Origin of the sequence: Pseudomonas sp. EA_35y_Pfl2_R5 (assembly GCF_963970805.1) — a bacterium.
In the GTDB taxonomy this organism is placed as follows: Bacteria; Pseudomonadota; Gammaproteobacteria; order Pseudomonadales; family Pseudomonadaceae; genus Aquipseudomonas.
Window position 1 is genome coordinate 1 of sequence record NZ_CAXAOW010000007.1, and the last position, 169,325, is coordinate 169,325.

Consider the following 169,325-nt stretch of genomic DNA (forward strand, 5'->3'; position numbering starts at 1 on the left):
GCCGCTACCTCCCGAACTACCTGGGCTGGCGCCGCATGCTTGAACGCTATCAGCAGCGTATTCAGCCCGTTCACTGTATCCAGGAGGCGGTTGGTCGGACCATGCAACACGTAATTGGGACATAGCCTTTTTATTGCCTGTCATCCATGGCTGCAACCCTACGGGTCGTCGCTACGCGACGTTAAAAATGTCTCCCGGACATTTTTTATTGCCTACGGTTTTACTCGCCTTCGTCGAAGTAGTTGTTGATCAGCTCGCTCAGGGCCTGCAGCGCCTCGGCGTCCTGCTCACCTTCGGTGTGCAGGTACACTGGCGTGCCTTTACCTGCCGCCAGCATCATCACGGCCATGATGCTTTTGCCATCGACCAAGCTCTCCGCGCTGCGGCCAACTTTGACCTGGCAGGGGAAACGCCCGGCGACGCCGACAAACTTGGCCGCCGCGCGGGCGTGCAGGCCAAGCTTGTTGATAATGGTGATTTCGCAGGCGGGCATCGCGGCAATTCCTTAACTGAGGTCGCGGTGGCGAGTCTGAACGTTTTTCAGTATGGGTTTGAGAGCCTCGCCCAGTCGGTTGGCCAGATAGACTGAGCGGTGGTGGCCACCGGTACAACCAATTGCCACAGTGACGTAGGCGCGGTTGCTGGCGGCAAAACGTGGCAGCCATTTGGTCAGGTAGGCGAGGATGTCCTGGTACATATCTTCAGCATCGGCCTGGGCCGAGAGGTAGTCGACCACGGGCTGATCAAGCCCGGAATAATCGCGCAAGTCCGGCTTCCAGTAAGGATTAGGCAGGCAGCGCACATCGAACACCAGGTCGGCATCCACCGGCATGCCGCGTTTGAAGCCAAAGGATTCGATCAGAAACGCGGTGCCCGGCTCAGGCTGGTTGAGCAGTCGTAGCTTGAGGCTATCGCGCAGCTGGTAGAGGTTGAGGTGGGTGGTGTCGATCTTCAAGTCGGCCAAGTCGATAATCGGGCCTAGGAGCAGGCTTTCATCGGCAATGGCTTCAGCCAATGAGCGGCTCTCATTGGTCAGCGGATGGCGCCGGCGGGTCTCGGAGAAGCGCTTGAGCAGGGTTTCTTCGTCAGCATCCAGGTAGATCACATCGCACTTGATGTGCCGCGCGCGAACTTCTTCAAGCAGCTCGGGAAAGCGCTTGAGATGGCTCGGCAGATTGCGCGCATCAATCGACACTGCGACCTGCGGATGCAGCAGCTCGGTGTGCAGCAAGGCGCGTTCGGCCAGTTCAGGTAGCAGGCCGGCGGGCAAGTTGTCGATGCAGTAGAAGCCGTTGTCCTCAAGTACATCGAGGGCGGTGCTTTTCCCGGAGCCGGAGCGCCCGCTGACGATGATTAGGCGCATGCTCAGGCTCGGTTGAGTTGACTTTGTACGTCCACGACCACCTGATACAGGGCTTCGCTGCTTTCGGCTTGCCGCAGGTTGGCACGCACATCGCCGCGATCGAGCATGCTGGCGATCTGCCGCAACAGTTCCAGGTGAGCATCGGTGGCGGCTTCGGGCACTAGCAGGACAAACAGCAGGTCCACTGGTGCGCCGTCGATGGCGTCGAAGTCCACGGCGGAGTCCAGGCGCAGCAGGGCGCTGATCGGCGCGGTGCAACCGGGCAGGCGACAGTGCGGAATGGCAATGCCATTACCGAAACCGGTCGAGCCGAGTTTTTCCCGGGCAATCAGGCTTTCGAAGATATCTTGGCCATCCAGGTCAGGCAGCTCGCGCGCCACCAAGTTGGCAATCTGTTCGAGGACACGTTTTTTGCTGCCGCCCGGCACGTTCACCAGGGAACGGCCGGGGGTCAGGATAGTTTCAAGTCGGATCATAGGAGATAGACGACGTCAGCGGGCCATAGCGCCCTGTTGGCGGTCGAGCTGTTTTTCCTTGTGTTTGATGAGTTGTCGGTCGAGTTTGTCTGTCAGTAGATCGATGGCTGCGTACATGTCTTCATGCTCGGCGTTGGCGACGACTTCGCCGCCAGCAATGTGCAGGGTCGCTTCGATTTTCTGTTTGAGCTTCTCGACCTCCATGATGACTTGCACGTTGGTAATCTTGTCGAAGTGGCGCTCCAATCGGCCGAGTTTTTCGGCGATGTAGTCGCGTAGGGCGTCGGTCACATCCAGCTGGTGTCCACTGATGTTGACTTGCATACCGCTTTCTCCTTGTTGCCGTGTGTAAGAGGCAGGCGAGAGGCCTGCCGCCGGAACACTGTGGCGTGGAAGACTCTGGTAGAACGAGCCTGGCACGGTCGCTAATTGCATGCTGACAGTATGGCTGCATATGCGAAAAGGCGAGACCTGGGCATATTCTGTACGAGTAGTTGTCTTCCTTCTTCGTGCTGCCTTAGATCAATCGTTTGCGCTCACTGGATGGCGCTATTCCGAGGGATTCACGGTACTTGGCGACCGTGCGGCGAGCGACTTGAATGCCCTGTGCTTCCAGTAAACCAGCGATCTTGCTGTCACTCAACGGCTTTTTCGCATTTTCCGCGGCGACCAGTTTTTTGATGATGGCACGGATCGCGGTGGACGAGCATTCACCACCTTCGGACGTGCTGACGTGGCTGGAGAAGAAGTATTTCAGCTCGTAAATACCACGCGGGGTGTGCATGAATTTCTGCGTGGTCACCCGCGAAATGGTCGATTCATGCATGCCTACAGCTTCGGCAATATCGTGCAGCACCAGGGGTTTCATCGCCTCGTCGCCGTAATCGAGGAAGCCGCGCTGATGCTCGACGATCTGCGTGGCGACCTTCATCAGGGTTTCGTTGCGGCTTTGCAGGCTCTTGATAAACCAGCGTGCTTCTTGCAGCTGGTTGCGCATAAAGGTGTTGTCGGCGCTGGAGTCGGCACGTTTCACAAAACCGGCGTATTGCGCGTTGACCCGCAGGCGCGGCATGGCTTCCTGGTTGAGTTCCACCAGCCAGCGCTCGTTGTGCTTGCGCACGATGACGTCAGGCACCACGTATTCCGGCTCGCTGGACTCGATCTGCGAGCCAGGGCGCGGGTTGAGGCTCTGGATCAGGTCGATAACCTGGCGCAGCTCGTCTTCCTTGAGCTTCATGCGGCGCATCAGCTGGCTGTAGTCGCGACTGCCGAGCAAGTCGAGATAGTCGTTGGCCAGGCGCTGGGCTTCGCTCAGCCACGGAGTTTTTGCTGGCAGCTGACGCAGTTGCAGAAGCAGGCATTCGCCCAGGTTGCGCGCGGCGATACCGGTTGGCTCGAACTGCTGAATGCGGTGCAGCACGGCTTCGACTTCATCGAGCTCGATGTCCAGCTCCGGGTCGAAGGCTTCGACCACCTCTTCCAGGGTTTCTTCCAGATAGCCCTGCTGGTTGATGCAGTCGATCAAGGTGACGGCAATCAGGCGGTCCTTGTCCGACATTGGTGCCAGATTGAGTTGCCACAGCAAGTGGCTTTGCAAGCTTTCGCCGCTCGAGGTGCGGGTGGTGAAATCCCACTCGTCGTCATCGTTGCTGCTACTGGGCAGGCTGCTGGCGCTGGTCTGGTAGATGTCTTCCCAGGCGGTGTCGACGGGCAGCTCGTTGGGGATACGCTCGCCCCAATCACCTTCTTCCAGGTTGTCCACGGTCTGCGTGGCTTCCTGGTAGCTGGTTTCCTGATAGGGCGCTTCGGGCTGTTCGCTGGGGCTGGCGCTTTCTGCTCCATCGGCCATGGGGTCCGAATTGTCGAAATCATCGCCATCTTCCTGGCGTTCGAGCATCGGGTTGGACTCCAAGGCCTCCTGGATCTCTTGTTGCAGATCCAAGGTAGACAATTGGAGCAGGCGGATGGCCTGTTGCAGCTGCGGTGTCATCGTCAGCTGCTGGCCCATTCTCAGGACTAGCGATGGTTTCATTGCAGACCTTATTTACCGGCGTCGTGCGCAATCCACTACAGGGCGTTTTCAAAAAGCGCCACTAGGAAGCAAATTATATGCCTGACTTTAAAGGTTTTGCCTAGCCTTGGCTGCAGTCGGCTTGAGAAAAGCTGTAGCTACAGCCTGAACTCATGCCCCAGGTAAACTTCTTTCACTGTCTGGTTAGCCAGAATGGTCTCGGCATCACCTTCGGCGATCAGTTGGCCATCGCTGACGATATAGGCGGTTTCGCAGATGTCCAGGGTCTCGCGCACGTTGTGGTCGGTGATCAACACGCCGATACCCTTGGCCTTGAGGTGGTGGATGATCTGCTTGATATCGCCTACCGAAATAGGATCGACGCCGGCGAACGGTTCGTCTAGCAGGATGAACTTGGGATTAGTCGCCAGGGCGCGGGCAATTTCCACGCGGCGGCGCTCACCGCCGGACAGGCTCATGCCGAGGTTGTCGCGGATATGGCTGATATGGAATTCCTGCAGCAGGCCTTCGAGTTCTTTGCGGCGTGTAGGGCCGTCAAGATCCTTGCGGGTCTCCAGGATGGCCATGATGTTGTCGGCCACGCTGAGCTTGCGGAAAATTGAGGCTTCCTGCGGCAGGTAGCCGATGCCGGCGCGAGCGCGGCCATGCATCGGCTGGTGGCTAACATCGAGGTCGTCGATCAACACGCGGCCCTGATCGGCCTGTACCAAGCCGACGATCATGTAGAAACAGGTGGTCTTGCCGGCGCCGTTGGGGCCAAGCAGGCCGACGATCTGCCCGCTATCGATGCTCAGGCTAACGTCGCGCACGACCTGGCGGCCTTTGTAGCTCTTCGCCAGGTGTTGGGCTTTCAATGTGGCCATTATTACTGCGCCTGCTGGTCGGCTGGTTTGTTCTTCGGCTGGATCACCATGTCGATGCGCGGACGTGGCGCGGTGACGTTGGTGCCTGTGGCGCGGCCGGCGTTAACGATCTGGCGTTGGGTGTCATAGACGATTTTCTCGCCTTCGAAGGTGTTGCCTTCCTGAATCACCTTGGCCTGGTCGATCAGTACCACGCGCTCGTTGGCCATAAAGTACTGGATGGTCAGGCCGTAGGCCTTGACGATCTGCTTGTCGGCTGACGGCAGTTGCTCGTAGTAGGCCGGCTTGCCGACCGAGGTAAATACCTCGACATCGCCCTGGGCATTCTGGGTGATGGTCACTGTGTCGCCAGTGACCTTCATGGTGCCCTGAGTAATGACTACGTCGCCGCGATAGACGGCAACGCCTTGTTTGTCATCGAGTTCCGCGCTATCGGCCTGGATGCGGATCGGCTGTTCGCGGTCGGATGGCAGTGCCCAGGCGCTGACACTTCCGAGTGCGGCGCTGAGGCTGAGTAGTAGGGGGAGGGTGTTAACGAGCCTCATGCTGACCTCTTACGTTGGACAGCAGGAGCATCCTGCCGTCATTCATGTACGCTTTCATTCCTTTTGCCGTGGTCACCCCATTGGCCGCGTCGATTCTAACGGCTTGCTGGGTCTGCGCATATTCCTTCTCGGGGAATACGGTCAGGCGGCTGGTGGTGAGGATGGTCGGACGGCCTTTGGCATCTGTACGCTCAACGCGCACCTTGTCGATCAGTTCGACTTCAACGCCGCCTGGCGACACTTCACCGCGCTCGCTGCGGATTTTCCAGGGCAGCTCGGTGCCGCGGAACAGGTTCATGTTCGGGCTGGTCATCAGGGTGATGTCGCTGGTCTTGACGTGCTCGACCTTGTCGGTCGTCAGCTCGTAGTGCAGTTTGCCGTCGGCCTGGTATTGCACGGTGTAGGTGTTAGTGGCGTAAAAGTCGATGGTGCTTTCAGCTGCAGCGCTGTGCGTCTGCTGGTTGAAGCTTTCGGGGCTGAGGTTCCAGTAGCCGAGGGCTGCGACCAGCAGTGCGACAAAGGCGAACAGAGCAATGTTGAATAACTTGCGGGGCATGGTTGGCCTATAAGTATGCGGCTTGAGCGGCTTCAAGGGTGCCTTGGGCGTGCATGATCAGTTCGCAGAACTCGCGTGCAGCGCCTTCGCCCCCGCGAGCGCGGGTAATCCCGTGGGCATGCTGGCGAACAAAGCCGTCGGCGCTGGCGACTGCCATGCCGAGGCCTACGCGGCGGATCACCGGCAGATCGGGCAGGTCGTCACCGAGGTATGCGACTTGTGCATAGTCTAGGCCCAGTTCGCCGAGTAGCTCATCGAGCACCACCAGCTTGTCTTCGCGGCCCTGATACAGGTGTTGAATCCCCAGGTTCTGCGCGCGGCGTTCAACCACGGGGGTTTTGCGGCCGCTGATAATCGCGGTGCGCACGCCGGAATTGATCAGCATCTTGATGCCATGGCCATCAAGGGTGTTGAAGGTCTTGAATTCGCTGCCGTCGACCAGAAAGTACAGCTTACCGTCGGTGAGCACGCCGTCGACATCAAATATCGCCAGCTTGATGGCCTGGGCGCGCTGCAGTAGGTCGGGGTTAGTCAGGTCAAGGCTCATCACATCACTCCGGCGCGAAGCAGGTCGTGCATGTTCAGGGCGCCTACAGGTAGGTCGTTGTCGTCGATCACCACCAGTGAGCTGATCTTGTGGTCTTCCATGATTTTCAAAGCCTCTGCCGCAAGCATTTCCGCGCGGGCGGTCTTGCCGTGGGCGGTCATTACGTCATCGATAATGGTCTGGCGCACGTCGATGTTGCGGTCCAGGGTACGGCGCAGATCGCCGTCGGTGAAGATCCCGGCCAGGCGACCATCGTCCTCGGTGACCACTGTCATGCCCAGGCCTTTTTGGGTCATTTCCAGCAGCGCGTCGCGCAGCGAGGTGCCGCGTTTTACGCGCGGCAGGCTGTCGCCAGCGTGCATAACGTTTTCCACCTTGAGCAGCAGGCGTCGGCCCAATGCACCGCCGGGGTGGGAGAATGCGAAATCTTCGGCGGTAAAGCCGCGGGCTTCCAGCAGAGCGATGGCCAGGGCGTCGCCGAGTACCAGCGATACCGTAGTGGAAGAGGTTGGTGCCAGGTTCAGTGGGCAGGCTTCCTGGGATACGCGGGCGTCCAGGTTGACTTCGGCTGCCTTGGCCAGTGGCGACTCCGGGTTGCCGGTCATGCTGATCAGGCGGATGCCAAGGCGCTTTATAAGCGGCAGAAGGGTAACGATTTCTGCGGTAGAGCCGGAGTTGGACAGGGCCAGCACCACGTCATCGCGGGTGATCATGCCCATGTCGCCATGGCTCGCTTCGGCCGGATGCACAAAAAACGCAGTGGTGCCGGTGCTGGCCAGGGTGGCGGCAATCTTGTTGCCGACGTGGCCGGATTTGCCCATGCCGACCACCACGACGCGGCCTTTGCTGGCGAGAATCAGCTCGCAGGCCCGCACAAAATCACCGTTGATACGTGCCAGCAGGTCCTGGATGGCTTCGAGCTCCAAGCGGATGGTGCGTTGCGCTGACTGGATCAGATCGGTGGACTGGCTCATGACTTCTCTGCGGCGTACGGGCTAAAAGCTGCCGATTATAACGGTAAAGGTGCGCCTGCCCAGTATTTCCAGTGTCGAGTTGTTTGTCGGAACTGTGCGGTGCTTATCTCTGGCAACACCTTCAGCCTTGGGCGGCGAATACCTCGGTGGTATAGTTCGCGGCCATTTTCGGTACGTTCGATGATCCGTAGTGCCCTTTGTTCCGGGCGATGCGTCAGTCAGGCAAGCGTTGAGCAAGGAGTCCAGATGAGCGCCGAGAACCCGTATGCAGTTGAGCTGAAGAACGTCAGCTTTAAACGCGGTGAGCGGGATATTTTCAAAAACGTCGATATCCGCATTCCCCGTGGCAAGGTCACCGGGATTATGGGGCCGTCTGGTTGTGGCAAAACCACTTTGCTGCGTCTGATTGCTGCCGAACTCAAGCCGAGCCAGGGTGAGGTCTGGGTCAATGGCCTGAATTTGCCGACGCTGTCGCGCAGCGAGCTGTTCGATATGCGCAAGCAGATGGGTGTACTGTTCCAGAGTGGTGCGCTGTTTACCGACTTGGATGTGTTCGAAAACGTCGCCTTTCCGCTACGGGTGCATACCCAGCTGCCGGAAGAGATGATTCGCGACATTGTCTTGATGAAGTTGCAAGCAGTCGGCCTGCGCGGTGCTCTGGACTTGATGCCGGATGAGTTGTCAGGCGGCATGAAGCGTCGCGTGGCGCTGGCTCGGGCGATTGCTCTGGATCCGCAGATTCTGATGTATGACGAACCTTTCGTTGGCCAGGACCCTATAGCCATGGGTGTTCTGGTGCGACTGATTCGTCTGCTCAGTGATGCGCTGGGGATTACCAGCATTGTGGTGTCCCATGATCTCGCGGAAACCGCGAGCATTGCCGACTACATCTATGTCGTCGGCGACACTCAGGTGCTGGGGCAGGGCACCCCAGCCGAGTTGATGAATTCGGATAACCCGCGTGTGCGTCAGTTTATGCAGGGCATACCGGATGGTCCTGTGCCGTTTCACTTTCCTGCGGCCAATTACCGCGACGATCTTCTGGGGGAGCGCTGATGCGCAAGACATCTGTGCTCGAACGGGTGCGCCTGTTCGGTCGCGCCGGTATTGATGTGGTGGCTACGCTGGGGCGCTCGGGGCTGTTTCTGCTGCGCGCGCTGTTTGGTCGTGGCACGACCGGCAACAGCTTTCAGTTATTGATCAAGCAGCTGTATTCGGTTGGGGTGATGTCTCTGGCCATCATCGTCGTGTCCGGCATTTTTATCGGCATGGTGTTGTCGTTGCAGGGCTTCAGCATTCTGGCCAAATACGGTTCTGAGCAGGCGGTGGGGCAAATGGTTGCCCTGACCCTGCTGCGTGAGCTGGGTCCAGTGGTGACTGCCTTGCTGTTTGCCGGGCGCGCCGGCTCAGCGCTGACCGCTGAAATCGGCAATATGAAATCTACCGAGCAGCTGTCGAGTCTGGCGATGATCGGCGTTGACCCGCTCAAGTACATCGTCGCCCCGCGTCTGTGGGCTGGCTTTATCTCGATGCCATTGCTGGCGATGATCTTCAGCGTGGTCGGCATCTGGGGTGGGGCGATGGTCGCTGTCGACTGGCTGGGCGTATATGAGGGCTCGTTCTGGGCCAATATGCAAAACAGTGTTTCGTTTCGTGAAGACGTGCTCAATGGTGTGATTAAGAGCGTGGTCTTTGCGTTTGTCGTGACTTGGATCGCCGTGTTCCAGGGCTATGACTGTGAGCCGACTTCGGAAGGTATTAGTCGTGCCACCACTAAGACCGTGGTGTACGCCTCACTCGCCGTATTGGGGCTGGACTTTATTCTGACCGCTTTGATGTTTGGAGATTTCTGATGCAGAACCGCACGCTGGAAATTGGTGTCGGCTTGTTCCTGTTGGCCGGGTTGTTGGCCTTGTTGCTGTTGGCGTTGCGCGTCAGCGGCCTGACCGTTGGCAGTGGCGACAATACCTATAAGGTGTATGCGCACTTTGAGAATATCGCCGGTTTGACGGTCAGATCGAAAGTGACCATGGCCGGTGTGACCATCGGCAAGGTCACTGCGATCGATCTGGACCGCAACAGCTATATGGGGCGCGTCACCATGGTCTTGGATGATGCCGTGGATAACCTGCCGGCAGACTCCACTGCGTCGATTCTGACCGCAGGTCTGCTGGGTGAGAAATACGTTGGGATTAGCGTGGGCGGAGAAGAAGAAGTGCTGAGCGATGGCGGCACCATTCACGACACGCAGTCGTCATTGGTGTTGGAAGATCTGATTGGCAAGTTTCTGCTCAATTCAGTCAACAAAGACCAGGCTAATTAATAGAGGTAATGACTATGTTCAAGGCACTGCGTAACGGTCTTTTTATCTGCCTGGCGGCCATGTCCTTGCCGTTGTTGGCGGCCCCAGCGGCTCATGAGGTGGTGCAAGAGACCACCACTACGCTGCTGGCCGACCTCAAGGCCAACAAGGAACAGTACCGCACCGATCCAGGCGCGTTTTACAACGCGCTGAACAGCATTCTTGGCCCGGTGGTGGATGTCGACGGGATTTCCCGTGGCGTGATGACTGTGCGTTACTCACGCCAGGCCTCGCCCGAGCAGATGCAGCGCTTTCAGGAGAACTTCAAGCGCAGCCTGATGCAGTTCTATGGCAATGCCCTGCTGGAGTACAACAATCAGGACATTCGCGTGCTGCCGGTCAGCGGTCAGCAGGACCCTGAGCGCACTTCGGTAAATATGGAGATCAAGGACGGCAAGGGTACGGTCTACCCGCTGTCCTACACCATGGTCAGCCTCGATGGCACCTGGAAGATGCGCAACGTGGTCATCAACGGCATCAACGTCGGCAAACTGTTCCGTGACCAGTTTTCCCAGGCCATGCAGGACAATCGCAATGACCTGGACAAGGTTATCGACAACTGGACCGAAACCGTTGCCAAAGCCCGCCAGGGGGCAAATGCATCGTGAGTCAGGCCAGCATCAGTGAGGCGTCTCCCGGGGTGTTCAGCCTGGTCGGTGTGCTTGATTACCTGAGCGCACCGGCGTTGCGTGAGCAAGGTGCGCGCCTGCTCAAGGTCAGTCCTGCGGCGGCGTGCGTGATTGATTGCACGGGTGTGGAGAAGTCCAGCAGCGTCGGGCTATCGCTGTTGTTGGCGTTTATGCGTGACGCCAGTGCAGCCGGCAAGACCCTTGGTGTGAGCAATCTGCCCAAGGACATGCGTGAGATCGCTGGCGTTTGTGGTCTGCTGGAAATTCTTCCGCTGCAAGCCTGAAACCTGCCTACGATCTGCTGTGCGTCTGCCATCCGGCGTTAAAAACAGCCTCGGAATGCTGATTTACACCAGTAAACTCCGCTTCCGCGGCTGTTTTTGCCTTGTCTGGCTCTAGCTCGCGAGATCGTAAACAGGTTCAGAGCAGGGTTTCGGTCGGCTGGCAATAATGCGGGGTTCGCAGGCGAGGGGCTTTTTTGTATGATGCCCGACCCGCGGGCGTATGCTCGGCTGTCGTTAATCCATGTATTGATTGAGGTTGAGCATGCAGGCCTTAGAAGTAAAGAGTCTCCTTGAGGCTAAATTGCCGAATACCCAGGTGGAAGTTGAAGGCGAAGGCTGCAACTTTCAGCTGAACCTGATCAGTGATGAGCTGGCCGCTCTCAGCCCGGTCAAGCGTCAACAGCAGATTTACGCTCACCTCAATGCCTGGATCGCCGATGGCAGCATCCACGCCGTGAGTATGAAATTCTTTAGCCGTGCCGATTGGGCCGCGCGCTCCTAAACCGAGAGAATCATGGACAAACTGATTATTACCGGCGGTGTGCGCCTTGATGGCGAAATCCGCATTTCCGGGGCGAAGAACTCTGCCCTGCCGATTCTCGCCGCCACCCTGCTCGGTGACGCGCCTGTCACCATCTGCAACCTGCCGCACCTGCACGACATCACCACCATGATCGAGTTGTTCGGGCGCATGGGTATCGAACCGATCATCGACGAGAAGCTCAGTGTCGAAGTCGACGCGCGGGCGATCAAGACACTGGTTGCACCCTATGAGCTGGTGAAAACCATGCGCGCCTCGATCCTGGTGCTGGGGCCGATGGTGGCGCGTTTCGGTTATGCCGAAGTCGCCCTGCCAGGCGGTTGCGCCATCGGTTCGCGTCCGGTTGACCTGCACATTCGTGGCCTTGAAGCCATGGGCGCGATCATCGATGTCGAAGCCGGTTACATCAAGGCCAAGGCACCGGAAGGCGGTTTGCGTGGCGCGCATTTCTTCTTCGATACCGTCAGTGTGACCGGTACTGAAAACATCATGATGGCAGCGACCCTGGCCAAAGGCCGCAGCGTGCTGGAAAACGCCGCGCGTGAGCCGGAAGTGGTTGACCTGGCTAACTGCCTGATCGCCATGGGCGCGAAGATAACCGGCGCTGGTACCGATACCATCATTATCGATGGCGTGGAGCGTTTGCACGGCGCGCGTTTCAGCGTGATGCCCGACCGTATCGAAACCGGCACCTACCTGGTAGCGGCTGCCGTCACGGGCGGCCGGGTCAAGGTCAAGGACACCGATCCGACTACCTTGGAAGCAGTGCTGTCGAAACTGCAGGAAGCCGGTGCGGAAATCACCTGCGGCAACGACTGGATTGAGCTGAACATGCATGGCAAGCGGCCGAAAGCCGTGAACCTGCGTACTGCTCCGTACCCGGCGTTCCCCACCGATATGCAGGCGCAGTTTATTGCCCTCAATGCGATTGCCGAGGGCACTGGCACGGTGATCGAAACCGTATTCGAAAACCGCTTTATGCACGTGCATGAAATGATCCGTATGGGCGCGCAGATCCAGGTAGAAGGCAACACCGCCATCGTCACCGGTGCTGAAAAGCTCAAGGGCGCCCCCGTTATGGCCACGGATCTACGTGCATCGGCCAGCTTGGTGATCTCGGCACTGATTGCCGAAGGCGACACCCTGATCGACCGCATCTACCACATCGACCGTGGTTACGAGTGCATCGAGGAAAAACTGCAGTTGCTGGGGGCGAAGATTCGCCGCGTGCCGGGCTAAGACCATGCTGACTATTGCCCTTTCCAAAGGCCGGATTCTCGATGACACCCTGCCGCTGCTGGCGGCGGCGGGTATTGAGCCGACCGAAAACCCGGATAAAAGCCGCAAGCTGATCATCCCAACCACCCTGGATGATGTGCGTCTGTTGATCGTACGTGCCACCGACGTGCCGACCTATGTCGAGCATGGTGCGGCGGACCTCGGCGTGGCTGGCAAGGACGTGCTGATGGAATACGGCGGCCAGGGCTTGTACGAGCCGCTGGACCTGCGTATTGCTCAGTGCAAGCTGATGACTGCCGGTGCTGTCGGTGCGCCCGAGCCGAAAGGCCGGCTGCGGGTTGCCACCAAGTTCGTCAATGTGGCCAAGCGTTACTACGCCGAGCAGGGTCGCCAGGTCGATATCATCAAACTCTACGGCTCGATGGAACTGGGCCCGTTGGTTGGTCTGTCCGATAAAATCATCGATGTGGTCGACACCGGCAACACCTTGCGTGCCAACGGTCTAGAAGCCCAGGAGCTGATCGCCCACATCAGTTCGCGGCTGATCGTCAACAAGGCCTCGATGAAGATGCAGCACGCGCGCATCCAGGCGTTGATCGACACCCTGCGCGATGCGGTCGAAGCGCGACATCCACGCTGAGTCTGTTGGCCGCCCAGTGCGGCCTAGCCTATCCGCGTTATAGCCAAAATTCTCAGGTGCCCGCGCGGAGTGGTTGTTACTCTACGGGCGCTTGAGCATTTGCCAATTTAAGAGGCCCGCTATGACCGCTCCTATCGCTATTCGCCGACTCAATGCCGCTGACCAGGACTTTGCCCAGCATCTGGATCATCTGCTGAGCTGGGAAAGTGTCTCGGATGATGCGGTCAACCAGCGCGTGCTGGATATCATCAAGGCCGTGCGCGAGCGTGGCGATGCGGCATTGGTCGAGTTCACCAAGCAGTTCGATGGCCTGGATGTCGCCTCAATGGCCGATCTGATTCTGCCGCGCGAGCGTCTGGAACTGGCTCTGACCCGTATCACGCCGGAGCAGCGCGGCGCCCTGGAGAAAGCCGCCGAGCGCGTGCGCAGCTACCACGAGCGGCAGAAACAGGACTCCTGGACCTACACCGAAGCCGACGGCACAGTGCTGGGGCAGAAGGTCACCCCGCTGGATCGCGCTGGCCTCTATGTGCCGGGAGGCAAGGCCTCCTATCCCTCGTCGGTGCTGATGAATGCCATCCCGGCCAAGGTCGCCGGTGTGCCGGACGTGGTGATGGTGGTGCCGACCCCCCGTGGCGAGATCAACGAGATCGTTTTGGCGGCGGCCTGCATCGCCGGGGTCGATCGGGTGTTCTGCATCGGTGGCGCCCAGGCCGTGGCTGCGCTGGCCTATGGCACCGAGAGCGTGCCGCCGGTGGACAAGATAGTCGGCCCGGGCAATATCTACGTGGCCACCGCCAAGCGCCATGTATTCGGCAAGGTCGGCATCGACATGATCGCCGGGCCCTCGGAGATCCTGGTGGTGTGCGACGGCCAGACCGACCCGGACTGGATCGCCATGGACCTGTTCTCCCAGGCCGAGCACGACGAAGACGCTCAGTCGATTCTGGTCAGCCCGGATGCCGCCTTCCTCGACCGTGTGGCTGAGAGTATCGCCAAGCTGCTGCCGACTCTGGAGCGCGAGACGATAGCACGCACCTCCCTGGAAGGCCGTGGTGCGCTGATTCTGGTGGCCGATATGGCCCAGGCCATTGAAGTGGCCAATCGCATTGCCCCAGAGCACCTGGAACTCTCGGTGGAAAACCCCGAGCAGTACATGTCGCTGATTCGTCACGCAGGCGCGATCTTTATGGGTCGCTACACCGCCGAGGCCCTTGGCGATTACTGCGCCGGACCGAATCACGTGCTGCCGACCTCCGGCACCGCGCGCTATTCCTCGCCGCTGGGGGTGTATGACTTCCAGAAGCGTTCGTCGATCATCCATTGTTCGGCCGAAGGCGCCTCTGAGTTGGGTAAGGTCGCCAGCGTGCTGGCCCGTGGCGAGTCGCTGACCGCCCACGCCCGTAGCGCCGAGTACCGCATCAAACCGTGATGCTGTTTGTAGGGTGGACAACGCTTTGTTTGTCCACCGCCTTGTCCGGTGGCAACCGCTTCGCGGTTTTCCACCCTACGCAAACCGAAGAATTCGAGGAGAGAAGGGCAGATGAGCAAATTCTGGAGCCCCTTCGTCAAAGACCTGGTGCCTTATGTACCGGGTGAGCAGCCGAAACTGGCCAAGCTGGTCAAGCTGAACACCAACGAGAACCCCTACGGCCCGTCGCCCAAAGCGATTGCCGCGATGCAGGCCGAGGTCAATGACAACCTGCGCCTGTACCCGGACCCCAATAGCGACCGCTTGAAGCAGGCTGTGGCCGATTATTACGGCGTACAGACCGCCCAGGTATTTGTCGGCAATGGCTCCGACGAGGTGTTGGCGCACGCATTCCATGGCTTGTTCCAACATGGTCAGCCGCTGCTGTTCCCGGATATCAGCTACAGCTTCTATCCTGTGTACTGCGGCCTGTATGGCATCGACTCCGTGCAGATACCGCTGGATGAACAGTTCCAGATTTGCGTGGAAGATTACGCGCGACCTAATGGCGGCATCATTTTCCCCAATCCCAACGCACCGACCGGCAGCCCCCTAGCGCTGGCGGCCATCGAGCGTTTACTCAAGGCCAACCCGGATACCGTGGTACTGGTCGATGAGGCCTATATCGACTTTGGCGGTGAAACGGCGATCAGTCTGGTGGACAAGTACCCCAACCTGCTGGTCAGCCAGACCCTGTCCAAGTCGCGCTCGTTGGCCGGGCTGCGGGTCGGCATTGCGGTCGGTCATCCGGACCTGATCGAGGCCCTGGAGCGGATCAAAAACAGCTTTAACTCCTATCCGCTGGACCGTATGGCGATTGCCGGTGCGGCGGCGGCGTTCGAGGACAAGGCGTACTTCGAGAAGACCTGCCAGCGCGTGATCGAAAGCCGCGAAGATGTAGTGGCTGGGCTGGAGAAGCTGGGCTTTGCGGTGTTGCCGTCGGCGGCGAACTTTGTGTTTGCCCGCCATCCGGGTAAGGATGCCGCGACACTGGCCGCCGGGCTGCGTGAGCAGGGCGTGATTGTGCGTCACTTCAAACAGCAGCGGATTGCCCAGTTTCTGCGTATCACTATTGGCACGCCGCAGCAGAACCAGGCGCTGCTGGATGCCCTGCAGAGTCTGTAAATTGCAGCCATAGAAAAGCCGGAGCAGTGCTCCGGCTTTTTATTGCCTGTTACTTATTAGTCGCGTTACTCGTGGTGCGCTTCGCCGAGGAAGGTCAGCGAGGTGAATAGGCCGCGCGTCTCGATATCCTTATCGTCTTTGACTGGCAGGCTGATCGACGCGCTGATGATATTCAGCCCTTCGTTGCGCACCAGTACCTGGGCGCGGCCGTCGGCATCGGTGGTGGCGCTGACCTGGTGTGGCACACCACGGTAGTCACCGACCAGCTCGACCCCAGCAGCCGGCTGACCATCCACCAGCACCCGCACCGCTAACGGTTTACCTGGGCCGACCTTGAGTGGGTCGACTTCCGGCAGGATGACCATTTTCAGCTGATCCAGCTTCGGCAGCTTGGCGCCTTCCTGGTAAATCGCCAGGCTGTACTTGTAGGTATGCAGCGATTCGGTTGAGTTTGGCACCTGGCTGCGGCCCTGGTTGATCCATTTGCCGTCCGGGGTCTTCGACCAGGCGCCGTTGTCCAGCGCAACGCCGAGCACGGCTGGGGGTTTCAGCGGCTGCAGGCGGGCGTGATCTTCTAGACGCTGGACGGTGACCGGGATCATCTTGCCGGCGCGCTCGTAGGCCCAGGCACCGCTGATTTTCTCGGCCTTGAAGGCATTGTCCTCAGCACCGTGGCCGTAGATGGTTTCGATATGGCCACGACGCTGTTCGGTCCACAGGCCGTGGGCCTGAACTTGCCCGGCGAGGAGGGCGGCGAGCAGCGCGGTGAGCATGGCGGGTTTGGCAGTACACATACTGGGGTTCCTTGAGTGGTGGGTCAGAGATTGAGGGTCAGGTTGAGGCTGAGGTTGCGCGGCTCGCCAGGCATGACCCAGACGTTGTTGTAGGCGCGCTCGTAGTACTCGCGGTCAAACAGGTTGTTAAGGTTCAAACCGATGCTCAGGTCGTCACTGGCCTGGTAGCGGGCCAGTAGGTCGACGGTGCTGTAGGCCGGTAATTCAAAGTCGCTGCCGGCCTGTCCCGAGCGATCACCGACATAGTTGAATGCCGCACCGATATCCGAACCGCGCAGGCGGCCGCTCTGAAACTGGTAGACGGTCAGCAGGCTGCCGCTGTGGCGGGCGACGCCGAGCAGTTTGCTGCCCACCGGCAGCGTGTTGTCCTCGGTTACTTCAGCGTCGATATAGGCGTACGCACCGATGATGCGTACGGCTTCGCTGAGCTGGCCGCTGAACTGCATATCCAGGCCCTGACTGCGCGCCTTACCGGCAGCGATGTTGTCGCCGGGGTTGGCTGGGTCGGCGGTCAGCACGTTTTCCTTGTCGATATGAAACAGCGCGATGGTCGCGCCCAGGCGACTGTCGAGCAGGTCGAGCTTGAGCCCGGCTTCATAGCCAAGCCCCTTCTCCGGTTTGAATACCGTGCCCTGGCTGCTGATGCTGTTGGGCTTGAACGAGGTGGAGGCGTTGGCGAAAACCCCGATCTGGGGCGTCAGCTGATAGAGCAGGCCCGTGCGTGCTGTGGCGACATCCTTGTTCTGCTCGTTGCTGACCCGCGTGCTGCGGTTCAGTGCGGTCTGCTCGTAGCGTTCGAAGCGCGCGCCGATCAGGCCGCTGAGGCGCTCGCTGAAGCTGATCTGGTCCTGCAGGTTGAGGGCATAGCTCTCGGTGTGCTCAAAGAAATCGTTGGGGTTAACGATGGCCGGCTTGGCCTGGCCGTACTGCGGTTGGTAGATGTTCTGGCCGTAGTCCAGGGTGGTCGCGCTTTGCGGGTACTTCTGGCTGTTGCGGTAGTTCTCATACTCCAGGCCGGCGAGGGTCTGGTGCTGCCAACTGCCCAGGTTGAAGCTGCCGTGCAGCTCGGCCTGGGTAATGCTGTCGTTCCATTCGAAGCTGCGCTGGCGATAGAAGCGCGTCAAGGTGTCACCGACCAGGCGCGACGGCTCGGAACTGTTGCCTTGCAGGCGACCCTGGGCGTAATGGTTGGCCAGGCGCAGCTTCCAGCTGTCATTAAGATAATGCTCAAGGCTGACCTGTAGCATCTGGTTGTCGTTGCGGATGCTGCCGTCGTTCGGCTCGCCCATAAATGTGGAGTCTTTCACCGCGCCCATGCGGTTGTTCACCGCCGGGATACCACGGTCGAATACCGACTCGGTGCGGGTGAATTCGCTCTCGATCAGCAGCAGGGTGTCGGGGCTCAGCTGCCAGCTCAGCGAAGGGCTGACAATCTGCCGCTCGCTGCCGACATGGTCGCGAAAGCTCTGATTGTCCTCGACCGCTAGGTTGACCCGTGACAGCAGGGTGGCGTCGTCATTCAGCGGGGTGTTGACGTCCAGGCTGCTGCGGTAGCGATCCCAACTGCCGGCGCTGGCCTTGAGCTGGCTGAAGGCTTCGGCCTGGGGCTTCTTGCTGACAATATTAATCATGCCGCCCGGGTCGCCGCGGCCATACAGGCTGGCAGCCGGGCCTTTGAGCACTTCGATGCGTTCAATGCCGGAGGCGTCCGGCGAGCTGTAGCTGCCACGGTTGATGGCGAAGCCGTTCTTGTACAACTCGCCGGTGGTGAAACCGCGCACGCTGTAATTGAGGAAGGTCAGGCCGCCGAAGTTGTTCTGCCTGGATACGCCGCCGGCAAAATCCAGGGCGCGGTCGATGCGCGTGGTGCCCAGGTCATCAAGCACCTGCGCGGGCACCACATTGATGCTCTGGGCGATCTGATCAATTGGCGTATCGGTGCGGGTGGCGCTGGCCGAGCGGGTGGCGCGATAGCCTTTCACGGGGCCGTCCGCCTGTTCCTGGCGCGCGGTTACAGTGGTGGCAGAGAGCTCAACGGGGTTTTCTGCTGCAGCGGCAAAGGCGCTGGGAGCCAGCAGGCTGGCGAGTAAGGCGTGGGCGGCGCGCAAGGGATAACATCCTTCAAATGAATTTAATGTAATAACATAACATTAAAATTGAGGGGTGTTATCGCTTGCGTGGCTAAAATGGAAAATGAAGGGAAATTAGCTGCCGTTGACGGGGGGTCTTACACCAATTTCTGCGGACAGTTGCAGCGGTTTGCCGTTGCGCAGGATGTCGATGCGGATCTTCTCTCCGGGTTTGGCGCGGGCCACCTGGTTCATCGAGCGGCGGCCATCGCTGGCGGCTTCACCGTCGATGCTGAGAATCAGGTCACCCGGCTGCAGACCGGCCTTCTGCGCCGGGCCGTCACGGTAAATACCGGCAACAACGATGCCGGGGTGTCCTTCCATGCCGAAGGACTCTGCCAGTTCTGGTGTCAACGGTTGTACTTCAATCCCCAGCCAGCCGCGAATCACCTGCCCGTGCTCGATGATCGCCTGCATCACGTCCCTTGCCAGTTTCACTGGAATGGCAAAACCGATGCCTTGCGAACCGCCGGATTTAGAGAAAATCGCGGTATTGATGCCGACCAGGTTGCCGTAGGCATCCACCAGCGCGCCACCGGAGTTGCCAGGGTTGATCGCCGCGTCGGTCTGAATAAAGTCCTCGTAGGTATTGAGGCCCAGCTGATTGCGTCCGGTGGCGCTGATAATGCCCATGGTCACGGTCTGGCCGACGCCGAAGGGATTACCAATAGCCAGAGTCACATCACCAATATGGACATTGTCGGAGCGTCCGAGGGTAATAAACGGTAGATCCTGCAGGTCGATCTTAAGCACTGCTAGGTCTGTTTCCGGGTCACTGCCGATGAGTCGTGCCAGGGTTTCACGGCCATCTTTCAGGGCCACCACGATCTGGTCGGCGTCGGCGACGACATGATTGTTGGTCAGCAGATAGCCTTCCGGGCTCATGATCACTGCGGAACCGAGGCTCGATTCCATGCGACGCTGCTTGGGCAAGTTGTCGCCGAAGAATTTGCGAAACTGCGGGTCTTCGAACAGTGGGTGCGTGGGTTTGTTGACGAATTTGGTGGTGTACAGGTTGGCCACGGCCGGGGAGGCAATTTTTACCGCTTCGGCATAGGACACCGGTCCTTCCTGAATACGGCTATAGAACGGCGCCTGGCGCACATTCACGTCCTGCCCCGGCAAACCGACCCATTGCGGGTAATACTGCATGATCAGCAGTGCCGACAGCACGCCGACCAGCAGGGGCCAGCCAATGAAACGCAGGGCCTTGAGCATCAATCCAATCCTGAGGGTTGTCGGGGGCAGGTACGCCCCTTAAGGTGCGCCATTATAGAGACGCTGCTGAGAATAAAGCAGCGCCTTGCAACTGTTGATAAGGAAACTCTATGGCCATTGCCCTGGCGACCCTGGTGGAAGAAGCCGACCGCTACCTGAATGCCGCACGGATCAGCGACTACTGCCCCAATGGCCTACAGGTCGAGGGCCGGCCGCAGGTGCGCCGAATTGTCAGTGGCGTCACGGCCAGTCAGGCGTTGGTCGACGCGGCAGTCGATGCCGAGGCCGATGTGCTGCTGGTACACCACGGTTACTTCTGGAAGGGTGAAAACCCCTGCATCACCGGGATGAAACGTCGTCGCTTGCAAACCCTGCTGGCCAACGACATCAGCTTGTTGGCCTATCACCTACCGCTGGATGTGCATGCAGAGGTGGGCAATAACGTGCAACTGGCTGCGCAGCTGGGCATTACCGTGGAAAGCCCGCTGGAGCCGGATAACCCGCGCACTGTCGGGTTGATCGGCTCATTGGCTGAGGCCATGAGCCCGCGTGATTTCGCCCAGCATGTGCATCAGGTGCTCGGCCGTGAGCCGCTGCTGGTCGAGGGTGAGGCGATGATTCGCCGAGTTGGCTGGTGCACCGGCGGTGGGCAGGGCTATATCGATCAGGCGATTGCCGCTGGCGTCGATCTCTATTTGAGCGGTGAAGCTTCCGAGCAGACCTTCCATAGCGCCCGCGAGAATGGCATCAGCTTTATCGCTGCCGGCCACCACGCTACTGAGCGATATGGCGTGCAGGCATTGGGCGATTACCTAGCGCGACGCTTTGCCATTGAGCATCTGTTTATTGATTGCCCAAACCCAATCTGAGGCGCTATTACGGCCTTCCCTGCAGGTATAAAGCTAGATCGTTTCGATCTAACTAGGCTCCTGATTAGAAGAGGGTGCTGTGCTAGAGTGCGCCCTCGTCCACGGCCCGCCGGCCCAAACATATCGCATTTCGTGAGTAGCCATGCTCGATAAACTGACCCACCTGAAACAGCTGGAGGCGGAAAGTATCCACATCATTCGTGAAGTGGCCGCCGAATTCGACAACCCGGTAATGCTCTATTCCATCGGTAAAGACTCCGCCGTGATGCTGCACCTCGCGCGCAAGGCGTTCTTTCCGGGCAAGCTGCCGTTCCCGGTGATGCACGTCGATACGCGCTGGAAGTTTCAGGAGATGTACAGCTTCCGCGAGAAGATGGTCAACGAGTATGGCCTGGACCTGATCACCCACACCAACCCCGATGGTGTGGCGCAGGACATGAATCCCTTCACCTACGGCAGTGCCAAGCACACCGACGTGATGAAGACCGAGGGCCTCAAGCAGGCGCTGGATAAGTACGGTTTCGATGCCGCCTTCGGTGGCGCGCGCCGCGATGAAGAGAAGTCCCGCGCTAAAGAGCGTGTCTACTCCTTCCGCGACAGCAAGCACCGCTGGGACCCGAAGAATCAGCGCCCAGAGCTGTGGAATGTGTACAACGGCAACGTCAAAAAGGGCGAGTCGATCCGCGTATTCCCGCTGTCCAACTGGACCGAGCTGGATATCTGGCAGTACATCTACCTGGAAAGCATCCCGATTGTGCCGCTGTATTTCGCCGAAGAGCGCGAAGTCATCGAAATGAACGGCGCGCTGATCATGATCGACGACGACCGTATTCTCGAGCACCTCACGCCTGAGCAAAAAGCCAGCATCCATAAAAAGATGGTGCGCTTCCGTACCCTGGGTTGCTACCCGCTGACCGGTGCGGTGGAGTCCACGGCAACCAGCCTGCCGGAAATTATTCAGGAAATGTTGTTGGCCAAGACCTCTGAGCGCCAAGGCCGAGTCATCGACCATGACTCCTCCGGCTCGATGGAAGAGAAGAAACGTCAGGGGTACTTTTAATATGTCGCATCAATCCGAATTGATCAGTGAGGACATCCTCGCCTATCTGGGCCAGCACGAGCGTAAAGAGCTGCTGCGCTTTCTCACCTGCGGCAACGTCGATGATGGCAAAAGCACCCTGATTGGCCGCCTGCTGCATGACTCCAAGATGATCTATGAAGACCACTTGGACGCCATCACCAAAGACTCGAAGAAATCCGGTACCACCGGCGAAGAAGTCGATCTGGCGTTGCTGGTAGACGGCCTGCAGGCCGAGCGCGAGCAGGGCATCACCATCGATGTGGCCTACCGCTATTTCAGCACCACCAAGCGCAAGTTCATCATCGCCGACACCCCCGGCCATGAGCAGTACACCCGCAATATGGCCACCGGAGCGTCTAACTGCGACCTGGCAATCATTCTGATCGACGCCCGTTATGGCGTGCAGACGCAGACCAAGCGCCATAGCTTTATTGCCTCTTTGCTGGGCATCAAGCACATCGTCATTGCGGTCAACAAGATGGACCTCAAAGGCTTCGATCAGGGTGTGTTTGAACAGATCAAGGCCGATTACCTGGCGTTTGCTGAGGGCATTGCCTTCAAGCCAAGTTCGATGCATTTCGTGCCGATGTCGGCGCTCAAGGGCGACAACGTGGTCAACAAGAGCGAACAGTCGCCTTGGTACACCGGCCAGTCTTTGATGGAAATTCTCGAAACCGTGGAAGTTGCAGGCGACCGCAACTTTGATGACCTGCGCTTCCCGGTGCAGTACGTCAACCGTCCGAACCTGAACTTCCGCGGTTTCGCCGGCACCCTGGCCAGCGGCATCGTGCGCAAGGGCGATGAAGTTATCGCCCTGCCATCGGGCAAGGGCAGCAAGGTCAAGTCCATCGTCACCTTCGAAGGTGAGCTGGAGCAGGCCGGCCCAGGCCAGGCGATTACCATCACCCTGGAAGACGAAATCGACGTGTCCCGCGGCGACATGCTGGTGCATGCCGACAACCGTCCGCAGGTGGTCGACAGCTTCGACGCCATGCTGGTGTGGATGGCCGAAGAGCCGATGCTGCCGGGCAAGAAATACGACATTAAGCGCGCCACCAGCTACGTGCCGGGTTCGATTGCCAGCATCGCTCATCGGGTTGATGTAAATACCCTGGAAGAGGGCGCGGCGAGCAGTCTGCAGCTCAACGAAATCGGCCAGGTGCGCATTGCGCTGGATGCACCGATTGCCCTGGATGGCTACGCGCACAACCGCACCACCGGTTCGTTTATCGTGATCGATCGCCTGACCAACGGCACCGTTGGCGCTGGCATGATCATCGCCGAGCCGGTTGGTGCGCAGGGTTCGGGCGGCCATCACGGCAAATTGGCCCACGTGTCTACCGAAGAGCGTGCCGCGCGCTTCGGTCAGCAGCCGGCCACCGTACTGTTCAGCGGCCTGTCCGGCGCCGGCAAGAGCACCCTGGCCTACGCCGTGGAGCGCAAGCTGTTCGACTCCGGCCGTGCGGTGTATGTGCTGGACGGTCAGAACCTGCGTCATGACCTGAACAAGGGCCTTCCCCAGGACCGCGCCGGGCGTACCGAGAACTGGCGCCGTGCGGCCCACGTTGCACGTCAGTTCAACGAAGCTGGCCTGTTGACCCTGGCGGCCTTCGTTGCGCCCGATGCCGAAGGTCGCGAGCAGGCCAAGGCATTGATCGGTGCCGAGCGTCTGCTCACCGTCTATGTACAAGCTTCGCCGCAGGTTTGCGCCGAGCGTGACCCGCAGGGCTTGTACGCGGCTGGCGGCGACAATATTCCGGGAGAGTCCTTCCCGTATGACGTGCCGCTGAATGCCGATCTGGTGATCGATACGCAGGCGTTGTCGGTGGATGAAGCCGTCAAGCAGGTGTTGGCTCTGCTGCGTGAGCGTGGTGCGATCTAAGACCACCGCGCAATAAAAAGCCCCGCCTAGTGCGGGGCTTTTTATTGCCTGCTGGATGTCGCCGAAGGGCGAGTCAGCAGTTTTACTTGTTCTTCAAACCGTAGCTTTCATCAAGCATGCCCGGTACATCGGCGCTTTTAGGCGCGTAGTCCTTGGGCATTTCGTTGTTTTTCGGTGGCGTCAGGCGCTCGCGTTTTTCGCTGCTGTCATCGGTATGCAGGGTGGCCAGCAGGCGTTGGCGAGTCAGCTCGTCGAGTGCAAGACGGTTGGCACCATCGGACAGATGCTCCTGAACGTCCTGATAGCTCTGGGTAAGCTTTTTCACCATATTGGCGGTGGTGTTGAAGTGGCTAACCACCTCACTCTGATAGGCGTCAAAGCGCTCCTGCATTTCATCCAGCTGGCGCTGGGTGCGGCTAGGTGCGGCATTCGGTGCCAGGCGGGCAATCAGGAAGCCAATGGCAATGCCGGCAACCAGGGTAATAGCCGGTAGCAACCAGGCGGTGAGCGTCTGTTCCACGAGTCCTTCCTCTCTAAACGGCTTTGCTTTACGTTAACGGCTCGAACCTGTGCTGTATACCGCAATGCAATGCCGAAACGATTGCGGTGAGTGTATGGCGCAGGCTGTCAGCTAGACGAGTCGACCCACTGCGAGGTCACGGAGTTCCCTGTTGCTCACCCGCGAAACCCCTCTAATGATTACCGGCCCCAGTGGCCAACTCGAAGCCCTGTGGCTGGACGCTCCCGGCGCCCGGGGTGTGGCGTTGATCTGCCACCCCAATCCGGTGCAGGGCGGCACCATGCTCAATAAGGTGGTCTCTACCCTGCAGCGCACCGCCCGTGACAGTGGCCTGGCCACGTTGCGCTTCAACTACCGCGGCGTCGGTGCCAGTGCCGGCAGCCACGATATGGCCAGCGGTGAGGTGGATGATGCCGAGGCGGTGGCCAGCTGGCTGCGTGCGCAGCACCCCGAGTTGCCGCTGACCTTGCTGGGTTTTTCCTTTGGCGGCTTTGTCGCTGCGGCCCTCGGGGCTCGGTTGGAAGTCCAGGGCGTGATCCTCGACAAGCTGTTTATGGTGGCACCGGCGGTGCATCGCTTGAGCGAAGAAACGCCCCCAGCCAGTAATTGTCCGCTGATCCTGATTCAGCCCGAAGACGATGAAGTGATCGACCCACAGGTGGTTTACCAGTGGTCGGCGGCACTCGGGCGTGCCCATGAGCTGCTGAAAGTGGCAGAATGCGGCCACTTTTTTCACGGCAAGCTTACTGATCTCAAAGATCTGCTGCTGCCGCGTCTCTGATCTGCTGCGCGTCGGCCTGGCGTTGTTAAAAACAGGCTCGGAAAGCTCATTTACACCAGTAAACTCCGCTTCCTCGCCTGTTTTTGCCTAGCCAGGCTCTAGCTCGCGAGATCATAAGATGGCTCAAGTAAAGCGAACCTGAACATGACCACTCGTATCCTTACCGGCATCACCACCACCGGCACCCCGCACCTGGGCAACTACGCGGGCGCGATTCGCCCGGCCATCGTTGCCAGCCGTGCCGCCGATGCGGATTCGTTCTACTTCCTGGCCGACTACCATGCGCTGATCAAGTGCGATGACCCAACACGGATTCAGCGTTCGCGCCTGGAAATCGCCGCCACCTGGCTGGCGTTGGGCCTGGATACCGATAAGGCGACCTTCTACCGTCAGTCGGATATTCCCGAGATTCCCGAGCTGTGCTGGCTGCTCACCTGTGTGGCTGGCAAGGGCCTGCTGAATCGCGCCCATGCCTACAAGGCCTCAGTGGACAAGAATGTCGAGCAGGGCGAAGACCCGGACGCCGGTATCACCATGGGCCTGTTCAGCTACCCGGTGCTGATGGCGGCGGACATCCTGATGTTCAACGCGCACAAGGTGCCGGTTGGGCGTGACCAGATCCAGCACGTGGAGATGGCTCGCGATATCGCTCAGCGGTTTAATCACCTGTTCGGCCAAGGCAAGGAACTGTTCGCCCTGCCCGAAGCGGTGATCGAGGAAGATGTAGCGACTCTGCCGGGCCTCGATGGCCGCAAGATGAGTAAGAGCTACGACAACACCATCCCGTTGTTCGGCAGTACTAAGCAGCTCAAGGATGCGGTTGCGAGAATCGTTACCGACTCCAAGCTGCCGGGCGAGCCGAAAGACCCGGATAATTCGCATCTGTTCACCCTTTATCAGGCCTTTGCCGCGCCGACCCAGCAGGCGGACTTCCGCGCTGCATTGGAGGGTGGTCTGGCTTGGGGTGAGGCCAAGCAGGCGCTGTGCACCCTGCTGGAAGCCGAGCTGGGCGAAGCGCGCGAACGTTATCACGCGCTGATCAATAAGCCGGCGGACCTGGAAGATATCCTGATGGCCGGCGCCGCCAAGGCGCGCAAGACCGCCACGCCGTTTCTCGGCGAGCTGCGTGAGGCCGTGGGTCTGCGCTCCTTCCGCAGCCCGGGCACCAACCAGGCGAGCGAGAAGAAGAAAGCCGGCAAGAGCGCGCGGTTTGTCAGCTTCCGTGACGACGACGGCAGCTTCCGTTTCCGCCTGCTGGATGCCGCCGGTGAGCAGCTGTTGCTGTCCAAGTCGTTTGCCGATGGCAAGGCCGCAGGCATGGTCAACAAACGCCTGCAATCCGGCGAGGTGTTGGATGTGCGCGAGCAGGATGGCGGTTTCGGCGTATGGCTGGACAGCGAGTGCGTGGCACAAAGCCCGGCATTCGCCGACAGCGACGCCTGTCAGGCGGCGATTCAGCGTCTGCGTGAGGCCTTGGCACCACAGGAATAAGGCGGATGTAGGATGGGTTGAGCCAGCGATACCCATCAATCGGCTCAACCGACGCGGCCCGACCGATCCTACGGCTGCACTAATCGGATTTCCGCCCGCCCGCGGTGCTGGCCGATTGCCAATCCACGGGGGCGTCGCTAAAGTGACGCCCCCGTTTTACTTGCCCGGCCAAGAGCCTGCTCAAGGCTCGCGAGCTAGAGGCATGCAAGGCAGAAACAGGCGAGGAAGCGGAATGTACTGGTGTACATGAGCATTCCAAGCCTGTTTCTAACGCAGCAGGCCCGACGCGCAGCAGACTTTGAACAGGCTCTTACGAATTATGACGCCCCTAGAACGTTACCAGGCCGACCTTAAACGCCCCGACTTCTTTCATGATGCTGCCCAGGAAACTGCGGTGCGTCACCTGCAGCGCCTGTATGACGACCTGATCGCCGCAGACAAAGGCAGCGCCGGCATGTTCGGCAAGCTGTTCGGCAAGAAGCCGCAGGGACCGGTCAAAGGCCTGTATTTCTGGGGCGGCGTCGGGCGCGGCAAGACCTACCTGGTCGACACCTTCTTCGATTCGCTGCCGTTCGAGCAGAAAGTCCGCACCCACTTCCACCGCTTTATGAAGCGTGTGCATGAGGAAATGCGCACCCTCAAAGGCGAGAAGAACCCGCTGACCATTATCGGCAAGCGCTTCGCCGACGAGGCGCGGGTGATCTGTTTCGACGAGTTCTTCGTCTCCGACATTACCGACGCGATGATCCTCGCCACCCTGCTGGAGGAGCTGTTCAAGAACGGCGTGACCCTGGTGGCGACCTCCAATATCGTTCCGGACGGTCTGTACAAGGATGGCCTGCAGCGCGCGCGCTTCCTGCCAGCAATTGCCCTGGTCAAGCAGCACACCGACGTGGTCAACGTTGACAGTGGTGTGGACTATCGCCTGCGTGCGCTGGAGCAGGCCGAGCTGTTCCACTGGCCGCTGGATGCAGAGGCCGAAGTCAGCCTGGAGAAGAGCTTTCGCAGCCTGCTGCCCGAGCACTGTGTGGTGGAAGAGAACAAGCCGCTGATGATCGAGAACCGCGCGATCTTGGCCCGCAAGGAAGGTGATGACGTGGCCTGGTTCGACTTCCGTGAACTGTGCGACGGCCCACGCAGCCAGAACGACTACATCGAGCTGGGCAAGATTTTCCACGCGGTGATCCTGTCCAACGTCGAGCAGATGAGCACCGCGAAGGACGATATGGCGCGGCGCTTTATCAACCTGGTGGATGAGTTTTACGACCGCAACGTCAAGCTGATCATCTCCGCCGAAGTGGAGCTGAAAGACCTGTACACCGGTGGCCGCCTGACCTTCGAATTTCAGCGCACCTTGAGCCGCCTGCTGGAAATGCAGTCCCACGAGTTCCTGTCGCGCGCGCACAAACCATAATCGCGCTCACCAGCGGCTGCTCCAATTCGGGGGCAGCCTGCTGGCATCGCCGCCTGTACATCCGCCGAAGACAACCGGGCCGTCTGCGCTCTGGCAGGATAAACTGTGCGCCATTGTCTTCCTGTCTTGCGGTAACCCTATGACCTTTGCCTCCCTCGGCCTGATCGAGCCTCTGCTGCGCACCCTCGACAGCCTCGACTACAAAACCCCCACCGCTGTGCAGGCCCAGGCCATCGTGCCGGTTCTGCAAGGTCGCGATCTGATGGCCGCAGCGCAGACCGGCACCGGTAAGACCGCAGGCTTTGCTCTGCCGGTGCTGCAACGGCTGATGATGGAAGGGCCAGAGGTGGCGAGTAATTCGGTGCGCGCGCTGGTACTGGTGCCGACCCGTGAGCTGGCCGAACAGGTGTTGCAGAGTTTTATCACCTACGGCCAGCACCTGCCGCTGCGCAGCTATGCGGTGTATGGCGGGGTCAGTATCAATCCGCAGATGATGAAACTGCGTAAAGGCGTGGACGTGCTGGTGGCCACCCCAGGCCGCTTGCTCGACCTGTTTCGGCAGAACGCGGTGAAGTTCAACCAGGTGCAAACCCTGGTGCTGGACGAAGCCGACCGTATGCTCGACCTGGGTTTTGCCAACGAGCTGGAGAGTGTGTTCCGCGCGCTGCCGAAAAAGCGCCAGACCCTGCTGTTCTCTGCGACCTTTTCCGAAGCGATCCGCAGCATGGCCGGTCAGATGCTCAATGACCCACTGAGCATCGAGGTCAGCCCGCGCAACGCCGCCGCCAAGTCGGTCAAGCAGTGGCTGATCCCGGTGGACAAGAAGCGCAAGAGCGAGCTGTTTCTGCATCTGTATCAGGCCAAACGTTGGAGTCAGGCCCTGGTGTTTGTAAAAACCCGCAAGGGCGTCGACGAGCTGGAAGCCGAGCTGCAGCGCCACGGCATTAGCGCCGACTCGATCCACGGTGACAAGCCCCAGGCCACCCGTCAGCGCGCTCTGCAGCGCTTCAAGGACGGTGAGGTCAAGGTGCTGGTGGCCACCGATGTCGCGGCCCGTGGCCTGGATATCGACGACATGCCGCTGGTGGTCAACTTCGATCTGCCGATCGTCGCCGAAGATTACGTGCACCGCATCGGCCGCACCGGCCGTGCCGGTACCACCGGCCAGGCCGTATCGCTGGTCTGCGCCGATGAAGTGCAACTGCTCTCTGCCATCGAAACCCTGACCCAGCAAGTGCTGCAGCGCATCGACGAGCCGGATTTTATCCCCGATCACCGTGTACCACAGACCCTGCCAGGCGGTCAGGTGGTGAAAAAGCCGAAGAAGGCCAAGAAGCCGAAAGTGGTTGGCGGCGGCAAGGGCGGCAGCCTGGGACGCTGGATGGAGGCGGATGAACCGGCCGCACCGTCAGTCAAGGCGGTGCGCAAGGTGCCGAGCTTTGGCGGGAAAGCAGGTAAGCCTGGCAAATTTGCCAAGTAACCTTAGTTGCGGCTGCCTGCGCCGCTTTCAGTTGCTTCTTGTGGGTGGCGGCAGCCGTAGGGTGGACAACGCAAAGCGTGTCCACCAGAGGGGCTAAATGTTCTGCGCAATCCGCCAGAGCACGCCGCTGGGGTCGATGATCACAAAATCGCGCATGCCCCAGGGTTGATCCTGCGGCGGCACCAAGCGTACGCCGAAGCGCTCGCCAAGCTGCTCATCCACCACCTTCTGCCACCAGGCATCGACGTCTTCCACCAGCAGGTGCATAACGAAGTGCTCCGCCTGCTCCTTGACGTAGAAATTCTGCAGTAAAAAGGCGCAGTGGGCGCCGTGGCTGAAATAAGCCAGGTCATCGCCGACCCAGCCCGGCTTGAAGCCCAGCGCCTGATAGAACGCCTGGCTCAAGGCGAAATCGCGGGCCGGAACGAAGGTTTTCAGTTCAACGCTTTGCAACATCGGATGATTCCTGCACGAGTGGGGTCGAACAGGCTATTAACGGTTGCGCCGGCCCTCTGCCGTGGCCTGGCAAGGGCAGAGATTAACGACTGGCTTGCGCCGCGGCCAGCTGCTTCTTGTGGGTGGCGGCGGCGGTCATGTCATAGATCACCACGCAAATATGTTCGACCTCACCAGTGGCGCCCGCCAACGGCAGCAGGGTGACGTTCTGGTACATAAAGTCTTCCTGCCCGGTAATCGGCTGATAATTCTTGAAGTGCATCAGATACGGATTTTGCTCCCACAGGCTGAACGCGCGGGTGCCCAGTTGTACCACGGTGTCGACCTTACGTTTTAGCCAGACTTCGTTGATCTCGGGGAACAGGTTGAACAGGGTCTTACCGTGCACCTCATCGGGGCCCATGCCCGAATGGTTCTCCATAAAGCTGTTCCATACTTCGACCTGATATTGACGGTCAAGCACGATAACGCCGACGTCGATGCACTGCACGATGTCGAGCAGCCAGTGCACCTCTTTGATATCAATCTGTGCGGGCATGGGCGTACCGCCTAGTTCATCAGGTAGTTGATCTTGTTGGTCAGGCGTTTGATTGAGTCTTCGGTAAACAGCAGCAGCAGGTCGAAGTGGATGTTGTGCGCCTCCAGGCTGTAGCTGACTTCCACTGCGAGGGTCTTCTTCCAGCGGCGCTGATTGAGGTGAATCAGTTGCTCAATGGAGGAGTGTTGGCCAAGTAGTTGCGGATGGCCCTGGGAAAACCGCACATCAATCTGCTCGGCGATCCCGGCCAGGCAAGCGCCGATCAAGATGCTGGCCAGATCCAGAAGCATTTCGGAGGTTTCTAGGTCATCTTTGGGCTGCCACTTGAGCAGGCGCGCCATGTCGGCTACTTCCGAATCATGGAACAGCAGCAACGACTCGCCGGCGATACCGTCGCCGATAAAGCCTTGGCATACCGCGCTCATGCGTTCGCCGTGCATGGCGTCGGTGAGGGTCATATGCAGCTCGCTGACCTCGAATATATTCACCTGAGGCACCGGCAACTGCACAAAAACGCCGAGAGCCTTGGCCAGTAACGCAGCGGCGCGGCCCATGGCGACGTTGGTGATTTCGCGCAGGGCATCGCGAAAATTGACTTTGAGTTCATCGAGCACCGCAGCCTGGGCGATAGCGCCTGGTGTCGCCTTTGGGTCGAATAGGCCGAGTTCGAGGAGAGTGGCGCGCAGTACCTCGGGGTCGGCGGGCTTCTTGATAAAGGCCAGGGCGCCGAGTTCCTTGACCCGGCGTAGCGCCTCCTGCTGCACGTCACCGGAAACCACCACCACCTTGCAGGCCAGGCCTTCGGCGTGCAGCGCAGCAAGGGTTTCATAGCCGTCCATCACCGGCATGGTCAGGTCCAGCAGCATCACCTGGCCCAACCCCTGGCGTAACGCAATCAGGGCTTCCTGGCCATTGCTGGCCTGGCTGATGGTCACCGGCCATTCGGGCGGCAGGGCGCGGATCAATTGTTTGCGCGCCATGTTCGAGTCGTCACAGACCACTAGAGGGATCACGGCTGGAGGTTACCTATGCGCGTTGAAGAACACCGCTCTGGGGCGGTTTCTCTCAAGCATAGTCGTTTGAAATTGCGCGCGGAGGCTCTTAGAGCGTGTTAGCGGTCTTGCGCGCCTGTTTATCACGCAGCTGGGGTCGATGCGCAGTTGATCGAAAACAGGTTCTTACTCGGCCGGCTGTTGCAGCCATTCAAGCATGCCGTGGGCGGCGATCTGTCCGCTGGCAAAGCAGGCGGTCAGCAGGTAGCCGCCGGTGGGGGCCTCCCAGTCGAGCATTTCCCCTGCGCAGAAGGTGCCGGGCAGAGCCTTGAGCATCAGGTTGTCTTTCAGCTGATCGAAGGGCACGCCGCCGGCCGTGCTGATGGCTTCATCAAGCGGTCGTGGGCGGTTCAGGGTGATGGGTAGGGCCTTGATAGCATTGGCTAGCTGCAACGGATCGTTGAAGGCCTCGGCGCTGGCCAGCTCGCGCAGCAGCGCGGCCTTGACCCCGTCGATCCCGGCTTGGCGATGCAGGTGTTTGGCCATCGACTGCGAGCCGCGCGGTTTGCTCAGGGCTGCTTGCAGCTTGGCCAGTGGCGTCTGCGGCAGCAGATCGAGGTGTACGGTGGCGCTGCCATGCTGGTTGATTGTTTCGCGAATCTCAGCCGACAGGGCATACACCAGGCTGCCTTCGATGCCGCTGACGGTCAGCACGAACTCGCCCAGGCGCGGTGCTGCGTCCGGAAGTGCGAGGCTGACGTTCTTGAGCGGCGCGCCGGCGAACTTGTCCCGCAGAAACGGGCTCCAGGCGCTGACATCAAAGCCGCAGTTGCTCGCCTGCAAGGGCGATATCTGCACGCCGCGTGCTTGCAGCAGGCTTGCCCAGGCGCCGTCTGAGCCCAGCCGCGCCCAGCTGCCGCCGCCTAGCGCCAACAGGGTGGCGTCGGCGGTGATCAGCCGCTCGCCTGTGGGCGAGGCGATACGCAGCGCACCGTGGTTATCCCAGCCCAGCCAGCGATGGCGGGTGTGGATCTGCACACCGAGCTCGCGCAGGCGCTTGAGCCAGGCGCGCAGTAGCGGCGCGGCTTTCATATCACTGGGGAATACTCGGCCTGAAGTGCCCACAAAAGTGTCGATGCCCAGGTCATGAATCCAGGCGCGCAGGGCGTCAGCATCGAAATCCAGCAGCAGCTCGGCCACCTCGCTCTGGCGCTTGCCATAGCGGGCGACAAAGGCCGGCTTGGCCTCCGAATGGGTGATATTCATCCCACCCACTCCAGCCAGGAGGAACTTGCGGCCCACGGAGGGCATGCCGTCATACAGCGCGACCTGCACGCCGGCCTGGGCTAGTACCTCGGCCGCCATCAGCCCGGCGGGGCCGCCGCCGATAATCACAACAGTTGAGAGAACGGCAGTACGGGTGGTCATGAGTGGGCATCAGGCAAGAGAGGCGGACATTCTAACTGAGCGCCCGCCACAGTAGCGCCTGGCCGTTAGCGTGTGCGCACATAGAGGCCAGGGGCGGCCTCCTGTGGCGGATACTGCGGGTTGCCCAGCGCTCGTACCGGCTCGCGCTGCTTGCCAGAGCGCTGTTGAACCCACGCCAGCCATTCGGGCCACCAGCTGCCTGCCTGCGGTTGCGCTTGTGCGTGCCAGTCGCGCGGGACGTCACTTAGTTGCGTACTGTCGAAGAAGTTGGCCTTGGGGTTGCCCGGCGGGTTGAGAATGCTCTGGATATGCCCGCTGTTGGAGAGGATAAAGCGCTTGTTACCGCCCAGCAGCTGGGTCGAGCGATAGACCGCCTCCCATGGGGTGATGTGGTCATTGACCCCGGCCACGTTAAAGCTGTCGACCTTGACCTTCTGCAGGTCGATGGGTGTGCCGCAGACCTCCAGGCCGCCGGGCCGCGTCAGCGGGTTGTGTTGAAACAGCTCGATCAGCTCGTGGTGCAGCTTGGCCGGTAGGCGGGTGTTGTCGTTATTCCAGTAGAGGATGTCGAAGGCCGGCGGGCGCTTGCCGAGCAGGTAGTTGTTGACCCAGTAGTTCCATACCAGGTCGTTGGGGCGCATCCAGGCGAACACCTTGGCCATATCGCGCCCCTCCAGCACACCCTGCTCGGCAGAGCGGAGCTTGGCGGCTTCCAGGGTTTTTTCGTCGGCGAATAACATGGCCGGGCTGTCGATCCGGCAATCCAGCAGGCTGACCATATAGGTGGCGCTGGCCACCTTGCGCAACTGGCGCTTGGCCTGCAGATGGCCTTGCAGGGCGGCAATGGTCAAGCCGCCGGCGCAGGCACCGATCAGGTTGACCGAGGCGCTGGCGCTGATCGCTCGACAGGCATCCAGAGCTTCTTCGAGGGCTTGTACATAGCTCGACAGGCCCCAGTCGCGATGCTGCGCATGGGGGTTGCGCCAACTCAGCACGAACACCTGAAGGCCATTTTTCAGAGCGTACTGGATAAAGCTCTTCTCTGGTGCGAGGTCGAAGATATAGAACTTGTTGATCTGCGGCGGCACGATCAGCAGCGGCTTGGCGTACTGCTTCTCGCTCATTGGTTGGTACTGGATCAGCTCCAGCAGCTCGTTACGAAACACCACCGCTCCCGGGGTGATGGCCAGATTGCGGCCGACCTCAAAGGTCTGCTTGCACACCTGGCTGGGCATGCCACCGTTGTGCAGCAGATCGTCGAGTAGGTGGCGCGTACCCTGGATCACGTTGCGTCCACCGGTATTGAGCAATTCCTTGACCGCCAACGGGTTGAGCGGGCTATTCGACGGTGCCAGGGCATCACCGAGCATGCCCAGAACGAAGCGTGCTCGCGCCTGATCATCGGCTGGCAGATTGCTTTCTTCGACCCAGGCGTGCAGTTGCTTCTGGCAGGCCAGGTAGGACTGCAAGCTGCGTCGATAGAACGGGTTGAGGTGCCAGGAAGGGTCCTTGAAACGCGCATCCTTGGGGCATGGCTGATGCACCGTATCGCCCAGCAATATGCGCCGCAGCTGCCCACCCAGGGCCAGCGCGTGGCGGGTACTGTGGATCGGCTGCTTAATGCCCTGGCGGGCCAGGGTGCTTAGGGTGGATAACAGGTTGCGACCGCGCAGGCTGCTTTGTTCGCTCTGTAGCACTGCGGCGGGGATGGGCAGGGCGCCCGCGACGGTTTTTTCTCGCATTACAGATCACACTCCATTGTTATTGCGACAGGGCGGCATGCGGCAAGAACAGGCGACGCGACACGGGTGCAGCCAGTTCCTTTGTGCACAGCCATAAGCCCTAGTCCGGCTTGGCTTGACGGTCAAGTCGCCAGACAGGTGTTGGCGCTATGACGGTATTGGTTGTCCTTTGTCTGCTGGTCATGTCGTTGGTTCAACCAACTCGACGGTCGCAGAAAATCCAGCAGTGCGTGGTGGCAGGCGTGCCAGGCCGCCTGGTGTTCCATGTCGAGGAAATGCCCGCTGTTGCTGATCACGCGGAACTGGCTTTGCGCAGCGTATTCGGCGAACAGGCGAGCGTCCGCCGCCGTGGTGTATTCATCCCGTTCGCCATTGATAAACAGCAGCGGAATGGTGATGGCTGCAGCACAGTTGAGATAGCCCTGGGTGTTCTGGCTTAGTACCTCGTGCACATGCCAGTGCATCTGCCGGTATTCATGCTCGTCCAGGCTGCTGATATGGCGATAGTTGAAGCGCTTGAACAGCGGTGGCAGGTGTTTGCCGATGCAGCCATTGATCAGCCGGCCGATTTGTTCGCGGTCGCACGCCTGCAAGTAGTTCAGGCCGTTTTGCAGGTAGTCGCGCATCGGCGGGTTGAGCCGCGCCGAGAACGAGGCGATCACTGCCTTCTCGATGCGCGGCGGGCGCTGGGCCAAGGCCAGCAAGGTGGCCGCGCCGCCCCAGGAAAAAGACAGCACATGGTCGGCGGCGAAGTGCTCGATCAGCTGCAGCAGTATCTCGGCTTCATCTTCCTTGCGCAGCGGTTGCTTATGCTGATTGTGCGGGCGCGACTGGCCGGCATAGGGCTGGTCGTAGAGCACCACATTGAAGTGCGGCCGCAGGTAACGCAGGGTCTGCGCGAAGGATGCGGTGGTGGCCAGCGAGCCGTTGACCAGAATGATGGTCTTGTCGGCGGTTGGGTTGCGATAGTGCTCGGTATGCACTCTGTACTGAGGGTGAATCTCGACGATGGCAGTTTCCGGTGTCATATCTCTAGCCTCCTGGCACGAGTTACGTCCGGCGCACAGCTGATTGTGCGCTGGGCGATGGAGCAGACAATGAAGCGCTGGCCCCCCAGGGGTGGTCAGAGGTCTTCGCAAATAAGCGGTTGGTATTGAATGACTGCACAGCTTTGTTAGTACCGCGCTTCACTGCATGGGTACTGCCCCAAAAACACGATACTGATAAGTCTGTATGTGACTGTACGGTCAGATTTAACCAGCTGCACGCGTGAGGAAGCAAGTCGGCCGGTTGTTTATTCTGTTTTTTAGCGCACGTTGCTGTTTATGAGGTGCTTGTGGCGGTGGGGCTCTGGCTTGCCCTAAACCTTGTTATTTACCCCGGCTTCGGGCAGGGTCGATGGATACTTTTCTGACAGGAGCGCCTTATGTCTGACCTCTACCCCAGCATCGATCCCGACGGCCTGATCGAATACTCGGTGGTCTACACCGATCGCTCCCTCAACCATATGTCGCAGTCGTTTCAGGGCGTGATGAGGGACATCTCCAGCACCCTGAAACAGGTTTACAACGCTCATGCCATGGCCATCGTTCCCGGTAGCGGCACCTATGGCATGGAAGCGGTGGCGCGCCAGCTGGCCAGCGGGCAGAAGTGTCTGGTGCTGCGCAATGGCTGGTTCAGCTACCGCTGGACGCAGATTTTCGAGATGGGCCAGATCCCCTCGGAATCAATTGTGCTCAAGGCACGGCCGATTGCCGAAGGCAGTCAAGCGGCCTTCAGTCCGCCGCCGCTGATTGATGTGCTGGCGACCATTGCTGCGGAAAAACCACAGGTGGTCTTCGCCCCGCATGTAGAAACCTCCTCGGGAATGATCCTGCCGGACGGTTATCTGCGCGCTGTGGCCGATGCTGTGCATGCAGTTGGTGGCCTATTTGTGCTTGATTGCATTGCTTCCGGCACCCTCTGGGTGGATATGCAGGCCTGCGGCATCGATGTGCTGATCAGCGCCCCGCAAAAAGGCTGGAGCGCTTCGCCATGCTGCGCCTTGGTGATGCTTAGTGAGGCCGCCCAGACTCGCGTCGAAGCCACCCAGAGCAGCAGCTTTGCCTGCGACCTGAAGAAATGGCTGCAGATCATGCAGGCCTACGAGCAGGGCGGCCACGCCTACCACGCCACCATGCCCAGTGACGCTCTGGCCCGCTTTCGCGATGCCATGCGCGAGGCCGAAGCCATCGGTTTTGCCACCGTGCGCCAGCAACAGCAGGAGCTCGGTGAGCGTGTGCGCGCCTTGCTAGCCAGCAAAGGGTTCAAGAGTGTTGCCGCCGAAGGCTTCGAAGCCCCTGGTGTGGTGGTTTGCTACACCTCTGATGGCAGCATCAAAAACGGCAGCAAATTTGCCGCCCAAGGTCTGCAGATCGCCGCCGGCGTACCGCTGCAGTGTGATGAGCCGGCGGATTTCCAGACCTTCCGCTTAGGGCTGTTCGGACTGGACAAGCTGGGCAACATCGAGCGCACCGTGACGACGTTGGAGCAGGCGCTGGATAAGGTGTTGGCGGGGTAGCGCAATAAAGAGACGAGCCCGGACTTGATGCCGGGCTAGCTCTTGTCGGTTTACGGGCGGCTTAAGATCGTAAGCAGCGGCTAGACAAAAGGCTGCCCGCCGAAGCCCCTGGGTAGCCGTTGTTGACCTGGTAGGTCGGTGAGCCGTTGTTGCCAGGATGCGCGCCAGTCATTGCTGGTGTGGGCGATCTTGGCTTTGCGTGCGGCTCTTCGCGCCGCGTTGCGCGCCGCTGTGCGATTTTCCTTAAACACTGCGGTGCCGCGGCAGCTGCGGCATTTCACCTGAGACAGTTCGGTGGTGGAACTGAGGTTGTTGCCATGGTGGCCGCAGGCGAGATGGCCGTCGACTCGGTAGTGAGTAACCATAGGTGTATCTCCTTGGCAAAGTATGCGCTGCGCAGCGTAGAACCCCGAGATCGCCAAAGACGTGATCGCTTGAGCGCGCTGCCATGGCGTCAATCACGCCGCAGCCGAGGGCCTTGACGGCCTTGCGCCTATGCAAGAAGACAGGGGTGGCCTAACCCCTGCCTGGATCGCAACCTCGTCGCCGGCTTGGACACGCTCCGGTTTTTCTCAGTCGCATCCCATCAGTGCTTTAGACCCCCGAGTCTGGAGTGGGTTCGCTGGCCAGGTCTCCAGCGCGTAGGATGGCTATCGCAGCGCTCAATGCCATCCTACGGTTTACCCGACCTTGACTGCCTGCAGGGTATAGCTCAGCGGCAGTCTTTGCGGCTGGTTGCTCAGCCGCCATTCGCCGTCTTCACCCAGAGTCATCTGGCCCGGTAGGGCTTCCCAGGGGATGCTGGTGTGTTCTTCAAGCAAGATCAGGCGCATGCCGTGGTGCAGCAGCGCTGTGATGATTTCGCCCAGGCCGTGATTCCATTCGTGGGTGGTGGTGGCGGTCAGTTTGCTGTCGCTGGCCACATAGCTGTACTCGTCATTCCAGACCTGCGGCTCGCTATGTTCGAAGTAGGAGTGGACCATCTGCAAGGCATCCTGGCAGTCCTGGTCGAGGGTCATCAGTACGGGATGCATCTCGCGCAGAAACAGGCGTCCGCCGGGCTTGAGCAGGGCGGCGACATTACGCGCCCAGTCATTAATATGCGGTAGCCAGTTCAGTGCACCAATGCCCGTATAAACCAGATCGAATGACTGCCCATTGAGCACCTTGGCGGCGTCGTAGACCGAGGCTTCGACGAACTGGATAGGCGTGTCGCAGGCGTTCGCCAATTGGCGCGCCTGCTCCAGCGAGGCCGGGGAAAAATCCAGGCCGCTCATCTGCGCGCCCAGGCGGGCCAGTGACAGGGTGTCGGTGCCGATATGGCACTGCAGGTGCAACGCGCGCAGGCCACGGATATCGCCAAGGCGCGGCAGATCAAAGCGCACCACTTCGGATAAATGCGCGGGCGAGGCGATAAACAGCTGAATTTGGTAGTCGGGCGACGCCGCATGCAAGGCGGCGCGCTCGTTCCAGTTGGCTTTGTTCAGGGCAAACGAGTCATCCATGACGGTATTCCATTCAATGTGCGGGGGAGTGCTTATCCAGCGCGCTCAGTATGGCGTGCGCGGCCTTGATTCTGGCAGCGTTGGGGTAGTTCTTGTTGGCCAGCATAACCAGGCCGAGGTCCTGGCTGGGGACAAACACCGCGTAGGCACCGAAGCCGCCGGTTGAGCCGGTTTTATTGAATAGGCTGCCACCCGGCTCGAGCTCTGGTGGCAGCAGGCGTGTTGCGGGTTGCGCTTCCAGGGCCATTGCTGGTGAATTGCCAGCTTGCAGGCGCTCCAGGCTGATCGGGTAGGGGTAGCGCTCCCAGCCGAGGCCCTGAGTCATTTCGCCAACGCGGTAATAGCCGGTGTGGGTAATGCCGATAGCGCGCTGCAGGTCAGGGTTGAGGCCGGCCGGGCTGAGATTGGCCTGGACAAAACGCAGCATGTCCTTGGCGTTGGTTTTCACTCCGTAGGCTTCGGCGTCGAGCATCCCTGGTGAGACGCGCAGCGGCTGGTTGTCCTTGCTGTAGCCGTGGGCATAGCTCGGCATCTGCGCCGCCGGCACCTGGATATAGCTGTGTGGCATACCGAGCGCGGGAAACAGCGTGCCCTCCATCAACGTGGGGAACGGCTGGCCCATGCTCTTGGCGGCTAGCAGGCCAAGCAGGCCGATGCTGGGGTTGGAATAGCGTCTGTGAGTTCCGGCGATATGTTCGGGCTGCCACTGGCGGTAATAGGCGAGCATGCTCGCCGGGTCGGTCACGTGGTCGGGGAACTGCAGCGGCAGCCCGCCGGCGGTGTAGGTGCCGAGGTTGAGCAGGCTGGCGTGTTCCAGCTGGCTGCCGCGCAGCTCGGGCCAGTGCTGGCCGGCGCTGCCCATCAGGGTCAGCTTGCCGGTAGTCTGGGCCAGTGCGGCGAGGGTGGCGGTGAGCGGTTTGCTGAGCGAGCCGATTTCAAACAGAGTATCGCTGGTCACGGGCTGTTGGTCGTCCAGCCGCGCCACGCCATAGTTGAAGTAGTGGGCCTGGCCGTTGTGGCTGATCGCCACGGCCATACCGGCGATGTCATATTCCGCCATCACCGGGCGGATGCTGGCGTCCACCAGCGACTGCAGTGTGTCGGCTGCGTGTGCGGCACTGCCGAATGCCAATGCGGCCAGCAGGGTCGGCAGGGTGCTGAGTTTTCCGTACATGCTTTGCAGGTTCCTTAGTTGTGGTGTGCGCGATGTGACCGCGCAGGCAGCGCTTTTATCCCAGCCTGCGGGCCTGCCAGACTTTGGCGGCGCTGTGGTGCAGGATGCCGTGGCGTCGGGCTAAGGCGTGGCGGTCCTTGTCGTAGCCACCGCCAATCAAACCTACCACCGGAATATCGCGGCTCAGGCAGTGGTTGAGTACGGCTTCGTCACGGGCGGCGATGCCGGCGTCAGTCAGGTTTAGGTAGCCGAGGGCGTCATGCTGGTGCACGTCGACGCCGGCGTCGTACAGCACGATATCCGGCTGATAAAGCGGTAGCAGGTAGTTGAGGCTGTCATCCACCACCTTTAAATACTCGTCATCGCCCATGCCGTTGGGCAGGGGAATGTCCCAGTCGCTGGCGGCCTTGCGTGTCGGGTAATTCTTTTCGCAGTGCAGCGACACGGTGATCGCCTCCGGGGTGTTTTCCAGCAGGCGCGCGGTGCCGTCGCCCTGGTGCACGTCGCAGTCGAAGATCAGCACGCGCTGGGCTTTACCGCTGGCCAGCAGATAATGACTGATCACTGCCAGGTCATTGAAGATGCAAAAACCGGCCGGGTGATCGTAATGCGCATGGTGGGTGCCGCCAGCCAGGTGACAAGCCAGACCATTCTGCAGGGTTTGCTCGGCGGCCAGCAGCGAGCCGCCCACGGCACGGATGGTGCGCTGCGCTAGGGCGGCGCTCCAGGGCAGGCCGAGGCGGCGTTGCTCTTCATAAGCCAGTTCGCCGCTGGCGAAACGCTGGATATAGGCCGGACAGTGGGCCAGGGCGAGTACCTCGGTTGGGCATAGTTCAGGGCGTAGCAGCTCGGCATCGGTGCTCAGGCCACTATCGACGAGGTGATCGCGCAGCAGGCGAAACTTCTCCATGGGGAAGCGGTGGTTGGCCGGGAAGGGTGGGCTGTAGTCGTCGTGATAGACCAGCGGCAGGCGCATGGTGGCGGGCTCAGGCGGAAGTGGCTGAAGTATGGAGGCAGGTTTATACGACACTCAAGCCCGGCTGCCGATTGGCCAGAATGCTGCCATTATTGTCCGCATCCATCTTTCAGTCGGGCCGACAAGTGTTGGCAAAGCCTTTACCATCTCGCCCCCAGTCAGGTGCGTTTACAGGAGAGCATGCATGAGTCAGGTGTTGAATGAGTTGGTCGCCCTGCTGACCCTGGAAACCATCGAAGAAAATCTATTTCGCGGTGTCAGCCAGGACCTCGGTTTTCGCCAGTTGTATGGCGGTCAGGTGCTTGGTCAGTGTGTCTCGGCGGCCAGCCAGACGGTGGATACCGCGCGGCATGTGCACTCCATGCACGGCTACTTCCTGCGCCCCGGCGATGCCACGCTGCCGGTGGTCTATCAGGTTGAACGCGTGCGTGATGGCGGCAGCTTCAGCACGCGGCGGGTAACCGCGATCCAGAAGGGCAAGCCGATCTTTACCTGCAGCGCCTCGTTCCAGTTCGATGAGGAGGGTTTTCATCACCAGAACCCGATGCCAGAGGTTCCGGGGCCTGAGGGGCTGAAATCGGAAACCGAACTGGCGCGCATGGTCGTCGATGCCTTGCCCGAGCGCATGCGTGAGCGGGCGGTGAGTGATAAGCCGATTGAGATTCGCCCGGTCACAGTGGGCAATCCCTTTGCGCCGAAACCCTGCGAACCGGTCAAACATGTATGGTTCCGCGCGGCTGGCGAGCTGCCGGATGATCCGCAGCTGCACAAATATCTGCTGGGCTACGCCAGCGACTTCAATCTGCTGACCACTTCGATGCTGCCGCATGGCGTCTCGGTGTGGCAGAAGTTTATGCAGGTCGCCAGTCTCGACCACTCGCTGTGGTTTCACGGCAATCTGCGCATGGACGACTGGCTGCTCTACAGCATGGATAGTCCCTGGGCCGGCAATGCCCGTGGCTTCTCGCGTGGCAGCATCTTCAATCGCCAGGGCCAACTGGTGGCCTCGGTCGCACAGGAGGGCCTGACCCGTGTGCGTGAGGACTGGAAGTGAGTCTGGGCGCTGCCCGTCATTGGGTGTTCGATATGGACGGCACCCTGACCCTGGCGGTGCACGACTTCGAGGCAATCAAGCGGGCGTTGGATATTCCCCTGGAAGACGACATCCTTGGCCATCTGGCGGCATTGCCTGCCGCTGTGGCTGCGGCTAAGCATGCTTGGTTGCTGGAGCATGAGCGCGAGCTGGCGCTGACCGCCGCGCCGGCTCCAGGGGCGATTGAGCTGGTGCGCGAGCTGCACCGGCGCGGCTGTCGCCTCGGTATCCTTACCCGTAATGCCCATGAATTGGCGCTGCTGACCCTGCGCGCCATCGGCCTGGATGACTGCTTTGCTGTGTCGGACGTGATCGGCCGCGATGAAGCGCCGCCCAAGCCTGATCCGGGCGGCTTGCTGCACCTAGCCCGGGCCTGGCAAGTGGCGCCAAGCGAGCTGGTGATGGTTGGCGATTACCGTTTTGACCTGGAATGCGCCCGCGCTGCCGGGGCACGCAGTGTGCTGGTGAACCTGGCGGAAAATTCCTGGCCGCAGTTGGTCGATCATTTCGCCGTGGATTGCAGGGCATTGCAGCAGGCGTTGTAGGGTGGCTCGGGGCGCGTCGCTAACGCTCTTTTTATCCCCCCATTCAGCTCCCCATTTTCAAGGGCTGCATTTGTAGGGTGGATGGCGCTCTTTTCATCCACCATGAGGTAACAACTGGTGGATGGGTGAGGCGTCATCCACCCTACGGGTTGGCTGTTTAATGGCAGCAGCCGGATTCCAGATCCTTGAGGATCGGGCAGTCCGGGCGGTCGTTGCCCTGGCAGTTTTCCATCAATTCCTTGAGGGTGTCGCGCAGGCCGCTGAGTTCGCTAATCTTGCGCTCCAGTTCGGCAATATGCCCTGCGGCCAGTGCTTTGACATCGGCGCTGGCGCGTTGGCGGTCCTGCCACAGGGCCAGTAGCTGGCTGACTTCGGCGAGGGAGAAGCCGAGATCGCGCGAGCGTTTGATAAACGCCAGGCGATGCAGGTCCTGCTGGCTGTACTGGCGGTAGCCGCTGTCCGTGCGGCCGGCCTCGGGTAGCAGGTCGATGCTTTCGTAGTAGCGAATCATCTTGGCGCTAAGGCCGGTTTTCTTGGCGGCTTGGCCGATATTCATCGTTGTGCTCCTACCCGGCGGCTTATTCGTAGTCTTTGGGTTTCCAGGTTTTCAGCAGCAAGGCATTGCTCACCACGCTGACGCTGGACAACGCCATGGCCGCGCCCGCGAGCATCGGGTTAAGCAGCCCAGCTGCCGCCAGTGGAATGCCGATCAGGTTGTAGGCGAAGGCCCAGAACAGATTCTGGCGAATCTTGTTGTAGGTGCGTTTGCTGATATCCAGCGCGTCGACAACCAGGCGCGGGTCGCCACGCATCAGGGTTATGCCGGCGGCGTGCATGGCCACATCGGTGCCGCTGCCCATGGCGATGCCGACATCAGCGGCGGCTAGCGCCGGCGCGTCGTTGATGCCGTCGCCAACCATGGCCACCACTGAGGTTTTCTTCAACTCACTGATGATTGCCGCCTTGTTCGCCGGCAGCACCTCGGCATGTGCGACGGTGATGCCTAGCGCTTGCGCCACGGCGTGTACGCTGCCTTTGTTGTCGCCGCTGATCAGGTGGCTGTCGATGCCTTGCGCGGTCAATGCGGCAATGGCCTGCTCCGCGCCGTCCTTGAGCGTGTCGCCAAAGGCAAACAGGCCGAGGACCTGCGGCTGTGGCGCTAACTCCGCCAGCCAGGACAGGGTACGGCCTTCGGCTTCCCAGGCCAGCGCTTCGGCGATCAACGTCTGGTTCTGTAGCCAGTGTTCTTCCAGCAGGCGCTTGTTGCCTAACGCCAGCTCTCGTCCGTCGATCTGGCCGGCAATGCCGCGTCCGGCCAGGGCTTTGCTATGGCTGACTTCAGCGAGTGTCAGGTGGTCTGCTGCACATTGATCCAGCACGGCTTTGGCCAGCGGGTGTTCGCTGCCGCGTTGCAGGGCTCCGGCCAGTTGCAGCAGTTGTGTGGTGTCGCCGTTGACGGCTTGCATGTGAGCGATGCGTGGCGAACCAGAGGTCAGCGTGCCGGTTTTGTCGAAAGCCACCAGATTGACGGCATGGGCTACTTCCAGGGCTTCGGCGTCCTTGATCAGGATGCCGTGGCGCGCCGCCACCCCCGTGCCGGCCATGATTGCCGTGGGGGTGGCCAGGCCCAGAGCGCAAGGGCAGGCAATCACCAGCACCGCTACGGCGTTGAGCAGGGCACTTTCAAACCCAGCACCGAGTTCTAGCCAGGTTATCAGGGTGGCCAGGGCGATCAGCAGTACGCTGGGCACGAAGATCCGGCTGACTTTATCCACCAACTTCTGGATCGGTGCCTTGGCGGCTTGGGTGTCTTCGACCAGTCGAATAATTTGCGACAGTACGGTCTCCGCACCCAGTGCTGTGGTTTCGATCAGCAGACGGCCCTCGCCATTGATCGATCCGGCCGTTATTGGGTCTCCCGGCTGCTTGGGCAGTGGCAGGCTTTCACCGCTGATCAGCGCTTCGTCAGCATGGCTTTGACCTTCCTGCACCACACCATCGACCGGAAAACGCTCGCCCGGTTTGACCACAATGCGGTCGCCTAACTGTAACTCGCCAATGCTGATCCACTGCTCGCTGCCGTCTTGCAGGCGCAGGGCACGTTCAGGGCGCAGGGCCTGCAGGGCGCGGATGGCACTGCTGGTCTGGCGCTTGGCGCGGCTTTCCAGGTATTTGCCGAGCAGGATCAGGGCAATGATAACCGCCGAGGCTTCGAAATACAGGTGGGCCACTTCGCCGGCTGGAGTGACTGCCCACTGATACAGGCTCAGGCCATAGGCGGCGCTGGTGCCGATGGCCACCAATTGATCCATATTCCCGGCACGGGCACGCAGAGCGCTCCAGGCCGCGCGGTAGAAGCGTGCACCGAAGATAAATTGCACCGGTGTAGCCAGGGCGAACTGTGCCCAGGCTGGCAGCATCCAGTGCAGACCGAGGGGTTCGACAAGCATCGGGATGACCAGTGGTACGGTCAGCACAATGGCCAGCAGCAGGGACCAGCGCTCGCGCAGCAGGTGCTCTTCGGCGGCTGGCTTGGCCTGTACGGCATCGTCCAGCAGGCTGGCACGGTAGCCAGCCTGGCTGACGGCCTGTAGCAGGGGAGTGTGATCAGTGCCGCGCAGTACCTGCAACAGTGCGCGTTCGCTGGTCAGGTTGACATTGGCCGAGAGCACGCCTGGCTGTTGCGCCAGAGCCCGCTCGATGCGTCCTGCGCAGCTGGCACAGGTCATACCGGAAAGAGCTAGCTCCAGGCGCTCGCTGGGCACCTGATAACCGGCTGCGCTGACGGCGTTGACCAGTTGTTCCAGGCTGTCGGCAGGCGCTTCGACGCGGGCCTGTTCACTGGCCAGGTTGATGCTGACGCTGGCGACATCGGCCACCTTGGCCAGTGCGCGCTCGATCCGCTCGGCGCAGCTGGTGCAGGTCATGCCGCTGATTGGCAGGTTGAAGGTGGTGAGGCTGGACATGGGTGGTCCTCCATTGAGTTCCAGCACAGGATCGACCTTGCCATGCTGGTAAGGTCAAGATCTTTTATCCCTTGACCTTACCCTTATGGCAAGGCCAACACTCGGCTATCCGTTTACCATGGCGACTTATTTATTCAGGAGGTTGTTTATGCAGGTTTCTCAGGTTCACGCATTCCGGGTCGATGGCATGACCTGCCAGGGTTGCGTAAAGACCATCACCGAGGCGCTCAAAGCCTGTGACCCGGCAGCTGATGTGAAAGTGAAGTTTCTCGGTGGCGAAGTGCGAGTGAGCAGCAGTGTGCCGGTTGATCAACTGATGGTGGCCATCGTCGAGCAGGGTTACGGCGTCAGCTTGGCGTAAGCACTGCAACGTCTGGCCAGTCGCGGATCAACCCGCGAAAGCAGGCGTCGACCATGGGCGCGGTGTCGCTGAGTGGGTCGAACAGATTGGGGTCGCGCGACCAGTCGTGGAACAAACCGACTATCAAGGCATGCACGGTGCGCGCGGCCAGGCGCGGCGTCAGCCCTTCATACAAGCGCAGGCGCACTGACGGCGTGTTGAACTGCTGTTCGCAGAGCGCGATAAACAGGTTGATAAAGGCTTCTTGGCGCTCTTCGGCCTCGCGCAGTTCTTCGGTGAACTCACACCTGCGTAGCAGGATGGTGAAGATGCGTTTCTTCTGTGGCTCGCGCGCTAGGTTCTCGATGGCCTCGATACATAGCTCGCGCAGGGTCTGTAGCGGGTCGTGTTCAGGGCAGCCGCGCATGCGTTCGGCCAGCTGTTCCGGCGGCAGCCGCACCTGATTGAGCATGGCGTTGAACAGGTCGGCCTTGTTGGCAAAGTGCCAATACACCGCACCGCGTGTTACTCCGGCATGCCGGGCGATGTGCTCCAGACTGGTATGCGCTACGCCCTTTTCCAGAAACAGCGTTTCGGCGGCATCAAGGATGGCGCAACGGGTTTTCTCGGCTTCTTCTTTGGTTCGGCGCATGGCAGCAGGCGTATTTCTGGCTAGGCTGAGCACAAAGTGTAATGAACTTAAGGGTAATGTTCTATTTACAAACACTTGTGTATGTAACTAGCATTGCCGGTCTCAAACGTTGCGCCCCGCGTTTATTCGGAGACACCCATGTTTTTTCCCCGTCGTCTGCCGGTCACTGCCGGTTCCTTGCTGTTGGCTATTCTGGCCACTCCGCTGTTTGCCGCCGATGCTCCGCCAGCACCCGAGGTGGTAGTCGAAACGGTTAAGGCCGAGGCTCTGCCGCTGGAGCTTGAATATTCCGCGCGTACGGCCGGTTTTCGTGAAGTGCAGGTGCGGGCCCAGGTCAGTGGCATTCTGCAGGAGCGCACTTATCTGGAGGGGAGTCAGGTCAAGCAGGGCCAGGTGATGTTCCGCATCGATCCGCGCACCTACCAGGCCGCGCTGAGCCGCGCCAAGGGCGCGTTGGCGCAGGAGCAGGCGCGTTATCGACAGACCGAGCGCGACCTCAAGCGCATCCGCGAGCTGCAGAAAAAGGGTTTTGCCAGTGAGAGCGAGCTGGACAATGCTGTCTCCAACTTCGAGCAGAGTAAGGCCAATATTCAGGCTGCCGAGGCCGAGGTGCAGTCCAAGCAGATCGACCTCGACTACACCACGGTGAAAGCGCCCATCTCCGGCATCACCAGTAAAGAGACCGTTTCCGAAGGCAGCCTGATGGTAGCCGGTGATCCGAATGCCAGCCTGTTGAGCAACATCACCCAGCTGGACCCGATCTACGTCAACTTCGCCGCACCAGACTCCGATGTGGAAAGCGTGCGCAGCGGCTTGCAAAACGGCAGCCTGGTGCTGCCGGAAGACGGCAAGATGGGCGTGCAGATCAAGCTCGGTAACGGCAGTATCTACCCGCTGGAAGGCAAGGTGGATTTCACCGATAGCCTGATTGATCGCGGCACCGGCACCGTCAGCGCTCGCGCGGTGGTGCCTAACCCGGATCAGACGCTGTTGCCGGGCCAGTTCGTTCGTGTGCAGGTCAAGGGCTTGAGCATTCCCAACGCCATGACCCTGCCGGAACGCGCAATTGCCCAGGGCCCAAGTGGCACTTTTGTCTACGTAGTGGACGATGGCGGTGTGGCGCGTGTGCGTCAGGTCACCACCGGGCACACTGCCAACGGGCGCTGGGTGATTGTTTCCGGTATCAGTGTTGGTGATCGGGTGATCGTCGAGGGCTTGCCGAAGGTGCGTCCGGACAGCCCGGTAAAAGTTGCCGCCCCAGCTGCCAGCCAATCCTAAGGAGCGTCTCCGGTGATCTCACGCTTCTTTATCGACCGTCCGGTATTTGCCGCGGTCATCTCGATCATCATCGTGCTGGCGGGCCTGATGGCCATGCGCTCGTTGCCGATCGCCCAGTACCCGCAGATCCTCCCGCCGCAGGTTTCGGTCAGCGCCAGCTACGCAGGCGCCAGCGCCCAGGTGATTGCCGAGACGGTGGCCGCGCCGCTGGAACAGTCGATCAACGGCGTTGAAGGGATGATCTACCAGCAGTCCAACTCCGGCGGCAACGCCATGAGCCTGTCGGTGTATTTCGAGGTGGGCCGTGACCCTGATCAGGCCACCATTGACGTCAACAACCGCGTCCAGGCCGCCCTGGCCAAACTGCCGGAAGAAGTGCGCCGGCAGGGCGTCAAGGTGCAGAAAAAGTCCTCGGACATTCTGCAGGTCGTGACCCTATACTCGCCGGATGGCTCGCGCGATCCGGTGTATATCAGCAACTACGCGCTGATCAATGTGATCGACGAGCTCAAGCGCCTGCCGGGTGTGGGTGATGTCAGCCAGTTCGGCTCGAAAGACTATTCCATGCGCATCTGGCTGCGCCCGGACAAGCTGGCGCAATACAACCTGACGCCGACTGATGTGGTCAATTCGATCCGTGAGCAGAACTCGCAGTTTGCCGCCGGTAGCTTCGGTCAGCAGCCGCTCAAGCAGGAGCAGGATTTCACCTACACGGTGACCACCCAGGGCCGGTTTACCGACCCGAAGGAATTTGAAAACGTCATTCTGCGTACCGATGACACCGGCGCCAGCCTGTTGCTCAAGGATGTTGCGCGGATCGAGCTGGGCGCACAGGACTACTCGCTGATGACCTCGCTCAACGGTCAGCAGAACGCTGCCTTTGGCGTGTACCTGCAGCCTGGCGCGAATGCCCTAGATACTGCCGAAGCGGTCAGCAAAACCCTGGAGCGGCTATCAAAGAACTTCCCCAGCGGCATGACCTATAAGGTGCCGTACGACACCACCAAATTCGTTCAGGTATCGATTGAGGAGGTGATCCACACCTTCTTCGAGGCTTTGATCCTGGTAGTGCTGGTGGTGTTTATATTCCTGCAGAACTGGCGCGCCACGCTGATCCCGGTACTGGCGATTCCAGTCTCTCTGGTCGGCACGTTCGCCGGTATGTATATGCTCGGTTTCTCGATCAACCTGCTGACGCTGTTCGGCATGGTTTTGGCCATCGGTATCGTGGTGGACGACGCCATTGTGGTGATCGAAAACGTCGAGCGGGTAATGGCCACCGACAAGATCGGTCCGCGTGAGGCGACCATCAAGGCCATGGAGGAAGTGACCGGGCCGATCATCGCCATCGTTCTGGTGCTGTGCGCGGTGTTCGTGCCGGTGGGCTTCCTCGGTGGTCTGGCTGGGGAAATGTATAAACAGTTCGCCATCACCATTGCCGTGTCGGTGGTAATCTCCGGCATCGTCGCCCTGACCTTGAGCCCGGCACTCTGCGCCTTGCTGCTCAAGCCAGGGCACCATGAACCGGCAGCGCCGTTCCGTGCCTTCAACCGGGTCTTCGACAAGTTGACCAGCGGTTACACCGCCGGTGTGCGGTTTTTCCTCAAGCGCTCGGCGGTCGGTCTGTTGCTGTTTGGCGCGATGATTGCGGTGATGGTGTTGCTGTTCAGTCGGGTGCCGAGCGCCCTGGTGCCCAATGAAGACCAGGGCTATGTGATCAACGCCTACTTCTTACCGCCTGCTGCCTCGCTGACTCGCACCGAGAAACTTACCGGTGACGTGACCCAACAGTTGATGAAGCATCCGGCGGTGCAGGATGTAGTGACCTTCGCCGGCTTTGACGTGCTGACGTTTGGCACCCGCAGCAACGCCGGGGTGTCCTTCGTGCCGCTGAAAGACTGGAGCGAACGCACCACGCCTGAACTGGACGCGCGCAACCTGACTGGCGAATTTATGGGCATGGGCGCCGCGCAGAAAGATGGCGTGGTACTCACCTTCAACCCGCCACCGATCACCGGCATGAGCACCACCGGCGGTTTCGAAGGCTTTATTCAAGATCGCAGTGGCGGCACCACCGCGCAACTGGCCGAGAAGGTTCAGGCCTTCCTCGCCGCCGCGGCAAAACGCCCTGAACTGGCTGGGGTACAGAGCACCTTCAGCGCCAACGTGCCGCAGTACTTTATCGACCTGGACCGGACCAAGGCGCGCGCCCTGGGTGTGGCGGTGAATGATGTATTCACTGCGATGCAGGCCACGTTCGGCAGCTACTACGTCAACGATTTCAGTCTGTATGGGCGTACCTTCCAGGTCAGCCTACAGGCCGAAGCGGAGTTCCGCAGCAAGCCGGAAGACCTGTCCCAGGTCTATGTGCGCGCGGGCAGTGGTGAGTTGGTGTCGCTGGCCAGTCTGGTCAAGGTTGAGCGGATTCTTGGCCCGGATACCTACGCACGCTTTAACGTCTATCCGGCGGCGAAAATCCTCGGCGGGCCGGCTCCAGGCTTTAGCTCTGGTCAGGCGTTGAGCGCGATTCAGGAAGTAGCGGAGGAAGTGCTCGGCAGCGATTACAGCATTGGCTGGACCGGCTCGGCCTTCCAGGAAGTGGCCTCGCAAGGTTCGGGCAGCAGTGCCTTTGTCTTCGGTCTGATTATGGTGTTCCTGATTCTCGCCGCGCAGTATGAGCGCTGGACGCTGCCGCTGGCAGTGGTCACTGCGGTGCCGTTCGCGGTGTTCGGGGCGATTCTCGCAGTGTGGTTGCGCGGCATCGAGAACGATCTGTACTTCCAGGTCGGCCTGGTCACTCTGATCGGTCTGGCGGCGAAGAACGCTATCCTCATTGTCGAGTTTGCGGTGCTCAACCGGCACCAGGGCATGGGCATCTTCGAGTCTGCGCTGGAAGCCGCGCGCCTGCGTTTCCGCCCGATCATCATGACCTCACTGGCGTTTATTCTTGGTGTTGTGCCGCTGGCGATCAGCTCGGGCGCAGGTTCGGCCAGTCGTCATTCGATCGGTACCGGGGTGATCGGCGGGATGATGGCAGCGACCTTCCTGGCAATCTTCCTGATCCCGATGTTCTACCTGCTGGTGGAGTCGCTGGCAGAGAAAATCGGCAAAGGTCGGAAAAAGGCCGATACCTCGGTTTGATCAGCAGTCCGCTGGTAAGGGCAAACCGTAGCCCGGATGCAATCCGGGAGCGGTTTGTCAGCCCGCTGTAGCTTGGGGTTATCGGGCTATAGCGGCTTTCTCTGTCATTACATCTCTGGACACCCATGCCGTTACGTCTTCTGCTTATTCTTGGCGCGCTTAGCGCCTTTGGCCCGTTGGCTATCGATTTTTACCTGCCGAGCTTTCCGACCCTGGCGCGTGCGTTCTCCACCGATGTTGAGCATGTGCAGCAGTCGTTGGCCGCCTATTTTGCTGGCCTCGCCATCGGCCAGTTGGTGTACGGACCGCTGGCCGACCGCTTTGGTCGGCGCAAGCCGCTGCTGGTTGGGGTCATGCTGTTCAGCCTGGCGTCGTTGGCCTGCGCCCTGGCGCCTAGCTTGGAATGGTTGATTGGCGCGCGTTTTGTGCAGGCGTTGGGCGGTTGCGCCGGGATGGTGGTGTCGCGGGCAGTGGTGCGTGATCTGTGTGACCCGATCAGCTCGGCCAAGGTGTTTTCTCAACTGATGCTGGTGATGGGCTTGGCGCCGATTCTTGCGCCTTTGGGCGGTGGGCTGCTGCTTAGCACTCTGGGCTGGCCGTCGATCTTTATCAGCCTGATGCTATTCAGCTTTATCTGTCTGTTGGCGGTGGCCCTGTGGTTGCCGGAAACCCTGGCCAAGGATGTACCCCCCGCGCCTTTGCGCGGCGCGCTGGGGGAGTACAAGCGGCTGTTCGCTGATCTGCCATTTATGGGTTATGCACTGACCGGGGGCTGTGCGATTGCCGGAATGTTTGCCTATATCGCTGGTTCGCCGTTCGTGTTTATCGAGCTGTATGGCATTCCTGCAGAGCATTACGGCTGGTTGTTCGGCAGTAATGCCCTGGGCTTTATTCTGGTGGCGCAACTCAATGCCTGGCTGGTTGCGCGGCATGGGCCTGCGTATTGGTTGGGCAAGACCGTGTGGTTCTACCTGACTTGTGGCCTGGCACTGGTGCTGGTTGCTCTGGCCAAGCCGCAAGTCTTGTGGCCGCTGCTGATTCCACTGTTTGGCTGCATTGCCAGCCTGGGCATTCTGCTGCCCAACGCTTCGGCCTGTGCCATGGCCGGGCAGGGCAGGCATGCCGGCAGTGCCTCGGCGTTGCTCGGTAGCCTGCAATTTGTTATCGCTGCCAGTGCCGCCGCCATGGTGGGTGTGCTGCATGACGGCAGCGCCTGGCCGATTGCCGTGGTGATCTTCGGTTGCGGGGTATTGGCCGTGAGCTTTTCCCTGTTTACCCGCTGGGTCGAGCGCGGCGCGATCCGCTCATAGGCTTAACTTGCAGCTCGCTGCTGTTCGAATGGCAGCATATGCGGCGCGCTCAGGCGCGCTTGCAAGGTGCTGACAAACTGGCGAGCCTCGCTTTCATTGCGAAAGGTCACGCTCTGCGTGCCAAGGCATACCTGCCATCCAGAACCTGTAGATGTTTTTACCGATTGGACCATGACGTTCATCGTCGAGACTCCTCTGCAAGAGAGGCCAGTCTAGTCGCTCAATGTGAACCTCCATTGACCTGCAACAAGTCAATCACGGCTAGTGCGCCGTTGGTCAGCTTTGCTCACGTTGCCGATATTGAACCTGATGGCGCTCATTTACGTCATGCAAGCTGCCGTGCAGGCTGTGTTCCGGCAGGCTCAGGTTGAGCTGCACTTCAACGCGGCGCGTCTGGCCGCTACTAGTGAGCAGCTGGCATTCCAGGCGCAGGCTGCTCAGTTTGCCGCTACGCAGCTCTTGCAGGCGTTGGTGCAAGGTGCCTTGGTTCAGTTCCGGCATAAAGCGCTGTAACGGGCTACCCAGGCTTTCGTGAATCGGGTAGCCGCTGATCTGCGTCCAGGCCGGGTTGAGAAAGCTCAGTTTGTCGTCGGCATCGGTGATAAAAATCGCATCGCCGAGTTGCTCGACCAGAGAGCGATAGCGGCTTTCGCTGATCTGCAGTTCGCTGTCGATTTTCTTCTGCTCGGTCAGGTCGATATCGACGCAGTACAGCTCCAGCTGATCAAGGCTATTGCGCAGCATCAGGTGGCTGGAATAGACCCATACCAGGCTGCCGTCCTTGCGTTGCAACTGCACCTCGGCGGCGGGAATCGGCGGGCCGCCGAGTTGCCACAGGTTGATCGCGCTGGCCACCTTGCTGCGCGCCGCAAGCGGCACGATCAGCTCTTCCAGGCGGCGCCCCATCACCTCATGCACCGCATAGCCATAGAGCAAGGTGCTGGCCTGGTTCCAGTAAATCACCCGGCGCTCGCGGTCGTAGCCCTGCACGGCAATCCGTGGTGTCTGCTCGAATAACTGACGAAAGCGCTGCTCGCTTTCGCGCAGAGCGCTCTCGTCACGTTTCTGCGCGCTGATGTTCTGTACGGTACCGAGGACGCGGCCATGCTCATCGACTTCGCCGCGTAGCATCAGCCAGGTGGGCTGATGTGGCTGGGCCTGTAACAGGCGGGCACTCACCATTATCGGGTGGCGCCCCTCCAGCAAAGCCAGCAGGGCGCGTTGCACGGCCGAGCGTTCGGCGGGGTGCAACCAGCTGAGCAGCTGGTTGATGCTGCATTGCTGGTTGTCAGAGACGCGGCCGAGCAGGCCGAGGGCTTCTTCGCTCCAGTGGAAGCCATCACGGTATTCCCAGCTACCGAGCCCGGCGTTGCGTTGCGTGTGTTGCAGCAGGCGGCTGTTGTGGGTGAGTTTTTCCAGTAGTTGGCGTTGCGCCTGCCGGTCACGCAGGCTGAGCAGGAAGATCAACCCGCTGCTGAGCAGAATAAACAGCAGGCCTTTGCCGGTTTGCAGCTCGGCCACAAGCTCGCTGTCCTTGATGAGTGCGTGCAGCAGGTAGTCGCTGCCGAAAATCCACAGGGCGCTGAACAGGATGTATACGCCAGCCAGGCGCAGTGAGCCTTGAAGATCGGGTCGCATCCCTTACCGCCAATGGCTAGCCAGGTCGAGATAACTGAGTGGGGTTGCCTGAAAAGAGGCAATGTCCTGAGTCTAGCCGGCCCTTGGTCGAATGCAGGCCGCGCGATAAAAAGCTGCCCGGCTACGCACAATGTGAGCCGGGAGCCTTTGCGCCCTTAAAAACCTTCGAGAACGATCTTGCCCTTGGCTGTACCGCTTTCCAGCAGGGTATGGGCGCGGCGCAGGTTGGCAGCATTGATGCTGCCGAAATGCTCCCCCAGGGTGGTGCACAGAGTGCCGGCATCCACCAGTTCGGCCACCCGATCCAGCAGGCGGTGCTGTTCGATCATGTCGGCGGTCTCGAACAGCGAGCGGGTAAACATCAGCTCCCAGTGCAGCGACAGGCTTTTGCGTTTGAGTTGCATGATGTCCAGCGGCTGCTCTGGGTCGTCGATCAGCGCCAGGCGACCTTGTGGGGCCAGGGCTTCGACCAGCTGTGCGAAGTGCTGGTCGGTCTGGGTCAGGCTGGCGACGTGAGTGACCTGATTGATGCCGATACGTTGCAGCTCCTCACTTAGCGGCTGGCGATGGTCGATCACATGGTGTGCGCCCAGCTGGCGAACCCAGGCTTGGGTTTCCGGACGGGAGGCGGTGCCGATCACCGTCAGACCCGTGAGTTGACGGGCCAGCTGCACCAGCACCGACCCTACGCCGCCTGCAGCACCAACTATCAGTAAGCTCTGACCCAGGTCTGCGTTGCCCTGGGTGACCTGCAAACGCTCGAACAGTAATTCCCAGGCGGTGGTCGCAGTCAGCGGCAGGGCGGCTGCTTCGGCAAACGGCAGGCTTTTGGGCATAAGCCCGACGATGCGCTCATCCACCACATGCAGTTCGCTGTTGGCCCCGGCGCGGTTGATCGCCCCGGCGTAATACACCCGATCGCCGGGTTGGAACAGACTGACCTCGCTGCCGACTGCTTTGACGATGCCGCTGGCATCCCAACCGAGCACCTTGGCGGCGCCGTCGGTTGGGGCGACGTTGCGGCGGATCTTGGTGTCCACCGGGTTGACCGAAATGGCCTTGACCTCGACCAGCAGGTCGCGCGGGCCGGGCGTTGGCGCAGGCAGTTCCACATCCTGCAGGGCGTCAGCGTGGTCGGCGGGCAGGGACTGGTAATAGGCGACAGCTTTCATGAGGGCTCCTTAGAGAATGCGCTGCATCAGTTGATGATCGACCTGTTCCAGCAGGCTGCCGCAGGTCTGGCCGAAGTGCAGAAAATGCGCGGTTTGCTGATGCGCGCTGAGGGCGGCTGCGTCCTGCCATTGCTCAACCATGATGAAACGGTTGGGCTGCTCCTGATGCAGGTGCAGGTTGTATTGCAGGCAGCCGGCTTCGGCCTGGCTGGGCGGCACCAGCTGGCGCAGACCGGCTTCAACCGCCTCGGCCTGGCCAGGGCGGGCGGTGATGGTGGCAATCAGGGTGAGTGGGCTCGACATGGCTGGGCTCCGGTTCAAGATGTGGCCATGCTCGATTATTTGATTGACGAGAAAAACTGCCCGCTACTAGAGTCTCTTTCAATATTTTTTTGATAATGAGTCGCCATGCTGCGTTTTGATGATCTGCAGTTGTTTGTTACCACCGCTGATCTGGGCAATCTCTCGGCGGCCGCGCGGCGTCTGGATATTTCTCCGGCGGTGGCCAGTGCCGCGCTCAAGCGTCTGGAACAACAGCTGGAGGCGCGCCTGTTTAGCCGCTCCACCCGCAGCCTGCGCCTGACGCCTGAGGGCGAGCTGTTTCTCGGTCATGCACGGCTGGCCCTGCAGAGCCTGGATGACGGCCGGCAGCAGTTAGCCGGCAGCAAGGTCGGTATCAGCGGGCCGTTGCAGCTGTCCGCGCCATCGGACTTTGGCCGGAATACCTTGCTGCCCTGGCTGGATGAATTTCAGCAGGCGCACCCGCACGTGCAGTTGCGACTGCTGCTCGGTGATCGGGTGGCCGATCTGTTCCGCGAACCGGTGGATATCGCCCTGCGTTACGGCGCACCGGAGGACTCCAGCCTGGTTGCCTTGCCCGTGGCTGCGCTGAATCGCCGTGTACTGTGCGCCGCGCCGCAGTATTTACAGCAGCATGGCGCGCCGCAGTCGGTGGAGGAGTTGGCCGAGCACAACTGTTTGCTCTATATGCTCGGCGGCCGGCTGCATGACCGCTGGCGCTTCAGCGACGGCAAGCGCGAGCAGGGCATCAGCGTCAAAGGCGACCGGGTCAGTGACGATGCCGATGTGGTGCGGCGCTGGGCGGTCAGCGGCGCCGGGCTGGTGTACAAGTCCTGGCTGGATGTGGTCGGCGATGTGCGTGCCGGGCGGCTCCAGGTGTTGTTGCCTGATTTGCGCGGCGAGCTGACCCCGCTCAACCTGATTTGCGCGCACCGGGCGCAACTGAGCAAGCCGGTGTTGCTGCTGCGTGAGTTCGTGCAGCTAAGGTGTACAGAGTTGTTGGCGGATCCCCCGTGGCCGAACTAAGATTGCCGCCAGCGCGCTGCGGCAATCCATCGCAGTGCGGCTGTGTCACCTGCGCCCCAGAGCAATGCTAGAGTCGCGCCCCATGAAAATGACCCGTACTGACCGTCGCTTACTGGCCTGGATGCTGTATTTCAGCGTCCTGTTCAGCGCGTTCGCCTGCAGTATTGGTCACGGGCAGATGGCCGGTCTGCAGCTCAGCGGGCTGAGCAGCCAGTACTGCTCCTTTGAGGGTAACTTCGGTGCCGGTGCGGACCTGGATGGCTCCGGCGTTGTTGCACCCAATCCCGCCACCGGCTCCGGTTGCTCCCTGAGTTCCACGTTCAGCGCGATCATCCTGGCGGCGTTCTTCGGTTTGCTGGGCTTGCTGGCCCCCAGCCGCGCGCCACTGCTGACGTTCTTCTTCACGCCGCGACTGGTCCGCTATCTCTGGCCTTCGGCCAATCCCCGCGCGTCCCCCTTTCTGGCTTGAGTTGCCTTGGCTGCGGCAGCGTTTGCCTGCTGCGCTTATTACTTGAGACCAGATAAAAACTGCGTTTGTCGGTGCCCAAAGCCTGCATTTAGGTGGCACTTGATAGGCCGAAGTTGGGGAAGTTTATGCGTCAGATATCCGTAGTCAGTCTGCTGGCCGTCAGTGTCAGCCTGGCCAGTTCCGCCTTTGCCGAGCATCTCAAGCTGGAAGACAGCACTGTGATCGGTCAGCAGCATGGGGATGCTACTGCGCCGAGCATTGCCGAAAAGCGCGCCGAGTTTGCGCGGATTCCCGGTGGTGCCAGTGTCGTCGATGCCGAAACCTACAAGACCGGCCGCGCCAGCTCGCCGCAGGATGCCCTGGGCCAGGCCACCGGCGTGTATATCCAGTCGCGCTCGGGGGCCGAGGAATCGCGCCTGTCAATTCGTGGCTCGGGCCTGCAACGGACCTTCCACCAGCGCGGCATTCTGCTGATGCAGGACGGTGCGCCGCTGAACCTGGCCGATGGCAGTGGTGACTTCCAGAGCATCGAGCCGATTGCCCTGGACCATATCGAGGTCATGCGCGGCGCCAACGCCTGGCGCTATGGCGCCGCCAACCTGGGCGGGGCGATCAACTTCGTCACCCCCACCGGCAAGACCGTACCCAAGCTACAGTTGCGTAGCGAGGCCGGCAGCTTCGACTACCAGCGCATCTTCGGCGCCGTGGCTGAAGACTTTGGCGATTGGGACGCCTACCTGAGTTTTTCCGATTATTCCCAGGACGGTTTCCGCGATCACGCGCGCCAGGAAAACCAGCGCTATTTCGCCAATCTCGGCGGGCGCATCAACGAGCGCTTGTCGACCCGCTTCTATATCAGCCACGTGGAAACCGATTCGGAAATCCCCGGCAGCCTGACTAAGGCGCAGCTGCGGCGTAACCCCGAGCAGGCAGCGCAGAGCACCGTGACGGGCGATAACAAGCGCGATTTCACCCTTAACCGCGTCGGCAATATCACCACCCTGCAACTGGATGGCGGGCACAGCCTGGAACTGTCGAGTTTCTACAGCGAGAAATCGCTGTGGCACCCCATCTTCCAGGTGCTGGAAGTCGACAGCGAAGATGTCGGTGTACGACTGACCCACAAGTGGCACAGCAGCGAGGGTTGGCGCTGGAGCGGCGGCGTGGAGGCACTGCAGGGCCGCAACCACACTGAAAACCATGTCATCGTGCTGGGTAAGCGCGGCAATCGGGTGGACCGTCAGGTACAGACCGCGCGCAGCCTGAATGCCTTTACCGAGCTGGAAGTGCCGTTGGCCGAGGACTGGGCGCTGATCGGCGGCCTCACTTGGCTGCACAGTGAGCGCGATATCGATGACAAGTTGAAAAGCAGCTTCAACTTCGTCGGTATCCCGACTGGCTTTCAGGATGCTTCATTCAACCGCAGCTACAGCGCACGCATCGGCCGTATCGGCTTGCGCCACGACCTGACAGATGGCGTGCAGCTGTTTACCAACCTCAGCCAGAGCTACGAGCCGCCGACCTTCAGCGAGCTGACCGGTGGCGCCATCGTCACCGAGAACGAGGCGCAGAAGGCCACCACCCTGGAAGCCGGTATGCGCTTTAAACAGGGCAACCTGGACGTGGATCTGGCGGTGTACCGCAGCGAGATCCGCGACGAGTTGCTGGGTTACGTCAACCCGCTCAATCCGACTCAGGTGGTCACCACCAACGCCGACCGCACCGTGCACCAGGGCATCGAGTTTGGTGCGGCCTGGCAATTGGACGAGGTGGTATTGCGTGGCCAGTACCTGTTCAACGACTTCCGCTTCGACAACGACCCGGCCTATGGCAACAACCGCATCGCCGGTGTGCCGAGCCAGTTCCTCAAGGGTGAGGCGCTGTGGCAGCGCAATGGCTGGTATGCCGGCCCAACCGTCGAGTGGGTGCCGGTGCACTACGCCGCCGACCACGCCGAGTCGCTGTATGCCGAGGCTTATGCGATCTGGGGGCTGAAGGGCGGTTATCGTCCGCGTGAAGGCCTGGGCTTTTTTGTCGAAGGGCGCAACCTCTCGGACAAGACCTATATCGCCACCACTGGTGTTGTGGCTAACGCCAATGGCCAGGACGCGGCGCTGTTTATGCCTGGTGACGGTCGCAGCCTGTACGTCGGCCTGGAGTGGAAGCTTTGACCGCGGCACTGCCAACGCATCAGCTGCCCCGTCAAGCCTGGCGCCAGCGCCTGCTGCGGCTTATGCCGTGGCACAAGCGCCTGGCACTGCTGGCCTGCCTGGGCATCTTCAGCTGGGCGGGCAGCGGCATGTTGCACCCGCTGATGGGCTATTTGCAGCTGCGCCCGCAAACCATGGCCACGCCGCAACAGGCGCTGCCGCTGGACAACCTGCGCAGCCCTGCGCAAGTGCTCGGGGCTGCGGGTATTGCACAGGTGCAGGGCTTGCGCCTGCTGGTGCTGAGTGGTGAGCCGTACTACCAGGCACGTCTGGCCGGTGAGCTGCAGCCGCGTTATTGGCATGCACGCAGTGGTCAGGCGGTCGAGCTGGCCGGAACCCATGCCGAAAGCCTGGCGCGGCATTACCTGGGCAGCGACGAGCAGCTGGCCTACGTCGGCAGCATCGAGCGGTTCACTGGCGAATACGCTTTTATCAATCGCCTGCTGCCGGTGGCGCGGGTCGACACCCAGCGTGACGACCATTTACGGCTGTATGTCGACCTGTTCCATGACCGCCTCGGCACCTTGGTTGATCAGCGCAAGGCCTGGTTCAGCGGGTTCTTCCAGACGATGCACAGCTTTCGCTGGCTGGATGCGGCGGGGCCGCTAAGGCCGGTGCTGATGCTGGTGCTGCTGGCCTCGATTGTCTCGGCGACGCTGTTCGGTGTGGCGCTGTTTATCGCCCGCCATTCATGGCGGCGACCCTGCGGGCCGTCGCTGAGCGACGTTAAAAATGGCTCCCGGCCATTTTTTATCGCCCGTGCCCGTACCTTCAATCGTCGGCTGCATGGCTGGTGGGGGCTGGGCCTGGCATTGGCGACTTTGAGTTTTGCCAGCAGCGGCGCTTGGCATTTGTTGCACAAGCAGGTTGCGCAGCCCTGGCCGGCACCCTTTGTACCTAGCTTTAACGTGGCCGAGCTGGACAAAGCACCGGCGGCCGATTGGCTGCTGGCCGGTGAAGAGCTGTACATGCTCAGCCTGCTCGAACTCGACGGTAAGCCGATCTGGCGCGCCCAGGGTCAGCAGTTCGCCAGCATGGCCAGCCTGCATTATCTGGATACCCAGGGCCGCGAGCTGGGCAATGACACGCCGCGCCGTTATGCCCAGCAGCGCCTTGATCATTACGCCAAGACCATGAATCTGGGTGAGGTGCAGCAACTCAGCCTGCAGCACAACTTCGATCATGAGTACGGGTTCGTCTTTAAGCGCCTGCCGGTGTTCAAGGCCAACTATGCCGATGGCAACAACACCGCGCTGTTTATCGACCCGCTTGACGGTGCCCTGGCCAGCCGCGTGCAGAATGCCGACCGCACTGAAGGCTGGACCTTCGCCTATCTGCACAAGTGGGAGTTTCTCGCAGGTATAGGCAATGGCTACAAACACCTGCTGCTTGGTATCGTCGCGCTGGCCCATGTGTTGTTGGCGCTGGTGGGCCTGAGCCTGCTGCGGCGAGGATCGCGATAATGAAACAGGGTCTATCCATATCCCTTGAACGTGCCTGGAGCTGAAGATGCACAAGCCGACTATGCCTCAGGCGACTACGCCGAACGTCTCGTTCTACAACCTGGCTTGGCGCTGGCATTTCTATGCCGGGCTATTCGTTATTCCGTTTCTGATTCTGCTCTCGGTCACGGGGATCATCTACCTGTTCAAGCCGCAGCTGGATCAGCTGATGTATGCCGAGCTGCTGCAGGTAACGCCAGCCGAGCAGGCGATGTCCGCCGATCAACAACTGGCGTTGGTGCGACAGGCCTATCCCGAGGCCAGCATCAGCCAATATCTGCCTCCAGTAAACGCCGAGCGCAGTGCGCAGTTTGTGATCGAGGCCGAAGGTCAGGGCCTCAATGTATTTGTTGATCCTTATCGCGGCACAGTGCTGGGCAGCCAGGATGCGCAGGACAACCTGCAGGCCATCGCCCGCCAGCTGCATGGCGACCTCATGGTCGGCACCCTGGGCGATCGGCTAATCGAGTTGGCCGCTGGCTGGGGCATTGTGCTGGTGGTCTCCGGTTTGTACCTGTGGTGGCCGCGCGGTCGCTCGGGTGCGGGTGTGCTGTGGCCGCGACTGACGGCACGTGGGCGTTTGCTGTGGCGTGACCTGCATGCGGTGACCGGCTTTTGGGGCTCGCTGCTGCTGTTATTTATGCTGCTCACCGGGATGACCTGGACCGGCTTCTGGGGCGCGCAGTTTGCCGGCGCCTGGAATCACTTTCCCGCAGCAATGTGGGACGACGTGCCGCAGTCCGGGCAGCTCACCCGTAGCCTGAATCACAGCAGCAAACAGACCGTTGCGTGGGCGGTGGAAACCACGCCGCTGCCGGCTTCCGATCCGCATGCCGCGCATAACGGCCACGCCGCCAGCGCTGCGCCAAGCACCGTAGCTCAGGTCAACTTGCAACAGGTGGTCGATACGGCTGCCGAGCGCGGCGTGCAACCGGGTTACAGCATCACCCTGCCTAAGGGTGAAACCGGCGTGTACAGCATCGCCCTGTTCGCCGATGACCCACGTAACGACGCCACCCTGCATATCGATCAGTACAGCGGCGCGGCGCTGGCCGACGTGCGCTGGAAGGATTACGGCGTGGTGGCGAAAACGGTGGAAACCGGGGTCATGCTGCATGAAGGCAAGCTGTTCGGCCTGGCCAACCAGTTGCTGATGCTCGCGGTCTGCTTGCTGGTGCTGCTCAGTGCGATCAGCGGGCTGGTCATGTGGTGGCAACGCCGTCCGACTGGAAAGCTCGGCGTACCGCCGCTACGGCATGACCTGCCACGTTGGAAAACCGCAATTGTCATCATGTGCCTGCTCGGCGCCGCCTTCCCGTTAGTGGGCGCGTCCCTGTTGTTGATCTGGGCGCTGGATTGGCTGCTGCTCTCGCGCCTGCCTGGGCAGCGTCTGGCCAGCGGTTGAAGACAACTACTGGCGCGGGCCGCGCCAAGGCTTCGCGTTACCCCCCGACTTTAATGAACAAATGGCTCACCTTTGGAGGAACACCATGCTGTTAAAGAAAACCCTGCTGATTGCCGCTTTGCTTAGCCCCAGCCTGTTTGCCAGCGCCCATGACTACGCCGTCGGCGAGCTGCAGGTCGCGCACCCCTGGTCGCGGGAAATGCCGCCGATAGCGCCAACCGCTGCGGCTTACTTTGTCGTGCATAACGCCGGTAGCGAGGCCGACCGCTTGCTTAGCGCCAGTACGCCGCACGCTGGTAAGGCCGAGATTCACGAACATATTCATGCCGACGGCTTGATGAAAATGCAGCAGGTGCAAAGCGTCGCCATACCCGCCGGCGGCGAGGTGAAGTTCGAGCCCATGGGTTACCACGTCATGCTGTTCAACCTGCAGCAACAAGGCAAAGACGGCGAGCGCTTCCCGCTGACCCTGACCTTCGAGAAGGCCGGTGCGGTAGAGGTGCAGGTCAGCGTGCAGAAGGATGCCCCGGCGGAGAAGGACGCTGCACACCAGCACTGATCGGCAGCGAAGCTCGTAGGGTGGATGGCGCTTTATTCATCCACCCATTCGCGATGGTGGATAAGAAAAGCGTTAGCTACGCGCCCCGATCCACCCTACCCGGATTCGTAAATTCCGAATTGCATCCGGCTACGCGCTGATCGGTAGCTAAAGCAGCCACGATTTATGTAGGGGCGGCCCATGGCCGCGATAGGTCATACAGACCAGAAACATCGCGGGCATGGGACTGGGCGTCCCCCCGCTCCTACAAGTTGTAGCCTGCGTCAGACCAGCCTTGCATCCAGGCTGTTCTGCGCCAGGCGCTTGGCCTGCTCCTGGGTCATGCCCAGGCTGTCGTGCAGGGCGGCGAAGTTTTCGGTGACGTAGCCGCCGAAGTAGGCCGGGTCGTCCGAGTTCACTGTCACCTTCACCCCGCGCTCAAGCATCTGCAGGATGTTGTGCTGGCGCATATCGTCGAACACGCAGAGCTTGGTGTTCGAGAGTGGGCAAACAGTCAGCGGAATCTGCTCATCGATGATGCGCTGCATCAGCCGCTCGTCTTCAATGGCGCGTACGCCGTGGTCGATGCGCTCGATCTTCAGCAGGTCCAGGGCTTCCCAGATATATTCGGGAGGGCCTTCCTCGCCGGCGTGGGCCACGGTCAGATAGCCCTCGCTGCGCGCTTTGTCGAACACCCGCTGGAACTTGCTCGGCGGATGGCCCATCTCCGAGCTGTCGAGACCGACGGCGATAAACGCATCGCGGAATGGCTTGGCCTGCTCAAGCGTTTTGAACGCTTCTTCTTCGGACAGATGGCGTAGAAAACTCAGGATCAAACCGTGGCTGATGCCCAGTTGTTTCTCACCATCGACCAGCGCCTGCTTGATCCCGCGCAGTACTACTTCAAAGGGAATACCGCGATCCGTGTGGGTCTGGGGGTCGAAGAAGGGCTCGGTATGAATGACGTTCTGTTCTTTGCACTTGAGCAGGTAGGCCCAGGTCAGGTCATAGAAGTCCTGCTCGCTGCGCAGCACGTTGGCACCGGCATAGTAGAGGTCGAGAAATTCCTGCAGGTTGTTGAAGGCGTACGCACTGCGCAGCGCCTCGACGTCGTTCCAGGGCAGGGCAATCTTGTTGCGCTCGGCCAGGGCAAACAACAACTCGGGCTCCAATGAACCTTCCAGGTGCAAGTGCAGTTCAGCTTTGGGTAGGGCGTTGAGCCAGTCGTACATGGTCGGGTCTCGTTTTCAGGCGTGGTCGCGACAAAGTTTAACCGCAAGGACAGGATTCGCCGAATCGGTCTAGTAGGGTGGACATCGCTTTTTATGTCCACCATGCGGGCTCGGCAAGGAATCGATGAAGAAGCGTCAGCTCCGCGCTTCGGCTTCTATGAGGTGTTTCGCTGCGACAGGGCTTACAACGGCTGCAGCGCACTCCGTCCACGGCTGATATCCGCCAGCAACTGCTGCAGCTCGGCTACCCGTGGCGCGGGGATGGCCAGCTGCAGGTCGGCACCTGTGGCGTCGTAGTCTTCGCGCTCCAGCAGGCAGTCGAGTTCCGCCAGGCGCGCCTTGAGCAGCGGCAGTTCGGCGAACAGGCAATGGCAGCGGTACTGCCCGCGGGCCACCAGCTCGATGCGCGGTGCGCTTTGCAGGCATTTGTTGGCGCTGCCGCCGTAGGCGCGAGCCAGGCCGCCGGTGCCGAGCTGGATGCCGCCGTAGAAGCGGATTACCAGCACCACCACCTGATCCATCTCCTGGGCTTCGATGGCTGCGAGTATCGGCCGCCCCGCAGTGCCGCCAGGCTCGCCGTCATCGTTGAAACGGTACTGCTGACGAACCTTCCAGGCCCAGCAATTGTGGCTGGCGCTGGCATCGCTGTGCGTGGCGATGTACGCCTGCGCCTCGGCCGCGCTGGTAACCGGCGCGGCGAGGGTGATAAAGCGACTTTTGCGAATCTCCTCGCGGTACTCGCAAGGGCCGAGCAGGGTAAAGGGCATTAGGCGTCTTTGGTCGGCGGGGTCAGGCCGCAGCCCTTGAGGATAATGCGGGTCAGGTTGTCGCCAGCTTCTTCATAGTCCTGTTTGGTTAGCCGCGCGCGACCAGTAACACGGCAGATCTGCGAGGCAAAGTCGGCGTAGTGCTGGGTACTGCCCCACAGCAGGAAGATCAGGTTCACCGGGTCTACCGGGTCCATCTTGCCGGCGGCGCTCCAGGCGGCGAATACCGCAGCGCGGCCACGGAACCAGGCTTGATAATCCTGATTGAGCATCTGCGTGAGGTGCTCGCCACCGCTGATCACTTCCATCGCATAGATGCGCGAGGCTTTCGGGTTGCGGCGGGAGAATTCCATCTTGGCGCGGATATAGCCGGCTAGTGCGGTGGCCGGGTCGTCGTCCACGGTCAGGTTGTTGAAGGTGCTGTCCCACAGTTCGAGAATGTTCGCCAACACCGCCTGATACAGGCCCAGCTTGTTGCTGAAGTAGTAATGCAGGTTGGCTTTCGGCAGCCCGACGTTCTGCGCGATGGTGTTCATACTGGTGCCTTTGAAGCCGTGCTTGGCGAACTCTTCTTCGGCGGCCTTGATGATCGCTTCTTCGTTTTTCTGCCGAATTCGGCCGGCAGGTTTGGTCGTCGGATCGGCTCGGTGCGCAAGTACTTCAACAGTCATGGGCGGTTCCGCAGTGGTCAGGTTTTCGGACGACAGCACTGATACCCCAGCGCCGCGTGGGTGACAAGCGCAAGGGGCAGAAAAACTGACCCAGGTACGCTACAGCCGGGCTTTTGCACCAGGGTTGTGCATGCCAATGGCGCGCTGCAGTGCTTTTGCGGCTGGCGGTGAGCTTGGGCTACGAGAATTGGCTAGGGCGAATCGGGCGCGTAACTAACGCCTTTTTCATCCACCACCGCTATTGGTGGATGGGGGAAGCGTCATCCACTCTACGTTGTCGCAGATATTGCGCATGAACGTAGGCATTACGGGCCTCAACCATGCGGCTCAGGGTTCGTCTGTGCTGCGCTCTGCTCCCTGCGCCCTCCCAAGTACCAGCCCAGCGCGCCCCAGGCGGCTGCGCACATAGCGCCGGCTACAGCGGCAATCAGTACGCCGTTGGCGAGCATATCGAGCAGGGCCTTGGCCCAGGCGCTGACGGCGTCGCCGCCGCGATAGACCACGGTGTCGATAAAGTTCTTGGCCTTGTACTTACTCTCGGCATCCAGCGGGGCGAAGAGCATTTCCCGGCCGGGACGCACGAAAGCGTATTCACCGACCCGGCGCACAATCATCAGCGCCGCGAGCATGGCGAAGGTCGGGGCCAGAGCCAGGCCGATAAAACCCAGACAGACCAGCAGCGGCACCCCGGCGAGCAAGGCGCGGATGCCGAAGCATTGGGCGATGCGCCCGGTGATAAACAGCTGCGCGAGCAAGGACAGCGCCTGCACGCAGAAATCGATCAGGCCGAATACGCGGATCTGCTCGTTGCGCTCGGGGAACGTCTCCGCCACCAGGCGCGCCTGCTCGAAGTAGAGGAAGGTGCTGGCGGTGGCCAGCAGAATGACGAAGGCGCTGATGCCCAGCAGATAGGGCGAGGCGAGCACGCGGGTCAGGCCGCTGAATGGATTACCCAGCACCGGCTGGCGCGGGCTTTCGCTGGCCGGTGCCCCCGGCCGACCGGCGCCGCCGATGGCGCGCCAGGCCATCAACTGCTGTTTGGCCAGGATCGCGATGCCCAGCAGCGCTGCCGCCAGGAGGATCAGCCCGCTCTGCCCGAGACGCTCAATCAGCAGCGCGCCGACTGCCGGCCCGGCCAAGCCGCCGCAGCTGGCCCCGGCGGCGATAAAGGCGAACAGGCGCTTGGCCTGGGCGCTGTCGAACACATCGGCCATCAGGCTCCAGGCCACCGAGACAACGAACAGGTTGTAGACCGAGATCCACACATAAAACCCCCGCGCCACCCAGATGTCATCGGCGCTGCGCTGAAACAGCGCGGCGAAGGCCAGCAGGTTGACGATAAAAAAGCCGTACACCCAATCGATATAGCGCGCCCGCGCCACCGTCGAGTTAAGCCAGGCGAACAGCGGTACGGCGGCGAGCATCAACACAAAGGTCGCGGTGAATAGCCATTGCAGGTTTTCCACGCCGCCGCGAATGCCCATCGCCTCGCGAATCGGCCGCAACATGAAATAACCGCTGAACAGGCAGAAGAACAGGGCAAACCCGCACAGCGCCGCCAGTAGTTCGCCAGGCCGCGCGTTAATCGCCAGGGCCAGGCGTTGCGCCGGGCTCATCGTCTGGCTTCCACGTCGCGGGCAGCCCCGGACATATCAGCTAAACGCCTGGGCAATCTTCTCGCGCAGCGCCGCATCCGGCAGGCGGCCGATACCGGCCTTGAGGTTGTCGGCCATATAGCGCGGGTTGGAAGTGGCCGGGATCACCACCGTGACCGCCGGGTTGGCGAGGATAAATTTGAGCAGTAACTGCGCCCAGGTTGTGGCGTCGGTCTCTATCGCCCAGCTGGGCAGCGGCTTGCCCTTGACCCGGCTGAGTAATTGACCTCGTTGGAATGGCCGGTTGATCAGCGTCGCGATGCCGTGGTCGGCGCAATAAGGCAGCAGGCGTTTCTCGGCATTACGTTCGCCCACCGAGTAGTTGAGTTGGACGAAATCCACCGATTCCTGGGCCAGCACTTGCAGCAGGTCATCGTGGGCGGATTCGACGTAATGAGTGATGCCGATATAGCGCACCTTGCCCTCGGCTTTCAGCTCGCGCAGTAAGGCCAGCTGGGTGCGGGTGTCCTGCAGGTTATGCACCTGCACCAGGTCAAGCTGGTCGGTTTGCAGTGCGCGTAGGCTGGCCTCGAACTGTGCCATGCCGCGCTCGCGCCCAGTGGCGGAAATCTTGGTGGCGAGGAAGGCCTTGTCCTGAGTGCTGGTGCGTTTCAGCAACTCGCCCGTAACCGCCTCGGAAGCGCCGTAGCTGGGCGCGGTGTCGATCAGCGTGGCACCGCCGTTGATAAAGGTGCGCATCACCGAATCCAGCGGTTCCAGGCTGTCCTCCGTGAGGCTGACATCGAAGGTGCGCGAGGTGCCCAAGCCGATCACTGGCAGCAGTTCAGCACTGCTGGGAATGGGGCGTTTCAGCAGTAAATTGGGATCGGCGTAGGCCAGGGAAGGCAGCCACGGCGTGGCGGCGAGAGCGAGCAGGCTGGCGCTGCCCTGGATAAAGTGACGACGGCTAGGCATAGGGTCCTCCGTGGTGACACTGCATAGCTAAGGGGTCCAAGCCGCGCCAGGCGTGGCTTGGACCGAGCATAGACCTGTGAGTCCCGACGACGCCCAAGGTTACGTCGCCAGTTGTTACCTGGTGTGTCTCTAGCAGGTCGTTGAGAAACTACCTACGTTGGCAATACAGCGTTAAAAACGGCCTCGGCAAGCCGCTTGCGGCTAACGCGCTTCAGCGCGACCCGAAGGGCGAGTGAAACGAGTCATGCTCATTTACAGCTCGTAAACTCGCATGCGAGCCCAGTCCGCTTCCTCGGCGCTTTAACCGGCCTTCGGCTGTTGCTACGTAGCGCCTTGTCATGCCTGCCTCGCCTACCTTTTCAACGCCTGCTACCCGCCTCACGCTTCGGCCAGCGCCTCCAGAAAACTCTCCAGCACCAGATGCGGGCGGCGGCCTTTGCGCGTCACCGAGGCGAGGCTGATGTCATAGAAGCGGCTGGCTGGCTTGAGTACGCGCAGGCGGCCCTGCTGCACCCAGGCCTGCGCATAGTGGTCAGGTAGGTAGCCGATATAGCGCCCAGTGAGGATCAGAAAGGCCATGCCTTCACGGTCCGAGGCGCTGGCGGTGCAATTGAGCGCCTGGTAGTGGCTCTGCACCTCGGGCGGCAGACGGAAGGTTGGGGCGATGGCCTCCTGAGCGTTCAGCCGTTCATCCTCCAACTGTTGATCATCGACATAGAACAGCGGGTGGCCGACCGCGCAGTAGAGCAGCGAGCGCTCGTCATACAGCGGCTGGTATTCCAGACCGGATAGCGCGGTAACCTGCGGTACAACGCCGATATGCAGGCGGCCATCGAGCACGCCTTGCTCGACTTCGCTGGGCGGGGTCATGCGGATATGGATATGCACGTCCGGGCCGCGTTCTTTCAGGCGCGCCAGGGCGTTGGTGATACGCATATGTGGCACCGTCACCAGGTTGTCGGTCAGGCCGATATTCAGCTCGCCGCGCAGGTGCTGGTGCAGGCCGTTGACCTCGGTGCGAAAACTCTCCAACGCCGCCAGCAGCTGCTGGGTGCTCTGGTAGACCTCGCGGCCTTCTTCGGTCAGGGCAAAGCCGGCGCGGCCGCGTTGGCACAGGCGCAGGCCGAGGCGTTGTTCCAGGTCGCTCATCTGCTGGCTGATCGCCGAGCGGCCGATGCCCAAAGCGCTTTCCGCCGCAGAAAAGCCGCCGCACTCCACCACGCTACGAAACAGCTTGAGCAGGCGGATATCAAAGTCGCTGACTTGGGCCAGTGGGTCGGGGCGGCGAGTGCTCATGGTGAGGTGCTCATGGTGAGATCTTTGTTTAGCGAGCGCTTAACTAAAGATAAGAAGAGTCGTGTTTTCCTGACTCTAAGCCCGTGGCACCTTTACTGGCAACAGATTCGACTTTACCGCTTCAATCGCCCACACCGAGGCCACCATGAACATGCCGCAGACCGAAGTCCCGTCCCTGGCCGGCCAGCTCAAGCTGGATGCGCACTGGATGCCGTTTTCCGCGAACCGCAATTTCAAGCGCGACCCGCGCCTGATCGTGGCTGCCGACGGTAACCACTTTATCGACGACAAAGGTCGGCGCATCTTCGACAGCCTGTCCGGGCTGTGGACCTGCGGTGCAGGGCACAATCGCAAGGAAATTCAGGAAGCCGTGGCCAAGCAGCTGGGCACCCTGGATTACGCCCCGGGCTTCCAGTACGGCCATCCGCTGTCCTATCAGCTGGCCGAGAAGATCACCGAGCTGACCCCAGCCGGCCTCGACCATGTGTTCTACACCGACTCCGGCTCCGAGTGCGCCGACACCTCGGTGAAGATGGCCAAGGCCTACTGGCGCCTGAAAGGCCAGCCGAGCAAAAGCAAATTTATCGGCCGCGCCCGTGGCTACCACGGCGTCAATATCGCCGGCACCAGCCTCGGCGGCATCGGCGGTAACCGCAAAATGTTCGGCCAGATGATGGACGCCGACCACCTGCCGCACACCCTGCAATCGCACCTTGCCTACACCAAAGGCATGGCCGAGACCGGCGGCGTGGAGCTGGCCAACGAATTGCTCAAGCTGATCGAACTGCACGACGCCTCGAACATCGCCGCGGTGATCGTCGAGCCAATGTCCGGCTCCGCCGGCGTGCTGGTGCCGCCAGTCGGCTACCTGCAGCGCCTGCGCGAGATCTGCACCCAGCACAACATCCTGCTGATCTTCGACGAAGTGATCACCGCCTACGGCCGTATGGGCAAATGGACCGGGGCCGAATACTTCGGCGTCACCCCGGACATCATCAACACCGCCAAGCAGATCACCAACGGTGCGATTCCCCTGGGCGCGGTGATCGCCTCCAGCGAGATCTACAACACCTTTATGAACCAGGCGATCCCCGAGCACATGGTCGAGTTCGGCCACGGCTACACCTACTCGGGCCACCCGGTCGCCTGCGCCGCCGGCCTGGCGACCCTGGAGCTGCTCAAGCGCGACAACCTGATCGAGCAATCTGCCGCCCTCGCGCCAATCTTCGAAGAGAAGCTGCACAGCCTCAAGGGCAGCAAGAACGTGGTCGACATCCGCAACTGCGGCCTGGCCGGCGCGATCCAGATCAGCCCGCGGGATGGCGACCCGGTGATCCGCCCGTTCGAGGCCGGTATCAAGCTGTGGAACGCTGGTTTCTACGTGCGCTTCGGTGGCGACACCCTGCAGTTCGGGCCAACCTTCAACACTACGCCCGAGCAGCTGGACTCCGTGTTCAACGCCGTCGGCGATGTGCTGAACAGCCTCGACTAGGCGTAGGGTGGATGACGCTGTTTTCATCCACCATTGCGGTATTGGATCAGCCCGGTGGATGGGTGAAGCGTCATCCACCCTACGGCCCCCCCATTTTCCTGCAGGAGCCAGCTGTTCGGCTTCTGCAAAAACAAGATCCGTTATTAAGGAATTGCCATGACCCTCGTTAACCACCTTATCCACGGCGAACTGACTGCCGGCACCGGCCGCAGCGCTGACGTGTTCAACCCGTCCACCGGCGCGGCTACCAAAAAAGTTGCCCTGGCCGACCGCGCCACCATGCAACTGGCCATCGACTCGGCCAAGAGCGCCTTCCCGGCCTGGCGCAACACCCCGCCGGCCAAGCGCGCCCAGGTGATGTTCCGCTTCAAGCAACTGCTGGAGCAGCACGAAGCGACCATCTCCAAGCTGATCAGCGAAGAGCACGGCAAAACCCTGGAAGACGCCGCCGGTGAACTCAAGCGCGGCATCGAGAACGTCGAGTTCGCCTGCGCCGCCCCGGAAATTCTCAAAGGCGAGTACAGCCGCAATGTCGGCCCGAATATCGATGCCTGGAGCGACATGCAGCCAATCGGCGTCGTCGCTGGCATCACCCCGTTCAACTTCCCGGCCATGGTGCCGCTGTGGATGTACCCGCTGGCCATCGTCTGCGGCAACTGCTTTATATTGAAGCCGTCCGAGCGTGACCCAAGCTCCACCCTGTATATCGCCCAACTGCTGCAAGAAGCCGGTCTGCCAAAAGGCGTACTGAACGTGGTGCACGGCGACAAGGAAGCGGTGGATGCGCTGATCGAAGCACCGGAAGTCAAAGCCCTGAGCTTTGTCGGCTCCACGCCGATTGCCGAATACATCTACAGCGAAGGCACCAAGCGCGGTAAGCGCGTCCAGGCCCTGGGCGGCGCGAAGAACCACGCCGTGCTGATGCCCGATGCCGACCTGGACAACGCCGTCAGCGCACTGATGGGCGCCGCCTACGGTTCCTGCGGCGAGCGCTGCATGGCCATCTCCGTGGCCGTGTGCGTAGGCGACCAGATCGCCGATGCACTGGTCGAGAAGATCGTGCCGCAAATCAAGGCCCTGAAAATCGGTGCTGGCACCTCCTGCGGCCTGGACATGGGCCCGCTGGTTACCGGCGCGGCGCGTGACAAGGTCAAAGGCTATATCGACGCCGGTGTGGCCCAGGGCGCAAGCCTGGTGGTCGACGGTCGTGATTTGGTGGTGGCCGGCAACGAAAACGGCTTCTTCGTCGGCGGCACCCTGTTCGACAAGGTGACCCCGGAGATGACCATCTACACCGACGAAATCTTCGGCCCAGTGCTGTGCATCGTCCGCGTCGGCAGCCTCGAAGCGGCCATGCAGCTGATCAACGACCACGAATACGGCAACGGCACCTGCATCTTCACCCGCGATGGTGAAGCGGCGCGGCTGTTCTGCGACGAAATCGAAGTCGGCATGGTCGGCGTCAACGTGCCGCTGCCTGTACCGGTCAGCTACCACAGCTTCGGCGGCTGGAAGCGCTCGCTGTTCGGCGACCTGCACGCCTACGGCCCGGACGGCGTGCGCTTCTACACCCGCAAGAAAGCCATCACCCAGCGCTGGCCGCAGCGCGCCAGCCACGAGGCGGCGCAGTTCGCCTTCCCGAGCAATGGCTAAGTAACACCCAAGGGGGCTGATCGCAGGATCAGCCCCCTTTTTGGATGTGGATGACGACCGTAGGAGCGGGCCATGCCCGCGATCAAGGCCACCACCGAATCGCGGGCATGGGACTAGGCGTCCCCACTGCTCCCCGCAACACGCTTTACGCAACAAACCAGCCGCGCGGGCGCGGCGTTGGTGCAGTGACCGCAGGTTACGGCACCCCTTGGGTGAGCGGGTTCAGGGTTTCCTGACCCGCAAGCCCGCTCTCCCAAGGGCAGCCCACTTCAATTAACAAGGGCCAGCTTACGGGCGTGCGAGCTAGAGAAAAACCAGGCGAGAACGGCTGAGAAAGCGGAGTTTACGAGTTGTAAATGAGCATTTCGAGGCCGTTCTCAACGCAGTTTTTCCGACGCGCAGCCGGTCGTAGGCGGTCCTTAGAGGAGGACTTGCTATGAATAAACCCTTTATTGGCCTACCCCTGTGCCGTTGGCAGCTGACCAGCCGTGATATCGGCTGGTTTCACCTGGTTGGTGAGAAGTACATCCACGCCGTCACCGGCTTCGGTGCCTTCCCGTTGATGATCCCGGCGTTCGGCGACGACCTGGACATGGACACCGTGCTGGATAGCGTCAGCGGCATCATGTTCGGCGGCTCGCTCTCCAACGTGCACCCCAGCTTCTATGGCGACGACCATCCCGGCCTCGGTCTGGCCGACAAACCCCGTGATGCAACCGTGCTGCGCCTGCTGCGCGCCTGTATTGATCGCGGTATTCCCTTCCTCGGCATCTGTCGGGGCATGCAGGAAATGAACGTGCTGTTTGGCGGCACCCTGCACCGCGAAGTGCATGAGGTTGAAGGCCGTCTCGATCACCGTGAGGTGAAGGATGTACCGGACGACGTGGCCTACGGCCCGATGCACAACGTGGCCCTGACCGAGGGTGGTGTGCTGCATTCGCTGTTTGGCGAGCGGCAGATCAAGGTCAACTCGTTGCATGGTCAGGGTGTTGATCGACTGGGTGAGGGCTTGCAGGTTGAAGCCGTGGCCGAGGATGGGCAGATCGAGGCGGTCAGCGTGATTGGCGCCAAGGCGTTTGCCGTTGGGGTGCAGTGGCATCCTGAATATCGCTATTGGGAGAAGGCGGATTACAACGCGCTGTTGGGGGCGTTTCATCAGGCGGCGAGGGAGTATCAGGTTAAAAAATTGGAGAGGAGTAGGACAGGGGCAGTGGCTTAAACGCCGCGCTGTTGATTGGAAAAGGCCCGTCGAGTGATGGGCCTTTTGGTTTATGAATGCTGGGGAGGTAATTAGGTATAGGTATCGCGGTGCTCTATACAGTGATTTTTAACAAACTCCAGCCAAGGCTCGTACCAGTACCATGTTTTGGCAACCATCACGCCAAAGCCATGCGCGATGTTCTTGGCGTCAATTGATTTCCATAGGTCGGTATGGTTGTGAATTTTGAAATTGATGTAGCCGGTATTGTTCATGGCTTCGACAATTTGTGCGGGTAGATATTTTTGTCGTTCAGTTTCCTTGATTACCGTATATGTTGCGTTAATATCTCGCGCGAGCTCAGAGTCTGCTTTTATAAACTCAATTACTTGATCGGCCTGTCCTTTGCGATTTGCTGTTTTTGGTACAAAAAGAACGCGATATGAGAATCGTGGGTTGTTGAATTCTTCGTCATTAAGCTCTGCATCAAAGGCTGTAATGTAAGCACGTATGTTCTCAGGTAACCCGTCTGTATCTGATAGCAAATCAACCTGCTCTCTGCTGAGGGACGAGAACTGTAAGCTAAATGCAAGGTGCTTATCTATCCCTTGCTCTGGGCCGAATAATTCTTTTATTAAATCGTTATAGTTTAAACAGCATGCTTGAAATCTAGCACTCAATAGCTCATCTATGCGGGTGGTCATCTGATGCTCAATTTCGTGTCGAAGACCAATTAAGAATTTCAGATTCTTTGTTGCGTTTAAATCGACCGGGGAGTTTTCGTCGTTTAGACATCGCTCAAGTTCCCAGTGCTTAAAAGCACCTTTTGCGGTTCTGTCGAATTTTCTACGTTGTCCATTGTTTCTGTGGTGGCGGTACTCGATATTATTTTTTCTGTAGTAAGCGTGTAATAAGTATGTCCAAGAAATCATCATGAGTACGATGAATATTTCTGACTTAAACAGCATTGATGGGCTATTAAATATTTGTGCAGCAGCAAGAGCGGATTCCCTGGATTTTTTTATCAATTCTCCAGCGATTGAACCTACTGCACGAATCCTTCTTCTGGGTGCCATTGTTTGTCTTCCCTGCTTGTAGGATGGATTGAGCGTAGCGATGCTTATCAATAATGGCCATTCAGAATCATGGATACACGCAGTCATCAATTTCCGTGCGTTGCCCTCTTGCAGCACTTCCGCCCACGGCATCTCTGCCACCTTTACTAACGGTTCCGCCCTTACGGCGGCTCACTTTTGGCAAACGCCCCAAAAGTAAGCAAAAAGTCTTGCCCCTTGCATGCGGGTCTCGCTGCGCTCGACTTCCCTCGTTCCATCATTGCTCCAGGGGCCGGCGTACAAGGGCCGTCCCTGGCCCTTTGCGCCTCTCGCCGCATCCATGCGGCTCGCTCCCTTCCACAACGATTCCACTCGGCCTCCTGATGGGGCGTTTGGCGTTGTCTGTGAGATTGGGGATGAAAAGCCAAAACCCGTAGGGCGGGTGAAACCCGCGATGCTTTTGCTTTTTGCCTTCCACAAATCGCCCAAACAACGCGGTCCCCGAATCCCGTCAGGAGGCCGAGCGGAGGTGTTGTGGAGAGGGGCGTTTGGCATGGATGCCAAACGAGGAACGATGGGCCAGGGATGGCCCACCGTGACGACCCTCGGAGCAGTGCCGGAGCGAGGGAAGTCTGGCGAAGCCAGACCCGTATGCCGGGTGTGCTTTCTCTTTGGTTACTTTCTCTTTGCACAAGCAAAGAGAAAGTAACTCGCCGTAGGGGCGAAACCATTAATCCGCGTCACCGCTGCTGCGGCGGTAACCCGCGTTGACCCAGCGAGTAGTAATAGGGATCGATGAAGCTTTTTTCATCCACCATTTGGGGCGGTGTTTATCTGTGCTTTGTACTTTGGATTCGCCGTAGATGCGTTTGACGCTGGCGACGCCGTATTGATGGCTTAAAGCCAAACGGTGGCTAGGTAAGAGAGAGCGAGCCAAGCCTATTGCGGCCTCTAGATCACCCAGCGGGCTTCACGTACCACCATGTAGAGAAATCCATTTTCACCGGGGGCTCTATAAGAGCCGATGGCGCCCAGGTGCTTGGCCATCACTGCCGTCATTTCCCAGCCGTCGACCGGGTCTGCCGACCAGGTGGCACAAGCTAGTTTCAGCAAGTTCAATGTGTCACCTAGCTCGCGGATTTCCCGAGACCTGGCCTTGACCAATTCCAGAAACGACTCATTCGCCCAGGCCCACATCCAGGAGTCGGAACTGCTCGAGAAGGTGCCTACGAAATCGACATCACACTCCACCGCCGGTGTGCCCTCATTCGAGAAAATAAGCTTTCCGGTTTCCTGATACCAATCCCAGCGGCTGTGCTCGCCAATCTTGTAGGTGGCCATAAAGCTGCTCTGCTGTTCTTGCAGATAGTTGAAGCTTTCGCTGATCAGCGCATGCAGCGTGTCTTCATCCTGACGCCAATTGAGCTCTCGGATATGGCAATAGCACTCCGCGCACACCAGGCGGATACCTGCAAACGTCTCGGCGCGATCATTCCATTCCCCCTCTTGTTCCAGCACAGCGTCACATTGGTCACACCATGCATCGGGGTAGAGATTGTCTGGGTGCTCCGGGTCGTAACCCACATTGAACCCCTGGTCCCCACTGTCATTGAGATGGTGACAGAGGAACGTGGCTGCGCTGGTTCCATGCACGCCACATTCAACTTTCTGCTCTTCATCACTCATAGCGTTCCCTTAAAAAGAAGTGGGGTAGATGCATCGCCGTAAGGGCGGAAAGCGTAACTGGGGTCAATTCTGTATCAATCGGCCCAATAGTGAATTGGGCCGGGGCTCTGCCGCTTACTTCTGGGCCAGATTCAGCTGGTTATAGTCCTGAATAAACTCGCGCAGGATGTCATCCAGGGCCAGTTTGGTGGACTGCTGGATGGCGTTTTTCATGGCGAAGGAGCCGCCCCAGAACATTTTGCCGCCCTGGCTTTTGCCCTCGACCTTGTAGGTTTTGGAGAACAGCTGCTGTTCGTCGGCGCTGACGTTCACCTTCAAGGTGATGTAGGCGCGGAAGTCGGCGAAGCGGTATTCCTGCAGCTCAAAGCTCAGCAGCGGCAGATCACCACTCTGGCTCGCTTCGAGGCGGCCGAAGGCTTGTTGGACATCCGCCGATTGCAGGGTGCTGTCGAGCATTTGACCGAAGTTCACGATCCACAGGTTGGCATGGCCGACTACGGCGGAGCGGAATTCGTAGTGGTGGCTGCTGGTGGCCGGGCTCAGGGCGTAGGCGGCAGGGCCGTTAGCGCTCGGCAGCTGGCTATCCCCGGTGTTGTTGCTCAGGTAGGCGGGGTAGTCCTCGGCGATGGGGTGCTTGATGGTGCAGCCTGTCAGGGTGGCGAGCAGAGTCAGGGCCAGCAGGTAGGCAATCTTTTTCATGGCGGATCCTTGTCAATACAACGGGTTAGTGCGCAAGGAACGGCCATCTGCTATCGCCCGTCCCTGGGCGGCGCACAGGCTAATGACAATGCGTGGTGATGGCAAATTGATATTTATGATGCTTGGAGTGCTTTTTTTGTAGGTGGCGTTCAGCTAATTAACCCTGCGCTGGCGCGCTAATCAGCCTTAACTATCCTCAACAAGCGCCGATAGAGCGTATTACTGGTCAGCTAGAAGGCGACGTCTCATGCGTATCAAATCCAAACTGCTGGTGAGTTTTCTGGTTGCAACCCTGATTCCGGTTCTGGTGGTGGCGCTGCTGACGATTCGCAATGTCACGCAACAGGCCAAGGAGAACTTCTTGGTATCCAGCAGTCTGGATATGAAGCTGGTGAACAATAGCTTCGCCACCTTCTTTGATTCGGTGGGCTACACCGTTTCCGCCCTGGCGGAATACCCCGCGGTGAAGGATGCCGAGAACGGTGAGCTGACCACCTACTTCGGTGAGGCGCGCAAGCCGGGCGAGGTGGCCACTGCCAATGGTGGGCGCGAGAAGCAGATCTTCGATTACTTCTCCAGCATCGGTAAGAACAACCCCACCTTCGGCTACGTGTACATGAGCGATACCAAGGGCGGCTATGTCGAGTGGCCGGGTACCGGGGATTACGGTGACTGGGACCCGCGTACGCGCGAGTGGTACCCCATTGGTCGCGACGCCAACTTCACCCTGGGCCGCCGCGACGGTTATTACTGGGAGCCGGATGACGCGGTGTATGTCTCGGTGCTCAAGGGCTTCAAGGACAACGCCGGGCAGTTCGCCGGGGTGGTCGCGGTGGATGTGTCGCTCAAGGCGCTCACCGATATGGCGCAGAAGGTGCGCTTCGGTGAAACCGGTTTCCTGATGCTGGCGGAGGGCAGCGGTACCTTGCTGGTGGATGGCCTGAAGCCAGACAACAACTTCAAGAAGGTCAGCGAGCTGCCCGGTGAGCACTTTGCAACCATCGGCAAAACCGAGAACGGTCTGGTCGAGGTGGAGATCGACGGGGTGGCGTATATGGCCAACGTCTATACCTCGCCTGAGCTGGGCTGGAAGTTTGTCGGCTTCAAGCAGGCCGATGAGATTTACGCGAGCGCCCGCGAGCTAACCTGGATCACCCTAATTGTCTGCATCGTGCTGGTGCTGGTATTCGGCGCGGCTGGGGTGATTATCGCTAACCGGATCGTTAACCCGATCAATTTGGTGAAGGAGGGGCTGCGCACCATCGCTCAGGGTGAAGGTGATCTGACCCGTCGCCTAGACTTGCTCAGCAAGGATGAAACCGGCGAGCTGGCCAAGTGGTTCAATCAATTTATCGCCTCGATCCAGGGCATGATCAAGGTGATCAAGGAGAACGCCATCAGCATGGATGGGGTTTCCAGCGAGACCAGCAAACGCACCACGGCCATGTCCGCCACGCTGCAGCGCCAGCTGAGCTCGGTGGAGCAGATCGTCACGGCGGTGACCGAGATGTCGTCGGCGGCCAATGAGGTGGCCAAGACCTGTGTGCAGACCGCCGATGTGTCGGAGCAGGGGCTGGTGGCCACGCGCAACGGTAAGGAGGTGATTGGCCGTAGTACGTCTGGGGTCAACAAGCTCGGCGCCAGCATCCAGAATTCCAGCAAGGTGATTCAGGAGCTGGAGAAGGAAACGGTCAATATCAACAATATCCTCTCGACCATTCAGCAGATCGCCGAACAGACCAACCTGCTGGCCCTCAACGCCGCCATCGAAGCGGCCCGCGCGGGTGAGCAGGGCCGTGGGTTTGCGGTGGTAGCCGATGAAGTACGCAACCTGGCCAAACGCACCCAGGACTCTACCGAGCAGATCAACAACATCCTCAACCTGCTGGTCAATCGCATCAAGGAAGTGACGGTGAGCATGGACCAGAGCCTGGTCGAGTCGGGCAAGGCCATCGATCTGTCCGAGGAGGTTATGGCTGCCTTCGAAAGCATTGAAGGCAAGGTGCAGATGATCCGCGATATGACCATGCAAATCGCCACCGCGACTGAGGAGCAACATCTGGTGACCGAGGAAATCAACCAGAACATCGTCGCCATCAACGACGCGGTAACGCAGATATCTGTTCAGGCCTCCGAGGTGGAGAGCTATGCCCAGGAGCAAAGTGGCCTGAGCAGTGAGTTGAAGCAGCTGGTGGTGCGCTTCCGTACGGAGTAGGCCGGCCGCACATTGCTGGCCCCTAGAAAAAGCCCCGCAATTGCGGGGCTTTTTATTTACCTGCGATAGCCATGACCATGTCTATGCCCGTCGTGCCTACGGTGTTTGTGGCCATGCCAGCGTTTATGACGTGGCCGTTCCTGAACGTAATACACCGGGGCGGGTTGGTAGTAGACCGGTTGACGTTCGTAGTACACCCGTTGTGGCGGGTAATAGGCCGGTGGCGGCGGGTAGTACTCGCGCGGCGGCGGGGCGTAGACCTGCACGGGGCGGCTTTGGCTGACGATAACGCCGCCAATCACCGCGCCCACTACGGCTCCGGCAATCGCGGCGTCACGGTTGGAGGCCTGAGCTGGGGCCTGGGCAAACAGCGCCAGACTGGCCACCAGGCCGGTGATAAGGGGAATACGCGACAGCATGATCGAAACTCCTCTGCAAACCGGTCTTTCCCGGCTTATTCGTTTCGACACTGCCTGTTGCGTGGCATTGCAGGGTGCAATGTAAAGCCTGTGTAAAACAGGGCGGCGGCCTGGGCTGGTCAATAGCAGTGCAAATAGGCCGAAACAGCACGGTCTGTTGATGCCAGGCTGCGGAAGGGGTGCTAGCAAAAGTCAGCTCAGCTGTGCTGGAGAACGGGATATTTGGCAGTATCGGCAGGCTGGTGGATCAAAAAATAATTCATTCCGCCGTCTTTGCTTCTTTACTTCAGCCTTAGGCCTGAAGCCGGAGAAGGTCCCTCTCAATCAAGGAGTCACTTATGCTGAGTCGCAAAGGATTTATGCTCGCTGCAGTCGCCGGGCTGTTGGCCTGCCATGCTCAAGCCGCTGATGTCACGGTTAAGCTGGGCAGTACCGAGCGCGTCACTCGTTTGTTTGCTTATCCCAATAACTGCAATGTGATCTGCTATCGCGATTGGTCGCTGGAGCAGACTGCTGAGCACTACCTGCGCCAGAGCTTGCAACGCGATGGTTATGCCAACGCCACGGTGACCGTCCACCGCGAGGAGCAAGAGCTCTACGCCAAATTCAGCGAAGTGCCTGACGGCTACGGTAAGCCGCTCGAACAACTGCTGAAGACTGGCGAGCTGGCCTACAGTGGCGCCAAATTGCTCAACAAGGATGGCAAGTGGCAATACAACTGGTCGTTGTTCCTGCCGCTGGGCATGGCCCTCGATAACCGCAAGAGCGTTGAGCTGCTGCACTTCCCGCCGGATTACTCGCTGACTCAGGCGCAGGACTATCTCGAGTCGAGCACCACAAACCGCTGGGCCGATCTGCTGACCGAGAACGGCATCAGTGCGGCGCAGACGCCGGCCTTCCAGACCATCATCGACATCGCCCCGATTGCCGCGCCTGCCAACGCCGGTAGCGCGCTTGAGGGTGTGTACAGCTATTTCAATGCCTATCAGACGCAGATGGTTATGCAGTTGACCGCGGGCGAAGGTGGGCAGGCGCTACCCATGGTGGCCTTCGGCAGCCCGGTGCGCAGTTGGGTTAAGCAGCAGTACGGGGTTTCTCTCGATGTGCTCGGTCTTGCGCAGATTAGCCCGGCCGCTGGGCAGCAGGTGGCTGTGCTCGGCGCTAACCACCCTAGTTACATCTGGTACGCCGCTGACCCGGACAACTATGACGGCGATCAGCAGAAAGCCGATGCGGCCGGCATCAAGGTCATGGGGCAGGATCTCAGCGCTGCGTGCTGGCAGGCCAGTATGGGCGAGCAACCCAGTCAGGACGCGAGTCCGGTGCTGAGCGCCTGCAGCGAGAAATGGCAGGTCACGGAGAAGCTGCAAACCTGCGAACTTTTCTATACCTCAGTGCGCAACCTCAGCCCCGAAGCTGCGCAGGCCAAGTGCACGCCGGCTAGCAGCTAAGCACCTCGGCCAAAGCTCATAGCTGTGAGCTTTGGCCGCAGGCTGCTAGGCAGCACTTTTGCTGCGCTCATCTTGTCGGTGTTTGCGAGAGAGCCCGGTAAGCTTACGGCCCCAGCAACTGCTAGCGGCTACGGACTTCTTATGCTCACCCTTGACTGGCTCCGCCATCATCCCGAACACACTGAGCAGTTGGCTGAGTGGCTTTACCAGCAATTTCCCTATGAGTTCAGCGAGCAAAGCCTGCTCGACTGGCAGGCTGAGTTCGCTGCGGGTCAGTACAATGGTGACTGGGAGATGCTGATTGCCCTTGATCATGGCCAGCTATTGGGCTGCGCTGGCTTTGCGAAGGATGATTTGCCGCTGCGGCCCGAATTGGGGCCTTGGTTGGCATGTGTTTATGTACGCCCGCAGGCCCGTGGCCAGGGCCTGGCCGAGCGGTTGGTTGAACGTATCTGTGCCACCGCCCGTGAACGCGGCCACGCAAGGCTCTACCTGCACACCTACGACCGCGCGGATTATTACGCCCGGCGCGGTTGGACACTGCAGGAGTGCTTCCAGGCCTGGGGCAACCCTCAGCACTTGATGTATCGCCAGCTTTAGCCGGTTGTTTGAAAAGCCACCTGCGTTGCCATCACGGCGTCTCAATTTGCCCGGTACGCCTGCTCGCGCTAAGGAATGGAGGGCGTCTGATTGCCCGTTGTCGCTTCTGCTACGTCAGGCGTTGCAGCTGGAACCTGGCCTTGTGCGGCCAGGTAGGCCTGTAGCTTGGCCATCTGATCGTTTTTCAATTGAACCAGACGCTGCAGCTTGTCGAGTTGGCTCTGCAAATCGGCAATACGGCTTTTCAGCTCAGCGTTCTCACGATTGGTCGAATCGAGGCTTTCCTGGGCTACCGCCAATTTATCTAGCAGGGCCTTGTTACCTGCGCTGCCTTTGTCACTGCCGGTGCCGCCTTTGTCGCTGCCATCCGCAACCAGTTTCAGATTGTCACTGCGTTCAATTTTTGCCGGCGTAGCGGCTGCGTTGCTGCGCTTGCTGGCGTCCAGCTGACGGGTGCTGACGGCAACACTGCGGCTTTCACGCCAGGCTGCGGTCTGCTCGTTGACCTGGGCAATGGCGGCGCTGTGCGTGCGACTCTGGATTTGCTGTGCATCGGGTAGGCGCAGCACCTGGCCGCTTTTCATGCGGTTGATGTTGTTGTCGATAAAGGCCTGCGGGTTCAGCTCCTGAATCGCCAGCATGGCCTGGTGCACGCTGCCGCCGGCCCGCGCGCGGTTAGCGATGTCCCAGAGATTGTCATTGGCGGTGGTTTTGTATTCATTACCTGCCAGTGATGTGGCGGCAGCTGTGCTGGTTGTCGCTGGCTGACTTGCAGTAACCGTTGGGCGCGCTGCGGATGGCTGTGTACGTGGCGCAGAAGTAGCGGCCGTTGCCGGCGGTTGTACTGCCACGGGGGTAACGCTGTGCGCGGTATAGAGCGGAGGGTCCAGCAGCATGGTGTATTCACGCTGCAAACGACCATTCGGCCAGAGCACTTCCACCAGGAAGTTCAGGTAAGGCTCACGCATCGGTTTGTTGGAGGTTACCCGGATAACACTCTTGCCGTTGGCTTTGAGTATTGGGGTGAACTTCAGATCAGTCAGGAAGAACTGACGATCAACGCCGGCCTTGTTGAAGGCCTCAGGGGACGCTAGGCGCGGTATCAGTTCATCGGCCGACAGGTCACCGCCCTCGACCAACTCAATCTCAGCCACTAGTGGTTGATTGAGCTGTGACTGCAGCGTTACCTCACCCAACCCTAGCGCGTGCGCCATGCCGGATGACAGCGCCGAAGCCGCTGCGATTGCCAGCACCAGTTTACGAACCCGAGCCATAGCGTTATCCCTTGTTTTATCTGTTTCTCGACCAGCGAGAGAATCTTGAGAGTGGCTGCTGTCTCGACCGCAAGGTGGTCCCTGCTCGATCAGCAACTCAGTGGTGGCAGTTTTGCAAGGGTGGGATTTTATTGAGTCGCGCCGATTAATTGTGTTGATCAGCTTGCAAATCTCTCAAGGTTCTTGCAATGAACTGCGGTTAATGGCTGCCATTCGTCGGGCGCGCAGCATCTGCTGTCTCGTTCGGATGGACATGGGGGTTAACTGGTCGGCGCGTCAGATTTTTCTGCCAGCCCTGTGTGTGGGGGCTTAGCTGTTTTGTGCGTCCTTGCGACATTGCGCCTGCAGGGCTGCCCAGCCGTCTGCGCCGAGGTCTTCGAGGGTCTGGATGTTGGCTTCGAAGATTGCCTCAGGGTCAGGGAAGGCGGCCACGGCGCGGTCGATGCTGGCTTCGCGGAGGATATGCAGGGTCGGGTAGGGTGAGCGGTTGGTGGCATTGCTGACATCGTCTACGCCGGTGTCGGCAAACTGAAACTGCGGGTGGAAGCTGGCCACTTGCAGGATGCCGGCATAGCCGAGCTCGTCGACGGCCTCATCCACCACGGCGAGAAAATCGTTGAAGTCGAGAAAGTCGGTAAGGGCTGAGGGGTGGATCAGCAGCGTGGTGTCGGTTTCGCTTGGCTCACAGTTGGCGAGCGCGTGCAGCTCGTCGATCAAGGCGCTGAGCAGTTCTTCCGGTTCAGCGCTGGCGCACACCACATAGCGCACTTGCCCTTTGACCTGCACCGCCTTGGCGAACGGACAGAGGTTCAGGCCGATCACCGCGCGATCAACCCAGGCGCGGGTTTCGGCAATGGCGTGGGCGGCGCTAAGGGTGGCAGTGCTAGACATAGGGCGTTACTCGGGCTGGCGTGGCGTGAAGTTTAGCGGCAATAACTGCGCGCAGGGTTCTCGGATCGAGGCTTAACCGCTGTTGCGTTGCGGGTTGCCGGCGCGGCGTAGCGGGCTGCATTGGCTGGGGTCGATGGCGCCGACATAGGGGTTGCCATGGCCCATCACGCAGCCGACCTGCTGGTTGCGCCAGCGTTCCCATTCGCTGATCGGGTATTGGCGACTCCAGGCTTCGTAGGTGCGGCGGTCGAGTTTCGACAGGCGCAGCTGGTAACGCTCAGCCATATATAAATAGATGCGCGCTGCGGCACCACGGGCATGGGCCGGCGGCATGGCGGTTTTCGTCTTGAAATTGACCACCATCGGGCAGCTTCCGTACTGCGTGGGTGTGTCACTGAGCATGCCGAGGGCGTAGTTGGAGCGGTCACCATTCACTTCGCCGATGCTCGGCACCAGATTGTGCAGGTCGGCTTCGGCAGCCTTGAAACTGACGTCGGTGCGGGTGCAGTTCTTGCGGCCGCCATTCTGCCAGCACTGGCGCTGATGACCGATCACCCAGGCCGGCACCACATGCTCCCATTCCAGGCGCTGGGCACGGCGCAGCTGTTTACGTGGGTTGTAACCGCAGCTACCGAGGTCTACCCGGTTGCCGCTGTACGCGCATTGGCAATAGAAGGTATTGGGCCGTTCGGCATACAACCGCCAGGCGATTTTCTTCGCGGCGCTGAAGGTTTTTGGGGCATCGGCAAAAGCGGGCAGGGCAACTAACAGGCAAAACAGGACAAGCAGATGCGGCATGGGGCACTCGGCAGCCAAAAAGCTGCGGATCATACCGATTAAAACGCTCTACCACGGGTCTTTTGACGATGCACTGTTAAGCGGTTGGCAACCTTTTATGCATGACGCGGTCTGTTGGCAGTCCACCTGAGCTTATGCGGCTAGGTATTTGATTGTGTTCAAAGTCATGTCTTTGAGTAGGAAAACTGGCCAATCTGGATTTTGTTGCTAGCGTTACCCCATTACACCGCAGCGGACGACCTCCTCTGATGAGTACTGTGCAGCGTTTGCCATGGCTGAAAACTGGCCCCGCTTGGTCGGGCGGCAGTGCTGTGGCGATTCGCCCGCTGGTGCTGGTTGTGCTGTTGCTGGCCGTCAGCGGCTGCTCAACCCGCCAGGATCATCAGAGCATCATCAGCAACCGCAGCCCGATCAAACCCACCGAGTTCTTCCAGAGCCATGCCGATCGCATGGCCACCCTGGGCATGCGCAACAACCTCAATAGCCTCTACCGGTTGATGGACAAGCTGTACCTGCGCAACCCGCGCGAGTGGCGTAAAACCGGCCTGGCTGATGTGGAAGTCGCCAAGCGTGCAGTGCACCGCGCTATCGAGTTGGACCAGCCGCTGCCACAACTGGGCGGGCGTACCGATGTTGCCGCTCTCGGCTATGCCTTGAGCGCCGAGTACCAGGGCGATCGCGTGGGGGCATTTATCTATTCGCTGGCCAGCATGCTGATTACCGCCCATGGCGGGCGCACGGAGTACTACCTGAGCGACACGTTGGACCCGCAGTTTATCCATAACGCCGCGCGCAATTTCGAGAAGGCCAGTTGGATGCTCGCCCAGCGCACGGATGCCGGTGGCAAGCCCTGGCTGCTGTCCAACGAGATTTCCGCCGAGGGACATAACCTCAGCTATGCCGTGGAGTTCGGCAAGATAGTCGCGCGCCTGGATCTGCTCACCGATGTGCTGGATGAGCGCTATCGGCGCATGGGTGTGAGCTATGCCCAGGGGTTGCTGTTTATGAACTTTCTGCCGGTGCAGTAGGACGGTTTACGCCTTGTCCTACTTGGCGTTTTTCGGCACGTCTACGGCCAGTCGCTCGAGAAACATCGCCAGCGCTACCTCTTCAGCTTTCAGGCCCTTGCGCACCCGCGGCTTAGGTAGCTTGGATAACTCGCCCAGGCTGAAGTGCTCCAGCACGGCAGGGTGGATATAGCATTTGCGGCACACCGCAGGTGTGTTGCCCAGTTGCTTGGCGACGGCCTTGACCGTGGCCACCACATGGCGCTTCGCGTCCGATTCTGGTTGCCATTCCAGCTCTCGCAGCACGGCTAACGCCATCGCGGTGCCGGCCCAGGTGCGGTAATCCTTGGCGGTGAAGTCCGCCCCGGTAAGTTGGTGCAGGTAGGCATTAACGTCCGATGAGCTGACGGTGTGACGCGCGCCGTCTTCGTCCAGATATTGGAAGAGGTTCTGCCCCGGCAATTCCATGCAGCGCCTGACCACTGTGGCCAGGCGTCGGTCCCTCACACTGACTTGATGTTCGACGCCACTCTTGCCGACAAACTGAAACTTGATATCGCTGCCTTGGATAGCAACATGACGTGTGCGCAGGGTGGTCAGGCCGTAGGATTTGTTGTCTCGGGCATATTGGCTATTGCCCACGCGAATCAGCGTGGCATCCAGCAGCATCACTACGGTAGCCAGCACCTTCTCGCGGGTAAAACCTGGCTTGGCGATTTGTGCCTCCAATTGCTTGCGCAGTTTGGGCAAGGCGTTGCCGAATTCTTGCAGGCGCGCATATTTGTCAGTGTCGCGAACCTCACGCCAGCGCGGGTGATAGCGGTACTGCTTGCGCCCACGAGCATCGCGGCCAGTGGCTTGCAGATGGCCGCGCGGGTCTGTGCTGATCCACACGTCGGTATACGCGGGCGGCACCGCCAGTGAGTCGAGGCGCTTGATTTCATCGGCGTCGGTGATGCGCTCACCCTTGGCATCGAAATAAGTGAACGTGCCGCGCACTTTCTTACGGCGGATGCCGGGTTGGCTATCGTCAACGTAATGCAGGTCGCGGGGCAGGTCTGCGGGCGACGCGGAATCTGGCATGACGCAATTTCCTTGGCAATCAGTCAGGAGGGTCTATCTGATTGACCGCAGCATGTTGCGGGTGTGCCAAATGGTTTTTCAACAAGGGTCAGTTCAGCGCTGCCTTTCCTTGTTTACAGCTGGTGTTGATCACTGATCGGCAACAGCACACCGCAGCATGCAACACCAACAGGTTTCTGGGAGGCTCAATAGCCTTCCTCCAAGCGTTTATGGCTTTGCGCATTGGCTGCCTCGATCTGCTGTTTCAGCTGCTCGGTCTGCTGTTGCAGTTGCGCCGCCGGCTCGGCTTGCAGGCTGGCGGTTGCCGCTGTTTCACCGAGACCGCAGGCGCTCAGAAGCAGGGTCGTCGTTAGCAGCAATAATGGATGGGTGAGGCGCATGATGGCTCCTTGGTAAAGGGATAAAGGCGCGGCTTAGCAGGTTGTTGAAAAGCTACCTGCGTTGCCATCGCGGCGTTAAAAACAGGCTCAAAATGCTCATTTACAATTTGTAAACTCCGCTTTTTTGCCTGTTTTTGCCTTGCGCTGGCTGCCTCGCCTACGCTTTTCAACGGCCTGCTACTGCCAGCGCTGGTAGATGCTGTCTAGGGTGCCAGCCTGTCTCAAACGCTCCAGCGCCGCCGAGAACTGTTTGGCACGGGCGCTATCATCCTTGGCAAAGGCCACATAGCGCGGCATTTCCACCAGCGGTTTGGGCAGGATGCGCACACTCTGCTCGGCACGCTGTTCGCGCACGAAATACATCAGCTGCACCCGATCACCGACTATCACATCGATGCGCCCGGCCAGCAGCATCGACACCAGCTGCCGTGGATTCTGCGCGCTGATGTCGCGAGACAGTTCGGCTTTGTCGAAGTCCGACTGGTAGGCATAACCGCGCACCTGACCAATGGTGTAGGGCAGCAGATCGTCGAGTTTGCTCCAGTCGCTGAGGGTGATTTTGCGCGAGGTCATAAACACCGTGGAGCCGGTGCGGATCGGCCCGACTAACGCATACTGCTGCATGCGCTCCGGTGTGCCGGCAAATTGAAAGGCCATAGCCACTTCGCTGCGATCAAGCATGCGTTTGACCCGTTCCCAGGGGTACAGGCGCAGGCTGTAGGGAATTTTGGCCTCCTGCATCACCGCCTCTACCAGCTCGACATCCAGCCCGCGCGGCTGGTCATCGTCGATGGTGACAAAGCTGTAAGGCGCAAACTGCTCATCACCCACCACCTTCCACGTCTCGGCCTGCACCGCCCAGGGCAGTAGCAAGGTCAGGCACAGCGCAACACTACGCATACGATCCTCCAAGCGGGTGCCTCGAACGAGCAATCTGCTCTGTATTGATGCTAGCTAATTACGCGGCAGATGCTCTGCGTTCAGGTTTTTATCCATATGACCTGAATGATGTTTTTTGCGATGGCGTTACTACGTTTTGCGATGACTTATTTCCTTTGGTTGGTTGTTTTTTGATCGATAGATTAAGTTGATATTGCTGCTATTTACCGCCTGTAGATTGGCGTCAGAAAATTGATCGTTGCTTCTCAGTTTTGTTCTTGGGGGCGCGAAGCATTAGTTGACTCTCCTTAGTCTGGTGTCGTGCCCACCCCGATAGGAGAGCCAGATATGAAACTCTGGACATGCAGTTCCTTTGAAACACCTAGCCATAAAAAACTCTCAGTCATGCTGTTCAGCCTGATGATGTTGATATGTTCCAGCCCTCAGGCTGAACCATCGCTTTCGCTTAAAGGCCCGCGTGATGTGGTGTGGTCTGACTTCCTGGGCGTGAATGCTCAGCTGCTGTGGTTCGAGGAAGCGGCGTACCGCCATCAGCTCGACCAGATGCAGGCGTTGGGGCTCAATTGGGTGCGCGTCGACTTACATTGGGACCGTTTGGAGCCTGCCCCTGGGCAGTGGCAACTGAATACGCTGGACCGAATGACGCAGGTACTTGCTGAGAAGAATGTCCGCTCACTGATGTTTATGGTGGGGTCTGCGCCGTTTGCCAGCAGTGCACCAGCGGGTACGCCGAACTACGATCAGTACCCCCCGATTTCTGCGCAGATGTTTGCCGATAGCCTTGGCTATCTCGCTTCACGCTACACCACTGTGGATGCCTGGCAGGTATGGAACGAGCAGAATATTCCGTCTTTCTGGCAGCCAATGGAGGATCCGGCGGGATACAAACAGTTGCTTGAAGTCAGCTTGGACAAGCTTGAGCAGGTCAATCCCGATGCGCAACGCGTGATGGGCGGGATGGCCTATTACAGTCAGATGCCAGTTCGCGGTGGTTTGATGCTTGAAGCGCTGGATGGCATGGGCAGCATCAATAATGATCGTGTGACGGCGTATCACCCGTACAGCCTAACGCCTGAGGGCGATGTGGTTGCTGATAAGGATTTTCTGGTGCGTGGCACGGTGCTCAATCAACGCCTGCGCGAGCTGGGTAGTGAGTCGATCTGGGCAACAGAATTTGGTTGGTCCAGCTACAGCGGCCAGGTGGAGTGGCAGCCGATTATTGGTGAGCAAGGTCAGGCCGATTACCTGATCAAACGCATTGCCCTGATGAGTGCGATGGATTACGACCGCATCTTTCTTTTTAACCTCAGCGACCTTGACGCGCGTGCCACCTGGCGTGATCAGAAGTATGGGTTGCTACGTTTGGACGGGAGCCAGAAGCCTGCTTACAAGGCGTTGAAGCGCTTCTTGGATATTACTGGGCCGAGTATCAAGCCATTGAATGCCCCTGCGTTTGCCAACGCTCCGCAGGGAATGCTGAGCATGGCTTGGCAGCGTGCTGATGGCCGTTGGGTTTGGCTGTTCTGGGCGCAAGAACCCGGTCGAGTAACCCTTGCCCGTAAAGGCAAAGGTACGATCTACAACCCATTGCAGGGTACGAGTCGGAGTTTCAATGCGAGTGGGGCTGGGCTTGCAGTCGATGTGGGGACTGAAATGCAGATCATCGTCATGTAATTCGGAGGTGGCGGATAGCCTGGCTGTGAACGCTGCTATTCATTCGGGATGACTGCATGGGTGGCGGCGCTCACTGCTACGGCGGTTAACCAAGCGTGGCAATAAAGCGCTTAACCGCCTGCAGCAGGTCTTCGCAGGAGGTCGAGTGCATCACTATTACCAGTAGGCTTCGACATCCTGTTTCTTCAGTCCGAAGTGGATATGAATAAGCATCACCACATGGTTCTGCGGCCAGGTGCCGAGCACTTTGCGGGGGGGCCGAAGAGGGCACGCCACTGTCCAGTGCTAGGAAGAGCGCTGGTCCCTTGTCGGAAGTTATCGGTTTGGCCAGAAAGGGTCGGCCAGGGCGTGAATCCGTGACTGGATTGCCGGTTGGATCTTGGCAGTGAGCATGACAACCTTGATGTCAGGCTGCCCATGGTGAATCACTGTTGCGGCCTCCCGGCCGCTGATGCCTGGCATGTTAAGGTCCATACGATCAGAAAGCCCCGACCTATAGCCGGGGCTTTTTTATACGGGTGTTGTGCTCAGACTTTACGCACGAACTCGGATTTCAGTTTCATCGCGCCGATGCCGTCGATTTTGCAGTCGATGTCGTGATCACCGTCGCACAGGCGGATGCCTTTGACCTTGGTGCCGACTTTGACCACCAGGGATGAGCCTTTGACTTTCAGGTCTTTGATCACGGTGATGGTGTCGCCATCCTGCAACACATTGCCGACCGAATCCTTGATCACCTTGGTGTCATCGGCCGCTTCACTCGCGCCAGTGGCCGACCACTCGTGGGCACATTCCGGGCAGACCAGCTGGTTGCCGTCTTCATAGGTGTATTCGGAGTTGCATTTGGGGCAGGGTGGCAGCGTGCTCACGGCGGGTCCTTGGTGGGTTGATCGGGAAAGGCCGCATATTGTATAGGGTTTTGTCGCGTTGGTTTTACCGGGATGCGCCTGAGGCGGATGGTTTTGGCCAGTTGAGTGTGCCGCGGTCGTTAAAACGCCAAGTGCTGAACAGGCCATTCGCCAGTTTGCCGTTCAACTCATAGGGCAGGCCTTTGCCGTCCTGATAACCGGCCATGCCCCAGGCCTGGCGCAGCGCGTTGTAGGCGGAAAGGCTGACTGGAATACGTAGAACGCTTTCACCATAACGCGGTACTTGCCCGCTCTGGTCACTGACGCCATTGAGCAGCGGCTGCTGATTGACCTTCAGCTCCAGGGCAACGCCATCGAAATTGATGGGCCGGTCATTGGGGTTCTGCACCCGCAGTTTGATTGCGAAGCGCGCTTCCAGGCCTTCACCGGGCAGCGGTTCGATTCCCACCAGCTCGATGCGCAATGGATCGCGCGGGGCCAGGGTGCTGCAGCCAGCCAGAGTAAGCAGCAGGCTGATGAGCAAAGCATGGGCGAGTGTGCGGTAAAGGGCGTTGGGCATACTGGGCTTCCACTGCTGAGTAAACACAGAGTAGAGACCTCAAGAGCGCAGCGATTACGCCGCAAACAGGGGAAATTAGCCATGTGAGGGGCCTGGAGGGCCCGCCAGGCAAAGGCTAGTTCTGCCGCGGTGTGGTGCTGGTCCGGCGTTTGATCGGCTTGCGTGCAGGCTTGTCGCTTGTTGGCACGTGCAGATAGGACATCACGCTCTCGGTCAGTTCTGCGGCCAGTTGTACGGCTTCCTTGTTACGCGCCATCACGCCGGCGACCAGGCCTTCGATCAGCGCCAGCACCGAGGTGTTGGAGCTGATCAGTACCGGGTGATCGGCAGGGGCAAACAGCGCATGTTGGGCGATGGTGGTCAGCGGCGAGGCGGGCGAGTCGGTAATCGCCAACACGGTTGCGCCGCGTTCGCTGGCAAAGCGCGACAGCTGCAGGGTGTCGAGGGAATAGCGCGGCAGGGAGATCGACAGCAGTACGTCATGTTCGGTGATGGCGGCCAGGCGATACGCGGCGTTTTCGTTGCCGCCTTCCATGCTCACCGCCGTGGCATCGGCGCAGAAGGGCACCAGGTTGGCGGCGGCCAGGCCGGCCATATAGGCGCTGTTGCCGAAACCGAGGATGTAGATCTTGCGCGCCTGAATCAGGCAGCTGACAAAGGCCTCGAAGGTGTCCGCGCTGTTATTGGCGCCAGCCGTGGCCAGGTTGCTGCTGGCGATCTGCACCTGTTCGTGCAAGCCGAAAGCCCCGTCCGGGCGATGGGCCAGTTCGTTGCGCAGCTTGTCCACCGGCGACACCATCTGCTGCAGAGTGCTGACCAGTTCGGCCTTCAGCCCGGTGTAGCCGCCCAGGTCGATGGCCTTGGCCAGGCGGTTGACCGCTGCTGGCGAGGTGGCGGTTTCCACCGCCATTTCCTCGATGTTCAAAGTCGCGGCTTTCAGCGGGTGGCGCAGGATAAAGTCGGCCACCTTGCGCAGCGAGGGCTGCAGGTGCGGGGCGATTTCCGCCAGTTTGCGCATCACCGGGGCGGCGTAGACGGTTACGTTCTTGGCAGAGGTCGGCATGGATGGGCTTTCAGCACGTTGGATGATTGGGCGTGCGCGCCGGGTCGGGCGGGCTTGGATAATTGCGTCTGAAGTGTATCCGAAGCCGGCCGCGGCTGTGCCACTGCGCGCAGTCGGCCTGTGGCGTTGGTTATTTCAGGCTGCCAGCCAGAAACTGCTGCAAGCGCTCGGACTTGGGCTGGGCCAGCACTGCACGCGGGCAGCCACTTTCCTCGACGCGGCCCTGATGGAGGAACAGAAGCTGGTTGGAAACCTCGCGGGCAAAGCCCATTTCGTGAGTCACCACCACCATGGTGCGGCCTTCCTGGGCCAGGTCCTGCATGACCTTGAGTACCTCGCCGACCAGCTCCGGGTCCAGCGCCGAGGTTGGCTCATCGAACAACATCACCTCAGGCTCCATCGCCAGGGCGCGGGCAATCGCTACGCGCTGCTGCTCACCGCCGCTCATATGCGCGGGGTAGGCATCCTTGCGATGGGCGACGCCGACTTTCGCCAGGTAGTGTTCGGCTTTCTCCCGGGCGTCTTTCTTGTTCATGCCAAATACATGCACCGGCGCTTCCATCACGTTATCCAGGGCGCTCATATGCGACCACAGGTTGAAGTGCTGAAAGACCATGGCCAGGCGTGAACGCATGCGTTGCAGCTGCTTGCTATCGCTGGCCTTGAGTGCGCCGGTGGTTCGGCTCGGTTGCAGTTTCAGCTCTTCGTTATTGAGCAGGATGCGCCCGCTGTGTGGTTGCTCCAGCAGGTTGATGCAGCGCAGGAAGGTGCTTTTGCCCGAGCCGCTGGAGCCGATGATGCTGGTGACATCGCCGGCCTTGGCGGTCAGGGACACGCCCTTGAGCACTTCATGGGTGCCATAGCGTTTGTGCAGGTTGTCGATTTGCAAGGTGTACATGGCAGCGGATTCTCTTGTTGTTAGTCGGTAAGCAGGCGGCCCTGGCGAATCGGCTGCGCGCCGGCAACCTTGGCCAGCCACAGGCCGGGTTGGGCATAGCGCAGGCGTTCGCGGGCGTAGAGGATTCCTGAGGTGGTGGCGTGCACCACGGTGTGCTGATCGCTTAGCGGGTCAATCACCTCGAACAGCGGGTCACCGACCGTTACCCGCGCGCCCAGTGGCTGGAGAAAACTCACCACGCCAGGGTGCGGCGCATAGGCGTACTGCGCGCCGGCAAAGGGCGTGGCTTCACAGCAGGTGAACGGCGCGGCGGGCCAGTCGCCGCTGATCAGCCCTTGGTCGGCGATAAAGCCGAGAATGTCGTCGGCACTGTGCTGCGCCTGAGTGCGCTCGGTATCGGCCATGCCGCGCAGCTCGATGGTGGTGGCCATACAGGCCAGCGGAATGTTGGCATCCGAATAGCGCTCGGCCAGGCGCAGCCAGGGTACGGCGCAGGCTTCATCAAAGGAGTTGCCGCCACTGTCTTCGGCCAGCAACACCGCGCCGGCGCGCAGACGCGCGGCCAATGGTTGCAGGTTTGGCCAATGCTGCGGCGAGGCGTAGAGCAGCATGATCGATTCGAAATCACAGTGCAGGTCGAGCACCAGATCAGCGTCGCAGGCTTGTCGCAGCAGCAGGCGGCGCAGGCCGTCCAGCTCTGATCTGGCGGAGGGCAGCGCGGCAATGGCCTCAATCATCAGGCGGCGAATCAACCTCACGTTGGCTTGTCCGTCGTCACCCAGGCGGCCTTCCAGCTGTGGCGCGATCAGCTCGGCCAGCGCAGGAAAGTCGCGGTTGAAGTTCTGCCCGCTGGCCAGATCGAAGCGGCCCTGGTGGGTGGCCTGAAACATCTGCCCGAGGCCAATCGGGTTGGCCACCGGCACCAGTTCGATCACCCCATTGAGTCGGCCTTGTTGTTCCAGTTCGAGTAGCCGCTGTTTGAGTTCCACCGCCACGCGCATACCCGGCAGCTCATCGGCATGCAGGGCGGCCTGGATATAGGCTTTGCGCGGGCCGCTGCCAAAACGAAATACCGAGAGCCGACGTTCCGTTCCCGCCGTGCTCCAGGGCAACCGGTGCTGAATATGTTCCATGGGTTTCCCTTAGTTCTTGCGCGGGGCCAGGTGGGCCAGCCAGCGGCCTTCGGCCAGCTTGAACAGGCGCACCAGGATAAAAGTCAGCACCAGGTAGAACAGCCCGGCGGTGATAAAGGCCTCGAATGGCAGGTAGTAGCGCGAGCTGACGGTGCGCGCCGCCCCGGTGATGTCGATCAGGGTGACGATCGAGGCTAGCGAGGTGGTGTGCAGCATCATGATCACTTCATTGCTGTACTGCGGCAGCGCCCGGCGCAACGCCGAGGGCAGCAGAATGCGCCGGTACAGGGTGATGCGCGACATGCCCACGGCTCTAGCGGCTTCGATCTCGCCATGGGGCGTGGCTTTCAGGCTGCCGGCGAGAATTTCCGCGCTGTAGGCGCTGGTGTTGATGGCAAACGCCAGGCAGGCGCAGAAGGTGGCGCTGGAGAAATACGGCCACAGCACGCTCTCACGCACCGCCTCGAATTGCGCCAGGCCGTAATAGATAAGGAACAGCTGCACCAGCATCGGTGTGCCGCGGATCACGTAGGTGTAGAGCCAGGCTGGGGCGTTGAGCCAGGGCGCGCGCGACACGCGCAGCAGCGCCAGTGGAATGGCCAGCGCCAGACCCAGCGCCAGGGCGATAAACAGTAATTTGAACGTCACCAGTACACCGCTGCCGTAGAGCGGCAGGCTGTCGGTAATCAATTGGAAATCGAGCACGGTAGAAGGTCTCGCTTAGAGTTCGGCCAGGCGGGCGCCCGCGGAATAGCGTTTTTCCAGCAGGCGCAGGGCCAGCAGGGACACGGTGGTGAGCAACAGGTACAGCGCGGCAACCGCGAGGAAAAAGGTGAAGGGTTCGCGGGTGGCGTCGGCGGCGTTCTTGGCCTTGAACATCATGTCCTGCAGGCCCACCACGGAAATCAGCGCGGTGGCCTTGGTCAGCACCAGCCAGTTGTTGGTAAAGCCGGGGATGGCGAAGCGAATCATCTGCGGCACCAGAATCCGCCAGAACACCTGCATGCCGCTCATGCCATAAGCCGCACCGGCTTCGGCCTGCCCCTTGGCGATGGCCATAAAGGCGCCGCGAAAGGTTTCCGAGAGGTAGGCGCCGAAGATAAAACCCATGGTGCAAACGCCCGCGATAAACGGGTTGATGTCGATGTAATGGTGATAGCCGAGCAGCGGCGCCGCGCGGTTCACCAGGTCCTGGCCGCCGTAGAAGATCAGCAGAATCAGCACCAGGTCAGGAATACCGCGAATAACCGTGGCGTAGCCTTCGCCGAGCAATGCCAGCCATTTCAGTGGGGACAGGCGAAACGCTGCACCAACAAGGCCCAGGGTAATCGCCAGGGTCATGGAAGTGAGGGCCAGACTGAGGGTCAGCCAAGCGCCCTCGAGAATGGTCGAGCCGTAGCCGTGGAGCATGGTGGGGGTCCTCACGCAGAGGCCGAATGGCCTGCGCTACAACGAGAAAAAGGTGCCCCGCAGTGGAGGCACCCATGAGGCATTAGCAGTACTTACTTGCCGTAGATATCGAACTCGAAGTACTTGGCCTGCACGTCCTGATAGGTGCCGTTGGCGCGGATGGCGTCGATGGCGGCGCTGATGCGGGCGGCGTTTTCGCTGTCGCCTTTACGTACGGCGATGCCGGCACCGTTACCGAAGTATTTCGGGTCGTTGAAGTCTGGGCCGACCAGGGCGAAACCCTTACCAGCCTCGGTTTTGATAAAGCCTTCATCGATGTTGATGATGTCCGCCAGGGTGGCGTCCAGGCGACCTGATGCGAGGTCAAGAAAGGCTTCGTTCTGCGAGGCGTAGCGCACCACTTCAATGCCGGCAGCTTCGAACTGGTCCGAGGCAAAGCGATCGTAGGTGGAGGCGCGCTGTACGCCGACCTTCTTGCCCTTGAGATCGACCAGCGGGTCCTTTATTTCGCTACCGGCCTTCATCGCCAGCTTGCCAGGGGTGTGGTAGTACTTTTTGCTGAAATCCACCGACTTCAGGCGGTCTTCGGTGATCGACATGGACGACAGCACGGCGTCGACCTTGCGTACTTTTAGCGAGGGAATCAGGCCGTCGAATTCCTGCTCAACCCACTGACATTTGACCTTCATTTCTGCGCACAGGGCGTTGCCGATGTCGTAGTCGAAACCGCTGATCTTGCCGTCCGGGGTTTTGAAGGCGAAGGGCGGGTAGGCCGCCTCGATACCGATGCGCAGGTTGTCCTGACTGGCGAAGCTGAAGGTGCTGGCGGCGCTGAGCGCCAGAGCGCCGAGAAGTGCGATCTTGTTCATCTTATTGACTCCTTGATGGGGCGGTTTTGGTTTGCGCTGATCGTCATGCCCTAGCCTGCGATCAGCAGGTACTGCCTGTAGCAATGGCCTCGCCAGATGGCGTGGAGTGCAACTTGAAGCCTTGTGGGCTTCTGTTCGTTTCGGCCGGGCTAGGTAGGCCTGGCCTGGGGTTTGAGTGCGAATAGGTGTGACATGTTTATTTTCATAAAGCTACTTATTAGAAATATTTGTGTCAAATACGTTCTGTCGGATTAATGGCTCAAGCCGCTCTAGCGCGGAGGCTAGCTGCTGGTGAAGATTTTTTTGGCGCTGTTGGGGCGACAAGCTTTCGATGCTGAAGGGTTGATCGGGTTTTCCTGTTGGTATATAAAATTTCACAAAGCGAGATTGTGAAAATTTAAATTCACAGCCGAAAAGCCAGGGCTGGCGCGGTGTTTTATCTGCTGCAGGGAGGCGCTGACGGGACCGGAACACCGGCTCGCACGAGTTCTCATAACAAGAGCAATAAGAATGAAAAAGCAGCTGAACAAGCGCGTGGCGGCGGCCGCCCTGATCCTTTCCTGTGCAAGCTCTGCAGCCCTGGCTGAAGGTCATTTACTGGCCGTTGGTGGCATGTTGCGTGCGAGCAACTCGCCGGTGTACGCCAAGTTCATCGAACTGGCCGGTGGCCAAAAAGATGCGCGCATCGTGATCATGCCAACCGCCAGCGGTAGCCAGGGTTCGAGCAAGCGCTTTATGGGTGAGCTGGTGGCCCTCGGCATTCCGGTCGAGCGCATCAGCATCGTCGGCATCGACAAGAGCAACTACCAGAGCACCATGAACGATGCCGCCGTGGTCAAGCCATTGGGCGAGGCGAGCGCGGTGTGGTTTGTCGGTGGCGATCAGGCGCGTATCGCCCGCGCGCTGTTCAATGCCGACGGCAGCCCGTCGCTGCTGATGCAGGAAGTGCGCAAGGTGTATGACAAGGGCGGCGTGGTCGCCGGTACCAGCGCCGGTGCTAGCATCCTCGGCGCGCAGATGCCCACCGCTTATGGCGTGGTCATGGATACCCTGGACTTCGGCGTAGCCAGCAAGGCCGACCAGCGCGGCGCTGCGGTGCTGAAAGGTTCGGGCCTGTTCAGCGGCGGCATCATCGATCAGCACCTCGACCAGATCGAGGAAACCAGTACTGGCCGTGCTGCGCGTATGGCTGCCTACCTCACCGAGCAGAAGTCCACACGCGGCTTTGGCCTGGATACCAACACCGCCATGTGGGTAAACCCCGAGGGCCAGGTGCAGGTGCTGGGCGAGGGCTACCTGACGGTGATGGACGCCAGCCAGGCCGAAAAGAAATTCGGCATATACGGCACTCAGTTGAGCAACGTGCGCCTGGCCATGCTCGGCAACGGCGACCGTTATGATTTGGCCAGCGGCAAGGTGCAGCCCGCCGAAGGCAAAGCCGCCATCGAGGCCGGTAACGAATACCTGGTGGGCAACCAGCTGATCACCGATCTGTCTGCAGTATCGGCGATTGGCCGTGCGGTACTTTATGGCCTGGCGGATAACACCGCGATGCGCCAGGTTGGCCTGATGACTCGCTACAACCCGCTTAACGGCTACCACTACGGCTACCGTTTTGAGTTCAGCAAAACCGCTGATTTCAGTGCCCACAGCCAGTTCTACGATTCGCTGACCAACTACAGCGTCAATGGCGTGCGCCTGGATATTCGCCCGGTCAACGCCAATCTCGGCGACCCGTCTACCAGCGCACCGAAAGATGCCGGCACTGGCGCTGTAGGCGATGCGATTCGCGCCGTGAGCTTCCGTGGCCTGATGACCCTCAACGGGCAGAACGCCTTCGAGCCGCAACGGCCGATTACCCGCCTGGAGCTGGCCAACGCCCTGCAGATGACCCTGGCCGCCGAGCCCAAGCTGGATGCGCTGCCCACGCTCACTGACATCGGCGCGGATGATCCGATGCGCGATCAGCTCAATGCCGTGCTTTCCAATGGCTGGATGACCAGCGCTGATGCCTTTGCCGGCAGTCAGCCGGTCACTCGCAAGGAATGGGCGCTGGCCTGCAAGGCGCTGGTGGAGCGTTATCAGGGCATCAGTCTGGCGAAAACCGCCGCGCTAACCGACCTTGGTGGTGTTGATAAAGCCCTCGCCGACGCTGCCAGCCTGACGGTGGGCGAGGGCTGGTTGCAGGCCGAGAAGGGTCGCTTCAACCCGGATGCCCCGGTGACCCGAGCCGAAGTGGCGCAGACCTTGGCCAGGGTCAGTTGGCTGAGCAAGTGATGAGCTAAATCGTTTAGCGCCGGCCCTGGTCTGCGGCGCTTTTCACCCATTCGTCTTTACGCAAGAGCCCTGTATGCAAATCAGCAGGTTGGAAACGTTCGCCCTGGAAAAGCTGTTGCAGCCCCACAGCGATCACGCTTTAGCCGCCACGCAGCCTGCGTTGCGGGTGCTGGAGCGAGTGCAAACCAGTGCTGGCTTCTACTCGATTATCCAGTTGCCAGTAAGCCTGCAAACACTGCAGGAAAATACCGAGCTGGAATGGCCGTTCAAGCTTAAGCGGTTGAAAGCAAAAGGTTATTTCGTTTGCTGGGCCGAATCGGAAACGACTCTGTGCCTGGAGGCTGTGATCAGCAAGGGCGTGTGTCCGCCCGAGCTGTCGCTGGAGCAGTTTGCCTAGCGGCAGTGCTGGAAGGAATGCGTCGCTGCCCGGCGACGGATTTTCAAGATGTTCAATAAAAAACCAATGGAGTAAGCCATGAACGTTGTAAAACTGAGCCTGATCGCCCTGGCAGTTGCCGCGGCCAGCTCGCAACTGGCAGTCGCTGGCGAGCAGCAAGAGTCCAAGGGCTTTATTGCCGACAGCACGCTGAACCTGCTCAATCGCAATTTCTGGATGCACCGCGATTTCCGTAACTCCACGCGCAATATTCGCGATGAGTGGGCCCACGGCATCCAGGCGCATTACGTGTCCGGGTTTACCCAGGGCACCGTCGGCTTCGGTGTCGATGCCCATGGTTATGGCGGCATCAAGCTTGATGGCGGACGCGGCAGCGTGGGCAACGGCATCATGCCGGTGGACGGCGATGGCCGTATCGAAGACAACACCGGCGAGCTGGGCGGTGCGGTCAAGCTGCGGGTTTCCTCTACTGTGTTGAAGTTCGGTGAGCAACGCCCCACTGCACCGGTTTTCGCCACTGGCGACTCGCGCCTGCTGCCGGAGACCGCAACGGGCTTCCAGTTGTCGAGCAGTGAGTTCGATGCACTCTCCCTCGAGGCGGGCCATTTCACCGCGATCAATCGTCGTAACTCGAGCAACTCCGATGGCGCGCTGACCAGTGAGTATGCGGAAGTCGAAGCGCGCAGCGTCGATTTCGTCGGCGGTACCTACAACTTCACCGACAACCTCAGTGTGGCGCTCTACGGCAGCGAGGCCGAAGACATCTGGCGTCAGTACTTCGCCAACGTCTACTACACCATTCCGCTGGCCGACGATCAGTCGTTGAACTTTGATCTGGTGGCCTACAAGACCGATGACCAGGGTGATGCCCTGGCCGGTGAGCTGGATACCCTGACCTACTCGCTGAAAGCCGCCTACAGCTTCGGTGCGCACAAGCTCAGCCTGGCCTACCAGAAAGTTAATGGTGATGAGTTCTTTGACTACATCGGTGGCGACTCGATCTGGCTGTCCAACTCCGTGCAGTACTCCGACTTCAACGCCCCTAACGAGCGTTCTTATCAGGTGCGTTACGACCTGAACATGGCGACTTTTGGCGTGCCGGGCCTGAGCTTTATGGCGCGCTACATCACGGGTGATCAGATTGATGGCACCAAGGCCGATCCGAATGGTTCCTTCGCCGGTTGGGCGGGCGATGACGAGAAGCATTGGGAGCGTGATCTGGAGGCCAAGTACGTGGTGCAGTCCGGTGCTGCCAAGGATCTGTCCCTGCGCCTACGTCAGGCCACACACCGCTCCACCGCGTTCGACAACGATCTGGATGAAGTGCGTCTGATCGTCGAGTACCCGCTGAGCATTCTGTAAGAAGGTTGCCGGCCGCTCATGCTGGTGAAGCGGCCGGGTTGGTTATTCAAGGTCAGCTCCCATTGCTCCTTTGGCCTTAAGGCGCCCTGTGCGGCGCCTCTTTTCTCGGCTTGGAGCCTGGCCTCTGACCCCAGGCTGTTTATCTAGCAGCGCTTGCAAGGGGCACCGAATGTTACGAGCAACCCTCTTTATGCTGGGCTTGATGCTGCTGAGCAGCGTTCAGGCGCAGCCCCTGCGCATCGCCATGGAAGGGCAGTTTCCGCCCTTCGAGCAAATCGATGCGACGGGCCAATTACGCGGCTTCAATGTCGATATCGCCCAGGCCCTGTGTCAGGCCATGGCGGCGGATTGTCAGCTGGTCAGGTTTGCCTGGGACGATTTAATTCCGGCGCTCAACGAGCAGCGTGCGGACCTGATTCTGGCGTCCATGTCGATCACCGCACAGCGCGCCGAGCGGGTCGATTTCACCGCCAAATATGCGCAAACCCCGGCGTTCTTCTTCGCCCGCAAGGGCCTGGTCAATCAGGTGATCATCACCCCAAGGCGTATAGCCGGCAAACGCCTGGGTGTGCAGCGCGACACCACCTATGACCGCTTCCTGACCGACAAATACCAGCAGCACACCGAGGTGCAGCGCTTCGACTCCGCCGAAGGCATGTACCAGGCGCTGGCCGAAGGGCGCGTCGATCTGGTGCTGGATGACGCTGTGTCCGGCTATTTCGGCTTTCTCGACACGGCCCAGGGCCAGGGTTTCGAGCAAGTCGGCAACAAGGTGGTCGCCCCAAAACACTTTGGCAAAGGCCAGGGCATCGCCGTGCGCAAGGGCGATCACGTTCTGCGTGAGCGGCTAGATAGAGCGCTCAGCGTCATTCTCAGCAACGGCGTCTACAAGCGCATCGAGAAGCAGTATTTCAAACAGTTCACGGTGTATTAGCCGGAGGAGCCAGCCACCCAGAAAGCGTTGCCGTTTTGTCTGCAGCAGTTCCCGTTTTACAACTCTCACAACAAGCGTGCGCCGAGCGCACATCGGAGAACTCGAACCATGATCAGATCATTTATGCGGTGCAGCGCCTTGCTGCTCGCCCTTCTACCCGTCACCGGCTACAGCGCCGGCCCGCTGATATTGGTTGGCGGCGGCCTCAAGGATGACAACACGGCGATCTATCAGCGCCTGATTCAGCTGGCCGGTGGCAGCGGCCAGGCGCGGATTGGGGTGATCACCGCCGCCTCGATCCCGGAAAGCGACGACCCGGATGCCGGCACTGCCGATGCCGCCAACTCCAAAGCCAATGGCGAGTTCTATACCCAGCTACTGGAAACTTACGGCGCCGCCGATGCGCAATGGATCCCCATCGACCTGGATCAGATCAGCAATAACAGCAACCCGCAGGTGGTTGCGCAGATCAACAGCATGACCGGTTTCTTTTTCGGCGGTGGTGACCAGTCGCGCCTGACTCAGACCCTGCAAACCGCGACCCGTGCCGACAGCCCGGCACTGGCCGCGATTCGTGCGCGGCACAATGCCGGCGCGGTATTGGCGGGCACCAGTGCCGGCACTGCGATCATGGTGCAGGGGCCGATGGTTACTGGCGGCGAAAGCTATGACGCGCTGCGTTATGGCGTGTACACCTCGCCGGGTGGCGATGACCTGTCCTATGACATGCAGGGTGGTTTTGGCTTCTTCAACTATGGCCTGCTCGATACCCACTTCAGCGAGCGCGGCCGCCAGGGGCGGATCGTGCGCCTGGCGGATCACACCCAGGTGCCGTTTGCCTTTGGCGTCGATGAAAACACCGCGTTGCTGGTGCAGAACAACCCAACCCTGGGTCAGGTGGAAATGGAAGTAATCGGGGCTGCGGGGGTATTTATCTTCGACCTGCGTAACAAGGAACGCGGCACCGGCAGCAGCTATGCCCTGTATGACGTGCTGGGCAGCTACCTGACCGCAGGTGATCGCTATCGCCCGGTAACCGGCCAGTTTGTGATTGGCAGCGGCAAAACCAGCCTGCGCGGCCGCGAGGCCTATAGCAGCGCAATGACGGTCACCGGCGACATCTTCAGCAGCCCGAACAACAGTGGTGCGAATGGCCGGCGCAAACCGCGCGAGTTCGTCAAAGTCAGCACGGATCTGTTCAACAGCCGCGTGACCAGCACCTTGGGGCGTACGTATGAAAGCAATCCGCGCTTTCGCGTCGACCTGATCAAAAGCAGCCAGTTCGACAGTCACGGCTACCAGGGCACCGTTGGCGGTAAGAACATGTTGTCCTACCTGCGTCTGCTGATGGATTTCCGTCCTAACTGAGTGTGCTGTTGGCGGAAAAGTGAGTGATGCCGCTTCTTTCAGGCTGCGGCATCGCTCTGTTTGGATGGCGGGCTGTGGCGCCTTATGCGCGAGTTGTCAGCGGCGTGATCGGCTGCTGGGCTGGTTGCTCCGCGCGTGTGGATCAATGCTCGTCGTCGCTTGTTTCCAGGCTCTGTAGCACCACCTGTTCCAGCGCGTTGCTGGGTTCCGGTTGGGTGCCAGCCAGTTGGCCCAGCAGTTGCCACTGTTGGTCCAGCTCGCTGTTGATCGCCAGCATGCGCTCGATCATCTTGTGCGCTGTGGCATTTACCGCGCTGTCCTGGGTATTGAGCAGCTCGAACGACATCGCGGTAATGGCGGCAGTCAGGTGAGTGAGGGTGCGCGTGGACAGGCTGAGCAACTCGGTCAATTGCGCTTCCTTGGCAGTCATGGTCATCTCCTGGTCAATCACGCCCTGAGCTTAGCGCGACATGGTGTCGCCCGGCTATCCGCCCTATCGTCTGAGCCCTACCGTCGGGCCTGTGTGCGCTCTCTTTATCGTCCTGTGTCGCCTGCGCACTCCGTCGGGCACGGCGCGAATGTTTGTCTGTTGTGCTTTGCTCAATTAAAGGCGTGAATAGAATCCGGAGTGCAACCTTGCTGGTGTTTTGGTTGTACCTGTCGTCGGAAGTACTGCGTTTTTTTAAAACGAGCGTTTTTCTCGCGTATCAGTCGATTCTCGCTAGAGCCTTGCCTGTAGTGGGTTTGCGCTAGAGGATGACGTGATTTCGAGCTGCTGAGTGCTATAGAAAACCTTGATTTTGTTTGGTTGCACCTAGTTGCACCTTGCGCCTTCTGAGGTTTAATCTCTCGCCAGATTTTTTGTGACATGCCAGCCATGGCGACCACCCCCTGGGGGGCGTCGCGGGCTACGTCAAAAATTGCTCCCGGCGATTTTTTTGCCGTGTTCCAGCTCATAACAGGACAAACCAATGGCCACCACCACCCTTGGCGTAAAGCTCGATGATGCAACCCGTGATCGCCTCAAGCAGGCCGCGCAGTCGATTGACCGCACGCCGCATTGGTTGATCAAACAGGCGATCTTCAATTACCTGGAGCAGATTGAGGGTGGTTTGACCCCGGCCGAGCATTCGGGGTTGGCGGCGGTAGCCGGTGAAGAGACTGTCGAATCCCTGAATGAGCAAGGCCTGCAGGTGTTCCTCGACTTTGCCGAAAGCATCCTCCCGCAATCGGTGCTGCGTGCGGCGATTACCGGCGCTTATCGCCGTCCGGAAACCGAAGCGGTACCCATGCTGTTGGAGCAGGCGCGTCTGCCCAACGACATGGCCGAGGCGAGCAACAAGCTGGCCATGAAGATTGCCGAGAAGCTGCGCAACCAGAAGAACGCCGGCGGCCGTCAGGGCCTGGTGCAGGGGTTGCTGCAGGAATTCTCGCTGTCCTCGCAGGAGGGTGTGGCGCTGATGTGCCTGGCCGAAGCGCTGCTGCGCATTCCGGACAAGGCCACCCGTGACGCGCTGATTCGCGACAAGATCAGCAACGGCAACTGGAGTCAGCACCTCGGTAACAGCCCGTCGATGTTCGTCAATGCCGCCAGTTGGGGCTTGCTGATTACCGGCAAGCTGGTGTCGACGCACAACGAAGCCGGCTTGGTCACTTCGCTCAATCGCATCATTGGCAAGGGCGGCGAGCCACTGATTCGCAAGGGCGTGGACATGTCCATGCGCCTGATGGGCGAGCAGTTCGTTACCGGCGAAACCATCGCCGAAGCGCTGGCCAACGCCACCACAATGGAAAGCAAGGGTTTCCGCTATTCCTACGACATGCTCGGCGAAGCCGCGCTGACCGATGAAGATGCCAAGCGCTACCTGGTGTCCTACGAGCAGGCCATCCACGCCATCGGCAAGGCCTCCCATGGTCGTGGCATCTACGAAGGTCCGGGCATTTCGATCAAGCTCTCGGCCCTGCACCCGCGCTACAGCCGCGCTCAATACGAGCGCGTGATGGATGAGCTGTACCCGATCCTGCTGAGCCTGACCAAGCTGGCCAAGCAGTACGACATCGGCCTGAACATCGACGCCGAAGAAGCCGATCGCCTGGAAATCTCCCTCGATCTGCTTGAGCGTCTGTGCTTCGACCCGGCGCTGACCGGCTGGAACGGCATCGGCTTTGTCATTCAGGCCTACCAGAAGCGCTGCCCATACGTGATTGATTACGTCATCGACCTGGCCAAGCGCAGCCGTCACCGCCTGATGATCCGCCTGGTTAAAGGCGCGTACTGGGACAGCGAGATCAAGCGCGCCCAGGTCGAAGGCCTGGAAGGCTACCCGGTGTACACCCGCAAGTCGTACACCGACATTTCCTACATTGCCTGCGCACGCAAGCTGTTGGCCGTGCCAGAAGCCATCTACCCGCAGTTCGCCACTCACAACGCCCATTCGCTGTCGGCCATCTACCAGCTGGCCGGGCAGAATTACTACCCCGGCCAGTACGAGTTCCAGTGCCTGCATGGCATGGGCGAGCCGCTGTATGAGCAGGTGGTGGGCAAGGTGGCCGATGGCAAATTGAACCGTCCATGCCGTATCTACGCGCCGGTGGGCAGCCATGAAACGCTGCTGGCTTACCTGGTGCGGCGCCTGCTGGAAAACGGCGCGAACACCTCGTTCGTTAACCGTATTGCCGACACCAGCATCTCAATCAAGGAGCTGGTGCTCGACCCGGTGCAGCAGGTCGAGCAGATGGCCGCGCAGGAAGGCGGCCTTGGCCTGCCGCACCCGCGCATTGCCCTGCCGCGCGCGCTGTATGGCGACGTCCGCTTGAACTCCGAAGGCATCGACCTGGCCAACGAGCACCGCCTGGGCTCACTGTCTTCGGCGCTGCTGAGCAGCACCAACAACGCCTATAAGGCCATGCCGCTGCTCGGTTGCGAGGCGCCTGAGCTGAGCGAAGCGCAGCCGGTACGCAACCCGGCGGATCACCGCGACATCGTTGGCCATGTGTATGAGGCCAGTGAGCAGGATGTGCGTAACGCTGTGCTCTGCGCGGTATCCAGCGGGCAGATCTGGCAGTCGACCCTGCCGGCCGAGCGCGCTGCGGTGCTGGATCGCGCCGCCGACCAGATGGAAGCGGAAATGCAGCAGCTGATGGGGCTGCTGGTGCGTGAATCTGGCAAGACTTTCGCCAACGCCATCGCCGAAGTGCGCGAGGCGGTGGACTTCCTGCGCTACTACGCGGCGCAGGCACGCAATCACTTCAGCAATGACAGCCACCGCCCACTGGGCCCGGTGGTGTGCATCAGCCCGTGGAACTTCCCGCTGGCGATCTTCAGCGGTCAAGTGGCTGCTGCGCTGGCAGCCGGCAACACCGTGCTGGCCAAGCCGGCCGAGCAGACTCCGCTGATCGCCGCGCAGGCCGTGCGCATCCTGCTCGAAGCGGGTGTGCCGAGCGGCGCCGTGCAACTGCTGCCGGGTCGTGGCGAAACCGTCGGTGCCGGTCTGATCGGTAACGAGCGGGTGCGTGGCGTGATGTTTACCGGTTCTACCGAAGTGGCCGGGATCATCCAGCGAAACCTCGCCGGTCGCCTGGATGCCCAGGGCCGCACCATTCCGCTGATCGCCGAAACCGGTGGTCTCAACAGCATGATCGTCGACTCATCGGCCCTCACCGAACAGGTGGTGGTCGATGTCGTTGCCTCGGCCTTCGACAGCGCCGGCCAGCGTTGCTCAGCCCTGCGCGTACTGTGCGTGCAGGAAGATGTGGCGGATCGAGTGATCAATATGCTCAAGGGCGCCATGGCCGAATACAGCCTGGGCAACCCGGAGCGCCTGAGCACCGATATCGGCCCGGTGATCGACGCCGAAGCCAAGAACAATATCGACCAGCACATCGAGACGATGCGCGAGAAGGGCCGTAAGGTCTTCCAGGCCGCCCGTGCCCAGGGCGATGACGTCAAGCGCGGCACCTTCGTCCTGCCGACGCTGATCGAGCTGGACAGCTTCGATGAGATGACGCGTGAAATCTTCGGCCCTGTGCTGCATGTGGTGCGTTATCAGCGCGCTGGTTTGGGCAAGTTGTTGCAGCAGATCAACGACAGCGGCTACGGCCTGACCCTGGGTGTGCATACGCGCATTGATGAAACCATCGCCCAGGTGGTGGGCAGCGCTAAAGTCGGCAATCTGTATGTGAACCGCAATATGGTCGGCGCCGTGGTCGGTGTGCAGCCGTTTGGTGGCGAAGGCCTGTCCGGCACTGGCCCGAAAGCCGGTGGCCCGCTGTATATGTACCGTCTGCTGGCGACCCGTCCGCAGGATGCGGTGGCCAAGCAGCTGCAACAGGAAAAGGCTGAAACCCAGCGTCCGGCCGAGCAGGCCAAGGTGATTCAGGCGTTGCAGGATTGGGCAGGCAAAGAGGAGCCGAGCTTGAGCGCCCTGAGCGCGCAATATGTCGAGCTGGCGCAGAGCGGCACCGTGCAGATGCTTAACGGCCCAACTGGTGAGCGCAACAGCTACAGCCTGCTGCCGCGTGAGCATGTGCTGTGCTTGGCGGATGAGCGCAGTGATCTGCTGGTGCAGCTGGCGGCGGCGCTGGCCGTAGGCTGCCAGGTGCTGTGGCAGGAAGGCGAGCTGACCCGCGAGCTGTTTGCCGCACTGCCCAAGGCCGTGCAGCAACGCATCACCGTGCTTAGCCAGTGGAGCGAAAGCGACACTACGTTCGACGCCATCCTCCATCACGGTGACTCCGATCAGCTGCGCGAAGTCTGCCAGCTGGCGGCTCAGCGCCCAGGCGCGATCATCGGCGTACACGGGCTGCACAAAGGCGAGACGGATATCCCGCTCGAACGCCTGCTGATCGAACACGCCCTGAGCATCAACACTGCAGCGGCAGGCGGTAACGCCAGCCTGATGACCATCGGTTAAGTAGCTGCACCGAGCGTGCTGCCCCGGCTGGCTTTAACCCACCGGGGCAGTTGGCAACACCGGCTTACCGCCACCCCCAGGGACCTTGCCCAGGTGCCTGATGCTGCTCTGCAGCGCCCGTCGAACATCCGGCAACGGAGGGCTACCCGCCCAGTACGATGCGTTTCTTCCCTTCTGGCATTTCGATGCATTGCGCGCGCCTACCCGGCGGGCGCGGCAACGGAGCTATCCGCTCCGTTGCGCATCGCCCGCCTGGCGACTGTTCAGAGCTAATCCTGCGTTGTTATGTGCCCCTGCGTTCGCTCGACTGTGCTTAGCCTCAAGGCGCTCAAACGTGTCGATAGCGCTATTTGCTTTTGCCTGCCAGCTGATCGCGCAGTGCACGCTCGACCGCAATCTGCAGCGTGTATGCAGGTGCTTCGATGGCGTCGTGGTCGCGGGTGTAGCGGCGGGTAAATTCGCGTACGCCCCATTGCTGGTATTGCTGCACGTGCAGCAGTTCATGCGCCCACAGCGCGACATTTTGCTGGGCGTCTTCAACATTGCGGAAGACGATGATGTCGATCAGCGTTACCGCCTGTACGTCGGGGTTTTGCAGCAGGGCATTGCCGGCGTTGAGTGCCGCGCCATCGTCGACCCTAAAGCGCGCTGAGTCGAGCACCGCTATATCGAAATACGCTTCTAGTTGAGCGCGGATATGCAGAGGCACAGGTTCGGTTCCGTCGGTTGCTGCCCGCTGACGGGCCTGTAACAGCCCTTGTTCAAGGCCTGAGGCGGCAATCTGGCTGACGTCTTTATACAGCACGTCGATGTCGGCCTGGCTGATCGGCGCACAGAAGCACATCCCGGCACAGACCTGCTGCTGCCCGCTGGGGCAGGCGAGAACCGAGGCGGCGAGGCCGAGCCCGCCAACCAGCAGGGCGACCCAGCGCAGTGGGTGACGCAAGAACACAGCAGGCAAGGACGCTTCCCTCAAATAACAACGGCCGACGCAGTATGCGCCAGTGTGGCAAGGCAGTCGGACAGTGGCCGTTGCGTTTGGTTGCAGCGCTGCGCTGGAGGTTACACCCGCACCCAGCGCTGCCGAGTCCAGCTGCTAAACGCATCGACGCCGAACACCAGCAGCAGCATGGCGATGATTACCGTGCTTGCCTGAGGCTCCTGAAACAGGCTGAGGCTGACATAGAGCATCTGTCCCAGACCGCCGGCGCCGACAAAGCCGAGCACGCTGGCCATGCGGATATTGTTTTCCCAGCGGTACAGGCAGTAGGCCAATAGCTGTGGCCAGAGGTTGGGCAGGGTGCCGTAGCAGAACGCCGCGACCTGGCTGCCGCCCTGCAGGCGAATCGCCTCGGCCGGTGCGGTCGGGGTGTTCTCCAACGCTTCGGCAAACAGCCGGCCGAGCACGCCAGTGGTGTGCAGGGCCAGCGCCAGGGTGCCGGCATTTGGGCCAAGGCCTGCGGCAAATACCATCAGCGCGGCCCAGACCAGTTCGGGGATCGCCCGCAGGGCATTGAGCAGCAAACGTGCGGCGCTCTGTAGCGGCCAGCCGAAGCGCCCGGCCGCAGGCAGCGCCAGTGCCAGGCCGAACACCGCCGCGAGCAAGGTGCCGAGGGCCGACATGGCCAGGGTTTCCAAGGCCCCTCGGCTGATGGCCGACAGGTGTTCGGCGCTCAGGTCCGGGCTGAGGAAACGGCGCACATAGCCGGCCATCTGTCCCAGGCTGTCGCCGCTGGTCAGCGTGACTAGGTCAATGCCCAGGTAAATAAATGAGGCGATCACCGCCGCGCCGATGCCAAACAGCAGCAACAGGTTGATCAGCCGGTTCATGCCAGCCTCCCGCGCAGCACGCGGCTGAGCTGGTCGGCCAATAGCACCAGGAGGAGGAAGGTCAGCAGCATGCTGGCCACTTCACCGCCGGCGAACATGCGCATCGACAGATCGATCTGCTGGCCCAGGCCACCGGCGCCGACGAAGCCCATCACCACCGAGGCGCGGATCGCGCATTCCCAGCGGTACACCGTATAGGAGGTCAGTTCCGCTGCGGCGTTCGGCAGGATGCCGTAGACAAAGGCCGCCAGCCGGCCGCTGCCCGCTTGTAGTAAGGCGTGAGCCGGGCGCTGGTCGACCGATTCGAAGATTTCCGCATAGACCTTGCCAAGCATGCCGCTGTAGGTGATGGCGATGGCCAGCACCCCAGCGGTGGGGCCGAGGCCGACCGCGCGGACGAACAACAGCGCCCAGACAATTTCCGGCACGCTGCGCAGGAAGATCAGCAGGCCGCGCACCGGCCAGCGCAGCAACTGCGCCAGCGGCTTCGGCCGACCACCACGGGAAGCCGCGGACAGCGATAACGCGCGGCTGGCCAGCAGACTGGCTGGAATCGCCAATAGCAGCGCCAGGGCCATGCCGGCGGTGGCGATGGCCAGGGTTTGCAGGGTGGCGTCGAGCAGTAACTGCAGAAAGTCCGCGTCATGCGCCGGCGGCCAGAAGGCGGAGACGAAGCGTCCCATCTCGCTCTGGCTGTCGGCTTGCAGCAACACGCCCAAGTCCAGCTCGCTGAGCTGGATGCCCGGCCACAGTAAGGCCAGCGCCAACAATGTCAGTAGTAGGCGGGGCAGTGCGGCCGGGTCGCGGGTGTCGCGGTTTAGCATCGCGGTATCTGCAGGCTCAGGGGCACGCTGGGTGCGGGTGGCGAGAGCAGTTGCTCGTTGGCGTACAGGGCGTCGAGCTGCGCCTGATCGACCTCGCCGGCAGGACGGTCGAAGAGAATCTGTCCGTCACGCAGGCCGATAATCCGCGGGAAGTGCGCCAGGGCCAGTTCCACCGCGTGCAGGCTGGCGACCAGAGTGACGCCATGGGTTTCGGCATGCCGACACAGCACGTTGAGGGTGTGCTCCGCCAGCACCGGGTCCATGGCCGATACCGGCTCATCGGCCAGCAGCAGTTCTGGAGCCTGGTACAGCACGCGGGCGATGCCGACGCGCTGCAGCTGGCCACCGGAAAGCTGCTGGCACTGGGCGAACAACTTGTCGGCCAGGTCCAACTTGGCCAGCTCACGGCGCGCGCCGGGGATATCCAGTGGGTGCAGCAGATTTAGCAGGCTCTTGCCCAGGCCCCATTGGCCAAGCTTGCCGGCCAGCACTGCAGTGATCACCCGCTGGCGCGCCGGCAGAGGCGGCGCCTGATGCACCAGGCCGATGCGCGCACGCAAGTGCTGGCGCTGGCGGCTGGGCAGTTGCCAGGGCTGCTCGCCGAGTATCTGCAGCTCGCCGCTGCTCGGTTGCAGGGCCGTGGCCAGCAGGATGAGCAGGCTCGACTTGCCGGCCCCGGAAGGGCCGATGATGGCGACGCGCTCGCCGGAGGCGATATGCAAGTCCACACCGCGCAGGGCGTGGACTGCATTACCGTGGCTGAGGCTGGCGCCGGTCAGGCGCAGGGTCATTTCAGCAGGTCGGCGGCGCGCGCAGCGTCCTCGATGCCTTTGTAGTTTTCCGGCTTGGTCTCGATAAAGCGGCTGGCGGCCTGCAGATCGAGAATCGCCTTGTGCTCGGGGTTGGCTGGGTCGAGGGCGAGGAAGGCAGCTTTGATCTTCTCGGCCAGGGCCGGGTCGAGGGTGCCACGCACGGTCCAGTTGTAGTCGTAGTAAGTCGGAGTGGTGGCGAACACCTTGACCTTGTTGCTATCGACCTTGCCGCTGGCAACCAGCTTGTCCCACACGCTGGCGTTGAGCACGCCGCCATCGACCTTGCCGGCCTGCACCCAGGCGGCGGTGGCGTCATGTGCACCGGAGTAGCCGACGCGGCTGAAGTGGCTTTCCGGCTTGATGCCATCCTGCAGCATGAAATAGCGCGGCATCAGGCTGCCGGAGGTGGACGACACCGAGCCGAAGGCAAAGGTCTTGCCCTTGAGGTCGGCCAGGGAGGTCACGTCCGGGTTGGCGGTGATGAACTTGCTGGTGAACTGCGCATCCTGCTCACGCTGCACCAGCGGAATGGCGTTGCCGGTCTTCAGGCGCACTTGCACGAAGGTAAAACCGCCGAGCCAGGCCAGGTCCAGGCGGTCGGTGGCCAGTGCTTCGACCACGGCCGGGTAGTCGGCGACCGGAGTGAACTCGACCTGCATGCCCAGTTGCTGTTCCAGGTAGGCGCCCAGCGGTTTGAATTTGCGCAGCAGTTCGGTCGGCGCTTCGTCCGGAATGGCGCTGACGCGGAGCACTTCGGCGGCTTGGGTCAGGCTGGTAGACAATGACAGGGCAAAGCCGGCGGCAAGCGCCAGGGTACGTTTGAGCATGAAGATTCTCCGGTTCAATAGCGGAAAAGGTTCGAAATGGCAGACCAGCAGGTATGCGGACTGCGCGTAGTCAGGGTAGTCGACGTGGCGCGATTATAGGGGCCACTGCGTTAAAGGCCAGCTTTGCCGGCCGCAGGACAATAAGGCCAGGTCAGCAGCGCCGGTTACTGGCCTAGGGGCTTGTCTTGCCTGGATTTTTCAACTGCCTGTTAGAATCCGCGCCTGTTTCCGATTTGCCGAGAGCCTGACCGATGAGCGAGCCGATCCGTTTGACCCAGTACAGCCACGGGGCCGGTTGCGGCTGCAAGATTTCGCCGAAGGTGCTGGAGGTGATACTCGCCGGCAGCGGCGCGCAAAACCTCGACCCCAAACTGTGGGTCGGCAATGCCTCGCGTGATGACGCGGCGGTGTATGCCCTGGACGACGAGCGCGGGGTGGTGTCGACCACCGACTTCTTTATGCCGATTGTCGATGACCCCTACGACTTTGGCCGCATCGCTGCCACCAATGCGATCAGCGATATCTACGCCATGGGCGGCGATCCGCTGATGGCCATCGCCATTCTCGGCTGGCCGGTCAATCTACTGCCGCCGGAAGTGGCCCGCGAAGTGATTCGCGGCGGCCGCGCCGTGTGCGACGAGGCCGGCATCCCGCTGGCTGGCGGGCATTCCATCGACGCCCCGGAGCCGATTTTCGGCCTGGCAGTCACCGGTGTGGTGCTCAAGCGCCATATGAAACGCAACGACAGCGCCACGGCCGGTTGCCAGCTGTACCTCTCCAAGCCGCTGGGCATCGGCATCCTCACCACCGCCGAGAAGAAGGCCAAACTGCGCGCCGAGGATGTCGGCCTGGCGCGCGACTGGATGTGCACCCTGAACAAGCCCGGTTCGCGCTTCGGCAAATTGGCCGGGGTTACTGCGATGACCGACGTCACCGGTTTCGGCCTGCTCGGCCACCTGGTTGAGATGGCCGATGGTGCCAATCTCACTGCCCAGCTCGACTACGCCGCCGTGCCACGCCTGCCGGGGGTCGACTACTACCTGGCCGAGGGCTGCGTGCCGGGCGGCACCCTGCGCAATTTCGACAGTTATGGCGAGAAGATCGCGGCTATTACCGATGAGCAGCGCGACCTGCTGTGCGACCCGCAGACCAGCGGCGGTCTGCTGATCGCCGTAACGCCAGACGGCGAAGCGGAGTTTCTTGCCGTGGCCGCCGAGTTGGGCCTGAACCTTTCGCCAATCGGCCGTTTGGCCCCGCGACAGCGCTACGCGGTCGAGGTGCTGTGATGCGCGACAACAGCAGCAACTACCGCGACATCTTCCTCAATGATCTGCCGATGATGGACGCCCGCGCCCCGGTCGAGTTCAGCAAGGGTGCCTTCCCCGGAGTGTTCAATCTGCCGCTGATGGATGACAGCGAGCGCCAGCGCGTCGGTACCTGCTACAAGCAGCATGGCCAGGACGCCGCCATCGCGCTCGGCCACCAACTGGTCAGCGGCCAGGTCAAGGCCGAGCGGGTCGCGGCCTGGGCGGCGTTCGCCAAGGCCAATCCGCATGGCTATCTGTACTGCTTTCGCGGCGGCCTGCGTTCGCAGATCACTCAGCAATGGCTGGCCGAAGCCGGTATCGACTATCCCCGGGTAATCGGTGGCTACAAGGCGATGCGCACCTTTTTGCTGGAAACCACTGAGCAGGCGGTTAACGAGTGCGATTTCGTTATCCTCGGCGGCCTGACTGGCACCGGTAAAACCGACGTGTTGGTGCAGCTGGATAACAGCCTGGACCTGGAAGGCCACGCCAACCACCGTGGCTCCAGCTTTGGCAAACGCGCCAGTGGCCAGCCGGCGCAGATCGACTTCGAAAACCGTCTGGCCATTGACCTGCTCAAGCAGCGTGCCCGTGGCACCGAGCAGTTTGTGCTGGAAGACGAAGGGCGCATGGTCGGCAGCTGCACCGTGCCGCTGGCGCTGTACCAGGGCATGCAGCAGTACCCGCTGGTGTGGCTGGAAGATGCTTTCGAGGACCGCGTCGAGCGCATCCTGCGCGATTACGTGGTCAACCTGTGCGCCGAATTTATCGCCCTGCACGGTGAGGACGAGGGCTTCCGACTCTACGCCGAGCGCCTGCTGCAAAGCCTGAGCAATATCCAGAAGCGCCTGGGCGGCGAGCGTTACCAGCGTTTGCTGGCCATCATGCAGGCGGCGCTGGATGAACAGCGCAGCGGGGCGGTTGAACTGCACCGTGACTGGATCGCCGGGTTGCTGCGTGAATACTACGACCCGATGTACGCCTACCAGCGCGAAAGCAAGGCGGCGCGTATCGAGTTCGCCGGTGACCAGGCGGCGGTCATCGCCTACCTGACTGAGCGCAAGGCCAATCGCCAGGCAGGCTGAGTGTCACCACCCAGCCCCGTGCTGCAATCATCCGTTGCTGGCTTCTGGCAGCTTGGCGATCACCTTGATCTCGAACTGGAAGCCATACAGCCAGGTCACACCGACGGCAGTTATGGTCGGGTACGGCGCGTTACCCCAGAACTCCGGGACAACCTTCCAGATTCTTTCGAACGTCGCTTGCGGATCGACCATAAACACGGTCACGTCGACCACATCGTCAAAGCTGCCGCCGGCAGCGTGCAGAATCGCATTTAGGTTGGTGAATGCGGTGCGCACCTGCTCCTCCAGCTCGGGTTCGGGCGAGCCGTCTTCACGGCTACCGACTTGCCCCGAGACAAACAAAAAGCCATTGCTGCGGATCGCCGGGGAATAACGATTGCGCTCATACAGCGCATGGCGGCCTGGTGGGAATACAACGTCACGCTGGTTCATAAGTACCTCCATCTTGGGGCCGGTATCGCCCCGATTTATTAACGATGAAGCGACTGTAGGGCGTTGCGTTAGGCCGATAAACCAGCAACTCTGATCATCACTGTTTGAGTATTCCAAACAATCAGGCCGATATTGGGGTGAGAAATGGACCGTTTTGCTGCAATGCAGGCGTTTGCTCGGGTGGTGGAGGCGGGCAGCTTTACCAAGGCGGCGGAAACCCTGCACATGAGTAAAACCAGCGTGACCCAGCTGGTGCAGCAGCTGGAGGCGCGCTTGCGGGTCAAGCTGCTCAACCGCACCACGCGCAAGGTCAACCTCACGGCCGACGGCGCGCTCTACTACGAGCGTGTGCTAAGGCTGCTGGATGATCTGGCCGATGCCGAGACCAGCCTCTCCGGGGCTTCGGCGGTGCCCAGAGGCCGGCTGCGGGTGGACGTGCCCAGCCCACTGGCCAGAATGATTTTGATGCCTGCCTTGCCGGCGTTCCACGCGCGCTACCCGGAGATCCAGATCGATATGGGCGTCAGCGACCGCATCGTCGATCTGATTGGCGAGAAGGTCGATTGCGTTGTGCGCGGCGGCGAGTTGACCGATCAATCGCTGATGGCGCGCCGGGTTGGCGACCTGCAGCTGGGCGTTTATGCAGCGCCCAGCTACCTGCAGCGCCTTGGCACGCCTGCGCACCCGCGTGAGCTGGAAGACTCGCAGCACCGTATTGTCGGCTTCCTCTGGGCGCGTACCGGCAAAGCCCTGCCGTATGCCATGCACCGCGCCGGGGAGAGCATTCATATCCAGGGTCGTTACGTGCTGGCGGTCGACGACGGCAACGCCTACCTGGCGGCAGGGCTGGCCGGCATGGGGGTGCTATGGTTGCCGGACTATATGTCCGCGCCGCATGTGGCGCAGGGTGAGTTGCTGCCGCTGTTCAGCGACTGGCGCCTCGAGCCGATGCCGCTGTACGTGGCCTTTCCGCCGAACCGGCATATCAGCATCAAGCTGCGTGTGTTTATCGAATGGGTCGCCGAGCTGATGGCGCAGCATGCGCCTATTGCAGGAAAATCTCCGGCTCGCTGAGGCGGGCAAGCTTGTCGGGGTTGCGCATGATAAAAATGCCGGAAAGATCGCCGTGCGCATCAAAGCCGAAGCTGAGCGCAGCGCTAATGCGGCCACCGTCGAGCAGTAGGGCGCCGCGTGAACCGTTGATGTCCGCTGAGCGCCATTCATAGGTTTTCCAGAAGCCGCTGAGTTTGCCGGCGATAAATTCGAGCACGCGGGCTTTGCCATAAAGCGGGTCGAGCAGGGTGGCTGCTTTACCACCGCCGTCGGCTTTCAGTTGAATGTCTTGCGCCATCAGCGCGGCAAGGTTTCCGGTCGCACCGGTGGCGATGGCCGATTGAAACGCGGCGAGTAATGTCTCCTGCCGCTGCGCGGTCACGACGTTGCGAGCATCGGTGCGGCCAACATTGATCCGTGCCCGAGAAACCAGTTTGCGGCAGGCGGTTTCTTGCATACCCAGGACGGCGGCAACCTGCGCGTAAGGCTGCTCGAAAATCTCGTGCAGCAGATAAGCCGCCCGTTCTTTGGGGGCGAGTCGCTCAAGCAGGAGCAAGAACGCCATGGAGAGCGACGATGACAGGTCCAGTGCGCGTTCTGGCGTGTTTTCGGTCACGCACTGTATGGGCTCCGGCAGCCACGTGCCAATGTAGTCGACCCGGACTTGCCGGGCCGCGCGTAGCAGGTCGATGCAGCGGCGCGTGCATGCAGAGGTTAACCAGGCCGCCGGGTTATTGATCGCGCGCCGGTCGGCCTGGCTCCATTTGACAAAGGTATCCTGCACCGCGTCCTCGGCTTCGGCTAACGAACCGAGAATGCGGTAGGCGAGGCCAGTGAGAAGCGCCCGCCTGCTCTCAAACAGGCTTAGGTGATCGTGATGTTCTTCGCTCATATCAGTGCGCTGAGATTTGTATACGGTTCCATAGATTGATAATCGCAACTGTCGCCGTCAGAGCGCTGATTTGCGTCTCAGTGAACTGCTCGCGTAGCGCCGCGCGCAACGGCCGATAGTCGACGCTGTGATCGAGTAGGGTCAGGGCTTCAGTCCAGGCCAGCGCCGCGCGCTCGCGCGCAGAAAAGTCGCTGCTTTGCTTCCAGACCACTAAGCGGTCTAGGCGTTCGTCGCTTTCGCCATCCGCGCGCGCCTCCTTGCTGTGCATTCTGACGCAATAGGCGCAGGCGTTGATTTGCGATGCGCGTAACTGCACAAGATGGTGCAGTTTCCGCTCCAGGCCATGGCTGTCGATTGCCACATGGGCGTTTTCAAGCGCGGTAAAAACATCGGGAATGTTGGTGTAGTGGTTGAAGGTCGTACTCATCTCTCGGGCTTCCTCGGGGGTGTTTATCTATATGACGATCAGGCTGCCCGCGATGTGACCTGTGCTGTGGAGCAACGGCTGGCATGCCTGGCAAACGCCCAGCCGTCAGCACTTGCCGAGCAGCGCGGCGCAGCTCAGTTGATTCCCGTGCACGATGTTGAGCAGATCGTATGTATGGCCTTGAGTCTGTTTGCTGCCTGCTTCGCCAAGGAACGCACCTTGGCGGCAATCCTCGATGAGTGTTTTTGAACCTGAATTTTCGCCGGCTTATCGCCGCTAGGGCCGTGCAGGCTGTGAGTTACGGCCGAACGTGAGTGCGACAGCCACAGCAACCAGTGCCGCAGCGGCAACCAGAACGGCGGCCGAACTCCAGCCGAACGCTTGGATTGCACTGCCTACCGCGATGGGGCCGATGATCTGCCCCAGGTTGTTGCCTTGGATAATCAGCCCCAGGACCACTGGCACCAGGGCTGCCGTAGGTGCAACAAGTGGAGCGGCAGACAGCAGCGCGGCGGGAATTAGCCCACCTACCGCGGAAAACACCACGCAGAGCATAAAGGTGCCGGTATCCGGCAGCAGCGACAGAAAGATGCCGAGGCTGCTGAGGCCCATGGTCAGGCTGGCGCCGACGAGCAGACTGGCTCGCGTTATGCCGCGCGAGAGGAGAACGCCGGCGGCAAGATTGCCGAGGATATTCGCGGCTGTCGCCAGCGCACTCAGCAAGCCGGCGCTCCTGTGGCTAACCTCCATGCGCTCCATCAGCAGTACCGGCAAAAAGCTGAACAGCGCAAAGAACATCAGGCCATAGAGGGCGAACATCACCGCGAGCACGACGGGTGCCCTGGCGCTAAGGACGGTGATGGAGTTCGCCTTCAGGCTGCGCCATGACCAGGCCTGTCGTTCACCACTGTTCGGGATGATCAGCCACACCAGCAGATAAACCAGCAAGGCCAGACCGCCGCTTGCCCACCACAGCACGCGCCAACTCTCGAACAGCGGTCCGGCGAGCATGGCGGCCGCGATGCCTGCCGGCATAAAGCAGCTCCACAGAGCGAAGGCGAGATCGCGATCCGCGGGTTCGGTGACCTGAGCGAGGAGCGACGGCGCGGCGACTGTAATCATCAAGAAGCCAGCACCCTCGATAATTCTCGACAGCAAGAGCGCCGGCAAACCTGTGGCCATGGCACCGCATGCTGCCCCCAGGATTGTTGTCAGCAGGCCGATGAGTAGAATGCGCCGGCTGCCAAAACTTGCCGCCAGAGCGCCGGTCGGAATGCCGCCGATCAACCCCAGCAGCGCAAAAATCCCTGTCAGCCAACCAATGTCCGCGAGGCTGATGCCCAGGTCTGCCTGCAGCACAGGCGCGGCGATTACCGCTTTGCCCACCTGCACGGCTGCCACAGTGCCGGCACTGACGAGCAGCAGTACGCTGCTCCAGCGGGTCGAGGTGAGCGGTGAGGCGTATGCGGTGCTTTCCATCATGCCGCCTCGTGATTGCGCCCGGCGGCCAGCGCGAGGGCTATTTCGGCGACGTGGCGGCCTTGAAAACGCGCACCATCCAGTTCATTTGCACTCGGTTGGCGATCACCACCGTTGCCGTCATCGGCCAGGGTCGAGGCGCCATAGGGCGTGCCGCCGGTAATTTCATCCATGCGCAGCTGCCCTTTAAAGCTGTAAGGCAGGCCGACCACGATCATGCCCAGATGAAACAGCACGGTGTGGGTGGATTGGAGGGTGGTTTCCTGGCCGCCATGCTGGCTGCCGGTCGAGGTGAACACGCTGCCCACTTTGCCGACGAGCTTGTCTTCGGCCCACAGCTTGCCCGTCTGATCGAGAAAGTTCTTCATCTGCGAGGCCATGTTGCCATAGCGAGTGGGTGTGCCGAGGATGATCGCATCATAGTCGGCAAGCTCGGCAATGGTGGCAACCGGTGCCTGTTGTTCCACCTTGTAGCCCGAGTTTCTTGCGGCCGTTTCTGGCACGAGTTCGGGAACACGCTTGAGCGTTACAGATGCGCCGGTTTGCCGCGCCCCTTCGGCAACCGCTGCCGCCATGGTTTCAATGTGGCCATAGGATGAGTAATAGAGCACCAATACCTTGGTCATGCGGGTTACCTCATGTGGGTGTGATGGTGAGCTAAGGGTGCCCCGTTTGATGGGTCGAAATAAGTGATGTAATTTTTATCAACTCGATCGATTGAAGTGATCATGTTAGACGCGCTGACCCTCGACCAACTGCGTACCTTTGTCACCATCGCCGACAGCGGCAGTTTTCGCGCGGCCGCCAGCAAGCTGTACCGCGTGCAGTCTGGCGTTAGTGTTGCCATCGGCAATCTAGAGGCGCAGCTTGGCGTATTGCTGTTTGATCGCTCGGGGCATCGCCCGGTATTGACGGCGGAAGGCAAGCTGTTGCTCAGCAATGCGCGGGACATTCTGCTGCGCGTCGATGCATTACGGGCCAAGGCGCGCGGGCTTGGCGATGGCGTAGAACTCGAACTGCCGATTGCCGTCGACACACTCTTCCCTATCCACCAGGTGGGCATGGCCATCGTCCAGATGCGCACCATCTACCCGTCGGTCACGGTGCGGATTGTCGTTGAACCCCTCGGCGGACCGCTGCTGGCGCTCAAAGAAAAGCGCTGCGCACTCTCGATCATGGTGGGCGAAGATTTCCGCGACCCACGTATCACCTTCGAGGCTTTGTCGGCGGTGGCGCAGGTCGCGGTGGTCGCCGCCCACCACCCGCTGGCCAGTCAGGGCGTCAGCCACACCCTTGGGGTTATGGAGCTTGCCGATCATTTGCAGATTGTCCTCGCTGACCCGACGCGCGCCTCCGAGGGGCGCGATTTTGGTGTGATCTCGCCGCAGACCTGCCGCGTAAATACTCAGGACGCCAAGCATGCGCTGATCCTGGCGGGCGTCGGTTGGGGGCGGCTGCCGCATTGGTTGGTGAGCCGCGACTTGGCTGAGGGCCGGCTCGTGCGGCTCAGGACGAACTCGCTGGGGCGCGAGGGGGAAGTTGTGTCGGAGGCCTATCTGGCCCATCGACTCGACGAGCCGATGGGGCCCGCCGCCCGCAAGTTTGCCGAAGCTTTAGTGCAACTCAACGCCAGCAGCGCTCCTGCGCCCTCGACATAGTTGGCCTGGCGGCACAGGCCGCCGCGCGGTCACAGCCAGTACACCCAGAGCCGACCGAACAGTTCCTTGGCCCGCACATCGAGTGGCCGCTCCTGCCAGTCAGGCAGGGTAATTTCGCGGGACTTCTCCAGATCGGCACGAAACGCCGCGCGCATCTTGTCGCCGAAGTCGTTGCCGAGCACCACGGCGTTGACCTCCTGGTTGTGCAGAAAACTGCGCCAATCGAGGTTGGTCGAACCGACTGTCGACCACACACCATCAATCACCGCTGTTTTCGCATGCAGTAATGCTTCGTGGCGCTCATAAAGGCGCACGCCGGCCTGCAACAATTCGTCGTAGTAGGCGCGGCCGGCATGAAACACCAGCCAGGAGTCGGTGCTGCTGGGTAGGATCAGCCGCACATCGACGCCGCGCGCCACAGCATCCTTCAGGGTGGACAGCAATTGTGGGTCGGGTACGAAATAGGCATTGGTCAACCAGATCTCGTCTTGTGCGCTGCGCAAGGCGGAAATCAGGGTGACGTAAATCAGGCTGTAGGGGTCGTCTGGCGAGCTGCCGATGGCGCGCACCACCTCACTGCCGCGCGCCTCGGCCGCGGGGACGTACTGGTCGATGGGCAGTGGCGGGCCTTTTTGCTTGGCCCAGGTGTCGATAAACAATTTTTGCAACTCGCCCACCACCGGCCCCTCCAAGCGCAGATGCGTATCGCGCCAGGGCAAGTCAGAGGCGGGATCATCCTGGCTACCCAGGCGCAGCGAACTGCCGGAATACACACTGCTGATATTGATTCCGCCAAGAAAGGCGATGCGTCCATCGACAATCAGTAACTTGCGGTGATCACGCTGGTTCACTGTCCAGCCGGCCTTGGCGGTGAGCGGGTTGATCGGGTTGAACTCGACGACTTGCACGCCGGCCTCGCTCAGCCGGGTGAAAAAGCTCGTCGCGGTGCCTAGGGTGCCGACGCTATCGTGGATCAGATTGACCTGCACGCCGGCCTGCTGTTTGGCGATCAGCGCGTCTGCAAAGTGCTGGCCGACTTCATCGTCATCGAAAATGTAGCTTTCCATGTTGATATGTTCGCGTGCGTCGGCAATCGCCTCCAGCATTGACGTGTAGGTGCGCGGCCCGTCCTGCAATAGCTCGACCCGATTACCGGTGGTCAATGGGCTGCCGACAATCGATTCCTCAATGGCCAGGTGCAGGTCGAAGAACGTGCTTGAAGCGCCGCGGGCCTGCAACCGTTCGATGATCGCCTTGCTGCGTGCAATCGACAGCGGCCCATTTGCGTCATCCAGTGCTACCGGCGCACGGTGGCGCGCCATATCCGGCACGAGAGAGGGAAGCGCCGCACAGCCAGAAGTGAGTGCCAGGCACACAGCTAATGCCACCAACAGCAACCAACGCCTGCATGACATGCAAAACCTCCAGGCAGTAGCAAGGACATGCAATACCTGCCGTCAGGCTAGCAGGATGCGGCGTATGCCAGCGGCCTTCACCGGCGCTGCTAATGCTCAAGCTTGCCAGCGGGATTTACTAGCGCCGCGAAATTGCAGGGCTCGAGTAGCGGACAATGGCAGCCGAGCGAGCGGCTGTCGGTGCGCTATAGCGCATAAGAAGCAGCGCAAGATCTGTCGCCCGTTTAGCTGACAGTGTCCTGATTCAGCGGCAAACGGCAGCGCTCCACCTTCCACCAGGTGGGCAACAGTTTGCGGATCGCCGGCTGGTTGAAACGGTCATCGATCAGGTAGACCACGCCCTGGTCCTGCACGGTGCGAATTACCCGCCCTGCGGCCTGCACCACCTTCTGCAAGCCGGGGTAGAGGTAGGTGTAGCCATAGCCGTTGTTGCTGCCAAACATCAACTCCATGCGCTGTTTGATCTCTTCATTGACCGGGTTGATCTGCGGCAGGCCGAGGGTGGCGATAAACGCGCCGATCAGGCGGTCGCCGGGCAGGTCGATGCCCTCGCCAAAGGCTCCGCCCAACACGGCAAAACCCACGCCACGGCCATTGCTGGAGAATCGATCGAGAAAGGCCTGACGCTCGTTTTCATCCATCTGGCGTGACTGCTGCCAGGTCGGGATTTGCGGGTGCGCCATCTGCAGTTCCTGCAGCACCGCCTGCAGGTAGGTGTAGCTGCTGAAGAAGGCCAGGTAGTTACCGGGCTTTTCCGCGTATTGGCGGGCAATCAGAGCGGCGATTGGGGCCAGCGAGAAGTCGCGATGGGCGTAGCGGGTGGACAGGTTGCTGACGGCCTGGACGTGTAGTTGCTCGGCACTGAAGGGCGACTCCACATCGATCCAGGGTGTTTCTTCCGGCAGGCCGAGCAGGTCGGCGTAATAGTTGGCTGGGCTCAGGGTGGCGGAAAACAGCGTGCAGCTGTGCGCCTCGTCGAAGCGCGGCGCAAGAAACGGCGCGGGCACGATATTGCGGATGCACAGGGTCGACACCGCCTGGCCGTTGCTCTCGCCACGGCTGATATCGAACAGCGAATGCGCGCCAAAGGCCTCGGCCAGGCGGCAGAACAGCATGGCGTCGAGGTAGAAGTGCAGCAGCTCGCCGGCATTGCCAGCGGGTTGTTCGCTGAGGTGATCGGTAAGCGTGCTGACCGCCTTTTGCAGCGCCATAACGAACAGGTCCGGCGCAGCTGGGTACACCTGATACGCCACTTCCTGATCGCGTTCCAGCTGGCGCCAGTGCCGGCTGATGCGCTCCAGCGGGCCCTTCATCACGCCAGGCGCGATACGACGTAGCGCTTCAAAACGCTGCTGATTGAGTTCGGCGGTGTACATGCCGCGCGCCCGCTCAATCAGGTTGTGGGCTTCGTCTACCAGCAGGGTGATGCGCCATTCATTGAGCAGCGTGAGGCCATACAACAGGCCGCCCATGTCGAAGTAATAGTTGTAATCGCAGACCACCACATCGGCCCAGCGGCACAGCTCCTGGCTCAGGTAGTAAGGACAAATCTGATGCGCCAAGGCGGTTGCGCGTACGCTCTCGTGGCTTAGCCATTGGCCTTCGAGTGCGGCCTGGCGGGCGGCCGGCAAGCGGTCGTAAAAGCCTTTGGCCAGCGGGCAGGAATCGCCATGGCAGGCTTTGTCCGGGTGTTCGCAGGCCTTGTCTCGCGCCACATGCTCCAGCACCCGCAGCGGCATCGCTTCTTCCTGGCTGCGCAGGGTGGCCAATGCATCCAGCGCCAGGCGCCGGCCAGGCGTTTTTGCGGTAAGAAAAAACAACCGATCCAGCTGCTGCTCGGGAAAGGCCTTGAGCTGCGGAAACAGAGTGCCGAGGGTTTTACCAATGCCGGTGGTGGCCTGGGCCATTAGGCAGTGACCGTCACGCGCGGCGCGGTAAACCTGATTGGCCAGCTGGCGTTGCCCGCTGCGAAATTCGGCATGGGGAAAACGTAAGCGCACCAGGGCTTCATCGCGCTGGCGGCGATGCTCGCGTTCGTACTCGGCCCAGCGGATATAGCGGCTGCATTGCAGCTCAAAAAACTCCCGCAGTTCATCTGCCGTGGCGGTCAGGTGAAAGGCGGTTTCGTGCTGGGTGATGACATTGAAATAGACCACCGCCAGGTTGATCTCAGCCATGTCGCGCTCCTGGCAGAGCAGCCAGCCGTAGACCTTGGCCTGGGCCCAATGCAGCAGGCGGTGGTTTTCCGGGATGCGGCTGATATCGCCCCTGTGGGTCTTGATCTCCTCCAGCAGGTTTTCATCCGGGTTATAACCGTCCGCCCGGCCGCGCACCTGCAAACCCTGGTAGGCGCCGCTCAAGGGTAATTCTGCGTGGTAAGTCGGACCGCGCCGGGCCACTACGATGGCATGGCCGGTCATGCCTTCCTGGGCGGTGGGCGAGGGGGTAAAGCGCAAATCGAGGTCGCCGACCTTGGCGGTGAACTCGCACAGCGCGCGCACCGCGACCTGATAGTTCACGCGCCGGCCCATTGCACGTAACAAACATCCACCGGCATGCCGTGCTCGGCGCAAAAGGCCAGCCAGCGGCGCTGGTTGTCCTGCAGGCGGTCGCCCGGGCCTTTGACTTCGATCATCCGGTAGCGCTGCTCGGCCGGCCAGAACTGGATCAGGTCAGGCATGCCGGCGCGGTTGGCTTTGATGTCCAGCAGCAGGCGCTTGAACCAGGCCCGCAGGTGCGCGGCGGGCAGGCAGTCGAGCGCTTGCTCCAGCAAGGCTTCGTCCAGCGCCGCCCAGAACACGAAGGGCGACTGGATGCCGAATTTGGCCGCGTAGTTTTCGCGGATCACCTGCTTGTAGGCATCCGAGTCGAGGTGGGCGAGGCAGCGGGCAAACAATGTCTCGCGCTGGGTATGGAAGTCAGCGCTGAACAGATCAACCGGCGCGGTGTGAAAGGGGTGGAAAAACGCCCCCGGCACTGGCGCGAAGATGGCCGGCCAGCAGAGCAGGCCAAACAGGCTGCAGATCAGGCTGTTCTCGACATAGTGCACGGGCGCGTCGGGTTCATGCAGATGGGCTTTGACGGCGAACTCGACACTTTGCGCGTCAGGCCTAGGCAGGCTCAGATCAATCCGTGCCGGCGCTACTGGCTTGGCCTTGCCGGGCTTAGGTTGCCCGAGCTGACGGGCCAGCCGGGTTAAGGCACGCTCCACCGCCTGGGCTTCGGCATCATTTTCCGGGGCCTGGATGGCTTGCAGCGTCAGTTCATAAGCCTGCTCGGGACGGCCCAGACGCTCCAGCACGCGGATCTGCCGCAGGCGCGCGCCGACATAACGGCAGTCACTGTAAAACGCCAACGCACCTTCCAGATCAGCCTCGCGCTCCAATTGCTGGCCCATGCGGAACAACAGCTTGTTGCGTCGCGCAGCCAGGAAGGGCGTATCGCAGACCACGGCATTGATCTGCTGCAGTACGTCGGCAAGCGGCTCACCGGCCTCGAACTGTTCACGGCTGCGCTGCAGGTGCAGGTAGCAGTCGACATCCGCGCGGTGACGAAAGGCCCGTGAGTCGGCCGTCAGCTCTACCCGCTCATAGCGGAAGATGCCGAGCTCGGCGAGAACGAACTCGGACCAGTCCTGGCGCAGATTGCCGAAGAACATCAGCCGCAGACGCTCGCACAGCGCGTCGATGGTCAGGGAGATAATCAACTCCTCACTGCCCGGACACCAGGCCGCAAAGGCGCGCGGCTCTGTGTGGGGCTCGGCCAGCTGGGCCAGCAGCTCTGATTTATTCTGCGATTTTCTGCTTGTGGGGCTGGCCAGGTGCTGCAGCACTTCATCCTTGCGCAGCAGCTTGAACAGTTCCTCCAAGGACAGCTCGGCGTCATGCCGCACCCAACCGGCGTCGAGCAGCGGCGCTGCCGCCTGACGCGCACAGCCGATTTCCCCATAGCTCAGCTTGCTCAGGCGAAAGTGGCTGCCCTTGCGCATGATCATCCGCACCAGCAGGGCCTGGGCGGGCGTGTCCAGGGCGAAGAACTGCCGCACAAACTCATGCTCGGCCTCGCTCAACAGATCGGCATAGCGCTCCTGCAGCCAGCTAAGCGCCTGACGGAAATTCGCCAGGTAGTAGAAGTGCGGATCGAGTTGCGACTGCATGAGTGGGCCGGTTGCGGTTGACATACAGCTACCTGTTTCTAACTACGTGCAATGAACAACAAGCTCGAAGGTATGGCACTGAAAGCCACGAACTTACAGAATTTCAGGCACAAAAAAGGACGTCCACGGACGTCCTTTTTTGTGTATTTGGTGGAGCCGGGGGGATTTGAACCCCCGTCCGCCAGTTCTCCACTTTCGGTACTACATGCTTAGCCGTGTCTATTGAGTTAATCCGCAGCCGCCCGACGGGCAGGGTGCTTTGGACGAGTTGTGTAAGTTTTAGCCGCTTCGTCCACAACGTACTACGCGGCGATCCTGTTCTGCATGACAATCACTTCAGGTTTACAGGCATCCCCTAGTGATCGCTGGAGCCGAAGCTACCAGAAGGACTAGTCGCGCCGCTTACGCAGCGAGAGCGTAGCCCTCGTAGTTTTCGTCATTGGCAACTATAGAAAGTTGCAACAGTGGATTTACGACTTCTGTTACCAAGTCGGCATGCACCTAGAGCTTCGCTACCGGCGTCGAATCCTAATCGGCCCCGAAACTTTTGTTGCTGGTACTGGGATGCGAGTTTACGCCAAAGGTTCCACAGCGTCGACCCGGCAATTGCCGGGCGGACGCTGATGGGGCTTGCCGGCGATGATCGCATCCTGCACATTCGTACTGTCTTTTGGATGAGACCCTCGTATGTCACGCCTGTCGCGTTACCCTTTGCGTCAGTGGATCTGGCGCGCTTTTGTGCAGAGTGCGCTGATTCCGCTGATTCTTGTCGAGTCGGTGTTGATCACGGTGTACCTGCTGAGCAACGCGGCGATTCGCGATGCGCAGATTGAGCATTTGCAGCAGAGCGCGTTGGATGATTTGTCTGCGGCGGTGGCGCGTGAAGGCCAGGTGATCGATGGTCGCCTGCGTTCGGTGGAGGCGCAGGCACAGATCTTTCGTGATGCGGCGCTCAATGCTTTAAATAACCGAACGTTTCAGCCCGATGAGCTGGAGCGCCAGCGTCATACCTTGACTGAGAACGGTGTGTTTTACAGCCGTAGCGATGATGGTCGGGCGGCGTCTTTCTATGCCAACAGTACGCCAGTTGCGCAGCAGGACCATGCCAAGGCGTTGCGTCTGTCACAGATTGATCCACTGATGCGTTCGATTCAGGCCGCTAACCCACTGGTTGCGGCGGCTTATTTCAATACCTGGGACAGTTACAACCGTATCTATCCCTTCTTTATGACGCCCGAGCAGTATCCCCATGACATGGTGATACCTGATTACAACTTCTATTACTTGGCAGACGCCAAGCATAACCCTGAGCGCAAGGTGGCCTGGACCGATGTCTACCTCGACCCGGCGGGCATGGGTTGGATGATGTCGGCGGTCGCGCCGGTGTATCGCGATGACTTCCTTGAAGGCGTGGTGGGGCTGGATATTACGGTCGGGCAAATGCTTGGCGAGATTGGCGAGTTGGATGTGCCCTGGCAGGGGTATGCCATGTTGGTCAGTCGTGACCACAACATCATGGCCTTGCCGAGTGCGGGCGAAGAAGATTTCGGCCTGCGCGAGCTGACGCAGTATTCCTATGCCGAGGCGGTGCGCCGTGAGGTGCTCAAGCCAGAAGATTTCAACTTAGCCAAGCGAGCCGAGATGCGGCCGTTGTTACAGGCCATGGCGGCCGGGCAAAGCAAAGTGCAGGAAGTTGAGCTTGGCGGGCGCAAGCAGCTGATCGCCTGGAGCGAGATTCCGCAGACGGGTTGGCAATTGCTGCTGGTAGTCGATGAGGCACATATCTTCAGCGAGACCAATCGCCTGGCCGAGCGCTACTTGCACATCGGCTATCTGCTGATCGTTGGCCTGGCGCTGTTTTATCTGTTGTTTTTTGCCTTGATGTGGCTGCGCTCTCGGCACTTGAGCGAGCAACTGGTGCAGCCGATTGATGGGATTGTCGGCATGATGCGCGAGTTGGGTCAGGGTAATTATCAGCCCGCCGCACCGAGCAGCCAGATCAACGAGTTGGTGAGTATGGCAGCGGCGGTACAGCACACTGGCGAACAGTTGCAGGCCAGTGAAATGCAGCGGGTCGAAACGCAGAGGATTCTCCAACTGGTGTTGGAAAGCACCACGGAAAGTCTCTGGGAGGTCGAGGCAGAGACCATGAGCATCACTCTCAGCGAGCGCTTTCTCAGGCGCTTCGGGCTGATCCACGCGAAGATGAGTTTCAGTGAGTTTAACCAGCGCGTGCACCCCAATGATCTGGAGCGTATTCGCCACCTACGCCAGTTGTTTGCCAGCAGTGGCGAGGACCGTTTCGAGGCCGAATACCGCTACGCCGATGCTTTGGGCGACTACGTCTGGCTGCTCAGCCGCGGCAAGGTGTTGGAGCGTGACAGCGAAGGTCGAGCCCTGCGCGTGGCCGGCACCCATGTCGATATAACCCGGCTTAAGCAAGTGCAGGAAGACCTGCGCCGTGCCAGCCTGGATGCCCAGGCCGCCAGTCAGGCCAAAAGTCGCTTTCTGTCGAGCATGAGCCACGAGTTGCGCACGCCACTCAATGCAATTTACGGCTTTGGTCAGTTGATCGAGATGGAAGCGCAGGATAAACCTGAGGCCAAGCTAGAAGCCGATTACGCCCGTGAAATCGTCAATGCCAGCCGTCACCTGACCTCGCTGGTGGACGATATCCTCGATCTGTCGAGTATCGAGAGCCGCCGTCAGCAGCTCAAATTGCAGCCCGTGGAAGTTGGCGCACTGCTGCATGGTTGCGCCGAGCTGGTGCAGCCGGAGGTGCAGCAACGGCAATTACAACTGCAGGTGCTGGCTGAGGCCGACGCCGGCCTGTATGTGCAAGCGGATATGCGCCGGGTGCGTCAGGTAGTGCTTAACCTGTTGTCCAACGCGATCAAATACAACAGCCCGCAGGGCCTGATTCGTATGGGCTATGAGGTGCGCTCAAACTGCGTGCGGCTGTGGGTCGAAGACAACGGCGCGGGGCTGACGGTAGAGCAACAGGCCAATCTGTTTCAGCCGTTTCAACGTTTGGGGCGTGAAAATTCGACTATTCCAGGCACCGGCATCGGCTTGGTGTTGTGCCGTGAACTAGCCACCTTGATGGCCGGGGAAATGGGTTTTAGTAGCAGTGCTGGCGCGGGCAGTCGCTTTTGGATCGACCTTCCAGGCGCTGCGGCACCAGTGGCGCAGGATCCAGCAAGTGACGCGCCGGAGTCGGTGCAGTCCAAGCAATTGGCTGAAGTGCTGTGTGTCGAGGATCACCCAGCTTGTCTGAAGGTGGTTCAGGAAGCGTTGCGTGAATTTGCTGCTGTGCGCGGCGCGGGTTCGATCCAGCGGGCCTTGGTCGAGCTGGAGCAATGCACGCCGACGTTGCTGCTGCTCGATCTGGACTTACCCGATGGCGATGGTATGCAAGTACTTGATGTGATGCGTCGAGACCCGCGCTTGCAGGCCGTGCCAGTGTTAGTGATCAGTGCAGCTGCGGATGAGGCCGTGTTTGCCGAGGCGCGTCAACGCGGCGCGCAGGCCTGTCTGGCCAAACCAATTGATCTGGCGCAGGTGCGCCGCGTGGCGCTTAGTTTGCTGGGCCAGGCGCTTTGATCAGCACAGCTCACACGGCTGAATGCGTTCAGCCCGCAGACTAGCTATTTATTAGGGCTACTCACTGGCCTCAAGCAATTGCAGGGCCTCGCCTAACACCTTGACCGACTGGCTGTGGTCGCCAGCCTTGTGCAGGGTTTCGCCCTCTGCGCGCAGCTCTTGGACTTGCGCAAGTACGCTTGGGTCACTCGGTGGGTCGCTCTGTAGCAAGGCGTCTATCTTTGCCATATCTGCTGGGCAGTGCATGGCCAATAGAGGGGTGCTGAGCAGAGCCGCAGCCAGGAAAGCAGCTAAACGATACATGGCTATCTCCTTCTAGGGGTGAGTGTTAACTCTAGAAGGTGTAACGCCAATGCGCAGAAAAGCGATAAGTGGCGGCGATAGCCTATGCGGCTAGCAAACGGCTCTGTCAGCTTGTTTTAACGGCCCCGACTCAGTCGGTACCGGCCTCGCCATCCTTGTCGGATTTTCGCAGCAGCAGCAACGCTTTTTGCGCATGAGATTGGCAGGCTTCTTCATCACCCATGCTCTGCGCATCCTCGGCGGCTTTCTTGTGCTCTTCGAACTGCTCCTTGGCGGGAGAGGCCAATGTCACAAGAGCGGATGGGTCGGCGGAGAGTTTCTGCATGTTGGTGGTGCAGAGATCTTCGGCGAAGGCCGGGGAAGCCAGTACAGCGATGGCAACAACACTAGGCAGGGTAATTCCTTTCATTGGAGTGTCCTCCGGTTATGAATTAGATTTCGGAACTTGCTCATCGCGAGTACAAGCGGAGTGCCGAGAAGCTAGCGAGCCAATCACTGGGCTCACAGTAAATGACCCTGGTGGTCAGCCTGAGTTCAGGTTTTTGGCCTTACCCTCGCTCTGCTAGCCGTGGCGACAGCAAAAGAAGGGTTATGTAGCCGGCAGGCAACACGTTAAGCCAATGCTGTCGGCACTATCTTCGCAAGCCCCTGCGCGGCTCACTCTGTCCAGTAGATACACCAACCCGTGGTAGTCGATGCCGCCGTGCTGGCTCAGGCCGATCTCGCAGGTGCGGCTGGTGCTGATGCCTTCCTCACAGTACCGCACGGCGGATTTCAGGCTGCGCAGCGCGTGATCATTCAGCTCTGGGGTGGTAAAGCCTTTGTCACCGGCAAAGCCGCAGCAGTGAATGCCTTCTGGGATGACTACTTCCGAGGTGCAGCGACGCACGATGTCGATCAAACCCTGTGCTTCGCCCAGGTGTTGCGTACTGCAAGTGACGTGTACCGCGACCGGTTTGTCCTGTGGGGTGATCGTCAGCCGGTCGAGCAACTGCTCGCGGATAAACTTCACCGGGTCGTGCAATTTCAGTCGTGCGTCCAGGCCATCTTGAATCAGGCGCAGGGTGCAGGGGCTGGTGTCGCAGTAGATCGGATCGAGGCCGCCGCGACTGGCCTTGAGCAGCGCGTCGATCAGCTCCTGCTTCTTGCGTTCGGCCTGTTCGCTGTAGCCCTTGGAGGCAAACGGCTGGCCGCAGCAGAGGTTGTCCAGATCAGCCGGAAACACCACCTGAAAGCCGCCTTTTTCCAGCAGTGCGCGGGTCTTGTCGAGTAGCGACATTTGCTCGGCATCGCTTGCCGCCGGGCCCATGGCGCGGGATACGCAGGCGGCCAGGTAGACCACCCGTGGCCGTGCATCGTCATTGGCCTTGGGCAGTTGCAGGCGTTGCAGCGGTTGCGGCATCGCTGGCGTCCACTGCGGCACGCGACCCTGACTGGCTTTGCTGAGCGCCGCCGAGGTGCGGCTGAGCAACGGTGCGCCCATCAGCATGCGTGCGCCGTTGGCCACATGCAGCATCACGCGTGCGCCCTGCATGGCGCGGCGGAAGTTGCTCGCCAGCCAATCGGCGCTGCGCTGGCTGTTGGCGTCGCGACCACGCAACTGACGCACTAAGTCGCCGGTATTGATACCCACCGGGCAGCGCTGTGCGCACAATCCGGTGGCGGCGCAGGTGTCGATGCCCTGGTATTGGTAGGCGGCTTCCAGCTCGCGGGTGTCGATGCCGGAACGTTGTTTGGCCTGAATGTCGCGCCAGATCACAATGCGTTGGCGCGGGCTGAGGGTCAGTCCTTTCGACGGACAGACCGGCTCGCAGAAGCCGCATTCAATGCACTTGTCGACGATCTCGTCGGCGGCTGGCAGCGGCTTGAGGTTTTTCAGGTGGATGTCACGATCCTCGGAAAGGATCACATCCGGATTGAGAATGCCCTGGGGGTCGAGCAGGCGCTTGATTTGCCACATAAGTTGATAGGCATCGTTGCCCCATTCCAACTCGACGAAGGGGGCCATGTTGCGCCCTGTGCCGTGTTCGGCTTTAAGCGAGCCGCCAAACTCCACGGCCACCAGCTGCGCCACATCGTCCATAAAAGCTGAGTAGCGGGCGACCTGCTCAGGTGTTTCGAAGGCCTGGGTAAACACGAAGTGCAGGTTGCCTTCCAGGGCATGGCCGAAAATGATCGCTTCGTCATAACTGTGTTTATCGAACAGCTCAAGCAGGCGATTGACGCCTTCGGCGAGTTGTTCGACGGGGAAGGTCACGTCTTCGATGATTACTGTGGTGCCGGTCTGGCGCACCGCGCCGACGGCAGGGAAGGTGTCCTTGCGGATCTTCCACAGCAGGTTGTAGACGGCCGGGTCTTCACTGAAATCCACCTGTTTTTCCAAGGGGAAATCAGCGATGGACGCCATGACCAATTGCAGCTGTTCGTGCAGCAGGCTCTGGCTGGCGGCACGGGATTCGATCAGCAGGGCGCAGGCGCTGTCGGACAAGCCCTTGACCCACTCCGGCATGCCGGGCTTTTCCTGCACTGAGCGCAGGCTGCGGCGGTCGAGCAGTTCCACGGCGGACACTGGTTGCAGCTTGAGCAGAGTGACCGCGCGGCAGCAGCTTTCCACATCGGGGAACACCAGCAGCGCGCTGGCCTTGTGCGGGTGATCGGGCACGGTGTTGTAAGTCACCGCACTGATAAAGCCCAGGGTGCCCTCGGAGCCGACCAGCAGGTGGCTGAGGATATCCAGCGGCTGGTCGAAATCTACCAGGGCGTTGAGCGAAAGGCCGGTGGTGTTTTTTAGCCGGTATTTATGACGAATCTTTGCGGCCAGCTCAGTGTTGGCGCGGGTGCTGCGGCCCAGCTCGTTCAGTTGCGTCAGCAGGTCGGCGTGGGTGGCAAAAAAACGCGTCACGCTGAGCGGGTCTTCAGTGTCCAGCACCGTGCCGTCGGCCAGCACCAGGCGCATACCGGCCAGGGTGTGGTAGCTGTTCTGCGCAGTGCCGCAGCACATGCCGCTGGAGTTGTTGGCGACGATACCGCCGATCTTGCAAGCGTTGATCGAGGCGGGGTCGGGGCCGATTTTGCGCTGAAACGGCGCGAGCACGGCATTCGCCTGTGCGCCGATCACTCCAGGTTGCAGGCGGATCTGGCTGCCCTGGCCACGGATTTCCCGGCCGTTCCAGTTATCACCGAGCACGATCAGCACCGAATCGCTGATGGCTTGGCCGGACAGGCTGGTGCCGGCGGCGCGGAAGGTCACTGGCACTTGATGCTTGCTGGCCAGCTTAAGCAGGTCGACCACTTCCAGCTCCACCTCGACGCGCACCACCAGCTTGGGAATCAGCCGGTAGAAGCTGGCATCGGTGCCGAAGGCCAGGGTCGACAGCGGGTCGTCGAAGCGCCGCTCGGCAGGGATCAGGCGCTCGACGGTGGTGAGAAAAGCGGCAGGCAGGCTCATGCAGGCTCCGTAGTCAGATTCGGCGTCAGGTGCAGCGTCAGGACGCGGCGTGGTGCAGTTCGCGCACCAGCGAATCAGCAGTGATTTCGCTGATCGATTTGGCTCCGGTCAGCACCATGGCCACGCGCATTTCCTTCTCGATCAAATCCAGCAGGTTGCTCACGCCAGCCTCGCCGTCAGCGGCCAGGGCGTAGATAAAAGCGCGGCCGAGCATCACCGTGTCGGCGCCCAGGGCGATCATGCGCACTACATCCAGGCCGGTGCGAATGCCGGAGTCGGCAAGAATCGCTAAGTCACCTTTAACCGCATCGGCAATCGCCGGCAGGGCGCGCGCGCTGGACATCACGCCATCAAGCTGACGACCACCGTGGTTGGACACGACGATGCCGTCGGCACCGAAGCTCACCGCATCCTTGGCATCCTGCGGGTCGAGGATGCCCTTGATCACCATCGGGCCGTCCCAGAATTCACGAATCCATTCCAGATCCTTCCAGCTGATGGAGGGGTCGAAGTTGTTACCCAGCCAGCCGATATAGTCGGCCAGGCCGGTGGGGTTGCCCCGGTAGGCGGAGATATTGCCCAGGTCGTGGGGTTTGCCGAGCAGGCCGACATCCCAGGCCCAGCGTGGGTGGGTCATGGCTTGCAGCATGCGCCGCAGCGGCGCGTTCGGCCCGCTCATGCCGGAATGGGCATCGCGGTAGCGCGCGCCGGGCACCGGCATATCGACGGTAAATACCAGGGTGGTGACGCCGGCTGCCTTGGCCCGCTCCAGGGCGTTTTTCATAAAGCCACGGTCTTTCAGCACATACAGCTGAAACCACATCGGCCGGTCGATGGCCGGCGCGACTTCTTCAATCGGGCACACCGAAACGGTGGACAGGGTAAAAGGGATGCCCTTGGCGGCGGCGGCCTTGGCGGCCTGCACTTCACCACGGCGGGCATACATGCCGGTCAGGCCGACCGGGGCCAGGGCCACCGGCATGCTCAGGGTTTCGTTAAACAGACGGGTTTCCAGGCTCAGTTCCGACATGTTGCGCAGCACGCGTTGGCGCAGGGCAATGTCCGCCAGGTCGGCGACGTTGCGCTTGAGCGTGTGTTCGGCATAGGCGCCGCCATCGATGTAGTGGAACAGAAACGGCGGCAGCCGGCGTTGGGCGGCGGCGCGATAGTCGGTGGAGGCAGAAATGATCATGGAGTCACCCAGGTGGAGAATGAGGGTTGTTACAACGCTCGGGCGCGCGGTTTGACTCGCGCGCCCGAGCGCTTATCAGCCTGCCATTAGCGGGTCGCTAATGCCCAGCACATACACGGCAAACAGTGCGATCAGGCCGGTAAACAGCACGTAGTACAGGGTAGGCCAGATGGTTTTGCGCAGGATGCTGCCTTCGCGGCCTAGCAGGCCAACCGTGGCCGAAGCCGCGACGACGTTGTGAATCGCCACCATATTGCCGGCGGCCGCACCAATCGCCTGCACCGCCACAATTAGCGCGCTGGAAATGCCCAGGCTGCTGGCCACGCCGAACTGGAACTGGCTAAACATCATGTTGCTGACGGTGTTGGAACCGGCAATAAACGCGCCCAAGGCGCCCACGCTCGGCGCCAGCAACGGGTAGATACCGCCCACGCTGTCGGCCGCCCAGCGCGCCATCAGGATCGGCATGCTCGACAGCTCGGCGGCGTTGACCCCGGAGTTGATCAGGATGCGCACCATCGGCACGGTAAACAGCAGCACGAAGCCGGCGCTCAGCAGCACGCCCGACGACTCCTTCACGGCGCTGCCCAATTCGCGCAGCTTCATGCCGTGGAAGAAGAACGTGGCGAGCACTACTGTCACCAGAATCCCGCCCGGCAGGTACAGCGGCTGGAAGTTGGCACTGACACCGGTTTCACCGAGCAGGTCGGGGAAGTTCAGCATCACCGCTTTCAGCGCGGCACTTACCTCGGGGAATACCCGGCTGATCACCAGCAGCACGCCAACCAGCACATAAGGCAACCAGGCGCGCAGGGCGCTCATCGGCTTGGCGGTGAGTTGGTCGAGCTTCATTTCCACAGTGCCCAGCCACTCGGCTGGCCATTTGTCCGCCGGGGCGAAATCCCAGGTGGTTTTTGGCAGCAGAAAGCCCATGCGCGCGGCGCTGGTGACAATCGCCAGGCCAATCAAACCACCGGCCAGGGAAGGGAACTCTGGGCCGAGAAACACCCCGGTCAGCGCGTAGGGAATGGTAAACGCCAGGCCGGCGAAGATCGCGAATGGCAGTACTGCAAAACCGGCTTTCCAGCTTTTCTCGGTGCCGAAGAAGCGCGTCAGCATCAGTACCATAATCAGCGGCATCACGGTGCCGACAATGGCGTGAACAATCGCCACTTCACTGGTGATCAACTGCAGAAACTGCGCCCAGGACGAACCTTGCTCAACCAGCTGTGCACCAATGGTGGCTGAGTCCAGGCCGGTATTGACCCCAACGATGATCGGCGTACCCACCGCGCCGAACGACACCGGCGTGCTCTGTACCAGCATGCCGAGCATTACCGCAGCCATGGCTGGGAAGCCGATGGCGACGAGCAATGGCGCAGCGATGGCCGCGGGGGTGCCGAAGCCGGAAGCCCCTTCAATAAAACAGCCGAACAGCCAGGCAATGATGATTGCCTGAATGCGCCGGTCTGGGCTGATGGTGGCAAAACCGGCGCGGATGGCAGTGATACCGCCCGAGTGCTTGAGGGTGTTGAGCAGCAGAATCGCGCCGAAGATGATCCACAGCAGGCCAAGGGTAATCAGCAGACCTTGCACGGTGGAGGCCAGCACGCGGTTAAAACTCATATCCCAGGCAAATAGCGCAACGCCAGCGGTGAGCAGATAGACCAGGGGCATGGCATGTTTGGCCGGCCAGCGCAGACCGATCAGTAGAACGGCAGCTAGCAGAATGGGGGAAAAAGCCAGTAGGGCAAGAAGACCCGTCGACATGGTGGTCTCTCCTTAACGCTGCGCAATGCGCATGGGTGAGTGCGGATGCGCATCGGCATGCAGCGCTGCGGCGGGGGTAAGCAATAGAGCCGGCATAGGGAGACCTCATGAACTCTTGGAATTGTTTTTGTTTGGTTAATTGGTAATACCAATTAACAAGACTGCGCGGTCAGGGTAAAAGTGTGGGCTCCAGCCTGTCAATTAGGTGCCTTACGACTTTGGTCGTAAAGCTGCGTCTTGCTAGGCAGCTGAGGCGGCGATAGGCTTGCCGGCAGCGGGTCGCAAAGGCCCATGGCAGGTGGTCAAACCAATGGAGTGCGGGCTATGGAAGTGGGATCGGTGCGTCAGCGCCGTTTGTCGGACGATATCGTCAGCCAACTGGAGACCATGATCCTCGAAGGCACGCTCAAGGCCGGCGAGCGCCTACCTGCGGAACGGGTGCTGGCCGAGCAGTTCGGCGTGTCGCGGCCGTCGCTACGTGAAGCGATTCAGAAACTGGCGGCCAAGGGCCTGCTGGTCAGCCGCCATGGTGGCGGTAACTATGTGGCCGAAACCCTGGGTTCGACCTTCAGTGATCCATTGTTACACCTGTTGGAAAGCAATCCCGAAGCGCAGCGCGATCTGCTGGAGTTTCGTCACACCCTGGAAGGCTCCTGCGCCTTCTATGCCGCGCAACGCGCCACTGAACTGGATCGCCAGCGCCTGACCGATGCCTTTGCCGTGCTGCAGGATTGCTACAGCCGCAGCGGCAAGGTGACCCGCGCCGAAGAGGGCGCCGCCGATGCCAACTTCCACCTGGCGATTGCCGAGGCCAGCCACAACGCCGTATTGCTGCACACCATTCGCGGGCTGTTCGACCTGCTCAAGCGCAACGTGGTGACCAATATCGGCGGCATGTACGCCCAGCGCGATGAAACCCGCGACATGCTGATCGAACAGCACCGCGCCCTGTATCAGGCGATTATCGAAGGCCGCGCCGAAGACGCCCGTGCCCTCTCCAACCGGCATATTGACTATGTGCAGGAAGTACTGACCGAAGTGCAGCAACAGGCGCGCCGTGAAGAGCGCGCACAGCGTCGCGGCAAGCTGTGAACCCCTGGCGCTGCGGGCTGTGCACCTGGACACTGGGCTGTCCATTTGATCGGCGGACTTTCGCTCGCTAAGCGCAGTCAAAACGGGCATGGTTAGCTCTCTTGACGTTGCGACTGCCCCCTTTGGGGGGAGCGCTATGCAACCTCAAAAGACCCTGTTCATCCCTGGACCTTAAGCGCCATACGCTCGGAGATAGTTATGCCCCCTATGGATACTGAGCAACAACTGGCGGCCCGTCTGGCCATCCTGGAAAACCCGCAAGCGCAGGACTGCACGGTCTATCGCGCCGATGAAAAGGATCAGGACCCGGATGCTGAGGAAGTGGATCTGGGTGATGCCAAGGTGCTGTTCTGCGGCCCTTTCGAGGCCCCGGCTGATTGGGACGCGGCGGAGCGCGAAGATTATTTCGGCGACAGCGCACCTGAGCTGTTTGTGAATGCGCGTATCGAGTGTGAAGCTAAGCCTGGTTCGAAGAGCCATTTCAGCGTGGACATCGGCGACTATGTAGCGGCTCAGCCGAGCCTGGGTGAGGTGGTGATGTATTACGTGCATGACTATCTGGATGACGACACGGGCTGCACCTATGTGCTGCACCGTGATGAAGAAGTGTTGGAGTAACGCCGCTGTTACGCCGGGCTTTATGCTGAAGCCCGGCTCGCTCTTTGCTGGTTTGCTGTGCGCCGTTTATCCGCGCTTAGTCCTGTAGTACCGGGTTATTACCCATGGCGGGCGAATCGGCATAACACTCTGTGCTTCTCAACTCATAAAGGGAGCACGCAAATGGCCGCTAAAAAGATTCTTATGCTGGTTGGCGACTACGTCGAAGACTACGAAGTGATGGTGCCGTTTCAGGCGCTGCTGATGGTCGGCCATCAGGTGCACGCCGTGTGTCCGGACAAGACCGCCGGGCAAAGCGTACGCACTGCCATTCACGATTTTGAAGGTGAGCAAACCTACAGCGAAAAGCCGGGGCATAACTTCGCCCTGAACTTCGACTTTGCTCAGGTCAAAGCCGAAGACTATGACGCCCTGGTGGTTCCCGGCGGCCGTTCGCCTGAATACCTGCGCTTGAATCCTCAGGTTGTGGCGCTGGTGCAGGCATTCGATAAAGCAGGTAAGCCGATTGCCGCAGTCTGCCACGGTGCTCAGTTGCTCGCGGCAGCCGGTATTTTGAGAGGGCGCGAATGCAGCGCTTATCCAGCCTGTGGCCCGGACGTGACGATGGCTGGTGGGCAGTACATCGACATCACCGTGGATCAGGCCCACGTGCAAGGCAATCTGGTGACCGCACCGGCCTGGCCGGCGCACCCGAACTGGCTGGCAGCGTTTCTGAAAGTGCTGGGTACGCAGATCACGCTATAAAATCCTGTGGCCAATGCGGCCCCACTATTCATGGAGGTGACCGCCATGTGCGAGCTGTATGTCAAAGCCGATCCGATTCTCTATGAATCCCGTGCCCGCTCGCTGCGCATCCGTGGCGTGGTCACCACCCTGCGCCTGGAAAACCAGTTCTGGGACATCCTGCGCGAAATCGCCGAAGTGGATGGCATGACCACCAATCAGCTGATCACCAAGCTGTATGACGAGGTCATGGACTACCGTGGCGAGGTGGTGAATTTCGCCTCGTTTCTGCGTGTTAGCTGCACCCGTTACCTGAGCCAGCGTCGTGCGCCGGCTGAGCTAAGCCTGGTACGGGCGATCCAATCCTAACAGGCCGTTGAAAAACTACCTGCGTTGGCAATACTGCGTTAAAAACGGCCTCGGAATACTCATGTACAACTCGTACACTCCGCTTCCTCGGCCGTTTTTGCCTTGTCTTGCCTGCCTCGCCTACGTTTTTAAACGGCCTGTTACGCGGTAGCTGCGATGCGTAGCGCAGGATCACCCAATGGGTGACTTAGCGCATCGAAGAAGCGCAGCTCGACCTTCTGCTCGGCAAACAGGCTGGCGTAGTGCTGCTTCTGCTGCGCGATAAACAGCGGATTGTGCGGGTAGATTGAGATCGCCAGGGTTTTCAGCCCGGCCTGCTGCAGCGCCAGGATCAGGTGCTGATCCTGCGCGGCCAGGCTGTGGCCGAAGATGCACAGCTTGTCCTTGGGTTGCGCCAGCTGGCTGTAGCAGAACGACAGGTAATCGGAGTTGCGAATGGCCTTGAGTTTGTCCGCGCTGCTGCCTTCGTTGACGAACAACGGAATATCGCCGAGCTGGTTGATGGCGAAGCTGGCCAGCAAGGTGCTTTCCGACGAATTGAGAATGCGCGTGCTGCCGTCGATGTTCTTTACCAGGTGCATGCCGCCGTGCAGGTAGAGCATACGCGTGGCGTTGCCCTGGCGGTCGTGGTTACCAAGGTCAAAAGTCGAGTCCGCGCCGCGGAACATCTCTTCAAACGCTTCTGGGGCCTGCATCACGGCCCAATAGTTGAGCAGGTCGTAATTGCCGGAATACACCGTCTGGTATTGGCTAAGCGCGCTATTGATCCGCGCCAGGCCGTCGGCCTGCATCTGGCTCCAGGGAATATGTACCGAACGCACGGCGTGGATCAGCGCTTCCTTGATGGCGAAGTAGCGATGGCGCGGCGACGAGGAGTTGATGGTCAGCGCGGCATTGACCCGGATGCTGTTCTTCAACGCGCTGAGCACCTGTTCGAAGTTGCTGGTCTCCAGGGCGCGGAACACGCTCAGCTCGGTCGCGCTAAGCGGGCGGTTACGGGTGGTCTGGGCTTCGTCAAACAGCGAGAAGTAAGCGAATTTGCGCCATACCGCCAGGCTCGCACCGTTGCCGATGAGCAGCTCGGGGAAGCCGATGCTGCTGTTCAGGGTGTTCCAGTCTTCCAGTTCGCCAGTAAATTCTGGGGTTTGCATAATCGCTAGTTGTCGCCTTGGCCGTATCAGGGTGCGACTTTAACATGGGGCGCGGCGACTACCGGCTTAGCCGTCGCGGCCCATTGCACCGCCAGGATGCTGCCCAGCACCGCGATCAACCCCAGTAGCGCCACGCCGGTGATGCTCTGCCCCAATAATGCCCAGCCCAACAGCACCGCCACCAGCGGGCTGAGCAAGCCCAGAGAAGACACCGCCACCGGGGCAAGCCGAGCGATGCCGCGAAACCACAGCACATAGGCCAACAGCGCGCCGAACAGCGACAGGTAGGTATAACCCAGCCACTGCAACAGGCTGAGGCGCGGCAGCGGCGGGTCGATCAGCCAGGCCACCGGCAGCAGGAACAGGCCGCCAATCAGCAACTGCCAGCCGGTAAAGGCCAGCAGCGGCACAGTCGGCCGCCAGCGCCGCGTCAGGTAAGTACCGCTGGCCATGCAAGCGGTGCCGATAAAGGCGGCGGCAATCCCGATCGGGTCCCAGCTGGCCCCTGGAGCGAGCAACAGGGCAGCCATCCCTGCAATACCCACCACACTGGCAGCGACCGCCACAGATGCCGGCCGCTGCTGATCCATCGACCACACCAGGCCCATCACCAGCAGCGGTTGAATCGCCCCAACTACTGCCGCCAAGCCGCCCGGCAAGCGGTACGCGGCGACAAACAGCAGCGCCTGGAAGAAGCCGATATTCAGCGCCGCCAGCACCAGCAAGCGTGGCCATTCGCTGCGCCGGGGCAGGTAGCGGCTATACAGCACCAGTAACAGGCCGGCGGGCAGGGCGCGCAGCAGCGCGGCAGTAAACGGTCGGTCCGGCGGCAGGATCTCGGTGGTGACGATATAGGTCGAGCCCCAGATGGCCGGTGCCAAGGCAGTGATCAACACATCCAGCCAGGTGCTACGCGAAGGTGAGCTGTCCATGCATTTGTCTCGCATTCAAGATAAAATGCGAGGCTAATAGCAACTTGTCTTGAGTTCAAGATAAATTTCCAGGGGTAAACCAATGGCAGTCCAGCGACAGATGGATGCGGTCGATGCAATTCTTCAGCAGTGGCACCGCGAGCGGCCGGACCTGGATGTCAGCCCGATGGGCGTGATCGGCCGTCTTGGCCGTTGTTCGGCGTTACTGCGGCGTGAGTTGGACAAGGTCTTCAGTAGCTTCGGTATGACTGCCTGGGAATTCGATGTGCTGGCCACCTTGCGCCGCTCTGGCGAACCCTTTTGCCTGGCCCCGACGACCCTATTCTCTACACTGATGATTACCTCCGGCACCATGACGCGGCAGTTGCAGCAGCTTGAGGCATCAGGGTTGATCAGCCGTCTGGCCAATCCCAGTGATGCGCGCAGCATGCTGGTGCAGTTGACGCCGGCTGGACTGGAGTTGATTGAGCGTGCGGTGACGGCACATGTCGCCAATGAAGCGCGGCTGCTGGCACCGATTGCGGCCGCAGAACTTGCGCAACTGGATGCGCGACTGTCCGAGTTGCTGGCGGTACTGGAACCGGTCAGCGAATGATGATCTTGTAACCCCGTCCGCGAGCAGGTTGGGCGACGAAACGAGGTGCGTGATGAGCAGCGAGTTGGTGATTGAAGATATTCAACTGGGTGACGGTAAGGAAGTGGTCAAAGGTGCGCTGATTACTACCCAGTACAACGGTTTTCTCGAAGATGGCAGCAAGTTCGATTCCTCCTATGATCGCGGCAAAGCCTTCCAGTGCGTGATCGGCACAGGCCGGGTGATCAAGGGCTGGGACCAAGGCCTGATGGGTATGAAAGTCGGCGGCAAGCGCAAACTCTTTGTGCCGTCGCATCTGGGTTACGGCGAGCGCCAGTTCGGCGCGCATATCAAACCGCACTCCAATCTGATCTTTGAGATTGAGTTACTGGAAGTGCTGACGCGGGATGATTGAGGTGGTTGGATTTGCTAGGTAACCGCCCAGAGCATCAGAGGCGTGCGTGACTTTGTGAATACGTAGGATGGGTGGAGTAAACAGTAATCATCACGCCTCTACGCGAACCAAGGTGTTTGCGTCGACGGTAGCATGAGGGCATCACGCTCAGCCCATCTGCTGGTGCCCAAGATTTCGTATAGCGAGCCAGGTCAACAATGAACAAGGACGATCAACTGAGGGGGAAGCTCCTTGAGCACGCCTGGAAAGGTGAGTTGTGGATGGGGCCTGATTACTGTCTGGTTGACGGCCAGACTGGTCACACTCAGCCCCATGCGCATTATGCCCATCAGGTGCTGATTGCCAGGGAAGGGGTGGTGCAAGCGCTAATACAAGGTCAAGTCCAACAGGGGGCCGTGCTGCTGATTGAGTCGAATCAGCAACACGCGATTCTGCAGTCCGAGCAGTCGTCGATCACCCTCTTCGCAGAGCCGCTCGCCTTCGACCTGAGCGCTTTACAGCACGCGTGCTGGCAATCGGGGCCTGATCTTGAGCGCCTGGCCGAGCACCTGCGCGGGCTTGAGCGCCGCCACTTGGACCCGCGCTTGGGCAAAGCCTTGGAGCGCATTCGCGCGCTCGACGACCAGGCGTTGCCAGCCAGGCTCGTGGCCAGCGAAGCCGCTATTTCGATCAGCCAGTTGGAGAGGCTGTTCAGCGGCACGCTGGGGCTGTCAGTGTGCCGTCTGGTATTATGGCAGCGCCTGCGACATGCCTTGCAACTGGCGTTAAGCGGTTGCAATCTGACCACCGCGGCCTGCGCTGCCGGTTTTTCCGACTCCGCCCATCTGTCTCGCAGCGTGCGCCGTCAGTTCGGCATTCGTGCCGACTTGTCGCTGCGCCATCTGGCGTTACGAGTCCTTGATTAGCACTTCATGCAGAGCCGGTGGCACTGGTGCAGGTGGATAGGCAGGGTGCTCGCGGCGAAAGGGTTCGATCAGCTGTGCCAGATAGGCCACGGGATAGTCCGGACGATTGCCAATACCCAGGTCATTGTCAGTCACGGTATAGCGCTGAGAGTCCAACGCTGTCCCGAGTAACCGGTCCCAAAAACTGAAGAACAGAGCGAAGTTCACATCCCCAGCCGTGCCGTATTTCAAGTGATGTAGCCGATGCACAGGGGCCCAAGCGAACACATGCCGCAGCCAGCCGGTACGCATATCGACATTGCTGTGCTGTAACAACAGCTGAATGGTAATGGCGAACGCCAGCAGCGCGGCGACCTCTACAGGCATGCCAAGCAGGAGCAACGGTAACGTACCGCCCAAGGCTTCAAGCATCTGGTGCAGTGGGTGCTTCATCAGTCCGTTGAGTCCGTACATCCGCGTGACACTGTGGTGAACTGCATGCAGGCGCCACAACAGCGGCCAGCGGTGGCTGGCGTAATGCACAAGGGTAATTCCTAGGTCCGCCAACGGCACAACCAGCAACAACTGAAAGCCCAGCGGCCAGTCATTAGGCCAGAGCCCACTGTCGGGCAGCCACATTGCCAATAGTGGAATCGCCGCTACACCCAGAACGTTAAATGTCTCGTTGACTGCCGCATGGGTATAGTCCCGTGCACTATCTTTCTGGCTCTTGTTCCAGTTCGCCTGATAAGGCCATCGTCTCTCGCCAGCGTATGCCAGCACGATTGCGGTCACTAACAATGCTGGCAGCCAGCCGAGTGGCGCTCCATGGCTGATCATGAATACGGCTAGGCCGATAAATCCAAAGAAGAACATCGGTCCGAATAAGTTTCGCATGCTGATACTCCAGTCGTAGTTGGAGTTCCAGTGTTTCTTTGGCCGTGTTCACCACGCTTGAACAATCGGCGCATTCATCCTGTTTAGGATAAAAATGGCGCATGTACCTGCGCCAATTTGCACGTGCTTCAAACCCGACAGGAGTTCTTGAAGCACATGCAGCGGTTTGAGTTGATTCCGACTGCCAGGCTATTGCAGGCGCTTGGTTCGGCCTCGCTGGGCCGTGTCTAGCCTGCCAGTGATCTTAATAGACCGCTGGTTCTGTAGGGCGTCGGAAGAGCACGTGTGTCCGCGTGAGCAGGTTTCCAGCTGTTCAAACCCACTGATCATTGTGCTTGCGCCGCACCCGCAGCATGGTCGGCAGAATCAGCCCGGCGAGCAGTCCGCCACCGGCGATGCCGCCGCCGTAGGCCATATAGCGCATCAGCACTTGCTGATTTTCCTCGCCCAGCTGCGCTTGTAGTTCGCGCAGCTCGGAATTGGCCCGGCTTAACTCTATGTCCAGTGTTGAGCGCGCGGTTTGCAGTTCGTCGATCAGGGTTTTGCGTGAATCCAGAGTTTCCTGCATGCCTTGCACGCGGGTCTTCCAGGTGTCGTTGATGCCTTCCAGTTCGGCGCTCAGTTCGGTCACTTTCTGTTCCAGCAGCGGCAGGCGCTCGGCTTGGCCGGGTGCATCCTGCAGGTCGCGGTTGGCTATCCATACCGCGCTGCCGCTTTCGCCACGCACCTGGCTGTAATCGCCGGAGGTTTGCAGCAGGGTGACCTTTTGCCCGGAGACCAGGGTGCCGACGATGCGATAGCCGTCGGTTGGGCCGCTGCGCACATAGGTATTCAGGCTGTCGCTGACCCAGCGATTGTTACTGGTGTTCTCTTCGGCTTGGGCGCTGACGCTTGCCAGCAGGCAGGCCGCGATGGTCAGGTTGTGCAGTGGGGTAAAGGTGGCGGGGCGATAGCGGAATAGGGACATGGGGCAATCTTCACATGACGATTAAACGAAACCCTCAGGCGGGTGCGGTACATGCCGGCCAGACGCATTGCCGTAGCAGGTACACGCTCGGAATGAAGTGGCGCTTATGCAACTGCGCGCTGGGCAAATGGCCATGCACTCCACCCGGCGGGCCGACAGCAGACAGACACTGGACGAGCGCGGGGAGTTCACTCAGCGGCGGGTTGCGGGATGGATGGTTGGTAATTTTGCTCAGGGCGTTTCGGCATGACGGCTGCTTAGCTTGGCGTTGGGTTGGCTAGCGCTAAAAACAACAAACCCGGCACGTGGCCGGGTTTGTTGGGGTTGCCGCAAGGCTTACTTGATCTCGACCGCCAGGCTGTCCGCAATCTTCTTGTTCCAGATTGCTGGACCGGTGATATGCACCGATTCGCCCTTGGTGTCGACTGCCACTGTCACCGGCATGTCTTTCACGTCGAACTCGTAGATCGCCTCCATGCCCAGTTCGGCGAAGGCCACCACGCGCGATTTCTTGATCGCCTGGGCGACCAGATAAGCAGCGCCGCCAACGGCCATCAGGTACACGGCCTTGTTGTCCTTGATCGCTTCGATGGCAATTGGGCCGCGCTCGGATTTACCGATCATGCCTAACAGGCCCGTGCTTTCGAGGATCTGCCGGGTGAATTTGTCCATCCGCGTGGCAGTGGTCGGGCCGGCTGGGCCGACCACTTCTTCACGCACCGGATCAACCGGGCCGACGTAATAGATAAAGCGGCCTTTGAGATCGACCGGCAGCTCTTCCCCCTTGTTCAGCATGTCGACCATGCGCTTGTGCGCGGCATCGCGGCCGGTGAGCATTTTGCCGTTGAGCAACACGGTTTCGCCCGGCTTCCAGCTCTGCACGTCTTCTGGGGTCAGGGTGTCGAGGTCGACGCGGCGCGCGCTCGGGCCGGCTTCCCAGACGATTTCCGGGTAGGCGGACAGGTCCGGTGCTTCCAGCTCGGCCGGGCCAGTGCCGTCGAGTACGAAGTGGGCGTGACGGGTGGCGGCGCAGTTGGGGATCATGCACACCGGCAGGCTGGCGGCGTGGGTCGGGTAATCCATGATCTTCACGTCGAGCACGGTGGTCAGGCCACCCAGGCCCTGGGCGCCGATGCCCAGCTGGTTGACCTTGTCGAACAGCTCCAGACGCATCTCTTCGATCTTGTTCTGCGCGCCGCGGGCTTTCAGCTCATGGATGTCGATGTGCTCCATCAGCACTTCCTTGGCCATCACTGCGGCTTTCTCGGCGGTGCCGCCGATGCCGATGCCGAGCATGCCTGGCGGGCACCAGCCTGCACCCATGGTCGGAACGGTTTTCAGCACCCAGTCGACGATCGAGTCGGACGGGTTGAGCATGGCCATCTTCGATTTGTTCTCGGAGCCGCCGCCTTTGGCTGCGACGTCCACTTCCACCTTGTCGCCGGGGACGATGGAGTAGTGGATCACGGCCGGGGTGTTGTCCTTGGTGTTCTTCCGCGCGCCAGCTGGGTCGGCGAGGATCGAGGCCCGCAGGACGTTCTCCGGCAGGTTGTAAGCGCGGCGCACGCCTTCGTTGATCATGTCGTCGACGCTCATGGTCGCGCCGGTCCAGCGCACGTCCATGCCGACGCGGATAAACACGGTGACGATGCCGGTGTCCTGGCAGATCGGCCGATGACCGGTGGCGCACATGCGCGAGTTGATCAGGATCTGCGCCATGGAGTCGCGCGCGGCGGGGGACTCTTCGCGCAGGTAGGCCTCATGCATGGCTTGGATAAAATCCACGGGGTGGTAATAGGAGATGAACTGCAGGGCGTCGGCGACGCTCTGGATCAGGTCGTCTTGCTTGATCACGGTCATGCTTGGCGCTCCTTTTTGTAAAGGTAGGAGTAGGGCAGGAACTTCGAAGAGCGCTGGGTCATGGCCCGGCGCGGGGCTATCAAGGTCAAAGGACAAGGCCAAAGCACAAGATAAAAAGGCGCGGCAGTATACCGCGCGCACCGTCAGGCGGACACCTGTGCGGCCCCAGACCATGGTCGTTGATCGGCCGTTTGCGCCGACTAATGACGCGGCAGTGGCCTAGGCATTATCAGAGCACAGGGGTACAGTGGCGGCTAGATGCCAGCATGGGACGGAGCCCATAAACCCATGAGCCTAAGTAGCCAGCGGGTAACCCAGCGATCTCTGCAAAGCCTGCTGCTGAAGCGTTTCGGCATGGCAGTGGCAACCTATGCGCTGACTGGGCTGTTGTGCTGGATCAGCGTGTTTGCCGGGCTATTTCATGCCTCACCCCTAGCTGCGCTGACCATTACCGCCCTGGCCGCCCTGAGCCAGCTGGGGTTTCTCGGGCTATTTCTGTCCCGCCTCAATCTGCGTTTAGCCGACCCCAGCCTGACCGAACCTCAGGTGTTGGTAGCGTTGGCCTGGCTGACTGTGCTGCTGGCGCTGTTCAGCGAAGGCCGCGGCAGCATGCTGGTGATCTACCTGCTGATTCTGCTGTTCGGCGTGTTTCAGCTGCCGCCGCGGGTTTTCGCCCGTTGCGCGTTGTTTGCCTTCTTCGGCTTTGCCGGCCTGAACCTGTATGAAGCCTACACCTTGCAGCTGCGTGAGCCGCGGGTGGCGTTGATGCAAACGTGCGTGCTGGCGGTGGTGCTGGTTTGGTTGTGTCTGTTTGCCAGTTATGCCCAGGCCATGCGTCAGCGTATGCGCCAGCGGCGTTTTGCCCTGCAGGCGCATCAGGAGACCCTACGTGGCATGATGCGCCAGCTGGAAGACCTGGCTGCTACCGATGAGTTGACTGGCCTGTGTAACCGCCGGCACTTCCTACGGTTGGCCAGCCGTGAGCTGGAAGGGCTGCGTCATGGGCGCCAACATGGCCTGGCGCTGCTCGATCTGGATCATTTCAAGCGGATCAACGATATTCACGGCCACGCCGCTGGGGATCGCGTTCTGCAAACATTCGCCGCCGTCGCCCGCGCCTGCCTGCGCGATGGTGATGTGGTAGCCCGCTACGGCGGTGAGGAATTTGTGTTGTTGTTACCCAATACCGAAGCCGATCAGTTCACCGCCTGCTGCGAGCGCCTGCGTGAGGCTTTCAGCCGCGCCGAGCCGCTGGGGGTTAAGGTGGCCAGCCTGAGCGTGTCCATCGGCATGACCCTGCTGACCGTGCACGATGATCTCGACGAAGCCCTGCAACGTGCCGATCAGGCGCTGTACCAGGCCAAACGCGACGGGCGTAACCGTTGCGCGGCGACCTGGGAGGATGTGGATGCCTGAGTTGCGGGCCGCGGAACGCTGCCTTGAGGTCGCCCCCGCCAGTAACCTGCTGGACAGCCTGCTGGCTGCCGGCATCGCCGTGCCCTACAGCTGCCGCGCCGGCAGTTGTCATGCCTGCCTGGTGCGTTGCGTGGACGGCGAGCTGCTTGATGCAAAGCCGGAAGCCCTGGACGCTGCGCGGCGTGAGCAGGGCTGGCGCCTGGCCTGCCAGTGTCGGGTAGTCGAGGATGTGCAGGTCGAGGTGTTCGACCCGCTGCATGATGCGGCTCCAGCCGTTATTCAAAGTTGCGACTGGCTCAGTCCAACGGTGCTGCGCCTGCGCCTGACCCCACAGCGGCCGCTACGTTACAGCGCCGGCCAGCACCTGCAACTCTGGACTGAGGACGGAATTGCCCGGCCCTATTCGCTGGCCAGTGTGCCGGGCGAAGACCCCTGGCTGGAGTTTCATATCGATTGCCGTCAGGGCGGCGCCTTTGCCACGGAAGCGCGGGCGTTTCAGCCGGGCGATGGTCTGCGTCTGGGTGAATTGCGCGGTGCAGCCTTGCACTATGACCCGGACTGGCAAGCCCGTCCGCTCTGGCTGATGGCCGCCGGAACCGGCCTGGCGCCGCTGTACGGGGTGCTACGTGAGGCGCTACGCCAGGAGCATCAGGGTGCGATCCGGGTTATTCACCTGGCCCATGATGCATCAGCGCATTACCTGGCCGAGCCCTTGCAGTCGCTGGCGGCCAGCCATCCTCAGCTGCAGGTCGAGCTGCTGGTGGCGGCCGAGTTGCCGGCTGCTTTGGCCGAACTGCGCCTTGTTTCACGGCAAACCATCGCCTTACTCTGCGGCCACCCCGACAGCGTCGAAACCTTTGCGCGCCGCCTGTATCTGGCGGGTTTACCGCGTAGCCAGGTTTTCGCTGACGTCTTTTTGCCCCACGCGCGCTAGCCGTTCAGGTTCTCAGCTCGCGGGTGGCCTGCCGTGAGGAACGATAATGAGCGAGCACCTGCTGATTGAGCGTGAGCAAGGGTTGCTGACCCTGCGCATGCACCGCCCCGACAAGAAGAATGCCCTGACCCGCGCCATGTACAGCGGCATGGCCGAAGTGCTGGTGCAGGCCGATCAGGATAAAAGCGTGCGCGCGGTGCTGATCACTGGCGGCGAGAGCTGCTTTACCAGTGGCAACGATGTCGCCGACTTTATCCAGGCGCCGCCGACGGGGCTGAACAGCGAAGTGTTCCAGTTTATGCAGGCGCTGTTCGAGTTCAGCAAACCAGTGGTGGCCGCCGTCAACGGTCCTGCCGTGGGCATCGGCACCACAATGCTGCTGCACTGCGACCTGGTGTATGTCAGTCATGACGCCACGCTGAAGATGCCCTTCGTCAACCTTGGCCTGTGCCCTGAATACGGTTCCAGCCTGATCCTGCCGCGCCTTCTAGGCCACGCTCGCGCTGCCGAATTGCTCCTGCTCGGGCAGAGCTTTACTGGCGAACAGGCTGCAGCTTGGGGCATGGCCAATCAGGCGTTGGATAACGGAGCGGCAACTCTGGGCAAGGCCCGGGAAATGGCCCTGCGCTTTCAGCAACTGGCACCGGCAGCCGTAGCGGACAGCAAGCGGCTGATGCGCGCGCCGGATCGCGAGCAACTGCGCAGGGTCATTGAGGAAGAGGGGGCGTTGTTCGGGCAACGGCTGCGCTCGCCGGAAGCTATTGAAGCGCTGACAGCCTTTATGCAGCGGCGCACGCCGGACTTCAGCAAGTTTGCTTGAGCCGAAACATAAGCGGGCGGATCGCTACCTTGTTGAGACCGAGGTGGGGGCCACGCTGCTGTTAACTCGCGCGCGGTATTGGACGAAAGCTACGCGTTGTTGGAATGCACGAAACTCAGCGTGCCTCATGCAGGTGATTCGTGTTTTGTGGAGGTCGGCACGCTTCCAGACCCGAGAGCAGGGTTTTTCCTCTCCTTGCTCTCCCACTCCGCCTTGATCTGGAGAATCTTTGGCAGGATTGACTCGAACACCTCGATCAACCGGGGTTCGAAATGGTTTCCCGAGCCCTTTTCCAGTGCCTCCAGGACTTGTTCGATAGGCCAGGGATCTTTGTAGGGGCGTCTCATCGCCAGCGCATCGAAGACATCCGCCACCGCCACGATGCGTGCCGATTCAGGAATGGCCTCGCCCGCAAGCCCATCGGGATACCCACTGCCATCCCACTTCTCATGGTGCCGCAAGGCTATTTCTGCGGCCATCTGGAAAACCGGTGCTGCACTCTTGATAAGGATGTCGTGGCCAATGCGCGGGTGTTCCTTTATCGCCAGCCACTCGGCGTCATTGAGCTTGCCTGGCTTGCGCAAAATCACATCGGGTATGCCCAGCTTGCCGGTGTCATGCATCGGCGCTGCGAGCTCCAACAACTGGCAATCCCGCTCGCTCCAGCCACTCGCCATTGCGAGTGTGCTGGCATAGGCCGCCATTCGCCAGATGTGTGCGCCGGTGTCAGTGTCTTTGAAATGTCCTGCTTCACCCAACATGTAGATCGCATCGCGATGGCTGGTTTCCAATTGCTTTACATCGACCAACGAGAGATGTGTGCGCACACGAGCCCGCACGATGGGCGGGGAGATTGGTTTGACGATGTAGTCGACCGCTCCGGCCGCAAAGCCTGCAGTCTCGTTGCCGACTTCGGACATGGCCGTGACAAAGATGACTGGGATCGATTCGGTAACTGGGTTGGCCTTTAACTGCCGACAGATACCATAACCATCAACCCCTGGCATTTGGATATCGAGCAGAATCAAAGAGGGACAATGCTTTTCAGCGGCTAGCAGCGCTTCAGCGCCATTGCGTGCAAACACCAGCGAATAATCCGCTTCGAGCACTTGGCGCATGGCTGCGAGATTTTGCGGCTCGTCATCGACAATTAACAAAGGTCCATTGAGCATGGTTAATCCCTCAACGACAGGCCCATTTCATCCGCCAGTGCACGAATAGCTGTCTCGCCACCGCGGAAATCGAAGTTTTCGCTGGCTTCCGCGAGGGGAGCCAGGTGCTCGGGTGAAAGATGCTCAGCCAGAACGTACAGAACCGGCTCCACCATTGACGGGTTGTCCTGATCGAAGGCTGTCAAAAGTTGCTGAAATAGTGACTCCAATTCTCTGCTACTCGTGGGCTCATCAAGAGCTTGCCGGCTTGCGACAGCGTTTGACTGAGCGTCAGGGGCATAGGTCTCAATCGAGCTCAACGCGCAATCCATGGCGGCGCGAAAGGCGCTTGTCGCCGTACTGGTATCTTCATCAGCATAGAGTAAGGATTCGAACTCGTTTGCTGCGGTGAAGACATCGTCAAGCGCTAGGTTTCCCGCTACTCCCTTGAGCTTGTGGAGTAGCGCTTGGGCTGTGCTGAGGTCGGCTGTTGCCAACACCTGGGCGCTGTCACCGAACTCACTCACGAACTTGCGCAAATAGCGCCGATAGGTTTCCTCGTCGCCCCACAGCGCCAGACCACGTCCGACGTTGATGCCTGGCAGCTCAGGCATTCGCCCTTGCGCCGCCTTATGCAACGACTGGGAGAGGTCGCTGGTCTGGGCTCGCCCGGTCACGGCCTTGCCCTTGGCGGCCAGGCGTCTGATCAAGTCGATCGCAGCTTCGGCATCGAAAGGCTTGGCGATGTAATCATTCATGCCAACCGCACGCGCCGCATCCCGTTGGGCTTTGAATGCGCCAGCCGTCAGCGCGATGATCGGAAGCTCCGCCAACGCGGGGTTGGCACGAATAGCACAGGTCGCCTGATAGCCATCCATGACAGGCATCTGCACGTCCATCAGCACGATATCGACTTCGCCGACGTGGGTTCCAAGCCAGTCCAAGGCTTTCTTGCCGTCGTTGGCCAGCACGACCAACGCGCCTTCTCCGGCGAAGATACGCTGCGCGACTTCACGGTTGATCTCGCTATCGTCGACAATCAACAGGCGAACGCCCTTGAGGCGCTGGGTATTTTCGTTCTCGATTGTCGGGTCGATAATTTGCAGCCTGCGCGCCCGCGCCACGGCGTTATAGAGAATGGATGGCGTTACCGGTTTGCTCAGCACTTCTTCGATCATGTCGGCATTTGGCTGCTCGAGAAGCACCTCGCGAGAATAGGCCGTTGCCATGAGGATTATCGGTGCATAGCCGGCCTTCTGATTGAAGTGAATGGTCTGGGCCGCGAGCAGGCCATCCATACCCGGCATTTTCCAGTCGAGTACGATGACATCGTATGGCGCCTGTTGGCTTTGTTCTGTCAGTACCTGCTCAACCGCTTCGGCGCCGGAGGAAACGACCTGCGGGTTCCAACCAAGGCCGCTCGCGGTTATCCGCAAAGCTTCACGCGCTATGGGGTTGTCATCGGCGATCAACACCTTGAGGTTTGCCATGGCTGCGGGATACAACGCGGTCGCTGGGGCTCTCTGCATCGTCAGGGTGAACCAGAACTCGCTGCCTTGGCCGGGGGCGCTGGTTAAACCGACTTCTCCGCCCATCAATGCCACCAACCGCTGGCAAATGGATAACCCCAAGCCTGTGCCGCCAAACCTGCGAGTGGTGGAGGCATCCGCCTGGGTGAATGGTTGAAACAGTTCCCTCTGCTGTCCAGCGGAGATACCGATGCCGGTGTCGCGCACGGCGAAACGCAAGGTGACTTGCTGCTCGTCTGCCTCTACCTGTGTGATGAGAACGCTCACGACGCCGTGGTCAGTGAACTTGATAGCGTTGCCGGTGAGATTGACCAGTATCTGCTCAATACGTAATGCATCCCCCAGCAGCTGGTCGATACCCGGAGGGGGGGAGATGATCAATTCGAGGTCTTTATCCTCGGCATTGGTGCCCATGACCGTCGCGAGATTATCCAGGATGTCCGCTAACCGGAACGACGCGTGCTCGATTTCAAGGTGCCCTGACTCGATCTTCGAATAGTCCAGAATGTCATTGATGATGCCCTGCAGTGAACGGCCGGCGATGCGGATCTTATGCACCATATCGCGCGTATCTTCCGACAAATCGGCTTTTTCCAAGAGATAAGCCAGGCCAAGTACCGCATTCATGGGGGTGCGAATTTCATGGCTCATATTGGCCATAAAATTGGCCTTGGCACGCGAAGCGGCTTCTGCCGCCTCGGCACGAACGGCTAACGCCTTATTGAGTCGTGCGATCTGAAATTGAGAGCGGATAACCCAGGCCGCGACCAAGGCCGCGATCAGAAACAACAAACCGGCGATGGGGGCCAGTGTTCGCCATATGCGCGCTTTTTCTTCATTCAGCACCGCCATGGGAACGAACGAGGCCACCCGCCAGACATATTCAGCGTCGCCGACGACCGCAACCGTTGAGCCGTAACCTCGCGGATGGAACACGCGGCGGGCCTCCTGCAGTGGGAATAGGTTGTGCCAACTCCATAGACCGTCGGCCAGCCATACCTCTCCCTGGGGCGCACTGTTTATCGCTTGCCAGGCTGCCGGATGGCGAGAGGCGAGTGTGTTCGGCTGACCCAAGACAAATCCCCATTCATCCTTGGCCTCGCCGCTCTGTAACCAGTAGCCGTCAGCGTTCAGCAGCATCATGTCTGAACTGTTATCCCTGAGTATCTTCAACCAGGATTCGCCCAGGTAGTTGATGACCAGTACCCCACGGCGCGTGCCGGACTCGTCGAAAAGTGGAGTGGCAACACGCAGCGTGGGTTTATAAGGGTGCTCTATTTGGCCATTCTCGATATTCAGGTCTAGGGGGGATATATAGAGTTCGCCTGAGCCTAATTTCAGCGACTCAGTAAAATAAGGTCGATTCGATTTGTCTTGTAACTTACTTTGCGCCACACGACGAGCCTCGCCCTCGACAGTGTTAATGCGTAGCAACTCCTTGCCTGACTCATCGATCCAGCGTATTTGGTCAATTCCGCGATTGGCATTGTTATATGCAATGATATTTTCCGCTATACGAGTCAGGTCTTCAGGCGTCGACGTTGTGAGGGACTCTTGTAGGCGGGGCATTCCCGTTAAATAAGAAATGTCGCCAATCAATTCTCTTACACGATCCGAAAGTTCATCATTAATGATTTCGACCGTTTCACGCTCGTGATCGACAATGCGCTTTTCTACGTAGTGGAATTCGGTATTTGCGATGAAAAAAACGCCGCCCCCAATCAGGGTCCACGCCATGGTGAGGAGAAGGAGAAAACTCGCTACCGGACCGCCAAGTACGCCCATATCCTTTGCTTCCTGCTTCCATTTGGATGGTCATAAAGGCAGGCAATAGCTAAAGCGATGCCTCTGCGGTGTGAGTGTAGGTTGTGAACCGAGAACCAAGGAATTGCTCTTTTACGGTGTAGTTCGCTGCAGGGCTTGCGTCAATCCCAGTCGTCTGGATGTTGATTTTTCTTCCATGTGTCGTGGATTAGTCTATGGGTTATTTTTTAACTATATGGGGTTGTTGTATTGGTAGTTTTCTTGTTGCTTTGATGCTGCCTGGTAATCCTTTTACATATATCTCCAGTGGTGTTGGGTGATAAAAGTTATTTAATTGTGCTTTGTCTATATAGAAGGTTTCCATGTTAAGTGTGTAGGTGTTTTACGGGTTAAAGTTTTATGTGCCTGTCAGTGTGATTTTTAGACGATGAGTTTTGTGGCGCGGTTCTGGTTTCTTTATCTCCAGTAAAAGTTTCCGTCAACGCTTACTTAAAAATAGCGGGTTTATATTTATATATATTCTACGTCTTGGGCGTTCTAGGACTCGTGTGGGCCCGTTAACTAGAACAGCACGGCGACGCCTCTCGGTATCACTTTCTAGATGGCAGCACTCACAGTGCAAATAAAAAGGCCGCTCGTTTGAGCGGCCTTTTCGGTGGCGCGAGGCTGGTTACACCAGCGCTTCACCGACATGCAGCAGTTTCATGGTGTTGGTGCCGCCGATCGTGTGGTAGCTGTCGCCCTTGGTCAGAATTACCCAGTCGCCGGCCTGTACCACGCCACGCTTGAGCAGTTCATCCACTGCTGCCTGGCTGACTTCGCTTGGCTGCAAGGCGGCTGGGTCAAACGGCACGGTGTAGACGCCGCGGAACATGGCCGCGCGGGCCTGGGTTTCGCGGTGCGGGGAGAAGGCGAAGATCGGCACTGAAGAGCGGATGCGCGACATGATCAGCGGCGTGTAGCCACTTTCGGTCAACGCGATGATCGCTTTCACGCCAGGGAAGTGGTTGGCCGTGTACATGGCCGCCAGGGCGATGCTTTCGTCGCAGCGCTCGAACTCGGTGCCGATGCGATGGCTGGATTTCTTGCTGGTCGGGTGTTTTTCCGCGCCCAGGCAGATGCGCGCCATGGCTTGCACTGCTTCCAGCGGGTAAGCGCCTGCGGCACTTTCCGCCGAGAGCATCACCGCGTCGGTGTAGTCGAGCACGGCGTTGGCCACGTCGGAGACTTCGGCGCGGGTCGGCATCGGATTCTGGATCATCGACTCCATCATCTGCGTCGCCGTGATCACCGCCTTGTTGTGGCGGCGCGCGTGCAGGATGATTTTCTTCTGGATGCCGCAGAGTTCGGCATCGCCGATCTCCACACCCAGATCACCACGAGCAACCATCACCGCATCACTGGCGCGGATCAGGCCGTCGAGCGTTTCGTCGTCGGCGACCGCTTCGGCGCGCTCGATCTTGGCCACCAGCCAGGCAGTACCGCCGGCTTCGTCGCGCAGCTTGCGTGCGTAGTGCATGTCATCGGCATCGCGCGGGAAGGACACGGCCAGGTAATCCAGCTCCATCTCGGCCGCGAGTTTGATGTCAGCTTTGTCTTTCTCGGTCAGCGCCGGCGCAGTCAGGCCGCCGCCGCGGCGGTTGATGCCTTTATGGTCGGACAGCGGGCCGCCGATGATCACTTCGCAGTGCAGGGTATCGCTGGTGGCGCTGATCACGCGCATCACCACGCGGCCATCGTCGAGCAGCAACTCGTCACCCACGCCGCAATCCTTAACCAGGTCCGGGTAGTCGATGCCGACAATTTCCTGGGTGCCGGCAGTCAGCGGGTGGCTGGTGGAGAAGGTAAAACGATCACCGAGCTTGAGCTCAATGCGCTTGTTGGCGAATTTGGCGATGCGGATTTTCGGGCCTTGTAGGTCACCGAGCAGGGCAACGTGACGACCGTGCTTGGCAGCCAGCTCGCGCACCAGCTTGGCGCGGGCCTTGTGCTCATCGGGCGAGCCGTGGGAGAAGTTCAGGCGGGCGACATCCAGGCCAGCGATGATCAGCTGTTCAAGCACTTCGGGGCTGTTGCTGGAGGGGCCGAGGGTGGCGACGATTTTGGTGCGGCGAAAGGTCATGCACAGACTCCTGAGTTGCATCTGTGCACGAGGCTACTATGCCGCAAGGCTGTAGTCATTGTTCCTCTGCACTACCTTGACAGGCCTGCTAGCGATTGAGTGCCTGGTCCAGATGGCGGGCGGCCTTGTTGTTCAGCTCGCTGCTGGGGTATTGCACCAGCAGGCGGCGCAGGTAAGTGATGGCCTTGTCGCGGCTGGCTTGGGGGTTGTCCTGGGCCAGGTACATCAGACCGAGCTGATACAGGGCCTTTTCCTTGATGTCGGCTGGGATGCCGGGGTCGCTCAAGGCCAGCAGGTATAGCTCTTCGGCTTCTCCTACGCGATTTTTCAGTACGGCGCGACGCGATAGCAGGGTCATGTCTTGGTCGAGGCTGGGTTTGTAGAGGTCGAGTTGCTGATTGGGCTTCCAGTGCGCGAGCAGTTCGCGTGAAGTTTTGTGCACCGGCTCGTCTGCCCGCTCGCGGATCATCACGATACGCGCTTCGGCCCGTTCGGCGGCACGGCTGGATGGGAACTGATTAAGCACCTGGTAGAAGTAGTTAAGTGCCTTATTGTCATCGCGCTGCTCGTTGAAACGGTTCATATAGAGCAGGCCGATCTGATAAAGCGAGATGGCGCGCACCTCATCGCTGAGCTTCTCGTCACGGTAACCAGTGAGGTACAGCTGCTCGGCCTGTTCACTCTTGGCATCGCGGATGGCCTGGGCGCTATAGGTCAACAGGTCGCCTTCATCCTCGATAGCAGCGAGCATGCGGTTGTTTTTCAGGGTTTTGTATTCGACCACTTCGTTGGTGGTGATCTGCGCAATAAACAGCGGCGTGGTGGGTGAGCAGGCGCTCAATAGTGCGGTACACAGCAGCATTAGCAGGCGAGAGGAAGACGACATGACAGCTCCTGGGCGCAAAGGCCGTTGCGCGCCAGTCTAGTCAGGCGTATGTGTGCTGGCCAAGTGGCTGGCGGCATTACCCATCAGAGGATATGTTGCTGCAGAATTTTCCGCGGCAGTCGATACACTGCTCATCGGAGGAGAGGCTTATGCGCATACTGTTTATTGTTCTGCTGGTGCTGGGTATAGCGGGGTGCAACCGTTACTCATTTGATCACCACCTCAATAGTGCCTATCAGGCCTACGACCGCGGTGAGTGCGAGGCTGCCATCCTGTCGCTGTCCAAGGCCGAGCGCAACAGCCGCTCGCGGCGTTATATGCAGCCGGAAATATCCCTGCTGCGTGGTCAGTGCCTGGAACGTCAGGCGCTGTTCGTCGATGCCATGCAGACCTATCAATTCATCGTCACCCACTACCCGGCCAGTGAGTACGCCTACCGTGCCCGTGCACGCATGGACACCCTTCGCCAGTTGGGGCATGACGGCGTCGATGTGGCCGTCAAGGTCAATCCGGTCAAGCCCTGACCGCTGGTCGCCACAGGCCATAAAAGGCTATTCTCGGCGGTAAGCTGAGGTTTTACGGGAAGGAATCCATGCGCGTCTTGTTGTGCCTGTTGCTATTGCCGGGGCTGGCGGCTGCGGAAATCTATCGCTGGACCGATGCCAATGGCCAGGTGCATTTCGGTCAGCGCCCTGCGGCGGCTGGGGCTCAGCAGATTGAGGTCAAGCCGCAGGTGGTCGAGCGTGACCAACTGACCCGTGAGCGCGAAGAACGCACCAATCGCTTCTATGAGGCACGCCGCGAGGAGCAGGCGCAGGCGTCTGCTGTGGCTGCGGATAACCAGGCCAAGCGTGCCGAGGAATGCCGCGAGCTGCGCAAAAAACTGGCCTCGATTCCCGAAGGACGCAGCTATTACCGCACCGAAGCGAACGGCGAGCGTAGTTACTACAGTGATGATCAGCTCGATACCGCCCGTCAGCAATTGCAGAGCCGGATGTCTGAACGCTGTTCCTGAAACTGGTTTAAGCGCAGTAGTGGGGCCATACTCAATGGCCATCTATAGCGATTTGCCACTATGTCCAAGCATATTCAGCGCAGCATCGAGCGGCATCAGTTGCCGTACTACCTGAAGGTGTTCAATCGCATCACCGATAAACCTATGGGCTATATCGGCAATGTCTCCCTGGACGGACTGATGCTGATCAGCCAGCTGCCCCTGCTGGTGGGCGCACGTTTTGACATGCGTCTGAAGATCCCTGGGCATGATGCGCCGCACTACATTGATTTCTCCGCCACTTGCCAGTGGTCCCGAGAGGATGTCACCCCAGGTTGTTATGACTCAGGCTTTGCCCTGGTCGCCCCGCCCGGTGACTATGTCGAGATGGTCGATGCGCTGCGGCATTATTTCAGCTTTCGCCCTATGGCTGCATCGGCCTGACTTGATCACCCCGGCAGGCAATAAAAAACCGCCCCTAGAGGCGGTTTTTTATTGCAGCGCGGTTTAGGCGCTGACGGTTTGTTCCAGCTGCAGCAGCGCGTCGGAGCGCGACTGCACCTCGCGGTATCGTTCGGCGTCGCTGGCCAGAACGTCAGCCATGGCCGGGAAGATCTCGTTCAGTTTGGTGCGCCATTGCTCTGACTTCACCTGTTCGCCGAAGCAGCGCTGGATCAGATCAAGCATGATCGAGACTGTTACCGAAGCGCCTGGCGAGGCGCCTAGCAGTGCGGCGAGAGAACCGTCTTGTGCTGCCACCAGTTCGGTTCCGAACTGCAGGATGCCTCCGTTCTTCGCATGCTTCTTGATGATCTGTACGCGTTGGCCAGCTATCTCGATGCGCCAGTCTTCAGCTTTGGCCTCTGGATAGAAACCGCGCAGGGTTTCCAAGCGCTTCTCTTCGGACTGCAGTACTTCCTTGATCAGGTAGCGGGTCAAGTCGAAGTTGTCGCGCGCTACGGCCAGCATTGGGCCAATGTTGTTGAAGCGAATCGACAGCGGCAGGTCGAGGAACGAACCACGCTTGAGGAACTTGGTGGTGAAACCGGCGTAAGGGCCGAACAGCAGTGAGGTCTTGCCCTCCACGACGCGGGTATCCAGGTGCGGTACCGACATCGGCGGCGAACCGACTGCTGCCTGGCTGTAGACCTTGGCCTGGTGCTGCTTGACCACTTCCGGGTTGTCGCAACGCAGCCACTGGCCGCTGACCGGGAAGCCGCCAAAGCCTTTGCCTTCCGGAATGCCGGACATTTGCAGCAGCGGCAGCGCCGCGCCACCGGCGCCGAGGAAGACGAACTTAGCCTGAATTTCGCGGTTGCTGCCGTTATTCAGGTCCTTAACGCTGACGCGCCAGCCTTGACCACTGCGCTTGATCCCAACGACCTTTTGGCTGCAGGTGACTTTGGCTTCGTTCTGCTGGCGCAGGTGCTCGAGCAGGTGGAGCGTCAGTGCGCCGAAGTTCACGTCGGTACCGGCCATTACGCGGGTGGCAGCGATGGGCTCGTTCGGGTCGCGACCCGGGAGCATCAGCGGCATCCATTCAGCCATGGTGGCGCGGTCTTCGCTGTATTCCATTTCGCTGAAGGCGTGATGAGTGGTCAGCGCCTTAAAGCGCTTCTTCAGGAAGTCGATGCCTTTTTGGCCACGCACGAAGCTTAAGTGCGGGATCGGGCTGATAAACGATTTAGGCGAGCCAAAGCGACCTTTCTCGACCAGGTAGGCCCAGAACTGCTTGGATTCCTCGAACTGAGTATTAATGGTCACCGACTTTTTGATGTCGATCGAGCCGTCTTCAGCTTCCGGCGTGTAGTTCAGCTCGCACAGGGCCGCATGGCCAGTGCCCGCATTGTTCCACGGATAAGAGCTTTCGCTTGATGCGCTGCTCATCATCTCGAGGACCTCCAGCTTGATCGCCGGGTCGAGCTCTTTCAGCAGTACGGCCAGGGTCGCACTCATGATGCCGGCACCAACCAGCACCACATCCATTGTTTCGTAATCGTTTTGCGCCATTACCACTTCTCCGCAAACCAGCACTCAATAGACGTTAGTCAGCTTGTGTATGCACACAGCTAATCAGCAGTCGGCGAGACGCTCAGGGTTGAAAGAAGCAGGCTTCTGGGTGCAGATGCCAACCGCGAGATCGTTCATTTTCGCCACACTCTTGTGAAGTTTTCCAAACCGTTTTTTCACGCTCTTTTGGAGTCGTGAACCTCAAAACACGTCTGCCAGGGCCGACTTTCCACGATATAAAGCGACCATCGCAGCAACTGCATGGCATTTCACGGGGGGGAAAGCGGCGGCCGGAAGGCAGCGCGAAGTGGGCGACTCTCTGGGGCGCGGCCGATGAATGGTGCATCAGCGTGACGGCAGGGCCCGAACAGGAGGCGTCCTTATAATCGGGGCGCGATTATAAGGGCAAAGCAGGAAAATTGATCGCCTGGTGTGACTTTTCTTCTTCCGCCGGTCAGGCCGCCAGCGTTTGCTGCACGCGCAGGCATGGCGTGACCTGGGCGGTTCTGGCGCCGACAGGCAGCGGTCGATTGAGCCAGCTTGGGCAGCTGTGTTGCACCTCAATCCAGCCGGAGCCTTGTGGTACCTGGGCTGAATGACGTAACGCGCGGCAGATGCCTTGCGCATCGATCAGGGCAAATGAGCGCATCGGGCGGCGTGGGGCGAGTAGGTTGCGCAGTGAGAACATGGCGAATCACTCATGAGCAGGGAAGACTAAAGTCTTATGCCTGACGCGCATGACAAGAGCGTTACGGGAACCTGTTACCCCCCTTGAACGTCCAACAACCAACGCTGTCAGGCATTTACCACACTGGTTATACTGCGCGCCACTTCTGCCCCTTATTTATGGAGAGTTGAGCATGCTGCATCGTCTGCTGTTTGGTCTGGTGGCTGTTGCCAGCCTTACTCTGGTGGGTTGCGCCCACAGCCCGCAACAACTCAGCCCACAACCCAAACTCAATAGCCCGCTGACCGCTGTTGGCCAGGGGCAACCGGTGGTGGTGCGCGTGGCCGATGGTCGTCCTTCGCCCGTATTGGGCACCCGTGGCGGCCTTTACCCGGAAACCAGTGCGATCAGCGTGACCGGTCAGGACATCCTGCCCAAGCTGCAGGCCCAGGCGGAAGCGGCGGTTCGTCTGCTCGGCTTTACCCCAAGCGCGAATGCCTATAACGCGCCGCAGCTGACCCTGACCCTGGCCGAACTTAAGTATCAGTCGCCGAAAGAAGGTATGTACGTGACCGAAGCGGATATGACCGCCACCTTCCGTCTCGATGTGCAGAACAGCAGCCGTCGCTACAGCGGCCGATACGGCGCCTCGCTGAACCAGCGCTTCGGCATGGCGCCGAATCAGGCGACCAATACCAAGCTGATCAGCGATGTATTGAGCGACGCCCTGACCCGCGCCTTCAAAGACCCGACCATCGGCCAGATGCTCGCTCAGTAAGCCTTAGTGCGGTAATAAAAAAGCCCGGACTATTCCGGGCTTTTTTACACCTCGCTTTGCGGCCTTTCAGGCCGCCTCGCTGTAGAACTCGGGCAAGCTCATGCCGGTGCGTGCGTCTACGTCGGGTAGGGCGTAATGCTCATGGCCGCCCATGGCGCAGTAGACCAGCCAGTGGTCGTCCTGCACATTGAAAGACAGCTCGTCGATGACGGCGTCCACGTCATCCAGCGAATCGATCAGGTAGTCGCGGTCTTGGGGGTGGGCATGCAGCATGGTGTGATCCTCCATGGATGTTAAGGCCAGTCGCCGTGCACGAGCCTGTATGGGCAAGGCATTGGGGCGAGTGTTAGACCATAGCTCAGGAAAATGACAGTGTTTAGACCGCTTGGTCATAGCGACTGCGATTCGTCGGAATCGAACCGCTAGTGTTGCAACCTTCGGTAGACTCCGCGGCCGTATTTGGACTGCCCGAGAGTGCCTCGGGTGTGCTGCTAATCAGGCGCCGCTTTGCGCGCCTGTCTGCTAGATATAGAGGTTGAGCATGTCGTTGCAAGCGCTCTGGTTGCTGATCGAAGGTCAGCCTGGGCAGTGGCTTAACGGGCTGGCGCTATTTTTTGTCCTCGCCGGCGCCTGGTTGTTGCTGGCCACTCGTATGCGTGAACAGCGTGCGCAGGCACGCCTGTTGGCCGGTAGTGAGCTCAATGAACTGGCTGATGAGGCCTGTGCCTTTGACGAGCCGACAATGCGCCTGAATCAGTTTTTCTATCGTTTTGGTTATGCTTGTCTGGCGACGGCGCTGCTGTTGTCCTGGCTTAGCACGCAGCTGTAATCCGGTTTTCAGGCAATAAAAAACGGCAGCCATTGGCTGCCGTTTTTTCTGGCTGCGATTTGCCTACAGCGGCAGACCAGCCTTGATCCGGTACTGGTTACGTACCGGATTGGCGTATTGCAGGATCAGGTAGGGCTGCTGCTCGCTTGGGCAGTTGGCCAGGCGCCGCTGCCATTCGTTCTTGGCTGCGCTGAGTTCTGCTGCGGGGAATAGCTCGGCGGCGCTGGGCACGGTCAGTTCCGGGTCGCGGTCCGCCCACATGGCGTAGGCCAGGTAATGCACGGGAAACAGTCGATAGCCGGTGAGAATCTGCCGATCCATTTCCGCCGCCAGCAACTTGCTGTCCTCCAGGCCCTGGCTGACCGGCGCGCCGAAGTGCACGTGCACGCGACCTTTGTAGCCGGTGATGCCGAGGGCGATGCTCTGGTCATCCTCGCCCGCCGCCTTGGTGTAGTTGCCAGTGCTGGCGCGGGTAAACAGCTCGCGGGCCTTGGCCTGGTCGCAGGGGTCGTACTCGTAGCTGATCGATACCGGCGTCAGGCGCAGGGCATTGATCACCTCGGCGAACGGCTCACCCTTGCGACTCATATGGAACATCTTGAGGATCGCCGAATCCGTGCGGTCATCGCCATCCTTGGCGCGGCCTTCGGCCTGGGCGATCCAGATCGACTCGCCATCATTGCGGATCGAATGATTGATATAGGCCGACAGCAGCTGATAAGCCGCCAGTTTCTCGCGCCGTCCGCTGATCGAGCGGTGCACGATAAAGCTCTTGTTCAGGCGCATCAGATCGCTGACAAAGGGCTTCTGCAGCAGGTTGTCGCCGATGGCAATGCGCGGCGTGGGTAGGCCAGCGTGGTACACCGCGTAATTGACAAACGCCGGGTCCATAACGATATCGCGGTGGTTGGCGAGAAACAGGTATGCCTTGCCGGCCTGCAGGTGTTCGATGCCGGTATAGCTCACGCCATCGGTGGCTTGCTCAATGGTACGGTCGACATAGCTCTCGATGCGCGTTTGCAATTGCGCCACAGAACTCACGTCGCGAAACTCAAGACGCAGGCGATAGGCTATAAGTGGTTTAAGCAGCCAGCCTAGCGAAGATGCCAGGCGCGGGAAGCGGAACTGGGTGAGGATGCCGAGAAACGCATCGTCGGCCAGTAGGCGCGCCAGCACGGTAGGGACTTCGGCGTCGGAGTAAGGTCGGATGGCATCGAATTCGCCCATCATGCTCTCTTGTTTTGGGTGGCTGTGGAGATGCTCAGTGCTCTGGTCGTCGCGCGTGACAGTGGATATTGCGCGACTGTAGGGCCAGCTATAGACCGGCGATTATAACCGAACGCCGCAGATGGCAGACGGTAGCGACTGATATACGAACAAAGGCGAGGCTAGAAGACTTCGCGGAGCTGATTAAGGCGTACCCGGAATATGAGATGTACATCGTTCACGGAGAGATAGACCCCGTGCGTGGACAGATGAGCCCAGGGTATAGCGAAGCGGACGGAAAATTAGCAGAACAAAAAGCGGGCAGCAGATAACAGCGGAAGTGGCCCGGCGGTGGTTTGCAAGGAAGGCATTAAATTAAAGGGGCGGGCTTTAGCCCGTCCCAGTGAGCGCAGCGAGCGATTTAAACCAATTGTTAGACGCTCGGATGTACGCATAATTTAAAGCACCGCTTTCCTGCTTGTAACGCGTTGCGCGATAAACCTGGTGCAACGCAATAAATTTAATGTTTCGATGCAGCTGACTAACCGCAATTTCAACGTGCCCCGATAGTGGCGGCGGACGTTCAGTAAACGCAAATTTCGATGACCTGTAAACCCGAAAGCAATGGAGCGATGCTGCGGTTGTACGCGGTGTAAAAAACAATTAAGCGGAACGCGGTTAGCTAACGTTTGGTTAAGGGGCGGGCTTTAGCCCGTCCCAGCGAGCGTAGCGAGCGATTTGAACCAATTGTTAGACGTATGTTTATATTACACGGTACCAAATAAAAAGGGCGATGCGGAATAACCAACCAAATGCAAAAGCTTTCCACACCTCGCTAGCTGCAATCTTCCGTCCTTTTGACGAATAAATAAGGGCGCAAGCTATGGCGAATATGTCAGCAAAAATAAAGCAGAGCGCTAATATGAAAGAATTTGCCGGTTCTGAAGTTGATTTTATTTCGGAATTTTTAAGTAATTTAAGCTGTTCGATAGCGGCCAATACTATTGGGTCTGACTCTCCATGGACGCCTCGTCGGCTAAGCTCGTCTTTGGCTAAAGTGACTGCGTCAATTACAAAGTCGCTACTTTCTGTGAATGCTATTCGTACAAGCTCATCAATATCTAAACCTTCGTATCTCAGCCTTGCTGCATCGCGATTGAATTTAACTGCCATGTGCGAACTCTCTACGGGATGAGTCTAACGTTAAGTTAAGGGGCGGGCTTTAGCCCGTCCCAGTGAGCGGAGCGAACGATTTGAACCACTAGTTAGGTGCCTCGCAGAGCATCTACCTCTTCGTTGTAGAGCTTTTTTGACTTTATGGCTACGGAGCTTAGTAATGCTTCGAGTTTTTCATTAACCATTGAAATTTGCTTTTCGTTCACTGAATGGCCATTCATCGGGTGAATGACCAAATCATTGATGCTCCCCATCCCGCCAAAAGCAGTTAGAACATGCTCAACGCCTCTGAAGTCTGAGGCACTGATTAAGGCTGCATTTTTTGCAAGCCAGTTGCCCCAATGAAGTTCACCCACAGAAAGAAGTAAGTCAGCAGCTTCTTGGATGGTTTTGGATAAATCCTCAATTTCAGGATGCATCTGGCACCTAACGTTTGGTTAAGGGGGGGGCTTTAGCCCGTCCCAGTGAGCGCAGCGAACGGTTTGAACCACTTGTTAGGGGTGAGCACACAGAATCCTTTCAAAGTGGTTTGCAACCTCAAGTAGAACAGAATCAGGGCACTTGGGATTTTCAACAAAAAACCAGAAATCACCGTATTGGTTGTTAATACTGAATTTTTGTCTTTTGTATCTAAAGTCTATCCAGCTTTCGCCAAGGCTAGGTATGTAGGCCGTTGGGTAAGCTCCCCACAATGAAAGTACGCGAAAAACTAAACGAATTGGCGGAGTGCTTCCAGTAGGGAGCGACAGAAAATTTCTAGAGCCATCATTCATCGTGTCTTGGAGCAGCTTCATTTAATGATGAAACCCTAACGTTAAGTTAAGAGGCGGGCTTTAGCCCGTCCCAAGTGAGCGAAGCGAACGGTTTGAACCAGTTGTTATGCGCTTTGCGGTAGTGATCGTTGTCTTTTTAGATAAAAAAGTGCCCCGCCGAATATTGCAGCGGCTATTGTGTAGCCGCCGAGTATGACTATGGCAGTAGATTTGAAAGCGGTTATGAAGTCGACTTTTTCTGCATGCATTATAAAATACAAAGCGCCAAAGCTACTGCCAGATATAGCGCACAACGCAAGGGCTGATGCATAGCCAAGCAAGATGAATATCTGACCTTTAAGGTTATTGATTTTTGATAAGAGGAGCGCGCCGAAAAATAGCCATGATATACACGCAATGCTTGTAAACATCCCCAGAACCAGTGCCCAGTGGTGAAGTTCTTTTGTTCCAACTGGGGACGCGTAAGTAGCAAGAAATGTAGAGAATGCAGCAATGCCACCAGTAATTATAAGATTTGCTGAGCGCATACTATTCCTTTAGTGCATAACGTTTGGTTAAGGGGCGGGCTTTAGCCCGTCCCAGTGAGCGAAGCGAACGGTTTGAACCAATTGTTATATGCATTACTCGAAATTTTCGGCGACGCTTGAAAAATATGACATTGAAATGATTACGCCTGTGCCAACCGTTAGGAAATAACCTATAAATAAGTCAAAACCACCTATAACGCCTAGGCCAAAAAATGGTGTTAAGACTCCAGATGCAATAACTGAGATTAGAAATAATTTACGGCCCCATTTTCTGAGCTGGTGGATACCTACAAGAGAAACCAATGTGATTCCAGCGATGAAGTAAGGGAAAGGGCCGTAAATATTTAGTTGCCCTCCGTATCCATTCCAGCTTAAGGCATCAAGTGTTTCTTGATCGTACATGAGATGCCATATGTATGGCATCAAGATATATGCCAAGTACAATAGGAATACTGCTGCGACAATTTTTTTAAAGAATCCCTTCATTTATTCCTCGACTGCATATAACGTTTGGTTAAGGGGCGGGCTTTAGCCCGTCCCAGTGAGCGCAGCGAACGATTTAAACCACTTGTTAGGCTGTACCGAAATTGAGAGTCGAACGCATGTAAAACTCTATGTTTCATGACTCTACCCATACCGTTTCATCTGGATGGTGTTCTTTGATGGTATGGATTGCGCATGAAATTGCTTCTTTATCGTTAGGCTCAATTACATAGCTAAAGTCTGAAAAGGCTACGCCTGACTGCCTAAGTGCTGCGAGTTCTGCCTTAGAGAATATTCCTGCGGACAGCCAGAGCAAACAAACCGAATTATTGCCAATGCTTTGGTAGCTTTCATAACCTTTACGTGTGAGTGCCAGGAATATCATGAAAGAGCCTAACGTTTGGTTAAGGGGCGGGCTTTAGCCCGTCCCAGTGAGCGGAGCGAACGGTTTGAACCAGTTGTTAAGCGCCTGTAAGAGGTCTGTATGCAACAATATTAACCGTACCTTTGCCCTTGAACTTTTTCATTTCAAAGTGACTAGTAAGGCGTGAAATTATGTCTGGGAATTTGCTGGCATTATATGAGCGCGGGTCAAAGTCAGGCATGGCACGTTTAACAAAGCTTCCAGCAGGTGCAACGTTCGCCCACCCATCATCGTCTTGATACCGCTCCCAAGCTTTGGTTAGAGCAGGTACAAGGTCCTCAGCAATGCTGTGGTCCTGAGCTTTTTGCGGCACCTGTGTTTCTTCTGTTATTTCAATACCGATATTTTCAGTATAAATAAAATCGTCGCAAGCATTTCGAAAGGAAATTGGTGTCTTTTTCTCCCCGACACCATAAACAACTATCTCGGCTTCTCTAAGCCTAGATGCTAGCTTTGTAAAATCGCTATCGCTCGAAACCAGAACAAATGCATCAAATTTATTTGAATACAACAAGTCCATAGCATCAATAATCATTAATGCGTCTGTAGAGTTCTTACCTGTGGTGTATGCGAATTGCTGGATTGGCTGTATAGCCAGTTCGTTTAAAGATGTTTTCCACCCTTTTAAATTGTCTTTTGACCAGTCGCCGTATGCTCTTTTTATTACGATATGCCCATGGACGGATATTTCACTGATTATTGATTTTATCTTGGAGTGCTGAGCGTTATCGGCGTCAATCAGCACTGCAATTTTCTTGTGTTCATTCAGATCTTTCATGGACGTCCTTGGTCTGCGGTGGTGCTTAACGTTTGGTTAAGGGGCGGGCTTTAGCCCGTCCTGAGTGAGCGAAGCGAACGACTTGAACCACTTGTTAGGCGCGGACTTGAACCGGGCACTGCAAGTTGTTGCGCCACGATAATCGGCAATGCTTTTGCTTTGAATGGCTTCTTCATGCGGTTTGTGCCGTTTCATGTGCTTTTTCTGCTTGGCAATTTTTGAGCGCCTCAGCGCCAGCGCGATGCTATGGCTGGTGTGCCGGATATTGCTGAGCCAAGATTTTTTGGCCCGCCTGCGATTTCAAATACGCAAAATTCCTTTCATGAGAAATACACGGTTTTGAACTGTTGAATCCGCGATTTTCCATGTGGCTGCATTCCTTTGCTTTGTATGCCTAACGATTAAGCTAAGGGGCCGGCTTCGCCGGTCCCAGCGAACGGAGTGAGCGATTTGAGCGCATTGTTAGGTTTAAAGACGCTCAATTGCTTCTTGCCTTGGAATTTGCTCCCCTGTGGCGTTTGTGGTGTACGTTAGCTTTTTACAAGGGTTGCAGTAATATTCTTCGCTAAGTGGGCCAAAACGGTTATTGGTAGACAGCACGTTTTTGCAAATAGGGCAGTGTGCATTTTTGTCTTTATCCCAGTAGACTCCAAATTTAAGGTAGAGATCATTCTTGCTTTTGGAATTGGTTAAGATTACAAGTGCCAATAGAAAGATGTTTGTCACGATCGATAGCGCTAAAAGAGCTAGAAGCGTTTTCTGGGAAATTGCGGACTCAATAGCAGTAATTATCACTGGTGAGATTTGATAGAAAATAAATAATAGAAGCGCAGATATTGACGCTATAGATGCCTCTACCGCTTTTGATAATATTGCTTCTTTAGTCTTCTCTATGAAGGACATACGGCTAAACCTAACGTTTGGTTAAGGGGCGGGCTTTAGCCCGTCCCAGTGAGCGAAGCGAACGGTTTGAACCAGTTGTTAGGCACATAGACGCGAAATTTCACTAACAGCAGCCTGCTTTCGGTTTTGCACCCATTCAACTGTATGGTTAGAGTGCATTTCTATAACTGCGCTGTAGTGCTTCACTGCCTCCTTCCTATTTCCAAGAGAAGCGAAGCAGTACCCTAGATTGAATTCACGCCATCCTTCATCAACGCCAAGCGCATGAGAAGTATCTAGCTCACCACTTTTGACACCTGCCAGGATGCTCTCTATTGAGTTATATTTGTCTAGGTAGGGTAGAATTACTTTTTTAATTATTTCACTAACTGCACTGAAGTCGGATTCCAAGTTTTCATCTTGCCGCGAAAACCAAGTGTCCCCGCCGCCAGTGAGGGCTCCGATACGAGATGTACCATGCATTGATATGCCCTCATCTAAGGCATGTGTGAAACTCCAGAATACATTTAAAGTGTATTTGCCGGCTAAGTGTCCAGTTCCAGGCTGGAATTCAATGCCTTGCCTTAGCCCCTGCAAGAATCTCTCTGGAATTCTAGGTTTCTTCAAAACAAAACCTTTTGATTCCATCTCATCTTTAAATATTCTCTTTATTCGTGATTTTAGTTTTGCATCACTCATGGTCGAGTACCGGACTTTTTCATGTGTGCCTAACGTTTGGTTAAGGGGCGGGCTTTAGCCCGTCCCAGCGAGCGCAGCGAGCGATTTGAACCAATTGTTAGACGCTCGGATGTACGCATAATTTAAAGCACCGCTTCCCTGCTTGTAACGCGTTACG

General features: G+C 59.8%; 156 protein-coding genes, 1 other RNA gene and 4 pseudogenes. 67 read left to right on the forward strand and 94 right to left on the reverse strand.

The genetic code is table 11. From position 1 onward, the window contains the following. Nucleotides 1-125 (forward strand): annotated as a pseudogene (locus tag AACX99_RS13605) (IS1595 family transposase); the annotation flags it as partial. Nucleotides 126-220: 95 nt separating this feature from the next. Here AACX99_RS13605 and AACX99_RS13610 read toward each other — a convergent pair. The 10 genes from AACX99_RS13610 to AACX99_RS13655 all read right to left on the reverse strand — a co-directional run bounded on the left by AACX99_RS13610 (nucleotide 221) and on the right by AACX99_RS13655 (nucleotide 7,356). Then, entirely contained in the window at nucleotides 221-493 is a 273-nt protein-coding gene (locus tag AACX99_RS13610; protein ID WP_339412566.1) for an HPr family phosphocarrier protein, read from the reverse strand. 12 nt (nucleotides 494-505) lie between these two features. Beyond that, nucleotides 506-1,363 carry an RNase adapter RapZ gene (gene rapZ, locus AACX99_RS13615; RefSeq protein ID WP_339412567.1) on the reverse strand — a complete coding sequence of 286 codons (858 nt, stop codon included), beginning with the start codon at nucleotides 1,361-1,363 and terminating at the stop codon, nucleotides 506-508. 2 nt (nucleotides 1,364-1,365) lie between these two features. After that, complete coding sequence (gene ptsN, locus AACX99_RS13620) at nucleotides 1,366-1,839, reverse strand: PTS IIA-like nitrogen regulatory protein PtsN (RefSeq protein WP_339412568.1); 474 nt, start codon at nucleotides 1,837-1,839, stop codon at nucleotides 1,366-1,368. Nucleotides 1,840-1,854: 15 nt separating this feature from the next. Continuing rightward, nucleotides 1,855-2,163 (reverse strand): ribosome hibernation-promoting factor, HPF/YfiA family, encoded by a 309-nt coding sequence (gene hpf / locus AACX99_RS13625; protein ID WP_339412569.1) that lies wholly within the window; start codon nucleotides 2,161-2,163, stop codon nucleotides 1,855-1,857. Between the two features lie 193 nt (nucleotides 2,164-2,356). After that, nucleotides 2,357-3,871, reverse strand: coding sequence for an RNA polymerase factor sigma-54 (locus AACX99_RS13630; protein ID WP_339412570.1), 1,515 nt, complete (start codon nucleotides 3,869-3,871; stop codon nucleotides 2,357-2,359). A gap of 137 nt (nucleotides 3,872-4,008) precedes the next feature. Then, complete coding sequence (gene lptB / locus AACX99_RS13635; protein WP_339412572.1) at nucleotides 4,009-4,734, reverse strand: LPS export ABC transporter ATP-binding protein; 726 nt, start codon at nucleotides 4,732-4,734, stop codon at nucleotides 4,009-4,011. 2 nt (nucleotides 4,735-4,736) lie between these two features. Continuing rightward, nucleotides 4,737-5,279: a lipopolysaccharide transport periplasmic protein LptA gene (gene lptA, locus AACX99_RS13640; RefSeq protein ID WP_090255504.1), complete on the reverse strand. Its 543-nt coding sequence runs from the start codon at nucleotides 5,277-5,279 to the stop codon at nucleotides 4,737-4,739. Then, a complete protein-coding gene (gene lptC, locus AACX99_RS13645; RefSeq protein ID WP_339412577.1) occupies nucleotides 5,266-5,835 on the reverse strand; it encodes an LPS export ABC transporter periplasmic protein LptC in 570 nt (189 codons plus the stop codon). The genes lptA and lptC overlap by 14 nt, the downstream gene beginning before the upstream one ends. A gap of 7 nt (nucleotides 5,836-5,842) precedes the next feature. Beyond that, nucleotides 5,843-6,382 (reverse strand): KdsC family phosphatase, encoded by a 540-nt coding sequence (locus AACX99_RS13650; RefSeq protein WP_339412579.1) that lies wholly within the window; start codon nucleotides 6,380-6,382, stop codon nucleotides 5,843-5,845. Further along, on the reverse strand, nucleotides 6,382-7,356 hold the full coding sequence (locus AACX99_RS13655) for a KpsF/GutQ family sugar-phosphate isomerase (protein ID WP_339412581.1): 975 nt from the start codon (nucleotides 7,354-7,356) through the stop codon (nucleotides 6,382-6,384). The genes AACX99_RS13650 and AACX99_RS13655 overlap by 1 nt, the downstream gene beginning before the upstream one ends. Before the next feature lie 246 nt (nucleotides 7,357-7,602). Between AACX99_RS13655 and AACX99_RS13660 the strand changes: the two genes are divergently transcribed. The 10 genes from AACX99_RS13660 (at nucleotide 7,603) to hisC (ending at nucleotide 15,647) form a co-directional block, all read left to right on the forward strand. Continuing rightward, a complete protein-coding gene (locus AACX99_RS13660) occupies nucleotides 7,603-8,412 on the forward strand; it encodes an ATP-binding cassette domain-containing protein (RefSeq protein ID WP_339412583.1) in 810 nt (269 codons plus the stop codon). Beyond that, nucleotides 8,412-9,209: a lipid asymmetry maintenance ABC transporter permease subunit MlaE gene (mlaE, locus tag AACX99_RS13665; protein ID WP_339412585.1), complete on the forward strand. Its 798-nt coding sequence runs from the start codon at nucleotides 8,412-8,414 to the stop codon at nucleotides 9,207-9,209. The genes AACX99_RS13660 and mlaE overlap by 1 nt, the downstream gene beginning before the upstream one ends. Further along, a complete protein-coding gene (gene mlaD / locus AACX99_RS13670) occupies nucleotides 9,209-9,679 on the forward strand; it encodes an outer membrane lipid asymmetry maintenance protein MlaD (RefSeq protein WP_339412587.1) in 471 nt (156 codons plus the stop codon). Before mlaE ends, mlaD begins: the two co-directional genes overlap by 1 nt. A gap of 14 nt (nucleotides 9,680-9,693) precedes the next feature. Continuing rightward, nucleotides 9,694-10,326, forward strand: coding sequence for an MlaC/ttg2D family ABC transporter substrate-binding protein (locus AACX99_RS13675; protein ID WP_339412589.1), 633 nt, complete (start codon nucleotides 9,694-9,696; stop codon nucleotides 10,324-10,326). Continuing rightward, on the forward strand, nucleotides 10,323-10,631 hold the full coding sequence (locus AACX99_RS13680) for an STAS domain-containing protein (protein WP_339412591.1): 309 nt from the start codon (nucleotides 10,323-10,325) through the stop codon (nucleotides 10,629-10,631). The genes AACX99_RS13675 and AACX99_RS13680 overlap by 4 nt, the downstream gene beginning before the upstream one ends. 262 nt (nucleotides 10,632-10,893) lie before the next feature. Next, on the forward strand, nucleotides 10,894-11,133 hold the full coding sequence (locus AACX99_RS13685; protein ID WP_298172332.1) for a BolA family protein: 240 nt from the start codon (nucleotides 10,894-10,896) through the stop codon (nucleotides 11,131-11,133). A gap of 12 nt (nucleotides 11,134-11,145) precedes the next feature. Further along, on the forward strand, nucleotides 11,146-12,411 hold the full coding sequence (gene murA, locus AACX99_RS13690; protein WP_339412599.1) for a UDP-N-acetylglucosamine 1-carboxyvinyltransferase: 1,266 nt from the start codon (nucleotides 11,146-11,148) through the stop codon (nucleotides 12,409-12,411). Nucleotides 12,412-12,415: 4 nt separating this feature from the next. Continuing rightward, the gene (hisG, locus tag AACX99_RS13695; protein ID WP_339412601.1) at nucleotides 12,416-13,051 is read left to right on the forward strand and encodes an ATP phosphoribosyltransferase; all 636 of its coding nucleotides are present in this window, start codon (nucleotides 12,416-12,418) and stop codon (nucleotides 13,049-13,051) included. A 121-nt stretch (nucleotides 13,052-13,172) separates the two neighbouring features. Next, nucleotides 13,173-14,483 (forward strand): histidinol dehydrogenase, encoded by a 1,311-nt coding sequence (gene hisD, locus AACX99_RS13700; protein ID WP_339412603.1) that lies wholly within the window; start codon nucleotides 13,173-13,175, stop codon nucleotides 14,481-14,483. 111 nt (nucleotides 14,484-14,594) lie between these two features. Then, on the forward strand, nucleotides 14,595-15,647 hold the full coding sequence (gene hisC / locus AACX99_RS13705; protein WP_339412605.1) for a histidinol-phosphate transaminase: 1,053 nt from the start codon (nucleotides 14,595-14,597) through the stop codon (nucleotides 15,645-15,647). 65 nt (nucleotides 15,648-15,712) lie between these two features. On the opposite strand, the gene AACX99_RS13710 is transcribed toward hisC, so the two are convergent. From AACX99_RS13710 to algW, 3 genes are all read right to left on the reverse strand, one after another. Further along, on the reverse strand, nucleotides 15,713-16,441 hold the full coding sequence (locus AACX99_RS13710) for a DUF4198 domain-containing protein (protein ID WP_445261872.1): 729 nt from the start codon (nucleotides 16,439-16,441) through the stop codon (nucleotides 15,713-15,715). Between the two features lie 23 nt (nucleotides 16,442-16,464). After that, complete coding sequence (locus AACX99_RS13715; protein WP_339412607.1) at nucleotides 16,465-18,549, reverse strand: TonB-dependent siderophore receptor; 2,085 nt, start codon at nucleotides 18,547-18,549, stop codon at nucleotides 16,465-16,467. A 96-nt stretch (nucleotides 18,550-18,645) separates the two neighbouring features. Further along, nucleotides 18,646-19,788 carry a Do family serine endopeptidase AlgW gene (algW, locus tag AACX99_RS13720; RefSeq protein WP_339412609.1) on the reverse strand — a complete coding sequence of 381 codons (1,143 nt, stop codon included), beginning with the start codon at nucleotides 19,786-19,788 and terminating at the stop codon, nucleotides 18,646-18,648. 110 nt (nucleotides 19,789-19,898) lie between these two features. Between algW and AACX99_RS13725 the strand changes: the two genes are divergently transcribed. The 3 genes from AACX99_RS13725 (at nucleotide 19,899) to cysN (ending at nucleotide 23,620) form a co-directional block, all read left to right on the forward strand. Further along, nucleotides 19,899-20,657, forward strand: a complete 759-nt coding sequence (locus AACX99_RS13725; protein WP_339412611.1) for a Nif3-like dinuclear metal center hexameric protein — start codon at nucleotides 19,899-19,901, stop codon at nucleotides 20,655-20,657. Between the two features lie 142 nt (nucleotides 20,658-20,799). Then, nucleotides 20,800-21,717 carry a sulfate adenylyltransferase subunit CysD gene (gene cysD, locus AACX99_RS13730; RefSeq protein WP_339412613.1) on the forward strand — a complete coding sequence of 306 codons (918 nt, stop codon included), beginning with the start codon at nucleotides 20,800-20,802 and terminating at the stop codon, nucleotides 21,715-21,717. Between the two features lies 1 nt (nucleotide 21,718). Further along, the gene (gene cysN, locus AACX99_RS13735; RefSeq protein WP_339412615.1) at nucleotides 21,719-23,620 is read left to right on the forward strand and encodes a sulfate adenylyltransferase subunit CysN; all 1,902 of its coding nucleotides are present in this window, start codon (nucleotides 21,719-21,721) and stop codon (nucleotides 23,618-23,620) included. An 82-nt stretch (nucleotides 23,621-23,702) separates the two neighbouring features. Here the strand turns inward: cysN and AACX99_RS13740 are convergent, their stop codons facing one another. Beyond that, the gene (locus tag AACX99_RS13740; RefSeq protein WP_339412617.1) at nucleotides 23,703-24,140 is read right to left on the reverse strand and encodes a YhcB family protein; all 438 of its coding nucleotides are present in this window, start codon (nucleotides 24,138-24,140) and stop codon (nucleotides 23,703-23,705) included. 151 nt (nucleotides 24,141-24,291) lie between these two features. Between AACX99_RS13740 and AACX99_RS13745 the strand changes: the two genes are divergently transcribed. The 4 genes from AACX99_RS13745 to AACX99_RS13760 all read left to right on the forward strand — a co-directional run bounded on the left by AACX99_RS13745 (nucleotide 24,292) and on the right by AACX99_RS13760 (nucleotide 29,306). Continuing rightward, complete coding sequence (locus tag AACX99_RS13745; RefSeq protein ID WP_339412619.1) at nucleotides 24,292-24,921, forward strand: alpha/beta hydrolase; 630 nt, start codon at nucleotides 24,292-24,294, stop codon at nucleotides 24,919-24,921. A gap of 144 nt (nucleotides 24,922-25,065) precedes the next feature. Further along, a complete protein-coding gene (locus AACX99_RS13750) occupies nucleotides 25,066-26,412 on the forward strand; it encodes a tryptophan--tRNA ligase (RefSeq protein WP_339412621.1) in 1,347 nt (448 codons plus the stop codon). A gap of 319 nt (nucleotides 26,413-26,731) precedes the next feature. Next, a complete protein-coding gene (gene zapE / locus AACX99_RS13755; protein ID WP_339412622.1) occupies nucleotides 26,732-27,826 on the forward strand; it encodes a cell division protein ZapE in 1,095 nt (364 codons plus the stop codon). Between the two features lie 139 nt (nucleotides 27,827-27,965). Further along, nucleotides 27,966-29,306, forward strand: coding sequence for a DEAD/DEAH box helicase (locus AACX99_RS13760; protein ID WP_339412623.1), 1,341 nt, complete (start codon nucleotides 27,966-27,968; stop codon nucleotides 29,304-29,306). 93 nt (nucleotides 29,307-29,399) lie between these two features. On the opposite strand, the gene AACX99_RS13765 is transcribed toward AACX99_RS13760, so the two are convergent. The 6 genes from AACX99_RS13765 to AACX99_RS13790 form a co-directional block, all read right to left on the reverse strand. Further along, the gene (locus AACX99_RS13765; RefSeq protein WP_339412624.1) at nucleotides 29,400-29,762 is read right to left on the reverse strand and encodes a VOC family protein; all 363 of its coding nucleotides are present in this window, start codon (nucleotides 29,760-29,762) and stop codon (nucleotides 29,400-29,402) included. An 82-nt stretch (nucleotides 29,763-29,844) separates the two neighbouring features. Beyond that, entirely contained in the window at nucleotides 29,845-30,300 is a 456-nt protein-coding gene (locus tag AACX99_RS13770) for a PAS domain-containing protein (RefSeq protein ID WP_339412626.1), read from the reverse strand. 11 nt (nucleotides 30,301-30,311) lie between these two features. After that, nucleotides 30,312-31,313 carry a response regulator gene (locus AACX99_RS13775; RefSeq protein ID WP_339412627.1) on the reverse strand — a complete coding sequence of 334 codons (1,002 nt, stop codon included), beginning with the start codon at nucleotides 31,311-31,313 and terminating at the stop codon, nucleotides 30,312-30,314. 165 nt (nucleotides 31,314-31,478) lie between these two features. Further along, complete coding sequence (locus AACX99_RS13780; protein WP_339412628.1) at nucleotides 31,479-32,720, reverse strand: TIGR03862 family flavoprotein; 1,242 nt, start codon at nucleotides 32,718-32,720, stop codon at nucleotides 31,479-31,481. A gap of 65 nt (nucleotides 32,721-32,785) precedes the next feature. Beyond that, a complete protein-coding gene (phaC, locus tag AACX99_RS13785) occupies nucleotides 32,786-34,462 on the reverse strand; it encodes a class II poly(R)-hydroxyalkanoic acid synthase (RefSeq protein WP_339412629.1) in 1,677 nt (558 codons plus the stop codon). Between the two features lie 122 nt (nucleotides 34,463-34,584). Continuing rightward, the gene (locus AACX99_RS13790; protein ID WP_339412630.1) at nucleotides 34,585-35,490 is read right to left on the reverse strand and encodes an alpha/beta fold hydrolase; all 906 of its coding nucleotides are present in this window, start codon (nucleotides 35,488-35,490) and stop codon (nucleotides 34,585-34,587) included. 398 nt (nucleotides 35,491-35,888) lie between these two features. Here AACX99_RS13790 and AACX99_RS13795 point away from each other — a divergent pair, with 398 nt between their 5' ends. Further along, nucleotides 35,889-37,022 (forward strand): aminotransferase class V-fold PLP-dependent enzyme, encoded by a 1,134-nt coding sequence (locus AACX99_RS13795; protein ID WP_339412631.1) that lies wholly within the window; start codon nucleotides 35,889-35,891, stop codon nucleotides 37,020-37,022. A gap of 80 nt (nucleotides 37,023-37,102) precedes the next feature. Here the strand turns inward: AACX99_RS13795 and AACX99_RS13800 are convergent, their stop codons facing one another. The 4 genes from AACX99_RS13800 to AACX99_RS13815 all read right to left on the reverse strand — a co-directional run bounded on the left by AACX99_RS13800 (nucleotide 37,103) and on the right by AACX99_RS13815 (nucleotide 40,677). Continuing rightward, a complete protein-coding gene (locus AACX99_RS13800) occupies nucleotides 37,103-37,387 on the reverse strand; it encodes a hypothetical protein (RefSeq protein WP_339412633.1) in 285 nt (94 codons plus the stop codon). A 315-nt stretch (nucleotides 37,388-37,702) separates the two neighbouring features. Next, nucleotides 37,703-38,527 (reverse strand): class I SAM-dependent methyltransferase, encoded by an 825-nt coding sequence (locus AACX99_RS13805; RefSeq protein ID WP_339412634.1) that lies wholly within the window; start codon nucleotides 38,525-38,527, stop codon nucleotides 37,703-37,705. A 13-nt stretch (nucleotides 38,528-38,540) separates the two neighbouring features. Beyond that, nucleotides 38,541-39,701, reverse strand: a complete 1,161-nt coding sequence (gene ampC, locus AACX99_RS13810) for a class C beta-lactamase (RefSeq protein WP_339412635.1) — start codon at nucleotides 39,699-39,701, stop codon at nucleotides 38,541-38,543. Nucleotides 39,702-39,756: 55 nt separating this feature from the next. Continuing rightward, the gene (locus AACX99_RS13815) at nucleotides 39,757-40,677 is read right to left on the reverse strand and encodes a histone deacetylase family protein (RefSeq protein ID WP_339412636.1); all 921 of its coding nucleotides are present in this window, start codon (nucleotides 40,675-40,677) and stop codon (nucleotides 39,757-39,759) included. 184 nt (nucleotides 40,678-40,861) lie between these two features. Here AACX99_RS13815 and tesB point away from each other — a divergent pair, with 184 nt between their 5' ends. Both tesB and AACX99_RS13825 read left to right on the forward strand, forming a co-directional pair. Further along, on the forward strand, nucleotides 40,862-41,731 hold the full coding sequence (gene tesB, locus AACX99_RS13820; protein WP_339412638.1) for an acyl-CoA thioesterase II: 870 nt from the start codon (nucleotides 40,862-40,864) through the stop codon (nucleotides 41,729-41,731). Beyond that, on the forward strand, nucleotides 41,728-42,315 hold the full coding sequence (locus tag AACX99_RS13825; RefSeq protein WP_339412640.1) for an HAD family hydrolase: 588 nt from the start codon (nucleotides 41,728-41,730) through the stop codon (nucleotides 42,313-42,315). Before tesB ends, AACX99_RS13825 begins: the two co-directional genes overlap by 4 nt. A gap of 157 nt (nucleotides 42,316-42,472) precedes the next feature. Here AACX99_RS13825 and cueR read toward each other — a convergent pair whose 3' ends face one another. Continuing rightward, nucleotides 42,473-42,871, reverse strand: a complete 399-nt coding sequence (cueR, locus tag AACX99_RS13830) for a Cu(I)-responsive transcriptional regulator (protein ID WP_339412642.1) — start codon at nucleotides 42,869-42,871, stop codon at nucleotides 42,473-42,475. Between the two features lie 22 nt (nucleotides 42,872-42,893). After that, the gene (locus AACX99_RS13835) at nucleotides 42,894-45,281 is read right to left on the reverse strand and encodes a heavy metal translocating P-type ATPase (RefSeq protein ID WP_339412643.1); all 2,388 of its coding nucleotides are present in this window, start codon (nucleotides 45,279-45,281) and stop codon (nucleotides 42,894-42,896) included. A 148-nt stretch (nucleotides 45,282-45,429) separates the two neighbouring features. On the opposite strand from AACX99_RS13835, the gene AACX99_RS13840 reads away from it, so the two are divergent. Further along, complete coding sequence (locus AACX99_RS13840; protein WP_339412644.1) at nucleotides 45,430-45,642, forward strand: heavy-metal-associated domain-containing protein; 213 nt, start codon at nucleotides 45,430-45,432, stop codon at nucleotides 45,640-45,642. On the opposite strand, the gene AACX99_RS13845 is transcribed toward AACX99_RS13840, so the two are convergent. After that, nucleotides 45,629-46,273: a TetR family transcriptional regulator gene (locus AACX99_RS13845; RefSeq protein WP_339412645.1), complete on the reverse strand. Its 645-nt coding sequence runs from the start codon at nucleotides 46,271-46,273 to the stop codon at nucleotides 45,629-45,631. The genes AACX99_RS13840 and AACX99_RS13845 overlap by 14 nt on opposite strands. A gap of 138 nt (nucleotides 46,274-46,411) precedes the next feature. Here AACX99_RS13845 and AACX99_RS13850 point away from each other — a divergent pair, with 138 nt between their 5' ends. The 3 genes from AACX99_RS13850 (at nucleotide 46,412) to AACX99_RS13860 (ending at nucleotide 52,002) form a co-directional block, all read left to right on the forward strand. Next, on the forward strand, nucleotides 46,412-47,551 hold the full coding sequence (locus tag AACX99_RS13850) for an efflux RND transporter periplasmic adaptor subunit (RefSeq protein ID WP_339412646.1): 1,140 nt from the start codon (nucleotides 46,412-46,414) through the stop codon (nucleotides 47,549-47,551). A 12-nt stretch (nucleotides 47,552-47,563) separates the two neighbouring features. Then, entirely contained in the window at nucleotides 47,564-50,692 is a 3,129-nt protein-coding gene (locus AACX99_RS13855) for an efflux RND transporter permease subunit (protein ID WP_339412647.1), read from the forward strand. A 125-nt stretch (nucleotides 50,693-50,817) separates the two neighbouring features. Then, the gene (locus tag AACX99_RS13860; protein ID WP_339412648.1) at nucleotides 50,818-52,002 is read left to right on the forward strand and encodes a multidrug effflux MFS transporter; all 1,185 of its coding nucleotides are present in this window, start codon (nucleotides 50,818-50,820) and stop codon (nucleotides 52,000-52,002) included. A gap of 276 nt (nucleotides 52,003-52,278) precedes the next feature. Here AACX99_RS13860 and AACX99_RS13870 read toward each other — a convergent pair whose 3' ends face one another. The 3 genes from AACX99_RS13870 to AACX99_RS13880 all read right to left on the reverse strand — a co-directional run bounded on the left by AACX99_RS13870 (nucleotide 52,279) and on the right by AACX99_RS13880 (nucleotide 55,115). Beyond that, entirely contained in the window at nucleotides 52,279-53,640 is a 1,362-nt protein-coding gene (locus AACX99_RS13870) for a PAS domain-containing protein (RefSeq protein ID WP_339412650.1), read from the reverse strand. 155 nt (nucleotides 53,641-53,795) lie between these two features. Then, nucleotides 53,796-54,812: a zinc-binding alcohol dehydrogenase family protein gene (locus AACX99_RS13875; RefSeq protein ID WP_339412651.1), complete on the reverse strand. Its 1,017-nt coding sequence runs from the start codon at nucleotides 54,810-54,812 to the stop codon at nucleotides 53,796-53,798. A 9-nt stretch (nucleotides 54,813-54,821) separates the two neighbouring features. Further along, on the reverse strand, nucleotides 54,822-55,115 hold the full coding sequence (locus tag AACX99_RS13880) for a putative quinol monooxygenase (RefSeq protein WP_339412653.1): 294 nt from the start codon (nucleotides 55,113-55,115) through the stop codon (nucleotides 54,822-54,824). A 105-nt stretch (nucleotides 55,116-55,220) separates the two neighbouring features. Between AACX99_RS13880 and AACX99_RS13885 the strand changes: the two genes are divergently transcribed. The 6 genes from AACX99_RS13885 to AACX99_RS13910 all read left to right on the forward strand — a co-directional run bounded on the left by AACX99_RS13885 (nucleotide 55,221) and on the right by AACX99_RS13910 (nucleotide 62,283). Further along, nucleotides 55,221-56,138 (forward strand): LysR family transcriptional regulator, encoded by a 918-nt coding sequence (locus AACX99_RS13885; RefSeq protein WP_339412654.1) that lies wholly within the window; start codon nucleotides 55,221-55,223, stop codon nucleotides 56,136-56,138. A gap of 82 nt (nucleotides 56,139-56,220) precedes the next feature. Then, a complete protein-coding gene (locus AACX99_RS13890) occupies nucleotides 56,221-56,607 on the forward strand; it encodes a DUF2946 domain-containing protein (protein ID WP_339412655.1) in 387 nt (128 codons plus the stop codon). Between the two features lie 125 nt (nucleotides 56,608-56,732). Next, nucleotides 56,733-58,778, forward strand: coding sequence for a TonB-dependent receptor family protein (locus tag AACX99_RS13895; RefSeq protein ID WP_339412657.1), 2,046 nt, complete (start codon nucleotides 56,733-56,735; stop codon nucleotides 58,776-58,778). Nucleotides 58,779-58,840: 62 nt separating this feature from the next. Further along, nucleotides 58,841-60,280 carry a hypothetical protein gene (locus AACX99_RS13900; protein WP_339412658.1) on the forward strand — a complete coding sequence of 480 codons (1,440 nt, stop codon included), beginning with the start codon at nucleotides 58,841-58,843 and terminating at the stop codon, nucleotides 60,278-60,280. Between the two features lie 46 nt (nucleotides 60,281-60,326). Continuing rightward, entirely contained in the window at nucleotides 60,327-61,724 is a 1,398-nt protein-coding gene (locus tag AACX99_RS13905; protein ID WP_339412659.1) for a PepSY-associated TM helix domain-containing protein, read from the forward strand. An 85-nt stretch (nucleotides 61,725-61,809) separates the two neighbouring features. Further along, nucleotides 61,810-62,283, forward strand: coding sequence for a copper chaperone PCu(A)C (locus AACX99_RS13910; protein WP_339412660.1), 474 nt, complete (start codon nucleotides 61,810-61,812; stop codon nucleotides 62,281-62,283). Nucleotides 62,284-62,546: 263 nt separating this feature from the next. On the opposite strand, the gene AACX99_RS13915 is transcribed toward AACX99_RS13910, so the two are convergent. From AACX99_RS13915 to AACX99_RS13940, 6 genes are all read right to left on the reverse strand, one after another. After that, a complete protein-coding gene (locus tag AACX99_RS13915; protein WP_339412661.1) occupies nucleotides 62,547-63,494 on the reverse strand; it encodes an adenosine deaminase in 948 nt (315 codons plus the stop codon). Nucleotides 63,495-63,676: 182 nt separating this feature from the next. After that, nucleotides 63,677-64,261 (reverse strand): IMPACT family protein, encoded by a 585-nt coding sequence (locus AACX99_RS13920; protein ID WP_339412663.1) that lies wholly within the window; start codon nucleotides 64,259-64,261, stop codon nucleotides 63,677-63,679. After that, nucleotides 64,261-64,932, reverse strand: a complete 672-nt coding sequence (locus AACX99_RS13925; RefSeq protein ID WP_339412665.1) for a TetR/AcrR family transcriptional regulator — start codon at nucleotides 64,930-64,932, stop codon at nucleotides 64,261-64,263. Before AACX99_RS13925 ends, AACX99_RS13920 begins: the two co-directional genes overlap by 1 nt. A gap of 314 nt (nucleotides 64,933-65,246) precedes the next feature. Then, complete coding sequence (locus AACX99_RS13930; protein ID WP_339412667.1) at nucleotides 65,247-66,548, reverse strand: NTP/NDP exchange transporter; 1,302 nt, start codon at nucleotides 66,546-66,548, stop codon at nucleotides 65,247-65,249. A gap of 36 nt (nucleotides 66,549-66,584) precedes the next feature. Further along, nucleotides 66,585-67,502: an aldo/keto reductase gene (locus AACX99_RS13935; protein WP_339412669.1), complete on the reverse strand. Its 918-nt coding sequence runs from the start codon at nucleotides 67,500-67,502 to the stop codon at nucleotides 66,585-66,587. Nucleotides 67,503-67,880: 378 nt separating this feature from the next. Continuing rightward, the gene (locus AACX99_RS13940) at nucleotides 67,881-68,798 is read right to left on the reverse strand and encodes a LysR family transcriptional regulator (RefSeq protein ID WP_339412671.1); all 918 of its coding nucleotides are present in this window, start codon (nucleotides 68,796-68,798) and stop codon (nucleotides 67,881-67,883) included. 145 nt (nucleotides 68,799-68,943) lie between these two features. Between AACX99_RS13940 and AACX99_RS13945 the strand changes: the two genes are divergently transcribed. From AACX99_RS13945 to AACX99_RS13955, 3 genes are all read left to right on the forward strand, one after another. Beyond that, complete coding sequence (locus tag AACX99_RS13945; protein ID WP_339412673.1) at nucleotides 68,944-70,290, forward strand: aspartate aminotransferase family protein; 1,347 nt, start codon at nucleotides 68,944-68,946, stop codon at nucleotides 70,288-70,290. 156 nt (nucleotides 70,291-70,446) lie between these two features. Next, nucleotides 70,447-71,943, forward strand: coding sequence for a CoA-acylating methylmalonate-semialdehyde dehydrogenase (locus tag AACX99_RS13950; RefSeq protein WP_339412675.1), 1,497 nt, complete (start codon nucleotides 70,447-70,449; stop codon nucleotides 71,941-71,943). A gap of 436 nt (nucleotides 71,944-72,379) precedes the next feature. Further along, nucleotides 72,380-73,162 (forward strand): gamma-glutamyl-gamma-aminobutyrate hydrolase family protein, encoded by a 783-nt coding sequence (locus tag AACX99_RS13955; protein ID WP_339412677.1) that lies wholly within the window; start codon nucleotides 72,380-72,382, stop codon nucleotides 73,160-73,162. Between the two features lie 71 nt (nucleotides 73,163-73,233). Here AACX99_RS13955 and AACX99_RS13960 read toward each other — a convergent pair whose 3' ends face one another. From AACX99_RS13960 to AACX99_RS13970, 3 genes are all read right to left on the reverse strand, one after another. Next, nucleotides 73,234-74,349 (reverse strand): DUF3644 domain-containing protein, encoded by a 1,116-nt coding sequence (locus AACX99_RS13960; protein ID WP_339412679.1) that lies wholly within the window; start codon nucleotides 74,347-74,349, stop codon nucleotides 73,234-73,236. A gap of 798 nt (nucleotides 74,350-75,147) precedes the next feature. Continuing rightward, entirely contained in the window at nucleotides 75,148-75,882 is a 735-nt protein-coding gene (locus tag AACX99_RS13965; protein WP_339412681.1) for a DUF6882 domain-containing protein, read from the reverse strand. Between the two features lie 114 nt (nucleotides 75,883-75,996). After that, nucleotides 75,997-76,581, reverse strand: coding sequence for a hypothetical protein (locus AACX99_RS13970; protein ID WP_339412683.1), 585 nt, complete (start codon nucleotides 76,579-76,581; stop codon nucleotides 75,997-75,999). 247 nt (nucleotides 76,582-76,828) lie between these two features. Between AACX99_RS13970 and AACX99_RS22225 the strand changes: the two are divergent. Both AACX99_RS22225 and AACX99_RS22230 read left to right on the forward strand, forming a co-directional pair. Then, nucleotides 76,829-77,935, forward strand: a pseudogene (locus AACX99_RS22225) (HAMP domain-containing protein); the annotation flags it as partial. Between the two features lie 90 nt (nucleotides 77,936-78,025). Continuing rightward, nucleotides 78,026-78,796, forward strand: coding sequence for a methyl-accepting chemotaxis protein (locus AACX99_RS22230; RefSeq protein WP_445261873.1), 771 nt, complete (start codon nucleotides 78,026-78,028; stop codon nucleotides 78,794-78,796). 56 nt (nucleotides 78,797-78,852) lie between these two features. On the opposite strand, the gene AACX99_RS13980 is transcribed toward AACX99_RS22230, so the two are convergent. Further along, a complete protein-coding gene (locus tag AACX99_RS13980) occupies nucleotides 78,853-79,215 on the reverse strand; it encodes a hypothetical protein (RefSeq protein ID WP_339412687.1) in 363 nt (120 codons plus the stop codon). Between the two features lie 338 nt (nucleotides 79,216-79,553). Here AACX99_RS13980 and AACX99_RS13985 point away from each other — a divergent pair. Both AACX99_RS13985 and AACX99_RS13990 read left to right on the forward strand, forming a co-directional pair. After that, nucleotides 79,554-80,657 (forward strand): annotated as a pseudogene (locus tag AACX99_RS13985) (hypothetical protein); the annotation flags it as partial. Nucleotides 80,658-80,807: 150 nt separating this feature from the next. Beyond that, nucleotides 80,808-81,266 (forward strand): GNAT family N-acetyltransferase, encoded by a 459-nt coding sequence (locus tag AACX99_RS13990; protein WP_339412689.1) that lies wholly within the window; start codon nucleotides 80,808-80,810, stop codon nucleotides 81,264-81,266. A gap of 80 nt (nucleotides 81,267-81,346) precedes the next feature. On the opposite strand, the pseudogene AACX99_RS13995 reads toward AACX99_RS13990, so the two are convergent. The 3 genes and pseudogenes from AACX99_RS13995 to AACX99_RS14005 all read right to left on the reverse strand — a co-directional run. Then, nucleotides 81,347-82,540, reverse strand: a pseudogene (locus AACX99_RS13995) (type IV pilus assembly protein FimV); the annotation flags it as partial. A 309-nt stretch (nucleotides 82,541-82,849) separates the two neighbouring features. Then, complete coding sequence (locus AACX99_RS14000) at nucleotides 82,850-83,431, reverse strand: DUF1415 domain-containing protein (RefSeq protein WP_339412691.1); 582 nt, start codon at nucleotides 83,429-83,431, stop codon at nucleotides 82,850-82,852. 72 nt (nucleotides 83,432-83,503) lie between these two features. Then, complete coding sequence (locus tag AACX99_RS14005; protein ID WP_339412693.1) at nucleotides 83,504-84,229, reverse strand: endonuclease; 726 nt, start codon at nucleotides 84,227-84,229, stop codon at nucleotides 83,504-83,506. A 248-nt stretch (nucleotides 84,230-84,477) separates the two neighbouring features. On the opposite strand from AACX99_RS14005, the gene AACX99_RS14010 reads away from it, so the two are divergent. Continuing rightward, a complete protein-coding gene (locus AACX99_RS14010; protein ID WP_339412695.1) occupies nucleotides 84,478-85,257 on the forward strand; it encodes a hypothetical protein in 780 nt (259 codons plus the stop codon). A gap of 18 nt (nucleotides 85,258-85,275) precedes the next feature. On the opposite strand, the gene AACX99_RS14015 is transcribed toward AACX99_RS14010, so the two are convergent. The 3 genes from AACX99_RS14015 to AACX99_RS14025 form a co-directional block, all read right to left on the reverse strand. Continuing rightward, nucleotides 85,276-86,319, reverse strand: coding sequence for a DNA topoisomerase IB (locus AACX99_RS14015; RefSeq protein ID WP_339412697.1), 1,044 nt, complete (start codon nucleotides 86,317-86,319; stop codon nucleotides 85,276-85,278). 185 nt (nucleotides 86,320-86,504) lie between these two features. Next, nucleotides 86,505-86,699: a hypothetical protein gene (locus AACX99_RS14020; RefSeq protein ID WP_339412699.1), complete on the reverse strand. Its 195-nt coding sequence runs from the start codon at nucleotides 86,697-86,699 to the stop codon at nucleotides 86,505-86,507. Between the two features lie 177 nt (nucleotides 86,700-86,876). Next, a complete protein-coding gene (locus AACX99_RS14025) occupies nucleotides 86,877-87,599 on the reverse strand; it encodes a substrate-binding periplasmic protein (RefSeq protein ID WP_339412701.1) in 723 nt (240 codons plus the stop codon). 327 nt (nucleotides 87,600-87,926) lie between these two features. Between AACX99_RS14025 and AACX99_RS14030 the strand changes: the two genes are divergently transcribed. After that, nucleotides 87,927-89,273: a beta-galactosidase gene (locus AACX99_RS14030; RefSeq protein WP_339412702.1), complete on the forward strand. Its 1,347-nt coding sequence runs from the start codon at nucleotides 87,927-87,929 to the stop codon at nucleotides 89,271-89,273. A gap of 527 nt (nucleotides 89,274-89,800) precedes the next feature. Here the strand turns inward: AACX99_RS14030 and AACX99_RS14035 are convergent. The 8 genes from AACX99_RS14035 to AACX99_RS14070 all read right to left on the reverse strand — a co-directional run bounded on the left by AACX99_RS14035 (nucleotide 89,801) and on the right by AACX99_RS14070 (nucleotide 96,074). Then, nucleotides 89,801-90,142, reverse strand: a complete 342-nt coding sequence (locus AACX99_RS14035; protein WP_339412703.1) for a zinc ribbon domain-containing protein YjdM — start codon at nucleotides 90,140-90,142, stop codon at nucleotides 89,801-89,803. Between the two features lie 64 nt (nucleotides 90,143-90,206). After that, the gene (locus tag AACX99_RS14040) at nucleotides 90,207-90,701 is read right to left on the reverse strand and encodes an LEA type 2 family protein (RefSeq protein WP_339412705.1); all 495 of its coding nucleotides are present in this window, start codon (nucleotides 90,699-90,701) and stop codon (nucleotides 90,207-90,209) included. Between the two features lie 115 nt (nucleotides 90,702-90,816). Further along, on the reverse strand, nucleotides 90,817-91,764 hold the full coding sequence (locus AACX99_RS14045; protein WP_339412706.1) for a MurR/RpiR family transcriptional regulator: 948 nt from the start codon (nucleotides 91,762-91,764) through the stop codon (nucleotides 90,817-90,819). A 130-nt stretch (nucleotides 91,765-91,894) separates the two neighbouring features. Beyond that, nucleotides 91,895-92,662, reverse strand: coding sequence for an ABC transporter ATP-binding protein (locus tag AACX99_RS14050; RefSeq protein WP_339412708.1), 768 nt, complete (start codon nucleotides 92,660-92,662; stop codon nucleotides 91,895-91,897). A gap of 20 nt (nucleotides 92,663-92,682) precedes the next feature. Beyond that, nucleotides 92,683-93,795: a succinylglutamate desuccinylase/aspartoacylase family protein gene (locus tag AACX99_RS14055; RefSeq protein ID WP_339412710.1), complete on the reverse strand. Its 1,113-nt coding sequence runs from the start codon at nucleotides 93,793-93,795 to the stop codon at nucleotides 92,683-92,685. Between the two features lie 9 nt (nucleotides 93,796-93,804). Further along, complete coding sequence (locus AACX99_RS14060; RefSeq protein ID WP_339412712.1) at nucleotides 93,805-94,500, reverse strand: ABC transporter permease; 696 nt, start codon at nucleotides 94,498-94,500, stop codon at nucleotides 93,805-93,807. A 15-nt stretch (nucleotides 94,501-94,515) separates the two neighbouring features. After that, nucleotides 94,516-95,205 (reverse strand): ABC transporter permease, encoded by a 690-nt coding sequence (locus AACX99_RS14065; protein ID WP_339412714.1) that lies wholly within the window; start codon nucleotides 95,203-95,205, stop codon nucleotides 94,516-94,518. Between the two features lie 92 nt (nucleotides 95,206-95,297). Further along, a complete protein-coding gene (locus AACX99_RS14070) occupies nucleotides 95,298-96,074 on the reverse strand; it encodes an ABC transporter substrate-binding protein (protein WP_339412716.1) in 777 nt (258 codons plus the stop codon). 510 nt (nucleotides 96,075-96,584) lie between these two features. Here AACX99_RS14070 and AACX99_RS14075 point away from each other — a divergent pair. The 5 genes from AACX99_RS14075 (at nucleotide 96,585) to AACX99_RS14095 (ending at nucleotide 102,412) form a co-directional block, all read left to right on the forward strand. Continuing rightward, complete coding sequence (locus AACX99_RS14075; RefSeq protein ID WP_339412717.1) at nucleotides 96,585-98,351, forward strand: cyanophycinase; 1,767 nt, start codon at nucleotides 96,585-96,587, stop codon at nucleotides 98,349-98,351. Between the two features lie 73 nt (nucleotides 98,352-98,424). Continuing rightward, nucleotides 98,425-98,748: a hypothetical protein gene (locus tag AACX99_RS14080; RefSeq protein WP_339412718.1), complete on the forward strand. Its 324-nt coding sequence runs from the start codon at nucleotides 98,425-98,427 to the stop codon at nucleotides 98,746-98,748. Nucleotides 98,749-98,826: 78 nt separating this feature from the next. Then, the gene (locus AACX99_RS14085; RefSeq protein WP_339412719.1) at nucleotides 98,827-100,110 is read left to right on the forward strand and encodes an OprD family porin; all 1,284 of its coding nucleotides are present in this window, start codon (nucleotides 98,827-98,829) and stop codon (nucleotides 100,108-100,110) included. Between the two features lie 169 nt (nucleotides 100,111-100,279). Further along, entirely contained in the window at nucleotides 100,280-101,044 is a 765-nt protein-coding gene (locus AACX99_RS14090; protein ID WP_339412721.1) for a transporter substrate-binding domain-containing protein, read from the forward strand. 108 nt (nucleotides 101,045-101,152) lie between these two features. Next, the gene (locus AACX99_RS14095; RefSeq protein ID WP_339412723.1) at nucleotides 101,153-102,412 is read left to right on the forward strand and encodes a cyanophycinase; all 1,260 of its coding nucleotides are present in this window, start codon (nucleotides 101,153-101,155) and stop codon (nucleotides 102,410-102,412) included. Between the two features lie 142 nt (nucleotides 102,413-102,554). Here AACX99_RS14095 and AACX99_RS14100 read toward each other — a convergent pair whose 3' ends face one another. Beyond that, entirely contained in the window at nucleotides 102,555-102,842 is a 288-nt protein-coding gene (locus AACX99_RS14100) for a hypothetical protein (protein WP_339412725.1), read from the reverse strand. A 541-nt stretch (nucleotides 102,843-103,383) separates the two neighbouring features. Here AACX99_RS14100 and putA point away from each other — a divergent pair. Then, nucleotides 103,384-107,325 (forward strand): trifunctional transcriptional regulator/proline dehydrogenase/L-glutamate gamma-semialdehyde dehydrogenase, encoded by a 3,942-nt coding sequence (putA, locus tag AACX99_RS14105; protein ID WP_339412726.1) that lies wholly within the window; start codon nucleotides 103,384-103,386, stop codon nucleotides 107,323-107,325. Nucleotides 107,326-107,671: 346 nt separating this feature from the next. Here the strand turns inward: putA and AACX99_RS14110 are convergent, their stop codons facing one another. The 5 genes from AACX99_RS14110 to AACX99_RS14130 all read right to left on the reverse strand — a co-directional run bounded on the left by AACX99_RS14110 (nucleotide 107,672) and on the right by AACX99_RS14130 (nucleotide 111,618). Next, a complete protein-coding gene (locus AACX99_RS14110; RefSeq protein ID WP_339412823.1) occupies nucleotides 107,672-108,259 on the reverse strand; it encodes an eCIS core domain-containing protein in 588 nt (195 codons plus the stop codon). Between the two features lie 128 nt (nucleotides 108,260-108,387). Next, a complete protein-coding gene (phnE, locus tag AACX99_RS14115) occupies nucleotides 108,388-109,155 on the reverse strand; it encodes a phosphonate ABC transporter, permease protein PhnE (protein ID WP_339412728.1) in 768 nt (255 codons plus the stop codon). Next, nucleotides 109,152-109,979 (reverse strand): PhnE/PtxC family ABC transporter permease, encoded by an 828-nt coding sequence (locus tag AACX99_RS14120; RefSeq protein ID WP_339412730.1) that lies wholly within the window; start codon nucleotides 109,977-109,979, stop codon nucleotides 109,152-109,154. Before AACX99_RS14120 ends, phnE begins: the two co-directional genes overlap by 4 nt. Then, nucleotides 109,973-110,770 (reverse strand): phosphonate ABC transporter ATP-binding protein, encoded by a 798-nt coding sequence (locus AACX99_RS14125; RefSeq protein WP_339412731.1) that lies wholly within the window; start codon nucleotides 110,768-110,770, stop codon nucleotides 109,973-109,975. Before AACX99_RS14125 ends, AACX99_RS14120 begins: the two co-directional genes overlap by 7 nt. Further along, entirely contained in the window at nucleotides 110,767-111,618 is an 852-nt protein-coding gene (locus tag AACX99_RS14130) for a putative selenate ABC transporter substrate-binding protein (RefSeq protein WP_339412733.1), read from the reverse strand. Before AACX99_RS14130 ends, AACX99_RS14125 begins: the two co-directional genes overlap by 4 nt. 251 nt (nucleotides 111,619-111,869) lie before the next feature. Between AACX99_RS14130 and selD the strand changes: the two genes are divergently transcribed. Continuing rightward, entirely contained in the window at nucleotides 111,870-112,904 is a 1,035-nt protein-coding gene (selD, locus tag AACX99_RS14135; RefSeq protein WP_339412735.1) for a selenide, water dikinase SelD, read from the forward strand. Then, nucleotides 112,904-114,010, forward strand: coding sequence for a tRNA 2-selenouridine(34) synthase MnmH (gene mnmH / locus AACX99_RS14140; protein ID WP_339412737.1), 1,107 nt, complete (start codon nucleotides 112,904-112,906; stop codon nucleotides 114,008-114,010). The genes selD and mnmH overlap by 1 nt, the downstream gene beginning before the upstream one ends. A 27-nt stretch (nucleotides 114,011-114,037) precedes the next feature. Here the strand turns inward: mnmH and AACX99_RS14145 are convergent, their stop codons facing one another. Then, entirely contained in the window at nucleotides 114,038-114,442 is a 405-nt protein-coding gene (locus tag AACX99_RS14145; RefSeq protein WP_339412738.1) for a RidA family protein, read from the reverse strand. A gap of 144 nt (nucleotides 114,443-114,586) precedes the next feature. Between AACX99_RS14145 and AACX99_RS14150 the strand changes: the two genes are divergently transcribed. Continuing rightward, nucleotides 114,587-115,516, forward strand: a complete 930-nt coding sequence (locus tag AACX99_RS14150) for a LysR family transcriptional regulator (RefSeq protein WP_339412739.1) — start codon at nucleotides 114,587-114,589, stop codon at nucleotides 115,514-115,516. On the opposite strand, the gene sigJ is transcribed toward AACX99_RS14150, so the two are convergent. Both sigJ and AACX99_RS14160 read right to left on the reverse strand, forming a co-directional pair. Further along, on the reverse strand, nucleotides 115,488-116,387 hold the full coding sequence (gene sigJ, locus AACX99_RS14155; RefSeq protein ID WP_339412740.1) for an RNA polymerase sigma factor SigJ: 900 nt from the start codon (nucleotides 116,385-116,387) through the stop codon (nucleotides 115,488-115,490). The genes AACX99_RS14150 and sigJ overlap by 29 nt on opposite strands. Before the next feature lies 1 nt (nucleotide 116,388). Further along, nucleotides 116,389-116,814 carry a carboxymuconolactone decarboxylase family protein gene (locus AACX99_RS14160; protein WP_339412742.1) on the reverse strand — a complete coding sequence of 142 codons (426 nt, stop codon included), beginning with the start codon at nucleotides 116,812-116,814 and terminating at the stop codon, nucleotides 116,389-116,391. Between AACX99_RS14160 and AACX99_RS14165 the strand changes: the two genes are divergently transcribed. Next, nucleotides 116,794-117,063 (forward strand): hypothetical protein, encoded by a 270-nt coding sequence (locus tag AACX99_RS14165; protein WP_339412743.1) that lies wholly within the window; start codon nucleotides 116,794-116,796, stop codon nucleotides 117,061-117,063. The genes AACX99_RS14160 and AACX99_RS14165 overlap by 21 nt on opposite strands. A 27-nt stretch (nucleotides 117,064-117,090) precedes the next feature. On the opposite strand, the gene AACX99_RS14170 is transcribed toward AACX99_RS14165, so the two are convergent. Together AACX99_RS14170 and wrbA are read right to left on the reverse strand one after the other, a co-directional pair. After that, nucleotides 117,091-118,296, reverse strand: a complete 1,206-nt coding sequence (locus AACX99_RS14170; RefSeq protein ID WP_339412745.1) for an MFS transporter — start codon at nucleotides 118,294-118,296, stop codon at nucleotides 117,091-117,093. Next, nucleotides 118,293-118,919 carry an NAD(P)H:quinone oxidoreductase gene (gene wrbA, locus AACX99_RS14175; RefSeq protein ID WP_339412747.1) on the reverse strand — a complete coding sequence of 209 codons (627 nt, stop codon included), beginning with the start codon at nucleotides 118,917-118,919 and terminating at the stop codon, nucleotides 118,293-118,295. The genes AACX99_RS14170 and wrbA overlap by 4 nt, the downstream gene beginning before the upstream one ends. 102 nt (nucleotides 118,920-119,021) lie before the next feature. Between wrbA and AACX99_RS14180 the strand changes: the two genes are divergently transcribed. Beyond that, a complete protein-coding gene (locus AACX99_RS14180) occupies nucleotides 119,022-119,951 on the forward strand; it encodes a LysR family transcriptional regulator (RefSeq protein ID WP_339412748.1) in 930 nt (309 codons plus the stop codon). A gap of 29 nt (nucleotides 119,952-119,980) precedes the next feature. Here the strand turns inward: AACX99_RS14180 and cls are convergent, their stop codons facing one another. From cls to ssrA, 4 genes are all read right to left on the reverse strand, one after another. After that, on the reverse strand, nucleotides 119,981-121,273 hold the full coding sequence (gene cls, locus AACX99_RS14185; protein ID WP_339412750.1) for a cardiolipin synthase: 1,293 nt from the start codon (nucleotides 121,271-121,273) through the stop codon (nucleotides 119,981-119,983). Nucleotides 121,274-121,590: 317 nt separating this feature from the next. After that, nucleotides 121,591-123,885 (reverse strand): ATP-dependent DNA helicase, encoded by a 2,295-nt coding sequence (locus AACX99_RS14190; protein ID WP_339412751.1) that lies wholly within the window; start codon nucleotides 123,883-123,885, stop codon nucleotides 121,591-121,593. Beyond that, nucleotides 123,882-125,546, reverse strand: coding sequence for a VRR-NUC domain-containing protein (locus tag AACX99_RS14195; RefSeq protein WP_339412753.1), 1,665 nt, complete (start codon nucleotides 125,544-125,546; stop codon nucleotides 123,882-123,884). Before AACX99_RS14195 ends, AACX99_RS14190 begins: the two co-directional genes overlap by 4 nt. 124 nt (nucleotides 125,547-125,670) lie before the next feature. After that, nucleotides 125,671-126,062, reverse strand: a transfer-messenger RNA (tmRNA) gene (gene ssrA / locus AACX99_RS14200). A 147-nt stretch (nucleotides 126,063-126,209) separates the two neighbouring features. On the opposite strand from ssrA, the gene AACX99_RS14205 reads away from it, so the two are divergent. Then, entirely contained in the window at nucleotides 126,210-129,125 is a 2,916-nt protein-coding gene (locus AACX99_RS14205; RefSeq protein WP_339412755.1) for a hybrid sensor histidine kinase/response regulator, read from the forward strand. Nucleotides 129,126-129,182: 57 nt separating this feature from the next. On the opposite strand, the gene AACX99_RS14210 is transcribed toward AACX99_RS14205, so the two are convergent. The 5 genes from AACX99_RS14210 to AACX99_RS14230 all read right to left on the reverse strand — a co-directional run bounded on the left by AACX99_RS14210 (nucleotide 129,183) and on the right by AACX99_RS14230 (nucleotide 135,838). Next, on the reverse strand, nucleotides 129,183-129,428 hold the full coding sequence (locus AACX99_RS14210) for a hypothetical protein (protein WP_339412756.1): 246 nt from the start codon (nucleotides 129,426-129,428) through the stop codon (nucleotides 129,183-129,185). Nucleotides 129,429-129,558: 130 nt separating this feature from the next. After that, on the reverse strand, nucleotides 129,559-129,837 hold the full coding sequence (locus AACX99_RS14215) for a hypothetical protein (RefSeq protein WP_339412758.1): 279 nt from the start codon (nucleotides 129,835-129,837) through the stop codon (nucleotides 129,559-129,561). A gap of 180 nt (nucleotides 129,838-130,017) precedes the next feature. After that, nucleotides 130,018-132,876, reverse strand: coding sequence for an FAD-binding and (Fe-S)-binding domain-containing protein (locus tag AACX99_RS14220; protein ID WP_339412759.1), 2,859 nt, complete (start codon nucleotides 132,874-132,876; stop codon nucleotides 130,018-130,020). Between the two features lie 37 nt (nucleotides 132,877-132,913). Next, on the reverse strand, nucleotides 132,914-134,068 hold the full coding sequence (gene lldD / locus AACX99_RS14225) for an FMN-dependent L-lactate dehydrogenase LldD (RefSeq protein ID WP_339412761.1): 1,155 nt from the start codon (nucleotides 134,066-134,068) through the stop codon (nucleotides 132,914-132,916). A 75-nt stretch (nucleotides 134,069-134,143) separates the two neighbouring features. After that, on the reverse strand, nucleotides 134,144-135,838 hold the full coding sequence (locus AACX99_RS14230) for an L-lactate permease (protein WP_339412762.1): 1,695 nt from the start codon (nucleotides 135,836-135,838) through the stop codon (nucleotides 134,144-134,146). 324 nt (nucleotides 135,839-136,162) lie between these two features. On the opposite strand from AACX99_RS14230, the gene AACX99_RS14235 reads away from it, so the two are divergent. The 4 genes from AACX99_RS14235 (at nucleotide 136,163) to AACX99_RS14250 (ending at nucleotide 138,640) form a co-directional block, all read left to right on the forward strand. Next, entirely contained in the window at nucleotides 136,163-136,930 is a 768-nt protein-coding gene (locus tag AACX99_RS14235; RefSeq protein WP_339412763.1) for an FCD domain-containing protein, read from the forward strand. Nucleotides 136,931-137,128: 198 nt separating this feature from the next. Next, nucleotides 137,129-137,548 carry a hypothetical protein gene (locus AACX99_RS14240; protein WP_339412764.1) on the forward strand — a complete coding sequence of 140 codons (420 nt, stop codon included), beginning with the start codon at nucleotides 137,129-137,131 and terminating at the stop codon, nucleotides 137,546-137,548. A 162-nt stretch (nucleotides 137,549-137,710) separates the two neighbouring features. Next, on the forward strand, nucleotides 137,711-138,292 hold the full coding sequence (locus AACX99_RS14245) for a DJ-1/PfpI family protein (protein WP_339412765.1): 582 nt from the start codon (nucleotides 137,711-137,713) through the stop codon (nucleotides 138,290-138,292). A gap of 45 nt (nucleotides 138,293-138,337) precedes the next feature. Beyond that, nucleotides 138,338-138,640 (forward strand): ribbon-helix-helix domain-containing protein, encoded by a 303-nt coding sequence (locus AACX99_RS14250; protein WP_339412767.1) that lies wholly within the window; start codon nucleotides 138,338-138,340, stop codon nucleotides 138,638-138,640. A gap of 140 nt (nucleotides 138,641-138,780) precedes the next feature. Here AACX99_RS14250 and AACX99_RS14255 read toward each other — a convergent pair whose 3' ends face one another. Continuing rightward, nucleotides 138,781-139,791 (reverse strand): DUF4917 family protein, encoded by a 1,011-nt coding sequence (locus AACX99_RS14255; protein WP_339412769.1) that lies wholly within the window; start codon nucleotides 139,789-139,791, stop codon nucleotides 138,781-138,783. 26 nt (nucleotides 139,792-139,817) lie between these two features. Next, a complete protein-coding gene (locus tag AACX99_RS14260) occupies nucleotides 139,818-140,723 on the reverse strand; it encodes a DMT family transporter (RefSeq protein WP_339412771.1) in 906 nt (301 codons plus the stop codon). Between the two features lie 82 nt (nucleotides 140,724-140,805). On the opposite strand from AACX99_RS14260, the gene AACX99_RS14265 reads away from it, so the two are divergent. The 3 genes from AACX99_RS14265 (at nucleotide 140,806) to AACX99_RS14275 (ending at nucleotide 142,617) form a co-directional block, all read left to right on the forward strand. Continuing rightward, complete coding sequence (locus AACX99_RS14265; RefSeq protein WP_339412773.1) at nucleotides 140,806-141,318, forward strand: MarR family winged helix-turn-helix transcriptional regulator; 513 nt, start codon at nucleotides 140,806-140,808, stop codon at nucleotides 141,316-141,318. A gap of 52 nt (nucleotides 141,319-141,370) precedes the next feature. Beyond that, nucleotides 141,371-141,712 (forward strand): FKBP-type peptidyl-prolyl cis-trans isomerase, encoded by a 342-nt coding sequence (locus AACX99_RS14270; RefSeq protein ID WP_339412774.1) that lies wholly within the window; start codon nucleotides 141,371-141,373, stop codon nucleotides 141,710-141,712. A gap of 260 nt (nucleotides 141,713-141,972) precedes the next feature. Next, a complete protein-coding gene (locus tag AACX99_RS14275; RefSeq protein WP_339412775.1) occupies nucleotides 141,973-142,617 on the forward strand; it encodes a helix-turn-helix transcriptional regulator in 645 nt (214 codons plus the stop codon). On the opposite strand, the gene AACX99_RS14280 is transcribed toward AACX99_RS14275, so the two are convergent. The 3 genes from AACX99_RS14280 to AACX99_RS14290 form a co-directional block, all read right to left on the reverse strand. Next, nucleotides 142,600-143,493 (reverse strand): sterol desaturase family protein, encoded by an 894-nt coding sequence (locus AACX99_RS14280; RefSeq protein WP_339412776.1) that lies wholly within the window; start codon nucleotides 143,491-143,493, stop codon nucleotides 142,600-142,602. The genes AACX99_RS14275 and AACX99_RS14280 overlap by 18 nt on opposite strands. A gap of 313 nt (nucleotides 143,494-143,806) precedes the next feature. Continuing rightward, nucleotides 143,807-144,460, reverse strand: coding sequence for a TIGR04211 family SH3 domain-containing protein (locus AACX99_RS14285; RefSeq protein WP_339412778.1), 654 nt, complete (start codon nucleotides 144,458-144,460; stop codon nucleotides 143,807-143,809). Nucleotides 144,461-144,796: 336 nt separating this feature from the next. Then, a complete protein-coding gene (locus tag AACX99_RS14290; RefSeq protein WP_339412780.1) occupies nucleotides 144,797-146,320 on the reverse strand; it encodes a fumarate hydratase in 1,524 nt (507 codons plus the stop codon). 288 nt (nucleotides 146,321-146,608) lie between these two features. Here AACX99_RS14290 and AACX99_RS14295 point away from each other — a divergent pair, with 288 nt between their 5' ends. From AACX99_RS14295 to AACX99_RS14305, 3 genes are read left to right on the forward strand one after another with little or no spacing between them, the layout of a single operon-like run. After that, entirely contained in the window at nucleotides 146,609-147,736 is a 1,128-nt protein-coding gene (locus AACX99_RS14295; protein ID WP_339412782.1) for a GGDEF domain-containing protein, read from the forward strand. Beyond that, entirely contained in the window at nucleotides 147,729-148,670 is a 942-nt protein-coding gene (locus AACX99_RS14300) for an iron-sulfur-binding ferredoxin reductase (RefSeq protein ID WP_339412784.1), read from the forward strand. The genes AACX99_RS14295 and AACX99_RS14300 overlap by 8 nt, the downstream gene beginning before the upstream one ends. Nucleotides 148,671-148,716: 46 nt before the next feature. Beyond that, nucleotides 148,717-149,490, forward strand: coding sequence for an enoyl-CoA hydratase (locus AACX99_RS14305; RefSeq protein WP_339412786.1), 774 nt, complete (start codon nucleotides 148,717-148,719; stop codon nucleotides 149,488-149,490). A gap of 125 nt (nucleotides 149,491-149,615) precedes the next feature. Here the strand turns inward: AACX99_RS14305 and AACX99_RS14310 are convergent, their stop codons facing one another. From AACX99_RS14310 to AACX99_RS14325, 4 genes are all read right to left on the reverse strand, one after another. Beyond that, nucleotides 149,616-150,662 (reverse strand): response regulator, encoded by a 1,047-nt coding sequence (locus AACX99_RS14310; RefSeq protein WP_339412788.1) that lies wholly within the window; start codon nucleotides 150,660-150,662, stop codon nucleotides 149,616-149,618. Between the two features lie 2 nt (nucleotides 150,663-150,664). Continuing rightward, entirely contained in the window at nucleotides 150,665-153,955 is a 3,291-nt protein-coding gene (locus AACX99_RS14315) for a response regulator (RefSeq protein WP_339412790.1), read from the reverse strand. A gap of 649 nt (nucleotides 153,956-154,604) precedes the next feature. Further along, nucleotides 154,605-156,056, reverse strand: coding sequence for a pyruvate kinase (gene pyk, locus AACX99_RS14320; RefSeq protein WP_339412791.1), 1,452 nt, complete (start codon nucleotides 156,054-156,056; stop codon nucleotides 154,605-154,607). 88 nt (nucleotides 156,057-156,144) lie between these two features. Beyond that, on the reverse strand, nucleotides 156,145-156,942 hold the full coding sequence (locus AACX99_RS14325) for a tetratricopeptide repeat protein (protein WP_339412793.1): 798 nt from the start codon (nucleotides 156,940-156,942) through the stop codon (nucleotides 156,145-156,147). 149 nt (nucleotides 156,943-157,091) lie between these two features. Between AACX99_RS14325 and AACX99_RS14330 the strand changes: the two genes are divergently transcribed. From AACX99_RS14330 to AACX99_RS14340, 3 genes are all read left to right on the forward strand, one after another. Beyond that, nucleotides 157,092-157,466, forward strand: a complete 375-nt coding sequence (locus tag AACX99_RS14330) for a tetratricopeptide repeat protein (protein WP_339412794.1) — start codon at nucleotides 157,092-157,094, stop codon at nucleotides 157,464-157,466. 68 nt (nucleotides 157,467-157,534) lie between these two features. Continuing rightward, a complete protein-coding gene (locus AACX99_RS14335) occupies nucleotides 157,535-157,957 on the forward strand; it encodes a DUF4124 domain-containing protein (RefSeq protein WP_339412795.1) in 423 nt (140 codons plus the stop codon). Nucleotides 157,958-158,017: 60 nt separating this feature from the next. Continuing rightward, entirely contained in the window at nucleotides 158,018-158,380 is a 363-nt protein-coding gene (locus AACX99_RS14340; protein ID WP_339412797.1) for a PilZ domain-containing protein, read from the forward strand. Between the two features lie 63 nt (nucleotides 158,381-158,443). Here AACX99_RS14340 and mqo read toward each other — a convergent pair whose 3' ends face one another. Together mqo and AACX99_RS14350 are read right to left on the reverse strand one after the other, a co-directional pair. After that, nucleotides 158,444-159,946 (reverse strand): malate dehydrogenase (quinone), encoded by a 1,503-nt coding sequence (mqo, locus tag AACX99_RS14345; protein ID WP_339412799.1) that lies wholly within the window; start codon nucleotides 159,944-159,946, stop codon nucleotides 158,444-158,446. Nucleotides 159,947-160,400: 454 nt separating this feature from the next. Further along, complete coding sequence (locus AACX99_RS14350; protein WP_339412800.1) at nucleotides 160,401-160,634, reverse strand: hypothetical protein; 234 nt, start codon at nucleotides 160,632-160,634, stop codon at nucleotides 160,401-160,403. A 172-nt stretch (nucleotides 160,635-160,806) separates the two neighbouring features. Between AACX99_RS14350 and AACX99_RS14355 the strand changes: the two genes are divergently transcribed. Beyond that, nucleotides 160,807-161,391, forward strand: a complete 585-nt coding sequence (locus AACX99_RS14355; protein WP_339412802.1) for a YajG family lipoprotein — start codon at nucleotides 160,807-160,809, stop codon at nucleotides 161,389-161,391. Nucleotides 161,392-161,457: 66 nt separating this feature from the next. Here AACX99_RS14355 and AACX99_RS14360 read toward each other — a convergent pair whose 3' ends face one another. Then, nucleotides 161,458-161,664 carry a hypothetical protein gene (locus tag AACX99_RS14360; RefSeq protein WP_339412804.1) on the reverse strand — a complete coding sequence of 69 codons (207 nt, stop codon included), beginning with the start codon at nucleotides 161,662-161,664 and terminating at the stop codon, nucleotides 161,458-161,460. Between the two features lie 268 nt (nucleotides 161,665-161,932). Between AACX99_RS14360 and AACX99_RS14365 the strand changes: the two genes are divergently transcribed. Beyond that, nucleotides 161,933-162,220 (forward strand): hypothetical protein, encoded by a 288-nt coding sequence (locus AACX99_RS14365; RefSeq protein WP_339412805.1) that lies wholly within the window; start codon nucleotides 161,933-161,935, stop codon nucleotides 162,218-162,220. 63 nt (nucleotides 162,221-162,283) lie between these two features. On the opposite strand, the gene AACX99_RS14370 is transcribed toward AACX99_RS14365, so the two are convergent. From AACX99_RS14370 to AACX99_RS14405, 8 genes are all read right to left on the reverse strand, one after another. Further along, nucleotides 162,284-163,450 carry a 1-acyl-sn-glycerol-3-phosphate acyltransferase gene (locus tag AACX99_RS14370; RefSeq protein WP_339412806.1) on the reverse strand — a complete coding sequence of 389 codons (1,167 nt, stop codon included), beginning with the start codon at nucleotides 163,448-163,450 and terminating at the stop codon, nucleotides 162,284-162,286. A 738-nt stretch (nucleotides 163,451-164,188) separates the two neighbouring features. Further along, nucleotides 164,189-164,599: a hypothetical protein gene (locus AACX99_RS14375; protein WP_339412808.1), complete on the reverse strand. Its 411-nt coding sequence runs from the start codon at nucleotides 164,597-164,599 to the stop codon at nucleotides 164,189-164,191. 92 nt (nucleotides 164,600-164,691) lie between these two features. Then, a complete protein-coding gene (locus AACX99_RS14380; RefSeq protein ID WP_339412809.1) occupies nucleotides 164,692-165,021 on the reverse strand; it encodes a DUF6966 domain-containing protein in 330 nt (109 codons plus the stop codon). A 458-nt stretch (nucleotides 165,022-165,479) separates the two neighbouring features. Then, a complete protein-coding gene (locus AACX99_RS14385; RefSeq protein WP_339412811.1) occupies nucleotides 165,480-165,902 on the reverse strand; it encodes a hypothetical protein in 423 nt (140 codons plus the stop codon). 93 nt (nucleotides 165,903-165,995) lie between these two features. Then, a complete protein-coding gene (locus tag AACX99_RS14390; protein ID WP_339412812.1) occupies nucleotides 165,996-166,388 on the reverse strand; it encodes a hypothetical protein in 393 nt (130 codons plus the stop codon). A gap of 458 nt (nucleotides 166,389-166,846) precedes the next feature. After that, nucleotides 166,847-167,587 (reverse strand): NYN domain-containing protein, encoded by a 741-nt coding sequence (locus AACX99_RS14395; RefSeq protein ID WP_339412814.1) that lies wholly within the window; start codon nucleotides 167,585-167,587, stop codon nucleotides 166,847-166,849. Nucleotides 167,588-168,055: 468 nt separating this feature from the next. Continuing rightward, nucleotides 168,056-168,490, reverse strand: a complete 435-nt coding sequence (locus AACX99_RS14400; RefSeq protein WP_339412816.1) for a hypothetical protein — start codon at nucleotides 168,488-168,490, stop codon at nucleotides 168,056-168,058. A gap of 78 nt (nucleotides 168,491-168,568) precedes the next feature. Beyond that, entirely contained in the window at nucleotides 168,569-169,168 is a 600-nt protein-coding gene (locus AACX99_RS14405; protein ID WP_312971460.1) for a tetratricopeptide repeat protein, read from the reverse strand. Nucleotides 169,169-169,325 lie beyond the last annotated feature (157 nt).

What these genes read in the sequence shown, in the direction of transcription:
- AACX99_RS13610 (WP_339412566.1), bottom strand. Translation starts at nt 493, where the DNA reads ATGCCCGCCTGCGAAATCACCATTATCAACAAGCTTGGCCTGCACGCC.
- rapZ (WP_339412567.1), bottom strand. Translation starts at nt 1,363, where the DNA reads ATGCGCCTAATCATCGTCAGCGGGCGCTCCGGCTCCGGGAAAAGCACC.
- ptsN (WP_339412568.1), bottom strand. Translation starts at nt 1,839, where the DNA reads ATGATCCGACTTGAAACTATCCTGACCCCCGGCCGTTCCCTGGTGAAC.
- hpf (WP_339412569.1), bottom strand. Translation starts at nt 2,163, where the DNA reads ATGCAAGTCAACATCAGTGGACACCAGCTGGATGTGACCGACGCCCTA.
- AACX99_RS13630 (WP_339412570.1), bottom strand. Translation starts at nt 3,871, where the DNA reads ATGAAACCATCGCTAGTCCTGAGAATGGGCCAGCAGCTGACGATGACA.
- lptB (WP_339412572.1), bottom strand. Translation starts at nt 4,734, where the DNA reads ATGGCCACATTGAAAGCCCAACACCTGGCGAAGAGCTACAAAGGCCGC.
- lptA (WP_090255504.1), bottom strand. Translation starts at nt 5,279, where the DNA reads ATGAGGCTCGTTAACACCCTCCCCCTACTACTCAGCCTCAGCGCCGCA.
- lptC (WP_339412577.1), bottom strand. Translation starts at nt 5,835, where the DNA reads ATGCCCCGCAAGTTATTCAACATTGCTCTGTTCGCCTTTGTCGCACTG.
- AACX99_RS13650 (WP_339412579.1), bottom strand. Translation starts at nt 6,382, where the DNA reads ATGAGCCTTGACCTGACTAACCCCGACCTACTGCAGCGCGCCCAGGCC.
- AACX99_RS13655 (WP_339412581.1), bottom strand. Translation starts at nt 7,356, where the DNA reads ATGAGCCAGTCCACCGATCTGATCCAGTCAGCGCAACGCACCATCCGC.
- AACX99_RS13660 (WP_339412583.1), top strand. Translation starts at nt 7,603, where the DNA reads ATGAGCGCCGAGAACCCGTATGCAGTTGAGCTGAAGAACGTCAGCTTT.
- mlaE (WP_339412585.1), top strand. Translation starts at nt 8,412, where the DNA reads ATGCGCAAGACATCTGTGCTCGAACGGGTGCGCCTGTTCGGTCGCGCC.
- mlaD (WP_339412587.1), top strand. Translation starts at nt 9,209, where the DNA reads ATGCAGAACCGCACGCTGGAAATTGGTGTCGGCTTGTTCCTGTTGGCC.
- AACX99_RS13675 (WP_339412589.1), top strand. Translation starts at nt 9,694, where the DNA reads ATGTTCAAGGCACTGCGTAACGGTCTTTTTATCTGCCTGGCGGCCATG.
- AACX99_RS13685 (WP_298172332.1), top strand. Translation starts at nt 10,894, where the DNA reads ATGCAGGCCTTAGAAGTAAAGAGTCTCCTTGAGGCTAAATTGCCGAAT.
- murA (WP_339412599.1), top strand. Translation starts at nt 11,146, where the DNA reads ATGGACAAACTGATTATTACCGGCGGTGTGCGCCTTGATGGCGAAATC.
- hisG (WP_339412601.1), top strand. Translation starts at nt 12,416, where the DNA reads ATGCTGACTATTGCCCTTTCCAAAGGCCGGATTCTCGATGACACCCTG.
- hisD (WP_339412603.1), top strand. Translation starts at nt 13,173, where the DNA reads ATGACCGCTCCTATCGCTATTCGCCGACTCAATGCCGCTGACCAGGAC.
- hisC (WP_339412605.1), top strand. Translation starts at nt 14,595, where the DNA reads ATGAGCAAATTCTGGAGCCCCTTCGTCAAAGACCTGGTGCCTTATGTA.
- AACX99_RS13710 (WP_445261872.1), bottom strand. Translation starts at nt 16,441, where the DNA reads ATGTGTACTGCCAAACCCGCCATGCTCACCGCGCTGCTCGCCGCCCTC.
- algW (WP_339412609.1), bottom strand. Translation starts at nt 19,788, where the DNA reads ATGCTCAAGGCCCTGCGTTTCATTGGCTGGCCCCTGCTGGTCGGCGTG.
- AACX99_RS13725 (WP_339412611.1), top strand. Translation starts at nt 19,899, where the DNA reads ATGGCCATTGCCCTGGCGACCCTGGTGGAAGAAGCCGACCGCTACCTG.
- cysD (WP_339412613.1), top strand. Translation starts at nt 20,800, where the DNA reads ATGCTCGATAAACTGACCCACCTGAAACAGCTGGAGGCGGAAAGTATC.
- cysN (WP_339412615.1), top strand. Translation starts at nt 21,719, where the DNA reads ATGTCGCATCAATCCGAATTGATCAGTGAGGACATCCTCGCCTATCTG.
- AACX99_RS13750 (WP_339412621.1), top strand. Translation starts at nt 25,066, where the DNA reads ATGACCACTCGTATCCTTACCGGCATCACCACCACCGGCACCCCGCAC.
- zapE (WP_339412622.1), top strand. Translation starts at nt 26,732, where the DNA reads ATGACGCCCCTAGAACGTTACCAGGCCGACCTTAAACGCCCCGACTTC.
- AACX99_RS13760 (WP_339412623.1), top strand. Translation starts at nt 27,966, where the DNA reads ATGACCTTTGCCTCCCTCGGCCTGATCGAGCCTCTGCTGCGCACCCTC.
- AACX99_RS13765 (WP_339412624.1), bottom strand. Translation starts at nt 29,762, where the DNA reads ATGTTGCAAAGCGTTGAACTGAAAACCTTCGTTCCGGCCCGCGATTTC.
- AACX99_RS13770 (WP_339412626.1), bottom strand. Translation starts at nt 30,300, where the DNA reads ATGCCCGCACAGATTGATATCAAAGAGGTGCACTGGCTGCTCGACATC.
- AACX99_RS13780 (WP_339412628.1), bottom strand. Translation starts at nt 32,720, where the DNA reads ATGACCACCCGTACTGCCGTTCTCTCAACTGTTGTGATTATCGGCGGC.
- phaC (WP_339412629.1), bottom strand. Translation starts at nt 34,462, where the DNA reads ATGCGAGAAAAAACCGTCGCGGGCGCCCTGCCCATCCCCGCCGCAGTG.
- AACX99_RS13790 (WP_339412630.1), bottom strand. Translation starts at nt 35,490, where the DNA reads ATGACACCGGAAACTGCCATCGTCGAGATTCACCCTCAGTACAGAGTG.
- AACX99_RS13795 (WP_339412631.1), top strand. Translation starts at nt 35,889, where the DNA reads ATGTCTGACCTCTACCCCAGCATCGATCCCGACGGCCTGATCGAATAC.
- AACX99_RS13800 (WP_339412633.1), bottom strand. Translation starts at nt 37,387, where the DNA reads ATGGTTACTCACTACCGAGTCGACGGCCATCTCGCCTGCGGCCACCAT.
- AACX99_RS13805 (WP_339412634.1), bottom strand. Translation starts at nt 38,527, where the DNA reads ATGGATGACTCGTTTGCCCTGAACAAAGCCAACTGGAACGAGCGCGCC.
- ampC (WP_339412635.1), bottom strand. Translation starts at nt 39,701, where the DNA reads ATGTACGGAAAACTCAGCACCCTGCCGACCCTGCTGGCCGCATTGGCA.
- AACX99_RS13815 (WP_339412636.1), bottom strand. Translation starts at nt 40,677, where the DNA reads ATGCGCCTGCCGCTGGTCTATCACGACGACTACAGCCCACCCTTCCCG.
- tesB (WP_339412638.1), top strand. Translation starts at nt 40,862, where the DNA reads ATGAGTCAGGTGTTGAATGAGTTGGTCGCCCTGCTGACCCTGGAAACC.
- cueR (WP_339412642.1), bottom strand. Translation starts at nt 42,871, where the DNA reads ATGAATATCGGCCAAGCCGCCAAGAAAACCGGCCTTAGCGCCAAGATG.
- AACX99_RS13835 (WP_339412643.1), bottom strand. Translation starts at nt 45,281, where the DNA reads ATGTCCAGCCTCACCACCTTCAACCTGCCAATCAGCGGCATGACCTGC.
- AACX99_RS13840 (WP_339412644.1), top strand. Translation starts at nt 45,430, where the DNA reads ATGCAGGTTTCTCAGGTTCACGCATTCCGGGTCGATGGCATGACCTGC.
- AACX99_RS13845 (WP_339412645.1), bottom strand. Translation starts at nt 46,273, where the DNA reads ATGCGCCGAACCAAAGAAGAAGCCGAGAAAACCCGTTGCGCCATCCTT.
- AACX99_RS13850 (WP_339412646.1), top strand. Translation starts at nt 46,412, where the DNA reads ATGTTTTTTCCCCGTCGTCTGCCGGTCACTGCCGGTTCCTTGCTGTTG.
- AACX99_RS13860 (WP_339412648.1), top strand. Translation starts at nt 50,818, where the DNA reads ATGCCGTTACGTCTTCTGCTTATTCTTGGCGCGCTTAGCGCCTTTGGC.
- AACX99_RS13870 (WP_339412650.1), bottom strand. Translation starts at nt 53,640, where the DNA reads ATGCGACCCGATCTTCAAGGCTCACTGCGCCTGGCTGGCGTATACATC.
- AACX99_RS13875 (WP_339412651.1), bottom strand. Translation starts at nt 54,812, where the DNA reads ATGAAAGCTGTCGCCTATTACCAGTCCCTGCCCGCCGACCACGCTGAC.
- AACX99_RS13880 (WP_339412653.1), bottom strand. Translation starts at nt 55,115, where the DNA reads ATGTCGAGCCCACTCACCCTGATTGCCACCATCACCGCCCGCCCTGGC.
- AACX99_RS13885 (WP_339412654.1), top strand. Translation starts at nt 55,221, where the DNA reads ATGCTGCGTTTTGATGATCTGCAGTTGTTTGTTACCACCGCTGATCTG.
- AACX99_RS13890 (WP_339412655.1), top strand. Translation starts at nt 56,221, where the DNA reads ATGAAAATGACCCGTACTGACCGTCGCTTACTGGCCTGGATGCTGTAT.
- AACX99_RS13895 (WP_339412657.1), top strand. Translation starts at nt 56,733, where the DNA reads ATGCGTCAGATATCCGTAGTCAGTCTGCTGGCCGTCAGTGTCAGCCTG.
- AACX99_RS13900 (WP_339412658.1), top strand. Translation starts at nt 58,841, where the DNA reads ATGCCGTGGCACAAGCGCCTGGCACTGCTGGCCTGCCTGGGCATCTTC.
- AACX99_RS13905 (WP_339412659.1), top strand. Translation starts at nt 60,327, where the DNA reads ATGCACAAGCCGACTATGCCTCAGGCGACTACGCCGAACGTCTCGTTC.
- AACX99_RS13910 (WP_339412660.1), top strand. Translation starts at nt 61,810, where the DNA reads ATGCTGTTAAAGAAAACCCTGCTGATTGCCGCTTTGCTTAGCCCCAGC.
- AACX99_RS13915 (WP_339412661.1), bottom strand. Translation starts at nt 63,494, where the DNA reads ATGTACGACTGGCTCAACGCCCTACCCAAAGCTGAACTGCACTTGCAC.
- AACX99_RS13920 (WP_339412663.1), bottom strand. Translation starts at nt 64,261, where the DNA reads ATGCCCTTTACCCTGCTCGGCCCTTGCGAGTACCGCGAGGAGATTCGC.
- AACX99_RS13925 (WP_339412665.1), bottom strand. Translation starts at nt 64,932, where the DNA reads ATGACTGTTGAAGTACTTGCGCACCGAGCCGATCCGACGACCAAACCT.
- AACX99_RS13930 (WP_339412667.1), bottom strand. Translation starts at nt 66,548, where the DNA reads ATGAGCCCGGCGCAACGCCTGGCCCTGGCGATTAACGCGCGGCCTGGC.
- AACX99_RS13935 (WP_339412669.1), bottom strand. Translation starts at nt 67,502, where the DNA reads ATGCCTAGCCGTCGTCACTTTATCCAGGGCAGCGCCAGCCTGCTCGCT.
- AACX99_RS13940 (WP_339412671.1), bottom strand. Translation starts at nt 68,798, where the DNA reads ATGAGCACTCGCCGCCCCGACCCACTGGCCCAAGTCAGCGACTTTGAT.
- AACX99_RS13945 (WP_339412673.1), top strand. Translation starts at nt 68,944, where the DNA reads ATGAACATGCCGCAGACCGAAGTCCCGTCCCTGGCCGGCCAGCTCAAG.
- AACX99_RS13950 (WP_339412675.1), top strand. Translation starts at nt 70,447, where the DNA reads ATGACCCTCGTTAACCACCTTATCCACGGCGAACTGACTGCCGGCACC.
- AACX99_RS13955 (WP_339412677.1), top strand. Translation starts at nt 72,380, where the DNA reads ATGAATAAACCCTTTATTGGCCTACCCCTGTGCCGTTGGCAGCTGACC.
- AACX99_RS13960 (WP_339412679.1), bottom strand. Translation starts at nt 74,349, where the DNA reads ATGCCGTGGGCGGAAGTGCTGCAAGAGGGCAACGCACGGAAATTGATG.
- AACX99_RS13965 (WP_339412681.1), bottom strand. Translation starts at nt 75,882, where the DNA reads ATGAGTGATGAAGAGCAGAAAGTTGAATGTGGCGTGCATGGAACCAGC.
- AACX99_RS13970 (WP_339412683.1), bottom strand. Translation starts at nt 76,581, where the DNA reads ATGAAAAAGATTGCCTACCTGCTGGCCCTGACTCTGCTCGCCACCCTG.
- AACX99_RS22230 (WP_445261873.1), top strand. Translation starts at nt 78,026, where the DNA reads ATGTCCGCCACGCTGCAGCGCCAGCTGAGCTCGGTGGAGCAGATCGTC.
- AACX99_RS13980 (WP_339412687.1), bottom strand. Translation starts at nt 79,215, where the DNA reads ATGCTGTCGCGTATTCCCCTTATCACCGGCCTGGTGGCCAGTCTGGCG.
- AACX99_RS13990 (WP_339412689.1), top strand. Translation starts at nt 80,808, where the DNA reads ATGCTCACCCTTGACTGGCTCCGCCATCATCCCGAACACACTGAGCAG.
- AACX99_RS14000 (WP_339412691.1), bottom strand. Translation starts at nt 83,431, where the DNA reads ATGTCTAGCACTGCCACCCTTAGCGCCGCCCACGCCATTGCCGAAACC.
- AACX99_RS14005 (WP_339412693.1), bottom strand. Translation starts at nt 84,229, where the DNA reads ATGCCGCATCTGCTTGTCCTGTTTTGCCTGTTAGTTGCCCTGCCCGCT.
- AACX99_RS14010 (WP_339412695.1), top strand. Translation starts at nt 84,478, where the DNA reads ATGAGTACTGTGCAGCGTTTGCCATGGCTGAAAACTGGCCCCGCTTGG.
- AACX99_RS14015 (WP_339412697.1), bottom strand. Translation starts at nt 86,319, where the DNA reads ATGCCAGATTCCGCGTCGCCCGCAGACCTGCCCCGCGACCTGCATTAC.
- AACX99_RS14020 (WP_339412699.1), bottom strand. Translation starts at nt 86,699, where the DNA reads ATGCGCCTCACCCATCCATTATTGCTGCTAACGACGACCCTGCTTCTG.
- AACX99_RS14025 (WP_339412701.1), bottom strand. Translation starts at nt 87,599, where the DNA reads ATGCGTAGTGTTGCGCTGTGCCTGACCTTGCTACTGCCCTGGGCGGTG.
- AACX99_RS14030 (WP_339412702.1), top strand. Translation starts at nt 87,927, where the DNA reads ATGAAACTCTGGACATGCAGTTCCTTTGAAACACCTAGCCATAAAAAA.
- AACX99_RS14040 (WP_339412705.1), bottom strand. Translation starts at nt 90,701, where the DNA reads ATGCCCAACGCCCTTTACCGCACACTCGCCCATGCTTTGCTCATCAGC.
- AACX99_RS14045 (WP_339412706.1), bottom strand. Translation starts at nt 91,764, where the DNA reads ATGCCGACCTCTGCCAAGAACGTAACCGTCTACGCCGCCCCGGTGATG.
- AACX99_RS14050 (WP_339412708.1), bottom strand. Translation starts at nt 92,662, where the DNA reads ATGTACACCTTGCAAATCGACAACCTGCACAAACGCTATGGCACCCAT.
- AACX99_RS14055 (WP_339412710.1), bottom strand. Translation starts at nt 93,795, where the DNA reads ATGGAACATATTCAGCACCGGTTGCCCTGGAGCACGGCGGGAACGGAA.
- AACX99_RS14065 (WP_339412714.1), bottom strand. Translation starts at nt 95,205, where the DNA reads ATGCTCCACGGCTACGGCTCGACCATTCTCGAGGGCGCTTGGCTGACC.
- AACX99_RS14070 (WP_339412716.1), bottom strand. Translation starts at nt 96,074, where the DNA reads ATGAACAAGATCGCACTTCTCGGCGCTCTGGCGCTCAGCGCCGCCAGC.
- AACX99_RS14075 (WP_339412717.1), top strand. Translation starts at nt 96,585, where the DNA reads ATGAAAAAGCAGCTGAACAAGCGCGTGGCGGCGGCCGCCCTGATCCTT.
- AACX99_RS14080 (WP_339412718.1), top strand. Translation starts at nt 98,425, where the DNA reads ATGCAAATCAGCAGGTTGGAAACGTTCGCCCTGGAAAAGCTGTTGCAG.
- AACX99_RS14085 (WP_339412719.1), top strand. Translation starts at nt 98,827, where the DNA reads ATGAACGTTGTAAAACTGAGCCTGATCGCCCTGGCAGTTGCCGCGGCC.
- AACX99_RS14090 (WP_339412721.1), top strand. Translation starts at nt 100,280, where the DNA reads ATGTTACGAGCAACCCTCTTTATGCTGGGCTTGATGCTGCTGAGCAGC.
- AACX99_RS14095 (WP_339412723.1), top strand. Translation starts at nt 101,153, where the DNA reads ATGATCAGATCATTTATGCGGTGCAGCGCCTTGCTGCTCGCCCTTCTA.
- AACX99_RS14100 (WP_339412725.1), bottom strand. Translation starts at nt 102,842, where the DNA reads ATGACTGCCAAGGAAGCGCAATTGACCGAGTTGCTCAGCCTGTCCACG.
- putA (WP_339412726.1), top strand. Translation starts at nt 103,384, where the DNA reads ATGGCCACCACCACCCTTGGCGTAAAGCTCGATGATGCAACCCGTGAT.
- phnE (WP_339412728.1), bottom strand. Translation starts at nt 109,155, where the DNA reads ATGAACCGGCTGATCAACCTGTTGCTGCTGTTTGGCATCGGCGCGGCG.
- AACX99_RS14120 (WP_339412730.1), bottom strand. Translation starts at nt 109,979, where the DNA reads ATGCTAAACCGCGACACCCGCGACCCGGCCGCACTGCCCCGCCTACTA.
- AACX99_RS14125 (WP_339412731.1), bottom strand. Translation starts at nt 110,770, where the DNA reads ATGACCCTGCGCCTGACCGGCGCCAGCCTCAGCCACGGTAATGCAGTC.
- AACX99_RS14130 (WP_339412733.1), bottom strand. Translation starts at nt 111,618, where the DNA reads ATGCTCAAACGTACCCTGGCGCTTGCCGCCGGCTTTGCCCTGTCATTG.
- selD (WP_339412735.1), top strand. Translation starts at nt 111,870, where the DNA reads ATGAGCGAGCCGATCCGTTTGACCCAGTACAGCCACGGGGCCGGTTGC.
- mnmH (WP_339412737.1), top strand. Translation starts at nt 112,904, where the DNA reads ATGCGCGACAACAGCAGCAACTACCGCGACATCTTCCTCAATGATCTG.
- AACX99_RS14145 (WP_339412738.1), bottom strand. Translation starts at nt 114,442, where the DNA reads ATGAACCAGCGTGACGTTGTATTCCCACCAGGCCGCCATGCGCTGTAT.
- AACX99_RS14150 (WP_339412739.1), top strand. Translation starts at nt 114,587, where the DNA reads ATGGACCGTTTTGCTGCAATGCAGGCGTTTGCTCGGGTGGTGGAGGCG.
- sigJ (WP_339412740.1), bottom strand. Translation starts at nt 116,387, where the DNA reads ATGAGCGAAGAACATCACGATCACCTAAGCCTGTTTGAGAGCAGGCGG.
- AACX99_RS14160 (WP_339412742.1), bottom strand. Translation starts at nt 116,814, where the DNA reads ATGAGTACGACCTTCAACCACTACACCAACATTCCCGATGTTTTTACC.
- AACX99_RS14170 (WP_339412745.1), bottom strand. Translation starts at nt 118,296, where the DNA reads ATGATGGAAAGCACCGCATACGCCTCACCGCTCACCTCGACCCGCTGG.
- wrbA (WP_339412747.1), bottom strand. Translation starts at nt 118,919, where the DNA reads ATGACCAAGGTATTGGTGCTCTATTACTCATCCTATGGCCACATTGAA.
- AACX99_RS14180 (WP_339412748.1), top strand. Translation starts at nt 119,022, where the DNA reads ATGTTAGACGCGCTGACCCTCGACCAACTGCGTACCTTTGTCACCATC.
- cls (WP_339412750.1), bottom strand. Translation starts at nt 121,273, where the DNA reads ATGGCGCGCCACCGTGCGCCGGTAGCACTGGATGACGCAAATGGGCCG.
- AACX99_RS14195 (WP_339412753.1), bottom strand. Translation starts at nt 125,546, where the DNA reads ATGTCAACCGCAACCGGCCCACTCATGCAGTCGCAACTCGATCCGCAC.
- AACX99_RS14205 (WP_339412755.1), top strand. Translation starts at nt 126,210, where the DNA reads ATGTCACGCCTGTCGCGTTACCCTTTGCGTCAGTGGATCTGGCGCGCT.
- AACX99_RS14210 (WP_339412756.1), bottom strand. Translation starts at nt 129,428, where the DNA reads ATGTATCGTTTAGCTGCTTTCCTGGCTGCGGCTCTGCTCAGCACCCCT.
- AACX99_RS14215 (WP_339412758.1), bottom strand. Translation starts at nt 129,837, where the DNA reads ATGAAAGGAATTACCCTGCCTAGTGTTGTTGCCATCGCTGTACTGGCT.
- AACX99_RS14220 (WP_339412759.1), bottom strand. Translation starts at nt 132,876, where the DNA reads ATGAGCCTGCCTGCCGCTTTTCTCACCACCGTCGAGCGCCTGATCCCT.
- lldD (WP_339412761.1), bottom strand. Translation starts at nt 134,068, where the DNA reads ATGATCATTTCTGCCTCCACCGACTATCGCGCCGCCGCCCAACGCCGG.
- AACX99_RS14230 (WP_339412762.1), bottom strand. Translation starts at nt 135,838, where the DNA reads ATGTCGACGGGTCTTCTTGCCCTACTGGCTTTTTCCCCCATTCTGCTA.
- AACX99_RS14235 (WP_339412763.1), top strand. Translation starts at nt 136,163, where the DNA reads ATGGAAGTGGGATCGGTGCGTCAGCGCCGTTTGTCGGACGATATCGTC.
- AACX99_RS14240 (WP_339412764.1), top strand. Translation starts at nt 137,129, where the DNA reads ATGCCCCCTATGGATACTGAGCAACAACTGGCGGCCCGTCTGGCCATC.
- AACX99_RS14245 (WP_339412765.1), top strand. Translation starts at nt 137,711, where the DNA reads ATGGCCGCTAAAAAGATTCTTATGCTGGTTGGCGACTACGTCGAAGAC.
- AACX99_RS14250 (WP_339412767.1), top strand. Translation starts at nt 138,338, where the DNA reads ATGTGCGAGCTGTATGTCAAAGCCGATCCGATTCTCTATGAATCCCGT.
- AACX99_RS14255 (WP_339412769.1), bottom strand. Translation starts at nt 139,791, where the DNA reads ATGCAAACCCCAGAATTTACTGGCGAACTGGAAGACTGGAACACCCTG.
- AACX99_RS14260 (WP_339412771.1), bottom strand. Translation starts at nt 140,723, where the DNA reads ATGGACAGCTCACCTTCGCGTAGCACCTGGCTGGATGTGTTGATCACT.
- AACX99_RS14265 (WP_339412773.1), top strand. Translation starts at nt 140,806, where the DNA reads ATGGCAGTCCAGCGACAGATGGATGCGGTCGATGCAATTCTTCAGCAG.
- AACX99_RS14270 (WP_339412774.1), top strand. Translation starts at nt 141,371, where the DNA reads ATGAGCAGCGAGTTGGTGATTGAAGATATTCAACTGGGTGACGGTAAG.
- AACX99_RS14275 (WP_339412775.1), top strand. Translation starts at nt 141,973, where the DNA reads ATGGGGCCTGATTACTGTCTGGTTGACGGCCAGACTGGTCACACTCAG.
- AACX99_RS14280 (WP_339412776.1), bottom strand. Translation starts at nt 143,493, where the DNA reads ATGCGAAACTTATTCGGACCGATGTTCTTCTTTGGATTTATCGGCCTA.
- AACX99_RS14285 (WP_339412778.1), bottom strand. Translation starts at nt 144,460, where the DNA reads ATGTCCCTATTCCGCTATCGCCCCGCCACCTTTACCCCACTGCACAAC.
- AACX99_RS14290 (WP_339412780.1), bottom strand. Translation starts at nt 146,320, where the DNA reads ATGACCGTGATCAAGCAAGACGACCTGATCCAGAGCGTCGCCGACGCC.
- AACX99_RS14295 (WP_339412782.1), top strand. Translation starts at nt 146,609, where the DNA reads ATGAGCCTAAGTAGCCAGCGGGTAACCCAGCGATCTCTGCAAAGCCTG.
- AACX99_RS14300 (WP_339412784.1), top strand. Translation starts at nt 147,729, where the DNA reads ATGCCTGAGTTGCGGGCCGCGGAACGCTGCCTTGAGGTCGCCCCCGCC.
- AACX99_RS14305 (WP_339412786.1), top strand. Translation starts at nt 148,717, where the DNA reads ATGAGCGAGCACCTGCTGATTGAGCGTGAGCAAGGGTTGCTGACCCTG.
- AACX99_RS14310 (WP_339412788.1), bottom strand. Translation starts at nt 150,662, where the DNA reads ATGCTCAATGGACCTTTGTTAATTGTCGATGACGAGCCGCAAAATCTC.
- AACX99_RS14315 (WP_339412790.1), bottom strand. Translation starts at nt 153,955, where the DNA reads ATGGGCGTACTTGGCGGTCCGGTAGCGAGTTTTCTCCTTCTCCTCACC.
- pyk (WP_339412791.1), bottom strand. Translation starts at nt 156,056, where the DNA reads ATGACCTTTCGCCGCACCAAAATCGTCGCCACCCTCGGCCCCTCCAGC.
- AACX99_RS14325 (WP_339412793.1), bottom strand. Translation starts at nt 156,942, where the DNA reads ATGTCGTCTTCCTCTCGCCTGCTAATGCTGCTGTGTACCGCACTATTG.
- AACX99_RS14330 (WP_339412794.1), top strand. Translation starts at nt 157,092, where the DNA reads ATGCGCATACTGTTTATTGTTCTGCTGGTGCTGGGTATAGCGGGGTGC.
- AACX99_RS14335 (WP_339412795.1), top strand. Translation starts at nt 157,535, where the DNA reads ATGCGCGTCTTGTTGTGCCTGTTGCTATTGCCGGGGCTGGCGGCTGCG.
- AACX99_RS14340 (WP_339412797.1), top strand. Translation starts at nt 158,018, where the DNA reads ATGTCCAAGCATATTCAGCGCAGCATCGAGCGGCATCAGTTGCCGTAC.
- mqo (WP_339412799.1), bottom strand. Translation starts at nt 159,946, where the DNA reads ATGGCGCAAAACGATTACGAAACAATGGATGTGGTGCTGGTTGGTGCC.
- AACX99_RS14350 (WP_339412800.1), bottom strand. Translation starts at nt 160,634, where the DNA reads ATGTTCTCACTGCGCAACCTACTCGCCCCACGCCGCCCGATGCGCTCA.
- AACX99_RS14355 (WP_339412802.1), top strand. Translation starts at nt 160,807, where the DNA reads ATGCTGCATCGTCTGCTGTTTGGTCTGGTGGCTGTTGCCAGCCTTACT.
- AACX99_RS14360 (WP_339412804.1), bottom strand. Translation starts at nt 161,664, where the DNA reads ATGCTGCATGCCCACCCCCAAGACCGCGACTACCTGATCGATTCGCTG.
- AACX99_RS14365 (WP_339412805.1), top strand. Translation starts at nt 161,933, where the DNA reads ATGTCGTTGCAAGCGCTCTGGTTGCTGATCGAAGGTCAGCCTGGGCAG.
- AACX99_RS14370 (WP_339412806.1), bottom strand. Translation starts at nt 163,450, where the DNA reads ATGATGGGCGAATTCGATGCCATCCGACCTTACTCCGACGCCGAAGTC.
- AACX99_RS14375 (WP_339412808.1), bottom strand. Translation starts at nt 164,599, where the DNA reads ATGGCAGTTAAATTCAATCGCGATGCAGCAAGGCTGAGATACGAAGGT.
- AACX99_RS14380 (WP_339412809.1), bottom strand. Translation starts at nt 165,021, where the DNA reads ATGCATCCTGAAATTGAGGATTTATCCAAAACCATCCAAGAAGCTGCT.
- AACX99_RS14385 (WP_339412811.1), bottom strand. Translation starts at nt 165,902, where the DNA reads ATGCGCTCAGCAAATCTTATAATTACTGGTGGCATTGCTGCATTCTCT.
- AACX99_RS14390 (WP_339412812.1), bottom strand. Translation starts at nt 166,388, where the DNA reads ATGAAGGGATTCTTTAAAAAAATTGTCGCAGCAGTATTCCTATTGTAC.
- AACX99_RS14395 (WP_339412814.1), bottom strand. Translation starts at nt 167,587, where the DNA reads ATGAAAGATCTGAATGAACACAAGAAAATTGCAGTGCTGATTGACGCC.
- AACX99_RS14400 (WP_339412816.1), bottom strand. Translation starts at nt 168,490, where the DNA reads ATGTCCTTCATAGAGAAGACTAAAGAAGCAATATTATCAAAAGCGGTA.
- AACX99_RS14405 (WP_312971460.1), bottom strand. Translation starts at nt 169,168, where the DNA reads ATGAGTGATGCAAAACTAAAATCACGAATAAAGAGAATATTTAAAGAT.